The organism is Acinetobacter sp. SW-226 (assembly GCF_055632855.1).
In genome coordinates, this window is the sequence record NZ_CM145752.1 from 1,837,242 (window position 1) to 2,067,927 (window position 230,686).

Genomic DNA, 230,686 nt, shown 5'->3' on the forward strand with positions numbered 1-230,686 from the left:
AAAAAGCTGAGACTAAAAAGTAGGGAAGTAAAATCATCACAGAAGAAATTAGTAATAACTGCGTATAGTTTTTATTGAAAAAATAAACAGAAATTAGTGCAATTTGTACAACTATTGATGTTAACCATAATGATGCAATTGGTACATTATTTTGATTCGTTTTTAAAAAGACCTGTGGGAATGCTTTATTTTTTGCTGCAAGAAAGGGAATTTCTGTGGCAAAAAGTGTCCAACTTAGATATGACGAACTGACTGAAATTATCAATCCTAAGGTAATAATAATAGTCCCAGGCAGCCCAATCAATTGCTCTAAAATAGTGGCCATTGATGGGTTATGCATATTGGCTATGTCCGCACGATTTGCCACACCATAGGACAATACCGTAACCAATACATAGAAACTTAATGCGAGTAATACTCCAAATACAGTAGCACGACCAATGTCATTTCTGTTTTTGGCGCGAGAAGATAAAACAACAGCACCTTCAATACCTGTAAAAACCCACAATGTAATTAGCATCAGATTTCTGACTTGTTCCCATACGGGCATCTGTAAAGAAAAATCAAAATAATTGGTTGTGAATAAATCTAGCTTAAATGCAATATATGTGAAGACGATGAATATTAAAATAGGAACTGTTTTAGCGATGGTTGCAATTAAATTGACTACGGACGCTTCTTTAATTCCTCTGCTAACTAACCAATGAACTAACCATACAAATATTGAAGAACCAATAAGTGCATAGATCGTGTTACCTTCACCAAAATAGACATGTTGGGGGCTGTCGGTAAACATACCTACGCCAGAGAATGCAATAACAACATAGCCAACAATGCCAATAGTCGTACACAACCAATAGCCCCATGCGGAGCAAAAACCGATGAGCTCACCGAAACCCTCACGTGCATAATTATAAATTCCGCCATCTAAATCTGGTCGTTGCCGAGTTAGATAGAGCAGTGCAAATGCAAGAAACAGGATTCCAATGCCTGTAATGAACCAAGCAATAATTAAAGCTTGTCCATTGGCAACTAATGCCATATTTTGAGGCAAACTAAACACGCCAGAACCAACCATTGAGCTAAAAACAAGGGCTGTTAAAGACAGTAAGCCAATTTTAGATGTCGACATGAAAATTATTTACTATTTAAAAAATTTTGAAAGTTCTGCAATATGTTCTGGACCGATACCACAACAGCCACCCAATAGCGTTGCTCCAGCTTCTTGCCACTCTTGAGCAAATTTTAAATACAATGCTGGATTTAAATCGGCACGAACTTCATCTAAACCATCATTTGCAGTTGCTTCACTATTTTGTGGAGGAAAAGCATTCGCATAAGCACCAATTTCGACATCATTTGGTAACAAGGGTTTAATCGCAACGATTGCTTGGAGAATGACTTCAGGCTGGCAACAGTTAAAAAGTACAGCTTTGGCTCCTAGGCGTGTAATCGTGTCAGCAGCTTGTTGAATACTTTCACCTGATCTTAATCGTGGCTGTTCAAGTTGAACTTCATCTTGTAAGGTAAATGAAACCCAGAAATCACGTTGATCTTTAGGTAATAAAGCGTGAACAGTTTCAACTTCTTTTAAGCAAGATTGTGTTTCAGCTAACCAGAAATCCACATGCGGCGCTAGCGTTTCTATGATGGGTTTTGCAAGTTTTTCTGCTTCATTTTCCTGAAATAAATCAGCACGATATGAACCAAATAAAGGAGGGAGACATCCTGCAATTAAAACCTTTTTTCTGCTTTCTTCAACAGCTGTTTTGGCCTGCATAACAGCAATATTGACCAAATCTTTTACTTCAGCATCAAAACGTTCTTGACCAATATGAAATGGAACGACAGCATAATTGTTTGTTGTAATGACTTCCGCACCAGCACGGATAAAATCTAAATGAACCTCTTTAACAATTTCAGGTGCTTCAGTTAAAGCAAGTGCTGACCATTCAGGTTGTCTAAAGGGAGCACCCCTGCGAGCAAGTTCACGTCCAAAGCCGCCATCTAAAATTTTCATATCTTTAGTTTATCATTTAAAAGAGACAGCCATTATAGTTAACTCAGAAAGGGGATTATGGATTTAAAAGTAAATAAATTATATTTTTTTTGATTATAGTAAATTAAATTTTTTTATATATTTAAAATGTTTATAAATTAGATTCTGCATATTTTTAATTGCTTAAAAACCAATCACCAACTTATAAGGAGCCTCATTCTAAAAATACTTCTTTTCGGAGCTATAGTTCACTGGTGAACATGATTGATGTAATTATATTTTACATTAAATCAATACATTGTCATTTTATATCTTAGATAGATGTCAAAAAGGCAACAATTAAGATTAAACAAGAGCAATCGTTCAAAAATGACACATGGATGGTTATTTATACTAGATATTGGTGGGTTGTATAAAAAAAGTACGATTATTTAAGAAAATTGCGTCTTTTTTTTAGCTGGATCGTCTTATAAAGCTTAGAACATATTTTAAATTAGCGAAGTTTAATTTTTATTAAGCGCTGGATGACCCGACCAATGCCACAGTTTTTATATTGGAATTCCATAAAACCATTTGCTTTGACTGCTACAGTGCTAGCTGTTACAAGTTTGATGAACACACAAATTTATGCGGTGAGTGAAAATACAGCCAGTTATTATCAAGTTCAAACAGGTTCACTGACTCAAGCACTCAATAATGTTGCACAACAAGCCAATATCTCGGTGTTATTTGATCCTGCTAGAACCAATCTGTATCAAGTAAAAACCATTCAAGGAAAATATACCTTAGATCAACTTTTTGCACGTTTAATTCAAAATACACCATTCAAATTACAAAAATCAGTATCGGGCTACATATTGATTGAGATGCCTGATACGAAAAATTTGGCTGTAGTAGAGTCTAAAAAAACAGATTTAAATCAATCTGTTTTATCAAATATGGCTATGGATAATCAGATTTATCAAATGCCTGCTATCGTATTAGAAGCGGAAAAAGAAGATACAGTTAAATTTGGACAAAGTGTACTGAATCAAAAAGCAATTGACCGATACCAAGCCAATAATGTCGCACAATTATTAGATAATATGCCAAGTGTTGGTTCGGCTGGATCACCACGACCAGGTGGGCAGACGATCAATATTCTAGGGCGAGGTGGGGTTGCAGATGTGCCCATTACTCTCGATGACTCTGTTAAGAGTTTTGACAAATACCGACAGGGCTCAGTTTTTATTGAGCCTGAAATTTTAAAGAAAATAACAGTAGACAAAGGACCTCACAATGTTGAGGTTGGAAATGGTGGTTTTGGTGGCAAGGTGACATTGGAAACAAAAGATCCCAGTGATTTGCTCGGTGCAAATAAAAATGCAGGTGCTTTTGTAAAATATTCACGTTTTTCCAATAATAGCCAGAACACGTATACTGGCGCAGTTTACGGCAAAATGAAGAATGGTTTGGTTGATGGTTTGTTTTACTATACAAACCGAGACAGTGGTGATGTAAAACGTCCAGATGGCAGCAAATTTTTATATTCTGCACAAGAGCAGGACACCTACTTAGCTAAACTCAACTTTTATCCAACCGATGGACATAAAATTTCGTTAAATGCCATGCGTAGCGGTCATGAAGGGTGGGAACCATTTGCTGCTATGCGTGACCAAGATGCAGTGCCGAGCCAAGCAGATATTGATAAATATGGTTATGATGAAGCATGGAAGCGTCGTTTAGTTTATCGAGACCAAAAGGATACCAGTTACTCAGCTGCGTACGAATTCAATCCAGAATTTAATCCCTTTATTAACTTTAAAGCAGTTGCTTCATACTCAAAAACTTTTCAGCATGATCAACGACTACCAAGCGTGAATGGCTCCGCTGCACTATTAGGTAATGAAAGTTGGGCCAACTATACAAATACAGCATTAAAAGTAAGTAATATCAGTGATGTAAACTCAAAGTATGGTGACCACAAATTAAAAATCGGTGCGCAATACCAGAAAATGGAACAAAATTCTTTGATTTTTGATAAGAGTAATGCGTCTAAACCTGATTACAATTTTGGCTATTATGAACCCAATTATATGCCTGCTGGTGATCAACAGATGCTGAGTGCTTTTGTTGAGGACCAATATCAATTTAATAATATTATAGGACTTACGCACTATTACTTATAGATTCTCTGTGGTAGCAGATGATTTTTATCGAGAATAAAGTCATCAATGAAGTTTTTGATAATTGGTCTAAATAATTTCTTCTGCCAACGATATATATTTTCAAAGATCCGCTCAAACTGGTTCTTTTGTATCTCAACGTAGGCCATCAAGGCTGAAAAAATATGATTCAAAATCAGTTTAGATCGTCTTACTTGAAACTTTTCAATATGACAAACCTGTTTAATCACCCGGTGATATTGCTCTATTTTCCAATGACTTGAATGTAATTCATGAAAACCTTCAAAGGACAATAAATCATCTTCATCTTGATGCACAATATAAAACCTCTGCTGTTCTTTTAACTGAGTCTTAAATAATTGTACAAAGCCAAAATCTTTGAGCCAGATCACTTGACCCTGATGGAAATCTGGCAATAAGCGCAGTTGAAACCATTGTCCTTTTTCTGGGGAAACCTTACGGTTACAGTCGATACCAAACATAAATCGAATACCATATTTTCTTATGGTTTTTAGATTTCCAGTCGATGAATACCAACTATCACCTGTAATAAATTGAATCTTTGCACCCCAACTGAGTACTTCACTTAACATATCCATAAAGTAATCATTCTTGGTTTTACTTTCAGATTTGTCATAAATTCGGAAATTAATTGGAATATTTTGACCATTTCGATCTGTCGCATACAAGGTAATGAGATTAATACCCTTGACGGATCGGTGGTGTTTGCCTGACCAAAAATAGCTAACCAAGTCCATATGTTGACTATATGGTTTATCTAAAACAGTATCATCAATACTGACTATAAGTTTATTATTATCAATATGTTGAATTGATTCTTGATATAGGTCGTGAGGTGTGTAGTCTTCACGCTCTAGAAAGCGATTTACACTATCATGCGAGATATTATAAGTCTCGGCAAGTTGTGTGCAGCTAATAGAGTTCGGTTCTGTCATGAGAAAGCCCATATAAATGGGTAATGTACAAGTTGCTGTAGAAGCATGTTTAATTCGTCTGATCACAGATACTTTATAAAGTATTTTAATACTTTTTTGAATCCGTCAATGCGTAAGTCCTATATTATTATTACACCATCCTTGCGCTATGATCATATCGTAAATAATGGGAAACCAAACCGCGCATCAAGATATAACAATCCTCTTGCGGGACATGATTACTCAAGTAAAACCTATACGGGCTGGTCTCCTCGTTTGGCAATGTCTTGGGCTCAAACAGATCAACTTACTTGGTTTGCAAATGTCAGCAAAACATGGCGTGCGCCTCGGGTGGATGAGCAATATTATGTGCAGTCGGCAGCTACAAGCGTTCCCTCCACCAGCCTTTATTTACGCCCAGAAAAAATGCTTGCAGTACGTATTGGAAATGAAATGAATTTTGATGATCTGTTGAGTAACGATGACCATCTACAAGTTCGTTTAACCTATCACCACAACCGTGGCTCAGATGAAATATTTAGAAACCGCTCAACTTTTTGTCAAGCCCAAGCTGAAAACCAAGCCAATACTGGTTCTGGAAGCATAAGTGATTGTAATGGCAATTATCATCACGGCTTCTACCGAAATGTCACAGATTACACGATTCAAGCCTATGAAGCCGAATTGTTCTATAATCAACCGACTTGGTTTGCAGGGTTTACTTATTCCTATATTCGAGGAGAACGTGATAACTCTCCAGTAAATCCATGGTTTGATGAAAAAACATGGATGACAGACATCCCGCCTAAAAAAGCAACCGCAACTTTGGGGGTAAATGTTCCAGAACATCATTTAACCATGGGGTGGAGGGGCATTTTCGTTGATGCACAGGACAGAAGCTTATCTGATAATGATAAGTCGATTGCTGCATCGTCTTTCTCTTTGCCCAAAACAAAAGGGTACTCACTGCATAGTGTATATGCAGATTGGCAGCCCCTTGGTGAGAAAGGGCCTGTATTAAATTTCTCGATAGATAATTTATTTAATCGTGATTACAAAATGTATCTTGGTGAATACATGACAGGTACAGGACGGGATTATAAGCTAAGTATTTCTCAGAAGTTCTGATTGATATCAACAGTATAGAAACCAACTGAAATCTTTTATATTTCTTCAATAGCCTTCAAAAGAAGGCTATTTTTAAAATGGATGCATGCGTATTGCATATTCTGGCATGTATATTTTGGGGTAGCTATTTATGTAAATAAAGCGAATGACAAAACATAGTGATGGTATCTATACAATCCGATCCTTTTCCAGTAATTTTACTATGGTATGAAAAATGCTAAGAATAAAATGACTCAAAAAGGATGACCTATGAAAAAAACAGTTTCAGCTTTAACACTTAGTTTAAGCCTATTACTCCCATGCGTAGCATTTGCCAAAAATAGTGTAGTTGTTGTGGCCACTGGTGGAACAATTGCAGGTGCAGGTGCAAGTTCAACCAACAGTGCAACGTATACCGCAGCAAAAGTTCCTGTAGATGCATTATTAAATGCAGTTCCTCAAATTCAAAACTTAGCCAATGTGACTGGTGTACAGGCGATGCAAGTTGCATCAGAAAGTATTACCGATAAAGAGTTATTATCTCTTGCACGGCAAGTTAATGATTTACTTAAAAAACCCGATGTAAATGGTGTGGTGATTACGCACGGAACGGACACGCTAGAAGAAACGGCTTTCTTTTTAAATTTAGTGATTCATTCAGACAAGCCAATTGTATTGGTTGGGTCAATGCGTCCAAGTACAGCGCTGTCTGCTGATGGTCCACTTAACCTTTATAGTGCAGTTGCACTTGCTGCCGATGATAGTGCAAAAGGAAAAGGCACTTTTGTGCTGATGAATGATGATATTTTCGCAGCACGTGATGTTTCAAAAACAATTAATATCCATACCAATGCATTTGCGAGCCAATGGGGTGCACTCGGCACCTTAGTTGAAGGTAAACCTTACTGGTTTAGAAGCACTACGAAGCGTCATAATACAAGCTCCGAATTTAAGATTGAGAATATTAAAGGCGATAGTTTACCACTCGTACAAATTGTTTATGGCTCTGGCAATATGTTACCTGATGCATACACCGCTTATGCTAAAGCTGGAGCGAAAGCCATCATTCATGCTGGGACAGGGAATGGGTCGGTAGCGAACTATATTGTTCCAACTCTAACCGAGTTGCAGAAACAAGGTGTTCAAATTATACGTTCATCTCGTGTACCGCAAGGTTTTGTGCTTAGAAATGCAGAGCAGCCAGATGACAAATATGGCTGGGTTGTTGCACATGACCTTAACCCACAAAAAGCCAAATTACTTGCAGCCCTTGCTTTAACAAAAACGAAAGATGCAAAAGAAATCCAACGTATTTTTTGGGAATATTAAGACCGAGAAATATGTTCTAATATTCAATTAAACATTCTAAAGAGGCACCTTATTTGGTGCTTCTTTTATTTGCAAATATATGTGATTTTTTAAAATTATATTAAGCCATAATGGTGGCGATACATGGAAGGAGACTGACCATTCCAACTGATAAATGCGCGCGTAAAAGCACTTTGTTCTGCATAGCCTAACATGAGTGCAATTTCTGCTAATGCTAGCGTTTGGTCTTGAAGATAGGTTTTAGCTAATACAAAACGTGTGTCTGCGAGCAATGCCCGATAGCGAAAACCTTGTTCATCTAGCCGTCTATAGAACGTTCGCAGGGATAAATCTAATTGATGTGCAATATCTTCAGCACTACATCGGTTTTCCTCTATACCCGTTTTAATCGCAAGTTTGACTTGAGTGAGAAAGTCATTGCGTACAGAAGCATCATATTGTCCAGAGAAGTCAAGTAGCAACGCAGCAGCCTGTCGGTCATACAGGCTTCGAAGATAAGGATCACTGGTACTAATTTTCATTGCATATAAAGCACGAGGTAGGGTAATCCCAACTGCATGGGTTCCAAATTTAACAGGGCAACCAGCCAAAATTTCATAAATTTTAGGATCACTGTCAGGCATATAAGGCAGTTCAACACATATCGGTGCAATATCACGTCCGATTAATGCCTGATAGAAACTAATAAATACCATGACACCAAACTCTCCCCAAATGCCATGGGTACTTGGGTCATTATGCCACCAGCGCATAGTGATTTCATGATCTGTTAATGCTAAAGAAATCTTGAGCTCTGAGTCGACTAAAGTTTGATGATGGTGATAACGACCTAATGCTTGTCCTAAGCTTGAGCAGGTTACCCCCATATAACCGATCATTCCAAAATGTTCTGGCTTTAGACTTCGTCCAATGCGGAAACCCAGAGCTGGTTTTGGATAGCGTGTTTGAATAATGTCTAATACATTGAGAAAGTCATCTTTGGGCATGCGCCATGCGTAGCGTTCTTTGAGCTGTTCAATTTGAGCAATAAGAGTTGCATCCTGATAAGCATTGCAACTCAGATAAACCAGTAAGGTATTCAGAAAACTAGAAGAAACGAAGTTTTTTGACATATTTGTATTTTTACACGCTCTTTGGCACAAAATGTCAAATCGGTGCCTTTTTGTCAATACACCTTTTGCAGGCGGCATTAATATTTTAAGGGTTTAAATGGATGACAATAGGTATTGCAAGATGGCATATATAATTACGGATGCATGTATTGGTGCAAAACACACGGGATGTGTAGATGTATGTCCTGTAAATGCGTTTCGTGAAGGCGATGAAATGCTGTTTATCGACCCAGATGTGTGTATCAGTTGTAATGCCTGTTTGACCGAATGTCCTACACATGCAATTTATCCCGAAGCATCCGTCCCTAAAGATCAAATTCAATATATTCAAATCAATGCCATTGAATCTAAGCGTCATCCGATCATTACTGAACGTAAAGTGGATGCTGAACATCGAATAGCAGAAGCAAATGCGACTCAAAAGTCCACATTACCAAACAAGCGTTTTGCCATTATTGGTGCAGGACCTTCAGGTTTTTTTGCCAGTGAAGCTTTACTCAAGCAGTATCCTGAGGCAACGGTTGATCTGATTGAAAAATTACCGACACCTTTTGGATTGGTACGCTTTGGTGTTGCTCCTGATCATCCTGAAATCAAATCTGTTACGGAAAACTTTACGCGGCTTTTCCAACAGTATTCAAATTTAAAATTCTACGGCAATGTTGAAGTTGGTAAAGATATTGATCGAGATACCTTGCTAAAAAATTATGATGCCGTGATTTATACCACAGGTGGATCATCCAGTAAGCCTTTAGCCATTCAAGGTGGTTCAGTCACAGGTGTTTATGGTTCTGCGGCGTTTGTTGGTTGGTATAATGGTCATCCTGAGCAAATAAATCTAGCACCGCAGTTAAAGCATTCGCATATCTCTATCATTGGTATGGGAAATGTCGCACTGGATATTGCGCGTATTGTATGCCTACCTGTTGAAGAGTTACATCAAACAGATATTGCTGATCATGCTTTGCAAATGATTGCTGAAAGTGGCATTAAAAATGTCAATATTATTGCACGTAAAGGTCCTGCGCAGGCGGCATTTACGCCCAAAGAGTTACGCCAATTGATTGATCATCAAGGCATTTGTCTTGAGGTCAATCCTCAAGATCTTGATTTAGATCCAGCAATTGAGGTGATGTTGGATCTGCCAGAATACAGTGAAGCCAAAGAAAATATGATTTTGCTGCGTAGCATTCTCAAACGAGAAGTTCAAGCAGAGAAAACCATCCGTTTCATTTTCAATGCCAACCCAGAAGCTGTGATACATACTGATCAAGGCGTACAAGGTTTAAGTATTGGGATGAATAAAGTCACGTTAGATGCTGAACAAAACCTTATCGTTGAAGCCACGGGAGAAAGTCAGACACTGGAAACTGGTCTGATCGTGACTGCGACAGGGTATCAGGGCAAAGCAATACAGGGCTTAAAATTTGATGAGGTGCGTGGCACCATTGCACATTACGAAGGCAGAGCGCTACTGCCCAATGGTGATTTATCTGAAAAAGAATATGTTGCTGGTTGGATTAAGCGTGGTGCTAGTGGTGTGATTGGAACCAATAAGCAATGTGCTGTGCATACGGTAAAAACGCTTGTGGCTGATTTACATAGCAAGGACTTCAAATCTGAGGACTTAGAAGTTAGGAGCTTAGAAACTAGGGACTCAGTGCTTGGAAGTTTGGAGCATCCCAGCAGTGAAACACAGGCAATGGAGGTCATGTCACTTAAAAAGTACTTGAGTCAGAACAAAATCAACTTTTTTACATTTGCAGACTGGATTGCTGTAGACATACAAGAACTAAAACTGGGTCGTTCAGTGGGTCGTCCACGTCGTAAGTTGATTGATTTGCAAGAGATGATTCATGTGCAATCGACGAATCGAGAACAGATTGCTAAAGCCAACACGAATAATGACGTCGTTGCAACAATCAAAGTTTACGATGCTTCAAAGCCGATTCAGACACATCATCGTACATGTACATTATGTGAGGCGATGTGCGGCATTGTGGTCAAATATCAAGGTGAAAAGATTATTTCGATTGCGGGTGACCCACAAGATACACATAGTGATGGGCATATCTGTCCGAAAGGATATGCCCTACAAGATCTACATAATGATCCCGATCGTTTGAAAACACCAAAAAAACGTATTGGTGACCAATGGGTAGATATAGATTGGGAGGATGCGCTTGAAGAAGTCGCACAGCGCCTTGTGGATGTTCAGAAAAAACATGGTAATGATGCTGTCGCGGGCTACTGGGGCAATCCAACCTCACATAATATTGAAGTCATGATGAACATTGGACCCTTTAAAAAAGTACTGGCATCAAAAAATATGTATTCAGCCTCAAGCCTAGATCAGATGCCACATATGTTGACGTCATATTTGATGTATGGCCATAGCATGAATTTTACGATCCCAGATATTGATCGCACAGACTATATGCTCATGCTTGGTGCAAACCCTGCTGCATCCAATGGGAGCTTGATGACTGCAGGTGATATTTTAGGACGGCTGGATCGTATTAAGACACGCGGTGGAAAATTGGTATTGATTGATCCACGGCGTACAGAATCTGCCCGATACGCCAGTGAACATCATTTTATTAAACCTGGTAGTGATGCACTTTTTTTACTCGGGTTGATTCAGGTTATTTTTGCTAAAGGCTTGGTTCAAGTCCAGTCAAGACTGCCACTCAATGGAAAAATTGAAGATATTCAAAATTTAGTGAGTCGCATTCCACTGACCACAATTGCTGAGCTAACGCATATTCCTGTCACCGAAATCGAACGTATCGCTGTAGCGTTTGCAAGTGCGGACAAATCTGTATGTTATGGTCGAATGGGGATTGCAGCTCAAGAGTTTGGTGCACTCAATCATTGGCTCATTCAGCTTCTTAATATCATCACAGGGAATTTAGATCGGGCAGGTGGGATGATGTTTACAACGCCAGCAATTGATATGACAGATATTGCAGGTCGAGGTAGTTTTGCTAGTTTTCATAGTCGTGTACGCAAACTTCCAGAATTTAATCGTGAACTTCCTTCCGCAACTTTGGCGGATGAAATGCTGACACCGGGAGAAGGTCAGGTCAAAGCATTTGTGGTGACTGCTGGGAACCCCGTGATTTCTACGCCGAATGGTACCCGTTTGGAGCAGGCTTTGGCGAATCTTGAGTTTATGGTCGCCATTGATTTCTATATGAATGAGACAACAAAGTATGCCGATATTATTCTGCCGCCATGTGGACCATTTGAACATGCGCTATATGATTTAGTGTTTACCAATTTGGCTGTTCGTAATGTCACTCGATATTCTGAACCACTGTTTAAGAAAAAAAGTTTTATGCGCTCAGATGCACAAATTTATATTGCTCTCACACATCGCATGGAAGAATTAAAGGCAAGAAAGCAAACCGCTATCACCAAGTTGAAAATGAAACCAATGCATCAGATTAAATCGCTGATGACAATCGAACGTGTGATTGATTTGGGCTTGCGACATGGCCGTTATGGTGGTGGGTTTAAAAGTTTTATCACAGGCGAAGGTCTTACTTTAGAAAAGCTAAAAAAATATAAACATGGTATGGACTTAGGGCCTTTAGAGCCACGTATTCCTAATAAATTGTTTACGAAAGATAAAAAAATCCAACTTTTCCCAAAGCAATTTTTGGATGATCTCGACCGACTACACGACTACGTCAAAAGACATGAACATCTTCAAAAATTGACACTCATTGGTCGACGCGACTTACGTACCAATAATTCATGGATGCATAACAGTCAGCGCTTGGTAAAAGGTAAAAACCGTTGCGATTTATTTATTCACCCACAAACAGCAAATGACTATCGCATTACTCAGGGCGAGCAAGTATATATTTGCAGTGAAGTTGGTGCTTTAAGAGTCACCGTTGCAATTACTGAAGATATTATGCCAAATGTAGTGAGTCTACCGCACGGTTGGGGACATCATCGCAAAGGCATGCAGCTCTCAGTTGCTTCATCTAATCCGGGTATTAGCGTCAACGACATCACAGATCACCAATTCATTGATGCTTTGTCGGGCAATGCTGCACTGAATGGCATTCCAGTTGAATTGCAGAAGATATTTTAAATACAAAAACGATAAAAGGGCATTTGAGTTTATTTGAATAAAGATTGCAATGATGTTGATAATTCATGTAAAAAATAAAGCCTTAGATGGAGATCCATAGAGAGAAAACTGGATGTCCTTTAGACTTGTATATTGTTGTCGTTTATGACTAAAAAAGATGCTATACATCTGCTTTTTAGATATTTTCTAGACGGTTCATAAAGTGAATAGGAACATATTATGTTGAATGCGAATAAACGTGCAATTGTAGTTGGTGCTTCAAGAGGGATTGGTTTAGGTTTAGTTCGTGAATTACTGAATCAGCATTGGGAAGTTATAGCGACCATTCGAGATATAAACCAAGTCTCTACAGAATTGAATCAATTGCTCATTGAGTTTGCAGACAAGCTTGAACTGGTCGAAGTGAATTTAAACCATGTGCAAACAGTTGAGTCTTTAACCCGCCAATATCATGAAAAATCAATCAATTTACTGTTGGTTTCGGCGGGTATTTTAGGGCCGGAACATCAACATGTTGAGAGTTGTACACCAAATGAAATTTCTCATCTATTTTGGGTAAATAGCATTGCGCCTGTGACAGTTGCAAGAAAGCTTCTTCCTTTAATGGCTGAAAAGAGTGTGATTGCATTTATGAGCTCTCGTATGGGAAGTGTAACTTTAAACGATGATGGAAACATGGAACTGTATCGTGCGAGCAAGGCGGCTTTGAACAGTCTTACACGTGGCTTTGCAGTAAATGAAGCCATTCCTGCTCAGATGGGTGTACTCAATTTACACCCTGGTTGGGTTCAAACTGAAATGGGCGGAAGTCATGCTCCTATCAGTGTGAAACAAAGTACCACGGGCATGGTTGCTGTGATTGAAAATTTTATGGGTAAAAACGAACAGCGATTTGTCGACTTTCAGGGCAATGAAATTGAGTGGTAATAGCACAGCCTAAATAATGAAATGCAGTTTCGCTTCTATTGAGGGACTGCATATTGTTTTTATTTCAAATAGAATCACAATATTTTAAACAGTGCGATAACCATTCAAAAATAGGTGCACTGTATTTTGCACGTTTTCGTGCAATAGCTCTGTATTTGGTAAATAAGACTCATCTCGAAGCAAATAATAATGTCCAAAAACACACAACTGAATAAATTGAATGGTTGCCATCCCGAGATTTTTAATATGATAGCCTTTCTGTTGATTGAGTTTAGCTAAGAATTCTTCGACAGGTTGACGGCTTTGCATCATCAGGGCGTTGATCATATCTGATAATTCTTGAATCCGTTGTACTTCAGGAATTGTCATCCGTAGCAACCGTATATTCTCCAAAGAAAACCAGCGTGTCGCAATAAACATGCCCAGTTCATATAAACTTTCGGCATCCACTGTTTTATTTCTAGACCAATCACGAATATCAGCTATATATTGTTCAACCCCTGCTTGAATCACGGCAATAAATAAGTTGGTTTTATTTTGATATTGTCTATAAATCGTCAGTTTGGAAACCTGTGCTTTTTTAGCGATTCCTTCAATACTACTGGCTTGGAAACCATGTTCTAAAAAATAAACAGAGGCGATATTTAATAAGTGTTCATGCAATGCCTCAGAATCTTGTCGTGTCGGGCGTCCCGTCAATACCTTTTTTAATTTTGTACAATCATTTGTCATCTAGCTGGCTTTTTGATATGTCGTCTAAAGGTTCTATTAAAAAGACAATTAAAAGAATAATCAATCTCTGTTCGTATAATCATTCAACAAAACTATATATGAACAATGAATAACATTATCCCGATTAATTATTTTTGATTTAAAACTATTTCTCTTATTTTAAAAACATAAGTGAACGACATCGTTTACTTAAATTCTTATTATCAAATATCAAAAAACGATCAAGAAATTTGAAAATTTGTAATTTAAGTAAGCTCAATTATGTGAGAAAAATATGAGTGAATCAAAGCGACAAATAAAATTAGGGGCATTTTTACAGAGTGTGGGGCATCATCTAGCTGCTTGGCGACATCCAGAGGTGAATCCTGAAGACGTGACAAGCCTAGAACATTTAAAGAATTTGGCAAAAATTGCAGAGCAAGGCAAATTTGATGCTATTTTTTTTGCAGATGGTCTAGGTTGGCCACAAGCTGCACCGCATTTATTGGCTAAAGGAGCGCCTGCATACTATTGGGAACCTCTAACTGTTTTATCGGTACTGTCTCAAGTCACTGAGAAAATTGGCTTAATTAGCACGATCTCAACTTCATACTTAGCACCGTTTCATTTAGCCCGTTTGTTTGCGTCTTTGGATCACATTAGCCATGGGCGCACAGGTTGGAATTTAGTGACTTCAGGCACCGACTTTGAAGCTAAAAATTTTAATTTAACTGAGCAAAACAAACATACAGAACGCTATTTGCGTGCACGTGAATATGTCGATGTGGTCAAAGGTTTATGGGATAGTTTTGATGATGATGCCTATTTATTTGACCAAACATCAGGTAATTTTTTTGATGCAAGCAAATTGCATTATCTCAATCATCAAGGTGAGTTTTATTCAGTTGCAGGACCATTACAATCTGCACGACCAGTACAAGGTTATCCTGTCATTGTACAAGCAGGTTCCTCGGAAGATGGCCGCCACCTAGCAGCAGAGACTGCTGAAGTTGTGTTTACAGCACAGCAAACTTTAGAAGGTGCTCAGGCTTTTTATCATGATATCAAAGCACGCGCGGCTGCTTTTGGTCGTGATCCAGACAGTATTAAAGTCATGCCGGGTATCATGCCAATTGTTGCAGAAACGTATGAGCAAGCACTGGAAAAATTTGAACAATTACAATCTTTAATTGATCCAGTTGTCGGTGTTGGTTTGCTGTCTGCATTTTTAGGCAATATTGACTGGGAAAAATATTCTTTGGATGATCCTGTGCCTGATTTTCCCGTGACAGAAGGTTGGCAGAGCCGTCAGCAATTATTGCTTGATTTAGCCCGTGCAGAAAATTTAACCATTCGCCAGCTCTATAAAAAAGTCGCAGGGGCGAGAGGTCATAAAATTCTGATAGGCACACCAGTTCAAGTTGCAGATGAGCTTGAACATTGGTTTAACAATGGTGCAGCCGATGGTTTTAATATTCTAGCTCCGACATTTCCCATTGGTTTAACCGACTTTGTCGAACAGGTGATTCCTGAGTTACAGCGCCGTGGCCTGTTTAGACAAGAATATGAAGGTACTACCTTACGTGAACACTTAGGTTTAACCCGTCCACGGAGCCAATATCATGACGCAGCTTAACCTTAAACATGTGGACGTAGAACCCGCCGAATTTGCTAAAGTTGAGCAACCCACTCTCGACTATTTGTTTGGACGCAAAGTCACAGCGAAAGTCTTTTTTCTACTATGTTTATTGATGGTTTTTGACTTTGCTGATCGGATGATTATTGCCAGTATTTTGCCATATATACAAAAAGACTGGGGTATTAGTGATGCACAGGCAGGTTTACTGAGTTCTATTTTGACTTTGGGCATGGTTTTGTTTGCTTTTCCAGTATCCATGCTAATTGAACGCTATGGACGCATTAAAGTTGCCAGTTTGATGGGGATATTCTGGGGTATTGCGTCCGCTTTAGGTGCATTCAGCTCTAGCTTTTCTCACTTAGCTACCACACGTTTATTTGTGGGTATCGGTGAAGCGGCGTATGCCCCAGCTTCATACTCGTGGATAAGTACCGCATTTCCACGCCGTCGATTACAACTAGCACTCGGTATCTTTTCTGCCAGTCAACCGATTGGTATGGCGGTCGGTATTGCCTTCGGTGGGTATGTGGCACAGCATTATGGTTGGAGACATGCGTTAGGGTTGCTCGCAATTCCAGGAATAGTTGTTGCATTTCTGTTGTATCGTGGTCGTGATTATCAAAGTGTTTTAGTTCATGAACATGTTGTACAAACCAAGCAGGCTCAATCTGGAACGTCTCATTCAGAAATATCTTTAGCTTCTTCTGTGCCGTCTCGCTGGACCTTGATCAAACAGAATTGGAACGCGATTCGGCACACGCCTTCGTTGTTACTCACTTATGTCACTATGGCGGTCGTTACCTTACAGTGGATTCCTGTGGTGTTCTTTTTGCCAAGTTATTTACACCGTGTGCATCATTTAGAATTGGCGCAAGCCTCGCTCATGACCAGTGCATTTTTACTGGTGGGTATTCTTACTTTGCCGCTCGGTGGTTGGGTTTTAGATCACCTGACACAACGTTTTTTTAAAGCAAAATTCTATGTTTCACTGGTTGGCTATGCTTTAGCTACAGTATTTTATGCAATTGCTTTTGGATTTTTGACAGATTTAAAACTGCAATTTGGTCTGATCGTTTTGGCAGGGGCAGTTTTAAGTTTTTGCAGTTCTGGCCCATTGAGCTTGACCCAAGAGTTAGTTCCTGTCTCTGCCCGGACTTTGTCAGGAACAACTTCTGTGATGACGATCCACTTATTAGGTTCAATCCCGGGGCCATTTATTGCTGGTTTGATTTCTGATGCCTATGGCATCTCTGCTGCACTTACAGTGCTTCCAATCATCAGTGGAATAGTTGCACTAGGGTTATTGGTCGCTGCTTTGTATTTTTATCCAAAAGACATTGCCAAAGTTAAGCACAGTCATTTCGAGGTCTTAAAACAATGAGTGTCGAAATATTATTTTTCTTCAACTATTCAATTGAACGGTTACAAAAGCACATACAACTTGAGCGATGTTGATTCGCTTAGATACTCAAAAAACGTTATTGGATCATTTAAATATTATTTTTCAATCGAAAAGTAAGAGCAGTTTTTGACTTCTAAAATGGCCCGTTTTCACAGTACATGCACTTAAAACACAATTTTTTCGGGGTAAATCATGAGTTTAAACACATTGAAAGTAGCAAGATTTCGCGTGGTCGCATCAAGACCATTTATATTCACCACACTGTCTGTTGCAATCGCGGCAGCATCACAATGCCTTTATGCAGAAGAATCACAGACTGACATTGAACATCTAAAAGCCAGTGAGCAAAATGTAGATGCGATTCAGCTTGAAACAGTTACAGTTACTGCCCGTAGACGGGTGGAAAGTGAACAAAAAGTTCCAGCACCGATTACCGTGCTGAAAGGTAAACAGCTTGAAGAAGCCAAGATTTATCAGGTACAAGATTTACAACAACAACTGCCTAACTTCACCTCACAATTTATTCATGCGCGACAATCTAGTGTGGCTGTGCGAGGGATTGGCAATAATACTGCCAATGAAGGCTTGGAAGGCAGTGTAGGGATTTACTTGGATAATGTTTATTTAGGGCGACCGGGACAAGCGGTATTTGACCTATTAGATATTGAACAAATTGATTTACTGCGTGGGCCACAAGGAACTCTATTTGGTAAAAACACCACAGCAGGAGTTTTAAATATTACATCGAAGCAACCCATTTTTGATCGAGAAGGGAGTGCTGAAATTTCGGTAGGTGAGCGTGGCTATAAACAAGCGAAGGCGACGATCAACCAACCTTTGTCTGATACTGTAGCTGTTCGATTATCGGCTTATGGAACCCATGATGATGGTTGGGTTGAAAATACTCATACAGGTGAAGATCTCAATGAAATTAATCGCTTTGGTGCGAGAGGACAACTTTTATATAAACCTGACGATGCGTTTAGTCTAAGAATTATTGCTGAGCATAATCGCGAAGATTCAAGCACAGGTTCTTTGGTGCCTTATAGCTTTGCACCTTGGAATCCAAATGGAAATCCAGCCAGCTATTTACCGTTAGGCGTAGCAGGTTCAAATGCAACAACCTATGCAGAGCGTGCTAAATTGCTCGGTGCAAAAAATATTGACCGTAATCCCTATGATTATAAAGTCGACTTCGATGCCGAACAGCAATCTAAAGTAGACCAAAGTGCTGCTTCTGCAGAAGCCAACTGGTTGTTTGACAATGGTTTTAAGCTAACCTCAATTACAGCATGGCGAGATTGGAATTTTAAACCCAAGAATGATTTAGACTTTACCCCTTTAGATGGTATTACAGGTGGCTTTGAAGTTGAGCAAGATCAGTTTTCTCAGGAAGTCCGCCTAGCCTCACCAAGCAGTGATACTTTCGACTATGTCGTCGGGGGTTATTATTTCTATCAAGATATTAGCAGTAACAATGCATATCGTACGGGGGCGGATGCAGCAGCACTTACAACGGCCTATCCGAACAATGCCTATCTCTCAGGGACAGGTCGTTCAACCACTGACAGTTATGCTTTATTTGGACAGTCGACATGGCATGCGACAGACAAGTTTGATTTAACCACAGGACTCCGTTTAACTTCCGAACGTAAAAGTGGCGAAGTTCAACAAAATAACGTCGAGCCTATTATCTATGCATCACTAAGCCCTTTATTTAAAGCATTTAATTCGGGGCCTTTATCAAGGAAAGACAACAGTGTTTCGGGGTTGGTGACAGCAAGTTACGCGTTTAAACCTAATATTTTAGGTTTCGCAACTTTCTCTACAGGGGAAAAATCAGGCGGCTTTAATATCAATAGTGTTGCCACGCCTGCTGCTATTCTAGGTAATGATGCTTTAAATATCGACCCAGAAAAAGCCGAAAACATTGAAATTGGACTAAAAACTACATGGTTAGATCAGCGCTTATATGCAAATATCAACGCCTTTTATACCAAAATTAAAGACTATCAGGCTGTCACCAATATTGCTTTAGGCAACCAGTTTTTAGGTCTGTTGACCAACGTTGGAGATTTGACCAGTCAAGGTGTCGAAATTGATTTAAAGGCGAAACTGAACCGTCAATTTTCCCTAAACTTCAATGCCGCATATACGGATGCAACTTTTGATTCGGGAACAGCACCGACACCTTTTGAAGAGTTTAATGGTGCCGGGGGGACAAGTGATAGCGGCTATGGCAAGGGTTACCGTGATATTTCGGGCAATCGCGTCAATGGTGCGCCACGTTGGACGGCAAATTTGACTGTTCAGCATCAGCATGACGTGTTTGCCAATGCACAGCACTATAGTTTAGTTAACTATGGTTGGCGCTCAGAGACTTTTTCAGATGTAAATAATTCAATTTATTCTAAAATTCCAAGTTATGGGGTATTGAATTTAACCACAGGTATTCGTATTCCTCATGGTAAAAACGACGTCGATATATCTATTTGGGCAAAAAATGCCTTGGATAAACATTATTATTTAGGTTTGGTTAATTCTGGAAATGGTGTTTATGCAGGCTCTGCTGCACAACCTCGAACAGTAGGGGCAAGTATTAAATACAGCTTTTAGTTAATGGCTTTCTTGCATCAGTCATTTTTTGAGCTGTATTAAAATCACAATGAAAGTTCCTTCTCCTTTTTAAAGGAGAGGGCTAAGGAGAGGATTTTAGGAAGAATCCGCCCTCATTCTAAACTTGTGAATATAATTTACATATTGACGATGCCGAACTTTAATAAAAAATAAGATCAGATTTGGGAATATAGTTTTTAACTTAGTATTTATTAAATTTAAAGTCAGCCACTGGATCTAAATAAGATCTAGAAAATAGTTACGATGAATACTGTCCTGCGGTAGCAATTCTAGTAGACGTTGTACAGCATCAATCCGGTCATGTGTCTGCCCAATAATTCGTAGCAGTTGATCTATATCTTCCATTTGATAAATCAACTGGCTTAAACGAGCATCAAAACAATGCCTCCATGTGCTGAGTAAAGGACTTTCTGATTTAGATAAAAAGCTCCCTTTATATAGCGAGAACGTACTGGCAATAAGATTTGCATTCAACGAGTGTTCAGCACGTAAAAAGTCACATTGAACCTCGCAGGTGAGTTTATAAATACGTGCCTCAATGCAATGCGGAAGCAGGCTACGAAGTTGTGAAAGCTCAGCTTTGAGGGTTTTTATACTAACATTACGTTCACCATAAAGGGCATAGTGTAATTCGTCTAAACCTATACCATAAGGATGCAAGGCTAAAATACAGAGTATTTCAATTTGACGGTGACTCAAGTTCAATGTATGTCCATTAAATTGGACCCAAGGTGAACCTAGTGCTTTAATATATAAAAAATTTTGCTGTTCAAATTTGATAGCCCGCTGTATTAAGTCTGAACAGCGTTCAACGGCAAGTAGCCCTAAAGGGGTATGTTTTTTGTATTTTGTGGAAAGGTTAATAATGCCATGAAATTGTCCTGATGTTGGGTCCCAAATCGGTGCGGCATAACAAACCCAATCACGAACACTGTCCATTTGGTTTTCATGAGAATATACGCAGCTTGAAATTTGGCTGTTTAACGTCATACCAATTGCATTGGTTCCAACTGCCTGTGTAGACCAATGTCCGCCTTCAATAAAATGGACTTGTTCAGCAGAAGAAAGCATGGCTGAACTACTCCATGTCCATAAGAGAGTCCCGTGATGATCTGTAAGACCAATCGCCATATCTGAATCATCCGCTATTTTGAGTAAGTCAGCATAATTATGTTGAATAGAGCGGCGGAATAAAGACGTTTGATCTTCTTGAGGCAATGCTAAAACAGGGGCAGCATGCACAGTAGTTTGATTAATTAAATGGGTTGTTTGCAGCTTCTTTGCAGATGCGGTATTGAACAGGTTCATATCATATTCCTTTATGATGAGACTGTAATATTTTTAAACGTTATAGATCAGTTTTCAGATTATAGTCATTCATGCCATTTTCTTGCTCAGGCTTAAAATTGTTTTTCTTTGGTTTATTAAACCATCTCAATTTAGCTTTCTGTACCTTTAGATTACTTTAAAAGTGTTCTTATGGGCTGAAAATGACTATTTCCACCTGAAATGTTAATAAACGTAACTGTTATATTTATCAATGAAGCATGTAAATAATGAAAAGTCATTCACGTATATATGGGGCAGGTACAGACTCGCCATAATACTGACGGTCAGCAAAATAACTTGATCTCACCAATGGCGCACTCCAAATGTTTTTAAACGCCAAGCGCTCTCCATGAGTTTGATAATGCTTAAACTCTTGTAATGTAACAAAGCGATGAATTGGCGCGTGAGACTTGGATGGCTGTAAGTATTGACCAATTGTGACATAGTCAACTTGATAATCTTTCAAATCATTTAACAACACGATAACCTCAGCCTCAACCTCTCCCAAACCGACCATCAAACCACATTTGGTTGGGATATCTGGACAGTAGTGTTTAAATTTCTGGAGTAAATCCAACGAGTGCTGATAGTTAGATCCCGGTCGCATGGCTTTATATAGACGTGGAACGGTTTCAATATTATGATTAAAAACATCGGGTTGGTTTTGGCTCAGAATCTTGAGTGCAAGATCTGCACGACCACGAAAATCAGGAACCAAAATCTCAATCAAAGTCTCTGGACTGGTTTCACGAATTTCTCGAATACAATCAGCAAAATGCTGTGCTCCTCCATCTTTCAAATCATCCCGATCAACAGAAGTAATCACAACATATTTTAATTTTAGATTTTTCACTGTTTCAGCCAAATGCTTGGGCTCATTAAGATCCAATACATTTGGTCGACCGTGAGCAACATCACAAAAAGGACAACGTCGGGTACAAATATCTCCCATGATCATAAACGTTGCAGTTCCACCGCTAAAGCATTGAGGCAAATTAGGGCAAGCCGCTTCTTCACAAACGGTATGTAGTTTTTGTTGTCGTAGTAAATCCTTGATGATTTGTACTTCTTCAGGTTGACTAATTTTGGTCCGAATCCATTCTGGTTTTTTCGGTGTTGTTTCCGTTGGAACAACTTTAACCGGAATACGTGCCATTTTTTCAGCGCCACGTAACTTCTTTCCTATTAATACTGTGTTATTTAAATCCATTTCAAACACTCCGTCGTTTAAAATAATTAATATAGATCCTGATATTAAATAAGCTCTTTGAGTTGCATTAATAATATTAAAACAGTGCAAAAAACTTATCATATAAAATAAAGGTTGGTTAAAGGTTTGTTTTCATATGTGATTGAACTATTGTAAAATTTTACAAAAATTTTTAATTTCATAACCTTCTGTTTTTAATATTTATCTCATCTTTTTATGCATTATATTTTTTTAGTCTAATATGAAATTAAATAAAAATATCTTTATATAAATATACGGTTTAAAAATCCAACCCTTCATTTTTGGATTTTCTTTTAAGCGTAGTTAATAAGGAACAAAGATATGCAATTAACGGAAGAGCAATTGCTAGCAGCATACAAAAGAATGCGCGACATTCGTGAATTTGAGGATCGACTTCACGATGAAAATAATACAGGTGATATCCCCGGTTTCATCCATTTATATAGCGGTGAGGAGGCTGTTGCAGTCGGGATTTGTGAAAATTTAACAGATAAGGACTTCATTACATCAACGCATCGTGGGCATGGTCATTGTATTGCTAAGGGCTGTGACATTCACGCCATGATGTTAGAAATTTTTGGCAAAGATGATGGTTTGTGTCGTGGTAAAGGCGGCTCAATGCACATTGCGGACTTAGATAAAGGCATGCTCGGTGCAAACGGTATTGTGGGTGGTGGCCCACCTTTGGCGATTGGGGCAGCTTTAAGCGCCAAAACACTTAAGAATGGTGGTGTTGGTCTGTCATTTACGGGTGATGGTGGGTCAAATCAGGGCTTAACTTTTGAAGCCATTAATATGGCTGTGGTACTGAAGCTTCCCGTTATTTTTGTTTTTGAAAATAACGGTTTTGGTGAAGGTACTGCACATGATTATGCCGTAGGCAGTAAAGATATTGCAGGTCGAGCAGCAGGTTTTGGCTTACCTGCTGAAAAGGTAGACGGAACAGACTTTTTTGCTGTGTATGAAGTTGCACAAAAAGCCATTGAACGTGCCCGCCGTGGTGAAGGTCCAAGTGTGATTGAAACGGTAACCAACCGTTTTTATGGACATTTTGAAGGTGATCCGGGACTTATTCGTTCCAAAGAAGAACTGGATTATGTCAAAGAACATAAAGATCCATTGAAGATATTCCGTGAAAAAGTCAAAGGCAAAATTGAGGAAGCCAAACTGGATGCAATTGATGCCCAGTCTAAAGCCAATGTAGACGATGCCGTTGCAAAAGCACGTGCAGCTAAATACCCAGAAGTCTCTCAGCTACTTACTGATGTTTACGTCTCTTACTAAAGGAATAGTAGAAAAATGCCAAATAAAAGTTATCGAAATGCGATTAAAGAAGCAATTGAATTAGAAATGCGCCGAGACCCAAGTGTCATTGTGGTCGGTGAAGATGTTCGTGGTGGGCATGGTGGTAAAAATACGGATGACAATAAACTGGAAGGTTTTGGCGGTGTGCTTGGCGTGACCAAAGGCTTATGGACTGAATTTGGTTCTGAGCGAGTCATTGATACCCCAATTACAGAGTCGGCGATTATTGGTATGGCGGCGGGTGCTGCTGCAACGGGTTTAAGACCTGTGGCTGATTTAATGTTTATGGATTTTTACGGCGTTTGTTATGACATGTTGTATAACCAAGCGGCTAAATTCCGCTACATGTTTGGTGGCAAAGCCAAAGCACCACTCGTCGTACGAGGCATGATCGGTGCAGGATTTTCTGCCGCAGCACAGCATTCTCAGTCCCCATATAATGTGTTTGCCTCAGTGCCAGGCTTAAAAGTGGTGGTGCCTTCGAGTGCCTATGATGTGAAAGGGTTGTTGATTCAAGCCATTCGAGATGATGATCCAGTGGTCTTTTGTGAACACAAATTGCTGTATGACATTAAAGGTGAAGTGCCAGATGAGGCTTACACCATTCCTTTTGGTGTCGCAAATTACACTCGTGAAGGCACTGATATTACTATTATTGCCTTAAGCCTGATGGTGCATCGTGCCAATGAAGTCGCTGATAAGCTCGCAAAAGAAGGCATTTCGGTTGAAGTGGTTGACCCTCGAACCATTTCTCCATTAGATGAAGACGGTATTTTAGAGTCAGTGGCTTCAACAGGCCGCGTGGTGATTGTGGATGAATCTGCAGCGCGTTGTGGTTTCGGACATGATGTGGCTGCACTCATTGCACAGAAAGGCTTTCATTATCTTAAAGCACCAATCGAGTTAGTCACTCCACCACACTCACCCGTACCATTTTCACCAGTATTAGAAAAAGAATGGCTACCCAGTGTAGAACGCATCGAACAGGCTGTACGTAAGACGTTGGAGGCTTAGGATGAGCGAAATTAAAACCTTAGAAATCCCAAAATGGGGTTTGTCCATGGAAGAGGGCACGATTGCCCAATGGCTAATTCAGGAAGGTACGCAATTTAGTAAAGGACAGGATATTTGTGAAATTGAAACCACAAAAATCGTCAATGTATTGGAGGCACCTTTTGATGGCTTGCTACGAAAAATTATTGCTAAAGATGGTGACACCCTTGTTGTAGGTGGAGTCATTGCAATTTGTGCAGACGCTCAAGTTTCCGATGCAGAAGTTGCAGCATTTGCACAGTCCTTAGGTGGAACACCTGCTGTAACTGAACATAAAGCGGTAGCAGCGGTTCCTGAAAAAGTAGCTGTGGCTCAAGTTGAAACCAAAGTACAAGCTACGCCTAAACAGAACAGTGTTGGTCATGCATCAAAAGTTGTGGCTCAGGGTGGATATTCAATTCCTGCTACGTTACAAGGCTTCCAACAAAGCGATGATATTTTTGCAACGCCACATGCCTTGAAATTGGCTGAAAAGCATAATGTGAACTTGGCTAAGATTACGGGTTCTGGACGTGAAAGCCGTATCAGTGTTCAAGATATTCAGGCCGCAGTTAAAGTTGCTGGTGGTTCTTGGCCAGATGTACGTCATCAAGCCAGTACGAAAGCCACGAAATCTAAAGCAGATGACAGTTATGTTCTAGCGACACCTGTTGCCCGCCGTTTGGCAAAACAATGGGGTATTAATTTACATGATTGTCGTGCATCGGGTTCACGTGGACGAGTCTGTAAGGAAGATGTTGAAGCAGTCTATCAACGGGAAAACCCTGTACAAGCTCAACATACTGAGCATGCGCATCCGACAGAGTCCGCAAAATTCACCACCGTGGCTATGAATGGTATGCGTAAAGCTATCGCTGCACGGCTACAAGCAGCAAAACGCAATGCTCCACATTTTCGCTTAACGATAGACTTAAATGTTGAGTCAGTTCAGGCTTTGCGTCAGCAAATTAACAGTTCTGTACCGCAAGTCAAACTGTCCATTAACGATATGCTGATTAAAGCTGCTGCTGCTGCACTGATCAAAGTTCCACAGGTCAATGTTCAGTTTGATGAAGAAAATCAGCAAATTTTACAGTTTGAACAGGCTGATATTTCGGTTGCTGTGGCCATTGAAAACGGACTGATCACGCCAATTATCAAAGCAGCGAACCGTAAATCTTTGGCGCAAATTTCCAATGATATGCGTGATCTGGCGACACGTGCCAAAACTGGAAAATTAGCACCTGATGAGTTTCAAGGCGGCAGTTTCAGCATTTCCAATTTGGGAATGCTTGGTATTCAACAGTTTGATGCCATTATTAACCCACCTCAAGGTGCAATTCTGGCCCTAGGTGCAGCAGAGAAACGTGCGGTCGTCGAAAATGATGAGATTGTTGTTCGTCAAATGGTGACAGCAACATTGTCTTGTGATCATCGTGTCATTGATGGTGCGTTGGGTGCTCAATTCCTATCGGCATTTAAGCAGTTTGTCGAAAATCCTGCATTAATTTTGGTGTAGGAGGAATAGCCATGTCAGATACACAATTTGATCTTGTGGTTATTGGTGCTGGTCCTGGAGGATATGTCGCTGCGATTCGCGCAGCGCAACTGGGATTAAAAACAGCAATCGTTGAAAAACAACACTTAGGTGGAGTATGTCTTAATTGGGGATGTATTCCAACCAAGGCATTATTGAGCGGGGCTGCGCTTGCGCAGCAGTTCAAACATGCAGAGCAGTTTGGCTTTACGCTTAACGCGGTTGATTTTGACATTCAAAAACTGGTCCGTCATAGCAGACAGGTTTCTGAGCAACTGGTGCAAGGTATCGGGCAATTATTGAAAAAGAATCAAATCACTGTTTTTAATGCAACAGCCCAATTTATTGCCAAAGAGCAATTAGAACTTATTGATGCAAATGGTCAAAAACAGCAGATTTCTGCACCGCATATTATTGTCGCAACAGGTGCACGTGCAGCCAATTTGCCTCATATTCCTGTAGATGGTGATCAGGTCTGGAGTTATAAAGAAGCTTTAGTTCCAGAACAATTACCAAAATCTTTACTGGTCATTGGTTCGGGTGCTATAGGCAGTGAGTTTGCAAGCCTATACCAAGACTTAGGCTGCCAAGTCACCTTGGTTGATATTGCAAAGCAGATTCTCCCTAGCGAAGACATTGAAGTTGCCAAGTATGTACAAAAGCAATTTGAACAGCAGGGTATGCAGGTTTTAACCGAAGCGACCGTAAAAAAAATAGAAACTGATCAGGCTCAAGTGCATTGTCATATTGAAACTGCCGCAGGTATGCAAATCATTAGCATCGAAAAAGTGCTTTCAGCTATTGGTGTGAAACCGAATGCTGAAAATCTGGGCCTAGAAGCTTTGGGCATTGAACTTGAGAATGGTTTTATCAAAGTTGACTCATGCTGTAAAACCAATGTTGTGGGCGTTTATGCAATTGGTGATGTCGCAGGCGCACCGTGTTTGGCACACAAAGCCAGTCATGAAGCCATTCTTTGTGTGGAGAAAATTGCAGGCCTAAGTCATGTACATGCTTTAGATCGTACACAAATTCCAGGCTGTATTTTTACCCATCCTCAAGTGGCCAGTATTGGTTTGACAGAACAGAAAGCGAAAGCTGCGGGCTTGAATATCAATGTGGGTAAGTTCCCTTTACAAGCCAATGGTAAAGCATTGGCTTTGGGCAATAGCGCAGGATTTGTTAAAACCATTTTTAGTCAGGAAACGGGTGAATTGTTAGGTGCTCACATGGTCGGACATGAAGTCACCGAACACATCCAAGGTTTTGCCATCGCAAAATACCTAGAAGCGACCGATGAAAGCTTAGCACAGGTCATTTTCCCTCATCCTACTTTATCTGAGGCGATGCATGAGTCGGTCTTGTCGGCAATGCAACGTGCAATTCATATTTAAGGAGTCGCAACATGCCTAGAGGTTTAAACAATAAAGTTGCATTAATTACGGGTGCAGCACAAGGAATTGGACGTGGTATTGCCTTACGTTTGGCACAAGAAGGTGTTCATATTGCATTGGTCGATCTTCATCAAGAAAAGTTAAATACTGTTCAACAAGAGATCGAAGCCTTTGGCGTAAAAACCACCACATTTATTGCGGATATTTCAGATCCAATACAAGTCAGTCATGCAATTGATCATGCCGAATCGACACTTAATGGCTTTGATATCATGATCAATAATGCAGGGATTGCACAAGTCAAAGCTTTAGCAGAAGTAACACCGAATGAATTTAACCAAATCATGAACATCAATGTCGGTGGTGTACTTTGGGGGATTCAAGCCGCAGCAAATAAATTTAAACAACGCCAACAGGCGGGAAAAATTATTAATGCCTGCTCAATCGCAGGTCATGAAGGTTTTGCTTTACTCGGTGTTTATTCGGCAACTAAATTTGCAGTTCGTGCATTGACGCAAGCAGCGGCTAAAGAATATGCCAGTGCTGAAATTACTGTAAATAGTTATTGCCCAGGTGTTGTAGGCACAGACATGTGGGTCGAAATAGATCAGCGGTTCTCTGAAATTACAGGTGCACCAATTGGTCAAACGTATAAAAAATATGTAGATGGTATTGCTTTAGGACGTGCTGAAACACCAGATGACGTGGCTGCATTAGTTGCATTTTTAGCCAGTGAGGATGCAAACTACATTACAGGTCAGTCTATTTTGACAGATGGTGGAATGGTTTACCGTTAATATCAACATAAGGAATACAGAATGAAAGCAGCTCGTTTTTATGATCGAGGGGATATTCGAATTGAAGATATCCCTGAACCGAAAGTACTTCCAGGCACAGTGGGAATTCAAGTTGCATGGTGCGGTATTTGCGGTACAGATTTACATGAATTCATGGAAGGCCCTATTTTTATTCCACCTTGTGGTCATCCACATCCAATTTCGGGAGAATCTGCACCTGTAACAATGGGACATGAATTTTCAGGCGTGGTTTATGCAGTTGGTGAGGGTGTAGATGATATCCAAATTGGGCAACATGTCGTCGTTGAACCCTACATTATTGCGGATGATGTACCGACTGGCCCCAATGATAAGTATCATTTATCAAAAAATATGAACTTTATTGGTTTAGGCGGACGTGGTGGCGGTCTTTCTGAAAAAATTGCGGTGCAACGACGTTGGGTACATCCTATTTCAAATGATATTCCCTTAGACCAAGCAGCATTGATAGAACCTTTGTCTGTCGGTCATCATGCCTATGTACGAAGTGGTGCAAAAGCTGGCGATATCGCACTGGTTGGTGGAGCAGGCCCAATAGGTTTACTCTTATCAGCCATTTTAAAGGCCAAAGGCCTCACGGTCATCATTACTGAATTGAGTGCAAAACGTAAAGAAAAAGCGATAGAAGCGGGTGTTGCAGATTATGTGCTAGATCCATCACAAGTTGATGTGGTCGCTGAAGTGATGAAAATTACGGAAGACAGTGGTGTTGATGTCGCTTTTGAATGTAGTAGTGTTAATAAAGTCATGGATACACTGGTGGCGGCGATGAAACCAACTGGTGTGGTCGTTATCGTTTCGATTTGGAGCCATCCTGCCACAATTAATGTGCATAGTGTGGTCATGAAAGAGCTCGATATTCGTGGCACGATTGCTTATGTCAATGACCATCAGGAAACCATCCGTTTAGTCGAGCAAGGTAAGATTAATCTGGAACCTTTCATTACCCAACGTATTGCATTAGATGATCTTGTATCTAAAGGCTTTGAAACACTAATTCACAATAATGAGTCTGCTGTAAAAATTATTGTTCATCCGTAGTTAGGCTTCAATACAACTTTATGTAATACATAGTGACAGAGAATGAGTCTGTAAATGCAGACTCATTCTAATATTTGTATCAATAATTTCTCCAAATTTTAAATGACACTTGAAGCACATTTACAAAACAGTCAGCTATGACAGATCAAAGGGTGTTTTAACCAAGGTTGACTATGTGTACATACGCGATCTACTGGAGATCGTGCTGGAACAACTGCAAAATTCAGAATTAGACAACGATAGAGAAATAGATCAGCTCAAACAGTTTTTTATCAAGTTAGATCATCACATTGATCGGTTGCGCGCGTAGATTTCGGCATAACGTATATTATGTTCATTAGCGTACTCGGCATCGTGAATATAATTTTACTGGGATTCACGATGTCGAGCTGTAGCACCAACTGAGGTTGCGTAGGCTACAGTCTTGGATATGCTATTTAACTTATGTTCACCTAAAATCTAGTTCATAAAAATATTTTAGAAATTTCCTTTAATTTACAATGCATTGTATATATAAATTATTATATTAACAAAATTATGATTCATGAACCTAAAGAATTTTTCAGTTCATTAAAAAATATTTAAAATTTTCTACAGGGAGGGAGAGCTATCAGATCTCAAATTATGAAAAAAATTGTTTAAAAAAACTTTCTCTATCTTAATTAAATAACAAGTTGTGCTTAAAATGATCAAGATTCTTATATTGCAGCTGCTCAAAACTTATCTTAACTAAAAAATAATTATCTAATTTTTAAAGACATGCTTATTTAATAATACAAATTTTTATGTTTAAATCTTATATTTAGAAACAAAAAATCATAAATAACTTATGTCGGGGAATAATAGTGATTGAATTAAGTTTGTCATTGAAAAAAATTGAAGAGGAAATTAATTTTGCTAAGGATAATCTTAGAAAATTATCAAATTTGATATCAGGAACCAAAAAAGAAATTAAAAACTATGAAGTTAAATTAAAAAAATATGCTAAGCAAAAAGATGAAGTCGGATTCAAAAAAATCGAAGTTGTACTCAAAAATTTACAAGTAAGGTTAGATGACTCGCAAAAAGAGTTGAATATTTTAAATGATAAGTATGATGAAAAAACTATAAAAATGTTGCAAGAGGAAAAAAAGTCAATTTTATCGAAAATTAACAAGCAAGGAAATAAGCAAATTCTAGATCAACAACGGTTGACTAATGTTAGAGTTGAAAAAGAATATAATGTAATCAGAGATAATTATGTATTAGCTGTAAAGACAGTGATGGATTTCATTGAAACTTCTTTACCTTTTAAAGGAATTCAAACCCATGAAGAATTTATCAGATTCTTAAATAAGATCAATGAAACATTGCCAGATCCACAACCAACCGATACCAAAGTTGGAGCTATAAGTGCATTATTAAAAGATTTTATTCAATCCTATAATTTAGCTTATCAAAGACGTAAAATGGATCTACCTGTAGTAGAACAAGTAATTTTTAGATTTATAATGACATTTAATAAATGTAAAAATTTTTTTAAAATTTCAATGGAAAAACAGGTATTTACTGTTGAGAAAAAGAATTATGCAATGAGTGCAATTATTATTGATAACACTTCAGAAATGGATATTGAACATATTCAAAAATATAAAGACGATTTAGTGATTGATAATGTTTTATGTCAGTATATAATTGATAAAATTGAGGAGATTTATGAAGAAGGTTTGATTACATCTAATGATAAAAAACGTTTAGATAATAATATATATAAACATGAATGGCAGACTTATGAACAAATTTTTGACTTTGACTTCGATGAGTTTGTAAACTCTGTACAAAACAGTATTAATAGTGCTCGAAGATTTAAAAATGAGCAGGGTTCAATTCCATTAGAATATAAAAGACATCTGATGAGTAGTTTTGAATATGAAATTCACTCATTAAATTATTCAATAATTCCTAAAAATCATGAATTTTATTCTTATATTGATGATAGTGATAGGCTTGAATTAGTTAAAATCTTAAAAAGTTTGATTGAAATAAATAATTCTTATGAGGGTGTCAATGAGAAGGTTGCATCCACTTTACTATCTAAAAATAATTTTAGTTTTGATATTAAAAATCGATATTTTAATTATTCTAAAACTATAGGACAAAAGTATTTTTATGGTAAATTTATAACTAAGTTTAATAACTACAATATATATCAAAATAGCTTTCTCAATGTATTCGCAAGTTACATTAATTTAATTATTAAAGAATCTAATAAAGCAGGGCAGAGTAAAACTTGAAGTGCGACATAAACCACCTAATTAATTTAAAGGGTTTATGGAGTATATAAAATTGTCCTCTGTACACGACAAAAATAGATAACTCATTGAAATAATGGCATAATACTTGTTTTCTGACGACGAATATGATGACACATTTCAATGAGTTACATCTCATCTTAAACAAATATCTAAAGTGGAACAAGTCACATGTAAAATGTTTTACACTGATTATGATTGCATTAATTGTAAAACAGACCTGTAATCTTTCTTCTGCATCTAAAGCCTTACCCATCAAGTGCTTACCACAATCATTTTATCGACGTATACAACGCTTCTTTGCAGGTCAGTATTTTGATTATCGTCAAATTTCTCAGTTGATTTTCAATATGTTTTCATTCGACAAAGTGCAACTGACTTTAGATAGAACCAATTGGAAATGGGGAAAACGAGATATCAATATCTTGATGTTAGCCATCGTCTATCGTGGAATAGCGATACCTATTGTTTGGACATTGCTCAATAAACGTGGAAATTCAGATACAAAAGAGCGTATTGCTTTGATTCAACGCTTTATCTCTATTTTTGGTAAAGACCGTATTGTGAATGTGTTCGCAGACAGAGAATTTATCGGTGAGAAATGGTTTACATGGTTAATTGAAAATGACATCAACTTCTGTATACGTGTTAAAAAAACTTTATTGTGACCAATCACTTAGCCAGGAATCATAAAATTAGTGATTTATTTCGTCATCTTCAAGTTGGTCAAACTGAATGTCGTAAACGACGTATTTGGGTTGGTCGAGTGAAACTGTATATTAGTGCGCTACGATTAGAAGATGGGGAACTTTTACTTGTTGTTTCTCCTATGTTTAATGCTTCTGCTATTCGTGATTATGCATTACGCTGGGAAATCGAAACCTTATTTAGTTGTCTCAAAGGACGTGGATTCAATCTTGAAAATACTCGTTTAACAGACCCTGGACGAGTCAAGAAATTGATAGCAGTGCTAGCTATCGGTTTCTGTTGGTGCTATTTAACAGGTGAATGGCAACATGATCAAAAAAAAGCGATAAAAATAAAGAAGCATGGACGACTCTCAATGAGTTTATTTCGCTATGGTTTAGACTATGTTCAAATGGCGATTCAGCGTTTAATTGGTTTTGGGAAAAAAGAAGAGTTTAAGGAAATTTTGGCAATTTTAAGAAGGCAGAATCCTGATAGGATAAGGGTTCTGTGAAATTTGTCGTGTACAGAGAAAATTGTCATACCATCATCTTAACTTTGAAGATCGTACTGCATTAATGCTTGAGTCAAGAAAAGAAGGCTTTTCAGCCAGAAAATTTGCTGAACTTATTAAAAGACATCCTAGTACGATCTATCGTGAGCTTAAAAGAAATAGCATCAATGACGTTTATCAAGCTCAATATGCTTCTGATAACACTTTTGCTAGACGTAGACGTGGTCACAGAAAACTCAAAATCGATTCAATCCTCTGGAAATTTATTGTTGAAGCGATCCGTTGTTTATGGTCTCCTCAGCAAATAGCAAAGCGTTTAAAGACATTTCCTGATTTGGATCAAACAATGAATGTAAGCCATACAACGATTTATTCAACGATACGAGCATTACCCAAGGGTGAGTTGAAAAAAGACTTATTATCCTGTCTACGTCATGAAAATAAAAAGCGAAAAGCTAACGGTGAACCTAAAAAAGATTCTATATTACAGGATATTAAAACTATTCATGAGCGCCCAGCCGAAGTTCAAGAAAGAAAAATACCGGGTCATTGGGAAGCTGATTTAATTAAAGGTAAAGACAATAAAAGTTCGATAGCAACACTTATTGAACGAAATACACGGCTCTGTATCTTGGCAACATTACCTGATGCAAAGGCAGAATCAGTGCGCAAGGCTTTAACTGAAGCTCTGAAATATTTACCTGCAGAACTGCGTAAAACGTTGACCTATGACCGTGGACGTGAGATGTCAGAACATAAAATACTCGAAGAAGATTTAGGCATAGATGTATATTTCTGTGACCCACATTCACCCTGGCAAAAAGGCACATGCGAAAATATGAATGGTTTAATTAGGCAATATTTACCTAAAGGGATTGATTTAAATCAGGCAGATCAGCATTATTTAAATCAAGTTGCCATGTCACTGAATACTCGTCCTAGAAAGGCGTTAGATTGGCTTACACCATTAGAGAAATTTGCTCAGCTTGTTGATTATCATATGGCTTTTGAAACTGTCGCACCTCATGTTTGAATTCGCCCAGCATTATTTTCAGATAGCCTTTATACATTTTATAAATCAATGTATTGGCATGTCCTTAATGAGGGGTGTTATGGAGGCATTGCTTTGTATCAGCATGGCCGCATACAACCAGTAAGTGATAGATCTTTACTCTTAAAGGGTATTAGTGAACGTGATTTAGTAAATGCTCGAATTTCGCCCGATATTACATTTGCTAAAATATTAAAAGATGAATATGCGACAACATATTTTCTAAATCATATTGATTTAAGATTTAAAAACATTCTTCCAAAATACGATAATGTTGAAAAATATGAAAATGAAATAAATAACCTGGCGATTGATTTACGTGAAATGCGTAGGCTCTTAGTCAAAAATTTTAAAGCTGCAGATACTATAATTGACTTGGAATTACCGCTTGAATATGAACAATATGCCATGATTGGTGCTCCAAAAGGTAAAATATATGCTTTATGGCAATGGGAAACTTTCGGTGATGGCTTAGGACGTATATGTATAGGTTATGATCAACAAGATATGTCTGTACAAGCAACTAAGCAATCTCGTATGGATGCCACTTATAGACGTGTTCTTCGAGTCAATAGAGATGGCTTAATCTCTCCTGTAGAATCTCCTTGGTTAAATTCTTCTAAGATGGATTTAGTTGGAGTCGAAGTTGCGCTAGATTTTAATTTATATGTGATAAGAAAATTTCATGCCTTATTTATTGATTGGTATGCAAAAGCCGCACAAAAGATAAAGCAACGTAATTCAGTGCTAGAATCTACAATTGAAATTTTTAATGATGAAATTACTATAGATAATGAGGATTATGAGCAAATTTTTGTTCAAAATAGTTTCAATGAGCAAGTATTTGATGCAGACTCCTCGAATAATAATCAGATTACTGTGTTTAATCGTGGAATAAAATCCAAAAAGTTTTTTAAAATATTGGAGCAAACGTTTCATGTTGTTATTGAGCAAGGCAAGGGTAGTGAAATAAAGGTAAGTCGTTTACAACAGGGTGGAAAAATATATCGCATGGGTCATCATGGGAGTGAAGTGGAATACCATGCGACTTTTGTGAGAAAGGTATTAAAAAGATTAAATATAAGTTTAAATGAATGGAGTTGTGCTATTAAAGAATATTGATATTTCATTTTGAAGTTATATTGTTTGGTATTTTGCTCAAATATCAATCTTATTTATTACATAATTTTTAAAAAAATATACAAATCCAGAATTTTTCAATAAAGAAACTTTCTGGATTTTATGTAATAAGAGTTAATGCTGAAAATCATAGGTAAATTCCAGAAGAGAGATAGATTTCAAATGAAGTGGAAGATGATTTAAATGTATTTTGAGAGTACATTCTGGTGAAATAATACTTGCAAGATATTTAAAATAGCATAAGAAATTTACGAAATGAATTAAGTAGAATGTAAACAGTACTATTGATATTTTCACTTATCGAAGTTTAATTTATGATCTGCAAACCAAATAATAATTTCATTAGGTTTATCAATAAGCTGTATTCCTGCACGTACTTTGCCATCATGTTCATATAAAATAACATCACCTACAAAATATACTTTCCTGTTGTGTACATTAACATCAAAAATCATATTTTTCGGAATAGATGATTTTTTTAAGTTTATATGATTACATATAGTTTTTTGTTTCCCAATTTCTTTTTTATGGACTCTAATAGTTGTTAAGGTGATGTAGTCTTGCGATTCTGTATGTTTATATCGGCCAGTAAATGTAATTGGAGATTTTTCATTTGTAGACTTTAATTCCATAAGTTGCGTTCTAATAAAATTTTTTTCATATTTCATATGTATTTTCGTAAGAAGCACTTTTCAAAATTATATAATAGGTTTATTGATAAATCAGTAAATATCTATAAGAATGGGCAGAATCAAAGTGAGGTGGGAATGCGAGTTCAGATGTAAAGATTGTGATTGATCAAGTAAATTCACCCCTAACATCAAATACAAAGAGGAGCAAAAGAATTTATCATCAATACTATCAAGTTTCTTGTTCATCAAAATCAACTTCATCATCATATGATTCAGGCGCTAACTTTTCAGTAATCGTTATGACCTTCCATCCCCATTTTTTTTTCTTACTATCAAAATTCATTACTGCCTGACCAGATATACGATTTCCAGAAATCAGTTGATGTTTCTCCATTAAGTAGGGCGGGATAAAATAATCGTATGAGGTGAACCCTACATTTCCATTCTTTTCAACAAATTCTTTATGAAAGATTTTCAAAATATCTATAGATGGATTTTGTATACTTGGCTGTAAATTGATTACACGTAGGCGTGTACCTGATTTCGATGTATAAGTTGCCGTTGCTACTTCAATGATATCACCTTCTTGCACTTTGTGATTTGTCGCTTTGAAAGGAACCACACCATCCCTAGTTTTATCGATAATAAAATGAAAAACTTTTTCTCATGATTGACACTATCCACCACAGCCAAATAAGTTGAAAGTGCATCCCATGTTTCACCTGTGGTTCGCTGACTAACTAAATACACACGAAAGATATTTTTTTCATCAAATTCACCTTTTACCTGTAAAGGTTGTCCCATAATGGCATTTAATTTTTTAATTTGATGTTCGGAAACCGAAGCTTCAACCGTATCATGTTCAGTTTTAATAAAGATTTTATACTTGGTTTTTTTCGTGTCTGGAATGACAAATTTATCTCCCATATTGGCGTTTAACCATGGCAGATTTTCATACACAATATCATCAACATGATCTGCATGCTGGCGATAAAATTCTAGATTGTCATGTGCCACTTCAGTATGCTGATACCAATCCTGTTGGGTTAAAGACATAAGGTCTGATTGGATTTTATCACTATTCTGTAATACGGTCAGAATTTCAAATTTGGCTTCAGGATATAATCCTTGTACCATCAACATTTGAGCCAATTGTTTGCGAAGATTGATTTTTAACTTCTCTTCATTTTTACACAATAATGCTTTGCAATAACAGGCTAAGGCCATGTTGCTGTCATGATCTCGATAAACTTCGGCAAGTAAACCCCATGCCCAAGATTCTGATTGTTTTGCTTTACATACGTTGATGCAAAAGACTCTCGCTTCTTGATGTTGCCCTAAAGCCAAAAATGTTTTCGCCAAATAATATTTAAACCAAATATTATCATTAAATTTTTCAATACCTTGTTGCAGACGAGGTAATATGAAATGTAATAGTTCTCGATCATTGGCACGAATAGCTTCTTTTGCCACCATTTGTAAAATAGTTTCTGCAAATGGGGGATAGGTAGTGTTATTTTTATCTTCAGATGCTTGATAATCCTCATCCATAAACTGATTGCCCCACATCCGAAAAAATGGTGCAATTCTTAATTGTCCTTCTTTAGCTAAACTTCGTGCGAGTTTTAGAATACAGCTATGTAAGATCGAAGGCTTTTCTGTATTGAGCCGAAAATATTCATTTAACAGATATTTAACTGTGTTTGCCTGCTGTTGTGGATTTGCAGTCCATAAGGCTTTGCCATATTGATATAATGTCCAACCATAAGACATGTGTAATTGCTGATCATCGACAGTATGTTGGTTAAAAATCACACGATAGATTGCAAGTGATTCAGGATAATTCTTATCTTTGGCTAAAGCTTTTGCCCGTAGCACATCTTGCCCAAAGGGACTTGTTAAAGATTGCAAGCTATCCAATTGCTTTTTTAAAATATCATCTTTGGGGTCAATCTTAAGTATAACAAGTTGCTGGCGCAAAGTTGGCAACAAGGCAGAGTGCGGCATTTGCGCTTCCCGTTTGATCAAATCAATTAAGCACCATGCACAGGCTTTGATTTCCCAGGCATCATTTGTATCCTGAGCGATGAGTTCATTTACAAGAAGATAAGCCTCATCAAGCTGTTGTGCTTTACGCAGTGCAAAAATTTCCTGACTCATACTCATACGGCTAAATCTTCTGTTAATAACTGATTAATTTCTTGGACAAATGGCATTGAAGAACACTGCTTTAGTTCGGCTTGGAAGCGAGAAAAGCGTTGTTTTGCATTGTACCAAATTTTAAAAACAGCAATATCTTTTTGTTTTTTAAATGTATAAATTTGATACCATTCCTTTTGCTGTACTTGCATAATTTCAACTGATCTAGATTCACATAGATTTAGAAGACGTTGATGAAATTGTGCTAAAAACTCTTGCTCAAACGTTATGGTTGTATCCTCTGCTTCCGGTGTCATGCTCGCAGTTGGACATTTTAAAGCAGATAATCGCTGTTCTAACTTTGAACTGTTTGCAGACATGTTTTGTGTACTTACGCTACTGACGTTGTGTTTTGAGTTATAGTGAATCGCTATTTTAATTACATCATTGTAATGATCCACAAAACGGTAAGCTTCCTGATATTGCTGATGTTTAATTTCTAAAATACGAAACTCGCTGCCTGCAATCAACGCTTGCACTCGGTTAAAAATAGACATCAAACAGGCATTGTCTTGAGGAATACCTAGTGCAATAGCTTGATCATGCTGTTGTTTATCGCAAGTTGCTGTCACTGTTACATCATCGGTAGGATGTAGCTCATCCTTTAAATCTGATGCTGTCTGTTGTAGATGCTCAGGAATATAGCTTGGTTGAATAGGTGTTAAGCCACCGCCTAAAGGAATATTTGGTGGATCAATCAAATGTAATTCGGCTGATGTTCGGGTAATGGCAGTATAAAACCATCTAAAATATGTAGCACTTAATGGATTGGTATGGGTTTTACATTTCACAAAGACATGCTTCCATTCACTACCTTGTGCTTTATGACAGGTGATGGCATAACCATATTTAATTTTTAATGCATTAAAATACGGATCTGCTTTTAAAGTGTCTTTAAATTCAACAGAATTTGGTTTTAAGCGTGGGTGACGAATGCAAAAATCCACATAAATAGCTTTGCTCTCATCCGAAACCAAATCAGCATGCGCACTGTCTAATAAGTTTTCTATGATTTTACAGTCGATGTAAAAAGGTCTGCCATCTAAATCTTTTAAGACCAATTGCACATCACGAAAAAGCAATTCAATGGCAATTTCTTCGACCTGTTCGGTATTTTTATTTTTGCATCTGATGGTAACATGACGAATTTCTTTTTCTCCATGCACTTGTTTCACCATACCAAACTCGCCATTGGCGATCATTTTCCCTGATACAGGATCATAATAATTATTCACCACAATAATTTTATCGCGCGGTTGTAATTCTATTTTCTCAGGAAAAAAGTACTCACGAATTCTTTGATTGTAGGCTGCAACATCGGCATTGGATTGGGCAAGCACAATTGTATCAGCACTCATTTTTCCATTGGAAATCGCCAAATAAGATGACATAAATTCATCATAATGGAGGCGATGCACATCCTCAAAATTAGTTTCAATCACCAATTGGTTAAACACGTTATTTTCCATGGCTTGTCTTAACTGCGAGGCATGGTAAAGCACACCACTTTCACTTTTTTGGCGAACCACTTCTTTCAGCTCATAGCCTATTAGCTGTACACCATATTCAGTTGTTAAGTAATGTTCTGAAAGTGCAGGAGAGAGGTTCATCCCCACAGGTGGTAATTGGGCATTATCTCCAATAAAAATGATTTTCTTTTGATGGTCATTATGGTCTAAATTGATGTATTCCAATAAGTCTTGTAATAAATATCCAGAACCAAATCTAAAAAATTCTGATTCTTGATAGTGATCAGACACCATAGAGGCTTCATCAATAATATAGACTGTATCTACAGGATCATCATTGGCTGCTAAACTGGCGTAAAACTTATACGTTTCTGATCCTTCAACTTCTTCTTTATATTGTTTGATGTCGTTGATGGCATAAATTGCCTTATGAATAGTTGATGCTTTAGAACCTGTTTTTTGTTCAATCACCTTTGCTGCTTTACCTGTTGGTGCAGTTAATACGTAATTACGTCTGATACTTTTAAAATATTCAGTTAAGCCTTTGGTAATAAAAGTTTTACCTGTACCTGCATAACCTTTTAATAAAAATATTTGTGAATCCTTAGCGCTTAAAAATTGATTCAATTGTCGAACCAACTTTTGCTGATCATTAGTTAAGTCATATTCAGCAAAGCTATCAAGCAATTGTAGGTGATATTTACTGCGTAATTGAGGTTGTTCTAAGACCTGTAACTGCTGTGTTTCACCAGTTTTGATTTGTAATAATTCATCTAAAATATGAGTAGAATCCGTTGAGCTAGATTGATGCTGCTGCGTACTCTCAACACGAGATATTTTAGTTTGTTGAGACATAAAATGAATAAACCAAGTCGTGAGATCATTTAAATCTGCTAACAGATCAATTGCTATTTGACTTTCAATGTGCTTCCCATGCGCTGCTTTGTTACCGATCATTCTGACCGTATGCAAACCCGATTGAATGACTTTAGGAACGAGTTGTTTAAATTCATGCTGATCAAGACATGTAAATAGGCTACTTGGTTGGGGAGTGCTTAAATTTAAATGTTGATAAAGCGCATCTACAAGGTGCTCAACAAAGCAACGCATGTGTACACAGGCAATACTGGGATCTTCTGAAATATTATTTTTAGCTTTAACAGCATAGTTAAAGAGATCTGTCCAATCAGACTTCAATAAAAGAAAATTATTTGACATATATATTTCCAACTAGATTGCAAAGGCTACTACTTTTCATCATTTTTATTATAAACAATTACTTACATTATATAGGAGAGATCAATTAAAAAAGATGAATATTTTTTAATTGATGAAATAGATCATGAGTTTGCGATAAATAAAAAGTATAAAACGATTCAAAATGAGAAATAAAAGTATACTAAATGTACGATTTTATTAGAAAAATGCTCTGTACACGACAAATTTCACAGAACCCTTATCCTATCAGGATTCTGCCTTCTTAAAATTGCCAAAATTTCCTTAAACTCTTCTTTTTTCCCAAAACCAATTAAACGCTGAATCGCCATTTGAACATAGTCTAAACCATAGCGAAATAAACTCATTGAGAGTCGTCCATGCTTCTTTATTTTTATCGCTTTTTTTTGATCATGTTGCCATTCACCTGTTAAATAGCACCAACAGAAACCGATAGCTAGCACTGCTATCAATTTCTTGACTCGTCCAGGGTCTGTTAAACGAGTATTTTCAAGATTGAATCCACGTCCTTTGAGACAACTAAATAAGGTTTCGATTTCCCAGCGTAATGCATAATCACGAATAGCAGAAGCATTAAACATAGGAGAAACAACAAGTAAAAGTTCCCCATCTTCTAATCGTAGCGCACTAATATACAGTTTCACTCGACCAACCCAAATACGTCGTTTACGACATTCAGTTTGACCAACTTGAAGATGACGAAATAAATCACTAATTTTATGATTCCTGGCTAAGTGATTGGTCACAATAAAGTTTTTTTAACACGTATACAGAAGTTGATGTCATTTTCAATTAACCATGTAAACCATTTCTCACCGATAAATTCTCTGTCTGCGAACACATTCACAATACGGTCTTTACCAAAAATAGAGATAAAGCGTTGAATCAAAGCAATACGCTCTTTTGTATCTGAATTTCCACGTTTATTGAGCAATGTCCAAACAATAGGTATCGCTATTCCACGATAGACGATGGCTAACATCAAGATATTGATATCTCGTTTTCCCCATTTCCAATTGGTTCTATCTAAAGTCAGTTGCACTTTGTCGAATGAAAACATATTGAAAATCAACTGAGAAATTTGACGATAATCAAAATACTGACCTGCAAAGAAGCGTTGTATACGTCGATAAAATGATTGTGGTAAGCACTTGATGGGTAAGGCTTTAGATGCAGAAGAAAGATTACAGGTCTGTTTTACAATTAATGCAATCATAATCAGTGTAAAACATTTTACATGTGACTTGTTCCACTTTAGATATTTGTTTAAGATGAGATGTAACTCATTGAAATGTGTCATCATATTCGTCGTCAGAAAACAAGTATTATGCCATTATTTCAATGAGTTATCTATTTTTGTCGTGTACAGAGAGAAAAATGATAGAAAAAAAGCCCTTATCCACTTATAGTATTTTAATTTTAATCATTAATAAAATTGATCTTTAAGATTCTAAGAGGGGCATTTTGGATATTAAAATTTGGGAAGGCGGACTTCAACCGCAAGAAATTATTGCTATCGACAAAATTAAAGCTACTTTTTCTAAGCAGGGAAAGATGTTCCCCTGGAAAGGATATGCTGGATTTCGTTTTACCAATTCAAAAGGTAAAGAAGGCGAATTCGATCTTGTTATCGTAACGCATTGTAATGTAATTATTGTAGAGCTTAAAGACTGGAATCATCAACCGATTACATGTGTTAATGGTCGCTGGTATAAAGGTGATCGTGATATGGGTACCTCTCCAGTCACAGTAACTAAAAATAAAGTATTTACGTTACAAAACAAATTAGAAAAATATAGAAGTAAGTTTACAAATAAAGGCCGAGTTCCATTTATTAAATACATGGTAGTTATGACTGGAGATGCAGACTTTAGCCAGCTACAAGGGCTAGATAAAGATCTAACAATTTCGCTCGACGATTTCTTAAAACTAGCTAATGCCTCAGAATTTAATAATAAATTTCCTACAAACCACCCGCTGCAACGTACTGTGAACCAAGATTTTGATATCTTTGATGAGTTGTTTTTGGGGAATCAAACAAAGGCTAGATCACTTAATGTTGGTGGATATACAGCTGAAGATGTGATATTTGATCATCCGAAAGGGATTTATAAAGAATATTATGCAGTCACGAAAGGTGAATTTAGAAATGAAGCACTTCTTCGCTGGTGGGACTTTAGTAAAGTTTCTGGGGTGAAAGGATCGACTCCAAACGGTCGTGGACAAATTGTTTCAAGAGAACGAAATGTCCTACAGTATTTAAAAAATCACAACCAGGAACTATATAATCATTGTTTAAGATCATTGACCCCATTTGATCCAGATGAGGTGACTACGATAAGTGCTGAACTGTTCGAATTTCCATCTAATCATTTCCGTTTTAATGAATTTATAGGTAAATATGCGAGTTTATATAGCGAAGCAGATTTACTGGCAATTGCTAAAATTTTATTAGCTCAATTCGTTTCACTACATAAAGTACAAGTTGCACACCGTGATATTAATACTCATAGTCTGTGGCTCTCTCAATCGAAAACAATTGTAATATCTAATTTGGCATGTGCCTATTTCAAGCCTGTTGGTACAGTAGGCGATTATCGAGAGCAACTAGCTGTTGGTGCAATTGAAGCAATCGGGGATGAAAGTGAAAATCAAAAATTCAACACCCCTTTTGAATCAGATGTATATGCTTTGGCGATTATGCTTTGGCATTTGTTGAGTGGACAACGTATTTCCCAAGACACTCTGCTATCACTACAAAGTGCCCTAAAAAAAAGTCCTGCTTTCTATGCACCTGTACTATATGACGCAATTTTCAATAAGGCGTTTAAAGATGCTTTAGAATTTTTAACAGCATTTCAAGCTGCAGAACCTAAGCGTGCTGAGATACTAACTTTTGATGCGAAATTGTTAGAACCATATCGCCATAGTATTAACCATTCTCGTCAATTTAGACCTTCTGATGACATTGATTTCTTTGTTGAAACTGATGAAAAAGAAGTGTACTGCTCAAACGGATTTATCGTAAAGGCTTGGCTCAATACTGGTGGAATTAATGCATCTGATATTGAAGCTTTTCAAATCCATAAATTTATTAAAAAAATAGAAAAGCTAAAATCAATTAATTCTCCATATATTCCGCGAATTGAAGAATTTGGAATTGCACAAAAGTCTTCCAGTCTTTTTCTTGTGACAGAGTATATTGCGGATAGCGAATCGTGGCGTCAGAAATATAATCAATCTAGTAATGAGACTGTTGAAATTAGCCATGATGAAAGATTGGCAGATATTGGTAAATTGATCTCAGTAATTGAAGAGCTTCATGACTTACATGTAGTTCACGGTGATTTGCATGATGAAAATATTTTATTCGATACAAATAGTAGTCAAATTTATCTAATTGATATCCCAGACTTTAACTTATCCGGAGACGAGTCTAGAAATACTCAATATGCGCCAGAACGATATGATGCTGATGCTTATCAGCGTGATAATTACGCAGTTATGAAATTGGCGAGCGAGATTCTAGGCTTTAGTTTTGGTGAGGGATCTGAAATCTATTCAAAACTTGCTGAAGCAATTCAAAATGAATTGAAAGATGAAGAATTTGGATTTAAAGGGATTGCGCGATTTAAGCAGGCTTTTGACAATCTAGGTGATAAATCAAAGCAATTTGTTACTGTGTATGATGACCGTGTACAAGAAGACTTTACGATTTATCCTGAAAATATGCAGATGTATGTTGGAATCACAACTCGTACGGAAGGGCGAGATCATATAGCTAGCTTAATTTTTAATGGAATTGGTGGTTCATACACTTTGCAATATGATTTAACTCGGAGTTCCAAAAAAATCTTTGGCGGTTATGCACCTCGTAAAAAAGATTATTTATCCGCAAAAGAAAAGGAAAATAGCCAAACAAGCTTAAATATAGAGATACAAATCAAAGCATCTGATCACCGTAATCATGTAGAACTTGCTAATTATCTTATGATGCAAGCCGATTTTATCGAGATGGTTGAGTCATCTCTTCAAGATCATATTGCTATACAAGAGCAAGCTCATCTACAAAAGACGCAACAGGCAGTATCTGGAGAAGAGATAGATGTTACTCAAGCACTCTCAAACTTGATCGATTCAGTACAATCTATACAACCGATAGTTGTATCGAGCTATGCTATTGAAAGTGAGCAGCATGATAAATCATCAATATCTACATCAAACAAATTTAATACCCATAAATTGTGGACTGCTATTTTAGATGCTGAAATTGATGCAGCCCCATCAATTGAGCTCAAAGAAACGGCATCTGTTCAAGGCGATACTTTTGTCTGTCCTTATGATGCAGTAAAGGACCCTTTAGAAAGCTTTGATGATTCAGATACCGATAAGGTTTATGCTTTTATCGCAAAAATCGACTACAAGGCTTTAAAGGCTGAGGGGAAAAGACCTGAACAGGTTGAATTTAATGATGAACTAGCTAAAGAGTTCATAAAAGAATTTAAAATAGGGGAAGTAGATTTAAAAGCATCTAGCCTTCACGAAGTACACATTACAAAGGTTAAAAATACTCGATATCCACCGGAAGAAGGCGATATAATTTATTTTCGTTCAATGCAAAGCAATGCATCGTTAAGAAAACGTAAACACGCTATTGAACGTATTTTAAATAAACAAAGTGTTATTTCAAATTTAGCCGATTTGTTTGATCCAGAGTGCAATACTCAAGCGAATGAATACGATATACAGATTACAGATACTGATTTTGCTCGTTACAATCGCATAGATGACCATGGCAATCAGATTAGTCTAAACTCTCAACAACGAGAAGCTTTTCAAAAATTGATTAATAGTGGCCCTCTTTCATTATTACAAGGACCTCCAGGAACAGGTAAAACAGAATTTATTGCAGCATTTGTACATTATCTGATTGAAAAGCAAAATGTAAAAAATATCCTTTTAGTAAGTCAATCTCATGAAGCAGTAAATAATGCTGCAGAGCGTATACGTAAACACTGTGCTCGTTTGCAAACACCACTAGAAGTTGTACGATTTAGTAATCGTGACACCACAGTATCGAGATGGTTTGAAAGACGTATTTTCTAAGGCTATTACCACAGAAAAACGTGAATTGTTTTTAGCAGAATTGAAAACACGTATATCTTCTTTGACAACAGCATTGGGTCTGCAATCAGATGTAATGGTGAAAGTGGTCGAGCTCGAACTACAACTATTTAAGCAAATTGATGATTTGCTCAGGTTGAAAAAAATATTTAAAAACATTACTGAACATGAGCATTCAAAAACACCTAAAGAAAACATGGATTTTGATCTGTATGCCCAGATCAAAGAGCTTGAAGCATCAATTCGCTGGGAAAGTCTAAATGAGTTCAATGTAGATATTTCATCGAAAACCCCAATAGATTTTCAATTAAAAAACAGCATTATTAAGGCATTAAGTATTAGATTTGGACTGAATACTCAAGAAACCCAACGGGTCAGTGCTTTAGCAAAAGTCACTAAGGAAATGATTGATACTCTATCAGGTGACTATGTAAATTACGATGAATTTTACGCCCGTTCTCGACAACTAGTGATCGGTACATGTGTGGGAATTGGACAAGGTCATCTCAATATTAGAGAAAACATATATGACTGGATAATAATTGATGAGGCAGCTCGTTCTCAATCAGGAGAACTTGCGATTGCAATGCAATCAGGAAAGCGAGTGTTATTGGTTGGTGATCACCATCAATTACCTCCAAACTATCTGCCTGAGCAAAAAAAGGTAATTGCTAGAAAACTAGGAATTCAGCTTGGACATGGCAATTATGATGAAATTGATGATTTGCTCAAAAGTGACTTTGATCGAGCATTTAATTCAGAATATGGTCAGCAAGCGAGTGAATCCCTTTGGACACAATACCGTATGGCTACACCTATCGGAAAACTTGTTTCAGAAATCTTTTATAAAGGTAAATTAAAATCTTCTGGACGTTTTATTTCAGAACAGTATAAGCAAAGCGCTGATGTCTTATATTCAACTGTGACGTGGGTAGATACATCTGATATGGGACGCGACGCATACCATACAGAAGTTAATCAAAATCGAGGAAAAATTCGTAATAAAGAGGAAGCGAAAGCGATCATTACCATATTAAAGCAAATTGCTGAAGATGAAGATTTGATTGGTTATCTGAATAGTGTTCGTAAATCTGATGCTGCCATAGGCGTGATATGTATGTATGCAGAACAAAAACGCTATTTACACCAGTTATTTAATCAAAATGCATGGCCTGAAGGATTTAAAGACCTAGTAAACATTGATACGGTTGATAGTTATCAAGGCAAGGAAAATCGCATCATTATTGTTTCAATTACTCGTTCTGATAAATTTAATAGTCCTGGATTTATGGATATGCCAAATCGTATTAATGTTGCTTTATCTCGTGCGATGGATCGATTGATTGTAGTTGGCAACAAAAATATTTGGTGTGGACGAAATAAAGATTTGCCATTTGGGAAAGTGGTAAAACATATGGAAGAACAAGGCAAAGATGAAGGATACCGTTTTATCCTATCTAGATCTCTTAAAGGAGAAATGGTATGAGTTCACAATTTAAGTACCAAGAAATTGATTTTTTAATACCCTCACAAGAATTTATTGTGAACTTTTCCTATGTTTCTTGTAAAGGTTTATCCTTTATTCGAGAATATATATTACGACTTATTAATATTGCACCGATGACCAAAATGCAAATTGCCGTGTATTTTGGGTTAAGTGATATTGAAGTAACAGAAGCGATCGATGATTTAATTGAACAGGATTTTATAAAATTAAATTCTGACGGTCGCTTGGGACTTACTGAATTAGCAAACAAATTATTTACTGACGTTGCCTCAGACGTAAGCTTAACTACGATTGAGGAAAGTACAGCTAAAATTAAATTTGATTTAGCAACATTTAGCTATTTCAAAAGCGATCAGAATGGTGGTCTAAATAATTGGGCTTGTGGTTTGAGATTAAATGCTCCTCCAGAGCACTTAGCTTATGCAACTGAATATGTGAAAACAGAGTTCCAAGATGAATTTTTCCAAATTGCAGAAAATAATTATCTCCCTAATTCTGTAACAAAAGAAAAACATCGACCTCATTTATATATGATTAACTCTGTGATCCCTACTTTTAATAGCCCATTACGAATTAAAGTTGACTTTAAAATTGACCACAAAGGTGATCCAGTATTGTTAGAAAAATTCTCTAATTTGAGTAATTCTGATCAAATACATTCTTTGCTCGCAGAGCACTTAAATCAAATGAAACGTGCTAACAATGCTAAGGAAATTATTAAAGTACTAGAGTTATTCGGGGATCGTTATACAGCACAGTTCTTGGATGAGAAATGTCAAATAAAAAGTTTAGTTGATCTGCAAGATGGCTTAGTTGGTGAGATTGTTGGTGGAGTAAATTATAATTTACTTTTAGGCCCAATTTATCAGGAAGAAAATTGGAAAGTACTGGAAAAAGAAATCCAAATGATTTCTAAACATCAGCAAGTATCAAATAAATCTAACAATGCGTTACAACTGACATGGATTGCACCTTCGAATCCATTTTGGGGTATGACTTCAAAAATTGGGGTTGCATTTGAATCTGTGCAAGAGGCTTTCAGGGATGATAAAGGACTAACAGCAAAAGTCTTTTTACCCATAGGGAATCAGTATGATAAACATGCTGCTAAAACTTGGTTAAATATTTTCAAACCTTATGCAAAGTTACTGAATGGTGTAAGAGAAGGGTTTTGTGATGGGAATGTGGAAATATTACACATAGAAAATGAATTGGTGGCTATTAGTTATCATGTGACTGATACAGAAAGATTGCCAGTAACGATGCCTATCGGCTTTTTTACAAAGGATCGGAATACGATCAATCACATTGGTAAAATTTTGAATCAATATCTTATAGGTTATGCTGCCTATAATGAGCCTAACAATTGCAGTCATCTTCAAAAGATTATAGGACGTTAATATCAAAGCAAATTAAAAATGCCATAAATAAGTGGCATTTTTTTAAACCTTAGATTCTCAAATGAAGCGCAGAAACGATTAGGTGCGAATAACTAGCAGGTATGGGATAAAATTAATTGGTAATGCTTCACCAGACAACCTTAAGGTGGTTTTTTCGTTTAGTTTTTAGGCTTGTTTACAAAAGATTTTTCTTAATAAAAAAAATGTAAAATGGTATGCTGTTACTGGGGATGACTTGTTATAAAAGCATAATAAAATTACAGATAGTTGTAAGTAATATTTAAAATTCGAGTGTTTTAATAATGAGCAGTTTAAATTTTAGCCCTAGAAAATATTTAGAGCAGATATTAACAACAAGAGGATTAGCATCTTCTGATGGGCGTGTACTTTATCAATATCAATTATCGTTTGGGGAATTTAAAGAAATTGAAAACATTCTTAAAAAAAGTTTCCCATTCCAAAATCTAAATCATATAGGCGATGAATGGGCTAAGTTATTTACATTGTATGCTGCCGAGTGGTTTAGACGTGAATATACTGCAAAATGGACATGGGATCCGATTTTAACTGCATTAGATATCGTCGACTTACCTGTAAATACAAGAAATGAAGTTGTAATCAAGGGCCTGAGATTTTGGAAACGCCCGATTATTAAATATAGTAAAGCCAATAATTACTTAGGTTCGATTTTTAAAGAGGGGGGATTTCCTTCACGCTTGTTAAAAGAAGATGGGAATCGTTATATTGCGATTTTCCAAAAAGTAACCTCTTTATATAGAGGTGGATCAGGAAATTTGAACAACACTTATAAGTGATATTTTGCTCCCCAAATGATGTTATAAACATCAATATATGGAGTATTTTATGGCACGTAGACCAAGAAGAAATCATTCAAATGATTTTAAAGCTAAGGTAGCACTTGCTGCGATTAAAGCAGAAAAAACACTTGCTGAATTGAGTGCTGAATTTGATGTTCATCAAAACCAAATTATCGACTGGAAAAATCAACTGATTTCAGCTTCCTCGCAAGCTTTCGATCAATCAAAAGCTCCAACAGAACCACCCATCGATCTAAAAAAACTACATGCAAAAATCGGTGAGCAGGCATTAGAAATTGATTTTTTAGAAGGTGTGTTGAAGAAACTGGGCCGCTTCAACCACAAAAGTTAATCGATGACTCACTTCAGATTTCAGTATCTAAGCAAGCTCAGCTGCTGAAAGTCTCCCGTGGTTGTTATTACTATCGCCCAAAACCTGTGAGTGCATCAGATCTGAAGCTAATGCGGTGTATGGATGAGTTACATATGCAATACCCTTTTGCAGGTAGCCGGATGATGCGTGATTTGTTGAATCGTCAAGGACATCATATAGGACGACGTCATACACGTACTTTAATGAAGAAAATGGGCATTAATGCGTTATATTGCAAACCAAATTTAAGCCAGGCTAATCAAGCTCACCGCAAATATCCATATCTGCTCAAAGGATTGGCTATTCAGCGCAGTAATCAAGTGTGGTCTACGGATATAACGTATATCCCTATGGCAAAAGGCTTTGTTTATTTATGTGCTGTGATTGATTGGCATAGCCGCAAGGTACTTGCGCATAGAGTATCGATTAGTATGGAGGTTATATTTTGCATAGAAACATTAAATGAAGCTATTGAAAAATATGGTCGACCTGAAATATTTAATACAGACCAAGGCAGTCAGTTTACCAGTGATGCATTTATTGATGTATTGAAATCAAATGGCATTCAAATCAGTATGGATGGTAAAGGTCGATGGGTTGATAATGTGATGGTTGAACGATTATGGCGGAGCGTTAAATATGAAGAGGTGTATCTCAAAGCCTACAGCAATGTTTTGGATGCGAAGAAGCAATTAAACGCATATTTTGAATTTTATAATTTGAAACGACCTCATTCGAGTCTGGACAAAATGACTCCAGATGAGTTTTACTATGACCAGCTACCACAACAAAATAAGGTAGCTTAACTAGAGCAGAGTATCACTTATAAATAAGCTTTTAGTTGTTCAAACATGTGGGACCACCTCTATATTTAGACAATAAATATCATATTGATGAATTAAGAAATGAAATTCAACAAGAGTTAAAAACGTTGCCACAAGCATTTGAGCATGATGAAACACTATCTTTAGTTTTTGATGTTGTGGAGTTGATTATTGAGAAAGTGGAGAGTTGTCAGTTATCAGCACAGCATGATCCCATTGCAATTTTAGATCAGCAATCTAAGTATTGGCGTAATGAATTTCCATTGCCGATTGATGACAACCAAACGATCGTCGATGATTTTTTAAGAAATTTATTCAGGTCGACATCAGAAGAGATATCCAAGCATCACCAATTACGCCAAGCATTAAAAACGAGTCATCAATTATCGTATGACTTCAAATCTTTATCTACTACAGTTTATTTGCCAACAGAACTCTCATTTACTCTTAAGGAAGATGTTGAGTTAATGCGAACACGTGGGAATCTAGTTATTAGGGAAGGTTTGAATCAGAAGAGCCAATTTTTATGTGTTGCTTATCTCTCATTAACAGAGAATAAAATTAATGCAGAAATTAACCGAGGGTTTTCAAAGAATATTCGTCGTCAAGCCTATAACGAGGCATTATATTTGTGCTTAGAGGTAGATGGTGTATTTATTGATTTTATTCAATTAGAAGATAGTGCAATCGATTTTGAAACTATACCTGTAGGCTTTGAAATAAAAGAACAACCAAAATATATTGCACAGGGTGCTTTAAAAACTAAAGCGACTGAAATCTTGATTAGCCTACCTGTTGGTGCAAGGTTTATAGATACAGATTTGGTAGAAGCCCCGCAGTTTGTCGGTCAGTTTTTATCATTTAAGTTGTATAAAATTAGTGGTCAAAGACAGATTCTGACACAAGATGGTGACCAAATTCTCATCAAGTGTGGTCATTCTGATGCTGAATATGAGCAGTTATTATTTAGAACGAGCAATCTCAGCACATTAGAAACTTCTCCTAGTTTAGCATTTAAAGGTAAGCCAACATTAAAAACCTATGGTACACATGCTTTGTACTGTGGCAAAGAGCAGATTGAAAGTATCCCTTTGCATCGGTTACTTGGGCAACAGATGCTAACTTTAAAAAATAGACAAGGTGAAAGTCTATTCAAAAAGAAAGTAGTTATTTTACCAAAATATTTTGAAGTGAATGTAAGAGCAGGTGCTGTACTTAATCAAGCTATACTTGATATTGAATCAGATGCAGAAATTCAGATTGAAGTCTTGAATCCTCATTCAAGCTTAGTCTATGAAAAGACTGGAATATCGTATAAGTGCCAAGTGGAATGTGCAGTTGTACCTTTAGCATTAAACTTAAAAATAACCTTTAAATTTGGTGGGGAGTGTATTGTTACTGTTCCGTTCCCTGCAAGAGGCTTTAAACTGATTAATGAGCAGAAAGAAGTAACATCAAAATCAGAAAATTTCGAAGTTGATGTGATTTTGTTGAGAAAGGATTGTCTTTATTTATATTAGCTGCCTGCTCTGGACGTATAATTTTATAAAGCATAACTACCATTTCATTGGTTAAACTTTTAAAACTATGATTAATTTCACTTTTTACAGTTAAACTACGTTTAGAAAATTTACTAAAAATCTTTTTTTTGTTCATTAAGAACAAATCTATCTTATTCCTACGATTTGTTAGCTCTTTGATTTTAATATCTTGATAGCGTATGTTCCAGTATCCATCTAAAAGATACCTGAAGTACTTAAACACTGACCGCAAACGCTGTGTAATAGTCATATAGTTAGTCTCAATATTTGATCGAAGTCGAATCAAATTTGTTTCTAACTTTTTATTATTTTCTAAGAAAACAATAAAGTTATCGACTTCATTCAAAAAAATCTCAGGTTCATATTTGGAGGAAAAAAATGATTCACAGAACAAAGTTGAATATTTCTGATACCAAAATTCATACCAAAATTTAAGTGCCAACATATCTGATTGTTGTGTGGCAATACTTTGAAATCGCAGGACAGTTGTAGAATAGAGTAAAGGATAGAGACAAGGTACTGTAGCTGAAGTATCAAACAATAGAACCACGAGATTTTGATTTGAATACTTTTTTGAAAGTTTAATTGTTTTTACGACAAACATTCTAAGTACCAAGAACTTTATGAAGTAAATAAAATATAAACATAAGTGAACTTAATGTGAAATATTATTTTATATAAGTGATTGATTTTAGGTTAAGCAAAGAGATCTATGAACTTAAAGTATCATGTACTCAATTTAACATAATATACATTATACGAACTAAGTGTAATAATAATTCTGTTGTCTATATAACATCATTACGTAGGTCAAAAATTATTAAAGTGTACTTTTATGTGTTGTTTAAAAAATATTGAGGTTAAATATTAGCTACGATATAGATATGCACTTGGTCAATGGTTCTATATGGTTCAGCCAAAGTGCTTAATTGTGGTAGCCGAAGTCCACTGATTTCTCTAGATCTTGATTTTTTTCAATAAAAAAGAAATTACACTTCAATCATGATTTAAAAACTGAAATCGGTCGTGTGTTCATGATCATTGAATGACAGCTTATTGAGCTTACTCTTTTCAACTTTTAATACGTTGGCTTGTTCCATATATCCTCATTTTGTAGAAAATTCTTTTTTTGTTTAGTTAAGTAGATTTTTTACTATATATGTGTAAATTTAGCTACTTATAAGTGGATTATTAATTAATCACCATTTACTAGAGGATACTTGGCACAGTTCAAATATACTCTCTAAAATAAGTTTTAAAGGTAATTTATATACAACTTTTAGAGTATTAATTTTTATGAACTTGAACGAAAATGAAGTTTTATTAAAAGCTACTGACTTACTTAATGTTAGTCAAGATGACCTTACAACCATTCTTGGAATTGATTTTAGATTAATTTGTAATTCAGAATTAGATCCAAAATCTGAATCTGGTAAGAGAGCTCTAATACTTATCAGAATCTTTAAATGCTTTAAATGCTTTAAATGCTTTAAATGCTTTAAATGCTTTAAATGCTTTAAATGCTTTAAATGCTTTAAATGCTTTAAATGGTAACGATATTAGGCTAAATCAACATTTTATGAAAAACTTTAATTTAATAAAGTAACAGGCGGTATTCCTGCTGAGCAGATAAAAGATTCTGAGGGCTTAATTGCAGTATTAACGTTTCTAGAGATTTTGAAATAAAGTGAATTTGCTATAAAAAAAGAAGTAATTAAGTCATTGGAGCCCTACCCCAATGACTTTTAGAAGTATTGAATATTTTGCTTCCGCCAGTTATCTATAGCAGTAAAAACCAATAAAAAAATCCGAAATTTAAGACAAACTTTTTATCAAAAATTTGATAGTTATGAAAATTTAAATTCATAACTCTCTCTTCTATTATTTAACCTTGCAATGTAGGCATGACAATTTCTTGCACAATTTGCCTCATTAATGTTGGATAAACGGTACATACGTCATTTGTTAGCCACGCAATGATGATACGTTTACGTCCTGTTGCTGTAACTGCTGCGGCAAAAATATCATCGTCCATTGCGTTGACGATGCCTAGACGCTTAATACACGCTTCGAACTCAACAGGTAAATTATCTTTCAGTTCATCCATCAAAGGTCCCTGAGCATATTTTTCCATACTTGAAGTAAGTACAGTCGGAATATTCAGAATTTTTGCTGTTTTAGCCAAAATAACTGCATGGCGTTTCATCTCTTCAAGTGAAATCGAGTTAACCCAGCTCATTGTTCCAACTTGATGGTCAATCAATAACAATGCTGAATCTTCACTTGTAAATCGTTTGAAAGTCATTTGAGTTCCCTCATTTAATTTAATAATGGTTTAGCACTAAAAAAAACGAGTTTTGCTCCTCGTTCGAGAGCTTTCAAAGTATTTTACTGAGCTACTTCTTTTTCATTAAAAATAGGAACCTATAAATCATCAAGTTTAATGATTTGATCATCTACCCTAACTTTGCCATAGACAGGTAAGAGAAAGCCTGAATGTTCAGGTGCTAAGTTCAAAACAAGTTCTGCGTTTGGTTCTAAAAACTAATGTCCAACATTGTGACTTCAGTGGGTGGAGTCAATGGCAGGCTAATAAAGATTAGTAGGGAATGTACGGTCTTTCCTGTTTCAGCAGGAACTTCTTCATGTACGATCCCTTTACCCGCGGTCGTCCAATGCAGACCACCTGATTTTATAAGATTTTGAGTCCCAATTGAGTCACGATTATTAATTCCTGTTTCTGAATCAAGGAATAAATATGAAACTGCTGAAAAGCCTTGATGGGGAGGAAAAGTCGGTCCACTCATCCAAGCATGATCAACACCAATAAATGGATTAGTTGCGTTGGGCTTTATTGCATAAAGCCTTTAAAGATAGAGTTCTTTTAAGCAACTCAAATTTAAGTTACAACTTGGGTATGTGGTCGACCTAATTCCATAAATTTGTTAAGGACTGCTACACATGCATGAACCTCATTGACTTGGCTTCGAAGGTTTCTTGAACTGAGTTTATCGCTTAATAATTTGATGCAGTACATCTTGGTTTCAACCAAACTTCGGCGATGATAGCCTCACCATTTTTTCCATAGTGTCCTGCCTAAACGTTTTAACTGTTCGAAGTAATTCATTTCGCTCTAGCGAACTGGTCTTTGTATCTTTCCAAAACTTGGCATTTTTCCTAGGAGGAATCATTGCATGTTTTTGCCGATCCGCAATGACCGGACGGCATTTCTTGGTGTCATAAGCTCCATCGGTATAAACAGAGTCAATCTGCTCATCTTGTGGAATCTGATCAAGTAAATCACCAAGTACCTGTTAATCACTGACATTATTGATTGTGAGCTGAATAGCACGTATTTGCATGGTTTTAGCATCTATACCAATATGTAATTTACGCCATTGGTGACGATATTCAGGCTGATGTTTCTTACGTTTCCATTCACCTTCACCTAAAAACTTCAAGCCCGTGGAATCGACGAGTAGATGCAGTCTATTGCAACTCTTCTCATAGCTAATTTGAATATCAATATGCTTTTGTCTTCTACACAGCGTACTGTAATCTGGTGCTGCCCAATTTAATCCGCAAAGGTTAATCAGACTTTGAACAAAACCTGTGACCATGCGTACAGAGAGTCTGAATAAAGATTTAATCATTAAACAGCATTGAATAGCGGTGTCAGAGTAAGTTTGATTCCGACCATGATTGCCTTATGATTGTGCATACCACTGGGTCTTTGGATCGAACCAAATGGCAATATTCCCACGATTAATGAGAGGTCGGTTATATGCGGGCTAATTGGTTGTGCGGTAGATTTTGTGTGTAGGCTTCTTCATTTGAAAATCATATTGCTGAAGAAGCCCTTAAGAACAGTTTTGTGCAACTAAAGCCATTCAGAACCAAAATCATTTCTAAGCTTAATACTGTAATTGCCCTGGAACCCAGTTTGTTCCTGCAAGTGGTACACGGGCCATTGCTGCAGCTTCAACAGTTAACGCAACCAAATCTTCAGGGTCAAGGTTGTGTAAGTGCGATTTACCACAAGCGCGCGCCATGGTTTGGGCTTCTAATACCAAGACCCGTAAATAATTGGCTAAGTGGCGCCCTCCTTCAATTGGGTCTAAGCGTTGAGCCAACTCTGGGTCTTGGGTAGTAATCCCTGCAGGATCACGTCCATTCTGCCAATCATCATAATAACCCGACGCAGAGCCAATTTTATTTAACTCTTCATTTAAACGAGGATGGTTATCACCTAATGCAATCAGTGCAGCAGTGCCAATCGCCACTGCATCTGCACCCAATGCCATCGCTTTTGCAACATCAGCACCTGTACGAATTCCGCCTGAAACGATGAGCTGAACCTTACGATGCATTCCCATTTCTTGCAGCGCCTGAACAGCTTGAGGAATCGCAGACAAAATTGGAATACCGACATGCTCAATAAATACTTCTTGAGTTGCAGCAGTACCGCCTTGCATACCATCTAATACAATGACATCCGCCCCTGCTTTAACTGCAAGTTTGACATCATAGTACGGACGGCTCGCCCCGATTTTGACATAAATCGGTTTTTCCCAATCAGTAATTTCACGGATTTCAGCAATTTTAATGGCTAAGTCATCTGGACCTGTCCAATCAGGATGACGACATGCACTACGTTGATCGACACCTACTGGAAGTGTACGCATCCCCGCAACACGCTCAGTGACCTTCATACCGAGTAGCATGCCGCCACCGCCCGGTTTTGCACCTTGTCCGAGTACAATTTCAATGGCATCTGCTTTGCGCAAATCGTCTGGGTTCATACCATAACGTGAAGGAAGATATTGGTACACTAATGTTTCAGAATGACCACGCTCTTCAGGTGTCATTCCGCCATCACCTGTCGTTGTCGATGTCCCCACCATAGAGGCGCCACGACCGAGTGATTCTTTGGCATTGGCAGACAAAGCACCAAAGCTCATCCCTGCAATGGTCACTGGAATTTTTAAATGAATGGGGTTTTTCGCAAAACGTGTACCCAACACCACATCGGTGCCACATTTTTCACGGTAACCTTCTAATGGGTAACGCGACATACTCGCGCCCAAAAGCAGTAAATCATCAAAGTGTGGTAAATGGCGTTTAGTACCGCCACCACGAATATCGTAGATCCCTGTTGCAGCTGCACGTTGAATTTCTTGAATCGTCAAACGATCAAACGTAGCGGATTCACGTAATACTGGCTCAAATGTAGTAGTCGCTTGTGTCATGATGATTTCTCCAAATACGTTGAATTCTTAGTAAGCAGATGCATTGTCTACTTTGAAGTTATAAAGTTGGCGTGCGGAACCGTAGCGTTTAAATGTGCTTGGATCTTGGTCAAAACCCGCTTTTGCTAATAACTCAGTCAATTCAGCAATGTGCTCAGGGCGCATTTCTTTTTCAATACAATCTGAACCCAGTGATTTCACTGTGCCTTTAACATAAATACGGGTTTCATAGAGTGAGTCGCCAAGTGCATCACCTGCATCTCCACACACCACCAAGCGACCTGCTTGACCCATGAAGCAACTCATGTGACCGATACTACCGCCCACCACAATATCCACACCTTTCATGGAAATGCCACAGCGGGCACCTGCATCACCGTCAATCACAAGTAAACCACCATGTGCTGTTGCACCTGCCGCTTGCGATGCATTGCCTTTAATATATACAGAACCTGACATCATATTCTCAGCTACTCCGACACCGACATTACCATTCACCACGATGTCTGCTTTTTGGTTCATACCCGCACAGTAATAACCTGCATGTCCATCAATGGTGACTTGAACTGGCGCTTTAATCCCAACGGCAATGTTATGTTGGCCCGCTGGATTCTTGATTTTCCAAGCTGTGACTTCTTCAACAATTTCTGCAGTATGTAACGCCTGATTCAGCTCGCGAATCGTATCCACGCTTAGATCATAAGTATCTTTAAAAATGGTTGAAGTCATTTTTTCTGCTAGTACTGTGCTATTCATATTTTTGCTCCAATTTTCCTGTTAACTTATGCTGCTGCACTACTATTGGTTGAAGAACGTTCCCAAACATATAAAGTCGCTGGCTCTGGCTCCCACACTTTGGCTTTATCAATATTCGGTAATGAGGCTAAGGCTTGATATTCAGAAGCCATGGCAACGTAATCATCCGTTTCAGCCAAAACCGCTGGTTTACAAGCAATCGGATCACGAATCACAGCAAAACCATCACGAGTGCCAATTGCAAAGGTGAAGAAACCATCTAAGTCATCTAGTGCGTGATTGAGGGCTTGCTCCAGATTGTCCCCTTGTTGTAAGCGCCAAGTGAGATAACCTGCCGCAACTTCCGTATCGTTATCTGTTTCGAAGCTGATGCCTTCACGTTTAAGTTCTTGACGTAAACGGGCATGATTCGATAATGAACCGTTATGTACTAAACATAAGTCGGCACCTGTAGAAAATGGGTGACTCCCCTCCATTGTTACAGCACTTTCAGTCGCCATACGGGTATGCCCAATGATGTGGCTACCTTTCATTTTAGCTAAGCCAAATCGCTCAGAAATTTCGACTGGAAGACCCATGCCTTTTAAGATTTCAATGCTTTGCCCCACACTCATAATTCTAAGTTCAGATGCAAGTTCAGTAATGGCAGCACGAACAGTTGTTTCATCTGCTTCGACTTTTAAAACTGCAGCAGTTGCATTTTGGAACCAGTCAAATCCTGTACCCAATTTGGCTTTTAAATTTTCCGCAAAACCTTGCCAGTTAAAAGATTCATCTGTCGTTTGTAAGGTTAATTTGACCCAACCGTCTTGTACTTCATCACCGTAAATGGCAAAGCCTGCACTGTCTGGACCACGACCAGTCATGGCTTCTAACATTGGCTCAAATAATTTGCCTAATTGTGATTCAAGCGCAGGATTTTTAAGATATAAACCAACAATTCCACACATATTCTTTCTCCGATTATTTTGTATTCATTGCTTTGTATTAGCGGTGACATTAGGTCTTTTGCTTAAAAGAACTCGGTATAACGCTGTATTTCCCAGTCCGAAACGTGACGACAGTATTCGACCCATTCCATACTTTTTTGTTCAATAAATTCATCCACAATCTCTGCACCCATTTTGTCTTTAAATAATGGATCAGCTTTTAGAGCATCCACTGCTTCTTTTAAGGACTGTGGTAAGGTTTCAATGCCACGTTCTGCAATTTCATCAAAACCTAAGGTGTATAAATTTTCATTGCATGCGGTCGGCGGGCTAAGTTCACGCTCAATACCATCTAAACCAGCGGCAATGATGGCTGCAGAAACTAAATAGGGATTACAGCCTGCATCTGGTAGTCGAAGCTCAATACGTCCATAGGGAATACGGACCATTGCCGAACGGTTATTTGCTCCGTAAGTGATAAAAGCAGGTGCCCATGTTGCGCCCGACAGTGAACGACCAACCACTAAGCGTTTGTAAGAGTTGACGGTTGGGGCACAAAATGCGCAAAGTGCTGGTGCATGAGCCAACAAACCAGCAATAAATTGGTAAGCCATTTTTGACAGCCCCATACCGCTTGGGTCGTTCGGATCATGAAATAAGTTATTTGATTCATCACTACCAATAGACAAATGGAAGTGCATTCCATTTCCTGCTCGTTTAGGATCTGGTTTAGGCATAAATGAACAAATCATGCCTAAATCATTGGCAATTTCTCCTGCTGCCATGCGGAAGAAAGTAAACATATCTGCCGAATTCATAGCATCACTATAAGTATAATTAATCTCAAATTGCCCATTGGCATCTTCATGATCAATTTGATAAATATCAAAACCTACGGGGATTAATGCTTCAGTTAAGCGCTCAAGGAACTGACGAGAACGGGAAAGACCTTTATAGTCATAACAAGGTTTATCTAAAGTATCTGAGTCATCCACAGCTTTTAATTTGCCATCTTCTCCACGACGGAAAAGACTAAATTCTGGTTCTAAACCTGTATTTAATGTCCAACCTTTCTCAGCCAAACGTTGTACTTGTTTACGCAGTACATAACGAGTGTCATAAGGGTGAGGTTTACCATTTACATGTCCTTCGCAAACCACGCGGCCATAACCAGGTTGCCAAGGGACAGGAATTAAAGTAGATAAATCCCCTTTTACCATAAAGTCAGGGCCATGCGGTTGCATTCCCATACCAGAAATTGCAAATCCAGCAAAGCCTACACCATCTTTCTCAATGGCTTTTAAACCAGAAATTGGAACTGATTTTGTTTTTGCTGCACCATGAATATCCACAAATTGTGCAAGCACATATTTCAAATGATGTTGATCAATGACTTTTTGTACTTCTGAACGATACATGGGTTTGTTGATCACTTCGTGGTGATCAAACATCTCCTTTACAGCCTGCTGCAACATGATTGACATACTCCTAATATGACAAAAACAGTGTTTGGCTTGAAAAATGCATTGAGATATTTATATTAATGCAAGTTTCATATCAAGAAATTTTATTTCCCAAAGAGAAAAGCAAATCTCTTGCCAAGTTTCATTTTTTGCAGAAGAATTTGATAAAAAACAGCCAAGCCTTTAATTTCCTTATAGGAATATTTATTTCACAAGAGGATTATTAAAATATAGAACAATAGTTTTTTATTTTTAGTAGAATTTAAAAGGCATAATTTTCAAAACAGTGCAGAGTTGAACCATAATGAGTCAAACCAAGAACAGCCTAAAGTTGGAACAATATATAGGTATTCAAATTAAGAAACATCGACAAGAACAGAGCCTCAAACTGTCTGAAGTAGCCCAAATTTCAGGTATTAGCCAAGGCATGTTAAGTAAAATTGAAAATGCTCAGGTTTCGACTAGCCTTGAAACTCTTAGTCGCCTATGTGAAGTCCTCGGTATTCCAATGTCAACGTTGTTTAGTCAATATGACCAACAAGAAAGTAATGCCATGTTGGTTAAATCAGGTGAAGGTATGGAAGTTGTACGTCGTGGAACTGAAAAAGGACACACGTATCATCTCATTACGCATTCACGTGGCCCACGTAAAAATTTTGAGGCTTATTTGGTGAGTATGGATGATGCTAGTGAGGAGTTCCCGACCTTTGCTCATCCTGGTACAGAAATGTTGTATCTGGTTGAAGGTGAATTAATGTATCGCCATGGTCATGAAATTTTCCACATGCAGCCAGGTGACTGTTTAACACTTGAAGGTGAAATCCCACATGGACCAGAAAAACTGATTAAAGTGCCAATTCGTTTACTCTCAATTATGAACTATGGATCAAATGGAGAAGTATAAGTTTCTGTATGGTACCTGTTTTAAGAAATGGTGCATGTGAAAATATTAAAGCTAAATCACATACACCTTTCAATCATTTCAATGTTTCATAGTTTTATCAATCACACTACATTGTCACGTCATAAGAATGCTTAATAAATAATCATGGTACAAGAATTGCTTTAACTGAAAGGAAATTATTATTCTCTTTAGGAATGCTGATCTTATGTATTTCTATTTAAGAGCCAATCAAATAAGCAAATCCTCCATTGGGAGTACTTCATCATGATTCATGTGTTAAAAAAAATCTTTCTGGCCTTGCTATTCCTTATTCCTACCTGTGTTTTTGCCGAAGAACCTCACTTAGATGCTGCATCTACAGTATGGATGATGATCTCTGCAATTTTAGTACTGATGATGTTCATTCCAGGTCTTGCCTTATTTTATGGTGGAATGCTACGGTCAAAAAATGTTTTGTCCTTGTTCTCTCAATTCTTTGCCGTTGCAGGTATTTCAGCCATTTTATGGGTGGCATTTGTTTATAGTATGACCTCCGACACCAGTAACATGACCGAAGGGAATTTAAACCTTAATAGTTTTGTAGGTTCCTTAAATAAAACATTTCTACTCGGCATAAATGACCAGACCTTGGTGGGCGGTGTGCCTGAGTATGTGTTGATTACTTTTGGTCTAACTTTTGCCATTATTACACCTTGTATTGCCATTGGTGCTTTTGCAGAACGTATGAAGTTTAGTGCTGTTATAATCTTTGCTGCACTTTGGCTGACTTTAGTTTATGGCCCTTTAGCACATATGGTCTGGGGTGGCCCTGGGGCAATTATGCACAACTGGGGGGTGTTAGATTTTGCTGGCGGGACAGCGGTTCATATTAACTCTGGTATTGCGGCCTTGGTCGGTGTATTGGTTTTGGGGAAACGTCACGGCTGGCCTACGACAGCGATGCCGCCACACAATTTAGTATATACCATGATTGGTGCTGCACTATTATGGGCAGGTTGGTTTGGTTTTAATGTCGGTTCTGCGCTCTCTGCCAATACCACAGCGGGCGTCGCACTGTTAACCACAATGCTTGCGACTTGTGCGGGTATTACTGGTTGGATGTGTATTGAAAAAATGATGGCAAAACATGTGACATCTCTTGGACTGGCTTCAGGAGCGGTTGCTGGCTTGGTTGGCATTACGCCTGCTGCTGCTTATGTTGGACCATTAGGTGCGCTTGCGATTGGCTTCCTTACAAGTATTTGTTGTTTTTATGCTGTGACTACATTAAAACGAAAATTTGGTTTTGATGATGCTGTTGATGTATTTGCCTTACACGGTGTAGGTGGCATGGTTGGGGCAATATTAACAGGCATTTTCTGTATTCCTGCTTTAGGGGGTACTGTAAGCGATGTTAATTTAGTCCAGCAATTCTTTGCTCAAGTTGCAGGCATTGTCTTAACTATTGTGTACTGTGGATGTTTTACATGGCTCATTATGAAAGGCATAGATATGACAATCGGGTTACGGGTCAGTGCAGAAGAAGAACAGCAAGGTCTTGATATTATTGAGCATAACGAACGTGCTTATAACAGTTAAAAAATAATAAAGTAGGTGCTTTATACTTTGATGTAATGGCACAACGAACCAAATAAAAAGAGAAACTGCTGTTTCTCTTTTTATTATTCATACATAGCACTAAGCGTCTGCTTCAAACTCTTTAATTGCTTCTTTGGCAATACGGAAGCTATCCACTGCCGCAGGTACACCGCAATAAATTGCGACTTGGAGCAATACCTCACGAATTTTTTCTTTGGGTACACCATTACGCAATGCACCTTTGACATGTAGTTTTAATTCATGTGGGCGGTTCAATGCAGAAATCATCGCCAAATTAATCATGCTTCTTTCGGCTTTGGATAGTTCTTCTCTGCCCCAAACTGCACCCCAGCAATATTCGGTCACAAGCTCTTGTAAGGGAAGATTAAAATCATCGGCATTGTTGAGTGAGTTATTCACGTATTCTTCACCCAAGACCTGCTTACGAATAGCTAAACCTTTTTCAAATTTTTCATTACTCATGCTTAAATGCCTCCAAATAAAGTGTATTTAATTTCAAGATAGTCTTCGATGCCATATTTAGAGCCTTCACGCCCTAAACCAGAATGCTTTACGCCACCAAAAGGTGCAACTTCATTTGAAATGAGACCTTTATTGATCCCAACCATACCGTACTCAAGTTGTTCACTCATACGCCATGCACGGCCTAAGTCTCGGGTATAACAATAGGCAGCAAGACCATATTCTGTGTCATTTGCCATCTGTACAGCTTGATCTTCAGTTTCAAACTTAAATACCGCTGCAAGTGGACCAAAAGTTTCTTGAGTTGCCACTAACATGTCAGTATTTGCATCGGCAATCAGTGTCGGTTCAAAAAACAGAGGGCCTGCTACGTGGCTTTGTCCACCAGTCACTAAACGACCCTGTTTGGAAAGTGCATCTTGAATGTGTGATTGAACTTTTTCCACTGCGCCTTGATTAATCAATGGGCCAATTTCATGTCCTGCTTCTAAACCATTGCCGACTTTTAGGGCTTCAATTTTACTTTTGAAGACTTGAATAAATTTTTCGTAAATCCCTGCTTGCACCAAAAAGCGATTTACACATACACAGGTTTGTCCTGCATTTCGGAACTTGGCGATTAAGGCACCTTCAACAGCCGCGTCGATATCAGCATCATCAAATACAATAAATGGTGCGTTGCCACCCAATTCCAAGGAAACTTTTTTCAGAGTTTTTGCTGATTGTTGCAGAAGCATTTTCCCTACAGGTGTTGAGCCAGTGAACGTAAACTTGCGTACAGCATCACTAGAGAAAATGGCATCACCAATTTGCACTGCGTCGCCTGTAATCACACTCAAAATTTCTGCGGGAATTCCAGCTTGTACCGCTAAATCAGCTAAGGCTAAAGCTGTAAATGGTGTTTCAGGTGCAGGTTTGACAATACAAGGGCAACCCGCAGCCAGTGCAGGTGCCACTTTTCGGGTAATCATCGCAGCAGGAAAATTCCAAGGGGTAATTGCTGCAACGACACCAATCGGTTGTTTGTTTACAACAATGCGCGCGTCGGGATAAGGGCTAGGGATAACATCCCCATAAATTCGTTTCGCTTCTTCAGCAAACCATTCAATAAAGCTGGCAGCATACACAATCTCACCTTTGGCTTCAAATAAAGGCTTGCCCTGTTCAATGGTCAATATCGCTGCTAATTCATCACTATGCTGAATAATCAGCTCATACCATTTTTTTAATAAAACTGAACGTTCTTTTGCAGTTTTGGCTTTCCACATTGGCCATGCTGCATAAGCTGCTTGAATCGCACGTTCTGCTTCAGCTTTGCCCATATTGGGAACTTGACCGATCACTTGCTGATTGGCAGGGTTATAAATCGTGGTTGTTTGTTGATTATCTGCATCGCACCATTGTCCTGCAATCAATGCTTGCTGATGAAAAAGTGGTCCCATTGGAGTCATTGTATATCCTACCTTTTAAACTGTAACTTCAGTCAAAATATCTGTAGCACGTATTCCGTTAACTGAATAATAAATTGGATACCATATTATTGAAATATGGTATACCAAATAAATGAGGAAATTTTTTTGAGCAGTCTGCCCATTTTACCAATTAGAAATAATAGAAGAAGGTTAAGTTCAACAGTCTATTCCATTTGTCATCAGCATCGCCTTGCGCTAAAGCAGCCTGAGTTCCACCAATAAATGGGTCATTCTTACTGAAGATATATTCAGCCACTAAAGACACCTTTTTATAGTCAAATGAAGCACCTAAAAAGTTTCGGGTTGAATCTTTATAGCCATCCTGATCTTTGACATAAGTGGTATATGCCGCATACGGTGTAATGCTTAAGCCTTTGTATATATCTTTAAAATTATAACGAACATCGGCTGTATAAAATGCACCCTTATTGGCAACGTCATATTCACCATCATAAGAACCCATCACTGACTCATGTGGACGAGTTGAATCTTGATTGCTTACTGAATTTTTACCACCGGTAAGTGTCAATGCTAGATTTTGATAAGCCAAACTTCCAAACAGTGCCCACGCTTTACGGGAGCCGTCTAAGTCTGTGGTCTTATTTTCAATGTCTGAATACCAGTAAGAACCGCCTAGGTTTAAACTCAGATCAGGTATGCTACTTAATTTAATATCTTGGCTAATTCGTCCAATCCACATATTTTTTTCATTCAGTGTTGAACGTGTTGGATCATCAGATTCTACAAAGTTACCTGTATAGCGTGCTGAATCACGACTATCACCATGATAGTTTCCACCATCAGTAGCAAAGTAAGCTAAATCTATTTTGGTTGAATTCAGTTCATGATGGTAGTTCACGCCCAAATTATGTGCATCTTCTAAGCCCATGGTGTTGTTAATACCACCATATAATGAACTTTCCCAAAAACGTGCCACACCAAAAGGAATCGGTTGTAAACCTACGGTCACATTTTGTTGCTCATTAAAACGATAACCAGCATAAGCATCAACCAAAGTCGAGAAATCGCATAAGGTACTGTACTGATAGCAACGGTATTCACCATGTGCAAACCATTTGGGTGCTGAATAATCTAAAGCCAGCTTTGCAGCATTAAATTGCAGTTTATGGTCATTATCGGAACCATAATTTTTATCTTGGTAATTGGCACGTACATAACCTGAAATGGTCAGTGCACCAGTGTCGGTTTGGGCGTCACCCAAAGTAATTGCTGCAAAACACGGCAGTGTAAGACTCGAGCTGATTAAACCTATGCCAAAACGATAGTATGAATATTTCATTTTTTATTCCTTACAAACTTAATGTCTTTACGCTGACTCAACATTTTTTGGTTGAGACGTCGTAATGACGTGCAGAGACCTTGGACTGATTTAACAAGTAATAGATCACTGCGGTAACCAACATGCCGACAATCCAAGAAATATCGACATCTGGAATAATGTTGGCAAATGTACCTGTAAAGAATGAGTTGGTCAGGAATGGAATTTGAACCACAATTCCAATGAAATAGGCAGCGAGGGTTTTGACATTGTATTTACCGTATTTACCACCGTTTTCATCAAAAATAGAATCAATGTCATAACGCTTTTTGTTAATGTAATAGAAATCCATCAGGTTAATAACAACCCACGGAATAAGAATAAATAACAACGCAAAGATGAAGTTTAGGAAGTAGCTGATAAAGCTGCTTGATGCCCAGAGTGCAGTTCCTGTCGAAAGAATGAGCACGAAGATCGACAAAAGAATGCGCGTATTTTTACTCGGAATCCACTTCCCTGCAAAGGTTTGAATCGCAGTAATAAAGGAAAGTGATGCACCATATAAATTCATGGCATTATGCCCAATGATATTGCATAAGAACAAAATCATGAGTACATAGCCAAAACCACCTGTGACAGTTTTAACCGCAAGCATGGCATCATTGGTGGTCATAATACTGACCGCAAGCATACCAAAGCTAAATGCAATGATCGTACCTAGAGCTGCACCTAAGTAGGTATTAATAAACGGTTTGAAAATACCAATTTCTTTAGGCAGGTAACGTGAGTAATCCGAGGTGTAAGGAGAAAAACTAATTTGCCAAATTGCGCATACGCAGAACATAGCAAACCAACCTTTTAAGTTAAAAGACCCTTTGGCAAGCACCTCAGCCGTTACATGCGGAATCATCAACGCAAAACCAATTAAAAGCGCCCCACCCATAAACCATGTGCCAATTTTGTTGAACTTATGGATAAAGTGATAACCAATAATCCCGATTAAGGTCGCAACAATGGCGCCAATTACGGTTGCTGTCGGTACGGGGATTGCAGGAATAACGGTATGTAAGGTTTTACCCGACAAAATAATGTTAGAGGTAAAAAAGCCCAGATAAATAAAAGTCGTGAAAATAACCACCAATAATGCGCCATAGCGACCAAATTGTGCACGACTCTGGATCATTTGAGGAATGCCGACTTGTGGCCCTTGCGCCGAGGTTAAGGCTAAAATAGCGGCGCCAAAGAAATGACCAAACAGAATTGCTGTAAAGGCACTGATGATGTTCAATTTAAATGTCTGTACAGCCATAGCACCCGTAATCACCGCCAAGGGTGCAATATTGGTACAGAACCATAAAGTAAATAAATCTTTTACGTTGCCGTTTCTTTGCGACGGATCAACATAATCGATACTGTTGCTTTCTATTTCAAAAGCTTTTCCTGTTGTTGCATTTTGACTCATATCCTTAATCTCACTTTTATAGAGAATTGGCCTAGATGACGATTCCAAGAATTCTTTCAAGGAATTTTTTATTCCCAAAATGCAAAGCAATTTTTAAACCATTTATTAATTAATCTAAAAAATATTGCAATTGAGCCTCGTCTACTAGGGATATCCTTTTGTTAAGTCAAACGGAATTGAATAAAATAAAATTTTGTAGATCATTGTTTTAAAAATTATATAAAGCAATGCTGTGCCAACTCGATATCTACATCGAAGTTGGCTCAATCGAAAATCCATTTTCTTCGAGCAATCCGTTTATTTAAATTATCTAAATAATTAAATAATCTTAAAATATGGCATAAACTAGCTTTACCTCATGACGAAGGGGTCATCAATCGGGTCATCTGAGGTTCTTAGCCATACCGTTTTAGTGGTGGTGTAATCTAATACCGCATCTAAGCCACCTTCGCGACCATGGCCCGATAAACCATAGCCGCCAAAGGGAGCTAAAGGAGAAACGGCTCGATAGGTGTTTAACCAAACAATACCTGCACAGATCGCTTTGGTCATGCGGTGGGCACGGGTTAAGTTGGTAGTAAATACACCTGAAGCCAAACCATAAGGGGTGCTATTGGCTTTTTGGATGGCTTCTTGTTCAGTGGTGAAGCTATCTACCGATAGCACTGGTCCAAACAATTCTGTGGTAATACAATCGGCCTGAGGTGCCGTACTACAGTCCAAAATGGTTGGCGCATAATAAAAGCCATCTCTGTCTAATGCCTGCCCACCCGTCAACAAAATTGCTCCTTGTTGAATAGAAGCCTGTACCACCTGCTCAATTTTTTCACGTTGGCGCAAAGTACAAAGTGGACCATACTCAGTGGCCATGTCATTTGGTAAACCAACACGAATATGCTGTACACGCTCAACCAATTTTTCCAGAAATTGATCTTTGATACTGGCTTCAATCAATAAACGCGAACCAGCCACACAGCTTTGACCTGTTGCTGCAAAAATTGCAGCCACTTGTGCGTTGACTGCACTTTGTAAGTCAGCATCTGCAAATACGATAAAGGGAGATTTACCGCCGAGTTCCAAAGAAACCTTGGCTAAATTTTCAGCACTATTTTTGACGATATGCTTAGCTGTTTCAGGCCCACCCGTAAAAGCGACATGCGCTACTTTAGGATGGCTACTCAACACTGCACCACATTCAGGACCGAAGCCTGTAATAATGTTCACGACACCTGCTGGAAAACCTGCGGCATGCACAAGTTTTGCAAACTCAAGTAAAGGCCCTGGCCCTTCTTCTGATGCTTTGAGCACGACAGTGCAACCTGCGGCCAAAGCTGGACCAAGTTTAACAGCAGACAAAAACAGTTGGCTGTTCCAAGGCACAATCGCAGCAATCACCCCAACAGGTTCACGCACTGTCCACACTTGCATGTCTGGTTTATCTACAGGAATAAAGCTGCCCTGTATTTTATCTGCAACACCTGCGTAGTAACGGTAATACTGCGCTACATAAGCAATTTGACTAGACGTTTCACGTATAATCTTGCCTGTATCCTGAGTTTCAATTTCAGCTAACTGCGGTGCGGCCTGTTCAATTAAATCGGCAAGTTTATAAAGCAACTGTCCTCGCTGAGATGCCGTTAAGCTAGCCCAAGCAGGATCAGTTAATGCTTGCTGTGCAGCATCGACAGCACGATTGACTTCATCGCTGCGTGCCTCGGGCATTTCTGCCCACACTTGACCAGTTGCAGGGTTAATACTGCTAAAACGTGCAGCACCCGCTTCAAACTGACCGTTAATATACAATTGAAATTCTGAGGTCATCGTCCTTGCCTCTCTTATGCAAATGCAGGCATTACTTCATTGATCATACGTTCTAACGAAGCTTTTTTGCGTTCAAAACTCATACCAGTGTCAATCCAGAATGAATATTCGTTATATCCCATCGCTTCATAAGCTTTCAGACGATCAATTACTTCTTGCGCTTGACCAATCACATTATTCTTACGCATTGCTTCAGGGGTATAAAATGGATGTGCTGCGATTTCTTCAGCACTTAATGGTGCAATTAAGCCTTGAGTAATTTCTCGCTCATTTTTAAACCATGCACCAAAATAATTATAGAACGTATTAATTTCATCAGCAGCCAATTGAGCGTCTGCTTCACTGTCAGCTACATAGGTATGGCGGAGTAACATAATTTCAGGGCGAGGAATATCAGCAAACTTTTCACAAGCTGTGTTGAAGTGTCCCATTAGTTTTTCAACTTCGTCATCGCCAAAATGTAAAGGTGTCACTTGCACATTACAGCTGTTTTGCACCGCAAACTCATGGCTGTTTGGATCACGCGCTGCCACCCAAATTGGCGGAAAAGGCTGTTGAAGGGGTTGCGGTGCTGATGTCGTTTTCGGGAACTGCCAAAACTCACCTTTATGTTCATAATCACCTTTCCATAAGTTCTTTACAGCGGGAATCATTTCACGTAGACGCTGACCTGCACTCCATGCATCCATTCCAGGAACCATCCGCTCATATTCAAATGAATAGGCTCCACGGGCAATCCCGATATCTAAACGACCATTGGTAATAATATCGGTCATCGCCGCTTCGCCAGCAAGCTTAATAGGATGCCAAAAAGGGGCAACAATTGTTCCTGTACCTAGACGTACATTTTGAGTTTTATTGGCCAAATCCGCTAAATTAATAAAGGGGTTAGGAGCAATGGTAAAGTTCATCGCATGGTGTTCACCCGTCCAAATCGCATGCATACCGCCGCGGTCTGCAATTTGACAGAGTTCAACCATTTCATCATAAAGTTGCTTCTGTGTTTGTTGATCAGAAACTCGTTCCATATGCACAAATAATGAAAAACGCATGATTAAACTCCCTCTTTAATAATTTGACGAACCGTTCCGCTGGTTTGATTACCGTAATAAACACCATATGTTTTTAGGTGATTCTCTTTACGATAACGCATTAACATACTTTCTAAGGCACTATCGACAAATTCGAGTTGTTCTAATTGGTTTAAATCGACAAAGGTTCCCGCAATGGCATCATCTACTGGGGTATTACATAAGAATGAAATATATTGTTGTTGATTTTCAATATTTTCATAAACCGAATAAATGAAGCTAGCAGAAGCATCGGGCTGATATTGTTCAAAAATGCTTTCTAATGCTTGATCGGCACCATCTTTGCCGACCATGACATGTGGAATCGTCCATTTATGATCAGGCGTTTCTACCAAGAGAATTTTATTTTCATGGCCAATAATGGCACTGATCACTACTTTCGGACCAGTAATGACTTCAGCAGAAAGTTTTGCTGGAGTGAAATAGCCGCCACGGTAATAGCCTAATCCAGCAAAACCTGCCGATGCAAAATTTTCAACTTTACCAATTAAAATCGCATGATCACCTGCATCCACAATCTGATGCGTCGTGCAGTCAAACCATGCACTTACTTGATCAATTAATGGGTTCTTGCAAGGACTGGTTGTCCATGCGAGATTTGCAAAACGGTCATCACTTGGGCGGGCAAAGGTATTTGAAATATCTTTTTGCTCTTCTGCCAAAATATTAATTGCAAAATGTGCAGCATCGGCAAAATTATGATAATTGCTTGATGTCTTGGCAATACTGACAAGCAGTAAAGCTGGGTCCAAAGACACCGAAGCAAAAGAGTTGGCAGTAAAACCTAGAGGCGTTCCATCCTCTTTACAGGTAGTGACTACGGTAACGCCAGTCATGAAAGACCCAAAAGCGTCGCGTAGTTCGCGCATTTTATTAACTACATCCTGTTCACTCATGTCGATACTCCTGTGATCGATCAGCAACCTAAGCGGCTGTATTCAGCCAAGCTTGCATTGCCTGATTAACTTTTTCTGGTGCGGTTAAATTCACCATATGTCTTTCATTTTCAATAATAACGGCTGTTCCATTTGGCGCTTGATTCGCCATTTGTTCGGTCATTTCTGCTGTTGAGTTTGGGTCATCTGTCCCAGTTAAAACCAGTGCTGGGCAGGCAATTTTCGACCAACCATCTGCATAGGTTTCATCTCCGCTGGCAAATGCTGAATATGCGGTGGTATACCCCAACAGATTTACACTTTCTAACCAAGATTTCACTTTTGCTGAAGCAATTTGTTCTAGTTCACTTTCACCAAACCAACGTTGTAACGGTGTTTCAACATCAATATGACCATGCTTCAACTCTTCAGCACGTTGCATTACCGCTTGGCGAGCTTGAGGTGTTCTACGGTATACCCCATTTAACACCGCCATACGTTTGACTAAATCAGGACGCGTGACACTAACACCTGCGGTAATCAGTGAACCCATGGAGTGTCCAGCCAAATTGACTGGACCTAAACCTAACGCACTAATAAATTCAATGGTCCAATCGACAAAGTCTTGTAGTGAGGCATCGACTGGTAATTGAGTACTTTGACCATGACCGGGCATATCCACTGAAATAACCCGATATTGGTTCGAAAAAAATTCGATTTGCGGATACCATGCCTCCGCTTGCATACCGACTCCGTGAATGAGAACCAAAGGTTCTCCTTCACCTTGCTCAAAATAGTGAGCAATACGGTTATTTGACAGCTGCTGGGTTTTTGAGATCATGTCCTAACTCTTCTAAATCCTTGTAACGATCACCAATACGGTGGTGTGGACGTCCTGTTGTCGCAGCACCAATTACAATTACAATTTCATCTGGTCCAGGTGCATCAGGAATGGCGAATTGCAACGTTAAATAATGTGAGCGGCGACCTTCATCATTTTTATCCATCATTGGAACTAAAATGGCTGCATTGGCTGGACCACGGGTATTGTTAAATGCCAAGTACGATTTGGCTTCTACTGCACTGCGGTAAGTGTTGCCAAAATGTAAGGTGTGAATAAGCGCTGAAGCATGTTCAAGTTCACCATTTAGCCCGACAACGGCACTTTTACCAAACGCTTCAACGGCTGCACCAGAACCGACCTCATCAATAATTAATTTGGTTAAGTGTTCACTTAAAATGGGTGCGATACGACGGATTTCTGGGGTTAAGTTTTCGACATAGCCCTGTCCTGCCCATGGATTTTTAATGACTGCGGCGGCTGCAACCATTTTTAATGGTGTTGCGGCTTCTTTCGCGCCATCTACATAGGTGGTTTCTATATGAAGTACGGTTTTGCGTATCAGGTTCATTGTTCTTCCCTGTTGAGTCGGTTAGTATTGTCATACATCTTATGGTATACCATAATACATAATGAAAAAAATGCAATACTTTGTTATGCTCTTTTCCAAAGAAAGTTATGTAACAAAATTGCGACTCACATATTTAGGTAAGATCGACTCTTATGAATCTTAAAATTGAAAATCCGCCAGTCACCTTGCGTGAACTTTGTTTAGAGAAAGTTCGCAATGCGATTATTACGGGCTACTTTCCATCGGGCAAACGTTTGGTAGAACGGACATTATGTGAAGAGTTAGGGGTCAGTCGTTCTGTGGTACGTGAAGTGATACGTTACCTTGAAGCAGAAGGTCTTGTTGAGATTTTGCCAAACAAAGGCCCTATAGTTTCTTTACTGAATTGGGACATTGCTTCGCAAATTTATGAAATTCGATTGTTGCTCGAACAAAGTGCGGTAGCGGACTGTACTAAAAATCTCAATGATGCAACCCGTGAACGTTTAAAGGTTCTACTGGCTGAATTAGAGCAAGATTTTGCAGCTGATGATATTAATCACATCATCGCAACATCTGCCAAACTCTATGAAACCATCTTTAACACGGCTAAACATTACATCGCGTGGGAAGTGGTACAGCGTTTAAATGGTCGGATTAGCCGTTTACGTGCCATGACTATGAAATCAACCAAGCGAGAAGTTTCGGGTTATCAACGGATTAAAAATATCTGCGAAGCCATTTATATTCATCAAGACCCTGATCGGGCAAAACAAGCCGTCGCTGAGCATATTGCGGAAGCCGCTGCAGTTGCTAAAAATGTTTTAGATCAGGCTTAAAAGGAATTCGCCATGACTGCTTACTGGATTGCACATGTAACCATCCATGACATGCAACAATACCAACACTATATGCAATTGGCCCCTGCTGCATTTCAGAAATATGGCGCTAAATTTTTGGCTCGTGGGGGTAACTCACATAGCTTAGAAGGTCATGAATTTAGCCGTCATGTTGTAATTGAGTTTGCAGACTTAGCAACGGCACAAGCATGCTATGACTCCGAAGAATATAAAGCTGCTCGCCTCGCTCGTGAAGGCTGTGCCGATGTAATGATTAGTTTGGTTGAATCAGTCTAACTGTCTGAATAATTTTATATTCTTAATCAATTGAACACTCGAAGACAGATTATGTTCTTTCATGGGCTAATATTGAATTTTCGTTTTAGCATATAGCCAATACCGATCTGAACATTAGGTTGGGGAAAATGATCAAATCGGTATTTGATTGGCTATATCGGTTTAGAGGATGGCTTCAATACCTGCCACCTGCCCATCAAATTCGTCAATTGCATCAATCAAGACGTCCCAGAGGTATAAAGCAGCCGCACGGTCACACAGCAGATTAAACTTTTGGGTTTGAGCATCACTGACATTAATCACAATCGCATTAATCCGTGCAATAGAGGTCTGTGCTATTTGTCCCACTGCAAATTCTTCCTGATGCAAATTCACGCCACAAAGTTTTGCCATGACCAGCGCTACATGCTGCCCTGTTAACTGAATCCATGCATGACTGTCTTGACGCGGCAATAAATAGTTTGCCCGCTCATCCATCGTCCAGCCTTGTTCAAGCTGGCTGACACGTTCACCAAAGTCATGCAGTGAACCCAATATACAATATTCAGTGAAGGATAAGCGCGTAACCCAACTACCATCCTCTTGCTCTAATGCCTGATTCGGCTTTTCTGGTAATGTAAAACCATAGGAATTTAGATATTCTGCTGCATCTTGCCCACGAAAACCGACTCGAGATAAATTGGTTAAATCGACGATTGCACACTGCTGAATCTGTTTTTCTGCGGCTATATCTATATCTTTTAAAAATTGTTTACCCAAGCCAAAAGTTTGATAGGACGCAGTCGTACTTTTCGCAATCGGGCTACGTTCCACTTCGTATAATGCGTTCATATTTAAATCTCCTGACGTTGGTTTTTCGGATCATAGAAAGGGGCTTTTACCACCGTCGCATGCACCACATGACCTTTTTCTACCCGAATCGGGAATTGCTGCCCAATTTCACTTTGCTCGATGCCGACATAAGCCATGCCAATAATTTGATTTAGCGTAGGCGAGTATTCACATGAGGTAATATTTCCAGAAATATCATTACCATCCAATACAATATGACCTTCAAGTGGCTTTTCTTGAGTTTTATCTAAAACAAAAGAGACCAATTTACGTTTTAAATTTTGTGCTTCTAAAATTTCAATGGATCGTTTACCCACAAACCAAGGTTTACTCCGTGCCACTGCCCAACCCAAATCAACTTCTTGAGGATGAGTCATACCATCAGTATCTTGGCTAATGATGATATGGCCTTTTTCTAAACGTAATAAACGCTGACTTTCTACCCCAAATGGTCGCATGTCAAAGGCTTGACCTGCTTGCATCAGTTTATCCCACATAAATTCACCATAGCGTGCGGGAAAGTGGATTTCATAGCCCAATTCACCAACAAATCCAACCCGTAAAATACGGACTGGAATGCCATAAATGGTTCCTACACGAAGTCCTAAATATGGAAAAGCTGCATTGGATAAGTCCACATCCTGACAAACCATTTGCATCACTGCACGTGAGTTTGGCCCCGCAATATTCACCGCTGCAAGTGCTGTAGTGACATTGGTAATATCCACATTCAAACGCCATTGCACATTCCACTTCAGCATTTGTTGATAGATTCGATCTACACCACTGGTGGTGGCTGTCACGTAAAAATGATTTTCACTGAGGCGCCCTGCAACCCCATCATCAATCACCACACCATCTTCATTCGCCATAACCGCATAGCGGGTTTTACCCACAGGCAACTTGGCGAATCCAAAGGTATAGAGGCGATTTAAGAATTCAGCACTGTCTGAACCACGAATCTCTAAGCCACCCAAAGTCGATACATCAATCATGCCGACATTTTGGCGCACATTAAGCACTTCACTTTCGATGTTTTGCAGACGTTTATTGGCATCACCGTAAAATGCAGGACGTTGCCAATTACCCGCGGGCATCATTTTTGCGCCTGCTTCAATATGACGTGCATGCATTGGGGTTTGACGGTACGGATCAAAACTACGTCCCGCAACATGCGCGAGTTTTTCTGCGGTAAATGGTGGACGTGCAGTGGTTACACCTGTTTCACTGACACTACGATCAGTCGATTTCGCTACTAAACGCGCAGTTGGTAAGGCTGAATGACGACCTTGCGATGGCCCCATACCAACAGTTGAAAAACGCTTAACCAATTGCACATCACGATAGCCGCTCTTGGTGGCATTCACGATATCTTTAATTTGTAAATCTTCATCAAAATCGACAAATTCTTTGCCTTTAGGGTGACTAAAGATCGGCCAAGGAAAATTCACATCTTGATCAGAGAATTGTTGCAACGATAAACCCTCATCAGCTTGCTCCAACGCTCGTGTAGCCGCCAATTTTGCAGTTTGTTGTGCATTTTCTAGAACATGCTCAAGCTTATGTATCCCATTCACTGAACCTGCAACATACAGTCCTTTGGGTAAACCAGAAAGGGTAAATTCAGCTTTGTGATCATCATAACTAAGCTTGGCACCCGCCTGACAAAGCAACTGATACACTGGCATATAACCCGAGGACATACACAGTACATCACATGGGATTGTTTTAGACTCTGTGCCGACTTCTCCTTCAGAGACAATATTACGAATATCAACACCCGTTACACGATGCATATGTTTTTCATGCAATGCTTCATAAATGGTACTGCCCATATAGCACGGAATTTTTTTGGCTTTGAGCGCTCCGTAAAGTGCAGCATCCTTCGCGGTTTCTCGCATATCGACCAAGGCCACAATATTTAAGCCGGCATCAATTAAATCCAGTGCAGCCAAATAGCCATCATCATTACCTGTCAAAATCGTAATCTTCTGACCTGGTTGAACAGCATAGAGTTTAATTAAACGCTGCACCGCACTGGTTAAAATCACCCCCGGTAAATCATTATTTCGAAATACTACAGGTTGATCAAAGCTACCACTTGCCACAATACATTGCTTCGCGCGGACTTTATATAAACGCTTGCCTTGAATCACAGGCAGATAATGATCGGTAAACCATGCATTACAGATGGACTCCGTCATTACGGTAATATTGGCATGCTGCTCGACTGCACTCAGTAGTTGTTGACGTAAAGCATTGGCTTTTTCACCTTTAAGGTCGAAACGTGCATAGTTCAGGCTACCACCGAGAATTTTATCTTGCTCAATTAGCAATACCTTTGCGCCAGCATCTGCTGCACTGAGCGCTGCTTGCAGCCCCGCTGGACCAGCACCCACAATCGCGATATCGGTAAATAAATAAGCCTTGTCGTAATATTCAGGTTCAAAATTGAGGTCCAATACCCCTAAACCTGCTTTTTTACGAATGATTGGTTCCCAAAGTTTCCACACGCCTTTCGGTTTATAAAACGAGCGATAATAGAACCCGACAGGCATAAATTTGGAAAATCTTCCTAAAAATGCGTCCGAGTCTTTCATCAGGGAACCTGAGAAATTTTGCCCACTAGAAACCAATCCAGAATGAATGATTGTCGTATCTGCTAACACATTGGCTTCATGTGGCAATTGGATTAAGGTATTGGCATCTTGACCAGCCATCGTGAGTGGCGCACGTGGACGATGGTACTTAAACGAACGGGACATCACCCAACGCTGGTTGGCAATCAAGGCACTGGCGATGCTATCCCCTGCGAAACCTTTAAATTTTTCAGCGTCAAATTCGAATTCAATTTCTTGGCTACGATCAAGTAATGTACCGTAAGGCAAAGGGAGTCGGGGTAAGTTTAAATTGCTCATGCTAATGACTCCTTCTGTTGCTGTGCGACAGCTGTTTTTTTACTTTCTACGGCTACAAATTCAACGCGCGTATTAAAAATTTCTTTGGCATCAAAAGTTCGGATAATTTCATCTGTTACGGTATGGCGTTCTGCGATAAACCAGTAACTACTGGGGGTATGCATCCACCATTCACGTACAATTCCTGCGGTGTTATCGCTATTAAAAACGTAGTCTGCCCATTCAATATCGGTACAGGTATTTTGATCTGGCATCTGTTTGACTTCACCGCCATAGGTAAATTCACTGATGTTACGAGGTCCATTCAAAGGACAATGCATAATTTTCATCTGATATTCTCCTTAATGGCTCGCAGCCGTTGCACCCATTTCATTCACTTGTTGGAAGCGACTAAAACGTTCTAATTCAAAAGGTTTAATCATTTCTGGTGTGCGACCTGTCGCCACCATTTCTGCCATGGTTTTTCCACAAATTGGCGTTGCCTTAAAGCCCCAAGTGCCCCAACCTGCATCCAAGTAATAATTGTCATAAGGCGATTTACCCATAATCGGGCTATAGTCTGGTGTCATGTCGGTGATGCCCGCCCATTGACGCATCAGTTTGGCATTGGCCATAAAGGGGAACATTTCAATTGCATGGGCAAGTAAACTTTCTTTTAAATCTAAAGTTGAACGCGTGTTATAGAGCGGATAAGGATCGGAACCGCCACCAAATACAATTTCCCCACGGCTGGTTTGTTGCACATAACAATGCAAAGCCGAAGAACTCACCAAAGGATTCAGGAAGGGTTTAAACGGTTGCGTGACCATGGCTTGTAAGGGATAAGTATGAATCGGTGCACGAATTTTCAACTTATTCATTAAAATAGAGGATGCTCCTGCAATCGCCTGAACAATACAGCCGCATTGCACTGTGCCACGATTGGTTTTCACAGCAGTAACTTTATTCTTCTCGATCACAAAGTCTTGTACTTCAGTTAACTGATGAATTTCTACCCCACGTTTGGCTGCTTCTTTGGCATAACCCCAAGCAACGGCATCATGTCGTGCGGTTGCACCATCGATATGCCATAGGCCTGCTAGAACGGGTAAATGTCCTGGGTCTAAATTCAAGCAAGGAACGAGTTCTTTAATTTGTTGGCGGTCAATCATTTCTGTCCGACCACCAAAATGCTTATTCACTTCTGCGCGCTGACGGAATGCGCGCACCGTTGAATCTGTATGCGCTAAAGTCAATTGCCCGCGTTCAGAGTACATAATGTTAAAGTCAAACTCATTCGAGAGATCTTTAAACATACGTACCGATTCAGCATAAAATTTCACACCTTCAGAAGTTAAATAGTTCGAACGAATAACAGCAGTATTTCGCGCTGTATTACCACCACCAAGGTAGGACTTTTCCAATACCGCAATATTGGTAATCCCATGATATTTAGATAAATAATAGGCTGTTGCTAAACCATGACCACCGCCACCAATAATGACAACATCATAATGTGATTTCAGCTCCTTCGGTGGAGGTAAATCTACTTCCACAGGATATTCATTAGTTAATCCATACTTCAGTAGGCTAAATGGCATGGGGTGTCCTCCGAGGCGTCAAGCAACGCCTATAATCAATCTATAAATCTGGGTGTTGTAAGCGTGATGCTTGTAAAGTATTTTTCATCAAATAGGCGATGGTCATGGGTCCGACTCCACCAGGGACAGGCGTGATGGCACTGGCCATTGGCAGAGCATCTTCAAAATCGACATCACCGACTAAACGCGCCTTGCCGTCTTCCACAATGCGGTTAATACCTACATCAATAACTACGGCATCAGCTTTTAAATAGGATGCAGTAACCATATTTGGCTTTCCGACAGCTGCGACTAAAATATCGGCTTGTTGGCAGACTAGATGTAAGTCTTGAGTCTTAGAATGTACAACGGTAACTGTACAATTCTCTTTTAACAGCAATGCAGCCATGGGCTTGCCTACAATATTTGAACGACCGATAATAACGGCATGTAGACCACTCAAATCTTGACCTAAAGTTTCTTTAATTAAGCGAACGCAACCCGTTGGGGTACATGGTGTAAGTACGTCTCGCCCTTGGCTCAGCCCACCGACATTTTCACTGTGAAAGCCATCGACATCTTTTTTAGGATCAATGTGTTCTAACACTCTTATTTCATCAATTTGTTTGGGCAATGGCAGTTGCACCAATATGCCATGTACGTTTGGATCACTATTTAAAGCATCAATGGTTTTAAGTAAATCTGTTTCACTTAACTGTTCATCAAAACGAAACTCTAAAGAACAGATGCCAACAAATTTGGCTTTTTCGACTTTATTGCGGACGTACACGTGACTGGCAGGATCATCACCCACTAAAACCACCGCCAGACAAGGCTCAATACCTTGTTGTTGCAATGTGATCACATCATCTTTGACTTCTTCTAGCACGCGCTGGGCGATTGCTTTGCCATCAATAATTTTGTCATCATCTTGTTGTAATAAGGCCAGACTCATTTGAACACCACTGTACGGTTATCATTCATAAATACGCGATGTTCTACAAAATATTTCACTGCTTTTGAAAGTGCGATCGTTTCAGTATCACGACCAACTGCAACTAGATCTTCAGGAAGATAAGCATGATCTACACGCTGTACAGCCTGCTCAATAATTGGACCTTCATCTAAGTCACTGGTGACAAAGTGTGCGGTTGCACCGATGAGTTTTACCCCACGGTCAAAGGCTTGATGATAAGGTTTTGCCCCTTTAAAACCTGGTAAAAACGAGTGGTGAATGTTGATGGCACGACCTGCCAATTGTGTGCATAAATTATTTGATAGAATTTGCATATAGCGCGCTAATATCACTAGCTCAGTTTTAGTTTCATCAATGATTTTAAGGAGTTCTTCTTCTTGCTGTTGTTTGGTTTCTTTGGTCACAGGAAGATAAATAAAACGGATACCTTCACGTTCAGCAACTGCACGTAAGTCTAAGTGGTTAGAAACTATTGTCGTAATTTCAAAATTTAACTCACCTTTATGCTGGCGATATAATAAATTCAGTAAGCAATGATCAAACTTACTCACCATAATCATGACTTTCATGGGTTTTTTCTTTTCATAAAACTGTGCATTTAATGAAAATTTCTCTGACACCTCTGCAAAGCCGAGTTTTAGTTGCTCAAGATCTCCATTGCCATCATTGAAGCGAAAAACAATACGAGTAAAAAAGCGTCCAGTAATTTCATCGTCATATTGCGACATTTCACTAATAAAACAATTGTTTCCTGCCAGATAGCCTGAAACTGCAGCGACAATGCCAGAAGCAGCTGGACAAGAAATTTTTAAGACATACTGGTTAACAAGATCGTGAGACATGGTATTTCCTCAATATAAATTTGTAGGAAGTCGGAATCTGAAATTTAAAAATTCTCTTAAGGAATTATTTTTTCCTATTGGGAATTTATATAGGATTTTTTTTTGATCGTCTATCTGTTTTTTATATTTTTATTTATATAAATCAAAACTTTATAGTTATTTTGAACGTAAAGAACCAGGGTAATGTTCACTTGATCATTACCCTGTTAGAGATGTGCCTTTAACATAAAACTTCGACTTTATGATATTGCTTGAGTTGAAGTAATGAAGTGAATGGATTCTCAGATTGGCATAAGTGGTTGAGCTGTTCATGGAATTGGTGCTCAAAAATATCATTACAATATATCGCCCACCCTTTGGTTAAATGCGTTTCGGTATTTTCTATATATAGTTCGCATGAGTTTTGTCCGATTAAACGGATATCCTTAATTTTAAATAAGCTGAATTCACCCATTTGAGTTACTCCACTAATCAATCTATTTAAACATTAGCAAGGAATATGCCAGTCTGTTATTTACATATATTTCAATACCATATATTAATTATTTATATTTAAATTCCTCACAGGAAATATTTATGCATTGGTTTTGTGCATTCAGCTACAGCTACGTTTAGTTTTGTTGCATTCTGCTAGCTTTCTTACAAAAAACTTAGCGCATATTCCTTCAGGCCCTTTAGGTGGAGATGTAGGTACTTAATGATTCTCCTATACAGGCTTTGTTGCACAAAGATTTATAATTTGAAGCACTCCCCAACTCACTCAAATTTAAGTTACAACTCGGGTATGAGGTCGGCCTAATTCCGTAAATTTATTCAGTACGGCTATACGGGCATGTATCTCATTGACTTGGCTCCCAAAGTTTCTTGAATATAGTCGATCGCCTAATAATTTAATGCAATGCATTTTGGTTTCGACCAAACTTCGCCGATGATAGCCTGACCATTTTTTCCATAGGTCCTGCCTAAATGTTTAACAGTAAGAAGTAATTCATTTCGCTCTTGCGAATGAACTTTTGTATCTTTCCAAGGCTTTGCATTTTTTCTGGGTGGAATAACTGCATTCACTTGCCGATCTGCAATGACCTGACGGCATTGTTTTGTGTCATAAGCCCCGTCTGTATAAACTGAATCAATCTGTTCATCCAACGGGATTTGTTCAAGTAAATCCCCAAGGACTTGTGAATCGCTCACATTGTTCGTAGTCAACTGTGCAGCCCGTATTTGCAGGGTTTTAGCATCTATACCAATGTGAAGTTTACGCCATTGACGACGATATTCAGGCTGATGTTTCCTACGTTTCCATTCACCTTCACCTAAAAACTTTAAGCCAGTAGAATCAACGAGTAGGTGTAATCCATCACGACTTTTTTGATAGCCAATTGCAAGATCAATATACCTTTGTCTTCTGCAAATGGTGGAATAATCTGGGGCTGTCCAATCTAATCCACAGAGTTTAATCAGGCTTTATACAAAGCCAGTGACCATGCGTAGGGAAAGACGAAATATGGATTTAATCATTAAGCAGCATTGGATAGCTGTATCGGAATAAGTCTGATTTCGACCATGTTTGCTTTTTGGTTGAGCGTACCATTGTGTTTTGGGATCAAACCAAATGGCAATATTCCCACGATTAATGAGAGCTTGGTTATATGTGGACCAATTGGTTGTACGGTAGATTTTAGGTGTAGGCTTATTCATTCGAAAATTATATTATGGAATAAGCCTTTAGAGATAGGTTTGTGCAACAAAGCCGTTCAAATGTAACTTTCAATACAAAATTTATATCACATCAAATTCAATTCGACGATTCTTCTTGCGCCCATCAGCCGTAGCATTATCAGCAACAGGTTTATTTGCTCCCATTCCTTCAACACTTAAACGCTCTTCAGCGATATGCTTGTTGAGCAAATAGTTTTTTACAGCAATAGCTCGCTCTTTACTTAAAGCTAGATTCTTTGTCGCATCACCAGAACTATCTGTATGCCCAACAATTCGGACTTTCTTTCCTCCAACCTTATTTAAAGCCAGTGCCATTTCATCTAAAATCTGTGTCCCACTTACTGCTAAAATGGCACTGCCAGATTCAAATTCGATAATTCGATTTTTAAGCGTATCATCAATAATTTGTTGTTCTGCCTGATTTACAGAAAATTGCGTATTTAAGCGATAAGGCGGTATGACTAAACCCTGAAATAAGTTTGTTATGGGCTGGATATCCGTTGAGTTCATTACTTTTCCATTGAGTTCCATCTGCGTACCACGTACGGACAATTTCCCTTGATGTACTTTTTTTAGCTCTGGAATCACCAAATTCGCTACAGACTCACTCCAACCCGATGGTGCATTTACAGCTTTAACTTGTATTTTATCAATAATTTGATCTGCACCATAAATGCTGTACATTTTAGCTAATATGGTTTGCTTACTGGCTTGATTGGGAACAATGCCTTCTACAATAACCGGCTCTGCCCAAACGTTGACACCGAAAAACAGTGTTAAACTGAATAGAATTTCCGTTGTTTTAATTTTATAATTTATTTTCATATCTCATTAATCTATAAATGTTTTTTTAAAAATTTTTACGCCTTGCATTAAGCTTAATTGCCTCTCACTTAATGCTTGTTCAAGGGTTGCCAAACCAGCATTTTGTTCTAAATAAGGGTCTATCCAATTTGCATTGACCAATGAAACCCAACGACCTGTATCCATTTTCTGTGTAAAAATTTCACTTAATGTCAGAATATCAGCACCTTGAAAACCAAATAGTAAGATTGGTTTTTCGTCATGAGAGATGCCTATCAAGAGCTCTGCATTTTGATTTTGAATAAAATAACTGATTAACTTGACCCAAAAAGCTGCAATTTCGTAGCAATAAGCAGCGTTATGAATAGGTAAAATCAAAACTTTGGTAAGGCGACTCGTCCCTTGCTGAATAACTGGTTGTAGCAACAAACCTAATCCAATCATACTTTGGGCAAACTCGTAACTACTAATTTTTAGTAATTGTGCAAATGAGTGGATTGTATGATGTTCATAAAATGCAGAGGCTTCAACATGATTAAAAACCTGAATTTCATTCTGTAATTTCGTCAACTTATCCAATAATATATTTTCATCGCGTAGTGACCGCATTACACGGTTTTTTTGAAACAAATCAATCAAAGTTTGTTTATAGCGGTATGGTGCATAAATAATATGCTGGAAACTATCATCAACCTCCAATAAATGGCTTAAGACCATTGGAAATTGGCGCCCTGAACTATCATGGCTTGCAATTAAATTTGCCACAAGAAAATGATTTTCTTGTGGGTTTGCAATGAAAAAGTCTAATGATGGTAATTTCTCATAAGCTTGAGCAAAGTTTTCCGATTGCATCGCATGTTCTAAAGCTTCCGTAATCCATTGGTCAATCACCTGAATTAAAGCATATTGTCCACGTGTTTTTAAGAAATCGCCATGTGCTGGGTATTTTCCATAATATAAAGACAATGTACGCAGTTCATCCATATCGGCACGCCTCCTTATCCCATGTCTTCCATAAAATCATGAACGTGGCTCCTGCAAATTTGTAGGAGCTTTTAAACTCACCGCTGTTGCTACAGGTGCTGTTTGTGCAGCCACCACACGAACGGATTTAGTTGAAACCACTTGATCAACTAATTGCATACCGTTATAGCTACGTTGCCCTCCTACTCCACCACTAGCATCCCCGCTGATTAAACGGAAGTTAACTTTTACAGCAAGTTCAGGATTTTGTTGATTTTTCCATATCATTTCATAGCTTCCTCCACGTTGCGTACGTTGTGCACTGTCAATTAAACGATTAATCCCGTACTCACCTGGAGCCTCAAAAATCGTATGGGTTTTTCCATCTAAATCAATAGCTGTAATACGTGCACCTGGAATTGCACCTGCATTTGGCCAAACAAAGTTCACCCACTGCTGAACCCCATTTTCATAGAGCATACGTTGTCCATCAATATCAATGGTATATGATAGAAGTTTAGTATTTTCAATTGGGTAAAATTGAAAATTAGATTGATTTTGGGCTACTGATGCAGATGAAGTTTGATTTAACTCTCCTGTGGCCATGCCACGACTTGGCGCAACATAAGTTTGAAAATTTACAACAAATTGTGGATTCAAACTGATACCTAGATCTTTCCAAGTCTTCGATGTCAAAGTATATCCACGACGAATGACCAACGGATCAAGTGTCTCTTTTACATAACGTGCAATACTGCCATTCTCCCCGAGAACTTGACTGATCTCACTGCTGGTGGCTTGTAAAGTTGCAGAAGAGTTAAACGGATATTTCTTACTCAAACCACTATTAAATGGTTGATATACCTGCATTTGCCAAAGTTTATTCATCTCATCTTGTGCTGGAGTAATTAAACTCTCAAATGACTGTGTAAGGGGTGACATAAGTAGCTTTTGTAGTATTTTTTGATCTGGCTCAGACAACCCAACAGACATTTTTTCATCTACCAGTTTTTGCGTTGTATTGAATACTGAATTTTGCTCATTAATGGTAGATTTAACCAAGCTTATTGTAGCTGGCCCAACGTCACCAGAGCTTTTTAGATCATTGAATTTGCTACGAACTTGTGCCAAAGACTGCATATATTCATCAAGCAAAGATTTATTTTGTTGATCATCACGTTTACGGACCAACTGATAAAACATTTGAAACTCTTTGGAAATAGACCCTTGAGCTTGATTTAAGATAGTTGCATTAAGTTTTGCATCATCACGTCTTAAGACTTTACGTTTAAACCAAGCAACAAATCCAGTCTGTGGTGCTGCAAGTTCAGCCATTACAACAGGATTATCCCAACTAGTCTCTGTCGCAACTCGATCAAACACGCTGCGAATTGGTGAGTTTTCTGGTTCACCTAAAACTTGGATAAAATTCGTTTGTTGAGCATAATCACTTGCTTTCGCATAATGTATGCCCGTCAGAAATTTTCTCCACTCCGCAATATATTCCTTTTTATATAAGTCAGTTAGCTGTTTTCTGATTTGATCTGGGCTACCGCTAAAGCTTAAATCGTCAGATTGCGTGCTATTTAGCACCCAATCTTTGGTGTCTGTTGGGCGCTTGGCAACTTCATCAATAGCTTGTTCGATATATTCAGACCATGCGGCATGTGTAAACATGCCTGGTAGTGCATAACTACCTAAAATTGTATTTTGATTCGTCTCACCCAACATCTGTTTTATGGTCAATGCAGGATAACGAACTGCTGCGCGCATTTTGAGTTCATTATAAACACGATCTCGTGCAGGCATGCCTCGTACTACAGACAACAAGGCTTGACGTGCTTGATCCACCACCAGACTATCTGAGCTTAGGACTGGAAACTTAGGATCATTTGTTAAAGTCATGCTATATGACAGCACTTGCTCAGCTTTTTGAATCATTTCACCGCGTGGCATTTGTCCACGATTATTGTCTAACCACGACCGCCAAAAGCGAGTCACTTGGTCACTTAAATGACTGGCATCCATATATTGAGCATTACCCATCATCAAATAGGCTTTTAATGCATTGTATGCATCTTGTGGATTCGTATCACTCGGCTCTAAATATTGCTGTGTTTTTGAAACAGGTGTTAGCTTTACATTGCTATGATTGGTTCGCAATTGCTCTTCATTGGCTTTAACACGTTGTAAATATTGAGTAATATTTTGCTGCGTTGGAACCAATATAATTTGTTGAACACCTTTTAAGTATTCAGTTTTAAGCTTCTCATGCAGCTCATCTCCTTGATATAAACCAAAAGCAAACTTTAGTGGTCGATCTTGCTCAAATTGATCGAGTTGTTGCATACGTTCTTGTAAAATTAACAGTGCGTTAAGCTGTGTGGACAACTCTTGACCTGACTGTTTTTCAAGTAACACAACCTTTTCTAAGTCAGCCTGTACATCGGTAATCAGTTGTTGATTATTACGATAAGACCAAACCCATAGACTTAAAATAAGAGCCACACCAAATAAAGCGGTAACGAATGCAATATACCGTTGACGTTTACGCGTTGGGTTGATGTGTTGCTTAACTAAGTTTTTGTCTTTTAAAATAACGTCTGAAAATAGACCTTTTAAAAAATAACCATGATTTTGTGAAATTGAACGTGTTGGAATACCGCTGTCATTACCCAAACCTTTCTGTAATAAAAAGTCTTGTGCAATTTGTTCAGTCATTGGGCTTTCGATGATACCTTCTTGTAGCGCACTCGTGAAATAAAAACCACGAAAAACAGGCTTAAATTGATAAGGATTATCTTCGAAAAGTGTACCAATAAACGTTTTCAATGCAGGCTTTAAGCTCTTAAACTCCAAAGGAAAAGTCATTACGCTTGGCGAGATATTCTGAGCGTGTCGACGGCTAAGATGTGTGGTACTCACCCCTTTCAAACCGTCGTATAAAATTGAATAATGTTTCTCAAATAACTCAACCGCATGGTTTGATGCATCTGTGCTATAAGGTAACGTTGCGCCCCAAACCTGGTCAAACTCGTTCACTTCATAGCATTCAAAAAACTCTGTAAAACCAGCAATCAAATCCATTTTCGAAAAAACCAGATAAACTGGAGAGAAAACCTCTAAACGTTCAGTTAGATCTTGAATACGTGCACGTAAATTTTTCGCAAGTTTAATTGATTTTTCAGGGCTATTACTGACTAACTCAGCAATACTCACAATCACAATCAAACCGTTAATAGGTGCCTTGGAACGATTCTTTTTTAGAATATTTAATAAACCTAACCACTCAAAATGGTCATCCGCATAAATGGAGTAACGCCCTGCGGTGTCCAATAAGACTCCTTCTGTTGAAAGAAACCAATCACACTGGCGTGTTCCACTTAAACCGGCAGAAACTGATCTTTGATGTGTCTCTTCAAAAGGAAATTTTAGACCCGAGTTATAAATGGCTGAGCTTTTTCCAGCAGCGGGATTACCAATCACCATATACCATGGCAATTCATATAAGGCTGCATTGCCTTTCTTATCGCCTAGTTTAGATTTCCGAATCAATTGGATAGACTCTTTCATTTGTTGTTGAATCAAATGAAGCTCATCGTTGTTTTTCTGCTTTCCATATTCAGCTTTCGTATCATGGGCAATGGCGTCAGCAAGCACCTCACCTTGTGCAGCGTGTCGACGACGCATAATCAATAAATACACACCCCAAATCACAAGCCCTAATACATAACAGATCATTAAAGCCCAAAAAACTTTGGCGGGAATCGTGTTATACATTGCAAATAACGCAACAAAACAAGATAAAGCGATAATGGCCTTAGGATTCGTCACATACTGCCAAACATAACCTAATACGTTGTAAAATAAAGAATTCACGTTACTCTCTTATTCTTTTTTAATTTAAATGGATTGTGCTAATTTTTCATTCATGTCTTCATATGCTTGTATAAAGCAATGCGTTGAAGATTGATCTACGCTATAGATCATTGTCATAAGTTCATCTGGCAAATGCATACCCAGCATAAAACCGAATATTTTCGCCAAATGCTGCGTATCACCAAGACTTTGTTTTGTATAAATAAAATGGTGTGGCTCAATATGGCTTTGACTAAAAGCATGATTGACCTTTTTTATGGTTGGAATATTTGTCATATCATCCAATATCAACACAAAAGGCTGAACGGGCTTCAATTGCTCTAAGCTCAGCATGTGCTCAGTTGGAAGTTGGTCTAAGATATTGTCCACATTTAAACCAATATTCAGTTTTTTTTGTGGTGTAGTCTCTAATAGTTGTAAAAAAGATGCAGCCAAACACCAACTCGATGCATATTCTGAAGGTAAGTAACGATCCGTCAGCCATGTTTTTTCATCTAGCAACTCTTGATCAATTTCAGAGTCAACATTAAGAATCAATGAAATTTCTTCTAGTTGCTTAGACACTTGTGCCAACAACAACACCCAGTCTTTATAGGCAGTTTCCTGACTCAAATAATGATGTTCAATTTGAATTTGTGCAGTGATGATCCCTAAAGACCTTAAATAATGCTCCACAATTTCAAAACTTTGTGTTTCATTCCAAAAATGTAAAACCGACTCAGATAACAAAATATGGATATGAATACGATTCAGTTTCGTTACACTTTTAATGCTTTCCTGATCGTCTTGTACATCAGATGCATATTCACTATTCGGATCAATCCAAGCGGGATGCATTCGATATTCATAAGCTAATTCGCTATCATAAAATAACGCAGATTGTTTTAAGTGCTGCGCAATTTGCCACAATGTTTCAGCATGCTGTTCAAGTTGATGCTCAATCAATGCTTGAATACGCTGGTGACGAGGGTGCTCTATCTCAAATTCATCTTCTTCATCTGCATTTGTAATGACATTGTCTAGCGCTTGTATACGATAGGACAACATTGGAAGCCCATAATTATTCTGTAATTGAGTATCTAACTCAGGGCTTTTAAACTTTTGCAGTTCATCAATAATTGTTTCATTTTCTCCCAAAGCACTATAAGCAGCTGAAGAATAAATATTAAGTTGGATCCATTCGATATCAACAGGTTTTGCTTGTTTTTCTACAGCTTCTATCTGTTGACTTTGTGCCAATTCATCTTGCTTTCGTTGCTCTTTACGTTGTTGTTGTGCTTTCCATACTCTGTAGATAGCCCAAGGCAACCATAAAATCACACTGATCAATAAGGGAAGTAAAAGCAAATGACGAACTAAATCAATTGCACTTGGGTCATAACCAGTATCACGCCAATAAAAAACAACAACACCACACACCAGTAACAATGAGCTCACAAGTGTTGCAATAAAAAGTTTAAGCATGTCACATTCCCATCAGTGCATAACAGGTTTCAGCGTTGTGATCTTTCTGTTTAGGCATTAAAAAAGCACCTTGGGATAAGCCCATAGTGGTTGTTGAATTCAGATGTAACGGTTGAATATCGTTTTTATTTAGAATGAGCCTTAAATCAACCGCGAGTGTTGGGCTCAACCAAGTAGACAAAATCCGTTTAATTTTTTCGCCATTTTCTTTTTTCGGTAAAAACGTTAAATATTCGCTATAAGAAACTGGGCCGACCACTATCTCTATCTTTTCGTCAATTTGACGTATCGTTTCACCACAAAAAGTATTCATTCCCAAAAGGTTTCCATTTCCTCCAAGCACTGTTCTCTGATCAACAGACAGAGTAAATTTTTCTTCGATGAACTCAAAAACCTTGATATTTTGTTTAAGCACAGCACTCAACATGATCTTCAAAGCATGTACTGTATTATTTTGCCCCTGCATTAAACCTGCAAATTCAGCAAAATAATCATCTAAATCTGGTTGATGGTGCTGTGAGCGAATATATCCATTCAGAGCGTGCAAAATATCTAAATAATGGTTCTCTGCTTCAATTTCATAGCGCACAGGTAAATGATAAGCCAAGCATGCATCGACATATTGGGTCGTCAACTTATGATTGAACAAACCTAAAAAATGAATAGTCTCCTCGCGTTGGATACGGGGACTGTGTCTAATTTTCTGGGTATAGCTATAGGGTAAGCTTCCATGAATACCTGTTAGCCCGACCATTAAATTGGTTAAATGAATTTTCTCCTCATCAAGACTTAAACTTTCAATCTCTGTATCGGGAAAATTAAGATTTAAAGAACTATGAAATCTAAATGGCTTGGCCCAATCTCCCTTGATTTCCTTGTTTGAATCTGCTGTCTGCCGTAATAATCGTGTTGCTTGAATAAACTCAAAGGCACGCGGTTGTTCAATCAAGGCCCCAATTACAGAAGTGTCTTGCCACCAACGTTCTGCACGCATTGGTATAACTCCTGTTGTGTATAAGCATCGGATATAACAACATCAACAAAACTGTTCATGTGTACTTTTAAATTGAAAACATGTGCTAAAAGCTGGCTAAAAATGAATAAGCTATGCCCCCGGAAAACCTTTGAATCAATCGCTAGTTTTACTTTTAAACCACGGACAAATAATGGAAAAGGTTTTGCCTCTACCATTTTTTGAGTAAGAGAAAAATCAACCATTTGAATTGAATTAATAATCAGTTGATTTTCTTTTGATTTGGGTAAATTATAGAGTTCAAGTAATTCCTTAATATGACTTAAGGTCTCTCCTTTCATTAAGGACAAAGTATTTAATGAAAGATGTGAAATAATTCTCCATTGTTCTTTTTTATTTTTTTCAAAAACATAGGGTTTATTGGGTCTTTTTAGAACCACCGCTCGCCGTGCAAGACTACTGTCATTCAAACTCAGAATACTATTAGTCTGACTTAACGCTTCATGGGGTAAGTCACGATTGGAACACAGTAATTGTGTACTAATGAAGTCTGATTTAGTGCTTTCTGGCGAAAGCTGCTTTGAGATAATACTATATACTGTTTCTGTGTATTTATTATGCAAATGGGCTGAATTTAAACTATAAAAAAATTGAGTATCTGGATCTTGATAATGACTCATTGCAAAAAAAGGATAAATATCAAATGCTGTTTGTTCTTGATTTGATTTTTCACGGATCATCTGCATTCTAGTAATACTATATGTTTGATAATACTCAGGATGATGTGCATCTGTAATTAAAGGGTATTCTAATTGCTTATGATTTATTTTCTGTGGTTCTGCTTGTTTCCTAAATAAATTCACTGCTGGAGTAACATATAATTTAAAGTTTGCAATATTTAATTCTGAGTAATTTTTGATATTCACTTGATCATTTAAATTAAGTTTTAGGTGAATTAAAATTTCAAAATAATGCTGACCTTTATCTAGATGTTTTAAAAAATCTAACTTCATATTTAGAAAGCTAAACTTTTCGGGGAAGCAAAAATACTCCATCAATAACCGATAAGCATGATGTGTATGCTGATCTAATGGCAGTAAGCTTTCATCTTCTGAGAAACCTTGAGTACAAAAAGGATTTTTAATATCAATCAGATGATGACCGTATTTCAATGAAAACCCAGTATTTGATTGAAACACTGCATCCAAAACCTGGAGTGGAAAATTAGATATAGCATCCAGATAAATAGGTAAGCATTCTTTTTCTAAAATGCGCTGAGATTGATTAAAAAGATTAAAACCTAAAGTAAGGGTAGCGTTTTGATTTAAGTGCATATGTGCACTGGGATGCGTTTTAAAACTGAGTTGACACAACTCAAGTGGTAATAGTTTTAACTCTTGGGTGGTATTAAATTCGCACTGCACTCCTTTAAAACTGCGTGACTTAATCGTGGTATTCTTAGGAACAACATGTGCTTCTGTTAATTGTTTACACTTATTTAAATCTTCCAAACTAAGTATAGTACATGCAGGAAAAGGCTTTAAATATTGTGGAAACATCACCTCAAACAGCGATCGCGTAAAGACGTCATAACTGTCTACAAGTTTTTTATCAATTCTAGCTGCAATTAAAGAAAAAGACTGAATTAAGCGCTCAATATGCGGATCATCAATTTGTTCTTGGTTTAAAGACAACCGTTGAGCAATTTTAGGATATTTTTGTGCAAATTCGCGTGATTGCTGTCCAAATTCTTGTAATTGTTTTTCATAGTAAGGTAATAACTCTTCAATCACAAATCACCCAATTAAGATCGTGCAGAAATAACATATTGTTGTGTTGTTGGTTTGAGTAAGGCATCGAAAATAACAGGCTCATACAATGGATGAATATTTAAATAAGCTTGAATACTCAAACATAAAGCTCCCATATTCTGCCCATCAAATAACATTTCGACTTTAACCTGTTTTAGTCTTGGCTCATGTGCGGTAATAGAACATGCGATAGACTGACATATTTTATCTCGGTCTAAGGGGTTAGCCGTCGAAAGCCCAACAAAATCAATGATCCCAAACTGTAAAATGGATTTTTTTACTAAGGGAAAGGCATCAATAACTGAGCCGAAGTTTGCCATACGACTATTAAGTAATTCTTCTAAATCATACGCGACAGACTCGCGCAACTCTTGAAGAGACATCCCCTGCCGATCCTGCTCACTTGTAGGCAACAATCGGTCAAATAGTGTTTTTCTAAAACCATATGGATAAAGTTGATCTAGGTTCATATTGACTAGAATTTTCCTACATGAAAAATAAGGGCTAATATAAGTTAGCCCTTATTTTTGAAGCATATTTATGCAGCGTACGATGCGGTATTATTTGACAGTGACCATTTTTTGGTCACTGCACCTTTTTGCGTACCATTAATATCTTGCTGGTTATACGTCCATTCCACTGCGGCATATTTCAAACCGAAGCTCTCAATTGGTACACCTTCTTCACTCACTGTTGGTGTAACACTTGAAACCAACACATGCTTTAACTTGATTTGCAGATATTTAATACGTTTATCACCATTCGCTCGATAAAAATCAATCTGAACTTCGTCAAAGGTATATCCCGCTGAACATGCTTCCCATAGCTTTGGGCTGGTTGCATCTAAATCTTTCACAAAAATCATGTCAGAGTGTTCTACACGCTCAGCTGTATGGCCACCTACACTTGAGGATGTTGCGGACTTCGGCTGGCGAATGTTATGTGACCAAGAATTTACCTCCAACCAGCCTTTATGTTCAGCATCGCGTGATTCACCATCGACTTTGTACTTACCACGAAATTGTACGTATATATCTTTCATTTTTAATATTTTCCTATTTTAAAGTTATTATGTGTTGGCATTCAAAATTAATTTGAGGACTGAGGTAATTCAGTAACAAGTCGCAGTGATACTGACAACTCGTCCAACTGGAAATGTGGTCTTAAGAAAACCACAGATTTGTAGTGCCCTGGCTGTGCAGGATTCTCTACAACTTTGACAGAGGCTTCACGAAGTGGATATTGCGCTTTCGCTTCTTGTGAAGCGCCGTCATCAAGTAAGATATATTGGGCTAACCATTCATTTAAAAATGCTTCGACATTTCCAGCAGATGCGAAGCTACCGACTTTATCTCGCATCATGGCTTTTAAATAATGTGCAATACGTGACACTGCCATAATGTATTGAATTTGACTTGATAAAGCTGAGTTTGCGTTCGCAGAATCGCTATCATACTTTTTAGGTTTCTGCGTCGACTGTGCGCCAAAAAATGCTGCGTAATCTGTATTTTTGCAATGGACAAGCGGAATGAAGCCCAGATCACTGAGTTCTTTTTCGCGACGGTCTGTAATTGCAATCTCAGTTGGACATTTAAAGACAACCTCACCATCATTGGTCTTAAACGTGTGGACAGGTAAGCCCTCTACTAAACCGCCACCTTCTACACCACGAATCGCTGCACACCAACCATGCATATCAAAAGCATTGGTTAAACGGGTTGCAAATGCATAAGCAGCATTCATCCATAAATAGTCATGATGATTTTGTCCAGTCACTTCTTCGACAAAATTAAAGCCTTCGGTCGCAGTACCTTCTTTAGGGTGATATGGCAAACGGCCTAGTACTCGTGGCATGGTCAATGCCACATATCGCGCATCATCACTTTCACGGAATGAGCGCCATTGCACATATTCAGCCGTCTCGAAGATTTTTGAAACCTCTCGAGGGCGGTCTATATCTGTAAAAGATTCTAGGCCTAAAATGCTTGAATCTGCTGCAGAGATAAATGGTGCATGTGCTGCTGCTGCAACATGCGAAATTTGTTCAAGCAAATACATATCTGAAGGCGTGCGGTCAAACTCAAAATCACCAACTAATGTGGCATATGGCGCTCCACCAAATGAACCATACTCTTCTTCATATATTTTTTTGAACAGTGTGCTTTGATCAAAATCTGTTGCACCTTGAAAATCCTTAATTAGCTCTTTTTTTGTAGTATTCAACATCCGAATTTTAATAAGCGGATTAGATGGCGTTTCCTGACAAAAATAATATAAACCACGCCATGTCGATTCAATTTTTTGAAATTGTTCATCGTGCATGATTCTGCTGAGTTGAGTCGAAATGAGCGCATCAATTTCTGCAATACGTTTATCAATAGATAAGGTCATATTTTCTGAAACAGTAATTGTTCCAGCCATCACTTCTTTAGCTAATTCACCAATTAGACTTTTAGCACGATCATGTTCTTCTTCATTACGCGCTATACGACTTCTTTCAACGATTGAGTCTAATAACGTAAATTCTTCTGTAGTGTCTTGAGCTACTGCTGTAGATTGAAAATTATTCATTCTCTGCCTCCACACTCATTTTGCGCACTTGGTCAGTATTTTGTAAAACTTGATCTAACAAATCTTCTAAACGTTCATTGTTTGAAATTTTATTTCGTAAATCCGTCAAACGCTCACGTGCTTCTACCAACTTTCGTAATGGATCGACCTGTTGAACCACGTTTTCAGGACGAAAATCCTCCATAGATTTAAAAGTCAGATCGACTGACATTCGACCACCGTCATCAGTTAAAGTATTTTCAACTTGATAAGTTGCTCGAGGCAATAATGACTCCATAACTTCATCAATGTTTTCTAAATCAACATTAATGAATTTTTTATCTTTAAGCTTGGTTTTTTCTAGTTCAGAGGCTGCTGAAAAATCTCCCAAAACACCCACAACGAAAGGTAATTCCTTAATTTCTTTACCATCCCCCACTTCAACATCGTATGTTAATTGGACACGCGGTGGTCGAATGCGCTGTAGCTTTTTTTGTACACTTTCACGTTTAGCCATGTAAAAATCCTGTTCGTTATTCTTTCGATTTAAGTTTTAAAGTGCATTAAATGGGTTTGCGTTCGATTTATTTAAAGATTCAACTGATTGTATTTTTTCAACTTTTTTTGTTTTTACTTGCTGAGTAGTTACCTTTTTTGTTGTTTTTTTAGAACTAGTAACAGCAAGCTTGCGTGTTGTTTTTTTGGAGGTCTTCAGCACAACTGCTTTTGCGTCACTGGTGTCTGGTGCTGGTAGAGAATTTTGTATGCTCTGTGACAAGTTTTTAGCAGGCGGATAGGTTAAGTCTGCTGATAAATAACGCATTTCTTCTTGACGCATATAGTCTAATGCCGCATTTGCAATCGCAATACCCGCTAAAAACCGCGTATCTGTAAGTGAAGAGTGCTGTATATTTTGAGCATTTAATGTTTCAACCAATTGTAACGCTTTATAATTTTTCCCAAGCTCTTGATAGCGTTTTGCCGCCTGGACTGAGAGCTGATTTTTTAAGACATCATCTTTTTTATTTTTCTTATCACAAAGCTGCATATATAAATGCAGTAAATTCTGATCAGTTTCTCCACTGACCAGTGGATATGCCTTAATACACTTATTGCTTAGCTGAATCACACCTTCTGTGTCTGCAAAAGCAAGTGATGTCGCAGCCAATAGAATGGATGTAGATAAAATAAAATAGTAACTTTTCAAAATTTGCCTCAAACTTATTATGAATAAAAAATTAAAATTATTATGGGTATAACTTCAAATTAATATTTAGCGACCTAAACTCTCGCTTTTTTATTGGTTATTTAATACGCTGAGATTTAACAAAAACATCCCACCTAAAGTCAAGAAATAAATGTTCCGAACAAAAGAATTTTGATCTTTTTATGTTATTTTTTTGTAATTTTATATCTTTTTTATCTAAAAATGATTTGTGTATTCTTAGGTCATATATATAAAATAGCAAAAAATAGTATTTTAAATTAAATATAAAACACTAATTTATAAAAAAATTTAGCTTTAACCAAAAAAACAAATTGCTATTGGCACATGATTGCTTGTTAAAGCCTTGCTATAAACCATGACTGAGTTATATATGAATAACCTTAAAATTCTAATTAAGAAGCTATCTAATCACGCACGTATTGGGTTAGAAAAATCAGCAAATAGTTGTATTAATCAACAAAATTATGAAATTGAAATTGAACATTTCTTTCTGGAATTATTGTCACAATCAGAAACGAATGACCTTCTTTTATTACTGGAAAAATATAATATTTCTCACTCAGATTTAGTTATTGATTTACAGCTCAGCCTTTCACACTTACCCAAGGGCAATGTTCGGACACCAATTTTTGCCCAATCTATAGTTCGTTTATTAGAACAGGCATGGTTACTTGCATCTGCTGAACAAAATTCCATCATTAGAACTGGGCATTTATTGATTGCACTACTAACTGCGCCTGATTTGTACCAAATCGCATCACGTGCCTCAAGTCTTTTTGAACTATTTCCAATTGATACAATGAAGCATAAGTTTATAGACCTATGCACTAACAGTAGTGAACAAGATTGCTATCAGCAAACAGTCTTAACACCAACTGACGTTCCAATACTTCCCACTTTAAACAAGACATTAGCGCTGGATCAATACACCATTAATTTGACTGACAAAGCCAAAAATGGGCGAATTGATCCAGTCATTGGGCGTGAATTTGAAATCTGTTTAATGCTTGATATTTTGATGCGCCGACGTCAAAACAACCCCATACTGACAGGTGAACCAGGTGTAGGAAAAACAGCAGTTGTCGAAGGTCTTGCACTCAAAATTGTCAACAACCAAGTCCCTGACGCTTTAAAAAATGTACAACTTCATATTCTCGATATGGGGCTATTACAGGCTGGTGCGAGTGTTAAAGGAGAATTTGAAAATCGTTTAAAGCAGGTGATTGAAGAAGTTCAAAGTTCGAGCCATCCTATTATTTTATTTATAGATGAAGCACATACCTTAATTGGTGCAGGTGGACAAGCAGGACAAAATGATGCTGCTAATTTATTAAAACCTGCATTGGCACGTGGTGAGTTACGTACCATTGCAGCCACGACTTGGGCTGAATATAAACAATATTTTGAAAAAGATGCGGCTCTTAGCCGACGCTTCCAAGTCATTAAAGTTGAAGAGCCAACAGAAGAAGTGGCTATTGATATGTTACGTGCCATGCTTCCCGTGATGACCAAACATTTTAATCTCAATATAGATGATGAAGCAGTCATCGCTGCAGTAAATTCTTCACATCGTTATATCAGTGGTCGTCAACTTCCTGATAAAGCCATTAGTGTACTCGACACGGCTGCTGCTCGTGTTGCGCTCACCCAAAATGCGCAGCCTGTAAAGTTAGATCAACAACTGGCTCAACAACATAATCTAAAACTTGAATACAAAATTTTGGAGAATGAGCACCAGAATCTGCCAATTCATCATGAACGCTTACAAGATTTAAAGCACAAACTAACACTGCTAGATACAGAGATTAATTTGACACAAAAGCAATGGCACAAAGAGCGTTCACTCGTTGAAAAAATTAAACTACGACAAAAAGATTTAAATCATCAAAATGTTCAAAAAGAAATTGCAACATTACGTGAAGAATTAGCTGAAATACAAGGTCAAAGTCCATTGGTCTTTGAACGTGTAAATGCGCAAATGATTACTGAAATTATTTCAGATTGGACAGGTATTCCTGTCGGCAATATGTTGAATGATGAAATCCAACAGATTTTAACATTAGAGGATAAGCTTTCAGCCCGCGTCATGGGACAACACTATGCCCTTCATCAACTGGTTCAGGGTATTAAAACATCTAAAGCAAAACTGGATGATCCGAACAAACCGCAAGGTGTATTCATGCTTGTTGGTCCAAGTGGTGTAGGTAAAACTGAGACTGCTCTTGCTTTAGCCAATGAACTTTATGGTGGAGAATCACATCTTATTACGATTAATATGTCTGAATATCAAGAAGCACATACTGTTTCCTCTTTGAAAGGTGCTCCTCCTGGTTATGTTGGTTATGGACAAGGCGGTATATTAACAGAGGCTGTTCGGCGGAATCCCTATAGTGTTGTCCTGCTCGATGAAATAGAAAAAGCGCACAATGATGTTCAAGAATTATTCTATCAAGTCTTTGATAAAGGGACACTGGAAGATGGTGAAGGCCGACTTATTGACTTCAAAAATACCACGATCCTTTTAACATCAAATGTCGGTTCAACTGCAATTATGCAAGCTTGCATCAATCAACCTGTTGATACATGGCCAAGCGCAGAAAACTTAATTGAACATCTAAAGCCAAGTCTATATAAACAATTTAAGCCTGCATTTTTAGGACGCATGCGGATCGTTCCGTATTTACCTTTACATGATGATTTATTAGTTGAAATTATTCATCATAAAATCAGTAAAATAACAGCTCGTCTTAAAAAACAGTATCAAACCAAAGTTCACTATACAGACGACTTAGTCGAGTTGCTATTGAGCCGCTGTACGGAAGTCGATAGCGGTGCGCGTAATATAGATCACATTTTAAATGCTACGGTATTGCCTGCTTTAGCAACTGAAATTTTAATAGCATTAGCGGAAAATAATGTGCCTAAAGTGATTTATATCAATGCTAAAGATGATGAAATCACCTACCGTTTAGATCCAATTGAAAAAACAAAAGTTCCCAAAAAACGTCAGCCGAATAAAAAACAAGTAGATCAAGCCTAACCCAATTTATAGAGTATCGAATTATGAGCTTAGAACTTGAGTCTTTACTGTCTCCTATTTCAAGCGACTATCCTTGTGGACAAGATCTATCTTTTTCCAATGAGTTTCATGCCATTAAAATTGCAAAAACTCAAGATGATCCACTACTCGATCAAGGAGATTGGGTTGCTGAACCCAAACAAGCAGATTGGCATTTTGTACATCAAAAATCTATTGAGCTTTTAACTGAAAAATCAAAAGACATTCGTTTACTGGGCTGGTTACTTGAAGCTTGCTCCCACTTGTATGGATTTGAAGGCATAACCAAAGCACTTGAGCTAATGCATCGGACACTGAGCAACTATTGGACACAGTTACATCCTGAAATGGAAGAAGATGATTTAGATCAACGTTTAGGTTTATTACAAGGTTCAATCAATCAATTGGTTGCCTTGATTAAACGCGTTCCAATCACACATTCTCCTCAGTTTTCACTGGGTGACTACGAAGCGATGCTGAGACAAAAAAATCAGCAATTAAAACAAATCGAAAATTACGAGGAAAATCATACTGTCCAATCTCAGGGGATTGAACAGTTCGAGCACAGTTTATTTAATACATCAAAATCATTTCAATATCAAAACTATCAACACTTTTCAGCACTTCTAGCCGAATGGTCTCAACTCAAAAGTGTGTTAGATCGCCTCATGGGACTCGATGCCCCTAGCTTTGCAGCTATTGATACGCAGCTTGAAAATGTCCATATCAGTTTAAAGAAACTCTATAAAACTGATGTTTTTGTGCAAACACATGCCATCAATACATCGACAGAATCAGCAACACCAGCAATGATAAGTAGCCAAAGACTTTCATTGATGCAACAAGAAGAACAAATCAGCTTAGAGAATACATCACCAATGCCTCAAAATTTTAAGGTGCAACCGCAAAATCACCTCGTAAATCGTGAACAAGCAATGCGTGTATTGCAAGATATCTCAGACTATTTCCAAGCTAATGAACCACATAGTCCCGTAAGTTACATGTTGCAGAAAACTATAAAGTGGAATCAGATGCCACTTCACGAGTGGCTAAATCAAGTCATTAAAAATGAAAATCCACTCCTTAACATCCAAGAACTTTTGGGTGTACAACCACAATCTAATGAATCTGATAACTGGTAATCTTCATGTTTAAAGCAGAAAAAATACTTTGGGGCGAAGGTCTCTTCTTACGTCCTCAACATTTTCAATTGCAAGATGCTTATCATGAGCAACGCTTGAATCATACGATTCGCTCGACCATTCCATTTGCCTATGGCATTCAAAGAGTACAATTTGACGAAGCTCAGTTACAAACGCATGTCTTGGCGCTCGAAAGCATTCAGGTGATTTGGCAAGATGGAGAAATTTATCAGGCGCCTATGCGTGATCTATTACCATCGCCCATTTTATTAGATGAGCTCAACCTGCGTGGCGAAGTTCTAGTCTATTTAGCACTTCCAATTGTGCAAGCCAACAAGAGGAACTTAACCAGCGAAAATAGTACGCAACTGGGTCGTTATCATTCTTATTTGACTTCGACTCATGACTTATTTACAGATGCCAGCGAAGCCGATATCACATTATTACACCGCCGTGCCGAGTTCAGATTATTAGATTCTAATATTGAGCCTAATCAAGAACTTGATGGATTTTTATATCTAGCCTTAGCAAAGATTAAACGTCAAAGCTCTGGGCAATTTGAGTTTGATCGCCATTTTATTCCCCCAATTTTGCACATTGAGTCGTCTGAGAATCTCATTTCAAGTCTAAAACGTACTTTAAATGTCATTAAAGCGAAAATTAAGACCATTCAAAGTAATAATCGTGAAAATGAGCAGAAACTGATTGAGTTCCGCTCTGGTGATATTGTGTCATTTTGGTTGGTCAATGCACTGAATACAGCACATGCAACATTAAATCATTTATTACAATACCCACATATCCACCCAGAACGACTTTATTTTGTGTTATTGCGCTTAACAGGTTCTTTACTCACGTTCTCGACTGCACATGATGTGGAACATTTACCACGTTATCAACATCTTCATTTACAAGAAAGCTTTTCTGAGATTGATATCATTTTACGTGACTTATTGGATACCATTATTTCAAACCGTTACATCAGTATTCTACTGAAAGAAACCCGACCATCTTATTGGTTAGGTCGTTTAGAGTCAGACAAAATTACACGTGATTCAAGGCTGTACTTAGCTGTTTCAAGCAGTATGATGCAAACCCACGAACTGGTTCAATTGGTTCCTTTACGTTTCAAAGTGGGCAATACAATAGACGTTGAACAACGTGTAGTTGCTGCACTTCCAGCCGTACCGTTACAACATTTAGTACAAGTGCCAACAGCGATTCCTGTCCGGTCTGGCGTGAGTTACTTTGAAATCGAACCGAATAATGACTTATACCAACGTATGTTAGATGCCGAGTCGATTTGTATTTATATTCCAGCGGGGTTTCAAGATATTGCTGTTGAATTGATTGTGGTTATGAATGGCCAAGGATAATAATAATGAATAATGCCCCTTCACTTTTTGATGATGGACAAATTGGAACTGGTTTAGTTTCACCACCTATAGCCGCAAAAACTGCCAGTACCTCGAACTTAGTCGATTTATTGCATGATGGTTTTTATATCGTTTTTTTATTAAAAAACCAATATATCCCTAGCAGTGTCACGGAATTTCGTGAAAAAGTTATTGCATTGCTCGATCGCTTTGAAAACCAAGCACGAAAATTACAGTTTTCTGCAGACGATATTCTAGACGCTAAATATGCCTACTGTGCATTATTAGATGAAACCATTGTGACTCAGCAAGATACACAGTTTTTTGAGCTTCAAAATAGCTGGCTCATTAGCCCCCTACAACTGAGTTTATTTGGGTCACAACTTGCAGGTTATCGTTTTTTCGAAATATTAGAGGAACTACGTCGTAAAGGACATGGTCGATTAGGTGCTCTAGAAGTTTATCATTACTGCATGCTGTTGGGTTTTCACGGTAAATATCGTATTGAGTCTATAGAAAATTTAAATCATCTGGTAGCACGTGTGGGGGATGAAATTGACTATTTAAAAGGGAAAAAGGCTGCCTTTTCTCCCTTTGCCTCTCTGCCCGATCAAATAAAACACATGATTCACCGCGAACTACCGTTCTATTGGATTTTACTGTTCTTGGTAATGTTTGCATTGTTAGCCTTTGGTGGCTTGTACTACATGTTGTCTAAGCAAAATACGAGTTCTTTAGCTAAATATGAAAATGTCATTTCAGCACCTACTGAACAAGCATATATCACAATCCATTTGCCCTAAGAACTCAATCCATGACTCGTGAAAAACAAACTTCAGTCAAAATTTTGACATCAGCAAAAAAGAAAAGACCTGCACCCATGCTCTATGCCGTGGGTGGTTTTTGTGTGGGTATCCTCTTAACATCAAGCATTGCTTTTACTTACTTTTTTATACAACAAAAAAATACATCCCTCCAAGTGAACCAAAACCCAGCTGTAGATCAAACAACTGCAATAGACAATGAAATGCCAACGCGCGAACCCGAAGCTATTTTTGAGGCGAGCAAAGTCAATGCTTCAAATCAGCCTCAAGCAACCAGTGATCCAGAGTCATCTACTGAATTTATTCAACCCAAAGATGATGAGCTGAGTAAAGCTTTTCTACGCCGGCCCCAAGCATTAACCACAGCTTTACCAAAGCCGACGACGAATGCAATATCTCAAAACAAGGAGAATAAAAATCAGAATACTTCTCCACGCAGTTCAGTTCATTCGCAAAAACAGAGCCCACAAAAAATAACTAGGCCACAGCAATCTTTGGATATACCAGAGGAATCTCCTGTAGGAGATGTACAAACAACGATTACAACACGCGCCGTGGAAACTAAACATGTGGCTCTTACCACACCATGATCTATGCTCTTTTTTCTACTTTTCTAATTCTGGCATTAGGACTCAGTTTGGCACTGTCCTATGAATTAAGAACAAAGTTTACCGATTTTTTTGTCGGGTTAATTCCTCAAGGAAAAAGAAAGTTTCAGTCTGCTCGTCAGTTTGCGCAACACATCAATAATGCTGCGGCACCTGAGCAATTACAATCCTCTTGGCATATTCAGCAATGGTGGATATTAGTTGCAGGTCTCCTTTTATTTACCAGTATCTTGATGTTTGCATTTACTAGCCCTGTCACGCCTACTAAGATTGAAGCCGATTATTTAAGACAATCAGATCCACAAATTTATGCATTACTCGAGGGACAAATTTTATCGCCACCACCAGAAGTAGAAGAATCATTGGTTGCTGCGGCCATAGTTGAAGCAAGTATGCTTGAGCAAGCGGATCTTAATAATAATTCTATTCAAGCCAATACTTTGAGTTACGACCCGAGTATTCAGGATGTACATTCTGCCCATTCGTATGACAGTTTAGCAACGGCTGACCGTAAATGGCATAAAATGAACCCGCGCTATAAGCAGCGTCTACTAATGGTATTTAAAATCATGCGTGATCAACATGGTTATGAGCTGGTACTGCTTGAGGGCTATCGTAGTCCACAACGCCAAAATTCCCTAGCCACTAATAAAAATACAACGCTCGCTCGTGGTTATCAAAGTTACCACCAATTTGGCTTGGCAGCCGATGTCGCATTTAAGCGAGATGGAAAAGTCGTTATTTCTGAACGAGACCCATGGGCGATGCGTGGCTATCAGCTCTATGGCGAAGTTGCAGAATCTGTCGGTTTAACTTGGGGCGGACGTTGGACGTCAATCCAAGACTATGGACATACCGAGTATCGAATGCCTGGTTTAAAAAAAACCGCTGAGATGGCTGAAAAGTTGACCTCCGAGGGGCAACTTTTAGCAGCAAATTTAAATTAGTCAGTTGCAATCATGATCCAAATATTGGTTCATGATTTCTAAGACTTCTGAAGTCTTTTCTGCGTGCAACCAATGCCCAGCATCTGCAACCGTTTGAATCTGCGCTTGAGAAAATTGGGATTGAATCGCATCCATATATTCGGGCTTTTCTACATAAGGTGACTTTCCACCACGAATAAATAATGCAGGTTTTTGCCATGTTTTTATATTTTCCCATGAAAGAATTTGAGCATAATTCTGATACAGAGCATCTACATTAAACAACCATTTTCCTTTGCTAAAAGACTTTAGTAAAAATTGAATTACCATTTCTTCTTTGAGATATTCACGCATAATTTCAATGGCCTGCTGGCGATTTTCAATATCAGCTTTTTGCACTGAAAATAATGCTTTGAAAATCTGCTCATGATGATTTTCTTTATACGCAATAGGCGTAATATCCAGCACCACAAGTTGCTCTAACCGATTCCCTGCCACTTCTGTCACTTTCATGACCAATTTTCCACCCATAGAATGGCCGATTAAAGAAAAGTGTTCAATATTAAGCTCATCCAAAGTGTCAATCAGATCAGCAGCCATCAATTCATAAGTCATAGCATCTGAATGTGCAGATAAGCCATGATTACGAACATCGACTTGTAATACATGATGACTCGCATAATAGTGTCGAGCGAGCATTCCTAAATTACTTAAGCTGCCGAATAAACCATGAACGAATACCAGTGTTTTTGCTGTTTGTTGTTCATTTTGATGAAATTGATTATTGAGAATCATATAAAACTTACTGTATTTGATTTCTATAGATATTGAATTTTTAATGTTAATAAATCAAATGACATTTTGATTTTTATTAAAATCTGCTTAGGCTATTTTGAATGTAAATTTGCTTAGGCTAAATTTAAAATATCATATATATGTATTGTGTCTAATATCAGCTTAAATTTTTGAATCAAATTTCGGTTTTAAAAATAATTCAGCGGAATTTTTAAGTAAGAAACACCATTTTCTTCAGGTTTAGGAAATTTTCCTGCAAACATATTGATTTGAATGGCTGGCAAGATCAATTTTGGCATACTTAAAGTTGCATCACGGCGATTGCGCATTTCGATAAAATTAACTTTCTGTGTTTCTGTATTAATATGAATATTTTCATGTTTTTGTACAGAAACGGACGTTTCATATTGATAATGATCCCGGCCCTCTGGCAAATAGTCATGACACAAAAACATCCGCATTTGATCTGGCAATGCGTACAAAGCTTTCACTGAGTCAAATAACGTTGCTGCACTTCCCTTCGGAAAGTCGCAACGTGCTGTGCCGTAGTCAGGCATAAACAAGGTATCCCCTACGAAAACAGCATCGCCAATGACATAGCTTAAACACGCTGGTGTATGGCCAGGGGTTGGAAGGTTATATGCTTTTATGTTGCCTATCAAAAATGTCTCATGATCTGCAAAAAGGTAATCAAATGACTGCGTAGCATTTAAACTCTTAATATCTAAGTGATAAATCTCACCAAAAGTTTGTTGTACGATCTCAATCTTATGGCTAATAGCAGTTTTTCCACCTAGTCTTTGCTTTAAGTACTGTGCAGCACTTAAATGATCGGCATGCACATGTGTTTCTAAAATCCAGTCTACGCTTAGGCTATTTTCTTGAATATAACTAATGATTAAATCAGCCTGCTCTGTATTAGTCTTTGCCGATGCTGCATCATAATCCAACACACTATCAATCACGGCGCAGCGCTGAGTTTCTGGATCACTCACCACATAACTAAAGGTGTTAGTTGCAGAGTCAAAAAAGGCTTTGACTTGAGCTGTTTGCATCATGATATTTACTCCATCACTTTACGGTGTAGCAACACGCCGATGAACATCGCAATTACAAAATAGATCGCTTGATAATACCCCAACCCAATCAAAGTGAAACTCGGTGCAGGACAAATTCCTGCAATTCCCCAACCTATACCAAATAGCAGACTGCCGAGGATCAATTTTCGGTCGACTTTGGTATTTTTAGGAAGTTGTATGACTTCACCATAAAAGGTTTGTGGATGTGACTGACGTACAGCGTTCTGAAAAGGAATAAATGCAACTGCAATTGCACCCATCATCACAAAAGCTAGGCTGGCATCCCACTGCCCGAAAATATCTAAAAAACCAATCACCTTTGCAGGATTCGACATTCCTGAAAGCATGAGACCGATTGAAAATAATCCGCCCCAAATGAATGCCCAAACATTTCTCATTTTAGATTGCTCCAAGCATATGTCGAACGATATACACAGTGATAAAGCCTGCGAACATAAAACTAATCGTAGCGATGATTGAACGTTTGGATAAGCGACTAATACCGCAAATACCATGCCCACTGGTACAACCTGAGCCTAAACGAGTGCCAAAACCTACCAATACGCCCGCAATAATTAACATGAAAGGTGTCGCTTCCATATGAATATCAGGTTGAACAAAAGCTGCGTATATAAACGGAATAATAAACAGACCCAATAAGAACCACAGTGCAGGCGTATTTATAATCCCCTTTAAGTTTAAAACTTGAGAGACCAGACCACTAATTCCCGCAATTCGTCCATTGGTATATAAATATCCAACGGTGGAAATACCGAGTAATATTCCACCTAGAAAAGACCACGCAAAATCGTGCATTGGCAATCACTCATATAATATACATATTTATAATATATATTATATTGAAATAATCAAGTGTCCTTTGTGCCTAAAAGTGCTTGCTATGTCTATGACCACTGTCTACGGAGCATTTTCATCTAGGTTTAAATATTTGGATGGGTACTACTTGTCCGTTCTTGAAGCTTTTAGTCTTTTAGGTAACACCTTAAAGTATTTTTTACATAGTTATTCTTCACAATAGCGTAAAAATCTTGAATATATTCCCGAGAGATTTTGTATTCGACCTTTTTTTAGATTAGAAATACTTAACTTATCTCGTTTTATTTCATTATAGTTTTCATTTAAAGAAACTGAATAGAGTTATGGGTACATTTCTACATCATGATCATTATTTTAGGTTTATGAAACACATTTACGACGTTTGATTATATTTTTATGTAGGTAGATATATGAAAAGTAATGAAATAATCGACTCTTTTTCTAAGCAGTTTATTGGAATTCTGATAATACGCGTTCTGCAAACCATCTTGGTAGCTTAGACACGGCGGCATTCATTTTTAAGGTTTCAGCTGCTTCTATTTCTGCAAGAAAAGACGCTTGTATACCGTCAGAAGAGTTATCAAACAAGTAGGCTCGATCGCAGCATTCTACGGCTTGCATGAGCAGATCCATACTACGGTAGTAACGTTCAATAATTTTCTGTTCAGGAACTGGATGTCCGCCTACACTGACGCGATACTTGACTCGAGCAATATTGATTTGTGGATCTACTGTTGAAACATAATATAGATAGGTTTTGTAACCCTGACGTTTCGCTTCCCGGAGAAATTCAACTTTAGAGATATGCGACATTACCGTCTCAAAAGTAAAACTGACTTTTAAGCGCAGAAACTCAAGCCGAATATAATCAATAATGCGTGCACAGAGATAAGAGTCGATTTCATTAGTTTTAAACTCGATCTTCCATTCATCTAGCACAATTGGTTCATGCGCAAGTAAAGTCACGAACTGTCCCGCTTGAGGACGTTTCTTACTTTTTAAAAAAGTGACCAACTCTGATGCTTTTAAGGAAGGATGATAATGCAATAAATCAAGGCGTTGGCTTTGTCTTAAATTTTGTTCGAGTTCATCTGCATTTAAATATGCCCCAATATGTTGGGGCAAGAGGTAATCTTTAACAGTGCTTTTACCAGAACCATTCGGCCCTGCAAACATTCTTATTCTAGGTTGTCGAGGTGGCATATCAATCTATACAGTTGCGCGTTTCTTTTTACGTGTCAGTGTCGGTAAAACGCCTACATCGACATAAGCACTACTTAAGTCCTGTAAAACAGTTTCATTACCGTGAATATCACGCTCAACCAATTGCTCAGCTTTTGCATAAACCACAGATGAACGCGTAGTTGCCTTTAAAAAAGCATCATGAAAAGCATGAATAGCAAGTTTAGGAATCATATCATCCTCATATTTGCCTGCTTTAATGTCGGTATAAGCTGCCATACACCAACTCCTACTCAAACGATGGTTGATTTTATTTATCTTAACACAATCGGGCACATTGTCTATTTATACAGCACACTGAAACAATAAATTAGATCTTAATATCTGCGCTAATTCCGTGTTGTCTTATTGAGTTACTTTACTTTTGACTCGTTTCGTATCTTCAAGTTTTAAAGCTTTAGCCGTTGGGCAAAAAGCACTTTCATTCATTCCGCTATCAGTTAAACTTTTCTCTTGCTGTTCAAGATAACGGTTGGCCACCATCAACATTACAGGTGCTGTACTTAACTCAATATTGGCCTTGGACAGCGCAGCAATTTGATGATAAGCATCCATACGCTGACAAAATGCAGTTTTCATCTCTGTTGCAGTTGCTTGGTTATCTTTTGAATCTAGAACACTTTTAGTCGAATTCACCGTTGCGGTATATTCAGCCATTTTCTGGTCATATTGCGCCTGAGTCAGTTTTATTGTTTCTGCATAACTCTGGGTTGATAGAAGCGATAATAAAAATAACGAAAAACTAAGCAACGTCCATGTCTGTTTTTTCATGTCTTAAGACTCATCGCCTTCTTTCCAAACGTCTTCATAGTCATCACCATCAATCATAAAACGGTAACCTTCACTTAGAGCCAAGTACGGAAGTACATCTGGCAAAATATCTTGTAACTCTCGTACAGTCATGGTTGTAAAAAAGTCTTGCCCTTCACCCAATTCACCACCATAAATAAACCAAGCAACATTCTCCTCAGTTTCAGGCTTTTTACGTAAACCAACAATGGGTTCTTGATTTAAAGTATGCACAGCGACAGCTACGACATCATCACCTTTTACTTCAACATAAGCAGAGTCAAATTCTTCACAAAGTAGTTTTTGTTCTGCAATCAATTCGTTCAGTGCAGATTGTTGTGACTTTTGTGCCATGCGATGCAGCCCCTTTTGAGCATCAGTCTATCAATAGCACATTTTAAAACATATTTATGCCAAAGGCTTTGCTTATTTACTGGGTTAAATGAAAAACTCATGATTGAAACAGGCTTAAAATGAAAATATGCAGATAAAACCCATCTCAAAGCTTGGCATTTATTTTGCTTAATAGTATTACGTTTTATTAAAAAAGTAATATTGGGGCTAGGAAAATATGGGTTACATCACACGAGAACTCAGTCCTAAAAGCAAATTTTTGCTCAGCTTAGGATCATTTTTAATACCAATGCTCATTTGGTGTGCAGTAAGTTATTTACCATTTATCTGGCATCCGCAAGTACAAATTACAGATTCTGGTAGTGTGCCGTTTTTACAAGAAGGAAGCCGTGTTGATAAAGCTGTGTTTTATCATGAAGCACAAAATGCAGTTGATCATGACTTGGCCGTTCCTCAAGGTAAACTGGTTAACCCAATCTACTTACCAGCCCCACATGAAGTAGTGAAAGCTTTAGTAACATCTTTTACGACGGCTCCAGCACAGGCTGATGCGCCATGGTTACATCAAAGTCTCTGGCATAGCGTCAAAATCGTATTCACTGCATTTTTTATTTCATCAATTATTGGGGTTCCACTTGGAATTCTTTGTGGCTTCTCAAGCACTATCTCAAAACTTGCTGAACCCTTTGTTGAGTTTTTCCGTTATCTACCAGCCCCTGCATTTGGTGCATTAGCCGTAGCAATTCTCGGCATAAATGATGCACCGAAAATTGCCATTATTGTGATTGGGACACTGTTTCAACAAATTCTAATTATTGCCAATACCACTCGGATGGTTGATCAGGGACTGATCGAAGCGGGTTATACACTCGGAACAAATAAAATGAAAAGCCTGTTTCACGTCATTATCCCTGCAGCATTACCTGATATTTATCAAAATCAACGTGTACTACTCGGCTGGGCTTGGACCTATTTGATCGTTTCTGAGTTAATTGGCGCAACATCTGGCATTACCTGGTTTATCACCCAACAAGCTCGCTATCAACACTTCGACAACGTTTTTGCAGCTATTTTGATTATTGGTGTGATTGGATTGCTCTGCGATGTAATTTTAATGAAGCTAGGACAACATCTTTTTAAATGGAAAGTAGGAGCAAAATAATGGGAACTACAGAATTTAATGCTCGTGAGTATTTTAATCAAATTTATCAACGACCTGTCATCTTAGAAGCCAAACAGCTAAGCCAAATCTTTCAGCATGGTAAAAGCTCACGCACAATTTTAAATCAATTAGATCTGAAAATTCATAAGCGTGAATTGATCTGTGTGATTGGTCCATCAGGCTGTGGGAAATCAACCTTTAGCCGAGTTGTGGCAGGTTTAGATCCTTATAGCAGTGGTGAACTGCTAGTAGATGGGCAACCTATTTCAGGGCCAAGCCCTGAGCGCGGCATGGTGTTTCAAGGCTACACGTTATTCCCATGGAAAACAGTAAAGGAAAATGTCATGTTTGGGCCACTGATGAAAGGTGCAAGTCAGGCGTCGGCTGAAGCGGCTGCACGGGAATGGATTAATATTATTGGCTTAGAAAAATATGAAAACCAATATCCACATCAATTATCTGGTGGTATGAAACAACGTGTCGCTATTGCCCGTGCATTAGTCAATGAACCCAAGATTCTGCTGATGGATGAACCATTTGGCGCGCTTGATCCACATACTCGTCAAAAAATGCAGAGGCATCTGCTAGATCTATGGCAAAACATTGATATCACTATCATCTTTGTGACACATGACATGGATGAGGCCATTTTGTTGGCCGATCGTATTGTTGCCTTAAAAGCAAATCCTGGGGAAATTAAAGAAATTATTGAGGTCAATTTACCTCGACCACGACATCAAGATTTAATGCAAACAACTGAGTTTAAAGAACTACGCAAACATGTAGATCGACTTGTCCATGCTGATGAAGATGAGCTTGACCCTGCTTTGGCTGAGTTACCTGTCATCCCACGTATGACGAAAGTTAGTCGTGTGAAGTAAGGAGCTGATCAGATATGTCATATCTATATTTATGTATTGCTATTGTGGCTGAGGTCATTGCAACTTCTGCTCTTAAAGCTTCTGACGGATTTACTCAATGGTTACCCGCCTCAATTACAGTGGTGGGTTATTTAGTTGCAATTTATTTCCTTGCACTGACCATGAAAACTGTTCCTGTGGGAATCACTTATGCGCTATGGTCTGGAGCAGGCATTATCCTAATTTCCTTCATTGGTTGGGTTTACTACAAACAAAATCTTGATGCGCCTGCATTGTTAGGTTTAGCCTTTATGGTCATAGGAATCATCATCATTAATGTTTTTTCAAAAAGTACTGAAATCTAACCCGATGCCTAGTTGCAGCTTTCTTCTCAAAGCATCTGAAATTGAAAGTTTATTTTTATGCGTTTAAGTCAAAACACAAAAGTTTTTTAGGATCTCAAATTGACAAACTTAAACATCAAGCAAAAAGCTTTCTGCTTTGCCACTTGAAGAAAAAATGAAAGAGTATACGGAGAGCTTTGGGATTAAACCTTGAGGCTAAATCCCTCTCTTGGTGAAGGACGTACGGAAACCTTAGAATGATCAGAACTTGCAAAAATTCCAAATAAAACAGACATTAAAGAGGTTTTTGATCTAAGTTAAGATTGACCCCCAAATGCCCCTAATGTTGTTGCCCAAAAGCCCATGCATGAGCTAATTTACCCAACTGAAGTGCAATAGTCAGAAAGCCAAATCAAATCAATATTTGAGCCAGACTATAGATAGACTTTACGATTTCCAATGCCAATGAGCCAAGTCCCTCACTACAAGAAATCCGAATAGATGATGAATGTCTTAGAGCTGTCATATTACTTGAATTTTCTTTTGTCTGAGCGGAAATGATCACACTATATCAGGATTAAACTTGAAGTATGTGTCATTGATAAAGAAAGTGTTTTAATACATCACCCTCAAATACAAAAGAGGCTTTCTTTTAAAGAAAGCCTCTTAAAAATTATTTGTATTATTTCAGACCTTCGACCAATTCAGGAAAGATCACACCATCAACATCTACCTTCGTGCTATACACACCATTTTTGACGTTAAACTCATTCACAAAATATGTTGAACCATAAATCGAATCTAACCCATTGCCTTTGGCAAAGACTTTCTTGTTCGCATCTATATCCAGTAAATGTGTTCCATCTATAAATTGTAAATATTGAGCTGGTTCAACACCAACACGTTTGGCCATGATTTTGACTGCATCATCACGCGTTGCCGGATCATTGATGTATTTAACGGTTTTATCCCATACTTGTATGATTTTTTTCCAATCTTCTTTATGTGAGGATAGATGTGCCGTATTCACCGTTAAAGTGTCATAAATCAAACCAGGTTTGTCTTTAGAACTATAAATAATTTTAGAACCCGCAACAGCTTTCAAAGCCTGATTTGCAACGGGTTGCCATACAGCAATTGCTGCAACATCGGGACTTGAAAATACTTGAGGGAGCTCATTGGTAACAGCATTTACTAAAGTCACATCAGTCGCTTGAATTTTATAATCACTTAACGCGGTAGATAACAAATGATGATCAACTAGCCCTTTTTCAACAGCAATTGATTTCCCTTTCAAATCTGAAATTGAGTTGATCCCATCTTTCGCAATAATAACGTCATTTCCAGCAGAATAATCAGTGGCCATAATCATTACGCCCTTGGTTCCTCCAGAAGCAATGACCAAATTGTCCCCATTCGATACTGAGATTGCATCTAATTGGTTCGCTGAGAATGCGTTAATAGATGCCGAATAATCGAACCACTTAAATTCAACATTCAAGCCTGCATCCTTTAACCACCCCTTTTCAATTGCAACTTGCCAAGCAACCCAGCCAGGCCAATCACTATAGCCAATGGTGATTGGCTGTGTGTTGGTTGAGGCCGATGCCGTTTTCTGCTTTTCTGGAACCTTGGCAGTATTGTCACACCCTGCCAAGAATGTAGCAGAAACCATAGATACTGATAAAAATACGTGTTTAATCATGAGGCTATCCCCGATGCAGTTAGGCTTAAAGTTGCTCTCTAATAGATGTACAGCATTATGATTTCAATGCATTCAGATTTTCGTTTTGCGGAATCGGAGGCATTACGGCATCCATAAGCTCCAAATGCCCTTTAATCACCCCTTTCAAGGCAATGAATTTTTGACTTAAAGCTTTTAACTCAGTGCTTAGACCCTGCAAAATCATCACTTCTAGAATCTTTTGCTCGTCCAATTGAATATGCAGTGAGCTCACGACTTGTTCTAAAAATTGGCGCTGTAAATCTAGCAATTGGATCCTAAGTGGAGTCACACTGGCGTTATAAAGTAAAGTGAAAGTCCCTACCATCACGGCGTTACGTTGCTCTTGATCCGCGATCAAATGCTTATTGATCATATCGACGATTGCTTGCGAACGGCTTTCATAGTGTTGATCAACAATTTTTTGATCCAATGCATCAACGGTTCGTTCTGGTACAGTAATACTGATTCGCGCCAACTTTGGTTTAGACACGTCGTTATCCTTTTTTCGTTAAATCTTGTTTAATGTAAATTCCAGCTCTTGCACTTAAAATTTCTATGGCAAATAGCTTAAGTATGGAGATTAAAGCGATTAAACTCTCTTTGAAGTGTTTAGACATCTGCAACTCCTATCAGTATTACCAAAAAAGTTTTTTGTATTACCAATGAATAAGCAGAATGCATGCCAATTTTTTAAAGCAAATTTAAAGCTACAGCGCATAAAAACGTTTATTTTTTGTGCGGAATTATTTTTTATTTTTAGAAGTGACACATCTAAGTGCATTGTGGGAAATCAAAGATGATTTTCAGTAAAACATTTATAAAATAAGAGCTAGCATACCAAGTAATAACCATCGTCAAGAAGATACGGGGGCAATACTACTTATCCAGATATCAATCTGGCAGATAAAAAAAATCGCCAAATGGCGATTTTTTCTTTATTGATACACTTTCTGGAACTCACCCAAAATTGGTGCGGAAACACCATCTTTATAGACATATCGAGAGATAATTCCTTTGTCAGTATAAATATTCATTTTAATTGAGCTCGTGCCTTTTAAGCTGCCCATCAAATTCACAGGCGCTAAAATATAATTCGTAGAACGGTTTGCACCTAACACATGATCATGCACTGTAGGGCCTGTTACAGCAAAGGATTGGCTTTTTTTCTCATTTGTAAATTCAACCTTTTGGATATCATATTTGTTATAGGTACTACTCAAATGAATTTTTAATTTAAGTAACTCCTTGTTCGATTCATTCCAGCTTACAGTAACTACTGGACAAAGCTCATTTTTCGCACAAATCAGCAAACCTGTCGTACCCACATTTTGACGACTTGGGTCTGTAGCGGTCGTTGCACAACCCGAAAGGAACATCGCTCCTAACCCCATGAGTAGCCATTTTTTTGGTGATACGTTCATTATCATTATATTTTACTCCTAGAAACTTAAAAAACTTTGAAAGTTCAAATAAGGGATGACTTAACATACGTACTATTTTTGACGAATCTGCGCCTAAATCAAGCTTTTTATTACACTACGATATAAATTTTATACGATTAAGCACCATCTGCAAAACCACTCACAGTAGCTGACTGAAAACAGCAGTTATGTTTAATCAAATTTTTCACGGGTTTGCTCTAACGCACGCATAAATACAGGAAAGATTATCTTTTCTACAAAAGCCATCAAGCAAATATCGTTCATTATAAATATTATACGCAGTCAGCAATTCAGTTTTAAAAGACAAATGAAACCGATCACTATGCATGACGAACTGAATCAACATCAATTATACTAAGTCCAAAAGATCACGACTGATACAGCCGCCAATGAAATTTTTTACTTGTGCATCCTGCCAAAACCAAGTCTTTTTTGCTAACTCACAATGTGTGAGTTGCCAAACTACACTCGGTTATATTGCATCAGAAAAAGACATGGGGAGTTTTGAACAACATAGTCCCGTACTTTGGTTGGCGCTCAATGAACAATATCAAGAAAAACGCTATAAACCTTGCTATAACTATCAGCATCATCAAGTGTGTAATTGGGTCATTCCAGCTGAAAGTAGCGATATTTACTGTGAATCATGCGTGCTTACCTATACCATCCCAAGTCTAGAGAATCCTGATCATATCGTCTACTGGTCCCGCCTCGAACATGCTAAACGCCGTTTTTTATATTTAATGCAACGTCTTAATATTATGCCGAGACCCAAATATAACGATGATGACCGTTCTGGGCTACGCTTTAATTTTTTAATGCCAGAACAAGGTCTGCCTGTGCTGACTGGACATGCCAATGGTGTCATTACTCTCAATGCCAGTGAAGCAGATGTTATTTATCGTGAAACCACACGTATTAAAATGGGGGAAAATTATCGAACACTTTTGGGTCACTTTCGCCATGAAAGTGGGCATTATTATTTTGATCTCATTAAATCGCTCCACCCTGAACTGGTCGATGAATTTCGTCAGTTTTTTGGTGATGAACGCCAAGACTATAACGAAGCACTACGACGTCACTATGAAGATGGCCCACCACAAAACTGGGATAAATTTTATGTGAGCTCCTATGCCAGTACACACCCATGGGAAGATTGGGCAGAAACATGGGCGCATTATTTACATATGATGGATACGTTAGAAACCGCTTACTACGCAGGTTTAATTGTTCGAAACAACAGGAAAGACGAGAATGACTTAGCCTTTTATGAGAACCCCATAGGCGCTCAAGATTTTGATCTACTACTGAAACAATGGATGACACTAACCTTTAATTTGAATGCTTTGAATCGGAGCATGGGGTTAGAGGATGCCTATCCTTTTACCTTGTCCAATCCAGTACTCGATAAATTACGGTTTATTCATAAACATGTGTTGGGTAAAGCGTTTCATCTCGAAATAACTTGAACCTAAACCCTAAAACCAAATATGAAATAGTTAAATGATCACATCACGAACTTTGATGTATCTCAGTAATAATTGTCATAAAATAAAAGACATGTTTAGCCTATATAGATAACTGCCGTGCTAAAAACTATGCTTTCACAAAGACATCATGCTTTACCACGGTCTTTTATTTTAGGATTAATTATTGCTTTATTCCCTGCCTGCCAGTTGGTCAAAGTTAAAGAAAAAACCATTCACCAATCCATTCGTAATAAGTCGGAAAATATATTAACGCATGACCAATTAAGTACCGAAACCCTAAGTTTATTAAAACTACTTAGCCTGACTCCACAACAATGCACTGCTAAATTGGAAATATGTTTAAACCGCTTAAATCAACAAAATACCATTGCTGTTGATGAACGTTATGCAGCATTAAGTGAACTATATTTAGCCCAAGCATTACAGCTATCAAAGCAAAGAGACTGTACCCAATCAGAGACCTCGGGTGAGAATCCTTGCTTGCAGAATAGCCTAGAAGCATTTGACCAAAGCTTACGCTATAGCTATGTATACTTATTTAAAATGCAAGAAAGCCCGAGTACCCGCGTTTTTGATCAAAGACAAATGCATGTCAGAAGCTTTTATAATGTTGCATTATCACGTCTCATTACTACGGCGTACCACACACAGCCTTTTCAGCAAGTTCCTTCGCAACTCAACATAAAAAAAAGCAGATACCTCATAAGCTTAGAACACTATCCCGAACTCAAAAATAAAGGTATCGAACGAGTTCAATCAAGTTATAATTTAAATTTCTCAGGTTTCTATCAAGTCAACCGTCAAGATGGTCTTGGTGCCGAGTTTGTGGTCGCTACAGCGTCGGAACCACCCACTAAAAATGATTTTATCCTTGACCCTATATTGTTTTATCAAAATCAGCGCAATCCAAATATACATTCTGCACAATATTTGTCTGTCACTGCTACAGCACAGCCCCAAAATGCAGAAAGTGATATTGAAAATATCCTCAACGGAACAGCTACTTTTGAGATTGAGTTATTTAATCCATATACACAAAAGTACGTTAAAATTAATCAACAAAAATACATCCTCACCGCAAATTATTCCGTACCTTTTGCCTATTGGTTAGCTGAAAATAAATTAGGCTCAACAGGTTATTTAACCTTACTTGATCGAACGGAACGCTTACGGATGCCGCATGTCTATATGCTTGAACCGTATCAACCAAATAAGAAAATTATTATCCTCATTCATGGCTTAGCCAGCAGTCCTGAAACATGGATCAACCTGACCAATAACATTTTAGGTGACAAAGTCTTACGTGAAAACTTTCAAGTTTGGCAGGTATTCTATTCGACCAATATGCCCATTTTTGAAAGTCGCTATCAAATTCACGCCCTAATCAAACAAGCCTTTGCACAGGTTAAACCTAACTCTCGTTCAGCCAGTGATGCTGTGTTGATTGGACATAGTATGGGAGGCGTGATTAGTCGTTTATTGATCAGTGAGCAAGATATTTCGGAACAAGTGATTCCACTTTTAAACTATGAACAATACATTCGCTTGCAACAGTATCCGATCATCAAAGACCGTTTTCAGTTCCACTCAGACTTACCTATTGGACGTGCAGTATTTATTGCTGCACCTCACCGTGGCAGTGAACTGTCCGATCGCTGGTATATGGAGGTAGTGAAAAAAATGGTGAAGCTACCAATCACTTTTTTTAACCAAGTTGATATGCAGTTGAATGGCAGCTCTAGCACTAAAGGTATGGTGCAATCAGGACCAGATGAATTAAGTCCAAAGTCTCGTTTTATGACGTTGACCCATAACATCATGCCTGTTTCCACCATTCCCTATCATTCGATTATGGGTAACTACCGTCAGACCAATGATACACGTGAAATGAGTGATGGTATTGTGCCCTATTCGAGTTCACATTTAGACCATGCTGTATCTGAAAAAATTATTAAAGCGAAGCATTCAGTACATGAAGAAGCAGAGACCTTATTGGAGTTACGTCGTATTTTAAGACTGCACCTTGAACAAAACCCAAACAGATAATCAAATACTTCTAAGTTTTTGATATAATTATCTTATTTTTAAAAAAATATAGCCAAGCTTTAATAAGTAAATGCTTTAACACTTTTTGAATATTTTCGCTCTAGCAAGGAATACAGCACAATGCTTCCATTCCCCATTCAGCACCGACTGGCTGGTTTTTACTTCTTTTATTATTCTATTGTAGGCACATTCATGCCGTTTTGGAGTTTATATCTCGAAGATCAAGGCTTTAACTACAGTGAAATCGGTATTCTTTCATCCATTGCCATTATTACCCGTTTTTTTGCCCCGTTTATTTGGGGTTGGATTGCAGATAAATCAGGGAAACGGATGCTCTTAGTCCGAGTTGCTACATGGATGGAAGCTTGTATTTGGTTCATGATTTTTATCATTCCAAACTCCTTTCAAGCCGTTGCTCTGCTCATGCTGATTTTTAGTTTTTTCCAAAATGCAATTTTAGCTCAATTTGAAGGTGTTACTCTATTTTGGCTCGGAGAACAACGGAGTGCATTATATGGAAAAGTCCGGAAATGGGGTTCTATTGGTTTTATAGTCGGTGTGTTTGGTATTGGTGCATTATTAGAAATAATTCCAATTTCTATGCTGCCCATTCTACTACTATGTATTTCTTTTTTGGCTTTTCTTTGGTCGTTTAGCATTCGTGAGCCAACCACAGCTCCCAATTCTCAAAAGCACCTTGAGCCACTCTTACCTATCTTAAAAAAGCCTGTCGTAGCCGCATTTTTTAGCATTGAATTTATTCTACTTTTTTCACATGCCCCATTTTATAGTTTCTATAGCAACTATTTAAAACAAACAGGCTATTCAACCACTGAAATTGGTTTTTTATGGTCAGTGGGCGTCATGGCTGAAATTATTATGTTTGCCGTTGCTCAGGTGTTTTTCAAACGTTTTTCATGGCGGCTCCTTGTTTCTGTTTGCCTCATTCTCACGGCGCTACGCTGGTTTTTGATAGGTTCTTTTCCACAAATCTTCACGATTCAATTTTTAGCACAAACCATTCATGCCTTTAGTTTTGGTTTATTCCATTTGATTGCTATGCGCATCATTTTCCAAAATTTTAGTTTAGGCCAACAAGGCCGTGGACAGGCACTTTATAGCACCATGTGGGGCCTTGGCGTCGCATCAGGCAGTATTCTTGCAGGACATTATTGGAACATTCTATCGGGCGAATATATTTTTATTTTGGCTGGTATTGTCGTCTTATTCGGGCTGTCTTTGGTAATCTTTCTGCCCAAAGAAGTACAAGCTTAAGCCGCTTTTTGAGCGACACTTATAGCTTGGGTAGTTAAACTAACATAGCCTTTCTATACGTGGATCTCTCGATATCTATGGAACCATGGTTGAGTTTGTTCAAGTTGATTGGCCAATTGTAGTAGCAAGTCTTCACGGGCAAAAGGCGCAATAAACTGCGAACCAAGCGGTAGGTTATCAGCATTCCAATACAAAGGTACAGACATTGCGGGTAAGCCTGTAATATTTGCCAGTTGTGTAAAAGGCACCCAAAGCAGATTATCTTTTACAATTTTATCTACCAACTTCCCTTGAGCGAGCAAATGCACCTTACCGACTTTAAGTAGGCTTTTTAGAATCGGCTTTTGCCATAAAGGTGTAGAAACTTGTCCATTTTTGGGCGCGACTGAAGCAGTTGCAGGAGTTAAATAAAGATCATAATGGTCAAAGAATTGGTTCATACGAGTCACATATATTCCCCAATGATTCAGGTTATGAATATATTCTAAGGCTGTTGTTTTCGCACCAAAGGCAGCCAGAGTTAAAGAATCCAACTCGAAATCGCCTGCTGTTGTTGGGACTTGTTGTTTGATCTGCTCTAACATATACGAAAATTGACTGAACCATGTCGTGATAAAGTCGCGGGCCAATGCCATACCATCAATTTCAGGTTGTGCTTCAACTACTGTATGCCCTAATGACTCCAACAAATGTGCCGTATGCTGTACAGCAGCAATAGCATCTTTAGATACTGTAGTTCCAATAGGAGACTGCGTACAAAATGCAATTTTAAGTTTTTTTACTGGCTGCTGTAGACAGGCCAAATAGCTTTGGCCGGGCTGTTCAATTTTAAACAATGAGCTATGTTCCGCACCGTGCGTTGCATCAAGCATTGCAGCACTATCTCGCACAGTTTTCGCCAATACATGCTGTATGGCTGCACCATGCATTGCTTTACTCATATCTGGACCCCACGGCGTAACGTCCACGACTTGGTTTAAGACCGAATAAACCACAATATGATGCAGGGATCCGAATTGATCCTCCCCCATCACCAGCACCAGCAATCGGTACAATCCCTGCTGCAACGGCCGAAGCAGAACCACCAGATGATCCACCACTATTATGTTTTAAATTCCATGGATTACAACAACTACCCCAAGCATCAGGTTCAGTAATACCTTTAATACCAAATTCAGGCGTATTGGTACGTCCAAAGGTCAAGATCCCAGCTTTCTCCCAGCGGTTCACTATTTCTGCATTGTGCTGTGCAATATGCCCCGTTCGTTTAAAGGCTTGGCACCCATAAGAGGTGGGATAACCCGCATATTCCTGAAATAAATCTTTAACTAAAAATGGTACACCAGCAAATGGCCCAGATAACACATTCTGAGCGCGCTTTTTAGCATAATCATGCATGGGAATAATAATGGCATTTAAGGCTGGATTAACTTGCTGACTGCGCTCAATCGCAAGTTGTAATAATTCAGCAGGATGGACTTGTTTTTGTGCAACTAACTCAGCCAATCCTAAAGCATCGTATTGCAGGTATTCAGAAAAAATCATTGTGATCCAAATATATAATTCTTATTGTTATCTAGTTTTACCTGCTTTTAGATTAAGAGGCAATACGTACTTGGTTCCGCCCTAATGTTTTCGCTTGGTAAAGCGCCCGATCTGCCTGATTTAAAATACTCTGTAGACTATTTTGCGTTGGTAGCACCTGATGCACTACGCCTAAGCTCACGGTCATATTTAAAACTGCATGCGCCACTTGAGTCTTGGACAACGCTACGGCACGACAAATACGCTCTGCAATCATTTCTGCTTCAACTAAGTTCGTATTCTTCAACACCACAACAAACTCTTCTCCCCCCATACGTGCAAATAGATCTTGTTCACGCAAATTACTTTTGACCGTGGCTGCAAAGCTTTGTAGCAAAACATCTCCTATATAATGCCCATATTGATCATTCATTTTTTTAAAATGATCAATATCAAGCATAATAATCGTAAGCGATTTGAATTGATTTTGTTTTAGTAGATTCTCAGTTTCTGTAAAGAAAAAACGACGATTAGCCACATGAGTTAAAGGATCATGATTGGCAAGATATAAGACTTCCTTATATAAAGCATGCCGATTTCGGCTTACGATACATAATAGCAAAGGCGCAATCATCAGCATGCACAGACCAATTCTTACGGACATTGACGTTGCCAAAAAATTATCTGCAGTTCGTGAAATATAATAGGTTGTTAAACTATGATATAGCACCAAGCAGACCGTACTATTAATTACACTGACGTAAAATAAATTATAACTCAAGGCCGCCCAAATCAACCCTGCTAAAGGAAAAAGTAAAGCGCCTGGACCAAAGAAAATATGTGTACAAGCCACAGAAACAATAACAGAAAATAGTGGCAATAAATCTATAAACTTTGTCTCACACTGCCTCCGATTTTTCCAAATATTGGTGAACTTTTTCCCAGTCGGGAACGTAAGCATCAATGGTAAAATGGAGATACAATTTAAGACTTCACCCGTCCACCAAATATAAAACTCAGACCAAGAGTCATCTGCCGTCATAAATGTATGTGGCATATGTGGAACAACGGTCACAGCAAAAATCGCACTAAAGAAACAGCCAATAAATATACAGACTAAAAATAAATAGAGAAAATTTAATCCTTTATTATCAGAACGATAATCTATTTGTAAATATTGAATAAAAAACAGAGAGACACTGACTGTAATAAAATTGGCAACAGTTAATGCTAAAGTTAGTTCAAAATGGTTTCCCGTTACCAAGTCCGCAGACATATAACCAATAAAAGCGCCTATCCATCCCCCCAGATTTCTTAACTGAGGAAATCTTAAAAACAAGCCGATGAGTACAGCATTGGCGGGCCAAAAATAAGCAAAATATGCAATCGGTCGTGTCAGTATTCCAAGCAAACAACAGACAAAAATGACCAAAGCAATCAATGCACATGCGCGGCCATGCTGTTTAAAGTTAAATGGTACTTCTGTTAGCTTTCCTGCGTACAAAATATTCCCTCATGTTTACATGAGTTTAGCAACATCATGTTTTTTTATTGTCCTTTAGACTTCAAATACTCATTGAATAGAAGTCATTTTGCATTGACAATATTTACTAAACAAACTGTATAGATTGTTAGGTGGCGTTTCAATATTATTTTTTATTTATGCTCTAAATTTATATCATTTGTAAAAAAAGTTGCCCATTTAAAAAAGCCTCCAAATCAGGAGGCTTTTCTATAGTGAGCTTATTTTGCTTCAGAAGCAGCTACTGGCACTGACGCACCTGCCTCCTCAGACTCTAAAGGTGCAGCATCAATCATGTCAGGGCTCACCTCAATATTGGTTACTGGTGTTTCGGTTGGTGAACTTTCCACTGCTGTTTGTTCAGCTTCTTGTTTTTTATCGCTACATGCCGCAAGCGACAGCATCGTTGCAGAAGCTAAAACCACCAAAGCCATTTTCATGTTAATCATTATTCACCTTCGAATTAGTCATCAATTACCTGAAACCATACTACGTATTTTGATCCAGTTTAAAGTATTAGTTTGTGAGCAATCTTTTGAAATTAAGGCAGAATTATAACATCATTAAAGCAAAATGATAAAAACAAGTCCGACTTGAGTTTGTTTTTATCATTTCTCATATAACCCAATACAACCTTTGGCTTAAACAGGATAAGCTGTGGCAACCTCTTGGCTAATCATGGCTGCTGTCACTGCAGATAAAGTCCACCCTAAGTGCCCATGTCCTGTATTAAAAAAGACACGTTCTAATTTACCACGGCGCACTACAGGCATCATATTCGGCATCATCGGTCGAAGGCCCGCCCAAGGTACCGCATGCTCTGTCGAGACTTTAAAATTACGATTAGTCCAGTCCACCAAAGGCTGAATACGATCCGCTCGAATATCACGGTTATAGCCATTAAACTCAGCTGTTCCCGCTACACGGAATCTGTCTTTACCTAAACGTGAAGTGACGATTTTTGCACTTTCATCCAGCAAGCTTACCCATGGTGCATTTTGCTGACTCTCTTCGTCATTCAACATAACGGTAATCGAATAACCCTTCACTGGATAGACATTGACACGTTCTTGGACTAACTCTGCCAGTTGGTAACTGCCTACACCAGCACAAACCACAACAGCATCGGCAGCCAAAATCTCAACATCATTCGGTGCCAATTCTACATTTTCAGAACTCGGTTGTAATTTCACCTCAACACCCGTCGATAGATGTTGAATATCCGTTACATCCATCCCAAAACGGTATTTTACACCTAATCTTTGGGTGACTTCTGCCAAACCTGTGGTGTACTTATGAATATCACCCGTGGCATCACCTTCACAGTAGAATCCTGCATAATAGTCACCAGTCAGGGTCGGCTCAATTTGCTTAATTTCTTCATTGCTTACACCGCAACGTTCAAGCCCACCTTTATTCAACATATCATTGACGCGAATAGCAACGTCATAGTCTTGTTTATTATGATAAAAATGTAAAATTCCACGCTTCTCTAAGTTAAAGTCAATTGACTCTTTTTCAGCAACTTCAAATAAGCGCTGACGAGCCAATAGAGCTAAGCGGACCGTTTCGTGGGTATTGGTCTCATAATGTTTAATATTGCCTAGAAATTCCATCAACCATGCATATTTATGCACACTAAAAGATGGATTCAGCAACAACGGCGCAGATTTTTGAGACATCCATTTCATGCCTTTCAGCACTGTCGATTTTTGGTTCCAAACTTCAGCATTGCATGCAGACAGTTGTCCACCATTTGCAAAAGAAGTTTCCATGGCTGGAAATAAATGACGGTCAACAACGGTCACTTGATAGCCAAGTAAACTTAATTCATACGCAGTTGTGACGCCTGTAATTCCAGCACCAATGACAACGACATGACACATAGACACCTCCTTTTTATTGTTTGATGTCAAACCCCATCTGTCATGTGTACCTGAGAGCTTCGATCTAAAACTTCCCATGAAGCTTTAAACCATCCCCTTCGGTGAGTGATTGAACACTTCTCTCCAGAGTTTTTCATTATTACAGTCCTTTTGCCTGAGAGTTTCCGGGGTCGTTGCTCCTTCGGCGAATGCAGAACATTTCTCTCCTGCAATAATGCTTATTATTCTATGAGCAATTTATATACCATGTAATCATTAAATTTAAAACTACTCTCAAAGTATTATATTGTCGTTTATTACGATCCACATTGATCCAATATGATAATGAACTTTGCACTATAATGGATAAATTCCTGCTTTATGCTCCAAAATATGACTCTTCCAAATGCTCAATTTTCAGACTATAAAACAGTTATTCAACAGCATAGTCTTCAGAAATTATTCAGCTCTAATTTACTTCGAATAACTACATTTGATTCACTCCAGAGCTTTTATGCACCTTTTGATACCATCAATCCTCATGCCAAAATCGTGCTCGTGGGGATAGCGCCAGGACAACTACAATGGCGAAATGCTGTGACAGCTTGTAAGGATGCACTACAACAAGGTTATTCTGATAGTGAAGCACTTAGTATTGCCAAAGCAACTGGTGCATTTAGTGGTCCACTTCGGCAAAACCTGATTAAAATTTTGGATCATGTTGGTTTGCATGAAAAACTTCGCATTGAAACGACCGCTGAGCTTTTTTTACAGCAACAGCATTTGGTACAACACAGCTCACTACTCAGGCAGTGCATATTGAATAATGGCAAGAATTACACAGGAACATCACCGAATATGCTTAGAAATGCTTTTTTGAGACAGCATGTAGAGCACTATTTTATTCCCCAAATTCAAAATCTACCCGATGCGTTGTATATCCCTTTGGGCCAAAGTGTGATTGAAGTTTTAAATTATTTATCTAGCTTAGGCTATTTAAGCCAAAACCAAATTTTAGATGGTTTTCCCCATCCTTCTGGCGCAAATGCAGAAAGGATTCAATACTTTTTAAACTTAAAAACCAAGGATCAACTGTCCAACAAAACTAATCCTGAGAAAATTGATCAAGCGAAACAACAGTTAATTGAAAAATTAGAAAGACTCGAACTCTAAATTTGCTTACTCAGTAAGACCAAATGAAGGTTAATCAAAGGTTGTCCTACATTGGCACTTAATAAGTAAGATGCCGTTTTCTGAGTATCGTGATAACCATAACGTGCTTAATATGCCAACAGCTCTTTTCTTACATTTAAGATTAGCTTTCATACGCAAATAAAAAAAGTCAGACCGAAGTCTGACTTTAATGTCTATTCCCTTAAATAGGAAGAGAATTCTCTAGTATTCAATCGGCGCAAATGGTGCAATGACATCCGCATTTTGTGCACGATGGCGCATAAAGTGATCCATTAAAACAATCGCAAGCATTGCCTCTGCAATCGGAGCCGCACGTACACCCACACAAGGGTCATGACGACCTTTGGTTAATACGTCAGTATCTTCACGATTAATATTGATCGTTTTACCTGGTGTAGTAATAGATGCTGTTGGTTTAAGCGCAATTGCAACACGAATGGTTTGACCACTCGAAATACCACCCAAAATGCCACCGGCATGGTTCGCGAGGAAGCCATCTGTGGTTAACTCATCTCGGCTCTCATGTCCGAACTGACCAGCAACGGCAAAACCATCACCAATCTCAACCCCTTTGACAGCATTAATGGACATCATGGCATGGGCAATGTCAGCATCTAGACGGTCAAAAACAGGCTCACCCCAACCTACAGGTACTTTTTCAGCCAAAATTTCAAGCTTTGCGCCACAACTGGTACCTTGTTCACGCAATGAAGTCACCAGTGCTTCAAAACGCGGTACGGCATCGACATCACCGCAGAAAAAAGGATTATTGGGTACTTCATTCCAATCCAATTTTTCAGCAACTTCAGTTCCAATTTGGGTCACATGACCACGAATTAAAACACCAAACTTTTCGGCCAAATATTTTTTCGCAATCGCGCCCGCAGCCACACGCATAGCCGTTTCACGCGCACTCGAACGACCACCGCCACGGTAATCACGGAAACCGTACTTTTGTGTATAAGTATAGTCTGCATGTCCCGGACGGAAGCTTTGTGCAATGTTACCGTAATCTTTGGATTTTTGATCGGTGTTACGGATCAATAAACCAATTGGTGTACCTGTTGTTTTACCTTCAAACACACCTGAAATAATTTCAACTTCATCAGGTTCTTTGCGCTGCGTGGCAAATTTCGAGGTGCCCGGCTTACGACGGTCTAAATCTTTTTGCAAATCGTCTGCTGTAAGCTCAAGACCCGGTGGAACACCATCCACAATCGCCATTAAGCCTACACCATGAGATTCACCACAAGTCGTTACACGGAAGAGTTGCCCTATACTATTACCTGCCATGTCCAACGACTCCTTTTATGCTTGAACAGATTGAATGAATAAATCACGGAATTGACGGCACTGAGCTGCAGTCAATGCAAAGATTCCTGTACCGCCTTTTTGGAACTGTAACCAGTAAAAATCAACGGTATTAAAGTTTTGGCGCATTGCCCATTCAGAATTACCCACTTCAATCACAATGAGACCATCTTCAGTTAAGTAATCTGGTGCTTGAGCTAACATTTTACGAACCAAATCCAAGCCATCTTGACCCGCTGCCAGTGCCAATTCTGGTTCATGGTGAAATTCTTCTGGTAAGTCTGCCATGTCTTCAGCATCCACATAAGGCGGATTAGACACGATGAGATCATATTGATTTTCAGCAGGAATTTTGGCAAACAAGTCAGACTCAAGTAAAGCCACTTGATATTGTTTGTCGTGGTGTTCTGAGTTAATTTGAGCCACTTCTAAAGCTTCTTTAGAAATATCAGTTGCATCCACTTCAGCATCTGGGTAGGCATAAGCTAAAGCAATCGCGATACAACCTGAACCCGTACACATATCTAAAATACGTTGTGGTGTTTTTGGATTTGGATTTTCTGGCAAGTTATTGACTGCCTCACCCATTTGGCCATTTTCACCTAAGCAATAAGGTGAAAAACGGTTTTGAATCAATTCTGCAATCGGTGAACGCGGAATCAGTACACGCTCGTCGACATAATATGGTTTGCCATCAAAATATGCCAAATTAAGCAAATACGAAGTCGGTACTTTTTCATTAATACGACGTTCTAATAAACTTAAAACTTCTGCTTTTTCACTTGGCAGTAACTTTGAATCTAAGATTTCAGCATCTGCATTCCAATCTAAAGATAAAGTCTGTAACACCAACGCTGAGCTTTCAGCAAAATAGTCTTCTGTACCTTGACCTAAATGTGCATCGTATTGACGTAATGCTGTCACTCCAAAACGGATAAAATCACGAATTGTACTTAAGTTTTCAGCGGCTTCCTGTATATGTTCAGGGCTAATAGTCGGGCGATCCACTAAAGGCGTCTCCAAGGTCATTGTAAAAACGCCTTATGATACCCTGTTTTTCTATGATTTATAATGTTTTGATGCACAGCAAACACATTTTCATACGCTTTGCACTTATTTGCTTATACTGCCTGTACGTGCTTCGTACATATCTGCACGGGTTTGTGTCATTTGCATCAGACATGAAATCCGCTGAACTTCAGTCTTTTCATTTTTCACAATGGGTTTGTTATTACAAATTTGATCACGCTGCTCAAGCCATTGCTGATGAGATTGTTTAACCAAAGCTTGCTCATTAGTAGGGGTTTTGTCTAAATATATTTTGAACACTTTTTTTAAGCGTTTTTTTTGTACTTTATATTCTTTACTCATGCATGTATCAATCTCACTCAATACATTACCCGTTTGTTTCATACATATTTCATATTCTTTACTTGGACCCATCGCAAAGGCTGAACCACCGCACAATCCCATTACAAGGAGTAGACCTAATATCTGTTTCAATTCCATTCCCCAAAACAAATGTTCTTTAATCATTTTTTAATCTAATCATTCACAACATCTACGCGTTGCAGCGCTTTAATATAACATCCTATTTTGTATGAACATACTAAACACTTATAAAATTTCCACATCCTTACTTTTACATGAAGTCACAGGCTTTACATTGAAATCAGATCAAATGGCTTTATTATGAAATGAATTATTTTGCTGATTACGTCCCAATCTATGAGTTATAAACACAATAATCTAATGGCGATGCGTGAGCGTTATTGGAATGACACTGAAAATAACCACGTCGACATTGAAAAAGCTTTTTTCAAAACCTACTACAACAACAAGGTATCTTTGACTGCGCGACCGTTGAAGATGCAAAATATTTCTTTTTTAGTCTACCAAGCATCATTATTGTTAAAGGTTATGCACACGGTTTTATGCACCAACCTGTGCAAGAAATGATTCTACAACACATTCAAACGCATAAAAATGAACTGATTCAGAAGAACAAACTTAAAATCCAATTTCGCATGAAAACCTCAGGTTGAGCTATTTTTAAGTACTTATCTGACACTTATAAGCTTTTTTAACTCGCTATTCAGCAAGTTGAACTTTTTTAATACGTGAATACACGATATTATCCGTTACAATCTTAAGTGCTGCCCTTGCTGATGAAAGGATTTTACTGAATTATGTCAGATCACAACGATAAGCTTAAACAACTGAAAACCTCCTCTATGGATCGTCGTTTATCGATTGCCAAAGCTTCGTTGCTTGCTGGAACACGTTGGGCAGCTTCTAGCGCAACGTCTATGTTTTCTAGTGAAGAAGAAAAAGAAAAAAAACGCAAAAAAGCCATGAAAGAACAAGCCGATTATTTGGTATCTGAAATTGGCAAGCTTAAAGGTTCCATCGTCAAAATTGGCCAAATGATGGCACTATATGGTGAACATTTTTTACCAGAAGAAATCACACAAGCGTTAAATACTCTAAACAATCAAACAGTCGCTTTAGCATGGCCTGCGATTAAACAGCAATTACACAGCCAATTGGGTTCTAAACTGGATGATTTAACCATCGACCACGAACCTTTAGGCACTGCATCACTTGCACAAGTGCACCGCGCAACACGTAAGTCTGATGGTTTAGAGGTGGTATTAAAAATTCAATACCCAGGCGTTGCTGAAGCCATTGACTCAGACATGAGCCTATTCAAAAATATGCTTAAACTGACACGCATGGTGCCGCAAACACGTGAGTTCGATCAATGGTTCGACGAAGTCCGTGAAATGATGCACCGTGAAGTGAATTATAAAATTGAGGCTGCAACTACACGCCGCTTTGCTGCTCGCTTAAAAGAAGACCCACGCTACATCGTGCCACAAATTATTGATGACTATTGCACAGACCAAGTGTTATGCATGACCTTTGAACGTGGTGTGCCGATTAACAGCCCCGTCATGCTGTCTCTACCGCAAGAACGTCGCAACAAACTTGGTGAAGCATCACTTGAAATTGCGGTACGCGAGATTTTTGAATGGGGTGAAATGCAGACCGATCCGAACTTTGGTAACTATCTGGTTCGCTTAGGTAATGGCAATGACATCTTGGATAAAATCGTTCTGCTTGACTTTGGTGCAATTCGACAGTTTGATGAACACTTACTCGGTGTTGCACGCAAGCTCATTCATGCTGGATTTAACCACAATAGTGAAGAAATGGTTCAAGCAATGACAGGCTATGAATTTTTCGAATCTATCCCTCAAAGCATTAAACCGGATATGGCTAAAGTCTTTTTACTTGCAACTGAAGCATTCAGCAGTCCTAGTAACAATCCTGACTTACCTACTGGTGTTATGGATCAAAACTTTGCTTATGACTGGAAAGCTAGCCAACTTCATAGCCGTGTCATGCAACAAGCGTCTAAGTCGATGGCGTCTCGCTATTTCAGTGTTCCACCCAAAGAATTTATGTTTATCAGCCGTAAATTCATCGGTGCTTATACCTTTATGACCGTGATTGAAGCGAAAACCAATGTTCGCGCAATGGTTGAAAAAGTTCATCTAAAAGCTGCATGACCAAAATGACGCAATGTCATTTTGGTCAATTAGTCAATAAATTTAATTTCCAACGATTTAATAAAAAAGTTTAAAAACAAATCATTAGAAGAATTTAAAACACACCATCTACCGTTTATCTTTGACAATACATCATGTCAGCGATGACATAGTCATTCATGTTCCGCTATGTCAGCATAAAAATACAGAATAATTCTGCTGGATGAAAATAATGACAAATATGGTAAATAAAGCGCAGGGATTTGGCTTATCACTGATCACAAAGATAGCAAGTAGCGACGTACTTGACCAATTAAAACTTAGAAAGTTTGTAGAAAAATCACTTTATCAAGGCTCAAAAGCAAGCTTTAAAACCCTATCAAAAACACAAAAAGCTTTTAAAGCCAATACAGGTCTGCATAAACAGCGGCTTAATAATCAAGAAAAGTCATTATTTGATCTGAACTATTCAGAAGATCAGCAAATGACCATCGACACCATGTCTCAATTCGCTGCAGATGTACTTTACCCATTAGCCGCCAGTGCCGATCAAAATGAAACTTTTCCAACAGAACTTTGGCAATATATCGAAGACCTAGGTCTAAACTTTTATGCTTTGCCTGAAGCACTCGGCGGTGTTGCATCTGAAAAAAATATTCTGAGTAATATACTTATTGCGGAGCATTTGGCCAAAGGTGATTTTAGTTTAGCTGCGGGTATGCTCTCTACCTTTAGCGTGATTAATGCCATTACACAATGGGGTTCTGAGCAAGTACAAGCTTTATATTTGAACAGTTTTGCGCAAGACGTTAGCATTCGCGCTAGCTTTGCAATTCAAGAAGCTAAGCCTGCTTTTAATCCTTACCAGTTAAAAACCAAAGCCATTTCACGTGATGGCCAGTATCTTATTCAAGGCGAAAAGACACTGGTGCTATTGGCTGAAACTGCAGATATTTTCCTTGTCAGTGCCGAACTTAATGGTCAAGCTGAAGTTTTTATTCTCAGACGTGATGAAAGTATTCAGTTTAAAAAATCACCTGCCATGGGGCTCAAAGCCATAGAAACAGCAAATTTAATTTTTAATCAAACCCCTGCTTTACGCTTAGGTGATGAAGACTTCAACTACACTGCATTTTTAGACCTCGGCAATTTAATGTGGTGTGCAATGGCGGTTGGCACATGTGAAGCAGTCAAAAAATATTGTATTGAATATGCCAATGAACGCACCGCCTTTGGTGAACCCATTTCTCACCGTCAAAGTGTTGCTTTTATGATTGCCGATATGTCCATCGAAATTGATGCCATGCGTATGCTTATCCTAAATGCAGCAAGTCTAGCTGAATCTGGGCAGACATTTCACCGTGAAGCCTATTTAGCACGTTTACTTTGCGCCGAAAAAGCCATGAAAATTGGCACTGATGGTGTACAGATTTTAGGTGGGCACGGATTCACCAAAGAACACCCTGTCGAACGTTGGTATCGTGATTTACGTGCAACAGCAATTGTTCACTCTGGTCTACATGCATAATAAAAAGGAAAACTGGCATGAATTTACAAAACCCTAAAAAATTTAAATTGCTGATTGATCAAGCCCACCAAGTGGCCATCAATGTACTTCGCCCTATCTCCCGAAAATACGATAAAGCTGAACATAGCTATCCTAAAGAACTGGATATGTTGGCATCCTTAGTCGATGGTATGAATGAAGGTGGTGAAGGTATGAACGCAGGGGCCGCTGTCGGCAAGCGGGGTACCAATGAACAAGGCAATAAAAATGGAGTGAATCTCTCTACCGCATTAAGTGTCATTGAAATGTGCTATGGAGATACCGCTTTACTTCTATCAATACCTCGTCAAGGGCTGGGAAATTCAGCAATAGCCGCTGTTGCCAATGAAGAGCAGTTGGAGCGCTTCAAAAACACATGGGCGGCCATGGCAATCACTGAACCAAACTGTGGCTCGGACTCTGCTGCTATTCGCACCACTGCAACACAAGATGGCGATGATTACATCTTAAATGGTGAAAAGATCTTCGTGACTTCTGGTGATCGTGCCGATGCCATCGTTGTTTGGGCAACACTGGATAAAAAGTTAGGGCGTTCAGCGATCAAATCTTTTGTGATTCCTAAAGGAACAGCTGGCATGACGGTAGAACGCTTAGAGCATAAGCTAGGAATTAAAGCATCTGACACCGCAGTTATTCGTTTTATTGACTGCCGTGTATCTGCAAGCAATTTACTTGGCAATGCTGAAATAGATGCAACTAAAGGCTTTGCTGGTGTGATGGAAACTTTTGATAATACCCGTCCACTCGTTGCAGCAATGGCTATAGGCTGTGCCAAGGCCTCACTAGAACGCATTAAAGAGATTTTTAGCGATTATTTTGATCCTCAATACATAACGCCATACTTACAGACGACTCATATTGAGAGTCAAATTTATCGTATGGAAGCCGAATGGGAAGCGGCACGCTTACTGACCTTAAAAGCCGCATGGATGGCAGATAACAAAAAACCGAACTCAAAAGAAGCCTCTATCTCAAAAGCTAAAGCTGGCCGGATCTGTAATGAAATTACGCTCAAGTGCGTCGAACTTGCAGCAACAGTCGGCTATAACGAAGATGAGCTTTTAGAAAAATGGGCAAGAGATTCTAAAATTCTAGATATTTTTGAAGGAACTCAGCAAATTCAGCAACTCATTATCGCGCGCCGTGAACTAGGCAAGTCATCCAGTGAGTTAAAATAATTCAATATTAATAAGGCGATAACTAAAACTATCGCCTTTCATCCAAAAGCGTTTAGGTAAAATATTAGCTCATCTAAGGTTGTTCCCCCCTTAGACACAAATGAACTGAAATTATGATTACTTAACCCGAATCTTGTTTAAGCCAATGATTCCATAGATTGAATTGTTGGCTTATTTCGATGGGTTAATTGATAGGCACATAAAGAGGCATAAATACCAGCTAAATAGCTTTCAACACTTCTAGCGTTACTTGTTACCAAATTATATTTCCCTTTGAGTAAACTAAATAACGTTTCTATTTTGTTGCGCTGCTTTAGGTAATATTCATCTTCTTTTGACAATTGAACTGCCTGCATGTTTTTACGATGATATGTAGTTAAATCAATATCTTGTTCTTTAAGCCTAGCTTTCAGTTCATGACTAATATAGCCACGATCAGCATAAAGCTTTGCTTTTAATCCTTCTACCAACTGTTTAACCATTTTGATATCCGCTGTATGTCCATTAGATAAAACTGAGTTCGCAATCTCACCTGATTGATTCATCAGTAAATGTAGCTTACAACCAAAGAACCATCCCATTGAGCTTTTACCACGCGTTGCAATTGATGATATGGATTTATGTCGCTGAATACGCTGATTTTTACAGACTGGCAAAGTAGTTGAATCAATCCATAAATACGAACTTTGATCATCTTTCATCACAGCGAAATGCAAGGCATGTAAAGCGAGTTGATGTGTATTCACTAAATGAATCATGCGCTGATAACAGGGTAAACTTTTAAATAAATGGCTTTTGTCTTGTTTCAACGATGAGAAAAATGCTTTGAAGTTATTAAAATGAGAACATTTATACCAAATCGCAATGAAGATGATTTCTGAAATATTCAGTTGAGCGGTTCGAATTCTTAGACAATGGTTACATTCTTTAAGAAATTTCCAGTAAGTCGCTTCAAATTTTAAGAAGAAATCATCAATTACACAAAATAATTCTGTACTATCGAACATAAGGACTAGAGTTGTGAGTTTGGTGTGGTAACTCAACTGATAGCTCTAGTCCTCTTCTATTTCAAGCCTATTTACTATCCATGATTCGGGTTACTTAGGCTATTTAAATACAATCTATTTGTATCTATCTTTCATGTCATGGAATCATGCTAAGAGCATTAGAAATCAGCGTGTTTGCCTAACATCGAAAATATCGCTTAAATAAAAGGCAAATTTAACAAATCCATAAAAGAGCATCTCTCACACTGGGTTGACTGCGCTTTACCTGATGAATATGATCATTTCAAATGCTAAAACCAACGGATATGCAGCTTGTTGAATTTTCAAAGATCCCTCCCCACATCTCAAATTAGAACCAAATCTGTTTTAATTTTAACAACAGCTTTAATATTTACAGGCTGTTCATCGCTCGGTGGTGGTTCTGTTGAAAAGCGTTCAGCAAAATTAGCCAATGGTATTCAAAAGGCATATGCTGTTGAAGCAACTACAGCACAGCGTGTTGCGCCAATGATTGTGCAAAGTGCTGATCGTTATAATGTCGATCCATTGTTAATTGCGGCTGTTATAAGACAAGAGTCTAGTTACCGTAATTATGCTATTTCCCCTGCTGGTGCTATTGGCTTAACACAAGTTATCCCACGCTATTGGCAACAAACTTGCCCTGGCGATTTATTTGAAGAAGTTAATAATATTAATTGTGGCACGTACATTCTCTCCAACTACAACCAAAAAGCAGAAAGTTGGCCCAAAGCTTTGGCTTATTATAATGTCGGTCCAACAGGCTACCATTCAAGCTGGAAGATGAAACGCCAAGGAAAAAAATATGCTAAACAAGTGAAAGAGCATCAAAAAAGCCTAAAAGGAGCCTTATAAGTTTTTCAAACATTGATCTTTGAATTGAGACACATGGAGATTCATTAACTTTTGAATAATCCTTTTAGATCATGCATGAATATAAATTTTTTATACTATATGGTTTCTGATCTCTTCTTCTTTCCTCTATATTTCGCTAACCGCATAATAAAAAAAGCCCCCTAACAATTAAGTTAGGGGGCTTTTGAATAATGAGCTGGCGATGACTTACTCTCACATGGCAAACGCCACACTACCATCAGCGCTAAGAGGTTTCACTTCTGAGTTCGGGAAGGGATCAGGTGGTTCACTCTTGCTATTGTCGCCAGCACAACTGTTTATGACTATTCGTTTGGTCTTATTTACACATTGTGTATGCCTAACTTTCATCAAATGAGTTATTAACAGAACATCTGAGTTAATTTAATTTGCACATTGTACTTAGCTTTATAACTAAATCAAGGTATTTGCAGTGATTTGAACCACAACACCAACTGTTTGGGTGTTGTATAGTCAAGCCTCACGAGCAATTAGTATTGGTCAGCTTCACATATCACTATGCTTCCACATCCAACCTATCAACGTCGTAGTCTTCAACGGCTCTTTAGAGGACATAAAGTCCTAGGGAAATCTTATCTTGAGGTAGGCTTCCCGCTTAGATGCTTTCAGCGGTTATCCCTTCCGAACATAGCTACCCGGCGATGCGACTGGCGTCACAACCGGTACACCAGAGGTTCGTCCACTCTGGTCCTCTCGTACTAGGAGCAGATCCTCTCAAATTTCCAACGCCCACGGTAGATAGGGACCGAACTGTCTCACGACGTTCTAAACCCAGCTCGCGTACCTCTTTAAATGGCGAACAGCCATACCCTTGGGACCTGCTTCAGCCCCAGGATGAGATGAGCCGACATCGAGGTGCCAAACACCGCCGTCGATATGAACTCTTGGGCGGTATCAGCCTGTTATCCCCAGAGTACCTTTTATCCGTTGAGCGATGGCCCTTCCATACAGAACCACCGGATCACTAAGACCTACTTTCGTACCTGCTCGACTTGTGGGTCTCGCAGTTAAGCGCGCTTTTGCCTTTATACTCTACGCGTGATTTCCGACCACGCTGAGCGCACCTTCGTACTCCTCCGTTACTCTTTAGGAGGAGACCGCCCCAGTCAAACTACCCACCAGACATGGTCCTCGTCCCGGATTACGGGACAGAGTTAGAACCTCAATATTACCAGGGTGGTATTTCAAGATTGGCTCCACCGAAACTAGCGTCTCGGTTTCAAAGCCTCCCACCTATCCTACACAAGTAAGATCAAAGTTCAATGTCAAGCTGCAGTAAAGGTTCACGGGGTCTTTCCGTCTAGCCGCGGGTACACCGCATCTTCACGGCGAATTCGATTTCACTGAGCCTCTGCTGGAGACAGCGCCCCCATCATTATGCCATTCGTGCAGGTCGGAACTTACCCGACAAGGAATTTCGCTACCTTAGGACCGTTATAGTTACGGCCGCCGTTTACTGGGGCTTCGATCAAGAGCTTCGCTTACGCTAACCCCATCAATTAACCTTCCAGCACCGGGCAGGCATCACACCCTATACGTCCACTTTCGTGTTTGCAGAGTGCTATGTTTTTAATAAACAGTTGCAGGGGCCTGGTTTCTGTGGCTGCCAATAGCTCAAGGAGTAAATCCTATCACCGTCGGCAGCGTACCTTCTCCCGAAGTTACGGTACCATTTTGCCTAGTTCCTTCAGCAGAGTTCTCTCAAGCGCTTTGGTCTACTCGACCTGACCACCTGTGTCGGTTTCGGGTACGATTCCTATGTAACTGAAGCTTAGAGACTTTTCCTGGAAGCATGGTATCAGCCACTTCACTGTACAAGTACAGCTTGCTATCAGTTCTCAGCATAGAGTACCCCGGATTTGCCTAAGATACATGCCTACAACCTTCCACCTGGACAACCAACGCCAGGCTGACTTAACCTTCTCCGTCCTCTCATCGCATTACATAGAAGTATTGGAATATTAACCAATTTCCCATCGACTACGCCTCTCGGCCTCGCCTTAGGGGTCGACTCACCCAGCCCCGATTAACGTTGGACTGGAACCCTTGGTCTTTCAGCGAACGGGTTTTTCACCCGTTTTGTCGTTACTCACGTCAGCATTCGCACTTCTGATACCTCCAGCATACTTCTCAATACACCTTCATCGGCTTACAGAACGCTCCCCTACCACTTGCAATAAATTGCAAATCCGCAGCTTCGGCATATAGTTTTAGCCCCGTTACATCTTCCGCGCAGGCCGACTCGACTAGTGAGCTATTACGCTTTCTTTAAAGGGTGGCTGCTTCTAAGCCAACCTCCTAGCTGTCTATGCCTTCCCACATCGTTTCCCACTTAACTATAATTTTGGGGCCTTAGCTGGCGGTCTGGATTGTTTTCCTCTTGACTACGGACGTTAGCACCCGCAGTCTGTCTCCCGGATAGTACTCATTGGTATTCGGAGTTTGCATCGGTTTGGTAAGTCGGGATGACCCCCTAGCCGAAACAGTGCTCTACCCCCAATGGTATTCGTCCGAGGCGCTACCTAAATAGCTTTCGGGGAGAACCAGCTATCACCGAGTTTGATTAGCCTTTCACCCCTATCCACAAGTCATCCCCTGGCTTTTCAACGACAGTGGGTTCGGTCCTCCAGTTAGTGTTACCCAACCTTCAACCTGCTCATGGATAGATCACCCGGTTTCGGGTCTACACCCAGCAACTAAACGCCCTATTAAGACTCGATTTCTCTACGGCTCCCCTATGCGGTTAACCTCGCTACTGAATGTAAGTCGCTGACCCATTATACAAAAGGTACGCAGTCACCGAACATGTCGGCTCCCACTGCTTGTATGCATGCGGTTTCAGGATCTATTTCACTCCCCTCACAGGGGTTCTTTTCGCCTTTCCCTCACGGTACTGGTTCACTATCGGTCAGTCAGGAGTATTTAGCCTTGGAGGATGGTCCCCCCATATTCAGACAAGGTTTCACGTGCCCCGCCCTACTCGACATCATCATATAAGCCCTTTCGTGTACAGGACTATCACCCACTATGGTTGCACTTCCCAGAGCATTCCACTAAAACTTATATGACTTAATGGGCTTTTCCCCGTTCGCTCGCCGCTACTGAGGGAATCTCAATTGATTTCTTTTCCTAAGGGTACTGAGATGTTTCACTTCCCCTCGTTCGCCTCGTATGACTATGTATTCATCATACGATACCTGCCTTATGACAGGTGGGTTTCCCCATTCAGAAATCTCCGGATCACAGGATATTTGCCGCCTCCCCGGAGCTTATCGCAGGCTATTACGTCTTTCTTCGCCTCTGACTGCCAAGGCATCCACCACATGCACTTAATTACTTGACTATACAACCCCAAACAGTCGCTAATCCCTACAAGTAGGATATTGCGTCGCGAACTTAATCGCTACAGTTGGAGCCTTGTAGATTTAACTACGTACAGCTTCAATTCAATTCACATACCAAAACGCTTGATTCAGTTAATTTCGCTAGTAACTCATTTCTTCAATCTTCACCATCCAGTAATAAATCACTGTTAATGTCGATCTTAAAAACGAGTATGAACAAATTATTTCAACTCAAATATATTCTGTTAATGATTTTTCCAGCCTTCGTCAGGTCAGGAAACTGCGATAAATCACAGAAGTTAATAAGCTATTTGCTTACTAAGGTTCTGTAATCTTTAGCTCTAAGCTTCGTTCTATGTGTGCCTGCGCACAGCATAGCTGTTTGCTTAAATTCTCGGACAAAGCGTTGCTTTTTTTCCCCTCAAATTTGGTGGAGACTAGGAGAGTCGAACTCCTGACCTCCTGCGTGCAAAGCAGGCGCTCTACCAACTAAGCTAAGTCCCCAGCTTATCAATAAGTCAATGTCTCTGTTTTTCTGTATTCAGCATTTAACAATGCTTGTTAGTCAGATTTGGTGGGTCTGACAAGACTTGAACTTGTGACCCCACGCTTATCAAGCGTGTGCTCTAACCAACTGAGCTACAGACCCTCAGATACATCGTCATGAAGAACAACTTGTTGTGGATTCTTACCAATCGTCAATCTTTCGTTAAGGAGGTGATCCAGCCGCAGGTTCCCCTACGGCTACCTTGTTACGACTTCACCCCAGTCATCGGCCACACCGTGGTAAGCGTCCTCCTTGCGGTTAGACTACCTACTTCTGGTGCAACAAACTCCCATGGTGTGACGGGCGGTGTGTACAAGGCCCGGGAACGTATTCACCGCGGCATTCTGATCCGCGATTACTAGCGATTCCGACTTCATGGAGGCGAGTTGCAGACTCCAATCCGGACTACGATCGGCTTTTTGAGATTAGCATCCTATCGCTAGGTAGCAACCCTTTGTACCGACCATTGTAGCACGTGTGTAGCCCTGGTCGTAAGGGCCATGATGACTTGACGTCGTCCCCGCCTTCCTCCAGTTTGTCACTGGCAGTATCCTTAAAGTTCCCACCCGAAGTGCTGGCAAATAAGGAAAAGGGTTGCGCTCGTTGCGGGACTTAACCCAACATCTCACGACACGAGCTGACGACAGCCATGCAGCACCTGTATGTAAGTTCCCGAAGGCACCAATCCATCTCTGGAAAGTTCTTACTATGTCAAGACCAGGTAAGGTTCTTCGCGTTGCATCGAATTAAACCACATGCTCCACCGCTTGTGCGGGCCCCCGTCAATTCATTTGAGTTTTAGTCTTGCGACCGTACTCCCCAGGCGGTCTACTTATCGCGTTAGCTGCGCCACTAAAGCCTCAAAGGCCCCAACGGCTAGTAGACATCGTTTACGGCATGGACTACCAGGGTATCTAATCCTGTTTGCTCCCCATGCTTTCGTACCTCAGCGTCAGTATTAGGCCAGATGGCTGCCTTCGCCATCGGTATTCCTCCAGATCTCTACGCATTTCACCGCTACACCTGGAATTCTACCATCCTCTCCCATACTCTAGCTTCCCAGTATCGAATGCAATTCCCAAGTTAAGCTCGGGGATTTCACATCCGACTTAAAAAGCCGCCTACGCACGCTTTACGCCCAGTAAATCCGATTAACGCTCGCACCCTCTGTATTACCGCGGCTGCTGGCACAGAGTTAGCCGGTGCTTATTCTGCGAGTAACGTCCACTATCCAAGAGTATTAATCTCGGTAGCCTCCTCCTCGCTTAAAGTGCTTTACAACCAAAAGGCCTTCTTCACACACGCGGCATGGCTGGATCAGGGTTCCCCCCATTGTCCAATATTCCCCACTGCTGCCTCCCGTAGGAGTCTGGGCCGTGTCTCAGTCCCAGTGTGGCGGATCATCCTCTCAGACCCGCTACAGATCGTCGCCTTGGTAGGCCTTTACCCCACCAACTAGCTAATCCGACTTAGGCTCATCTATTAGCGCAAGGTCCGAAGATCCCCTGCTTTCCCCCTTAGGGCGTATGCGGTATTAGCATCCCTTTCGAAATGTTGTCCCCCACTAATAGGCAGATTCCTAAGCATTACTCACCCGTCCGCCGCTAGGTTAGGTAGCAAGCTACCCCCCGCTCGACTTGCATGTGTTAAGCCTGCCGCCAGCGTTCAATCTGAGCCATGATCAAACTCTTCAGTTAAAATCATTTAGTGACTTAAGGTCACAATTCTGGCTCATCAATTTTCTGACTAAAAATTCGCTCAAATAAACTTCGAGTAATTTCTACCATCAATCAATGAAATATTTTCGATCGATCAATCAGTAAAAATCCACACAAGTTGTTCTTCATAATCTCTTAATGATCTTCTCAATGATTCGTCACCATTAAGACCTCCGCCCCAAGTTATTCACTACATTGCGTTGGTGTGTTGCGTATTCTATATAGTTTTATTTGTAACGCAAGCACATTTATATAAATATTTCAGAAAAACCACCTGACTGGTTATTTTTAAATCAAAATATCTATTTTAGATTAAATTATAGCCAATATCTGCAGTTTATCCACTATATAAATGCGCTATCTAAATAATAAAAACAGCTAATGCTGTTTTTTATTATTTAGTGAGTAGATTATTGTGCTTGTTCAGCTAACCAAGTCATAAACGCTTGGCGTTCAGATTTCGATGCACTTTTCCAAGTATTAATTAATTGCTGAGCATTGTTAGCATTTGGCAGATCTTTTGGTTTCACTACTTCAGCTTTTCCTACCACTGCTTGTGACGTATATATCGGTGCAGGCTGCGCAATCGTAGTTGCTTTTTGAGTGAGATCGGTTGACGCATCATTAAATAAATTTTTCAGAATGCCAGAGCTTTGCGTTTTACTGCCTTTTTGTTCGACCAATAATTGATTCTTGGCATCATATAAACCAAAAACGGGCTGTTTAGCATATGCCTTTGCATCATCATGGTTTTGTGGCGGATTGAGTAAAGCTAAACGATAGGTCTGCTGATCTTGTAGAATTGGAGTTTTAATATTCACCACACCAGAGCGAACAATATCATGCGAACCAATGCCAGGATGCTCTTCAAAGAACTGGATATAACGAACACTGATAATATTTTCGCCTGCATCAATACTATATGTACTGTCTGAACTAAATAAACGACTCTTGACCTCTTGCCCATTTAAACCTTCAATTTTAATTTCTTCAGGTGCGGTAATAGTTACTGCTGAAAATGCGGAAGTACTCAACATCAATACTACTGTTGCAAGGGTTGCACGTAAGGTCATTTTTACACTCTATCCGTTGTTTATTAAAGTTTAGTTGCACTATGCAGTGTATAAATGACAATTTTATGACAATTTCTGAGCCTAGAACCAACCTACAACTACAATATATATTGCTAAGCTTTTATATTTTAAAGATAAATAACCAAACAAAAAAAGAGCAGATCTACTCTGCTCTTTTTCATTTGAAAATCTAAGTTTTAAAAACTAGCTATTAATTAAATGTTTTAAAGCGATCCGCTTCCGCCATAAATGTTTTCTCACCCGCAGGTGCTTCAATAGAACCAAAAACAAGTTGTGCACGCAATTTCCAATTACTAGGAATTTCAAAAAGCTCCGCGATTTCAGCATCTACAATTGGGTTGTAGTGCTGCAATGACGCACCAATATTGCGTTCAGATAAAGCTGTCCATACAGCAAACTGAGCAATTGCAGAGGAATGTTCAGACCAAACGGGGAAGTTATCTGCATAAAGTGCAAACTGTTCTTGTAATGATTTTACAACATCCTGATCTTCATAAAATAAAACCGTGCCATAGCCTGCTGAAAAACTATCAAGCTTTTTATTTGTCGCCTCAAACGCAGCTTCAGGAACAATTTTACGTAAAGTTTCACGTACGATATTCCAAAACTGTAAATGCGACTCACCAAATAAAGTCACAATACGGGAAGTCTGTGAGTTAAATGCCGATGGACTGTGATTTACAGCTTCCTTAATGAGTGACTCGATATTTGCTGGTGTTAAATCAACATTTTTACCAATTGCATAAATAGTGCGACGCTGTTTGATTTGGTCTAAAAATGACATGTTATTTTCCTCAATGATCTCTCGATCTCGTTATATGTGATTCGTATTTATCATAATCATTATTTTAAATTTGAACATGCTTAATTGAGCGACATAGTGTCTTAAAAATAGAACAATCTTAATTCGCTCATGACTTAAAACATAAATACTCGATGAGCTCAATCTCACCGCCAATTCACTAAGCATAAATCATAAAGCGTTCTTCATCTTTATGCTGTTCTTTTTCAGCGGGTTTTTCCTCTATCGAACCAAAGACCAATTGCGCACGTAACAGCCAATGTTTTGGAATCTCAAAAACTTTTAAAATGTCAGCGTCAATACTCGGGTTATAATGTTGTAATGACGCACCCAAACCCGCATCTGCTAAACATGTCCATACAGCATATTGGGCCATACCTGAAACTTGCTCAGACCAAACTGGAAATTCTGCCGCATCAAAAGGAATTTTCTTTTGTAACTGTTGGATGATCTGCTGATCTTCATAAAATAGAACTGTACCAAATCCTGCCGAGCATTGATCAACCTTCAGTTCTGCACCAGCAAAAATATGCGCAGGGACTAACTTGCGTTGCACTTCTTTTACGACATTCCAAAAGTGATGATGCGCATCGCCCATTAAAATCACAATACAAGTACTTTGTGAATTATGTGCCGAAGGACAACTTCGCACGGCCTCTTGGATCAATTCAGCTAAATACACCTGACTTAAATGTACACGCTTCCCTAAAACATAAATACTACGGCGCTTTTTTAGTTGATCGATAAATGTGGTTTGTTTTAGGTCTTCTTCGTGATTTTTTTTAAATTTTAAGTCTTTGGTTAAATCCTTTGTTAGAACTTGTCCAATTTTATGTAATAAAGCCATACCGTGTTCCCCAAAATGTACAGTGATGCCTATTGTGTTAGGCGTTAGTGTAATCGCAGGAGAATTACTTATATTTACTATGTGATTCCTAAATGTTTGTTTTTAAAACAAACAAATTGAATAAAAAAATAAACTCCGCATTTAGCGGAGTTTATGTGACTGATCTAACACTTTAAAAATAGTGTTGTTCAAGCTTATTTCTCTGTTTCAAACAAAGCAGCAACAAAGGATTTTGCAGAGAAAGGGCGTAAGTCGTCAATTTTCTCACCCACGCCAATGAAACGAATTGGAACATGCGTACGACTGGCAATATTAAACAGCACACCGCCTTTCGCAGTGCCGTCGAGTTTGGTAATCGTTAGACCTGTCAAACCAACCGCCTCATCAAACATTTCTACTTGATTAATCGCATTTTGACCTGTTCCTGCATCAACCACCAACATAACTTCATGTGGCGCAGTTGCATCAATTTTTTGCATGACACGTTTTACTTTGGTCAACTCTTGCATGAGATGACCTTTGTTATGTAAACGGCCTGCGGTATCTGCAATTAAAACATCAACACCTTTGGCACGTGCACTTTCAAACGCATCGAAAATTACAGAAGCACTGTCAGCACCATGACCTTGTGCAACTACGGCAATATTATTGCGCTCGCCCCAAATTTGAAGCTGCTCAGTCGCCGCCGCACGGAAAGTATCCCCCGCAGCAAGCATCACTTTTTTGCCTTCACCTTGTAAACGCTTTGCCAATTTACCAATAGTTGTGGTTTTACCTACACCGTTTACACCCACCACCAAAATCACATAAGGCGTTTTGTTTGGGTCAATATGCAAAGGTTTAACACGCGGCGCGAGTAACGCTACCAGCTCTTCTTGAAGTGCTTTATACAATGAATGCGAATAAATCAAATCACCACGTGCAGTACGTTCAGTTAAGTTGGTAATGATGGTTTTCGTTGCATCAACACCAATGTCTGCAACTAAAAGTTGCTCTTCAACTTCTTCAAGCAGTTCATCATCAATCTCCTTACCTCCGATCAAAATATTGACCATACCATCAGCAAGGTTTTTACGGGTTTTGGTTAACCCTTCTTTCATACGGCTAAATAAACCGCCTTTTGCAGACGCCTCTGCTTCTTCTGAGCTTGTTTCAGCAACCACAACTGGACTAACAACTGTTTGCTCTTTTGTTTCAACGATTGGCACATTGACCACAGGTAAACTTGGTAATGTGACATCGTCATCCCCGATATCAGCATCAATCAAAAATTTGTTCTGCTCATTAGATTGCTGTTGCATGCCGAATCCTTGAAAAGCACTGCGTTAAAAAAGACGGATTCTACCATAAAAGATGGGCTTTCGCTTAGTAACAATACTTTATGTAAACACTTAACAAATCAATACTTCTGGTGCTTGATCTACTTCGCATTTTTCTTAAGAATGGTTATTTATTGAAATGCTTTCACTTCAACCTGAGCCCCAATTTTATATGCATCACTTATTAGTCACGCATTCTTATAAAAAAAATTTAGTTGCACTGGGTTTAACTCTACTTTGTTTACCTATAACAAGCTATGCACAAATACGTAGTGAGCTTACTCGCAGCAGTTTTGAAACTACTTTAAGCAATGGCTTACAGGTGATTATCCGTGAAGATCACCGCTCCCCAATGGTCATGACCCAAATTTGGTACAAAGTCGGTAGCACTGATGAGTCAGGAAATACAACAGGTATCTCTCATGTACTAGAACATATGATGTTTAAAGGAACATCTAAAGTACCGAACGACGAATTCAGTCGCTTGAGTCGTATCTATGGTGGCAGTGTCAATGCGGCCACATTTACCAACTACACCAATTACTATCAGCTTTATCCAAAAACATACTTCCCCATGGCTTTAGAGCTAGAAGCCGATCGCATGAACAATCTTCTGCTACGCCAACAAGACTTTGACCCTGAAATTAAAGTAGTGATGGAAGAACGACGCCTACGTACCGATGACAACCCACGTTCACTCGCGTTCGAACGTTTCAAATGGATTTCTTACCCAACTAGCCATTATCGTCAACCCGTCATCGGACACATGAAACACTTGCAAAATATCACTCTAGATGATGTTAAACAGTGGTATCAAAAATGGTATAGCCCCAATAATGCGATCTTGGTGATTGTGGGTGATGTCAATGCAGAATCCGCCCTTAGACAAGTTCAAAAATACTTTGGCGATATCAAAAGTCAGCCTACACCTGTACGCAATGATGTGACTGAGTTTGAAAACATTGGCTACCGTCACATGGAACAGTATAGCAATGTTGAAGTGCCCAATTTATATATGGCTTGGAATGTCAAATCGCTTGCAACAACAACCAATTCAGAAGACGTTTACGCACTCACACTCATTCGCAGCTTATTAGATAGCGGAGTCAGTTCCAGGTTGCAACAGCGCCTTGTTCGTGACAAAAAGCTGGCTACCGCACTCAGCGTGAGCTATGACGCCTATAACCGTGGTGACAGTTTATTCACCATCTCAGCACTACCTGTAAATGGCGTAACACTGCCCGAACTACAAAAAGCCATAGAGCAAGAAATTGACCTACTCAAAACAGAACTTGTTAATCCTAAAGAATTAGAACGTATTAGCACACGCTTTGTTGCCAATCTTATTTATGGCCAAGATGACATAGTCGGGCAAGCCAAACTGATCGGAAATTTAGCGGTAAACGGTATTGATTACCGCATAATGGATCAACTTCCACAGCGTTATGAGGCCATCACGCCAGAAGACATTCAACGAGTCAGCCAAACGTCTTTTATAAAAAATAACTTAAGCACCTTATACCTCCAACCAGAAACTCAGGCAGAAAAATGATGGAGAATAATATGTCAAAGTCTAAGCTTTTATTTCTTGCATTGTCTGCCTTTTGTACGACCAATGTAATTGCAGAAATCAATACAAATCCTATAACCAATGATGATCCAAATTCATTACAGTCTATTTCGTCATTACAGAGCCTAAAACAAGTCAAAACAGCTGAACTCTACACAGCGCCGCATGTCCATGAACTAAAAAATAAATACAAAGTTCGAAGTTTATTCGTCGAATCACCAGCCCTTCCAATGGTAGATATTCAACTCACCTTTAATGCAGGTTCTGCACGGGATATAGAAGTCGAAAAAGGACTTTATGGCGTAGCAAATATGGCGGCGCAGTTGATGGATGAAGGTACAACTCAGCATGATGCTGTAGAGATTGCCAACGCCTTTGAACACGTCGGTGCACGTTTTAGTATGGCTGCACATCGAGACATGTTTGTGGTTCGACTGCGTTCTCTATCTGATCCAAAGAAGCTTGATGCAGCTGTCAACACCATGCTTGAAGTCCTAAAAGATTCCACCTTCAAAAACAACAGTATTCACTTAATGGTGAGTAATACTCAAGTAGGACAAAAACAACTCAAAGAAAGCCCAAGTCGTTTGATGAGTATTCGCTTTTACCGTGCATTATATGGTTCGCACCCCTATGCAGAACCGATTACTGGTACCAATGGCAGCATTAAAAAAATTAGTACACAACATTTAAAAAAGTTTCGTGATGAATTCTTGGTCAGCAAAAATATGAACATAGCCCTTACAGGCCAACTCAGCGTAAAACAAGCCCAGAAACTGGCTGAACGAATCAGTACCGCACTTCCGCAAGGAGAAACTGTAAAAACACTTGCCGTTCCACAAGACAAATCAGACTTTGATATTCAACATATTGTATTTAATTCAGCACAAGCTCACGTCACGATGGGACACCTCTCCACCACACGTGATGACCCTGACCGCCTAGCACTCGAACTGGCTAACCGCATGTTTGGTGGTGGCGGATTTAATTCAGTCTTAATGAAAGAACTTCGCGTCAAACGAGGCTATACCTATAGTGCAAACAGTAGTTTTACATTTAGTCAGGCCGCTGGGAGCTTTAGCTTGAGCTATTCAACCCAACAAGATCAGCTGATGGACAGTATCCAAGTAGCGCATAAAGCACTGGTCGACTTTGTTCGCCAACCCATCGACGCACAGCAACTCGAAGAAACCAAAGCTGGTATGTTACGTAGCTTACCTAATAGCTTTAGTAGTAATGCCAATATCAATACCCAACTGGGTTCTATGGGTTTTTATCATCAAAATATTAACTATTTGTCTGACTATCCGAAACGTCTCGCCGAGATTAGCCCAACAGATGTTCAAAATGCGATACGTAAACACTTGCACCCTGAAAAGCTTACCTTAGTTATTGTAAGTAAGAGCTTAGACAAAGTTCAACTTAGACATATTTTAGAGCTAAATCTTGATCCCAATATCAAGCAAAGCATACCTCATCCTGATCAGATTCCTGCAATTATTGAACCTCTGGAGCCAATGCCGGAAGCTGCTTTGCCCGACTCCGCTCAAACTGATGAGCCTGCATTAATCTAAAATAATCAATATAAGTAATGCGGGTTTCCCGAATAAGGCTTTGCGCCATCTCTTGAGTTTCTGGGAAAACAGCTTGATGCGACAAACGACTGACATTTTCAAATTGGGTTGGAGAAATAGGTCGAGACAAAGCGAAGCTAGATATCAGCAGAATGACCAGAATGATCAATAACATGAGACCATTATAGATTTGTACCAGTGTAATCTGTGTTTTTAGTTTAAAAATTTTTTGGATCGCAATATGCATAACCTACCTCTAGTTGAACTAGTGTAAGTAGCGAATTGCAGAATCACAAGTTGAAATGCTGAAAAATATCCCCATTAATGGTTAAAGAGAACATAATTTCAGCAAGTCATCTTGTTTCCAAACATGAAGCTTAGCTAACAATGCTACGAATCACTGCGAAATAAAGGACCAAGGCAATCACAACCAATGCAATGACAATAGCGAAAGCCCCTACGCCATTTTCTGCATCAGAAGGATGAGCTGGGTCATCATCGGCAATTCGTACCAGTTCGCCATTGTAGGTTTCATAAAAATCAACCCGTTGATTTTCATCAAGCTGTCTTGTGAAATCGTATACTCTTTTACGCTGTGCCAAACAAAAATCCCCGAGATGAATTTCTTGATGGAAAACTGCTTCATCTAATTGTGTGCGGTGATACTGTGCCAATGCGACAATTTGCGAAACAGTTGGAGGCATATCAAATTCAAAACCGTCTAATGTCTTTGTCATGTTATTCTCCTTATAAATTACAGTTTCCTGTTTTATTATCATATTCAATCTTTTGACTGTTCATTGTTTAATCATGTAAACTGTAATATATAAAGTATAAGTGACAATATATTTGACAATTCAAGCAATTTGTAATAAATATTTAACATTAGCGTGATATTTATATCTAAAGGTAAAAATACCTTTAAGTGATCATAATTAGAATAAGGAGCTTAATATGATTCAACAAATCTCTCATCATGACCTAGAACATGCGTATGCGGATGCAGTAAACACCATTCAATCACAAATGAACTTTGTCGAAGCGGTACAACAGTTAGAAAGCGTTGCTCGTGCTGGTCACGGTAAAGCTGCCCTATTTTTAGCTGAGCTTTATTACCAAGGTTTCCGCGTAGAACGCGACTCGCTTAAAGCACAATATTGGCAACAACTTGCCACCATGAAAGCATAATAAAACGTCACTTAGGTGGCGTTTTTTTTGAACCTAACATTTTGAAATGACATATTTATTTACATAGTAATGCAAAGCTTACACTGAACTTTCATCTTATTTCTCTGTACACGACAAAAATAGATAACTCATTGAAATAATGTCACAATAATTGTTTTCTAACGACGAATACTATGACACATCTCAATGAGTTATATCTTATCTTAAACAAATATCTAAAATGGAACAAGTCACATTTAAAGTGCTTTGCGCTCATCATGCTTGTGATTATTTTAAAGCAAACATGTAATCTTTCTTCTGCATCTAAAGCCTTGCCCATCAAGTGCTTACCACAATCATTTTATCGACGTATGCAGCGCTTCTTTGCAGGTCAGTATTTCGATTATCGTCAAATTTCTCGGTTGATTTTCAATATATTTTCATTCGACAAAGTGCAACTGACTTTAGATAGAACCAATTGGAAATGGGGAAAACGAAATATTAATATCCTGATGCTCGCGATCGTTTATCGTGGAATAGCGATACCTATCCTTTGGACATTGCTTAATAAACGTGGAAATTCAGATACGAAAGAGCGCATTGCTTTGATTCAACGCTTTATCTCCATTTTTGGTAAAGACCGTATTGTGAATGTGTTCGCAGACAGAGAGTTTATCGGTGAGCAGTGGTTTACATGGTTAATTGAACAAGACATCAACTTCTGCATTCGTGTTAAAAAAACTTCATTGTCACCAATCATTTAGGAAAGAATCATAAAATTAGTGATTTATTTCGCCATCTTAAAGTTGGTCAAATTGAATGTCGTAAACGACGGATTTTGGTTGGTCGGGTGAAACTATATATAAGTGCACTACAGTTAGAAAATGGAGAGCTTTTACTCGTCGTTTCTCCTCAGTTTAATGCCAATGCTATTCAGGATTATGCATTACGCTGGGAAATTGAAACCTTATTCAGTTGTCTCAAAGGACGCGGGTTTAATCTTGAAAATACGCGCTTGACAGACCCTAGACGAGTGAAAAAATTGATTGCGGTGTTAGCTATAAGCTTCTGTTGGTGTTACTTAACGGGTGAATGGCAACATGATCAAAAAAAAGCGATAAAAATAAAGAAGCATGGACGACTCTCAATGAGTTTATTTCGCTATGGTTTAGACTATGTTCAAATGGCGATTCAGCGTTTAATTGGTTTTGGGAAAAAAGAAGAGTTTAAGGAAATTTTGGCAATTTTAAGAAGGCAGAAGCCTGATAGGATAAGGGTTCTGTGAAATTTGTCGTGTACAGAGATCTTATTTATTTAAAATTAGCTCATGTTTCTTACACGACATAAGGCTATGTACAAAATTTTGAAACTACAACCTATTTCAAATCATTTATATTTAAAAATTAATATTTTAAGAGGCATGATGTACTGCGGTATCCTATGGGGACTTTACCACCCCGAACAACAAGGTTGGGCGATGACTTCGGATCATGATGACTATGTTTTCCCTTTCTGGCTCAATGGCTTACATGCGCACCAATATGCTCAACTTCACTGGCCAAACTATGTGCCTAAAAAAATCACCCCGCATGATTTTCAAAGCGCTTTACTTCCAACACTTTCACGTTTAAACGTAACACCCGCACTATGTAATGGTACAAAACGTATTAAACTCAGTACGTCTCAAATGCGTCACTTTTTCTTTAATGACAGTATTTTATTGCCAACTTAGTTCTGATCCTAAAAGATAAACACAGAGAGGCTGTTTATCTTGTTGGCAGAAATGACTGCAAAGTATTTGCTTTTTTTAAAATTCGCGTTAATTTAAATATAAAACAATAACCACAACAAAAGGATATATCCTATGACCAATGTCGCTCAAGTCTTACATGATAAAGTACATAAAGATATTTTCACCATTAGCCCTGATGCTACAGTATTTGAAGCAATTTCACTTATGGCAGATAAAGGTATTGGTGCGGTTGTGGTCACTCATGAACAACAAGTGGTTGGTATATTGTCTGAACGCGATTACATGCGCAAAGTCATGTTGATGGAACGTAGTTCAAAACAAACTACCGTCAAAGAAATTATGACAGCAAAAGTGCTGACCGTCACAACCTCTGTAACTGTCGAAGAATGCTTAGATCTTATGACTGACCGTCATTTACGTCATTTGCCTGTGGTTGAAGAAGGTATCTTAATCGGCTTTATTTCTATTGGAGATTTGGTTAAAGCCGCGATGGATGACCAAAAGAAATTGATTGATCAACTCCAGCAATATATTTCAGGTTAGCTCTAAGTTTTATATTGGGAAAATACTATAAAACAATAATTTAAAATAAAAAATCCCTGCGTTAAGCAGGGATTTTTTATACAAACCTATCAGCTTTAACTCAATTTAAGCCCAATTTAGCTGCAACATAGTCTGCATCTTTGTCACCACGACCAGAAATATTGACCACAATTTTTAAATCTTTACTGAGTTTTGGCGCTTCACGAAGTACCCATGCCACTGCATGTGAACTTTCAAGTGCAGGAACAATCCCTTCAACACGAGACAAGCGCATAAATGCATCTAGACATTCTTGATCAGTTGCAGTGGTGTATTCGACACGACCTAAATCTTTCAGCAGACTATGCTGTGGACCAACACCAGGATAGTCGAGACCTGAAGCGATGGAATGTACTGGTAACGGTTCACCCTGCTCATCTTCAAGGACATAACATGCCATACCATGAATTTGACTTGGCTTCCCTAAAGTTAAGGTTGCTGAGTGCATATCGGTATCCAAACCATGACCAGCAGGCTCTACACCAATCAATTTCACATCTGCATCGTTTAAAAATGCTGTGAAAGCTCCAATAGCATTCGAGCCACCACCCACGCACGCGACTACATAATCAGGGTTTGAACCAAAACGCTCATGCGTTTGCTCTTTAATTTCTTTACCAATAATCGACTGGAAATCACGTACCATCATTGGAAATGGATGCGGTCCTACAACAGAGCCAATAGCATAAATATAATTGGTTGGGTCTTTTAAATACTCTTCAAAAGCACTATCTACTGCATCTTTGAGTGTTGCAGTACCACGTGTTACTGAAATAAGTGTTGCACCTAGAATTTTCATCTTGACGACATTGGGATGTTCTTTTTCAATATCGACCTGCCCCATGTGGATTTCACATGGAATACCGACCAAAGCACAGGCTGTTGCTAGTGCAACGCCATGTTGTCCTGCACCCGTTTCTGCAATAACTTTGGTTTTGCCCATATATTTTGCAAGTAGTGCTTCACCCAAACAGTGATTAATTTTATGTGCGCCTGTGTGGTTTAAGTCTTCACGTTTAAGGTAAATCTGTGCCCCACCCAACTGTTCAGATAAGCGTTTCGCATAAAACAAAGGACTTGGACGACCAACATAGTGCGCAAAAAGATCAGCAAGCTCGGTTTGGAATGCCTCAGTTTCACGGATTTTTGTGTAAGCAACATTAATCTCGTCCATTGCCTCTTTCAAATGTGGAGGAATAAACTGTCCACCATAAGCCCCAAAAAAGCCCTCTGTGTTGGGCAAAGCAATACCGTTTATTTGATGATCCATTTGACGATCCTATTTTTTAAATTTGCTTTATATCAGTCAGTTAGCGAGCTAAATACTTAGTCATATCCTCAACGCCTTTTAAAGTCATTGGGTACATATGATCTTCAAAAATTTGCTTAATTAAACCAATCGTATGGGTGTAATGCCAATAACGATCTTCTTCTGGATTTAACCATGCAGTTTTCTCAAAATGATTGCGTAGGCGGTGTAGCCAAACACTTCCTGCCTCGTCATTCATGTACTCAACCGAACCACCAACTGAATTGAGCTCATAGGGTGCCATTGAAGCATCTCCCACCACAATCACACGATAGTCGCGTCCATAAGTATTGAATAAATCCCATGTATTCATGCGCGTAGTAGAACGGCGAACATTATCTTTCCACACATAGTCATATAAACAGTTATGGAAATAGAAATATTCTAAAGTTTTAAACTCAGTTTTCGCTGCACTGAAAAGTTTCTCGCATTGAGCAATGTGTGAATCCATCGACCCACCCACATCAAATAACATTAAAACTTTAATACGATTACGGCGCTCAGGTACAAGTTGCACATCAAGTATGCCTTGCTTCGCCGTTTCACGAATCGTGCCGTTAATGTCCAACTCTTCAGCAGCCCCTTGTCTCGCAAACTTGCGCAAACGTCGCAGTGCCATTTGCATTTGACGAGTACCGAGAATCTGCTCATCATCCAAGTTCTGATATTTGCGTTGTTCCCAAACTTTTACAGCAGAACGTTTACGTCCCGGCCCGCCAATACGTACCCCTTCTGGATGATCACCATAAGCACCAAAAGGAGAGGTTCCTCCCGTGCCAATCATTTTGTTTCCCCCCTGATGTTTTTTATGCTGTTCCCGTAGACGTTCTTCCAGCATTTTCATCAGTTCTTCTAATGAACCCGCTTTTTTTAACTCTTCACGCTGCTCTGGAGTTAAATGTTTTTCTAAGAGTTCTAAATCAAACCAATCTTTAGGGAGCTGTTGGACTTTATTGAGTAAATCATCCAAATCAAAAGTTGAAATGCCATCAAAATAGTCCTTCATGCCTCGGTCAAATTTATCAAAGAAGCGTTCATCCTTCACCATAATGGTTTTGGCGAGTTGATAAAATTCGTCTTGATCGGCAAAGACTAAACCTGAAGCTACAGCTTCATTCAGATCAATTAGTTCACGTGTTGAGACAGGAACACCGTATTTACGTAAGGTATAAAACAAGCGCACAAACATGCGTGTTTCTCCTTTAACGACGCGACATAAAGGCTAAACGTTCAAGCAACTGCACATCTTGTTCGTTTTTAATGAGCGCACCATACAAAGGCGGAATTGCTTTGGATTTGTCATGATTACGCAATACATCTTCTGGCATGTCATCTGCCATCAGCAAGCTTAACCAGTCAATCAACTCAGAGGTTGATGGTGGTTTTTTTAGACCTGGAACTTGACGTAATTTGAAGAAAATTTGCAAAGCCTCATTGACCAAAGCCGTTGAAACTTGCGGGAAATGTACATCAATAATTTCACGCATAGTCGCTTCGTCTGGAAATTCAATATAGTGAAAAAAACAACGGCGCAAAAATGCATCTGGTAGTTCTTTTTCATTATTTGAAGTAATAATCACAATTGGACGTTGTGATGCTGTAATAGTTTCGCCCGTCTCATATACATAAAAAGACATCTTGTCCAATTCATGTAATAGGTCATTTGGAAACTCAATATCTGCCTTATCAATTTCATCAATCAATAAAACACAGCGTTCTTCACTGGTGAACGCTTCCCACAATTTACCCGGTTTAATATAGTTTTTAATGTCATAAACACGGTCGTCACCCAATTGGCTATCACGCAAACGCGAAACCGCATCATATTCATATAAACCTTGCTGAGCTTTTGTCGTTGACTTGATGTGCCAAGTCAATAATTTTAAGCCTAAGCTTTCAGCCACTTGTTCTGCCAGTAAAGTTTTACCCGTACCTGGCTCACCTTTAACCAATAAAGGCTTTTGTAAGCTACGTGCAGCTTTTACAGCAAGTTTTAAACTATCGGTAGCGATGTACTGATCCGTACCCGTAAATTGTTGCGTTTCAACAGACATGATTAAACCTTATTTTTTTATTAATTACAGTGGTGAATGAGGGTTACGGACAACTGCTTTGGTTTTATTTGCCACATATTTTGACCAAAAGAAACCGATCACAAGCCCCACACCCATGACAAACAGAATCAATGACAAATTAGACCAAATGAGTGGTGAGTCTTTAGTTAACACACCAAATAACAAACAAAAAATGGCAGGTGCAATTGCTGCATTTGGACCTTCAGAAACTGTTGGTGTCAATAAGATGGCAAAGATCATCATCCATGTAATGCCACCCAACAGCTTAGGCAGGCGTGTGGCAATGGAATACCAACACCACAAAATCAGCAGACTGCCTAAAAGATATACTGTGACAGCGATGCTGTCTTCAGGAATTGAATCAAGTATTGAAAGAAAACTATCCACTGTACAACTCCTGAATTATACTTTATGCGCCACGGAGGCCTTCTGGTGCCGCAGCGTTCGGATTAATCAATCCTTCTGGAGGCATTTGTAAAAAGAAGCCTTGAGTTTGGATTGAGTCCATGACATGCAATACATTTACACGTGCTAATTTACGTGCTTCACTCAATTCAAGATCCATCACAAAACTTGCGCGACCAAATGCACCACGAACAGCTTCAGGCAAAACATTCAATGGGCTAAACGATTCAACTGCTTGATCAGCTTCAGTTGGACGAGCAATATAAAGATACATTTCATCTTTTTTACTCGATTTATAAATAGAACATTGCATATCTAAAACAGCACTCAAATAACTCAAGCCACAGGATACATCAAATAAAAGCAACTGACATTAGTCATGATTAACGCATCAGTCGTGATTTTGTATAAATATCTAAACTTGAGACCAATTGACTAATTATTAATCCATGACTTTCATTTGGGTAGAAAGATAACTTTCATCACGGCGCAATAGTTGAATCAAAGGCTGAGTCAATAGTTCATAACGCCAGCCCAATAAGTAGTCAGGCAAATCTTGTTCATCATTATGAAAAACCACATGCTGATGTAAGGCATTCATCCACTTTTTGCGCATCAGCACTTCTTTAGGAATCGTGGTCTCATCCACGACATTTTGAATTAAGTGATCAATTTTTTCACCAACATCTTTTGAGGAATGTCGAATTGGTCGTGCCATGCGTAGTGGCCAATCCGCTTGCTCAGGTAAAAACTTCACCAGATCTAAAATGGTTTTACCATGTTCTCTCACAATGTTTGGACGTATATCTTTAACGCCTGATAACTGGAAAGCATTTTTCGGATTCTTCTCAACCAGATCAATCATGGTTGCGTTCTTTAAAATAAAACTACGTGGCGTATTAAGTGCTTTTACCATCTGTTCACGCCATACTGCCAACTGTTGCAACTGCATTAACTGACGACGTGAATGTCGATAGTTACCAATATCTTGATAGAGTAAATGCAAAGGTGTTTCTGTCGCAATTTCTTGCGTTAGATGCTGACAGTCCTCGAGAGCAAAGTTGAGGAGTGACTTTGAATTTAGTTCTTGTTTAACTTTTTCTGAAAGATTCATCAAGTACAGCACGTCATTTGCAGCATAGCTGAGTTGTGCAGGGCTGAGTGGGCGTGCCAACCAATTCGAACGGGTCTCCCCTTTATCAATGTCGACATCCAACATTTGCTTCAATGCATTTTGATAGCTAACCTGTAAGCCATGTCCTAAAAACGACATGCCAACTTGAGTATCAAATACGTTGTTTAAGGTTTTATGCTGCGCATAATGATAAATCAGGTCGATATCTTCACTACAGGCATGAAAGACATTTTGCTGTGCGCGAAAAAGTTTATTCCAAAATTCAGTTAAATCGAGTGTGGTCCCATCGAGTAAATAAATATCATTTGCGACATTGATTTGGAATACACCCAACTTTGGCCATAAGGTGTCGACTTTTATGAATTCTGTATCGAGTCCATAGACTGCGTTACGATCCATTTTTTCTAAGACTGGAATAAGGTCTTGTTGATGCTGAATAAATTGAAACATATCCTACTGCGTCTAATGCTAGATGCTCTTTTGGGTTATCTTACCTGAATAAGATCATTTAGCTATCAAGATTTCTATTGGTTTTTTAATTATTTGCCGTTTTTTGTGATTTTTTTATACAACCAAACTCAAATTAATATTTTTTTTATCTTACTAAAGCATTTTTCGTATCAAAATAAAAAATGAAACAAGTATCGAAATACTTATTTCATTCGCATTCTGTTATGTACAGCTTGGCTTAAAGTATGACTATCGACATATTCAAGTTCACCACCCTGTGGTACGCCTTGTGCGATACGGGTCATTTGAATAGGCAAATGCTTCGTTGCCTCCACCAAATAGTGTGCTGTAGCTTGCCCCTCAACAGTTGCATTGGTCGCCAAAATTACTTCCGTTACTTTGCCATCGCTTAAACGCTGAATCAGATACGGAATACCAATTTCTTCTGGACCAATACCATCAAGTGGAGATAAATGCCCTCCTAATACATGGTATTTACCGCGAAAACTGCCACTTTGTTCAATTGCCATCACATCTGCTGGTGACTCAACCACACAGAGCAATTGATCATCACGCTCATGCGAGACACAAATATCACAGACTTCATTTTCCGTCAGAGAGTGACACAAGCTACATTCATGAATATAGCTCGTGGCTTCATTTAAAGCATGTGCAAGACCGATTGCGCCTTCACGATTTTTCATAATCAAGTGAAGCGCCATGCGTTGAGCCGACTTCGGCCCAACACTTGGCAAAATGCGTAAAGCTTGTACCAATTGATCGAAACGATCACTAAACACTATAGGTATTCCTTTATTAGAATAAACCTGCAAGACCTGGTGGCAAGCCTGCGCCAGAGTTTGCAGCTTTCATGCGCTCTTCAGTGATTGCTTCTGCTTGACGTGCAGCATCATTCATTGCAGCAGCAATTAAGTCTTCAATCATATCTGCATCATCTTGCAATAATTCAGGATTGATTTCGATACGCTTTACGACATTGCGGCAAGTCATCGTCACTTTCACCAAACCACCACCTGCTTCGGCATGCACTTCTGTTTGTGCAAGCTCTTCTTTGGCTTTCTTGATATTGCTTTCCATGTCTTTTTGCATGCGTTGTGCTTGCTGCATAAGCATATTAATGTTCATTAAAATCTCCGAACATAAAATTAAAAATTAGATTAAGTCTAAACCACGTGCGATATCGCGAATAATATCATCAATGTCTTCTAAACCAACAGATACCCGAATTAAACCTTCACTAATACCCGCTGCCTGTTTTGCCTCAGCCGACATTCTGCCATGAGACGTCGTTGCAGGATGCGTAATCGTAGATTTTACATCCCCTAAGTTACTGGTAATTGATAAGAAACGAGTATTGTCAATGACTGTCCAAGCCCCCTCACGCTCACCTGTCACTACAAAAGAAACCACGCCACCAAAACCAGACTGCTGTTTCTTTGCTAGCTCATGTCCCTCATGGTTTGGTAAACCAGCGTAATACACTTTTTCAACTTTTGGATGTGCATCGAGCCATTCTGCTAACTTTTGCGCACTGGCACAATGTGCTTTCATCCGTAAGCTTAAAGTTTCTAAACCCTTTAAGAAGATCCATGCATTAAATGGGCTCATAGAATTACCCAGTGTACGAATAACACCGTTAATTTCTTCAACCAATTTATCTTTACCTACAACGGCCCCACCTAAAGCACGACCTTGACCATCAATATATTTCGTTGATGAATAAATAATCAGGTCAGCACCAAACTTAATGGGTTGCTGTAAGACTGGAGTACAGAACGTATTATCGACTGCAAATAAAGCATTATGTGCATGAGCAATATCAGCAATTGCCTGCATATCACCCACTTGAGCCAATGGGTTCGACGGTGTTTCAATAAATAAAAGACGTGTATTTGGACGAATCGCTTGTTTCCAGCCGTCTAAATCTTCCAAATCTACGAATGTAACATCGACACCAAATTTGATGACATATTTTTCAAACAGCGAAATAATCGAACCAAATACAGCCCGCGAACATACGACATGATCACCCGCTTTTAAATAAGCCAACGTCACTGCATGTACTGCGGCCATACCCGAACTGGTTGCTACTGCGCGCTCAGCACCATCTAATATAGCTAAACGCTTTTCAAATGCTTGTACAGTTGGGTTGGTATAACGTGAGTATGTATTCCCCTCAATTTGTCCTGAAAATTTAGCTGCTGCATCTGCCGCATTTTCACAAACGAAAGAAGATGTTAGGAAAATTGGCTCACTATGTTCACCCTCAAAAGTACGTGTGTGACCGGTACGAATCGCTAAAGTGTCTAATTGGTATTCGATGTCGTCGTATTGGCTCATTTCTCTGTGTTTCAGTCCAAAGACTGCCTTTATAAAGAATTGCCAACATTTTGAGCGTCTAGGCTATTTAAGGTCAAGGTAAAATACGCAAATATTGATTAGACTTCAATCAAACTTTCTACTTATTTGAGATATCAACCCTATGCAGAACTTAAAAACTAAAATAAATAATCTGTCCACGCGCATTTTTAAAGGGAAGTCACTCGTTCTGTCACAAAATACGCCCTATGAAGTGATTGAAACATTTGAGCTGACTCAAATTCGCTATTACGCCCCAGAAGTTCGCAAGTACAAAGAACCTCTGGTTTTCGTGGTTCCTCTCGCCATCAATATGTCCATTTATGACCTTTACCCCTATCGTTCTTTGGTTAAGTATTTCCAACAGCAGGGTTTTGCTGTGTATGTAATTGACTGGGGCAAACTAAGTTTCCGTAATTGTCATTTTAATTTTTTAACCTTTATTGATCATTACATCCCGCTATGCATTCAAAGCATTTTAAAACATAGTCAAAGTGATCAAATTTCACTACACGGCTGGAGTATGGCAGGTATATTTGTGAGCTTATATACTGCTCTACATCAGCCTAATTTCGTGAAAAATTTAATGGTATTGGGTAGCCCAATTGACAGCTATAAATCTGGGCGAAATGGACAGTTCTTTGCATATCTCAATCGAATCATTTCAAAAAGCAAAACATTACAACAGCAAATTTATCAGGGCAGAATACCGAAGCGTCTACTTCACACCCCAGGTGTTTTAAATACGATTGGTTTTAAAATGGTTGACCCTATAGGCTGGTTTCAAAGCCACAAAAACTTGTTACTCAATTTGGACGACAACGAAGCTTTATATGAACACGCCACTATTGGTAGTTTTCTTAACCGTATGATTGATTATCCTGGTGGCATCAACCAAGACATGTTGTTTAATGTTTGGCTACGGAATCCACTCAAAACAGGAGTAATCACATTAAATAAGAAAAGCATAGCTTTAAAAAATATACAGTGCTCATTGCTTGTTGCCGCAGGCATAACAGACCAATTAGTTACTACAGAAGCCGCTAAACCACTCACCCAATTGACAAGTAGTACTGATGTCACGTTTACTCTCATCCCAGGTGGACATTTAGGACTGATGTCAAGTCAACGTAGTGCCGATGAATTTTGGCCAAAACTGGCTCAGTGGTTAAGTGAACGTTCAACTAATATTTAAATACTAAGGTTTGACATGATTCAGTCAGTTGCATTTATCGGTCTAGGCGCGATGGGGTATCGCATGGCATCACACTTACCCAAACACTTTGAACAAGTTTGGGTATGGAATCGCAATTTTGAGAAAGCAAAGCAACATGCTGAAGCTTATGGCACTCAAGCTGTAGACCTTGCAAAAGCAGTACAAGCCGATGTAGTTTTCTCATGCCTTCCTACCAGCCAAGACATTGAAGAATTACTTGATCAAGTACAGCTTAAATCTGGTAGCATTTGGGTCGATTGCACCAGCGGTGTACCGTCTTCTGCAAAAAAAGTAGCTGAACAACTCAAACTACAAGGTGTAGATTTTTTAGATGCACCAGTCAGCGGCCAAACCGTTGGTGCAGATAATGCAACCCTTACTGTCATGATTGGCGGTGAGGCTACAGCATTTGAGCGTGCACTACCTGCCATACAGGCATTTGGCAAACTGATTAAACATGTAGGCGAATCTGGTGCAGGTTTTGCAGTCAAAGCTGTAAACAATATGCTTCTGGCAGTCAATCTATGTTCCGTTGCAGAAGGTTTCACCACCTTAAAAGCCCATGGGGTCAACTTAAATGAAGCCTTAGACTGTATTAATGCATCGAGTGGTAAAAGTGGTGTGACCGAAACAGTTTTACCACAACGAATCCTAAACCGTAGTTTTCCTCTAACTTTTGCACTGCCTTTATTGGCCAAAGATACAGGTATTGCCGTTGACTTAGTTCGTGAAGCCAAACTATCTGCGCCAATAATTGGACTAGCACAAAGCTTGATTCAGGCCGCCAGCGATTTATCTGAAGCAGATCGTGACTTTTCTTCTGCCATAAAAATGTACGAAACATGGAGTAAGATTACAATTGAGTAAGAACTCACCATTGAATAAACAAAACCAACCCTTATAAAGTAGTAATGTGACTACATACAATGTTACAAACTGAGGAAATTCTCATGAAAAAGTTGACTGTAGCGGTTTTTGCCAGTCTTGCAACATTCATCGGGGTGCAAAGTTTTGCAGCATCGCCTGAGCAAGAGTGTCAAAAATTAAAAGATGATCATGATGTCATTTATGCATCTAAAGGATTCTGCTTTAAAGATCCTGAGGCGAAAGCAAAATTTGGCAATGACAATTGCTACACTACCAAACCAAAGTTCTCTGAAAAAGAGCAACAACGCCTTGATGCCATCAAAGAGCGTCAAAAAGAATTAAACTGTAAGTAAATTCAGTTTAAGTAAAATTTAAGGAATAGACATGGCTTACGATGAGCAAAACATTTTTGCACGAATTTTACGTGGTGAACTTCCAGCCATTAAAGTATATGAAGATGACCAAGTTCTTGCTTTTATGGATATTATGCCTCAAGCAGATGGTCACACCTTAGTGATCCCCAAAACACCTGCTGTGACACTGCTTGATCTACCTGCCGATGCCGCAGCCTACACCATTCAAGTTGTGCAAAAAGTTGCAAAAGCCATAGAAGTTGGTTTAGATGCAAAAGGTATTGTTCTTATGCAATTATCTGGCCCTGCGGCTGGACAAACCGTTCCGCATGTACACTTCCACCTTATCCCAAGTTCTGTGCATGAGCTCGGTAAACACGCCCTACAAATGGGTGATCAAGAAAAAATCAAAGCGCAAGCAGAAAAAATTCGAGCCGCTTTGTAATTTTTCAGATCAAATCAAGGAGCTTCGGCTCCTTTTTTGATATCTAAAAATAATTAATATCAACCACATAAAACTCAAAACCACACTTTAACAATTTATCGCCGAAATGCCTTTGACTTTGAGTTGTTTAATATTTTTGTAATATTTCTTTAATATTAATGACTTATTTGTAATCAATAATGAGCGCCAAGAGACAGAAGTCTGATGGATAAAAAGACGACTGAATAACCTTTTATAGACGAATCAACAAAAAGTCTTTCTTGGAGCTACACATGAAAAAAACACTTTGCGCATTAGCAGTTGGGGCAACATTACTTACACCAGCTTTAACAATGGCTGCTGACGTAAAAATTTATGGCCGTGCGCATGTTTCTTTAGACTATCTTGATGATGGTGCTGACTACAACGAAGTTGGTATTTCTTCAAACTCTTCACGTCTAGGTTTCAAAGCTGAGCAAGAACTTGAAAACGGCATGACTGTATTCGGTCAAATTGAACAAGAAATTAACTTTGCGAGCGGTTCAGCAAATAGTGATCTTGAATTTGCAACACGTGATACTTTCGTTGGCTTAAAAGGTAACTTCGGTCAAGCACGTGTAGGTCGATTTGACAGCCCATTCAAAGCAGCACGTGGTCCAGTTAACTTCTTCGGCGACATGGTTGGTGATGTACGAAACGTAACACGTGTAGGCAACTTGAAGTTTGATGAGCGTAATGCAAATACCATCGAATATAAGTCACCTAAATTTGGCAATGGCTTTAATGTATTAGGTGCTCTTTCACTTCACGAAGCGAATAGCCCAGATGCTACAAAAAATGGCTCTAAAGACAAAGATAAAGCATACGACTTAGCTTTAACTTATAAAGAAGGCAACGTAGACTTCGCTGCTGCATACGAACACTATGAAGAAGAAGCAACAAGTGGCGAACGTGATGGTTTCCGTATTGCTGGCGCATATAAAATCACACCTGATTTTAACTTAGGTGGTATGTACCAATTTCTTCAACATGACAACTCTGATGCAAACCCTGACACGCAAGTATTCGGTGTAGCTGGTGAATATAAATTTGCACCAAAAACTTTAGTCCGTGGCGAAGTATTCTACCGTGATGTTGATGCTGATGATGCAAACTCAACATTACTCGCTGTTGGCCTTGAGCACCGTCTAGACAAAGCAGTACGTGTCTACGGCAACTTAGCAACTGTAATCAATGATGATAAGTCGAACTTAACACCATGGAAAGAAGGTCGCACAAACAGCGTAAGTGGTGTCGCAGGTGAAAATAGCCTTGGACTTTCTCTCGGTATGCGTTACGACTTCTAAGTTAAGCAGTCCAAAAAATTAAAAAAACACGCTTCGGCGTGTTTTTTTATCTGACAAGTTTGAATCTAGAAAAGGTTATTGCTGCATTAGAATTCATACTGATCAATCTAGAAATGACCTCATTTTCTTAGTTTTTGACTATTCACAACAGTAAGTAGAGTCTTACTATTTTAAATCAAATCTTCTAGACTCATTTTATTCCTTACGCAGTTTTTCTTATTTGCTAAATGCAATAAAGCAGGCTTGTCATTCGCATACCCTAGTTTACTGTGTCAGCGACTACAAAATTCATTAAGGGAATTAACATCGCCTTTAGACAAACAGTTGTGAATCATGTTTTTAAGTACCAGACACCTTGATGAATTTAAAAATCAAAAATACCAGTCAACTTCTTAGCTGACTGGTATTCAATACAGAGTTATTGTTCATGTAAAGCTTAACGTTTCAAGAAACCTGAAACCAAATTTAGAACTTGCTGAATATCTGCATTGGCCTCTTGTGGATTAGTTTGTCCTGCCTGAGGGGTTAAAGAATCAATGATCTGCGGTAAAACTTGTGAAATAGCACTATATACATCTTGTTTAGGCGCATTGACTTGTTGTGCAACCTGTTCTACATCAGCATCATTAAACAGGTTCTGTACCTGTTCTGGATTTACGCTGGCATTTTCTCCTGAGCCAGTCGATACCCAATCATCCACTTGACTGCTTAAGCCTTGCCCTTTGAGCTTATCTAAAGCCGCTTGTAAACCACCTTGCTGTTGAATCCACCCCAAAATCAAAGGCAATACAGCGATCAATAAACTTTTTCCACCACCTGAAAACCCAGAGTTCTGAGCATTTGACGTTTGTTGTGACTGCGCACCAGTTAAACCACCCAACACCGAACCTAAAATATCACCCAAACCACCCTGTGATGATTGCCCTGATGTATTTGTTCCAAGTTGTCCCAATACAGAGCCCAAAATTCCACCCAAACCGCCTTGTTGGTTTGACTGTTGCTGCCCTCCCATAGCCTGCTTAGCCAAGATTTCTATAATATTATTAAGGTTCGTCATCGTTTTATCCTTTGTAAGTTTTAAAACAGCATACGATGTTTAAATGAAGCCTACACGGATAAATTGTTAATTTTTGCTATGACTCAAGTCATATACGCCCTACTACCAACGAAATTTGTTCCAGTTTTCAGGGTTCGCCCAAAATTTTGAATTAAACCAATCTGGCACATGCTTATAAGTTAAAATATTAAACTGCCATAACGCAAAGTCTTGTTCGTGAGTTGTTTTATCTATGAGTTGAGTAAAGCCCAAAGCACGTAACAGTTGCTCATCGTGTAACTGACTGACCACCACAATCCGCTTTGCCATCAAATCTCTTAAACGCACCAATACTTGTGATTTTTGTTGCTCATTCACATTTTGCATTTCAATTGTATCCAAAAGCACGAAACCCAAGTCATAGCGCTGTGTAAAAGGCAGACTTAAAAAATCAGATACGCTAAAATATTGCCATTGAATAGATTGATGATGATCTGGGCTAAGATTTTGCCCAATGCATAATGCAGTTGAAATAGGCTGTTCTTGAGATAAATCGTCTAGCATAGAAGTAATGACGTTCAGTTCAGCCATAACCGCATCCTTAATATTAAGTGAGTAATTCTGTATGGAACTTCAAGGCATTTGCCATAAAATGCATGCAGGTCTTAAGGACCTTAGTGTAACTGATCAACATACACACAAGGCAAATGTTGAATATAAATTTATTTTAGATCGTTCAGAAGTTGACCTTCCTTTTAACTTAGGTCAAGAAATCGAAATCGAATGGACTGGTAAAATCTTCTGTGTCTCGTGCGGTGCTAAAACGTCTAAATCTTTTTCACAAGGTCATTGCTTCAAGTGTTTCAAAACTAAGGCCTCTTGTGACATGTGTATCATGAAGCCAGAAACCTGCCATTATCATTTAGGGACTTGTCGCGAAGATAGCTTTGCCCATGAAGTATGTTTTCAACCACATATCGTCTATTTGGCGAACTCAAGCGCACTAAAAGTTGGTATTACCCGGATTAGCCAAATGCCAACCCGTTGGCTTGATCAAGGAGCCACTCAAGCACTACCCATTATGAAAGTAGGCTCACGTCGCCTTTCAGGTCAGCTCGAAATCATGTTTGGAACGCAGGTTGCAGACAAAACCGATTGGCGTAAATTACTCAAGGGTGAAGCTGACCCATTAAACTTGATTAAAGTCCGTGAACAATTGCTCGAAGAGTTTTCACCTAAAATCCAAACCATTCGAGATGAATTTAGTCAGAATCTTGAGTTCAATGAAACGGTCGAAATTTTGGAAACCGAATTACCACGTGAATTTGTTTATCCAGTTGAGCAATATCCAGAGAAAATCAAATCTCACAACCTAGATAAAACTCCAGTCATTCGTGGCAAATTGCAAGGCATCAAAGGTCAGTACCTAATTTTGGATACTGGCGTAATTAACATACGTAAATATTCAGGCTATGAGCTCAAAATCCGTGCTTAAGCGTACTTCTCCTTAAGGCGAATTACTTCCCTTTAGATATAAAAAAACCTGCACGAATGCAGGTTTTTTTATTCGATATGATTATTTAATCTTTGCATGTGCTTTTAAGTATTGCACATAATCTTCTGACTCTTGCTGACCGCGAAGCTGTTGATATAGCTTAGAAAGCTCCGCCAACTGTTCATCCGTCAACGCATTAGACGTCGTCTTGTTTACATTTGATACTGCGACTACGACCATTTCAGTCGGCAATAATGCTGTTGTTACAGACCATTGCCCAGCTTTTGGCGTCGCTTGGCTAAATGCCGCACGCTCAACTACACGAGGAAGACCTTGCGAACGAATAAACACTTGTGGCGCAGTAAACGTTAAACCACTCTTCGCAACAACTGATGCCGCTGGTTGAGTTTTAAAGTCTTTTAAACTTTGCGCAATCTTCGCTTTCGCCGCTTCATACGCTTTTTGTTGAACTAATTTTGCTTTCACGCGTGGAGTTGCTTCTTGAAGCGTTTGCACACCTGCCGCATGGTAATCACGTACTTTGACCCAGACAACATCACCATTTGTAAGTTGAATACTACTGGTCGCGTTACGGTCACCGTTTTTAACGTCATCGTTAAACAGTTTCACTTTTACTGCTGCATTGCTTAATACAGGATGCTGTGTAGAAAGCATCATACCTTTGACAGTTTGAACTTGTACGCCTTTCACTTCTTGTGAAACCACATCCAAAGCATCAGAATCTACAACTTGCTCATTTAAACTATTTACAGTGTCTGAAAACGCATTGGCTGTTTTACTTTTTTGAACTTCAGCAGTAAGTCGTGCTTTTTCAGTTTCAAAAGATGGCAACTTCACAGCAGGTGTGTCAGTTTCAATGACATGATAACCAAATTCAGTTTTAACAGGTGCAGACACTTGACCGGATTTAAGTGATGTTACAGCTTGATCAAAAGCATCACCAAATGTACCTTTGTTATAGACTGCCAGTACACCACCATTAGACTTAGATGCCGTATCTTCAGAGTATTGAGCCGCTGCGGCTGCAAAGCTTGTGCCTGCTTTAATTTTTGCAACAACTTCTTCTGCACGCTTCTTCGCTTCAGCATCTGTACGCGTATCTACAGTAATTAAGATATGTTTCACCAAAGGTGCAACATTTTGCTTCTGTGCTTCAACAAACTGAGTATAAGCTTGTTGTAACTCAGTATCAGTGACTGGTGATGTCGTAGCAGGAACATTTGCAGGTGTTAACAACACATAGTCTACATCTACACTTGCTACTTGTTTAAATGCTGATGGATGTTGCTTGTAGTAGTTAGCAATTTCTTGAGCTGAAACACTGATGTTCTTTTTGTATTCATCAAGATTTATATTGGCAAACTGTACGGTACGCTGTTCTGTTTGCAAATTCGCAATCTGCTGAATATCTAATTTACTCACCAAAGCATAATCAGCAAAAGTAGAACGCATCATTTTTAATGCATGATCTTGGCGCAGATTTGCAACCAAAGCATCACTACTCATTCCAACAGATTGTAAATAGCTAGAATACCGTGTTTCAGAAAATTTTCCATTTTCTTGAAAACTTGGTTGCTGAGCGATCATCTGTTCAATTTGAGTATCACTAAGTGAAATGCCTAGCTTTTCCGCCTGTTGCAACAACAAGGTATTAGAGATCAGTTGATCCATTGCCTTATCTTTGATAAAGCTTTGATTCAATAAAGTTTCATCACCATTGGCATAAGCCAAGAACTGCTCTTTAAAAGACGCTGTTAGTGTTTCTAGTTCCTTTTCAGAAATATCTTGACCATTGACTGATTTTACAGCGTCTTTTGATCCGCTACTAAAATATCCTTCAATACCTACAAGTGCTAAAGGGGTCAAAAACAAAATGAGTAAGGCTTTGCCCAACCAACCCTTAATAACTTTACGAAAAGATTCCATAAGTATTCCAATATTTTATTTGCACGAGATTTTAACTGAAAAGTAGCAATGAATGAATGTGTTATCGTCACATTTTCTAATGTTTAATAAAAAACGCGCCGAAATGGCGCGTTTAGGATTTATTTAAAAGATTATGCAACAGAATCTTTTAAACCTTTTCCTGCTTTAAAGCTTGGTACTTTGCTTGCTTTAATTTCTAAAGTAGCACCAGTTTGTGGGTTACGGCCAGTACGTGCAGCACGTTCTTTCACATTGAAAGTACCAAAACCAACAAGTGTAACTGTATCACCAGACTTAAGCGCTTCAGTGATTGAAGCAATTGTAGCGTCTAAGGCCTTACCAGCATCAGTCTTAGACAAACCCCCTTTTTCTGCAATTGCATCAATTAATTCTGATTTATTCATGTGGATCGCGTCCTCTTAATATCGTTTATTTAAGGTCCAAGAGTTTAGTATAAATTACCGTAACGCCTTTATAGCAATGCTTTAGGTGAAAACGCAATACTCTGTATAGGCTTTTTTGGAAAATAAATCACAAAAAAACCTTGAAATTGCTACAAAAGCACAACCAGATCACTTTTTATTCACTTTTTCGTTTAACTTCTTATTTTCTTCAATCAAAACATCTATTTTTTCGTTAAGCTGAAGAATTAAGTTTTCCAAGTACTGGATATCTTTGACCGTAACTAAACCAATACGGTTCAAAGAATGATTTACACTCCGGTCTACGATCTTCTCAACCTTATCTTTAGTATCCGTAACCGATTCACGTGCCTTTTCAGATACTTTTTCAACTGTTTGATCTGCAATTTCAGTTGTTTTTGATTCTAGCTCCTCGCCTACTTGGACGAGTGAGTCAAACAATTTATTGCCTTCCTCTTCCGCACGTGAGAAAGCACCTAAACCAGCCAACCAAATTTGCTTAGTGTACTTTCTAAAATCTAAACTACTTTTACGGTGAAAATGATGCTTAGTTTTTGTTTTTTTTAATGTTTCATCTTCTTGCAAAATATCATCCAACGCTCTATCTGCTTTTTCCATTAGCACCATCTCCTGCATGATTTATGTGCAAAAACTTCCAAAAAATCTTATAGATTGCACTATACTAGCAAATATTGGACTTGATCGTTTTGCAAAACTGTTCTACAAAGCATCTTTATTACATTTTTTATTTTAAGTCTGAAGTTTTTGCGAGCAGGATGCTCATTTCAGGTCAGGATTTAGGTTACTACTTATGAGTGATTCTCAAAAAGAACACAATCAAACACATATGCTACTCACTATGCTAATGATTGTTCTTGAGACGATCTTTTCTCTTATTTTAAAACATGACCGCGTGGTTGCTCTACATTCAAAAAAGTTTGTTGAGCAAAATATTGCGATTAAAATTAACAGCTATTTACCTTACTTCGACATCTATATTACCTTTAGTGAACAAGGTATTTTATTTGATGCGAAAGCACCTGAAAAACCTGTCGATCTCGATGTGCGCACTACCCTAATGGATTTAATTAAAATTTTCGTTTTTGGAAATCGTCGCAGTATTAAAACCATGCGTATTGATGGCGACATCATACTCAAAGATGAGTTCAGAGATTTAATTTTACACTTTAGTGCCCCTAAAGTTTTAGCCGACTGGAAAAATTGGTTAACTGAACCAACTGATCCACAAAATGTGGTTACATCAAAAAAACGTATTGCGCCACTTTTAGAAAAAATTGATGAGCAACGCTCTAAAATCAACACCCTACAAGTTGAAGTGAAACAATACAAAAACCGTATTCGTCGCATGGAGCAACGCCAAAAACGTATAAATGTCACATTTTTACTGTTTTCTATACTTTTGATTAGCTTATTGGTATATAATATTTGGCTTGCATAACTACATAATATTTCAAGCAAATTAAATACGCATAATCATTATTAAAAAAACTTGACTATTTTAGTCAGGATTCTTAAAATCGGCACATCTAGTCTAATCATGTGTATCGAATCATGCGCTTAACAACTCGCGGACGCTACGCAGTGACTGCTCTACTTGATTTAGCTTTGCAGCCAACTGAACAAACGATCACGCTTGCTGAAATTGCAGCTCGTCAAACTATCTCTGTTGCTTATCTTGAGCAGTTATTTGCGAAATTAAAGCGCCACGGCTTAGTTTCTAGCATTCGTGGTGCCAATGGTGGCTACCATTTAGCTCGTCGCGCTGATGAAATTACAGTATTAGCAGTTATTGAAGCTGTAAACGAAACAGTTGATGCCACTCGCTGTGACCATAAAGGCAACTGCCAAAATGGTGCAATGTGCTTAACTCACGATTTATGGCAAGAACTCTCCCATCACATTGCCGACTATCTCGCTAAAATCACTCTTGCTGACCTTGTAGCACGTGACAACGTCCAAAAAGTTGCCATTCGCCAAAACACAGCACCTTCAGATTCAGCCCTTTTATCGGTAACAGGTATTTGACATGAAACGTCCAATTTATCTTGATTATGCAGCAACAACTCCTGTAGACCCTCAAGTCGCTGAACGCATGATGGAATGTCTGACATTTGACGGCACATTTGGCAACCCAGCATCTCGCTCGCATGCTTACGGTTGGCAGGCAGAAGAAAAAGTAGAATATGCACGTGAACAAGTTGCGAACTTGATCAAAGCAGATCCACGCGAAATCGTTTGGACTTCTGGTGCTACTGAATCTGATAACCTTGCACTTAAAGGCGTAGCACAATTCTATGCGTCTAAAGGCAAGCACATTATTACCAGTAAAATTGAACACAAAGCTATTTTAGATACTTGCCGTGAGCTTGAGTCTGAAGGTTTTGAAATCACTTACCTTGAGCCACTACCAAACACGGGTTTAATTACCCCTGAAATGGTTGAAGCAGCTATTCGTCCAGATACCATTCTTGTTTCCCTAATGATGGTGAACAACGAAATTGGTACTGTGACTGATGTTGCAGCAATTGGTGAAATCACTCGTGCACACAAGATCTTCCTCCATGTCGATGCAGCTCAAGCCGCAGGTAAAGTTGAAATTGACCTTTCAACTATGAAAGTAGACCTAATGAGCTTCTCTGCTCACAAAATTTATGGCCCTAAAGGTATTGGCGCACTCTATGTACGTCGTACTCCACGCGTTCGCTTAAAAGCACAAATGCATGGTGGCGGTCATGAACGCGGTATGCGTTCTGGTACACTTGCAACACACCAAATCGTTGGTATGGGTGAAGCATTTGAACTTGCAGGTAAGAACTTAGCTTCTGAACAAGCACGCATTCGCGTACTTCGTGACAAGCTTTGGAATGGCTTACAAGACTTAGAACAAATTTTCTTAAACGGCCATCCAACACAAAACGTTGCAAACTACTTAAATGTCAGTTTCAACTTTGTTGAGGGTGAATCGTTAATGATGTCGTTGAAAGACGCTGCTGTATCTTCTGGTTCAGCATGTACTTCAGCAACATTAGAACCTTCTTATGTATTACGTGCATTAGGCTTGTCTGACGAACTTGCGCACAGCTCAATTCGTTTCAGTTTTGGTAAATACACCACTGAAGCAGACATTGACCACGTACTTACAGTAACACGCTCTGCGGTTGAGAAACTCCGTGAACTTTCTCCACTTTGGGACATGTACAAAGAAGGTATCGACCTTTCTACAGTTGAGTGGGCTGAACACTAATTTTATCCTTTGAAGTCATTCACATACTGGATGACTTCATTGAAAAATCAAGTTTTAACCCCATATTAAATATTAACGCTGACCCCGAGGTTTGGAGACGCATCATGGCTTATAGCGAAAAAGTAATTGATCATTACGAAAACCCTCGTAATGTTGGTGTATTAGATAAAAATGCGGAAAACGTTGGTACCGGTATGGTCGGTGCACCTGCATGTGGTGACGTAATGCGCTTACAGATCCAAGTGGATGACAACGGTGTGATTGAAGAAGCACGTTTCAAAACTTATGGATGTGGTTCTGCTATTGCATCAAGCTCTTTAGTGACTGAATGGCTAAAAGGCAAAACCTTAGATGAAGCTCAAGCGATCAAAAATATTGATATCGCAACTGAGCTTGCTCTTCCTCCAGTAAAAGTACACTGCTCTGTGCTGGCTGAAGACGCGATTAAAGCAGCGGTTGAAGACTACCGCAGCAAAAAATCTAAAGCTTAATTGCTTTGCATTTTAAAGAACGATTAACGGAGTTTTCATGATCCATTTAACTGAAAATGCTGCAACTCATATCAGCAATTATTTAAAAAATCGCGGTAAGGGTGAAGGTATTCGCGTTGGCGTGAAAACTTCAGGCTGTTCTGGTTTAGCTTATGTGCTCGAATTTGTTGATTCAATTGATGCACATGACACCACTTTTGAGCAGTTTGGGGTAAAGGTTTTTGTCGATCCAAAAAGCTTGGTTTATCTCGATGGTATGGAGATGGACTATGTGAAAAACGGTTTAAACGAAGGCTTTGAGTTTAATAACCCAAACAAAAAAGGTGAATGTGGTTGTGGTGAATCTTTCACTGTATAAATCAAACCACAGGTTTGCCTTTTAGACATTAAAACAGTGTGTATTACACTGTTTTAATTGCATTTACATAGCGTGTTTTTGCTTTTGCAAGCACTCCAAATTTAGCGCGGAACCCCCTTCCTATGAATCATTTTGAGTTGTTTAACCTCCCAGTAGCACTCGATATTGATTTAGCAGCTTTAAAAGCAGAGTTTTTAAAGTTGCAGCAACAATATCACCCAGATAAAGCCCTCGATAAAGATCAAGCCCTGATTAAATCAAGCGAGATCAATCAAGCATTTAAAGTTTTATCTCAGGTCGATAGCCGCGCAGGATATTTATTAGGTTTAAAAAAACAAGACTACCATCTTGATCAATCCATCAACGACTTTGAATTTCTTCAATCCGCATTAGAAATTCGCGAACAACTCGATGAAGCACGTTCAGCAGATGAATTACAATCACTCAAAATTGACGTTCAACAATGGATTGACGGTTTAGTTCGTGAATTCAAAATTGATTTTGAAGCTGAAGATTGGGCCGAAGCACGTGATGATGTCCGTAAACTTCGTTTCTTTGTCAAAGTCATGCATGATATAGACAAAGCAGAAGATCGTTTTGAAGATGACGATAACTTTGATTTAGATGATGAATTTTAACCTATTTTTAATTTTTGACGCTCAAAGGATGTAACTCATGGCTCTCTTGCAAATTGCAGAACCTGGACAATCAAGTGCGCCACATGAACACCGTATTGCCATTGGTATCGACTTAGGTACAACTCACTCTCTTGTTGCCACTGTCCTTTCAGGCAAAGCCAAAGTTTTACACGACGAACAAGGTCGTGTCTTGCTCCCTTCGATCGCACATTATGGTACAAACCAAATTCAGTATGGCGATGAAGCAAAACCCTTTTTGACTTCCGATCCTAAAAATACCATTGTTTCGGTCAAACGTTTTATGGGACGCTCTAAAGCCGACATTAAGTTTCAACACCCCTACACTTTAGTGGGTGAAGATAATCAAATGCCCGCTTTTGAAACCTCTCAGGGCCGCAAAACCCCTGTCGAAGTGTCCGCTGAAATTTTAAAGCAATTGAAAGATCGTGCTGAAGCAAGCTTAAAAAATGAAGTCAATGGTGCAGTGATTACCGTTCCTGCATACTTCGATGAAGCTCAGCGTCAAGCAACACGTGATGCCGCACAACTTGCAGGTTTAAACGTATTGCGTCTTTTAAATGAGCCTACTGCTGCTGCAGTTGCGTATGGTCTCGACCAAGACACCAATCTTGCACATGATCATAACTATGTAATTTATGACTTAGGTGGGGGTACGTTTGACGTTTCCATTCTACGCTTTTCGCAAGGCGTGTTTGAGGTCTTAGCAACAGGTGGCCATACCGCATTAGGTGGTGATGATCTTGATCGTTTAATCGTAAAATGGGCGAAAAAAGAACTCAACATTGAGCAGTTCGACGATACTGAATATGCACATGTTTTGGTTGCTGCGCGTAAAGCCAAAGAAGCTTTAACAAACGCAGAAAGCGTACATTTGCAGGTGCTAGAGCATAGCCTGACTCTTGATCGTGCGACATTTGAAAGCATTATCAAAGTTGCTTTAGATAAGACGATTAGCGTGTGCAAACGCGTGCTCCGCGATGCCAAGCTTGAACTTAGCGACATTCAAAACGTAGTCTTGGTTGGTGGTTCAACACGTTCTTACGCTGTACAAAATGCTGTTCGTGAAGTGTTTGCTCAAGAACCATTGTGTACGATCAATCCAGATGAAGTTGTCGCAATTGGTGCATCAATTACTGCTAACCAGTTGATTGGCAATACAGCAGATGGGGCATTACTACTTGACGTCACCCCACTATCTCTCGGTCTTGAAACCATGGGGGGCTTGGTTGAGCGTCTTATTTCACGCAATACAGCCATTCCCGTTGCACGTCGTCAAGAGTTCACGACTTACCAAGATGGTCAGACTGCGATGCTGATCCACGTGGTTCAAGGCGAACGTGATTTGGTTGAACATTGTCGCAGCTTAGGTCGCTTCGTTCTTCGTGGCATTCCACCTATGACTGCAGGTCAAGCACGTATTGAAGTGACTTTCCAAGTAGATGCAGATGGCTTACTGACGGTTTCTGCCAAAGAAACAACCTCTGGCGTACATGCGCAAATCGACATTAAGCCATCTTATGGTTTGTCTGATAGCGATATGGAACGCTTACTGCTTGATGGTTACAAGTTTGCTGAAGAAGATAAAAATCTTCGCCACTTACAAGAAACCAAAGTCGAAGCCAAACGTGAACTTGAAGCTTTAGAACAAGCACTAAAAATAGATGCACACCTACTCACAAGTGAGCAGCAAGTTGCATTAAATGCAGCTAAAACTTCATTAGAAGCAACACTTGAAACAACAGAAATCAAGGCCATTGAATCTGCTGTTGAACAGCTTAAAATACACAGTGATGCTTTTGCAGCAGCACGTATGAATCAGCATATCGATGCTGCGCTGAAAGGCACAAAACTCGACGACTGGTCAAACTCAAACTAATTTATAGGTAAAGACTATGCCACGTATTAAAGTTCTTCCACATGCGCAAATCTGCCCAGAAGGTGCTGAGTTTGAAGTCGAGCAAAATGCAAATCTTTGTGAAAGCTTACTCAAAAATGGAATCAAAATTGAACATGCATGTGATATGTCTGCTGCATGTACAACGTGTCATGTGGTGGTGCGAAAAGGTTTTGACAGCTTAGAAGAAATGAATGACATTGAAGCTGATTTACTAGATCGTGCTTGGGGCTTAGAGCCTGATTCTCGCTTATCTTGCCAAGTGAAGTTAGTAGATGAAGACTTAGAAGTTGAAATCCCGAAATACACCATTAACCATGCGTCTGAAAATCACTAATTTTTCAAGCATTAAAAAAGCCACTCATTTGTAGTGGCTTTTTTAATGCCTCTTGTTTTTACAAGCATACCATCATTAATGGTATTCGTTTCTTTTAACGGTTTCAACGACTTCATCTTCAAGATTTAATTTCACAATACCTTGAGAATTCGTCATTTTTTGCTGCGTTTGAATACGTTGAATCATTTTTTCTAAAACTTGAATCAACTGCGGGTATTCAAAATTCTGCACCTCATCCAAATTCAGCAGTAAATGAAACCCTTTATATTCATAATCAAACCAGCGTTGGTAGTCTGATTTCTGAGATGTATATTTTTCAACGACTTGCCAAGTCTTCACAGCCCCTTTTATCCCTTTAAGGAAAATTGGTGCTTTCGGTGCACAAAGATAGTCATTTTTTACTAAATTATGCGTATCATCTGAAATTAAGATTTCATCCACTTGAGCTGCACTCTGTAAACGCGCTGCAAGGTTTGCATCACGCCCAACAATGGTATAAGCCATCCGATGTGATGCACCATAGTTTCCAACGTGACAATAACCCGTGGAAATACCCATACGAATGTGCAAAGGCGGATAACCCATTTTCACCCAACGCTCACGCAAAATTTTCATTTGCTGGCGCATTGCCATTGCCATTTCTAAGCAATTCTGCGCATCCCGCTCTACACCCTCAGAATTCGGATCCCCAAAAAAGACTAAAATGGCATCCCCCATGAATTTATCAACAGTACCCTCGTATTGCTTCGCAATCTCGGTCATGTGTCTTAAATAGTCATTAAGCAGGAATGCCAAATCATCAGGAATTAAGCTTTCAGACAACTCTGTAAAACCTTGAATATCTGAAAAGAAAACCGTGAGTTTTTTACGTTTATATTCAATTTTCGCTTCAGACTCACCTTTCATAATTGACTGCCACAGTTGCACTGGAGCATAGCGGCTCAACTGATTCGCAAATTCCATGTAGCGATTCATTTGATCGTAATAATGATTCTTGCGGCGATATATATCCTGCATTTGGTTGCGCTGATAATAACTACCCACACCAAAATAAGTAATCAGACACAAAAAACCCAATACGGTCAGCTCGGTACTGGTCGCTTCAAAATATTCACCAAAACCAAAGATAAAGATCAGAGATAAATAAAAAACAACAACACCAATCAGACTCGCCAAAGAAATCATGAGAAATGAAACTTTGTTGCTAATGGCGGTATAAAGCAGTGCAAAAATAGACAAAAAAGTGAGTACGATATTCAGATGAATTGCTGCCAAAATAATTGAAGTGACAACAATATCAATCACAAACATCACACTACGTCGTACATTAGTGTTGAAGCGATAGCCTAACCACCTTGAAAATGGTGGTGCGAACAATAATACAACCAATAACAATAATGGGACATAAATTTGATAATGCGTATCCGCCATCGTGTAGTGATAAACGATAGTCAATAGCGACAACATGCTATACCCCATCACTCGATGGAAGTATTCAAATTGTTTGGGTTCTTTAGATATCCAATCGTCTAATGGCACTGATTGTTCCCCATGATGCGCACGATCAAATCATCCCTGATTTGATTTCCACGTGAATTAGTCCATACGCCAATCAAACGGCATATCACCTTGTCCACGTAATGCAAGCATTAAAGTCTGGCGCATATGTGCAAGGACTTCATTGCTATAAGGAACAGCTGGAGTACCCCAAACTGGTTTTGGCCATGCAACATCGTTTTGATAACGAACCACATGGTGGAAATGAAGCTGTGGCACCATGTTACCCAAAGCAGCAACATTCATTTTATCAGCTCGGAATACGCGAGCTAATTGGCTTGACAACCAACTTGACTCACGTAAAAACTGTTCTTGGTCGGCTTGGCTGAGTTCATATAACTCAGTGATACCTGGCACGCGTGGAATTAAAATTAGCCACGGAAATTGCATATCATTCATTAAGCGACATGTTGAAAGTGGAAAGTCGCCTACAAAAAACGTATCTTGAGCAAGTTGTGGATGCAAACTAAACATATCTTTATAAATGATGCAAATTAGAATAATGGCTAATATTATCACATCCAATCGGAGGTGAATATTATAAGCAATGTGTTTCAATACAAATAAAATACGTTTTACTTTGAACTACATCACATTTATCACTTTAATAAATTTCATCAAAAAATCAAGTATTTCTTTTTGTCGTGCAAACACCTACGAAATACCTGATATCTGTATGAAATAACAGCAAATTAGAGCTACTAATTAACCCGAATCCTGTTTAAGCCAATGATTCCACAACCCGAATGATTGGCTTGTTTTGATGACATAATTGGTAAGCACATAAAGAGGCATAAATACCAGCTAAATAGCCTTCAACACTTCTCGCGTTACTTGTTACCAAATTATATTTCCCTTTGAGCAAACTAAATAACGTTTCTATTTTGTTGCGCTGCTTTAGGTAATATTCATCTTCTTTTGACAATTGAACTGCCTGCATGTTTTTACGATGATATGTAATTAAATCAATATCTTGTTCTTTAAGCCTAGCTTTTAGTTCATGACTAATATAGCCACGATCAGCATAAAGCTTTACTTTTAATCCTTCTACCAACGGTTTAACCATTTTGATGTCTGCTGTATGTCCATTAGATAAAACTGAGTTCGCAATCTCACCTGATTGATTCATCAGTAAATGTAGCTTACAACCAAAGAACCATCCCATTGAGCTTTTACCACGCGTTGCAATTGATGATATGGATTTATGTCGCTGAATACGCTGATTTTTACAGACTGGCAAAGTAGTTGAATCAATCCATAAATACGAACTTTGATGATCTTTCATCACAGCGAAATGCAAGGCATGTAAAGCGAGTTGATGTGTATTCACTAAATAAATCATGCGCTGATAACAGGGTAAACTTTTAAATAAATGGCTTTTGTCTTGTTTCAACGATGAGAAGAATGCTTTGAAGTTATTAAAATGAGAACATTTATACCAAATCGCAATGAAGATGATTTCTGAAATACTCAGTTGAGCGGTTCGAATTCTTAGACAATGGTTACATTCTTTAAGAAATTTCCAGTAAGTCGCTTCAAATTTTAAGAAGAAATCATCAATTACACAAAATAATTCTGTACTATCGAACATAAGGACTAGAGTTGTGAGTTTGGTGTGGTAACTCAACTGATAGCTCTAGTCCTCTTATTTTTCAAGTCAATTTCTTATCCGCGATTCGGGTTAATTAATGCAATTCTTTAAGTAAATTTGCTAATAAGTCATTGATAAACTGAATTCGCTTTTCATACTCTTCCAACATCACCATAACCTTTAAGCGCTGACCGCCCTCCATTCTAAAAAAGGTAGGGTGTTTTTGCATCATTTGAATAATACTAATGGCCTGTACGGGTGTATCAGGTGAGAATTCAATAGCTCCTCCATTGCCCGAAATATCGACTTTCGTGATCCCTAATGTTTCAGCTTTTAGGCGAATCTGATGAACAGCAAAGAGTTGCTTCACAGGCTGTGGCGGTATACCAAAACGATCAATCAGCTCCATGCGAATATTATCAAGCTTTTCCTGACGATCTGTATTACTAATCCGCTTATAGAACAATAAACGCTGATGCACATCTCCCAAATATTCATCTGGAATCAAGGCTGGCATATGCAAATTGATTTCTGCGGTCAGTGATAGTGGCGCATCGAAATTTGGCGTTTTCCCTTTTTGAATAGCTTTAGTCGCCTTCTCGAGCATTTCCATATACAAGCTATAACCAATGGCTTGCATTGATCCACTTTGTTGCTCACCGAGTAACTCACCAGCCCCACGAATTTCTAAATCTTCCGTCGCCAACATGAAACCTGCTCCAAGGGTTGAGGCCCGCTGAATAGCATCTAAACGCTTTTCAGCATCGCCTTTCAATCCTTTAATGGATGGTACCAGTAAATATGCATAGGCTTGGTGGTGCGAGCGCCCAACACGTCCACGAAGTTGATGCAACTGCGCAAGCCCCAGTTTATCAGCACGTTCAATCAAGATAGTATTGGCATTTGGGACATCAATCCCTGTTTCAATAATGGTTGAGCAAACCAATACATTATATTCTTTATGATAGAACTGCTGCATGACTTGCTCTAACTCACGTTCGCGCATTTGCCCATGTGCAACAGCAACACGTGCTTCAGGCACCAACTCTCGGAGACTTTCAGCCGCGCGCTCAATGGTTTCTACTTCATTGTGCAAGAAGTAAACCTGCCCACCACGCAGTAATTCACGCAAGATAGCTTCTTTGACGGCATCACCCGTATGCTCTTGTACAAAGGTTTTGACCGCTAAACGTCGTGCAGGTGGCGTTGCAATAATTGAAAGATCTCGCATACCACTAAATGCCATGTTTAAAGTACGCGGAATTGGTGTTGCGGTAAGGGTTAACATATCCACATCGGCACGCATCGCTTTGATCCGTTCTTTATCACGCACCCCAAACCGATGCTCTTCATCCACAATCATAAGACCTAAATCTTTAAACTGGACGCTTTCTTGCAAGATTTTATGCGTACCAATCACAATATCGACTTTGCCTTCTGCCAGATCTTCGATCGTTTTAGTATGGCTCTTACTGCTACCAAAACGAGATAAAACTTCTATACGAATAGGCCAATCCGCAAAACGGTCTTTAAACGACTCATAATGCTGTTGAGCTAACAAAGTTGTTGGAACCAAAACCGCAACTTGCTTATTGTTTTGTACTGCTAAAAAAGCAGCCCGCATTGCCACTTCAGTTTTACCAAAGCCCACATCACCACAGACCAAACGATCCATTGGTTTCGCCTGTTGCATGTCATATAAAGTCGCCTCAATCGCATTAGCCTGATCTAGCGTTTCTTCATAGGCAAAGCCACTGGAAAACTGCATATATTGGCCATGATCAAGCTCAAAGCCAAAACCAGGTTTGGCTTGACGACGGGCTTGAATATGTAACAATTCTGCCGCCACATCATGAATTTGCTCGAGTGCTTTACGCTTCGCTTTGCTCCAAGCATCTGTACCCAACTTATGTAAGGGTGCCAAGTCTGGGTCACCACCACTATAGCGACTAATCAAATGCAGATTAGTCACAGGAACATAAACTTTGGCAGCATCGGCATAGTTAAGCTGCAAGAACTCATAGTCCTGATCATCAATACTTAAAGTGACTAAACCTGCATAACGTCCTACACCATAGTCAATATGTACAACTGGCGCACCCATGCTCAACTCAGTCAAACTGCGAATGAGAAACTCTTCAGAAACCTCTTGTTGGCGCTTACGCCGACGTTGCACCACACGGTGTTCATACAACTGGTTTTCTGAGATAACACTCAGCGTATTTTTTAAGACCAAACCACGTTCTAATGGTGCATTGGTAATGGCAATGGCATGTAAAGACTTTTGAAACTCAGCAAAATTTTCGACATTAGGAATTTCTCCCAATGTTGCGCGCAATGCATCTTTTAAAGTTTCACGACGCCCCGCGCTTTCAGCAACCAGTAATACGGGATGATTTGCTGTATCAATATACTGTTTCACCGCATGAAAAGGTTTTTCACTTTTTGGGTCGACGGGTAAACGAGGTGGAAGTTCAGTCTTTAAATTCACCACCCCCGCTTTTAAGTCGAAAATATCGCCTGAGGCAATAATGCGTGGAAAGGTATTGAGCTGTTCTAAAATTTGATTGGTTGAAATAAAAAGTTGTTCAGGTGGCAAAATGGGCTGATCAATATTGTGTCTACGGTCCTGATAGCGACGATCAACCTCTTTCCAAAAACTATCTAAACCATCATCAACCTGTTTATCTGTAATGACAATAGAATGACTAGGTAAGTATGAAAGTAGTGTACTTTGAGCTTGCATCTGCTCCGTACTAAAAAAAAAGTGGGAAATAGAACTCAATCCCTGGTGATGCAATCCCTTCTAGCACATCCTGATAAATTGGGTTCTTCTTAGGGTTCGCCGTTGGAAACATCTCCGCATAACGATCACGGAATACACTACGCGCTTCTTTCAGCGGAAACTCTTTCGCAGGTAAGACAGAGAATTGTTTTAAGTTTTCCGTGGTGCGCTGTGTTTCCGGATCAAAAAATTTAAGAGTTTCAATTTCATCATCAAATAAATCTATGCGAATTGGTGCCGCTTGACCTGAGGCATAGATATCCATAATGCTACCGCGAACTGCAAATTCACCATGGTCGTATACTGTGTCGACCAAATGATAGCCTGCTTGAATCAAACGTTTCTTTTGCTGTTCCAATTCAAACTTTTGACCGACCCGGATATCAAAATGCTCACCTAAAACCCACGAAGTCGGTGCCACACGTTGTGCCAAGGTCGAAGCCGAAATCAATAAGACACCCGTTTGTGGCATATTGGATAAAATCGCGAGACGCTCAGACACGATATCTTGATGAGGAGATAACCGGTCATAAGGCAGAATTTCCCAATCAGGAAAAATCGTCGGTCGGATGCCGTAAAACTCAAACTCACTTTCGAGTTGCGCCAAATGTTGGTTATTTTTTGCAACAACCACAAAAAGTTTTTTATTCTGTGTACTGAGCGTTTGAATAAATAGCGCAACAGATGAGCCGAGCAGATTTCCGAGCCATCTTTTTTCGCCCGCTTTTAGTTGTTGCACATTCAGTTGGGAGATTTCTTCTTGGAACATGGGCATTGCTTAAGCACCTAAAAACATGCGTCATATACTAGCACGATGTCCTAAAGCCGCACGTTATTTTTCGCTACAAAACACCCTCTTACACGTAGCCAAGCCCCTTTCATCACTCAATTTTATGTCATTTAAATGCTCTATTTTTTATCGCGAATAAACTGATAATAATAGTCACTCAGGAGTTTAATGATGTGCTTTAACTCGGTTAAGTTTTCAAGATTATTACCCAAGCGAGCAACAAAGCGCCCACTGGCTATTTCCAAATCAATTTTTTCATTCATCAACATCGCACTATAAAAAAGTGCATTGAGGTCATCAAACTGATTGATTCGACGATTTGAGAAATACGCTAAGCGTTCAGCATGTATATCATTGATCACAACACCCTCAATAATAAATCCATTCTGTTCATCATATTCAATCTGATGCTGCTGCAAAAACAGTTGTTCTGGTGCATCTTTCTTTCGTTTCAACAAATTGGTTAGTTTAGTGAGCATATCAATCTAATCATCTTTCTCTCTGCATATTGTAGTTCTAACCAGGCTAGATTGTTAGCCAGTCTTAGCTTAAATGTATAAAAGCAGCCGATTGGCTGCTTTTATACATTTCTAAGGCTATAAATGTTTAACTGACTTGTGCCAAAGGAACGACTGTAGGCGTCACCTCAGTCACCAAGTTTTCAAATGAGAAGATTTGATCCAACTGGTCTTGTGTCAGTAGCTCTTGCTCCAATACTACCTGTTGAATGGTTTTATTTTCAGCAATACACTGTTTCCCAATTTCGTCACATTTCGCATGACCTAAAATTGGATCAAGTAAAGTCACAATGCCAACACTACGCATAACTGCGTCATAGCATACTTGTTCATTGGCTTGAATACCTTGAATACATTTAGTGTCTAATGCAGCAATACCATTTCTAAGCAATTCAATTGACTCATGAATACTCTGTGAAATAACAGGCTCCATTACATTCAACTGTAACTGACCTGCTTCTGCTGCCATGGTCACAGTTAAATCATTACCAATCACTTTAAACGCGATTTGGTTCACCACTTCAGGAATCACAGGATTGACTTTTGCAGGCATGATAGATGAACCAGCCTGTAGTTCTGGTAAACGAATTTCAGCCAAACCGGTACGTGGACCAGAACTGAGTAAGCGTAAGTCATTACAGATTTTCGAGAGCTTCACCGCCAAACGTTTTAAGGTGCTCGATAAGATAATAAACACACCACAGTCACTGGTTGCTTCAACATAATCTTCCGCACCAATTAAGTTAAGACCCGTCAGCTCTTTCAAGGCCTGAACCACTTCAACTGCATAACCCTGTGGTGTATTCACCCCGGTACCAATTGCAGTTGCACCCAAGTTCACTTCTAATAAAAGCTCACGTGTACGTTCAATTAAACGTAAGTCTTCCTTTAATAAAGTTGCAAAGGCACGAAACTCTTGCCCCAAAGTCATCGGCACAGCATCTTGCAACTGGGTACGCCCCATCTTTAAGACATATTGAAACTCAACTGCTTTGCCTTGCAAAGAATGAATTAAATTTTGGATCTGTATAAATAAGTCATCCAAACTGTAATACGTTGCTAAACGTAGCGCGGTTGGGTACACATCATTGGTCGATTGTGATTTATTTACATGGTCATTTGGATGAATAACGTCGTATTTACCTTTAGGAAGTGATAAGTGCTCCAATGCGAGATTGGCCAACACTTCGTTGGTATTCATATTAATCGACGTGCCTGCTCCACCTTGATAAACATCTAAAGGAAAAGCATGCGTCCAGCTTTCAGGAGTTTGGATTAATTGATCACATGCAATATCAATAGCCTGAGCAATTTCGGGAGAGATTTTGCCAAATTTACAGTTGCTTTGCGCTGAGGCTTTTTTAACTTGCGCCAAAGCACGGATAAAATGAAGTTGAGTTCCTACTTTCTGATTAGAAATTTGAAAGTTTTCTAAAGCACGTAAAGTATGAATGCCATAGTAGCAATCCATTGGAACTTCCTTCGCTCCCAATAAATCACGTTCTATTCTTGTTTGATCGACTTGAACCGTAGTCACTGCCTAGTACTCACTTAGATGCACAGAATTAGTGCAATAATGAAATACTAGTCTTTTCGATATGTTTCATTGCTGTAAATATATTTCATAAATGAAATATTTTATATTTGAATGTTTGCTTTATGTAATAATTGTAACATCTCGTAATTAAAATAAGCTTTAAATGATAATTAAGCCAATGATTTCATAAAATGAAAAATATAAATTTTGTACAACTTGCACAAACTAAAACTAAGCAACAAACAAATAAAATATTTTCAATAAGTTATAAGACAATTTTAAAAAACAATTAATATTTACATAAAATACACAAAAATATCTCACAACTGTTACAGAGTGTAATTTTATTTTCATGATTGAATCGCCCTCTCAAACAAAGCGATTAAAAAATCTCCCATCTCGGATTTTTTGCCAAGGAATGCCTATGAGTCAAATTAACCCCACCCTCGTCACGTTTTTAGTTTATATCTTTGCCATGGTTGCTATTGGCCTCTATGCATACAAATCTACCAGCAACTTTGATGACTACATCTTAGGTGGTCGTAGTTTAGGAAGTGTCGTTACTGCCCTTTCTGCTGGTGCATCAGACATGAGTGGTTGGTTACTCATGGGCTTACCAGGTGCAATTTATCTATCAGGTTTATCTGAGGCATGGATTGCAGTCGGTCTGATTATTGGTGCCTGGCTGAACTGGTTATTGGTTGCAGGACGTTTACGTGTGCACACTGAAATCCAGAATAATGCACTTACACTACCCGATTACTTTACTGGTCGTTTTGCAGACCGTAAACGTATCTTACGTATGATTTCTGCGGTTGTAATTTTAGTTTTCTTCGCCATTTACTGTGCTTCAGGTATGGTTGCTGGCTCTCGCCTGTTTGAAAGTATCTTTGGTTGGGATTACACCACTGCACTTTGGATTAGCGCGATCGCGACTATCAGTTATGTTTGTATTGGTGGCTTCCTCGCAATTAGCTGGACAGACACATTCCAAGCAGGTTTAATGATTTTTGCGTTACTATTGACCCCAATCATGACTTACCTTGCGATTGATGGTAATGCAGCTGAATTCACGATTTTACTTGAAACTGCTCGTCCACAAGCGATGCATATTTTCTCTGAGTTGAGTACGGTTGCCGTTCTATCATCCTTAGCTTGGGGCTTAGGCTATTTCGGTCAGCCACACATTCTTGTCCGCTTCATGGCAGCAGATTCTGTGAAAACAATTCCAGCTGCACGTCGTATTGGTATGACGTGGATGATTTTATGTCTAGGTGGTGCGGTAGGAGCAGGTTTTATTGCCATTGCGTACTTCCAACAACACCCTGAACTCGCCGCAGTGGTTTCTCAAAACCCTGAAACTGTGTTCATGGAACTAACTAAAATCTTATTCAATCCATGGGTTGCAGGTATTGTTCTGGCCGCAATTTTAGCCGCAGTAATGAGTACATTAAGCTGTCAGTTACTGGTATGTTCTACCACATTGACTGAAGATTTATACAAAGCATTTATCCGCAAAACGGCATCTCAAAAGGAGCTGGTTTGGGTGGGTCGTTTCATGGTGCTTGCTGTTGCAGTTCTTGCAATTTGTTTAGCAAGCAACCCTGACAGTAAAGTTCTAGGCCTTGTGGCTTATGCATGGGCAGGTTTTGGCGCAGCATTTGGTCCACTCATTATCTTGTCTTTGTTCTGGAAGCGCATGACCTTGAATGGTGCTATTGCAGGTATTCTTGTAGGTGCCGTGACTGTTATTCTGTGGAAAAATACTATGGGGCATCTTGGCTTATATGAAATCATCCCAGGCTTCATCTTCTCTTGGATCAGTATTGTGGTTGTAAGCTTGTTGGGCAAAGCGCCTGAAGCTGAAATGGTTCAACGCTTTGAAAAAGCAGATGCACTCTATAAACAAGCAATGGCTGAAATGAAAGAAGAGTCTGCACAACGTTAATGTAACGCTTGGAATGGCAAAAATTAAGGGGCTTTTAAGCCCCTTATTTACATTTCGTACACTCAATCATTTCGACTGCGGTTTATATTTCAGCTGAATACGTGAACTTTCTTTGATGACTTCCATGACTGGATAACTGCGCGTTTCTTTCACACCCGGCAACTGCCATAACACTTGACCTGATATTTTACGAAATTCGTCCATACTGGCACAGCGAATCTTCACCACAAAGTCAAAACCGCCACTGGTCATGTGACATTCCACAATTTCATCGTGTTGTAATACCGCATGGCGAAAATCATCTAAAACATTCGGTGTCGTCTTATCCAAAAGAATTTCAACAAACACCACAAAACTGGCATTCAGCATGTTTGGATTTAAACGCGCTTCATAATTTAAAATAAAACCTTCCTTAGTTAATTTTTGCACCCGAGCCAAAGCCGCCGTGGCAGATAGGTTCACCTCCTCGGCAAGTTTAATGTTCGATATCTTTCCATCTCTCTGAAGAATATCCAATATTTTGATATCTGTTCGGTCCAAACCAATAATTGGGCTCGTCATCTGAATTAATCTCTAAATAGCATACAAATTATAGTGAGTTATTCGGCATTCTTTCTGTAATCATAAATTAATTACTATAGATCTCTCAACACATTATTGTATGCACAGGATGTAGGCATGAATATGATGGAAAGCAACGCGCATTTCAACGAATCTCAAACACCATTTGAATATATTACCGAATTCAAAGAAAAAAATGAGTTTGAGGTTGAAATCAACACCGCTTGGCGACGTGCCGAAACTGAGTGTGTTCAAAACTTATTAGACCACAGCAAAATTTCTGATGAAATGAATCAACGCATTCACGAACTTGCGTTTGATTTGGCTCATACTTTACGTGAACGTAAAAGCGGCAGCGGTAAAGCGGGTATTGTACAAGGACTCTTACAAGAATTTGCACTGTCTTCTCAAGAAGGCATCGCACTGATGTGTTTAGCTGAAGCATTACTTCGTATTCCAGACATGGCAACACGTGACTTGTTGATTAAGGACAAAATCAACCAAGGCAACTGGAAAGAGCACGTTGGTCAAAGTAACTTAATGTTTGTCAATGCAGCAGCATGGGGCTTGATGCTCACTGGCAAGTTGATGGAAACACCAAAGCAAAATAGCTTATCAGGCACTTTAACAGGCTTATTGGCACGTAGTGGTCGTGGCATCATCCGTAAAGCAGTTGATGTGGCAATGCGCATGATGGGCGAACAGTTTGTCACTGGCGAAACCATTGGTGAAGCATTGCAACATGCTGAACGTCTTGAAGAAAAAGGTTTTCGCTATTCATACGACATGCTGGGTGAAGCGGCACTGACCGACCACGATGCTGATCGTTATATGAAAGACTATACCGATGCCATTCATGCCATTGGTCAAGCGTCAAAAGACAAAGATGTCTATGACGGCCCAGGTATTTCAATTAAATTATCTGCTCTACACCCGCGTTACCAACGTGCCCAAATTGCACGTGTGCATGACGAACTTTATGGCAAAGTCTTTACTCTTGCTAAATTGGCACGCGGTTATAACATCGGTTTAAATATTGATGCAGAGGAGTCTGAGCGTTTAGAAATTTCTTTAGAAATGCTCGAACGCCTATGCTTTGAACCAGAACTCAAAGACTGGAAAGGCATTGGTTTCGTTATCCAAGCCTACCAAAAACGTTGCTTCTACGTGGTTGACTACATCGTAGATTTGGCTAAACGTAGCGAAAAACGCTTAATGATCCGTTTAGTGAAAGGCGCGTACTGGGATAGCGAAATTAAGAAAGCGCAAATCGAAGGCATGACCGACTATCCTGTATTTACCCGTAAAGTACATACAGACTTATCTTACATTGCCTGCGCAAAGAAATTATTGGCTGCGCCAGAACAAATCTATCCACAGTTTGCAACGCATAATGCTCAGACTTTAGCAACCATTTATGAAATGGCGAATCCTGAGCAATATTATGTAGGTCAGTATGAGTTCCAATGCTTACATGGCATGGGTGAACCCCTTTATGAACAAGTCGTCGGTGAAAAGCTAGATAAAAAACTGGGTGTCCCATGTCGTATTTATGCACCTGTCGGCAACCATGAAACACTATTGGCTTATCTTGTCCGTCGTTTACTTGAGAATGGTGCAAACACCTCTTTTGTAAATCGTATTGCAGACAAGTCACTCGCGATTGATGATTTGATTGAAAATCCAACGCAAACCATTCTAAGCAGTGCAAAACGTGAAAATGTTGTCGGTCAAAAACACCTTTCCATTCCACTGCCTGCTGAGCTTTATGGTCAACTGCGTGCAAACTCTAAAGGTTTAGACCTTGCAAATGACACGGAGTTAACCCAGCTCAATCAAACAGCTCAACAGTTTTCACAACAGCAATGGTTTGCTGCACCTATGGGTGACCAAATCCAGACAGATGAAACGGTTGTAAAGCAAAGTATTGTTAACCCAGCACGTCACTCAGATGTTGTCGGTTATGTACAAGAAGCAACAACTGAACAAGTTGAGCAAGCATTAAATAATGCACAGGCTGTTCAAGACATTTGGGCACGTACGGCTAAAGACACCCGTGCAAGTTACCTACTTCGTGCTGCTGACTTAATGGAAGCTCGCCTAGAAGAACTGATGATTTTACTGTGCCGTGAAAGTGGTAAAACCTATGCCAATGCCATTGCAGAAGTTCGTGAAGCTGTAGATTTCTTACGCTACTACGCAACGCAAATGATTGATCTAGATGCGAATGCAGAGGTTGAGCCTTTAGGCACGATGCTGTGTATTAGCCCATGGAACTTCCCATTGGCCATCTTCACAGGTCAAGTCGCTGCCGCATTGGTTGCGGGGAATACCGTAATTGCTAAACCAGCGGAACAAACACCGCTAATTGCGGCTCAAGCGATTCAAATCTTATGGCAAGCAGGTGTGCCTCAAGCGGCTGTACAGTTGATGCCGGGTCGTGGTGAAACTGTAGGTGCACAGCTCAGTGCATCAGAACAGGTTCAAGGCATCATGTTCACAGGCTCGACTGAAGTTGCCAAAATTTTGCAAAAAACTGTGGCGAAGCGTCTGAGCAAAAATGGTGAAAGCATTCCACTGATTGCTGAAACAGGCGGTCAAAATGCTATGATCGTTGACTCATCAGCACTGACTGAGCAAGTTGTACTTGATGTCGTTAGCTCAGCTTATGACAGCGCAGGTCAACGTTGTTCTGCCCTTCGCGTACTGTGTGTACAAGAAGACAATGCCGATACTGTGATTCAAATGCTTAAAGGCGCAATGCAGCAACTTCAAGTAGGCAACCCATATCTACTCAAAACTGATATTGGTCCTGTGATTGATGCTGAAGCGCAAGAAAATATCCAAAAGCACATCGAAAAAATGCGTCAAAAAGGTCATCGCGTACACCAGTTGATGCGTAATGATACTCAAGACTCTGAACTAGATGCAGGCACGTTCATTACACCAACACTGATTGAGCTGCCAAATCTCAATGATTTAGAGCGCGAAGTGTTTGGTCCTGTGCTGCACGTGATTCGCTTTAACCAAGGTTCACTCAAACAGTTACTTGAGCACATCAACAGCAAAGGCTATGGCCTGACGATGGGTCTACATACCCGTATTGATGAAACCATTCAAACTGTGATGACGCATGCTGAAGTAGGTAACCTCTATATCAACCGTAACATCGTAGGTGCAGTTGTCGGTGTACAACCGTTTGGTGGTGAAGGTTTATCGGGTACAGGCCCTAAAGCGGGTGGTCCAATTTATCTATATCGCCTAATGCAAAACTGTTCTGCAAAAAAGTTGAATAAGCCATTTGCAACAGGTGCTGATTTGAACCCTCAGGTCGAGTTCAGCAACTCTGCATTATTCCTTGAGTGGACAGCTAAAACCTTCCCTGCAGTAAAATTGGCAAAAATTGAGAACTTCTGTTCAGGCCATCATTACGAGTTGCAAGGCCCAACAGGTGAAAGTAACCAATACATGGTGATCCCACGTCATGCAGTCTTGTCATTAGCTGAACAAGAAGCGGATCAACTACAACAGTTGAATGCGATTTTTGCAGTCGGTAGCCGTCCAGCAGTACTCGCAGATAATAGCTTTGTGTTAAAACACATGCCAAGCATGCCTAAAGCATTGGCTCAAGCGTTCCATGTCATCAAAGACATCAAAACTGATGCATTTGATGCGGTATTGCACCATGGTACGACAGCACAACTTTTAGCTCTGCAACAACAGATAGCTGAACGTCAAGGTGCGATTGTCGGTATTACCCACCTTAGCCCATCACAAACTGCCATTCCTCTGGAACGTTTTGTGATTGAGCGCGCGATCAGTGTTAACACTGCAGCTGCTGGTGGAAATGCAAGTCTGATGACTTTGAACTAAACCCAATTTAAACCTGTAGTCCGCATTGGGGTTACAGGTTTTTACCGTGTTTCCTCTATTGCCAAGTCAACATCTCCTAGTCTGTTTACTTGGCATTTTTTATGCGACTTCGTTTGACTCAATCTGTTCGAAAATTTCCGATATAACAATACATCAATCCACCTGTAGCATGAATAAACCCCACGCTTTTGCTGAATATCTTTAGGCTAATTCGGCAAACTTTGTTACCATCTCTTTTTTCAATATGTTTGCGATTTTTACTGCATATGACTTCTTCTTATCAACAACAACTTGACGCCAAAATTGAACGAATTACAGCTCAATTTGCTGAATTCACTCCACCTTCGCTTGAAGTTTTTCAATCTCCTGAAAAAAACTTTCGTATGCGTGCAGAATTCCGTATTTGGCATACCGAAGATGATATGTTTTATGCCATGTTTGAACGCGATGAAGACAATCAGAAAAAAGTCATTCGCATTGATGACTTCCCAATCGCGGATGTCAGTATTAATCAGCTCATGCCTGTTTTATTGGCAGAATTAAAAAGCAATGATCTCCTCTCAAAACGCTTATTTGAAGTGCATTTTTTAGCGACCTTAAAAGGTGAAATGCTGGTTTCGCTGATTTATCGCTGCCCACTCGATGAACAATGGCAGGTTTTAGCTAAGCAACTCGCAGAAAAATTAAAGATTAAGTTGATTGGTCGTAGCCGTGGTCAAAAAGTGGTACTTACTGATGAATTTGTGGTGGAAGAACTGCAAGTTTTTGAGCGTAAATATCAGTACAAACAAATTGAAAGCAGTTTTACCCAGCCCAATGCGCAAGTCTGCCAAAAAATGCTCGAATGGGCCTGTAATGCTGCACAACAGTCGCACAAAGATTTGTTAGAACTTTACTGTGGCAATGGTAACTTCACCCTACCGCTTTCAACCCGTTTCAACCGTGTCTTAGCCACCGAACTGGCTAAGTCCTCAGTGTATGCCGCACAGTGGAATATCGAACAAAATAAAATCGACAATATTCAAGTCGCACGCTTGTCAGCAGAAGACTTCACCCAAGCTTATAACGGTGAACGTGCATTCCGTCGCTTACAAGAAGCAAATATCGACATGAGCAGCTATGAGTTCGATACTGTGTTTGTTGACCCACCGCGTGCGGGTATTGATGATGAAACATTAAAGTTGATTCAACGTTTTGAGCGCATCATTTATATTTCGTGTAACCCTGACACCTTGTATGACAACTTAAAAACACTGAGCCAAACCCATAAAATTTCAAAGTTTGCGATGTTTGACCAGTTCCCGTATACGCATCATGTTGAAGCAGGAATTCTGCTCGAAAAAATCTAAACAATTTGTTGCAAAATATGCAACTTCAAAAATGAAGCTGTCACAGGCTTCATTTTTATTTATTCTTAGAAAATAGTAATTTACATAAAATACAAGAGTTTTCCCTGTCATAATAACGTTAACTTATGAAACTATAATCGGAATTTTTGGATACTGATTGTTGCTTTTATCTCTTTGCCCATCTTGCATTATTCTCTAGATTGGTTATATTTCACCCTATGTTAGGTTGTTAATGAAGTGTCTATGAGTTTTTGGCAAAAGCTGTTTTCAGATGAACATCAAAACGAGCATAAAAATCAAATTGCTTGTGTTGAAAATGACTGCTCTTGTAAAACCAACGAACAACTTCTCGAAAAGCTGAAAGTAGCAACAGATGAAGATGTAATTGTTGGTATTAAAAAAGTTTTGGCTTCGCGTGGCTATAGCCGTAGGGAGTTAAATGAACTTCAGCATCGACCTCTACAATAGTAGAGTTTCTGAATATTCACCAAGAAGGCATTTAGATTAATCTAAATGCCTTTTTTAATGCCGACACATATAACTCCCCCCTAAGAAGATTGAACAAGTGCAAAACAATTCACTTTTGCGACTAAAAATCACACAAAGCCTTAAATTTTTGCTACCTTACAGGCTCAATATAAAAATCAATAATGTTTCAAAATTAAAGGTTTAAGCAATGAAAAAATTACTCATGATTAGTGCAAGTATTACCCTTTTGTCTTTGACCGCGTGCAGCAAAATGCCGAAGGCCTGTATTGAGTCATGGGAAAAGATGGAAAAACTTGGAAAACAAATGGGTTTAGCTGAAGAACAACTCAAAGAACAAAAGAAGAAATTTGAAGAGGAAATCAAAACAATGAACGAAGAAGAAGCAACGCGGATGTGTAGTACTCAAAATTCACTTTTAGGCTTGGTTGGTCAGTAATCCGCTCTATTGCTAAAAAGAAAATGACATAGAAAAAAAGCCGTATTATTTGAATACGGCTTTTTGATTCATTATTTAAATACCTTGAAGCGCACCGTATCATCCACAAAGCTTTTTTCTTTAGCTTCACCCTCAACTGAACCGAAGACCAGTTGCGCACGTAGTTTCCAGCTAGCAGGCACATCCCATTCAGCATGGACTTCTTCATCCACAATTGGATTATAATGTTGTAAAGATGCACCTAGACCCAAGGTATGTAACGCAGTCCACGTTGAAAACTGAGCCATAGCTGTAGAATGCTCTGCCCAAATAGGAAAGTTCTCAGCATAAGATGGAAATTGCTCTTGTAAGCTCTGAATGACATCTAGATCTTCAAAAAATAAAACTGTTCCCACACCTGCTGCAAAACTAGCCATTTTAGCGGTTGTTTTAGCTGCACTTTCTTCGTCTTTAGCATAAGACTTCAGTTTTTCAGCCACAAAAGTCCAGAATTTTTCATGCTCCGCATTGAACAAAATCACAGCTCGAGATGACTGCGAGTTAAAAGATGATGGGCTTTGTTTAATAGCTGTTTGGATCAAATCAGTTAAAAATTCAGGACTGTGCTCAACATTTTTACCAATAGCATAAATAGTACGACGTTTTGTAATTAAGTCGATGAACTGATTTGACATGTATTAAAATCCTTGTGGTTCTATTCAAAAAAAATTCATAGCAAATTTAAACATTAGTCTGCCATGAATGATGACCTAATGTATCAAGCAAAATTAATTCCAATATTTGACCAAATAATAAAATTTAATGCTTTAGATGTAGTTTAAATGCTTTGTGTTTACCACAAATACATAGTTCTGCTATCCATATAAAAAAATCCTCCAAATGGAGGATTTTAAATTTGTTTAGAATTTGGCTTCTAAGACTTGAGTGGGAATTTTATTTTTCCATAAGTCCCGTAGCACGGGTAAATAGAATTTTTCACCCAATTCAACTAGTTCCGCATCAATTAACGCATGTATTTCATGCATAAATAAATAATCAAGTTCAACCGTTTTCAACTGTTGCTGTGTTTTGGCAAAGTCTTTGCGCTTTTGTTGTGCACGTTTCACTAGAGCATCTGCAAAATCTTTATCTTTAAACTGCTTAATCGCGTTTAAGCGTAACTCAATCACGCCCCAACCACTCAATAACAGTTTGAAAAGTTCAAAGTCAGCCGTGGTTGATTCCCATGTCATTTCTTCAAGATTTTCATTTTCAGGTAGAACAGGAAGCAATAATTCCATAACACTTGGGAAAATCTTTTTGAAATTTAAAACAAATTTAACAGGATGCTCACCCGGATAATCGTTAAATTGCACGTTTTTCTGAACATCTGTCAAATAAATATCAAGCATGGTAACTCATCAGCAGTTTATCTCTAGTCGACCATTGTACCGACTTCGCCCAAAGATAAAAACTGCTGATGTTCATTTGCTCTTTCATTGAGCAATTGAAGAAAATTTATTTTACATTTGGTGAAATCATTTGTTCTGGACGGACCACTTCATCAAACTGCTCAGCAGTGACCAAGTTCAACTCTACAGCCACTTGTTTTAGTGTTTTTCCTTCTTTATAAGCTGTTTTGGCAACTTTCGCTGCATTTTCATAGCCAATCACTGGGTTTAAAGCCGTAACTAACATCAATGAGTCATGTAAAAAGTGGTCAATTTTTTCACGGTTAGGTTCAATACCCACTGCACAGTGATCATTGAAGCTATTACATGCGTCACCCAAAAGCTGAATCGACTGCAACAAATTAAACGCAATCACAGGCATGAACACATTCAATTCAAAGTTACCCGATGCGCCCGCAACATTAATCGTGGTGTCATTGCCTAAGACTTGAGCCACCACCATCGTCATCGCTTCACTTTGAGTCGGGTTCACTTTCCCCGGCATAATACTTGAGCCTGGTTCATTTTCTGGAATACGTAATTCGCCAAAACCACAACGCGGGCCACTAGCCAACCAGCGAATGTCATTGGCAATCTTATTCAAGCTTACCGCAAGCGTTTTTAATGCACCTGAGGCAAACACGGCTGCATCGCGCCCAGCCAATGCTTCAAATTTATTTGGCGCAGTCACAAAAGGTAGTCCGGTCAACTGTGCCAGTTGCTCCGCCGATTTTTCCGCATAATCAGGATGCGCATTCAGCCCTGTACCTACAGCCGTTCCACCTAAAGGCAGCTCATACAAACCTGAGAGTGCCTGTTGTAAACGCTTTAAGCCATGATCGAGCTGAGAAACATAACCGCTAAACTCTTGGCCCAACGTTAATGGTGTTGCATCTTGTAAATGAGTTCGCCCAATTTTGACGATGTCAGCAAATGCTTGAGACTTTGCATCTAAAGTATCTCGAAGCTGAGTAACCGCAGGAATCAGTAATTCATTGATCAGAATACTTGCTGCAACATGAATCACCGTTGGAAATGAGTCATTGGTTGATTGAGCACGGTTCACGTGATCGTTCGGGTGTACAGGTTTTTGTGCGCCTAAAGGATTTCCGAGTTTCTGATTGGCGATATTCGCAATTACTTCATTACAGTTCATGTTACTTTGCGTGCCTGAACCAGTTTGCCATACTACCAAAGGAAACTGACTATCCCACTGCCCTGCAATCACTTCATCCGCAGCGCCGACGATGTATTGCGCCAATTCTTGTGGAATTTGGTTAAGTTCAGCATTGGTCTGCGCTGCTGCTTTTTTCACTAAGCCCATAGCACGAATCATTGGTCGCGGTAGACGTTCACTGCCAATTTTAAAGTTTTGCAAACTACGCTGAGTTTGGGCACCCCAAAGTGCTTCGCTCGGTACTTCAACTTCGCCCATCGTGTCGTGTTCAATACGTGTTTGCATTTTAACCTCTTCCTTTTTAAGTGAATTGCAAAATGATTATTTTGCGCTTGTTTTCCTTATCTTAATGATTAAGTAAAAGCATGTAAATGATAATTGTTATCAGTAAATTAATTAAAGACCCTCTAAACTTTGTCGGTAGAAACGCCATCCATCCTCAAGGGTTTGTTGTAAACTGCGCTTCGCTTCCCAGTGTAAAACATTTTTTGCTTTACTACATTCGGATGCGACCTGATCTAATTCCACGATGTTCGAATCAACTATATCGACTGTAGCAATATCACTTTGCGTCACACTTTCCAGTTTTTCAACCAACTGCTGTATCGACACACTTTGGCCTGCGATATTAAACGCTTCACAAGCAAACTGTTGATTGCTCAACCATTGTAACGAAGCAGCAATCGCATCACACGCATCCAAAATATGTAAAAAACTACGTTCGACCGTATGGTCTGCTGTTTGTGCTTTTTTTCTCAGTTCAATATGATCACGCTGTTTGGCAGCGACTTGCATCAACAGTGGGATAATATTTTTCGGTAAAGGCGGAAACAGCTCTCCGAGCATTCCATTTTCAAATGCGCCTGCGACATTGCCCATTCTTAAAACGGCAATTTTCCATTCATTATCTGTTTTTGCTGTATCTCGAATAATTTCTTCGACCATTTGTTGCGACTTGATATACGGGTTTGGGTAGCCGAAATTCAGTTCCAAGTCTTCTTCTAGATGTAGACTCGACTCACCATAAACTGCAAGACTGGAAAGATGCACCAAAGTTCGAACACCTGTGCGTTGCATAGCACGCAGTAAACTCATAATACAACTAACATTGTCATTATAATATTCCAAAGGCTTCAACACAGACTCTTCAAGCGATTTAAAGCTTGCGGCATGTACCACTGCATCAATGGAATACTGCTCAAAAACTTTGTTCAAAGCAGGCGTATTTCGGATATCAATTTTGACAAAAGGCACGTACATGCCACTAATAAATTCTAATCGTTCAAGAGTTTGTAAATTCGCATTGGATAAATTGTCTACAATAATGACCTCTTGCCCATGCGCCATAAAGCTCAAAGCAATATGTGAGCCTATAAAGCCTAAACCACCAGTCACTAAAATCATTGTATACTACCTTTTTATTATGAAGTCCGAATGTACCAAGCAAGTTTTGGACATTCCTCTAGTGAAGTTTGATGAGTACTTTATTACTAATTACCTCCGCACCGAGTTCGATTCATGCATGGCATGCGCTGGGTTTAGCACAAGCACTGCATGCGAAAAATGAACTCTTTCGAGTGTTTTTCTACCAAGATGCTGTTCAAGTTGCCAATACCCTACAATGGGTACCTGACGACCAACGGAATCTATGTTCTGAGTGGCAAAAACTCACCATTCGCCTGCCAGTTTGTGTCAGTGCAGCATTGGCTCGAGGAATTACCGATGCTGAAAATGCACAGCGTCATCAATTAGCACAACATAATCTTGCTACAGGTTTTGACTTGGTCGGCTTAGGGGAACTGGCCGATGCCGTTCAGTCTGCAGAGCGCTTAATTCAATTCTAAGTGCTAAGTTTTCAAGAATTTGTTGCTTTTAAAAGGTATATTGTGTGAAATCTGTACTGGTTATTTTAACCCAAGCCAATTTGAACTCTTTGCAAGTGCATGAAAGCCTCTCTGCAACGATGGTTCTTGCAACTTTTGGCTGTGAAGTCAAAGTCTTACTACAAGATGCTGCACTCAGCTTATTAAACAATGCTCAGTCATTTGAACCCTTAAAACATGCTTTTAAACTGGCTTCAAACATGGTTGATAGCTTTGAGTTTTATGACTTAAGCCCGATTTGGATTGAAACCAAGAATCAAGCTTCTGCCTTTGTTCAACAAATCGAACAAGAAATAGAATGTGTTGAACTCAATGCCAATTTAATACAACAGTTTGACCATGTGCTGTATTGGTAAGGAGACAGTTATGAGCAAAACACTTTATCTCGTGCAGTCTCCATTTGCAGCGACAGAGTTAGCGCTGAGTAAATTACAAAACCTGTATCAATCAGGGGATGATGTGGTTTTAATGGGAGATGCGGTCCTATATATAGAGCATCCTTTTATTCAGCAGTTAGCTTGTGTATTTGTGCTTGAGCAGGATGCTGAAAATATCGCTGCGGCCTATCCGAGTAACCTAGAAACTATCAGCTATGCTAGGTTTGCTGAGCTATGTTTAAACCACAGTCGTTGTATCAGTTTAAAATAATTTTGAGTGTTTAGATGAATTTAGAATTAGACCAAGATGGTCATTTAGTCGATTACACCATTTGGAATCAAGAGGTTGCAAAAGAGTTAGCAAAATCTTTAGAGCTTGAATTGACCGATTGGCACTTTGAAATCCTCATGGCAGTGCGTCAGTTTTACCAGCAGTTTGGGCACTCACCTGCAACACGTCCACTGATTAAGTTTTTAATGAAAACAGTCAACGCAGACATCAATAATGCCATACTGCAAGAAAAGTTTAATACTGGGCTTGTAGCGCGCCATCTGAGCCGTTTGGCTGGTGTACCAAAACCTGCAAACTGTTTATAAGCTTAAGCTTCTTTAACATCTGGTTGATTAACTAAAGCATCAACATAAACCTGTGTCGGTATCGCTTTGATGTCTTTGGCATGTATGGCATCACCACATTCGTTACAAACCAAATGTGGCTGAATACTATGCCCACAGGTTTTATGGATAAATTGCACGGGACGACCTTGCCCCTCGTCCATCCATTGATCGGCCCATGTTGCCATCGACATCAGCACTGGATATAAAGCCAAGCCTTTTTCAGTTAGACAGTACTCAAATCTTGCTTGACGATCCGCGTAGGGTCTTTTCTCCAAAATATCATGTTCAACCAAGCGCTTTAATCGCGCAGACAACAGGTGCCGAGTCATACCTAAATTTTCTTGAAAACTTTCAAATCGGCGCATTCCTAAAAATGCATTTCGTAAAATCAGCACAGTCCAGCGGTCACCAATTACCGACAGTGTTCGTGCAATTGAACAAGGCTGCTCCCCGATCTCATCCCATTTCATTACAAAAGAACCATGTTGATTGTTCCCGTAACGTTAAAAGATTTAAAGACAGAAGAAAAGCCCTTTTACCTGGACTTCTCTTTAAACATCTAATTGTAGCTATGCACTACCCCATTACACATAACTGGCTTTTAAAGCCTTTTGCTGCGTCTGGAACATAAAGTCTACTATTTCAATTTCACCGTTTTGTAGCTCATTGAGACGTTTTTCCATGACATAATACAAAGCTTTTTTATGTTCTTTAGACAGCGACATCTGTTGAAGCTGTTGTTTCAAATGAACCAAAAGGCTTTCTATTGGCTGATCATCTTCTATCATCAGGTATGCATAGCCAAAAATTGCACCACTTAATAAGGCTTCAAAAGAAAATCCATGCGAGACATTGTAAGCAACCGATGAAAAAACACGTTCAAATGCGCTCAACTTACGCAGTGGGTCACGCGCAACACGGCTGCATGGGTCTTTATAAGCATACTGGCATGACTGATCAAAACTTTTTGCCAATCGTATTAAATCATTTTTGCGTTTTGGCAGATAATGCGTCAGACCTTGCGTCACTTCTGCAAGCAGTTTTTCAACATAACACTGCACTCGCGGATCACCCATCGCTACTCCAATGGTCTGATGCCCGAGTAGGCTGGCATACCATGCAGTCATGGCATGTACGCCATTCCATAAGCGGTTTTTAATGAGCTGAATATCTGAAATTTGATCGACCAAGATCATTTGACGCATTTTACTGAGTAAGGGACTTTTGTTTTCTACATAGATTGGCATATCCATTTCAGCATTGAATAGAATTAAATCCATATGCTGTAAAATATGGCTCGGTTGAAAGTTTTGTCTCAAATCCTCAACATATTCACTGGCACGGCGTTCTTGATCTGCACTGAGTTTACTGACATCTTCAACTTCAATTTGATTACTCTCATCATCAAGTTGATATTGCTTAAAAATATTGTATTTAATGCACAGTTGACGATATAGATTTTTATCGCTTAGCTTAGACACCATACGGTTGACTACCGTATCGCAGAAATAGTGCTGCTCTAAAATAAAATCGGCAACAGCATGGTCTGTTAATTCCACCAAGGCTTTACGTACCTGCTCAAGAACCAACTGCTTGGCGCCTATTTTATTTAAGATAATTAACAGCGTCAGTGGAGTTTGAACTTGCTCATCTTGTGCTAGATAGCGTGCATAGAGGCCCTGTGCAATGGTTGCTGCTTCACTGACTAGAGCATTTTCAGCTAAACAAATCGCAATTAAACTCGACTCGACGTACATGGCATGCATCTGCTGTAAGTCTTCAGCATCAATAATATGCATATTTTCAATACGTTCATCATAAGACACTTGCCCATAGCGAATACAATATGCCCCAAATGCGTTAACGGCTGAGCGATATAAGCTATTCCGTGTAGACGCATAGATTTTTTTAGGACGCGTATAACCATCCCAATGCGATAAAATTTGTGCGATATAACCGCCACCAATCGCACCAAAGCCGTGAATTCCAACAGTGAGTTGATTTAAAGTTTGAGGAAAGCTTTCTTGTAAATTGGGCATTTCCAAATGTGAGCTATAAACATCTAACTCCGCAAGAAAATCATACATACTTTCAAAGTAGAAATTGGCATGACCCAACATACTTTCATTCGGTTCTTTAATATCTTTGAACAGTACACAGATGCCCCCAGCATCATGTGCCGAACGGATACCATTTTCAGAGTCTTCAAACATGAAACACTGTGCAGGTGCGAGGTTCAGCTTTTGCGCTGCACTAAGGAAAATTTCAGGATGTGGCTTCCCCTGTTCAACTTCATCACCACAGACCAAGACATCAAAAAACTTATAAACATTGGCATTGATTAAATACTCTTCAGCAATCGCTCTTCGACTAGAGGTCGCCACGGCCATACGTAATCCTGCTTTACGTAGGCGTTCTAGAACTTGTACCAATCCTTTTTTAATCGGAACACCATATTGGCGCACTGTTTCTAATTCTAATTCATCAGCTCGCTTACGAATGTCCCCGTAAGGAACTTCTTGACCATATTGCTTTTGAGCTAGCGCTTCAGAACTACGTGCACTTAAACCTAAACAAGCCATGAGGTAGGCATCTGAAAACTCGACCCCAATCTGCTCTTTGGATGCCTGTTTCAAGGTTTGAAACCGTAAACGTTCGGTATCAAACATTGTTCCATCCATGTCAAAAAGCGCACCATGCACAATATCATTTTTAAATTTAAACATTTAGCCTCCGTTTTTATGTTTGCACTTAGACTATACAAAAACCGGGCACAAATTTGATCCTCAGATTTCCTGAAACATTTTTGTTTATTTATTGATCAATAGATTAGGGTTTAAGCATTTTTTTGTAAACAAAAAGTAATTTTAGGTAATCGAACCGTAACCATAGCGATCATTTTTTTAACAAATTCTATCTGGAGATGAGCCATCTAAAAATGAATTTGATCTTTATATTCATCAATGATCGACAACCATGCACGAGTAGCAGGATTCATGACTACTGTGGAATTCCATGCCATATTTAAGTTCCAGCGCAAACTTGGTTGTTCCACTAAACTGACACTGAATTTTGCGCGATCTAATTGCTCACAATAAATTTGTGGTAATAAAGCAATACCGACACCAGACTCGACCATTTTGGCAATAAAGTCCCACTGACTACTTTTACATAATACTTTGGGTTCAAAGCCTGCTGCCATAGCTGCTTCCAATATCACATGGTTCAATGTAAAGGTATCTGCATACAGCAGAAACGATTCTTCTTTGAGCTCGGCAAATTGCACCACGTCACGCTTTCTCCATTGTGAGTCATGGTTGGAAAGCAAACACAGCGGCGAATCAATAATTTGTATCCCCTGAATACTAGGCTTTAATTCTCCCAGTAAGATACCAACATCAATATTTTTCGCTAAAATTGCTTCTTCAATTCCTGTTGCACCGACTTCTAAAAAATTCAACTCAATATTGGGATAAAGTTTATGAAATTTAGCAATCAATGAGCTTAAAAGGACTGAACCTAAAGGTGGCAGACCGAGTCTCAGCACACCTTGCTTTACCCCTCGAATCTGATCAGCAGTTTCAAAAATTTGCTGTTGCTGTTGTAAAATCTGCAATGCATGCTGATACAGCTGTTCCCCCATATAGGTCAATTTAACTTCTCGCTTTCGTCCTGCTTGCCCTTTATGAAAGAGGGGTAAGCCAATTTCATCTTCTAGTTGCCTTAATACTTTGCTGATAGTGGGTTGAGTTAAATAAAGTTCCTCAGCAGCTACACTAAAACTTTGGCTTTTCACTAGCTGCACAAATATTTTAAGGGTCTTAAAATCCAAAATTATTCCAGATAAGCATAATTATTATTTTATTATTCATAATTACCACCCTAGGTCAAACTTAAAATAACACTAACAATCCAAACATGGTGGACATCAGATGCGTCCGTTCAAACTGGTTTATCGTTCAATTCTTCAAGTCGGCCTGCTAATGACCATTTGGTATATCGGTACGTTTGTACAAGCTACGCTGTCCTTGCCTGTATCTGGTGGAGTCGTCGGCTTAACACTTTTGCTTATTGCACTGTTAACAGGATTATTCAAACTAGAATGGATTAAGTCAGGCTCTGATCTACTCCTCACTGAGCTATTATTATTTTTTATCCCCTGTGTCATCGGGTTAATTAAATATAAACATCTCTTTCTTACTCAAGGCTGGCAACTGGTTTTATCTATTGTTGTTGGTACCATTTGCGTAATGACCTGCACGGCCTACTGTGTCTCCTTAGGCTTTAAGCTTGAAGAAAAGTTTCAAAAAAAGACCAAACGACCCCATCAGCTCAATACACAAGTTTAAGGAACCACCATGCATATTCATTTTGTAGCCTTAATCTGTTTTATCGGGACCATACTGGCATATATTTGGGGTAAAAATTTTTATCAGAAATATCCCTATCTGTTATTCTCACCAACCATTCTAATCCCTTGTCTCATCATCCTATGTATGATGATGTTCCATATTCAGTATGACAACTATATGTATTACAGTAAGTGGCTCGTATGGATGTTAGGCCCTACGACAGTTGCTTTCGCCATTCCAATCTTTGAGTATCGCAAAGTCATTCAACAACATGCTTTCTCTATAGCATTAGGTATTATCATCGGCATGATGGTTGGAGTACTTAGCTCTTTTTACTTGGCACGTTTGTTTCATTTTGATGCTGTAACCAGTTACAGTTTGATGAGTCGTTCTATCTCTACCCCTTTTGCCATGGAGCTCAGTAAGGCCGTTGGTGGTTCTGTAGATCTGGTGATTTTATTCACTGTGATCACTGGTATAGTCGGCGGACTTTTGGCCAATTCTGTATTGTTAGTCCTAAAACTAGATTCCAAATTCGCTCAAGGAGCATCTTTGGGCAATGCAGCACATGGTTTTGGTACCAGCACTGCGTTCAAACGCCATAAAGAAGAAGGCGTAGCAGCCTGTCTCAGTATGGTTTTAGCAGGTATCTTTATGGTTCTTTTTGGTCCAAGTTTAATTAAAACAGTAGTTTATCTACTCAGCTAAGGCACAATAATAGCTTCAGCTAATACGACTAAAATTCTGCTCTTTAATGCCTTTAAAAGCAAAATACAGCATTAAGCCCATCATTAGTGCCAATAAAAAATAATAGGGCAAATGTTGGTTCACCTGATAGAGTCCAGTACTCAGCAACGGCGCGAAAACAAAACTTAAAGCCTGTGTTGCCGTACATAAACTGGCTATTTTAGTTTGTAGCGTGGTTGACGCTGTTTGGGCTGCCCCTGTGGTAAAAGCGGGCATTAAACAAGCTACAGCAATACCATAAAAAAGATAAGCGGCTTGAAAAACCCAAATCTGGCTAGCGCTGACTGAAAGTATTAACCCCAAGACCATTGTCGCTAGACCGAACCATAATAATTGTTTAATTGACCAATTGAGTCGTTTTGAAATCGCCAATTGCATTAAAACCAGTGCGATCCCCACAATCAATGAACACTGAGAAAAATAAATTGCACTTTGATAGGTATCGAAATGGAAGCGATCTTGAATATAAAAACCAGCAGTTAAATTTAAGGTAACAATCGCAACATATAAACTAAAACCTAACAACAACCAAATCCCTAATTTTGACCATTGCAATTTTTCTATCGGCAGAGTATCTAATTTCACCGTAGTATCCGCTTGTTCCTGTACCTGTGGCGCTTGCTTTGCTTGAAAACCAAGTACAATCCAAACCGCCATACCCGTTAAAATAGCCACGGCACCCCAAAGTGGTGTCAACATGCTCCATGTCAATAACATGGTCGTCACCAAAGGCCCAATGACAACACCTATACTGTTTAGTGCGCCAAACTTTGCCATGTTCTGACTACGATCCTGCTCACTTTGAAAAGCCGTCATGACATAACTTTGCAGTGCAATTTGTGGCATTGCCATAAAAAAGCCCGTACTGGCACGGGTCAATATGAGTAAGCTAAACAAAACAATAAACGACATGGAATAACTCAGCCCGTAACTAAGAACACCTGCAAATAAGCCCCATGTCAACGCCATACCAGTGAAACCAATACTTAATAGTTGATAAATGCTGAATTTTTGGGTTTGCTTAGCGATATAAATAGCAGAAACTGCCATGACTAATGCCCCAGCCGACACCAATGCACCACCTTGCAACTCAGTCAGCCCTAGTTGCCGAATAAAGGGCGCAAGCAAAGGTAAAATCATTGAGAAACAGGCGCCATTGGCAAGACTACCTGCAATAAAAATATTGTTATTGCTATTCATTTTATTATTTGAACCATATTTTAAGGCGAGATTACAAAGTAAAGAGGTAGCTGAACGCTACCTCTAGACATACAGTTAGTATTTCAATGTATAGCTCAGACCATAGGTTCGACCTTGAGCAGCTAAGCTTGAAATAGCCCCATAAACCGACTCAACCGATTGACTATAGACCGATTTGTAGTCTGTATTCCACACATTATACACCCCAAAGCCGATCGTACCAGGACCTGCTTTTGCATTGGCAATCACATCCATCGTTGCAAAGCCTTTGATTTCAGCAGGAACAGTCGAACCGTACTTTTCAGCGTCTTTTTTTGCTTTATCCGTACCACCAATAGCTAAGGCTTGAACACGTAGACTCATGTCATTGTTAAACTGCCACTCAGAAAATGCTGTGCCTTTCAGTGGCGCAACTCTGATTGCATCTAGTTCTTGCCATTTCCCAGCAGTATTTTTGAACTGTCCACGGGTATACGCTATGGTTCCACCCACTGTCCAATTTGGCTGTAGTCGATATGACGCATTTCCTTCTACACCATAAACGCGCTCATCTGTATCTAAGACTTCAATGGTATAGTTTGGACGGCCAAACTTTAAACTTTTATCTGAGTCATTATAAAAAGTGGTCACGCCCGCATTTAGACCATTTGTAGCTTGCACACGCCAACCCAACTCGTAGTTATTCACTTTAATTGGGTCAATGGTTTGGCTGTTGACTGTAAAACTTGCAGGCACATCACGAAGCATACGTTGAATATCAGGTAAATTTGAGCCTTGGGAAAAGTTTGCAAAAATTTGTTGAGCATCGCTTAAGTGATAAACTGCACCCACATTAAACAATGTCGCGTCATGCTTTACTTTACCGCCATTTAAAGTCTTGGCTTGGTAGCCTGGTTGCAAGTCAGCGGTAATTGCCTCTAAATAAGGCGTTGATTCATCCACTTGGCTTTCTACACGTTCATAACGTACCCCTGCTTTTAAGCCTAAGCGATCTGTCACATCAAAGTCTGTTTGAATGAAGGTACCCAACTTTTCTGTTTCGACATCTGGCCCAAAAGCATAATAATTAAAAGGCTTATAATTTAGACCGTTACTAGCCACAAATGCAGCACTATCGTACATTTGAATATTTTGTTCATCTTGTTCATTTTCATAGTCAATACCATAGCTGAGCCCCAACTTCCGACCATTTAAGTCAAATTGTTTCTGCAAGGCAACTCGCGCACCGTAAACATCAATATCTGTTTCCGACTGATAAACAAGATATAAACCGCCTCCCATAGCCTGAGCAGAAGGGAACCAGCGTGCTTGCTCATTCCGATAGTATGCTTCAGCATTTAAGGTATGCCCCAATACATTTTGATTTTCATATTGCGTATTAAATGCATAGCGTTCGGTTTGCGGTTGGGTCTCTAACTGCATGCCTTTAACCGCAGCAAGACTGGCAGTATAGGTTGGGTCACGTCTTAAATAGGCTAAACTCGGACCATAGTCAGGACCATATTCACTATCTTGTTCGTCATTAAAATATTGAGCACCAAAACTCAAACTTTGACTATCTGAAATATTCCAAGTCAAACGACCATTGATATCTAATGTATCCGTATCTTGACGGTCTGTTTGCGCAACTTCAGGCCCAATACGGTGACCATGGCTGTCCTGAATTTCACCACGAGTGGTATAACTGGCACCGAAAGCCCCTTGTAGCGCACCTTGGTTAAACAAAATATTTTGTGATGCTTCATAGGCCATAGCATCTGATTTAAAGTTATTTCCCGCAGTCATCCCAACTTTAGTTTCAAAGCTAATCGGGTCTTGGCCACCACGTTTGGTAATAATATTAATAATCCCACCTGTTGCGCCCGAGCCATAAATACTGGTTGCCCCTGAAACCACTTCAATACGCTCAATCATAGACGGTTGAATGCTATTTAACTGACGTGAACCATCGCGATAACCTGTTTGCGGTACACCATCAATCATGTATTGCACTACACGACCACGCATGGTCATACCATAGTTTGAGGTCGTTCCACTACTCGGTGTCAGAGATGGAACTAACATTCCCAAGATATCTGCAATACTCTTTCCTGCATTGGCCTGTTTTTCAATTTCAGCTTGATCAATGCTATAAACTGTCCCCGCAATATCCGCAATGCTCTTTGCAGAACGAGTTGCTGTCACCACAATCGGTGCCAGTTGTGTAGCCTCTTTTTGTTTAGCTTCAACACGGTTTGTTTGGCTATCTAATGTTGTAGTGACATCATCTTGTGCATACAATTGTGTACATACAGCAAGTGTTAAACAAGTCAACTGCATAGGTAACATAAAACGGCTCATATCTTTTTCCTTTTATTAAATTTCTTGATTCAAAAGTTTTGTTGAGTTTTTTGATGACGTGAAATGATGTATTGGCTCAGTAGTACACTGACCACAGACGCAACCGCCAATACCATATAAAAATTGCCATATCCGAGTGATTTGGCTAAAAATCCCGATGTAGCTCCCCCGATGAAATAAACCAGTAGCTCAAAACACACCAAAATGGTGAAGTCCGTGCCTGCCTGTTCTTTAGAACTGCTCTGCATGAAATAGGCATAGAGTGAAGTCATTGCTACATAACGAATCGCAAGCATGACAATCACAAATCCCCCCAAGAGTAAATGCCACTGGTTTAACCAGCCCAAAACAATGGCTGCGCCAATCACTCCATACAACACCGTTCGACACCACCCCGCCCAAATAAGCAACTGAGTAGCTTGCAACTTTTTCAGAAGAAATGCTGCCGTAACGGCAGCGAGCAAGCCCACGCCTGCGCCAATCACAGACATCAGCACCCCAATTTGAGCAAGCGTCCATTTTTGGTCAATGAGCATCGGATTGAGCATCGCCATTGCAGGTGCTTCAACCACGCGATAGCACAAAATCAGTGCTAAGGCCGATAAAATCTCTGGCCGTTTAAAAGCACGGATTAAGCTTGGAGCTTGTTTAGCGATATTCGTCTGTTCACTTGCATTCTCTTGTATGTAAAAAACAGCAAACATGGTCAATGCTGTCATGACTGCTAAACACACCAATGCGCTTTCCCAGCCGTAATATTGGTACAACCATAATGTTGCCGCACCACCTAACATACTCCCCAAAGCGACCCCAATACTTTGTGCCATACTGCCTAGACGGTATTCGGACTCTGAAAAAGCTTCAACGGTATAGCCATCAATAGCAATATCTTGAGTCGCAGCAAAGCTTGAGATCCATAAACCAATCACAACAAATACGATCAATCCGTAAGAGAACTGGGTAAAAGCCAAGGCCAGAACGCCAAGAACCAATGCTATTTGAGTAAAAAGCAACCATGTTTTTCGTTTCCCTAACTTCTTGATATAGAGTCGGTCAATCAGTGGTGCCCATAAAAATTTAAAAGCCCATGGAATATAAAGCAGTGACAACATTCCAATCCAACGTAAATCCACCCCCTGATGTCGCAAAATAGCTGGTAATGCCACATTGTAAAAATACAAAGGCAAGGCATGCGCCAGATATAAAACAATAACAACGGCTAGGCTCAAAGCAGAGATTTGGCGTGTTGCTCTTTGTGAATTTAGGTTTTGCATATCCACCTCTGCACTGCCCATTGCAGTGCATCAGAATGATCAAGCGTGACGTAATAAGGCACCCGCCACGCAGCATGCAGTGCGGGTGTATTCAATCGTTGTTGATCTGCCGGGTCTTGTGCAATTCGGACTAAACCCAAGCAATATTGAAAAAAAAGCTGTTTGTATGTTTTGTACCAAGCCGCTTGCAGTTGACGGTATTCTTCCGGAAATTCCGTGCCAACGTCGGTTTGCATGACCAAAGCAAAGTTTTGTTTCTTTAAGAAAAAACGTTCAATTTGGCTGAGCCATTGTTCAAATTCGGCGACTGTAACATCCTCCGAAAATCGCATATTCATGATGTGTATATGTTCTGAGCTATAGCTCATGTAAATTCCTCAGTCCTATTGAGTGGGTTGTGGTTTTGCATAAATGCAGTTGAATGAGTTAAATACCCTCCAAATTTTTCATAGAATTTATGTTTAAAGCAGTAATACAACATGGCTGTTTTTTCAGGCATCGGAATTAGGCGCTGTGCCTCATAGCACATTTCTTCCACTACTGCTGCATAAGGTTTAACAGTATGGTCAGGCTCACCAACAATTTTTTCGGATGGCGCATTCTCAAAAATGTAAAAACCCAACAAGCGCATTACTGGGCGCAAGTAGCCCTTGCCGAAAGCTGACTTTTCACCAAACAGTAAGTGCCAACCAAGGTCTAAAGCATCGCCATCGTAATAACGCCCAAGGCGGTCACGCTTGCCTTCATAGATTTCGGTATAACCCACATCCTGACCATCTACCCCTACGATCAACAACCGATGATGATCATCAGCCAACATTTTTTCAAAATAAACAGCAAGGTCGATTTCAGACTTATTCAGCTGCCACTGCGGTATAACGTGGGGCTCATGCATCCATTTATGTAACAGTGCTAAATCCTCTGGATACTGCACTTGACGTAGGTAAAATTGCGTCTCATTCTCATAGTATTCATAAAAATCGGGAAGTTGCTGTGACAGTGTTTTCATGGGGAAGCCTTCTAATTTTTTAGTGTTTTACGATGCGATACGCTTTGTAGTTGTATCATCAGTTGATTTCGCTACCTGTTCTGACCAGCGTTTTAAGGTTTCAGGGCTGACAGGATTAGCAATTGGATCTAAAAATACAGGGACAGGACGTTCTGCCTCATCGTTATAACTGGTGGTAAATAAGCGCACACGGTTTAAACAAATCTTTTCAAACTCTGCTCTAAACATGGCAAATTTTTCAATACGTTCTGCCAACTCTGGATGCGACTGATGAAACGCATCAATCACTGATGAAATAGTCTGCCAAAACTCAACTTCACTATGCTCAGGATAGTCTTGTAGGAATACATTACAGATATAGCGGTAATGCACCATAAACAGCCCAGTGAAAATAAAATGACTGAGTTCCTGCGCAGGATGTCGCAGTAAAATTTGTCCCTCAATAGGTAAACCAGCCAACTCTGGGAAGTCTTCATCGACCAAGTTGACATCATCAATAAAGTCTTTCAGCACCATTTTCTGCGGTACGCCATTGGTGTGAATCAGCATGGTATTTTCCCCGTGTGGAGAAAAAGCCAAGCCATATTTGTACAAACAAATTAAGAGTGGAGTAACAGATACTTCAGCAAAGCGTTTTAACCACTGTAATGGGCTCAAACCTGAGGCCTGAATCAACACAGCTAATATTGACTGTCCGTTGATGTCTCGATGTAACAAAGCTGCTTGCGAAAGTGCCTGTTCACCAGTTCCAATCACTGGGTCTATACTTTCACGCCATAAGCATCCAAACAGTTCTTTAAACTGATACGGCGCGCCTTCAATCTCATCAAAGCATGGCTGATGGATGGTCAATGTTGCGACTTCACCTAAGAATACAACACCTGACTGTTTTAAGTCTGGATCTTGAGATTGAATCTGCTTTAGCCAAGCTGTGACGGCTGGGGCTGCGATGTTCCGTTTAGATGGCAATCCTCGATACACTGCGGTATTGAAAATACTGACTGGTAATTTGACATAATGCCGCTCAGGCTGACTAATGTTGCAAAGCGTGCGAATCGACTGCATCGGCACGTAGTCATCGTCTCCAATACCTAACTCGATAATACGCTGATCTACAATTTCATTAGCATACGTTGGCATTAACCATTGGTGCCACTGCCATGCATGTACGGGAATGAGGAAATAGTCACGACAAGAGCAGCCTCTGTCATGTAATTGTTGTTCAAAATTTGTGAGTTGTTCTGCACTTAACTCATGTTGATAGAGTGTCCCCGCTTGCCACTCTTTGGTAGAGCGAAATTCCGCTAGATCACGATGGACTGCTAGCCATAGTACTTTTACAGTTGGAGAAAGTTCTGGCGCAGCACTTAAATAATCATCATAACCAAAACCCATCCGACCTTTACTCATAATCAACCACGGATGACCACGCAACATGCCTTCAATTTCATGATGCGATGCGGTCAATACCGCTGCACTGCTTAAACGACTTTCATCAAATAAATGCGCTTCAGCTAACCATGTATTGTTCATTTCTTTGATCAAATACGCCTTAGTAAAAGGTTTAACTTCAGTTTGATTTGAAAAGGCGCGAATAAAAGTATGTAAGTTCCATGCAGGAATATCCTCAACCGCACCCAACTCGCGTACCGAACCCTCCTCAATTTGCCAATGTCCCAATAAATAGTTCTGAGCTTTAAAGGTATAGCTTTGATCATCCAAAAGAAGTTGATAGCTGTGGTCTCTTAAATGAGTCACTTGAATAATTTCTTCATATAAAAATTCAGCAATCGCCATTTCGATTAAACGCTGTCCTGCTGAACGCCACTGTTTCTGATTCACTTGAAGTTGTGCAAAGTTCATATTATTTTCTCGAATGTATAGGCCGTCATAGATGGATGTAGACCTGTTTGTATTTTTTGCTGTTCAGTATTTTTGGACTTGGATAAAGAATGAACTGAAACTGATACCCTCTGAGTGGATATGCCATGCTGCACATACACTTCGGGGTTTAACTCAGGTTTAAAGTGCTGGAAAGTCTGCTCATTACTTCCTATTTCATAGAGCTGATAACCGAGCAATTGATTGGCAATCATCGCTGCTCGAAATGCACCAAGTCCTAAGTCTGGTGTACCAACACCATGACTATGCATCTCTTGGTTTTGCACAAAAATTTCGCCCATTGCACTATGCTGTAAACGATAATCTTGACTGACTTTCCAGCGCCCCATTTGATCGGTTGCAATCAAAGGTTTTAAATATTTCAAAAATGGAAACTCAGGGCTGTAATAACCTGTGGATGCAACCACAAAGTCAACATCCATATAGAAGCGCTGTTGAGTTACCGTATGTTCAAGACTTAATCTGATGTGCTGACTTTCCATCAACTCAGCATCAAGCAACTGAATTTGAGCATGCAAATGTGTTTTTTGCGGGGTAGATGCAATACTACGGTGATAGAGCCTTTGGTAAATATCTCGTATGGTTTTGGCACTAATACCTTTGTACAACAACGCTTGATCTTTTAACTGCGCAGCTTTTTGTGACTCCGAAAGCGTGTAAAAATGCTGGGTATAGTTCGGGCTAAAATGTTCCAACCCCAAAGGGGCATATTCCATCGGGAAAAAGCCATTGGAACGCGTCAGCCAGTGCAACTTGAAGTCTGCTATTTTGGTACGATCATGTTGATACTGCTGATCGAACAAATCCAAGAAAACCTCAGCAGAAGACTGGCCAGAACCTAAGACCACGACATTACCTTTTAGTTTTTCTTTTTGATGTGTCAAATAGTCTGATGAATGAATACATTTCTCAGGAACTTGCTGCTGTAACTTATGTAAACAATCAGGTAAATAAGGCAAGTTACCTGAACCAATTACTAGGTTTCGGCACAAGTAACGGATAAAACGGCCACCTTGTTCAACCACGACCTCATAACCTTCACTTTTAGCATAAATGGCCTTAACTGTTGATTGGTATTGAATATGACTGAGTTGATCTGCCACCCATTGGCAATAATGGTTGTATTCACTACGTGGAATGTGTTGCTGTTCAAGAAAGTAGAATTTATATAAGCGCTGCTGTGTTTTTAAATAATTCAAAAAACTCAACGGGCTGGTCGGATCGACCATCGACACCAAGTCTGCCATAAATGGAACTTGCAAAACTGTATTGGGGAGTTGCATACCTGCATGCCAGTCGAACTGCGCTTTTTTCTCAAAGAACAGATAGCTTAATTCCGTCTTTTCATGCAACAGACTGGCAAGGCTTAAGTTAAATGGCCCTAGGCCAATCGCAATAAAATCAAGCATAGAGAGCATCCTCTTGTTTGATACATAACGGATTGGCTAACTGAATATAGACCGACTGATTTTCAACAGCTGCTATTAATTCATCTAGTTCATATAATCGGGTCAGCAAGTTGCCCTTATAGGGTAAAGTCTGCTGATACAACAAATTCTGAATTAAACTACTCTCTGGATATTGTTTTAAAAGCTCCAATAGATGTTGCTGAAGCACTGTAAGTAAATCGTGTTCACTTACATAGCCTGTTGCACCAATGGCATTAATAATGCCGAATAAGGTATTACCAAAAAAATAATAACTAAAACGCTCATCGACAAATGCCTTTGGTCCAACCGCATGAGCTTTGTCATTCAGCTCTGGGAACTGTTGTAAAATTTCAGTTGCAAACTCTTCGATATAATAAAAGCCTTGATTATCACGTAGCCACAGCAACTCTGGCCAACCATCTTTTAACTCAACCAAGACATTTTGTTGATGCGACTCAAAGGCCATTCCGTAACGATGATAAACATACATGAGTGGGCTCAGACTGATATTTAAGAAAGCCTTAAACCAGTCGTGGGCAATTTGTATTTTATCATCTCGCCTGTGTTGAACTGCGATTTGCTCAAATAATGCGTTAAAACGATTGCGTTCTTTTATAGGATGGTCCTGACATAATGAAGCAATACATGTCACTTGCTGTTTTAGATCAAATGGCTGATCACGCACGATACAGATTGTTTCATCAATAATTTCACCATTCAGCTGTAGAGCAATCCATGCAGGATCATTGACCGCTTTTAGGCTTGGGCATTGTTTTAAAATATCTCGGCCCAATTCACTATGCCAAAGCCGATGCGTCATTTCACCGCGATGGCATTCTTTGGCTAAGTTGACACGTATAGAGTTGGTAATCATCACTGAAAGCGAAGGTTTCAGCATCCACGGCGCACTAAAACTAGCTAGAGTGCGAACAGATGTTGTTGGTGAGAAGAGCCAGGCTTTTTCACCCAAATCGATAATTTTCAATTTCGTTTTTAAATGTTTAAACCACGCTTTACTTTGTAAATAGCGGGCTTGCCACGGATGTAAGGGTAATAATTTATAATGTGCATAGGTAGACAGCGTGACACTTTCGGCTTCTGAGAGATGCCATTGAATTTCTTGCTTCAATTGCTCTGAAAAAGGGTTCTCAAGTGCTGTTCCTTCAGCAATATATTCGGGTGCCACTAGCCAATAGTGAAGTTGAGTTTGTCCTCTGGCTTCAGGTGAATATTTCTGCCAGTCTTCATGTACAAAGCCTGTTCTGCTTTTTGGCGCAGGATGCATGCTATGCCCTAAAATCAAAGCTTGTTCAGATGCGATAAAACTTTGCTCAGCCTGAACAAGCTCATCAAAATCATCTGCTCGAATATTTAAAAACTGTTGTAAAGCATCACGGCTTTGGATCCAACGCTCTAATAATGAGGCCGCGTCTACTTGACCTTGGGTTTGCTGAACCAACTCTTCTAGTAGCAGACTGACCATTGCAACTGAGCTAAAGTTAAGCTTCTGACCTTTTTGAAAAATTTGAGGCAAAGCAGCAATACGATGTCGCCCAACACGGCTGACATAGCTTAACGGAACAAAAAGCTGCGCTTGGATTAAATTGAGTGGTAAAGATAACAGCGTCAAACCTTGGCTAAACGCGAGTTGAGTTGAGTTTTGTTGATACTTCTCAAGCAAATTAGAATTGCCTGTTTCTTGTGAGTATGCATTGACTAGATGTTGCATCGCCAAGCGATTGGCTTGCTCTTTCATCTGACCATATCCTCTTATAAAAGCTTATTTCAAGCTCATTTCATGTAATTATGTTTCTTAAAGGTGTTCACGTTGGCCAACGCTGTAAAGCATGTTAATGGTAATTATTATCATTTATTTTTGCAATTTTGTTTACTTTTGAAAAAAACACCAAAAAAACAACATAAAGTATTGTTTTATATTTATTTTAAATTGTTAATCAGTTTTTTAAATATATAGTATACGAAATTACACCATAGCTTTAAATGATAGTTTATGAATTTATAATTGATCTGAACTATAAATTTTCTCTATTTTAGATTGAAAAAAGCCCACTCAGATGACCTGAATGGGCTCTAAAATAAACTAAAAGTAAACGCAAGATTCGCTGTTTATTCATCCAACAAATCAGCAAAACTAGCAGAAAGTACTTTGGCCAAATCCTGAGGCTTTAAACCGATATCCAATCCACGTTTACCGCCACTGACATATAGTTTTTCCAACTGTTCTGCGCTTTGGTCAATTACAGTTTTTAACCTTTTTTTCTGCCCTACAGGACTAATCCCTCCGACCAAATAACCTGTCAGTCGTTCTGCATCTTTAGGATCGGACATTTTTAGTTTTTTGGCACCTACAGCCTGCGCCACTTTTTTCAAGTTCAACTGATGATGTACAGGAAGAATTGCAACAAAATAGTTTTTTTCATCGGTCACTAACAGTGTTTTAAACACTTCTTCGACACGTAAGTTTAATTTTTCCGCAGCTTCGAGCCCGAAGCTTTTGGCATTGGCATCATGCTCATATTCATGAATAGAGAATTCGATTTTATTGGCTTTCAAAAGTTTGGTTGCTGGTGTCATTACTGTTCAATATTTTCATTACATACATCGCAGTATAAGCCTTTTAAAAAGGAATGTTTAGCGGTAGGCCTTTCATGAGCATCGAACTTACAAGCACTCAGTAAAGCAATGACTGTAAGTTCGATGTCAACTATGTATTCAGCTTGTTATCGCTGAAATATTGCAGTTTAGTCAGCACTTAATCCGAATTTCTTAAAGATTTGAGCACGGCGCTTAGGCAAGATATTGGCTTTGGTCAAATCACCTTGGTAGTGATCAAACACTCGTTGATCCATCATTTTAAACCACAGCTTTGGAATTAACGCTGGAATCAACATGGTGGCATAACCACTCGGTAGCTCTGGGGCTTCATCAAAATGTCTTAATGCCTGAAATGGGCGGGTTGGATAGGCATGATGATCTGAATGGCGTTGTAACTGATATAAGAATAAATTCGTCACAATGTTGTTATTATTCCAGCTGTGTTCAGGCATGGTTCGCGCATAGCTGCCATCTTCTTTTTGGCTACGCTTTAAACCATAGTGTTCAATATAATTCTCTGTACACGACAAAAATAGATAACTCATTGAAATAATGTCACAATAATTGTTTTCTAACGACGAATACTATGACACATCTCAATGAGTTATATCTTATCTTAAACAAATATCTAAAATGGAACAAGTCACATTTAAAGTGCTTTGCGCTCATCATGCTTGTGATTATTTTAAAGCAAACATGTAATCTTTCTTCTGCATCTAAAGCCTTGCCCATCAAGTGCTTACCACAATCATTTTATCGACGTATGCAGCGCTTCTTTGCAGGTCAGTATTTCGATTATCGTCAAATTTCTCGGTTGATTTTCAATATATTTTCATTCGACAAAGTGCAACTGACTTTAGATAGAACCAATTGGAAATGGGGAAAACGAAATATTAATATCCTGATGCTCGCGATCGTTTATCGTGGAATAGCGATACCTATCCTTTGGACATTGCTTAATAAACGTGGAAATTCAGATACGAAAGAGCGCATTGCTTTGATTCAACGCTTTATCTCCATTTTTGGTAAAGACCGTATTGTGAATGTGTTCGCAGACAGAGAGTTTATCGGTGAGCAGTGGTTTACATGGTTAATTGAACAAGACATCAACTTCTGCATTCGTGTTAAAAAAACTTCATTGTCACCAATCATTTAGGAAAGAATCATAAAATTAGTGATTTATTTCGCCATCTTAAAGTTGGTCAAATTGAATGTCGTAAACGACGGATTTTGGTTGGTCGGGTGAAACTATATATAAGTGCACTACAGTTAGAAAATGGAGAGCTTTTACTCGTCGTTTCTCCTCAGTTTAATGCCAATGCTATTCAGGATTATGCATTACGCTGGGAAATTGAAACCTTATTCAGTTGTCTCAAAGGACGCGGGTTTAATCTTGAAAATACGCGCTTGACAGACCCTAGACGAGTGAAAAAATTGATTGCGGTGTTAGCTATAAGCTTCTGTTGGTGTTACTTAACGGGTGAATGGCAACATGATCAAAAAAAAGCGATAAAAATAAAGAAGCATGGACGACTCTCAATGAGTTTATTTCGCTATGGTTTAGACTATGTTCAAATGGCGATTCAGCGTTTAATTGGTTTTGGGAAAAAAGAAGAGTTTAAGGAAATTTTGGCAATTTTAAGAAGGCAGAAGCCTGATAGGATAAGGGTTCTGTGAAATTTGTCGTGTACAGAGAATATAATTAATAATTTCAAACAGGCTCACCCCATAAAATGCCTGTGTCACCAGATATGGCGCTACTTTTTTACCAAACAATTTCAACATGGTTGCATGAAAGCCCGCACTCATTGCCCATCCATGAAACAGTTCATTTTCTTTGGAAAAGAATGACAGGCCTTTGCGTTTTAGGCGTTTATGTTCAATTTCAACCGCCGACTTCAATCCACCCAAAACAGTTCGCGGCCAAAACTCATAAAAAGTCTCCCCCATTTTCGATGAAGCAGGATCTTCTGGCGTCGCAGCACGTTTATGGTGTCCATAGGGGTGCTCTATACGGAAATGATTGTAGACCAACGGCACTAAAGTCATATGTGACCAATAATGATCTGATTTTTTAGGACGATGGCACAACTCATGTGCTGTATTTACTGCTACTCCATTAATTGCCCCCATGGAGACACCCAATAATATTTGGTCGAGCATTGATACATTTTGGCGGGTCACCACATAACCTGCAAACAGGTTGGCTGCCATTTGTAGCGGAATGAACAATTTCACAATACGGTCATAGTACGGGTCATCCACCAAGACCTTAATTTCATCATCTGAAGGATTGTTCTCATCTGCACCAACCAAAGCATCGACCGCTGGAATGATGACATGTAATAATAGTGGCCCACCTAAGGCAAATATTTTCTTAGTGGGTTTTGGACCAAAATGATAGCCTGCTAAAATGCCCATGCCAATCACAGGAAGCCCAGGACTCAAGAGCCAGCCAAAACGCTTTTTATCCATCCCTGCTGCATTTTTAACGACTACGCTAGAATTCGTCATTTTCACTGATGCATTCATTACCATTCTTCCAATTTTCTTGTTATGCCTTTATATTTCTAGAAATGGGACATAAAAAACAGTTGCTAACGTCCAAGAAAACAGCGTAATCGTCCTTGACCTCAAATGACTAAAATTGACCCTAAATCAAATATCAAGACCCAAAAATAAAGAATAGAAATCGTAACGTATGGATGCTTTAAGTAAAATTTTTGAAGATATACACCTCAACCAATCTGAGTACCTCTACCTTAAACCGTATGGTGAGTGGGCTTTTCGCTATAGCGAACAATCCACAATGATGGCCTATGCGGTATTACAAGGTGATTTCAATATTTACCTAGAAAACAAACAAAGCATACGAGCGGAAGCAGGTGATCTGATCTTACTCCCTTCGGGGCCAAGTCATGAATGTCGGTCGTCAAGCAAAGACCAACTATTAGAAGTATTCGATATTTCTGACTTATTTGCTCAAAACCAACACAAAGAAGTCACTTTTGGAAGTGATGCGACACAACAAAAAACCGTAATCTTGGCCTTACATGCACATATGGACCCTATTATGGCGCGTCCGTTGGTACAAGCCTTACCCGCATTTATTCACCTGCAACACCAAGACCTCAGCACAGTGCCTGAATGGTTGCAAATTGGATTGCAGTTTCTCGCTCTAGAAGTCCAACGCATACGCCCGGGTCGCGACAAAATTTTGGATCATTTGGTCAGTATTTTATTAATTGAATGTGTACGTGATTATATTGACGCGCTGCAAGACTCGAACAATTGGCTGAGTGCTTTATCTCATCCTGAACTCTCCAATGCCCTTGCTAAAATTCATGCGGAACCTGCACAGCCTTGGACAGTTGAGTCCCTTGCAGAACAGTGTTGTATGTCACGATCTAAATTTGCCACATTGTTTAGCCAAATTTTAGGCACCAGCCCTTTGGCTTATTTGCAACAACATCGTCTGCGTTTAGCCGCCCAATACCTGCGCAATGGACAAGGCACAATTCAACAAATTGCACATCGGGTCGGATACAACTCAGAAACGGCTTTTAGCCAAAGCTTTAAACGACAGTATCAAATGAGCCCAAGCCAATATAGAAATCATCCAAACCCAACTTAAAGTGCTCGTCCTTAATGGTTTAATAGCAATCTTCTCTCTACTTATGTCTTTCTGTGCCCAGATAAATACCTTGAACTTGCAGACAAAGATTAGCATCTTGTGAAAATCCCACTATAATATCCCGCATCCTTGCTAGAGATGGCTTCAAACCACTGCTTGTTTGTTCTTTTTCGCTCTAGCCACACTTTTTTAAGTCCAATTTTCATCCGTGATTCGGCTTATTTTTCAATGTTTTATCTCTTGTATGTCCATGCTGACATATAAGAAAATTTAGGTGCCAGCATGGAAATCAAGGTTAATTATCTCGATAATCTTCGCCAAGAAGCGAAGTTCGATGATTTTACAGTCATTGCCGATCAACCGATTCGCTACAAAGGTGATGGCTCTGCACCCGGTCCATTTGACTACTTTTTAGCATCTTCTGCGCTTTGCGCGGCTTATTTTGTCAAAGTGTATTGTTTGGCACGTGACATTCCAACCGACAACATTCGTTTGTCGCAAAACAACATTGTTGACCCTGAAAACCGCTATAAACAAATTTTCAAAATTCAAGTTGAGCTCCCAGCAGACATTTCAGAAAAAGATCGTCAAGGTATTTTGCGCTCTATCGACCGTTGTACGGTTAAGAAAGTCATTCAAACAGGTCCTGAATTTATTATTGAAGAAGTAGAAAGCATTGATGCTGATGCTCAAGCCCTGCTTATTCCAAGCCTTGCTTCTGAAACCAGCACCATCATTGCAGGTAAAGACCTGCCTTTAGAAGAAACCATTGCCAATATGTCAGGAATTTTGGCTGGTCTAGGCATGAAAATTGAAATTGCCTCTTGGCGTAACATTGTGCCAAATGTGTGGTCTTTACATATTCGTGATGCACAATCGCCAATGTGTTTTACCAACGGTAAAGGGTCAAGCAAAGAAAGTGCATTAGCTTCTGCACTGGGTGAGTTCATTGAACGTCTGAACTGTAACTTCTTCTATAACGACCAGTTCTGGGGTGAAGACATTGCCAATGCCGACTTTGTGCATTATCCAGATGAAAAATGGTTCATGCCAGGTCCAAATGGTGAAATGCCAGAAGGTGTACTGGATGAATATACGATTGAAATTTATGACCCTGAAGAAGAACTGTTAGGTACGCATTTATACGACACCAACTCAGGGAAAACTGAGCGCGGTATTTGCGCTTTACCTTTTGTTCGCCAGTCTGATGCTGAAGTGGTTTACTTCCCATCAAACTTGATTGAGAACTTATACCTCAGTAATGGGATGAGTGCAGGAAACACCTTAGCTGAAGCACAAGTACAATGTTTGTCTGAAATTTTTGAGCGTGCGGTTAAACGTGAAATTTTGGAAGGTGAACTGACCCTGCCAGATGTACCGCAAGAGGTTTTAGCGAAATACCCAAGTATTCTAGCGGGCATCCAAGGTCTAGAAGAGCAAGGTTTCCCTGTACTGGTGAAAGATGCCTCGCTAGGCGGTCAATACCCTGTCATGTGTGTGACCCTTATGAACCCACGTACAGGTGGTGTATTCGCGTCTTTCGGTGCACACCCAAGCTTTGAAGTTGCGCTTGAGCGTAGCTTAACTGAGCTACTGCAAGGTCGTAGCTTTGAAGGTCTAAACGACTTACCTCGCCCAACATTCAGCTCAAATGCAGTCACCGAACCCAATAACTTTGTTGAGCACTTCATTGACTCAAGTGGTGTGGTTTCATGGCGCTTCTTTAGTGCTAAATCGGACTATGACTTTGTCGAGTGGGACTTTACCAATCAAGGCCAAAACTCAAATGCTGATGAAGCTGATGAGCTGTTCGGTATTTTGGAAAATATGGGCAAAGAAGTCTATATGGCCATTTACCAACATTTGGGTGCAACAGCCTGCCGTATCTTGGTGCCGGGTTACTCAGAAATTTACTTGGTTGAAGACTTGGTTTTGGACAACACCAACAAAGCACTACTTTACCGTGAAGACATTCTCAACTTACACCGTTTAGACGATGAACAGCTTGAAGCACTGGTTGAACGTTTAGAAGAATGTGAGCTAGACGACTATACTGAGATCAAGACGTTGATCGGGATTGAGTTTGATGACAATACCGAATGGGGTCAATTGACTCTGCTTGAACTTAAACTACTCATCTATCTTGCATTAGAGCAGTTTGAGGAAGCAAAAGACTTGGTTGAGGCATTCTTACAATACAACACCAATACCGTTGAACGTGGTCTGTTCTACCAATGCATGAATGTCGTGCTCGAAGTGATGTTAGATGACGACATGGAACTGGAAGAATATGAAGCCAACTTCCGTCGTATGTTCGGTGATGAACGTATGGATGCGGTAATAGGCACAGTTGAAGGTCGTATTCGTTTCTATGGTTTAACAGAAACCAGTATGAAACTTGAAGGCTTAGACCGTCACTTACGTTTAATCGACAGCTATAAAAAGCTACACGCTGCTCGTGCCAAAGCTGTTGGACTAAAACCTTAACGTAAAGAGAAACAACCCAAATACGTTTGGGTTGTTTCTCACTGTACTATCGCTATCTCTTAAAGAAAATTAATCTAAAATATTTAAAATAGCCTCAACAGGGTTTTCACTATTACCTGCAAGTAACTGTTTATGCATGGTAATGTGTTGCATGGCTTGAATTTGTGCTGTTTCAATATTCATTAATTTTTCAATTTCAGCTGCCAATTTCTCAGGTGTTGCATCTTTTTGAATTAATTCTTGTATCACTTTCTTGCCTGCAATAATATTCGGCAATGAATAATATTGAATCTTAATCAACAGTTTCACCACATGATAAGTGAGCCAGTTCAACTTATAGAAGGTCACCATTGGTCGGTGTAACAGCATAGCTTCTAAGGTTGCTGTACCAGAAGCCAATGCCACAATATTCGCTGCATTCATCACTTGGCGTCCAATTTTAGACTCGGTGCCTGAGTTTTCAAGTAAATCAATTTGGTCGACCAGTGCTTTTGGATACTGCTTAAGCAAAGCTTCGATTTGTTGCTTACGTGCATCATTGATTGCTGGTATCACAAAACGATAATTTGGATATTTGGCGTAGAGTAATTTTGCAGCATCTAAAACCAGTGGACCGAGTCGTTCAATTTCACCACGTCGGCTTCCCGGTAGTAAAGCAATATGTTTTTGACTCAGATCTAAACCCAGCTCTTCTTTGGCTTGTAAAATTGGGTTTTCCAAAGGCAATTGGCTCGCCAAAGGGTGTCCTACAAATGCAGCGGGAACATCCCATTTTTTATAAAATGCTTTTTCAAACGGGAACAAACACAATACCAAATCAATTGAGGCTTTGATGCCATGCACTCGTCCCTGACGCCATGCCCAAACGGAAGGACTAACGTACTGCACTGTTTTTATGGGCAGTTGTTTTTGCTTTAAACTTTTTGAAAGACGTAAATTAAAATCTGGCGCATCAATTCCTATAAATACATCGACAGGATGGGCAGTCCACTTCTCTACCAGCCCATCACGCACTGCAAAAAGTTTTTTAATATCTTTAAGAACCTCAACCAGCCCCATAACTGACAAAATATCCATCAGATAAAAGCTATTAAAACCCTCTGCAAGCATTTGTGGGCCACCAATACCCTCAAATTCTGCATCAATTCCTTGCTCACGAAAACTACGAATAAGTTGAGCACCTAAAGTATCCCCTGATACCTCACCCACTACGATTCCAATTTTAAGTTTCCGGTTTTGCAAAGCATTATTCCTTATTTTTCAACCCATACATCATAACATAGCCATTTTTAGATTGGCGCGACTATGTTGGCCCAATCTGGGAATAGCAAAGACTACGATAATGAAAGAAAATCTAAATACACTAAATACTGCGCTTCAAATCTATCAAACAAAATTTTTCGATTTATTTTTTCAATTGTGAAGAACTTGTAAACAATCCCAGCAAACAATAAACTTATCAATAATTATTCTCATTAGTATTAATCAATGTTGAACATCCAATCTCATGGCTTTAGGTTATCAATTATTAGCTTAGCTATTTTTAGTGCTCAATATAGCCTTGCACAAGATGCGCAAAATTTAGCAACGATTACTGTGCAAGCAAGTGATGAACAGGCAGAAGACAGTAAAGCCTATACCGTCAAAAATTCTTCTAGTGCAGCAAAATTAAACATTACTGTGAAAGAAACCCCACAAACTGTAAATGTAGTAACTCGTCAGCAAATGAATGACTTTGCACTCAATAGCACTCGTGAGGTTTTAAATAATACACCTGGAGTCACAGTTACGAACCAAGAAACGGAACGTTCAACGTATATGGCTCGTGGCTTTGAAATCTCAAATATATTAACAGATGGTGTTGGATTTCCATCGAGTAACTACAACTACAATAATACCAACCCAGACACATATTTTTATGATCGAGTAGAAGTCATTAAAGGTGCAGATGCTCTCACCAATGCCTTTGGTGACCCAAGTGCAACGATTGACTACATTCGTAAACGCCCTACCAAAGAGCTCCAAGCGAATGCTGGACTAAGTTACGGCTCGTGGAATACGCAACGATATGAAATGGATGTATCAGGTCCGCTCACTCAAGATGGGAGCATTCGAGGCCGTTTAATGGCTTATGAGCAAACTGGAGATTCATATATTGATCGTTATTCTTCAGAAAAAAATGGATTTTCTGGCATTCTTGAGGCTGACCTAACGGATAGTACTTTACTTACTGTTGGTTATAGTGAAGAAAAAAATAAACCCAATGCAAATAATTGGGGAGCACTGCCACTATTAGATTCAAGTGGCAATCAACTTTCATATGATCGTAATTACAACCCGAATCCTAATTGGGCATATTGGGATAATAAAAGTCAAAATGCATTTATAGAGCTAAAGCAAAAAGTTCACGAAAATTGGGTAGCAAAATTCAGTTATAACTACACGAATACTGAGCATAATAGCAAGTTGCTCTATTATTATGGTTATCCAAATCAGGATGGATCTGACGTATCACTCACTGCTTGGGGTGGTAAAGAAAGTCAAAAAAGACATTTTGCTGATTTAAATTTACAGGGGGAATATGCTTTGTTTGGCCGAGATCACGAGGCCACGATTGGATATAGCTATATTCAAAGTAAGCAATATGATCAACAAACAAATGGATATATTAATGATAACAACATTTCAGATGATTATTCACTGGGCTACTTACGCCAATTAACGACAAATTGGGCAAGTTGGACTCCTCAATCTGTAACTTGGTCTGATTTCAGTGAAGCTGCAAATTATACTCAGAAAATTAACTCTTTATATGCCGCAACTCGGTTACATCTCAGTGATGACTTAAAGTTATTATTAGGTGCCAATTATGTACAAGCAAAAAATGATGGAACTAGTTATGGTTCATCTGTTGCTTATGATGAAAGTAAAGTTTCGCCATATGCTGGCATCACGTATAATTTTACTCCTGAATATACAGGGTACTTAAGCTATACCTCTATTTTCCGCCCACAAACTGGTGCAGAAGTTGATAAAGCGCTTAAACCTGTTGAAGGTGAAAGCTATGAGATGGGAGTTAAGAGTTCATGGCTAGATGAGAAACTCACTGGTACATTTGCTGTATTCAGAACCGAGCAAAGTAACTATCCTTTACGTAGCTCAGATGGCAATCCACTAACACGGAAAGTGGAAACAAGTGATTTACGTTCCCAAGGCATTGAAGTGGGCTTAGCAGGTCAACTCACCGACCACCTGAATATATCTTTTGGCTATGCTCAATTTACCCTAAAGGATCTAAAAAACGGTGGAGATGTTCGAACTTATAATCCGAACCAAACCATCAATCTTTTGACGACATATAACATTCCTACTTTACCAAAACTAAAAGTTGGTGCGGCACTACAATGGCAAGATTCGACGAAATTATATGATTCATCAGTAGACAGTACGATCACTCAAGATGCTTATGCATTAGTCAATTTAATGGCGAGTTATGATTTGAATAAGCATATTTCCCTTCAAGCTAATGCAAATAACGTTACAAATGAAAAATACTTATACAGCTTCCCTGATGGTCAAGCATTTTATGGCGCACCAGCCAATTATAGTGTTGCTGTGAAATTTAAATATTGATTCAATTGCGCCTTGGTTTCAGCTTTTAAAGCCTAGAGACTAAGGTGCTATTATCTGAGTAAAATGTTTAGTCATGAATCAAGTTCTATACCCTGTATCCGTCTTGTATCGGTTTTTAGTTGCATTTGGCTTAGGCTATTTATGCACGTTCATTTTATCTGAACTACTGACTCTCAGTTTTTACCCGCTTTTAGATAAAGCAGAATCCATTTTTCTCGCTGCTTTTTTGTCGCTGATTTTTTTTATCTGTTTTGTTATTTTGAGTTTTTGTGTTCAATCCTTAAAAAAGTTAAGTCTTGTGACCTTTTCATTGGGTTTATGCTTTTTTCTCATGCTGAAGTTCGTAGGTTAAACCATGCAAAAATCCGTTCGCCAATCAATGGCATGGCTACACTCTTGGCTTGGTCTGACATTTGGTTGGCTATTGTTTGCAATTTTTTTAACTGGTACTGCGACCTATTATCGTCATGAAATAAATCTGTGGATGCAGCCGCAATTTGCCACCATGCAAGTCAAACAAGACACCGCGATACAGTCAGCATATCAATACTTACAACAAAATGCCGCAGATGCACAAAGTTGGTATATAGGTGTGGCAAGTACAAGTTCACCAGTCAATAAAATTTACTGGCAAAAAGCCGATGGTGGTTATGAAAGTAAGACTTTAGATGCAACTACTGCAAAAGAAGTCAGCCTATCTGCAACTCAAGGTGGTGAATTTTTCTATGGCTTCCACTACCAGCTGTACGGTGTGCCCTATTTTATCGGCAGGCTTCTAGTTACTATCGCAGCGTTTTTAATGATGATTATCCTCATTTCAGGCATCATTACGCATAAAAAAATATTCACGGAATTCTTTACCTTAAGGGCATTTAAAGGACAACGTTCGTATTTGGACTTTCATAATGTCACTTCTGTGATTGCTTTGCCTTTTTTTCTCACTATTACATTTACAGGTTTAGCCATTTTCTTTTATCTCATTCTGCCGAATGGTATGAAAAAACTCTACCCTGAACAACCCTTTCAATATTTCGATGAAATTCGAAACATTAGCATCGCATCAGATATAAAACCAACACCAGCAACTATGCAAACCATAGGCTACTTTATAGAGCAGTATGAACAGCGCTGGGGTAAAACTGAAATTGATAATATCACGGTCAAACATCCTAATACGGACATGGCTCAAGTGAACTTTGTTGCGTCAACTGACTCAACCATTACACGTAGTCCTGACCAACTCAGTTTCAATGCTGAAACTGGTGCACTACTTGGTGATACACGCAATAATAGTGCGATTGCGACACTCAATAATGGTGTTTATGGCTTACATATGGCGCACTTTGCGCAGCCACTATTACGTTTCGCATTCTTCTTTTCAGGGCTTTTAGGTTGCGCCATGATTGCTTCAGGACTTTTGTTATGGAACTTAAAACGTCAATTACAAAATAAGAAACAAAGCTTCCACTTTGGACATTATTTGGTAAATCGTCTCAATACCGCAGCTATTATTGGCTTGCCAATTGCCATGCTGAGCTATTTATTCACAAATCGTTTACTTCAGTTAGAAGCAGGTCAACCCAACTATGAGATTTACGCCTTTTTTGGCACTTGGTTACTCAGTTTATTCATGGCACTGCTTACTCCACAGCAACACCTTTGGAAAACTCAATTAAAGGGATTCATTTTACTTGCTGTGTCTTTGCCTATTTTCAATCTTTACTATTTAATCAGCCATCAATATGTACATAACTTGAATGAATATTGGTTGTTTTTTCGCGTTGATCTTATGATCGTCATCCTTGCGATATTGGCTATTTTCTTACATCAAAAAATCCAGCCGATTCAACAAAAAGCAGTTCAAAAAATTCAGAAAAAATATGCCAATACTGCTGCTCAGGAGACCCATTCATGATCTATATCATTACTGGGATCCTTATCGCATTATCCTGCTATATCCTTTTTCTGGTGAGTGAAAAGCAACGACCTAAAACTCACAAATCACGTTGGTCGAAATGTGCAGAACATTATCAAATCTGTCGCTATTTTGCTTTTGCTGTATTGGCTGTAGCATTAACTTTATTGATTCAATACACGGGTCGCGGTGTAGGAAGTGTTAGTTTCTTTATATTTGCAAGCCCTATCCTTTTTATCCTGATTCTGTGCATCAATGACTTAAAGCCCAAGAAAACAACCAAATCTAGCTAAGCATTTATTTTAAACTCGCACACTTCTTATTTAGATCATGACCTAAATAAAAAGCTGTGCGAGTCAATATAAACAAAAAACTCAACAGAATTTTATAGACTGATCAAAATCATTTAAGTTGAAGCACCCTGCTTTTTTGGTTATAACATGTTTAATAATCAGCACTTTATACAACTTTCCACAGGGTAAAACCTTGCGTTCAATTTTAAATTGGTCACAACAAGAAATCATCACTCCTCTTCGACAGTTATGGATTTGGTCGAAACATCATTTTGGCTGGACACTTCTGATTTCGGTCTTTTTAAACCTGATTGTCTTTATTTGTTTCCCGAGCAGTTGGATTCCTACACAGATTCAAAGCAAGATCTTTGATGAAATCACGATTGAAGTCAGTAAAGGAAGGATGAGTACGTTGAAATTTAAACAACAGCATCATTTATGGGTCGCAAACTGCGCATTGATGGTAAAACCGGTTCAGGCACTATGTGACCAATCGGTACATCGTCACCAATTTACGGTAAGGCAGGTCGAAATTTATTATTTGGAACGTGTTTTTTGGAACCTAAAAAATTCCAAAAAAGAGGTCTTTATTCATCAGCTCACTGTAGCTGATCCACGTCAGCAGCACTTCGATATGGCCTATACATCAACATTCGCAGACTTTGAAAAATGGAAACGTCACATCACCCGTCACATCTATGTTGTACGTGGGATGATCGCTCTCAATTTTTTATGGCTATTTACTCTTATATTGTTTAAATCACAAACCGCTTCTTAGCAAACATAATTCCTTGCTATATCTTTTTTTAGAATAAGTAAATCAACAATCAAGACAACGGCTTATATTAAAACGTCATAAGATATGCACGTTTTTGATATTTGGCATATAACAATGTTTGGTCCAATTGAATTTATTCTCGCAGGTGTTTTAGTCGGTTTTTGTGTGGGAATTACAGGTGTCGGTGGTGGCTCTCTGATGACCCCTATCCTGATAAGTCTTTTTAGAATCGAACCTCACATTGCGATTGGTACAGACTTACTTTATGCCGCAATCTCTAAGTTCTGCGGTTCATTTGTGCATGCCAAAAAGTTAAATATTGTCTGGCCAATTGTACTTTGGCTTGCAATCGGTAGTATTCCTGCTTCTTTTGCAACACATTGGGTACTCGACAACTATTTAAGCCAATCTACACATTATAAAGCTGTACTGACCATGGTCTTAGGCTTTATGTTAACCATCACAGGTTTGTCGATTGTCTTTCGTAATCAAATTGAAAAATTTTTCAATAAATTACGCAAAGATGAACTCCCAGACATGACTGAAGACTTAGAAAAAGTCCAGCTTCAAACCAGCAAGAAACGCAAATACATTGTCATAATGGGTGTGGTTCTTGGTGTCTTCGTAACACTATCTTCAGTTGGCGCTGGTGCGTTTGGCATTATGGCTTTGGTCATTATGTTTCCAAACTTACCAATGATTCGTATTATTGGTTCTGACGTAGTACATGCTGTCCTCCTTACTTTTGTAGCAGGTTTGGGTCATATGACTTCAGGCAATGTCGACTTTCACCTCCTGATGTGGTTATTGGTGGGTTCGATTCCTGCAATTATTGTCGGAACACTGATTAGCTCGCGTCTTCCTGAAAAAATTATTCGCAAAGTCCTTGGCATCACACTCTTTGCTCTAGGGGTAAACTTTATGTTGAATCCTGTTAAAGCAAAACCAGTTAAACCTGCAGAAACTGCGCAAGTCGTTCAAATTTCTACACATCAGAATGCCTCAGTTTAGGCATTCTGATTTAAAATAACTCCAAGATTCATCACTTTTTTTCAAAGATTCATTCAACTTTTTTATAACCTTTTCTCAGCTAAACCGTGTTATATTCAGCTCATAAAGCAACTTAATACGATCGAACCAGTGACGGCAATGAATACTCTACAGTCAAACTCTATTACCCAAAACGATATCGATGACGTGAACTTACAAAGCATTCATCCGCTTGTAACACCTGCGGAATTAAAAACTGAATTGCCTCTCACTGAGTCTGCATATCAAACTGTACTTCACGGTCGTGAAACAATACGCAATATTTTAGATGGTAAAGATAAACGCATTTTTATGGTTATTGGCCCATGCTCTATTCATGACCCAATTGCTGCACACGAATATGCAGATCGTTTAAAAGCGTTAAGTGAGAAAATTAAAGACACCATTTATATCGTTATGCGTGTTTATTTTGAAAAACCACGTACCACTGTGGGTTGGAAAGGTCTCATTAATGACCCAGACATGAATGACTCATTTAACATTGAAAAAGGGTTACGAATTGGTCGTAAGCTTCTGGTTGAGTTAAATGAAAAAGGTTTACCGTGTGCAACTGAGGCACTTGATCCAAACTCACCACAGTACTATCAAGACTTAATCTCTTGGTCAGCGATTGGTGCACGTACCACTGAAAGCCAAACACACCGTGAAATGTCTTCAGGTTTATCTTCACCTGTAGGTTTCAAAAATGGTACAGACGGTGGTTTAACTGTTGCAACGAATGCAATGCAGTCTGTTAAACATGGACACCACTTCTTAGGCCTAAACAACCAAGGACAAGTTTCTGTAATTCGTACTTCAGGTAACCCATACGCACACGTAGTGCTTCGTGGCGGTAACGGCAAGCCAAACTACGACGCAGGTTCTGTAGCAGATGCTGAAGCAGCATTGGCTAAAGCTAAAGTCAGTACGAAAATCATGATTGACACCAGT

At 39.2% G+C, this 230,686-nt stretch carries 191 protein-coding genes, 2 tRNA genes, 3 rRNA genes, 8 pseudogenes and 1 riboswitch (2 of these 205 only partly in view); of the genes and pseudogenes, 86 read left to right on the forward strand and 118 right to left on the reverse strand.

Annotation, left to right across the window (positions count from 1 at the left end; translation table 11 throughout):
* Together ACZ8ZH_RS08865 and ACZ8ZH_RS08870 are read right to left on the reverse strand one after the other, a co-directional pair.
* Nucleotides 1–1,132, reverse strand: partial view of a basic amino acid/polyamine antiporter gene (locus ACZ8ZH_RS08865; protein WP_470247910.1) — the 5' portion only. 197 nt of this gene lie to the left of the window's left edge; only the first 1,132 of its 1,329 coding nucleotides appear in the window; the start codon lies at nt 1,130–1,132; its stop codon lies off the left edge, out of view.
* Nucleotides 1,133–1,144: 12 nt separating this feature from the next.
* On the reverse strand, nt 1,145–2,020 hold the full coding sequence (locus tag ACZ8ZH_RS08870; protein ID WP_119063965.1) for a homocysteine S-methyltransferase family protein: 876 nt from the start codon (nt 2,018–2,020) through the stop codon (nt 1,145–1,147).
* Between the two features lie 503 nt (nt 2,021–2,523).
* Between ACZ8ZH_RS08870 and ACZ8ZH_RS08875 the strand changes: the two are divergent.
* Nucleotides 2,524–4,137 (forward strand): annotated as a pseudogene (locus tag ACZ8ZH_RS08875) (TonB-dependent receptor plug domain-containing protein); the annotation flags it as partial.
* Between the two features lie 20 nt (nt 4,138–4,157).
* Here ACZ8ZH_RS08875 and ACZ8ZH_RS08880 read toward each other — a convergent pair.
* Nucleotides 4,158–5,186, reverse strand: a complete 1,029-nt coding sequence (locus ACZ8ZH_RS08880) for an IS701 family transposase (RefSeq protein ID WP_086197162.1) — start codon at nt 5,184–5,186, stop codon at nt 4,158–4,160.
* 60 nt (nt 5,187–5,246) lie between these two features.
* Here ACZ8ZH_RS08880 and ACZ8ZH_RS08885 point away from each other — a divergent pair.
* Together ACZ8ZH_RS08885 and ACZ8ZH_RS08890 are read left to right on the forward strand one after the other, a co-directional pair.
* Nucleotides 5,247–6,227, forward strand: a pseudogene (locus tag ACZ8ZH_RS08885) (TonB-dependent receptor domain-containing protein); the annotation flags it as partial.
* A gap of 249 nt (nt 6,228–6,476) precedes the next feature.
* Nucleotides 6,477–7,535 carry an asparaginase gene (locus ACZ8ZH_RS08890; RefSeq protein WP_119063967.1) on the forward strand — a complete coding sequence of 353 codons (1,059 nt, stop codon included), beginning with the start codon at nt 6,477–6,479 and terminating at the stop codon, nt 7,533–7,535.
* A gap of 95 nt (nt 7,536–7,630) precedes the next feature.
* On the opposite strand, the gene ACZ8ZH_RS08895 is transcribed toward ACZ8ZH_RS08890, so the two are convergent.
* Complete coding sequence (locus tag ACZ8ZH_RS08895) at nt 7,631–8,647, reverse strand: AraC family transcriptional regulator (RefSeq protein ID WP_162900284.1); 1,017 nt, start codon at nt 8,645–8,647, stop codon at nt 7,631–7,633.
* A gap of 121 nt (nt 8,648–8,768) precedes the next feature.
* Here ACZ8ZH_RS08895 and ACZ8ZH_RS08900 point away from each other — a divergent pair, with 121 nt between their 5' ends.
* The gene (locus ACZ8ZH_RS08900) at nt 8,769–12,755 is read left to right on the forward strand and encodes a molybdopterin-dependent oxidoreductase (RefSeq protein ID WP_119063969.1); all 3,987 of its coding nucleotides are present in this window, start codon (nt 8,769–8,771) and stop codon (nt 12,753–12,755) included.
* Between the two features lie 219 nt (nt 12,756–12,974).
* Nucleotides 12,975–13,682 (forward strand): SDR family oxidoreductase, encoded by a 708-nt coding sequence (locus tag ACZ8ZH_RS08905; RefSeq protein ID WP_171405802.1) that lies wholly within the window; start codon nt 12,975–12,977, stop codon nt 13,680–13,682.
* 84 nt (nt 13,683–13,766) lie between these two features.
* Here the strand turns inward: ACZ8ZH_RS08905 and ACZ8ZH_RS08910 are convergent, their stop codons facing one another.
* Nucleotides 13,767–14,414: a TetR/AcrR family transcriptional regulator gene (locus ACZ8ZH_RS08910; protein WP_086210522.1), complete on the reverse strand. Its 648-nt coding sequence runs from the start codon at nt 14,412–14,414 to the stop codon at nt 13,767–13,769.
* A 274-nt stretch (nt 14,415–14,688) separates the two neighbouring features.
* On the opposite strand from ACZ8ZH_RS08910, the gene ACZ8ZH_RS08915 reads away from it, so the two are divergent.
* From ACZ8ZH_RS08915 to ACZ8ZH_RS08925, 3 genes are all read left to right on the forward strand, one after another.
* On the forward strand, nt 14,689–16,029 hold the full coding sequence (locus ACZ8ZH_RS08915) for an LLM class flavin-dependent oxidoreductase (RefSeq protein WP_119063970.1): 1,341 nt from the start codon (nt 14,689–14,691) through the stop codon (nt 16,027–16,029).
* Complete coding sequence (locus ACZ8ZH_RS08920; protein WP_119063971.1) at nt 16,016–17,413, forward strand: MFS transporter; 1,398 nt, start codon at nt 16,016–16,018, stop codon at nt 17,411–17,413. The genes ACZ8ZH_RS08915 and ACZ8ZH_RS08920 overlap by 14 nt, the downstream gene beginning before the upstream one ends.
* Nucleotides 17,414–17,626: 213 nt before the next feature.
* A complete protein-coding gene (locus ACZ8ZH_RS08925; protein ID WP_119063972.1) occupies nt 17,627–20,050 on the forward strand; it encodes a TonB-dependent receptor in 2,424 nt (807 codons plus the stop codon).
* A gap of 237 nt (nt 20,051–20,287) precedes the next feature.
* On the opposite strand, the gene ACZ8ZH_RS08930 is transcribed toward ACZ8ZH_RS08925, so the two are convergent.
* Nucleotides 20,288–21,379 carry a sigma-54-dependent transcriptional regulator family protein gene (locus tag ACZ8ZH_RS08930; protein ID WP_119063973.1) on the reverse strand — a complete coding sequence of 364 codons (1,092 nt, stop codon included), beginning with the start codon at nt 21,377–21,379 and terminating at the stop codon, nt 20,288–20,290.
* 256 nt (nt 21,380–21,635) lie between these two features.
* A complete protein-coding gene (lipA, locus tag ACZ8ZH_RS08935) occupies nt 21,636–22,610 on the reverse strand; it encodes a lipoyl synthase (RefSeq protein WP_119063974.1) in 975 nt (324 codons plus the stop codon).
* 342 nt (nt 22,611–22,952) lie between these two features.
* Between lipA and ACZ8ZH_RS08940 the strand changes: the two genes are divergently transcribed.
* The 10 genes from ACZ8ZH_RS08940 to ACZ8ZH_RS08985 all read left to right on the forward strand — a co-directional run bounded on the left by ACZ8ZH_RS08940 (nt 22,953) and on the right by ACZ8ZH_RS08985 (nt 35,441).
* On the forward strand, nt 22,953–23,915 hold the full coding sequence (locus tag ACZ8ZH_RS08940; RefSeq protein ID WP_119063975.1) for a thiamine pyrophosphate-dependent dehydrogenase E1 component subunit alpha: 963 nt from the start codon (nt 22,953–22,955) through the stop codon (nt 23,913–23,915).
* A 15-nt stretch (nt 23,916–23,930) separates the two neighbouring features.
* A complete protein-coding gene (locus ACZ8ZH_RS08945) occupies nt 23,931–24,950 on the forward strand; it encodes an alpha-ketoacid dehydrogenase subunit beta (protein ID WP_004979604.1) in 1,020 nt (339 codons plus the stop codon).
* A 1-nt stretch (nt 24,951) separates the two neighbouring features.
* A complete protein-coding gene (locus ACZ8ZH_RS08950) occupies nt 24,952–26,487 on the forward strand; it encodes a 2-oxo acid dehydrogenase subunit E2 (RefSeq protein ID WP_119063976.1) in 1,536 nt (511 codons plus the stop codon).
* A gap of 11 nt (nt 26,488–26,498) precedes the next feature.
* The gene (gene lpdA / locus ACZ8ZH_RS08955; RefSeq protein WP_119063977.1) at nt 26,499–27,899 is read left to right on the forward strand and encodes a dihydrolipoyl dehydrogenase; all 1,401 of its coding nucleotides are present in this window, start codon (nt 26,499–26,501) and stop codon (nt 27,897–27,899) included.
* Between the two features lie 11 nt (nt 27,900–27,910).
* Nucleotides 27,911–28,696: an acetoin reductase gene (locus tag ACZ8ZH_RS08960; protein WP_119063978.1), complete on the forward strand. Its 786-nt coding sequence runs from the start codon at nt 27,911–27,913 to the stop codon at nt 28,694–28,696.
* 21 nt (nt 28,697–28,717) lie between these two features.
* Nucleotides 28,718–29,776 (forward strand): 2,3-butanediol dehydrogenase, encoded by a 1,059-nt coding sequence (locus tag ACZ8ZH_RS08965; RefSeq protein WP_119063979.1) that lies wholly within the window; start codon nt 28,718–28,720, stop codon nt 29,774–29,776.
* Nucleotides 29,777–30,621: 845 nt separating this feature from the next.
* Complete coding sequence (locus tag ACZ8ZH_RS08970) at nt 30,622–32,049, forward strand: hypothetical protein (RefSeq protein ID WP_470247911.1); 1,428 nt, start codon at nt 30,622–30,624, stop codon at nt 32,047–32,049.
* Between the two features lie 128 nt (nt 32,050–32,177).
* Nucleotides 32,178–33,268, forward strand: a protein-coding gene (locus ACZ8ZH_RS08975) for an IS4 family transposase (RefSeq protein ID WP_470247926.1) whose coding sequence is annotated in 2 segments (ribosomal slippage) — nt 32,178–32,718 and nt 32,718–33,268 — 1,092 coding nt in all. Because the reading frame shifts where the segments join, the coding sequence is not laid out codon by codon here.
* 22 nt (nt 33,269–33,290) lie between these two features.
* Complete coding sequence (locus ACZ8ZH_RS08980; RefSeq protein ID WP_001993940.1) at nt 33,291–34,301, forward strand: IS30-like element ISAba125 family transposase; 1,011 nt, start codon at nt 33,291–33,293, stop codon at nt 34,299–34,301.
* 93 nt (nt 34,302–34,394) lie between these two features.
* Nucleotides 34,395–35,441: a hypothetical protein gene (locus tag ACZ8ZH_RS08985; RefSeq protein ID WP_470247912.1), complete on the forward strand. Its 1,047-nt coding sequence runs from the start codon at nt 34,395–34,397 to the stop codon at nt 35,439–35,441.
* Nucleotides 35,442–35,752: 311 nt separating this feature from the next.
* Here ACZ8ZH_RS08985 and ACZ8ZH_RS08990 read toward each other — a convergent pair whose 3' ends face one another.
* The 5 genes from ACZ8ZH_RS08990 to ACZ8ZH_RS09010 form a co-directional block, all read right to left on the reverse strand.
* Nucleotides 35,753–36,127, reverse strand: coding sequence for a hypothetical protein (locus ACZ8ZH_RS08990; RefSeq protein ID WP_119063982.1), 375 nt, complete (start codon nt 36,125–36,127; stop codon nt 35,753–35,755).
* Between the two features lie 193 nt (nt 36,128–36,320).
* Nucleotides 36,321–36,713: a hypothetical protein gene (locus ACZ8ZH_RS08995; protein ID WP_470247913.1), complete on the reverse strand. Its 393-nt coding sequence runs from the start codon at nt 36,711–36,713 to the stop codon at nt 36,321–36,323.
* Complete coding sequence (locus ACZ8ZH_RS09000; protein WP_470247914.1) at nt 36,656–38,257, reverse strand: DUF7017 domain-containing protein; 1,602 nt, start codon at nt 38,255–38,257, stop codon at nt 36,656–36,658. The genes ACZ8ZH_RS08995 and ACZ8ZH_RS09000 overlap by 58 nt, the downstream gene beginning before the upstream one ends.
* Nucleotides 38,254–40,977 carry an ATP-dependent DNA helicase gene (locus tag ACZ8ZH_RS09005; RefSeq protein ID WP_470247915.1) on the reverse strand — a complete coding sequence of 908 codons (2,724 nt, stop codon included), beginning with the start codon at nt 40,975–40,977 and terminating at the stop codon, nt 38,254–38,256. Before ACZ8ZH_RS09005 ends, ACZ8ZH_RS09000 begins: the two co-directional genes overlap by 4 nt.
* A 227-nt stretch (nt 40,978–41,204) precedes the next feature.
* Nucleotides 41,205–42,295 (reverse strand): IS4 family transposase gene (locus tag ACZ8ZH_RS09010; protein WP_470247926.1). Its coding sequence is split into 2 segments (ribosomal slippage): nt 41,205–41,755 and nt 41,755–42,295, totalling 1,092 coding nucleotides; the frame shifts between segments, so codons are not numbered across the junction.
* A gap of 164 nt (nt 42,296–42,459) precedes the next feature.
* On the opposite strand from ACZ8ZH_RS09010, the gene ACZ8ZH_RS09015 reads away from it, so the two are divergent.
* The 6 genes from ACZ8ZH_RS09015 to ACZ8ZH_RS09040 all read left to right on the forward strand — a co-directional run bounded on the left by ACZ8ZH_RS09015 (nt 42,460) and on the right by ACZ8ZH_RS09040 (nt 52,561).
* Complete coding sequence (locus ACZ8ZH_RS09015; RefSeq protein WP_470247916.1) at nt 42,460–46,101, forward strand: AAA domain-containing protein; 3,642 nt, start codon at nt 42,460–42,462, stop codon at nt 46,099–46,101.
* Nucleotides 46,058–47,605, forward strand: coding sequence for an AAA domain-containing protein (locus ACZ8ZH_RS09020; protein WP_470247917.1), 1,548 nt, complete (start codon nt 46,058–46,060; stop codon nt 47,603–47,605). Before ACZ8ZH_RS09015 ends, ACZ8ZH_RS09020 begins: the two co-directional genes overlap by 44 nt.
* Nucleotides 47,602–49,026, forward strand: a complete 1,425-nt coding sequence (locus ACZ8ZH_RS09025) for a hypothetical protein (RefSeq protein ID WP_470247918.1) — start codon at nt 47,602–47,604, stop codon at nt 49,024–49,026. Before ACZ8ZH_RS09020 ends, ACZ8ZH_RS09025 begins: the two co-directional genes overlap by 4 nt.
* Nucleotides 49,027–49,328: 302 nt before the next feature.
* A complete protein-coding gene (locus ACZ8ZH_RS09030) occupies nt 49,329–49,841 on the forward strand; it encodes an STY4851/ECs_5259 family protein (RefSeq protein ID WP_470247919.1) in 513 nt (170 codons plus the stop codon).
* A gap of 49 nt (nt 49,842–49,890) precedes the next feature.
* A protein-coding gene (locus tag ACZ8ZH_RS09035) for an IS3 family transposase (protein ID WP_249891046.1) occupies nt 49,891–51,023 on the forward strand; the annotation gives its coding sequence in 2 pieces (ribosomal slippage) (nt 49,891–50,143 and nt 50,143–51,023; 1,134 coding nt in all).
* Nucleotides 51,024–51,070: 47 nt separating this feature from the next.
* Entirely contained in the window at nt 51,071–52,561 is a 1,491-nt protein-coding gene (locus tag ACZ8ZH_RS09040) for an STY4851/ECs_5259 family protein (RefSeq protein WP_470247920.1), read from the forward strand.
* Here ACZ8ZH_RS09040 and ACZ8ZH_RS09045 read toward each other — a convergent pair.
* The 8 genes and pseudogenes from ACZ8ZH_RS09045 to glnT form a co-directional block, all read right to left on the reverse strand.
* Entirely contained in the window at nt 52,473–53,186 is a 714-nt protein-coding gene (locus tag ACZ8ZH_RS09045; RefSeq protein WP_119063987.1) for an integrase, read from the reverse strand. The genes ACZ8ZH_RS09040 and ACZ8ZH_RS09045 overlap by 89 nt on opposite strands.
* Before the next feature lie 1,281 nt (nt 53,187–54,467).
* Nucleotides 54,468–54,887, reverse strand: a complete 420-nt coding sequence (locus ACZ8ZH_RS09050; protein ID WP_228199437.1) for a cysteine hydrolase family protein — start codon at nt 54,885–54,887, stop codon at nt 54,468–54,470.
* A gap of 232 nt (nt 54,888–55,119) precedes the next feature.
* On the reverse strand, nt 55,120–55,389 hold the full coding sequence (locus ACZ8ZH_RS09055) for a pirin family protein (RefSeq protein WP_228147025.1): 270 nt from the start codon (nt 55,387–55,389) through the stop codon (nt 55,120–55,122).
* Nucleotides 55,390–55,481: 92 nt separating this feature from the next.
* A pseudogene (locus ACZ8ZH_RS09060) lies at nt 55,482–56,415 on the reverse strand (IS5 family transposase).
* Between the two features lie 81 nt (nt 56,416–56,496).
* Nucleotides 56,497–57,831 (reverse strand): FMN-binding glutamate synthase family protein, encoded by a 1,335-nt coding sequence (locus ACZ8ZH_RS09065; protein ID WP_119063988.1) that lies wholly within the window; start codon nt 57,829–57,831, stop codon nt 56,497–56,499.
* 27 nt (nt 57,832–57,858) lie between these two features.
* On the reverse strand, nt 57,859–58,587 hold the full coding sequence (locus ACZ8ZH_RS09070) for a GltB/FmdC/FwdC-like GXGXG domain-containing protein (protein ID WP_119063989.1): 729 nt from the start codon (nt 58,585–58,587) through the stop codon (nt 57,859–57,861).
* Nucleotides 58,588–58,613: 26 nt separating this feature from the next.
* Nucleotides 58,614–59,537 carry a class II glutamine amidotransferase gene (locus ACZ8ZH_RS09075; RefSeq protein ID WP_119063990.1) on the reverse strand — a complete coding sequence of 308 codons (924 nt, stop codon included), beginning with the start codon at nt 59,535–59,537 and terminating at the stop codon, nt 58,614–58,616.
* Nucleotides 59,538–59,599: 62 nt separating this feature from the next.
* Entirely contained in the window at nt 59,600–60,991 is a 1,392-nt protein-coding gene (glnT, locus tag ACZ8ZH_RS09080) for a type III glutamate--ammonia ligase (protein WP_228199438.1), read from the reverse strand.
* Between the two features lie 292 nt (nt 60,992–61,283).
* Here glnT and ACZ8ZH_RS09085 point away from each other — a divergent pair, with 292 nt between their 5' ends.
* Both ACZ8ZH_RS09085 and ACZ8ZH_RS09090 read left to right on the forward strand, forming a co-directional pair.
* Complete coding sequence (locus ACZ8ZH_RS09085) at nt 61,284–61,883, forward strand: helix-turn-helix domain-containing protein (RefSeq protein WP_086210589.1); 600 nt, start codon at nt 61,284–61,286, stop codon at nt 61,881–61,883.
* Nucleotides 61,884–62,147: 264 nt separating this feature from the next.
* Nucleotides 62,148–63,461: an ammonium transporter gene (locus ACZ8ZH_RS09090; protein WP_416332349.1), complete on the forward strand. Its 1,314-nt coding sequence runs from the start codon at nt 62,148–62,150 to the stop codon at nt 63,459–63,461.
* 99 nt (nt 63,462–63,560) lie between these two features.
* Here the strand turns inward: ACZ8ZH_RS09090 and ACZ8ZH_RS09095 are convergent, their stop codons facing one another.
* The 9 genes from ACZ8ZH_RS09095 to ACZ8ZH_RS09135 form a co-directional block, all read right to left on the reverse strand.
* Nucleotides 63,561–63,944: a carboxymuconolactone decarboxylase family protein gene (locus ACZ8ZH_RS09095; protein WP_086210591.1), complete on the reverse strand. Its 384-nt coding sequence runs from the start codon at nt 63,942–63,944 to the stop codon at nt 63,561–63,563.
* Between the two features lie 2 nt (nt 63,945–63,946).
* Complete coding sequence (locus ACZ8ZH_RS09100) at nt 63,947–65,395, reverse strand: NAD-dependent succinate-semialdehyde dehydrogenase (protein WP_119063992.1); 1,449 nt, start codon at nt 65,393–65,395, stop codon at nt 63,947–63,949.
* A gap of 151 nt (nt 65,396–65,546) precedes the next feature.
* Nucleotides 65,547–66,716, reverse strand: coding sequence for a porin (locus ACZ8ZH_RS09105; protein WP_119063993.1), 1,170 nt, complete (start codon nt 66,714–66,716; stop codon nt 65,547–65,549).
* Nucleotides 66,717–66,753: 37 nt separating this feature from the next.
* Nucleotides 66,754–68,157 carry a purine-cytosine permease family protein gene (locus ACZ8ZH_RS09110; protein ID WP_119063994.1) on the reverse strand — a complete coding sequence of 468 codons (1,404 nt, stop codon included), beginning with the start codon at nt 68,155–68,157 and terminating at the stop codon, nt 66,754–66,756.
* Between the two features lie 351 nt (nt 68,158–68,508).
* Nucleotides 68,509–69,978 (reverse strand): (Z)-2-((N-methylformamido)methylene)-5-hydroxybutyrolactone dehydrogenase, encoded by a 1,470-nt coding sequence (tgnC, locus tag ACZ8ZH_RS09115; protein WP_119063995.1) that lies wholly within the window; start codon nt 69,976–69,978, stop codon nt 68,509–68,511.
* A gap of 14 nt (nt 69,979–69,992) precedes the next feature.
* Entirely contained in the window at nt 69,993–71,030 is a 1,038-nt protein-coding gene (gene tgnB / locus ACZ8ZH_RS09120) for a flavin-dependent trigonelline monooxygenase oxygenase component (RefSeq protein ID WP_119063996.1), read from the reverse strand.
* A 2-nt stretch (nt 71,031–71,032) separates the two neighbouring features.
* Entirely contained in the window at nt 71,033–71,965 is a 933-nt protein-coding gene (tgnA, locus tag ACZ8ZH_RS09125) for a flavin-dependent trigonelline monooxygenase reductase component (RefSeq protein ID WP_119063997.1), read from the reverse strand.
* A 28-nt stretch (nt 71,966–71,993) separates the two neighbouring features.
* Nucleotides 71,994–72,785, reverse strand: coding sequence for an alpha/beta fold hydrolase (locus ACZ8ZH_RS09130; protein WP_086210598.1), 792 nt, complete (start codon nt 72,783–72,785; stop codon nt 71,994–71,996).
* The gene (locus tag ACZ8ZH_RS09135) at nt 72,754–73,356 is read right to left on the reverse strand and encodes an amino acid synthesis family protein (protein ID WP_086210599.1); all 603 of its coding nucleotides are present in this window, start codon (nt 73,354–73,356) and stop codon (nt 72,754–72,756) included. Before ACZ8ZH_RS09135 ends, ACZ8ZH_RS09130 begins: the two co-directional genes overlap by 32 nt.
* Nucleotides 73,357–73,508: 152 nt before the next feature.
* Between ACZ8ZH_RS09135 and ACZ8ZH_RS09140 the strand changes: the two genes are divergently transcribed.
* On the forward strand, nt 73,509–74,174 hold the full coding sequence (locus ACZ8ZH_RS09140; RefSeq protein WP_086210600.1) for a GntR family transcriptional regulator: 666 nt from the start codon (nt 73,509–73,511) through the stop codon (nt 74,172–74,174).
* Nucleotides 74,175–74,186: 12 nt separating this feature from the next.
* On the forward strand, nt 74,187–74,471 hold the full coding sequence (locus ACZ8ZH_RS09145; protein WP_086210601.1) for a DUF1330 domain-containing protein: 285 nt from the start codon (nt 74,187–74,189) through the stop codon (nt 74,469–74,471).
* Between the two features lie 162 nt (nt 74,472–74,633).
* Here the strand turns inward: ACZ8ZH_RS09145 and ACZ8ZH_RS09150 are convergent, their stop codons facing one another.
* From ACZ8ZH_RS09150 to ACZ8ZH_RS09240, 19 genes and pseudogenes are all read right to left on the reverse strand, one after another.
* Complete coding sequence (locus tag ACZ8ZH_RS09150; protein ID WP_119063998.1) at nt 74,634–75,302, reverse strand: sarcosine oxidase subunit gamma; 669 nt, start codon at nt 75,300–75,302, stop codon at nt 74,634–74,636.
* Nucleotides 75,303–75,304: 2 nt separating this feature from the next.
* Nucleotides 75,305–78,220 carry a glycine cleavage T C-terminal barrel domain-containing protein gene (locus ACZ8ZH_RS09155; RefSeq protein ID WP_119063999.1) on the reverse strand — a complete coding sequence of 972 codons (2,916 nt, stop codon included), beginning with the start codon at nt 78,218–78,220 and terminating at the stop codon, nt 75,305–75,307.
* Nucleotides 78,217–78,549, reverse strand: a complete 333-nt coding sequence (locus ACZ8ZH_RS09160) for a sarcosine oxidase subunit delta (RefSeq protein ID WP_119064000.1) — start codon at nt 78,547–78,549, stop codon at nt 78,217–78,219. The genes ACZ8ZH_RS09155 and ACZ8ZH_RS09160 overlap by 4 nt, the downstream gene beginning before the upstream one ends.
* A 12-nt stretch (nt 78,550–78,561) precedes the next feature.
* Complete coding sequence (locus tag ACZ8ZH_RS09165; protein WP_119064001.1) at nt 78,562–79,800, reverse strand: FAD-dependent oxidoreductase; 1,239 nt, start codon at nt 79,798–79,800, stop codon at nt 78,562–78,564.
* A 40-nt stretch (nt 79,801–79,840) separates the two neighbouring features.
* Nucleotides 79,841–80,734 carry a bifunctional methylenetetrahydrofolate dehydrogenase/methenyltetrahydrofolate cyclohydrolase FolD gene (gene folD / locus ACZ8ZH_RS09170; RefSeq protein WP_119064002.1) on the reverse strand — a complete coding sequence of 298 codons (894 nt, stop codon included), beginning with the start codon at nt 80,732–80,734 and terminating at the stop codon, nt 79,841–79,843.
* On the reverse strand, nt 80,731–81,597 hold the full coding sequence (purU, locus tag ACZ8ZH_RS09175) for a formyltetrahydrofolate deformylase (RefSeq protein ID WP_119064003.1): 867 nt from the start codon (nt 81,595–81,597) through the stop codon (nt 80,731–80,733). The genes folD and purU overlap by 4 nt, the downstream gene beginning before the upstream one ends.
* Before the next feature lie 220 nt (nt 81,598–81,817).
* The gene (locus tag ACZ8ZH_RS09180; protein ID WP_119064004.1) at nt 81,818–82,051 is read right to left on the reverse strand and encodes a hypothetical protein; all 234 of its coding nucleotides are present in this window, start codon (nt 82,049–82,051) and stop codon (nt 81,818–81,820) included.
* Nucleotides 82,052–82,363: 312 nt separating this feature from the next.
* Nucleotides 82,364–83,295 (reverse strand): annotated as a pseudogene (locus tag ACZ8ZH_RS09185) (IS5 family transposase).
* 81 nt (nt 83,296–83,376) lie between these two features.
* Complete coding sequence (locus ACZ8ZH_RS09190) at nt 83,377–84,141, reverse strand: OmpA family protein (protein ID WP_119064005.1); 765 nt, start codon at nt 84,139–84,141, stop codon at nt 83,377–83,379.
* 6 nt (nt 84,142–84,147) lie between these two features.
* A complete protein-coding gene (gene tagF / locus ACZ8ZH_RS09195) occupies nt 84,148–85,104 on the reverse strand; it encodes a type VI secretion system-associated protein TagF (protein WP_119064006.1) in 957 nt (318 codons plus the stop codon).
* 36 nt (nt 85,105–85,140) lie between these two features.
* A complete protein-coding gene (tssM, locus tag ACZ8ZH_RS09200; RefSeq protein WP_119064007.1) occupies nt 85,141–88,962 on the reverse strand; it encodes a type VI secretion system membrane subunit TssM in 3,822 nt (1,273 codons plus the stop codon).
* 24 nt (nt 88,963–88,986) lie between these two features.
* Nucleotides 88,987–90,426 carry a BAR domain-containing protein gene (locus ACZ8ZH_RS09205; RefSeq protein ID WP_086210612.1) on the reverse strand — a complete coding sequence of 480 codons (1,440 nt, stop codon included), beginning with the start codon at nt 90,424–90,426 and terminating at the stop codon, nt 88,987–88,989.
* Nucleotide 90,427: 1 nt separating this feature from the next.
* Complete coding sequence (tssG, locus tag ACZ8ZH_RS09210) at nt 90,428–91,420, reverse strand: type VI secretion system baseplate subunit TssG (RefSeq protein ID WP_086210613.1); 993 nt, start codon at nt 91,418–91,420, stop codon at nt 90,428–90,430.
* Nucleotides 91,384–93,192: a type VI secretion system baseplate subunit TssF gene (gene tssF / locus ACZ8ZH_RS09215; RefSeq protein WP_086210614.1), complete on the reverse strand. Its 1,809-nt coding sequence runs from the start codon at nt 93,190–93,192 to the stop codon at nt 91,384–91,386. Before tssF ends, tssG begins: the two co-directional genes overlap by 37 nt.
* 11 nt (nt 93,193–93,203) lie before the next feature.
* Complete coding sequence (gene tssE / locus ACZ8ZH_RS09220) at nt 93,204–93,680, reverse strand: type VI secretion system baseplate subunit TssE (RefSeq protein ID WP_086210615.1); 477 nt, start codon at nt 93,678–93,680, stop codon at nt 93,204–93,206.
* 68 nt (nt 93,681–93,748) lie between these two features.
* Complete coding sequence (locus tag ACZ8ZH_RS09225; protein WP_086210616.1) at nt 93,749–94,252, reverse strand: Hcp family type VI secretion system effector; 504 nt, start codon at nt 94,250–94,252, stop codon at nt 93,749–93,751.
* Nucleotides 94,253–94,299: 47 nt separating this feature from the next.
* Nucleotides 94,300–95,781 (reverse strand): type VI secretion system contractile sheath large subunit, encoded by a 1,482-nt coding sequence (gene tssC, locus ACZ8ZH_RS09230; protein ID WP_086210617.1) that lies wholly within the window; start codon nt 95,779–95,781, stop codon nt 94,300–94,302.
* Entirely contained in the window at nt 95,774–96,277 is a 504-nt protein-coding gene (gene tssB / locus ACZ8ZH_RS09235) for a type VI secretion system contractile sheath small subunit (RefSeq protein ID WP_086210618.1), read from the reverse strand. Before tssB ends, tssC begins: the two co-directional genes overlap by 8 nt.
* A gap of 36 nt (nt 96,278–96,313) precedes the next feature.
* Nucleotides 96,314–96,967, reverse strand: a complete 654-nt coding sequence (locus tag ACZ8ZH_RS09240; RefSeq protein WP_086210619.1) for a hypothetical protein — start codon at nt 96,965–96,967, stop codon at nt 96,314–96,316.
* Between the two features lie 391 nt (nt 96,968–97,358).
* On the opposite strand from ACZ8ZH_RS09240, the gene tssH reads away from it, so the two are divergent.
* From tssH to ACZ8ZH_RS09270, 6 genes are read left to right on the forward strand one after another with little or no spacing between them, the layout of a single operon-like run.
* Entirely contained in the window at nt 97,359–100,028 is a 2,670-nt protein-coding gene (gene tssH / locus ACZ8ZH_RS09245; protein WP_119064057.1) for a type VI secretion system ATPase TssH, read from the forward strand.
* 23 nt (nt 100,029–100,051) lie between these two features.
* A complete protein-coding gene (gene tssA, locus ACZ8ZH_RS09250) occupies nt 100,052–101,188 on the forward strand; it encodes a type VI secretion system protein TssA (RefSeq protein WP_110975483.1) in 1,137 nt (378 codons plus the stop codon).
* 5 nt (nt 101,189–101,193) lie between these two features.
* Nucleotides 101,194–102,564: a type VI secretion system baseplate subunit TssK gene (gene tssK, locus ACZ8ZH_RS09255; RefSeq protein ID WP_470247657.1), complete on the forward strand. Its 1,371-nt coding sequence runs from the start codon at nt 101,194–101,196 to the stop codon at nt 102,562–102,564.
* A gap of 5 nt (nt 102,565–102,569) precedes the next feature.
* Nucleotides 102,570–103,367 (forward strand): type IVB secretion system protein IcmH/DotU, encoded by a 798-nt coding sequence (gene icmH / locus ACZ8ZH_RS09260; protein WP_119064010.1) that lies wholly within the window; start codon nt 102,570–102,572, stop codon nt 103,365–103,367.
* An 11-nt stretch (nt 103,368–103,378) separates the two neighbouring features.
* Entirely contained in the window at nt 103,379–103,978 is a 600-nt protein-coding gene (locus tag ACZ8ZH_RS09265; protein WP_119064012.1) for a hypothetical protein, read from the forward strand.
* Nucleotides 103,975–104,943 (forward strand): M15 family metallopeptidase, encoded by a 969-nt coding sequence (locus ACZ8ZH_RS09270; protein ID WP_470247658.1) that lies wholly within the window; start codon nt 103,975–103,977, stop codon nt 104,941–104,943. The genes ACZ8ZH_RS09265 and ACZ8ZH_RS09270 overlap by 4 nt, the downstream gene beginning before the upstream one ends.
* On the opposite strand, the gene ACZ8ZH_RS09275 is transcribed toward ACZ8ZH_RS09270, so the two are convergent.
* The 8 genes from ACZ8ZH_RS09275 to ACZ8ZH_RS09310 form a co-directional block, all read right to left on the reverse strand.
* The gene (locus tag ACZ8ZH_RS09275) at nt 104,944–105,717 is read right to left on the reverse strand and encodes an alpha/beta fold hydrolase (protein WP_119064014.1); all 774 of its coding nucleotides are present in this window, start codon (nt 105,715–105,717) and stop codon (nt 104,944–104,946) included.
* Between the two features lie 188 nt (nt 105,718–105,905).
* Nucleotides 105,906–106,775, reverse strand: coding sequence for an MBL fold metallo-hydrolase (locus tag ACZ8ZH_RS09280; RefSeq protein WP_119064015.1), 870 nt, complete (start codon nt 106,773–106,775; stop codon nt 105,906–105,908).
* A 5-nt stretch (nt 106,776–106,780) separates the two neighbouring features.
* Entirely contained in the window at nt 106,781–107,194 is a 414-nt protein-coding gene (locus ACZ8ZH_RS09285) for a DUF6691 family protein (protein ID WP_110975489.1), read from the reverse strand.
* A 1-nt stretch (nt 107,195) separates the two neighbouring features.
* Nucleotides 107,196–107,612, reverse strand: a complete 417-nt coding sequence (locus ACZ8ZH_RS09290) for a YeeE/YedE family protein (protein WP_119064017.1) — start codon at nt 107,610–107,612, stop codon at nt 107,196–107,198.
* Between the two features lie 471 nt (nt 107,613–108,083).
* A complete protein-coding gene (locus tag ACZ8ZH_RS09295) occupies nt 108,084–108,809 on the reverse strand; it encodes an ATPase (protein ID WP_110975491.1) in 726 nt (241 codons plus the stop codon).
* Between the two features lie 33 nt (nt 108,810–108,842).
* Nucleotides 108,843–109,094: a hypothetical protein gene (locus ACZ8ZH_RS09300; protein ID WP_119064019.1), complete on the reverse strand. Its 252-nt coding sequence runs from the start codon at nt 109,092–109,094 to the stop codon at nt 108,843–108,845.
* Nucleotides 109,095–109,220: 126 nt separating this feature from the next.
* Complete coding sequence (locus tag ACZ8ZH_RS09305; protein ID WP_086210631.1) at nt 109,221–109,646, reverse strand: hypothetical protein; 426 nt, start codon at nt 109,644–109,646, stop codon at nt 109,221–109,223.
* 3 nt (nt 109,647–109,649) lie between these two features.
* The gene (locus tag ACZ8ZH_RS09310; protein WP_004693046.1) at nt 109,650–110,018 is read right to left on the reverse strand and encodes an immunity protein Imm33 domain-containing protein; all 369 of its coding nucleotides are present in this window, start codon (nt 110,016–110,018) and stop codon (nt 109,650–109,652) included.
* Nucleotides 110,019–110,235: 217 nt separating this feature from the next.
* On the opposite strand from ACZ8ZH_RS09310, the gene ACZ8ZH_RS09315 reads away from it, so the two are divergent.
* Genes ACZ8ZH_RS09315 through ACZ8ZH_RS09325 form a run of 3 tightly spaced genes read left to right on the forward strand, consistent with a single transcriptional unit; the run spans nt 110,236 to nt 112,405 of the window.
* Complete coding sequence (locus tag ACZ8ZH_RS09315; RefSeq protein ID WP_119064021.1) at nt 110,236–111,180, forward strand: ABC transporter permease; 945 nt, start codon at nt 110,236–110,238, stop codon at nt 111,178–111,180.
* Nucleotides 111,180–112,061, forward strand: a complete 882-nt coding sequence (locus ACZ8ZH_RS09320; RefSeq protein ID WP_119064023.1) for an ABC transporter ATP-binding protein — start codon at nt 111,180–111,182, stop codon at nt 112,059–112,061. The genes ACZ8ZH_RS09315 and ACZ8ZH_RS09320 overlap by 1 nt, the downstream gene beginning before the upstream one ends.
* Before the next feature lie 14 nt (nt 112,062–112,075).
* Nucleotides 112,076–112,405, forward strand: a complete 330-nt coding sequence (locus ACZ8ZH_RS09325) for a DMT family transporter (protein ID WP_086210634.1) — start codon at nt 112,076–112,078, stop codon at nt 112,403–112,405.
* A gap of 661 nt (nt 112,406–113,066) precedes the next feature.
* On the opposite strand, the gene ACZ8ZH_RS09330 is transcribed toward ACZ8ZH_RS09325, so the two are convergent.
* The 4 genes from ACZ8ZH_RS09330 to ACZ8ZH_RS09345 form a co-directional block, all read right to left on the reverse strand.
* Nucleotides 113,067–114,089, reverse strand: coding sequence for an ABC transporter substrate-binding protein (locus ACZ8ZH_RS09330; protein ID WP_086210635.1), 1,023 nt, complete (start codon nt 114,087–114,089; stop codon nt 113,067–113,069).
* A 55-nt stretch (nt 114,090–114,144) separates the two neighbouring features.
* Nucleotides 114,145–114,600, reverse strand: coding sequence for a CopG family ribbon-helix-helix protein (locus ACZ8ZH_RS09335; protein ID WP_086210636.1), 456 nt, complete (start codon nt 114,598–114,600; stop codon nt 114,145–114,147).
* 4 nt (nt 114,601–114,604) lie between these two features.
* Complete coding sequence (locus ACZ8ZH_RS09340; RefSeq protein WP_265733403.1) at nt 114,605–114,727, reverse strand: hypothetical protein; 123 nt, start codon at nt 114,725–114,727, stop codon at nt 114,605–114,607.
* A gap of 318 nt (nt 114,728–115,045) precedes the next feature.
* The gene (locus tag ACZ8ZH_RS09345) at nt 115,046–115,537 is read right to left on the reverse strand and encodes a hypothetical protein (protein WP_119064025.1); all 492 of its coding nucleotides are present in this window, start codon (nt 115,535–115,537) and stop codon (nt 115,046–115,048) included.
* Nucleotides 115,538–115,941: 404 nt separating this feature from the next.
* Here ACZ8ZH_RS09345 and ACZ8ZH_RS09350 point away from each other — a divergent pair, with 404 nt between their 5' ends.
* The 3 genes from ACZ8ZH_RS09350 (at nt 115,942) to ACZ8ZH_RS09360 (ending at nt 120,363) form a co-directional block, all read left to right on the forward strand.
* Nucleotides 115,942–117,021 (forward strand): zinc-binding metallopeptidase family protein, encoded by a 1,080-nt coding sequence (locus tag ACZ8ZH_RS09350; RefSeq protein WP_086210638.1) that lies wholly within the window; start codon nt 115,942–115,944, stop codon nt 117,019–117,021.
* A gap of 129 nt (nt 117,022–117,150) precedes the next feature.
* On the forward strand, nt 117,151–119,088 hold the full coding sequence (locus ACZ8ZH_RS09355; RefSeq protein WP_470247659.1) for an esterase/lipase family protein: 1,938 nt from the start codon (nt 117,151–117,153) through the stop codon (nt 119,086–119,088).
* Between the two features lie 120 nt (nt 119,089–119,208).
* Entirely contained in the window at nt 119,209–120,363 is a 1,155-nt protein-coding gene (locus ACZ8ZH_RS09360) for an MFS transporter (protein ID WP_119064027.1), read from the forward strand.
* A 53-nt stretch (nt 120,364–120,416) separates the two neighbouring features.
* Here ACZ8ZH_RS09360 and ACZ8ZH_RS09365 read toward each other — a convergent pair.
* The 4 genes and pseudogenes from ACZ8ZH_RS09365 to ACZ8ZH_RS09380 all read right to left on the reverse strand — a co-directional run bounded on the left by ACZ8ZH_RS09365 (nt 120,417) and on the right by ACZ8ZH_RS09380 (nt 125,295).
* A pseudogene (locus ACZ8ZH_RS09365) lies at nt 120,417–121,908 on the reverse strand (amidase).
* 52 nt (nt 121,909–121,960) lie between these two features.
* A complete protein-coding gene (locus tag ACZ8ZH_RS09370; RefSeq protein ID WP_086210642.1) occupies nt 121,961–123,391 on the reverse strand; it encodes a GGDEF domain-containing protein in 1,431 nt (476 codons plus the stop codon).
* Between the two features lie 239 nt (nt 123,392–123,630).
* Nucleotides 123,631–123,858 (reverse strand): hypothetical protein, encoded by a 228-nt coding sequence (locus ACZ8ZH_RS09375; RefSeq protein WP_119064031.1) that lies wholly within the window; start codon nt 123,856–123,858, stop codon nt 123,631–123,633.
* Between the two features lie 192 nt (nt 123,859–124,050).
* Nucleotides 124,051–125,295: a D-amino acid dehydrogenase gene (locus tag ACZ8ZH_RS09380; RefSeq protein ID WP_119064033.1), complete on the reverse strand. Its 1,245-nt coding sequence runs from the start codon at nt 125,293–125,295 to the stop codon at nt 124,051–124,053.
* A 132-nt stretch (nt 125,296–125,427) separates the two neighbouring features.
* A riboswitch (glycine riboswitch) is annotated at nt 125,428–125,514 on the reverse strand.
* A 153-nt stretch (nt 125,515–125,667) separates the two neighbouring features.
* Between ACZ8ZH_RS09380 and ACZ8ZH_RS09385 the strand changes: the two genes are divergently transcribed.
* On the forward strand, nt 125,668–126,447 hold the full coding sequence (locus ACZ8ZH_RS09385; protein ID WP_119064059.1) for a uracil-DNA glycosylase family protein: 780 nt from the start codon (nt 125,668–125,670) through the stop codon (nt 126,445–126,447).
* A gap of 222 nt (nt 126,448–126,669) precedes the next feature.
* Here the strand turns inward: ACZ8ZH_RS09385 and aroC are convergent, their stop codons facing one another.
* The 3 genes from aroC to ACZ8ZH_RS09400 form a co-directional block, all read right to left on the reverse strand.
* Nucleotides 126,670–127,761: a chorismate synthase gene (gene aroC, locus ACZ8ZH_RS09390; protein ID WP_119064035.1), complete on the reverse strand. Its 1,092-nt coding sequence runs from the start codon at nt 127,759–127,761 to the stop codon at nt 126,670–126,672.
* Between the two features lie 15 nt (nt 127,762–127,776).
* Nucleotides 127,777–128,787, reverse strand: coding sequence for a 50S ribosomal protein L3 N(5)-glutamine methyltransferase (gene prmB / locus ACZ8ZH_RS09395; protein ID WP_086210661.1), 1,011 nt, complete (start codon nt 128,785–128,787; stop codon nt 127,777–127,779).
* 105 nt (nt 128,788–128,892) lie between these two features.
* Nucleotides 128,893–129,315, reverse strand: coding sequence for a lysozyme inhibitor LprI family protein (locus tag ACZ8ZH_RS09400; protein WP_086210647.1), 423 nt, complete (start codon nt 129,313–129,315; stop codon nt 128,893–128,895).
* Nucleotides 129,316–129,507: 192 nt separating this feature from the next.
* Between ACZ8ZH_RS09400 and ACZ8ZH_RS09405 the strand changes: the two are divergent.
* From ACZ8ZH_RS09405 to ACZ8ZH_RS09420, 4 genes and pseudogenes are all read left to right on the forward strand, one after another.
* Nucleotides 129,508–129,824, forward strand: a pseudogene (locus ACZ8ZH_RS09405) (hypothetical protein).
* Nucleotides 129,825–129,968: 144 nt separating this feature from the next.
* The gene (locus ACZ8ZH_RS09410; protein WP_470247660.1) at nt 129,969–131,354 is read left to right on the forward strand and encodes an ABC1 kinase family protein; all 1,386 of its coding nucleotides are present in this window, start codon (nt 129,969–129,971) and stop codon (nt 131,352–131,354) included.
* Between the two features lie 211 nt (nt 131,355–131,565).
* The gene (locus ACZ8ZH_RS09415; RefSeq protein WP_119064041.1) at nt 131,566–132,861 is read left to right on the forward strand and encodes an acyl-CoA dehydrogenase family protein; all 1,296 of its coding nucleotides are present in this window, start codon (nt 131,566–131,568) and stop codon (nt 132,859–132,861) included.
* 17 nt (nt 132,862–132,878) lie between these two features.
* A complete protein-coding gene (locus ACZ8ZH_RS09420) occupies nt 132,879–134,078 on the forward strand; it encodes an acyl-CoA dehydrogenase family protein (RefSeq protein WP_119064043.1) in 1,200 nt (399 codons plus the stop codon).
* Nucleotides 134,079–134,215: 137 nt separating this feature from the next.
* Here the strand turns inward: ACZ8ZH_RS09420 and ACZ8ZH_RS09425 are convergent, their stop codons facing one another.
* Nucleotides 134,216–135,085, reverse strand: a complete 870-nt coding sequence (locus ACZ8ZH_RS09425) for an IS982 family transposase (protein WP_470247930.1) — start codon at nt 135,083–135,085, stop codon at nt 134,216–134,218.
* A gap of 312 nt (nt 135,086–135,397) precedes the next feature.
* Here ACZ8ZH_RS09425 and ACZ8ZH_RS09430 point away from each other — a divergent pair, with 312 nt between their 5' ends.
* Entirely contained in the window at nt 135,398–135,958 is a 561-nt protein-coding gene (locus ACZ8ZH_RS09430; protein ID WP_086209182.1) for a lytic transglycosylase domain-containing protein, read from the forward strand.
* Between the two features lie 194 nt (nt 135,959–136,152).
* On the opposite strand, the gene rrf is transcribed toward ACZ8ZH_RS09430, so the two are convergent.
* The 9 genes from rrf to ftsY all read right to left on the reverse strand — a co-directional run bounded on the left by rrf (nt 136,153) and on the right by ftsY (nt 145,650).
* A 5S ribosomal RNA gene (rrf, locus tag ACZ8ZH_RS09435) occupies nt 136,153–136,267 on the reverse strand.
* Nucleotides 136,268–136,446: 179 nt separating this feature from the next.
* Nucleotides 136,447–139,340, reverse strand: a 23S ribosomal RNA gene (locus tag ACZ8ZH_RS09440).
* Nucleotides 139,341–139,769: 429 nt separating this feature from the next.
* Nucleotides 139,770–139,845, reverse strand: a tRNA-Ala gene (locus tag ACZ8ZH_RS09445).
* A gap of 68 nt (nt 139,846–139,913) precedes the next feature.
* Nucleotides 139,914–139,990, reverse strand: a tRNA-Ile gene (locus ACZ8ZH_RS09450).
* Between the two features lie 61 nt (nt 139,991–140,051).
* A 16S ribosomal RNA gene (locus ACZ8ZH_RS09455) occupies nt 140,052–141,585 on the reverse strand.
* The 16S, 23S and 5S rRNA genes sit together here with 2 tRNA genes alongside, the layout of an rRNA operon.
* Before the next feature lie 431 nt (nt 141,586–142,016).
* Entirely contained in the window at nt 142,017–142,679 is a 663-nt protein-coding gene (locus ACZ8ZH_RS09460; RefSeq protein ID WP_119065064.1) for a DUF2057 family protein, read from the reverse strand.
* A gap of 211 nt (nt 142,680–142,890) precedes the next feature.
* A complete protein-coding gene (locus ACZ8ZH_RS09465) occupies nt 142,891–143,484 on the reverse strand; it encodes a nitroreductase family protein (protein WP_110975736.1) in 594 nt (197 codons plus the stop codon).
* 178 nt (nt 143,485–143,662) lie between these two features.
* Nucleotides 143,663–144,349: a nitroreductase family protein gene (locus ACZ8ZH_RS09470; RefSeq protein ID WP_110975737.1), complete on the reverse strand. Its 687-nt coding sequence runs from the start codon at nt 144,347–144,349 to the stop codon at nt 143,663–143,665.
* 194 nt (nt 144,350–144,543) lie between these two features.
* Nucleotides 144,544–145,650, reverse strand: a complete 1,107-nt coding sequence (ftsY, locus tag ACZ8ZH_RS09475) for a signal recognition particle-docking protein FtsY (protein WP_470247661.1) — start codon at nt 145,648–145,650, stop codon at nt 144,544–144,546.
* A 190-nt stretch (nt 145,651–145,840) separates the two neighbouring features.
* Between ftsY and ACZ8ZH_RS09480 the strand changes: the two genes are divergently transcribed.
* Together ACZ8ZH_RS09480 and ACZ8ZH_RS09485 are read left to right on the forward strand one after the other, a co-directional pair.
* Nucleotides 145,841–147,220: a M16 family metallopeptidase gene (locus ACZ8ZH_RS09480; RefSeq protein WP_086209198.1), complete on the forward strand. Its 1,380-nt coding sequence runs from the start codon at nt 145,841–145,843 to the stop codon at nt 147,218–147,220.
* Between the two features lie 11 nt (nt 147,221–147,231).
* Nucleotides 147,232–148,812, forward strand: coding sequence for a M16 family metallopeptidase (locus ACZ8ZH_RS09485; protein ID WP_228199471.1), 1,581 nt, complete (start codon nt 147,232–147,234; stop codon nt 148,810–148,812).
* A gap of 377 nt (nt 148,813–149,189) precedes the next feature.
* Here the strand turns inward: ACZ8ZH_RS09485 and ACZ8ZH_RS09490 are convergent, their stop codons facing one another.
* A complete protein-coding gene (locus ACZ8ZH_RS09490; protein WP_086209174.1) occupies nt 149,190–149,549 on the reverse strand; it encodes a hypothetical protein in 360 nt (119 codons plus the stop codon).
* A gap of 217 nt (nt 149,550–149,766) precedes the next feature.
* Between ACZ8ZH_RS09490 and ACZ8ZH_RS09495 the strand changes: the two genes are divergently transcribed.
* From ACZ8ZH_RS09495 to ACZ8ZH_RS09510, 4 genes are all read left to right on the forward strand, one after another.
* Nucleotides 149,767–150,000: an SEL1-like repeat protein gene (locus ACZ8ZH_RS09495; protein ID WP_004697075.1), complete on the forward strand. Its 234-nt coding sequence runs from the start codon at nt 149,767–149,769 to the stop codon at nt 149,998–150,000.
* A 173-nt stretch (nt 150,001–150,173) separates the two neighbouring features.
* Nucleotides 150,174–151,264 (forward strand): IS4-like element ISAba1 family transposase gene (locus tag ACZ8ZH_RS09500; RefSeq protein WP_470247662.1). Its coding sequence is split into 2 segments (ribosomal slippage): nt 150,174–150,714 and nt 150,714–151,264, totalling 1,092 coding nucleotides; the frame shifts between segments, so codons are not numbered across the junction.
* A gap of 66 nt (nt 151,265–151,330) precedes the next feature.
* On the forward strand, nt 151,331–151,711 hold the full coding sequence (locus ACZ8ZH_RS09505) for a DUF2750 domain-containing protein (protein WP_119065060.1): 381 nt from the start codon (nt 151,331–151,333) through the stop codon (nt 151,709–151,711).
* 132 nt (nt 151,712–151,843) lie between these two features.
* Entirely contained in the window at nt 151,844–152,275 is a 432-nt protein-coding gene (locus ACZ8ZH_RS09510; RefSeq protein WP_110975742.1) for a CBS domain-containing protein, read from the forward strand.
* Between the two features lie 100 nt (nt 152,276–152,375).
* On the opposite strand, the gene trpB is transcribed toward ACZ8ZH_RS09510, so the two are convergent.
* The 9 genes from trpB to ACZ8ZH_RS09555 form a co-directional block, all read right to left on the reverse strand.
* Nucleotides 152,376–153,584, reverse strand: coding sequence for a tryptophan synthase subunit beta (trpB, locus tag ACZ8ZH_RS09515; protein WP_119065059.1), 1,209 nt, complete (start codon nt 153,582–153,584; stop codon nt 152,376–152,378).
* A gap of 40 nt (nt 153,585–153,624) precedes the next feature.
* On the reverse strand, nt 153,625–154,812 hold the full coding sequence (locus ACZ8ZH_RS09520) for a vWA domain-containing protein (protein WP_086209170.1): 1,188 nt from the start codon (nt 154,810–154,812) through the stop codon (nt 153,625–153,627).
* A 13-nt stretch (nt 154,813–154,825) separates the two neighbouring features.
* Nucleotides 154,826–155,677 carry an AAA family ATPase gene (locus tag ACZ8ZH_RS09525; protein WP_058869668.1) on the reverse strand — a complete coding sequence of 284 codons (852 nt, stop codon included), beginning with the start codon at nt 155,675–155,677 and terminating at the stop codon, nt 154,826–154,828.
* Nucleotides 155,678–155,701: 24 nt separating this feature from the next.
* Complete coding sequence (locus tag ACZ8ZH_RS09530) at nt 155,702–156,085, reverse strand: hypothetical protein (RefSeq protein ID WP_470247663.1); 384 nt, start codon at nt 156,083–156,085, stop codon at nt 155,702–155,704.
* A 22-nt stretch (nt 156,086–156,107) separates the two neighbouring features.
* Nucleotides 156,108–156,416, reverse strand: coding sequence for a YcgL domain-containing protein (locus ACZ8ZH_RS09535; protein ID WP_119065057.1), 309 nt, complete (start codon nt 156,414–156,416; stop codon nt 156,108–156,110).
* Nucleotides 156,417–156,545: 129 nt separating this feature from the next.
* Entirely contained in the window at nt 156,546–157,688 is a 1,143-nt protein-coding gene (locus ACZ8ZH_RS09540) for a ribonuclease D (protein WP_086209167.1), read from the reverse strand.
* Nucleotides 157,689–157,891: 203 nt separating this feature from the next.
* Nucleotides 157,892–158,488 carry a recombination mediator RecR gene (gene recR / locus ACZ8ZH_RS09545; protein ID WP_086209166.1) on the reverse strand — a complete coding sequence of 199 codons (597 nt, stop codon included), beginning with the start codon at nt 158,486–158,488 and terminating at the stop codon, nt 157,892–157,894.
* Between the two features lie 16 nt (nt 158,489–158,504).
* Nucleotides 158,505–158,834 (reverse strand): YbaB/EbfC family nucleoid-associated protein, encoded by a 330-nt coding sequence (locus ACZ8ZH_RS09550; RefSeq protein WP_004984648.1) that lies wholly within the window; start codon nt 158,832–158,834, stop codon nt 158,505–158,507.
* A gap of 27 nt (nt 158,835–158,861) precedes the next feature.
* Nucleotides 158,862–160,049: an O-succinylhomoserine sulfhydrylase gene (locus ACZ8ZH_RS09555; protein WP_119065056.1), complete on the reverse strand. Its 1,188-nt coding sequence runs from the start codon at nt 160,047–160,049 to the stop codon at nt 158,862–158,864.
* A gap of 142 nt (nt 160,050–160,191) precedes the next feature.
* Here ACZ8ZH_RS09555 and ACZ8ZH_RS09560 point away from each other — a divergent pair, with 142 nt between their 5' ends.
* The 5 genes from ACZ8ZH_RS09560 (at nt 160,192) to ACZ8ZH_RS09580 (ending at nt 164,273) form a co-directional block, all read left to right on the forward strand.
* Nucleotides 160,192–161,262 (forward strand): alpha/beta fold hydrolase, encoded by a 1,071-nt coding sequence (locus ACZ8ZH_RS09560; protein WP_119065055.1) that lies wholly within the window; start codon nt 160,192–160,194, stop codon nt 161,260–161,262.
* 15 nt (nt 161,263–161,277) lie between these two features.
* A complete protein-coding gene (locus tag ACZ8ZH_RS09565; protein ID WP_119065054.1) occupies nt 161,278–162,150 on the forward strand; it encodes an NAD(P)-dependent oxidoreductase in 873 nt (290 codons plus the stop codon).
* A gap of 83 nt (nt 162,151–162,233) precedes the next feature.
* Complete coding sequence (locus ACZ8ZH_RS09570; protein ID WP_119065065.1) at nt 162,234–162,503, forward strand: YARHG domain-containing protein; 270 nt, start codon at nt 162,234–162,236, stop codon at nt 162,501–162,503.
* Between the two features lie 31 nt (nt 162,504–162,534).
* Entirely contained in the window at nt 162,535–162,948 is a 414-nt protein-coding gene (locus ACZ8ZH_RS09575) for an HIT family protein (protein ID WP_086209162.1), read from the forward strand.
* A 272-nt stretch (nt 162,949–163,220) separates the two neighbouring features.
* A complete protein-coding gene (locus tag ACZ8ZH_RS09580) occupies nt 163,221–164,273 on the forward strand; it encodes a porin (RefSeq protein WP_086209199.1) in 1,053 nt (350 codons plus the stop codon).
* Nucleotides 164,274–164,709: 436 nt separating this feature from the next.
* Here the strand turns inward: ACZ8ZH_RS09580 and ACZ8ZH_RS09585 are convergent, their stop codons facing one another.
* On the reverse strand, nt 164,710–165,330 hold the full coding sequence (locus tag ACZ8ZH_RS09585) for a YidB family protein (RefSeq protein WP_119065053.1): 621 nt from the start codon (nt 165,328–165,330) through the stop codon (nt 164,710–164,712).
* 102 nt (nt 165,331–165,432) lie between these two features.
* Complete coding sequence (locus ACZ8ZH_RS09590) at nt 165,433–165,900, reverse strand: DUF6231 family protein (RefSeq protein ID WP_119065052.1); 468 nt, start codon at nt 165,898–165,900, stop codon at nt 165,433–165,435.
* A gap of 34 nt (nt 165,901–165,934) precedes the next feature.
* Between ACZ8ZH_RS09590 and ACZ8ZH_RS09595 the strand changes: the two genes are divergently transcribed.
* Complete coding sequence (locus tag ACZ8ZH_RS09595; protein ID WP_119065051.1) at nt 165,935–166,804, forward strand: DUF2797 domain-containing protein; 870 nt, start codon at nt 165,935–165,937, stop codon at nt 166,802–166,804.
* An 81-nt stretch (nt 166,805–166,885) separates the two neighbouring features.
* Here ACZ8ZH_RS09595 and ACZ8ZH_RS09600 read toward each other — a convergent pair whose 3' ends face one another.
* The 3 genes from ACZ8ZH_RS09600 to ACZ8ZH_RS09610 all read right to left on the reverse strand — a co-directional run bounded on the left by ACZ8ZH_RS09600 (nt 166,886) and on the right by ACZ8ZH_RS09610 (nt 169,791).
* On the reverse strand, nt 166,886–168,751 hold the full coding sequence (locus ACZ8ZH_RS09600; RefSeq protein ID WP_119065050.1) for a SurA N-terminal domain-containing protein: 1,866 nt from the start codon (nt 168,749–168,751) through the stop codon (nt 166,886–166,888).
* A gap of 131 nt (nt 168,752–168,882) precedes the next feature.
* Nucleotides 168,883–169,155: an HU family DNA-binding protein gene (locus tag ACZ8ZH_RS09605; protein ID WP_004697018.1), complete on the reverse strand. Its 273-nt coding sequence runs from the start codon at nt 169,153–169,155 to the stop codon at nt 168,883–168,885.
* Between the two features lie 168 nt (nt 169,156–169,323).
* On the reverse strand, nt 169,324–169,791 hold the full coding sequence (locus tag ACZ8ZH_RS09610; RefSeq protein WP_110974930.1) for a phasin family protein: 468 nt from the start codon (nt 169,789–169,791) through the stop codon (nt 169,324–169,326).
* Nucleotides 169,792–169,984: 193 nt separating this feature from the next.
* Between ACZ8ZH_RS09610 and ACZ8ZH_RS09615 the strand changes: the two genes are divergently transcribed.
* From ACZ8ZH_RS09615 to fdx, 8 genes are all read left to right on the forward strand, one after another.
* Nucleotides 169,985–170,632 (forward strand): hypothetical protein, encoded by a 648-nt coding sequence (locus ACZ8ZH_RS09615; protein ID WP_119065049.1) that lies wholly within the window; start codon nt 169,985–169,987, stop codon nt 170,630–170,632.
* A 113-nt stretch (nt 170,633–170,745) separates the two neighbouring features.
* Entirely contained in the window at nt 170,746–171,219 is a 474-nt protein-coding gene (locus ACZ8ZH_RS09620; protein ID WP_004697011.1) for an Rrf2 family transcriptional regulator, read from the forward strand.
* 1 nt (nt 171,220) lies between these two features.
* A complete protein-coding gene (locus tag ACZ8ZH_RS09625; RefSeq protein WP_119065048.1) occupies nt 171,221–172,438 on the forward strand; it encodes an IscS subfamily cysteine desulfurase in 1,218 nt (405 codons plus the stop codon).
* A 104-nt stretch (nt 172,439–172,542) separates the two neighbouring features.
* Nucleotides 172,543–172,929, forward strand: coding sequence for a Fe-S cluster assembly scaffold IscU (iscU, locus tag ACZ8ZH_RS09630; protein WP_086209207.1), 387 nt, complete (start codon nt 172,543–172,545; stop codon nt 172,927–172,929).
* A gap of 37 nt (nt 172,930–172,966) precedes the next feature.
* Nucleotides 172,967–173,287, forward strand: coding sequence for an iron-sulfur cluster assembly protein IscA (iscA, locus tag ACZ8ZH_RS09635; protein WP_086209208.1), 321 nt, complete (start codon nt 172,967–172,969; stop codon nt 173,285–173,287).
* 122 nt (nt 173,288–173,409) lie between these two features.
* The gene (hscB, locus tag ACZ8ZH_RS09640; RefSeq protein WP_086209209.1) at nt 173,410–173,925 is read left to right on the forward strand and encodes a Fe-S protein assembly co-chaperone HscB; all 516 of its coding nucleotides are present in this window, start codon (nt 173,410–173,412) and stop codon (nt 173,923–173,925) included.
* 37 nt (nt 173,926–173,962) lie between these two features.
* Nucleotides 173,963–175,822, forward strand: coding sequence for a Fe-S protein assembly chaperone HscA (gene hscA, locus ACZ8ZH_RS09645; RefSeq protein ID WP_119065047.1), 1,860 nt, complete (start codon nt 173,963–173,965; stop codon nt 175,820–175,822).
* 16 nt (nt 175,823–175,838) lie between these two features.
* Nucleotides 175,839–176,177 (forward strand): ISC system 2Fe-2S type ferredoxin, encoded by a 339-nt coding sequence (gene fdx, locus ACZ8ZH_RS09650; RefSeq protein ID WP_086209211.1) that lies wholly within the window; start codon nt 175,839–175,841, stop codon nt 176,175–176,177.
* 75 nt (nt 176,178–176,252) lie between these two features.
* Here fdx and ACZ8ZH_RS09655 read toward each other — a convergent pair whose 3' ends face one another.
* The 6 genes and pseudogenes from ACZ8ZH_RS09655 to aspA form a co-directional block, all read right to left on the reverse strand.
* Nucleotides 176,253–177,716, reverse strand: a complete 1,464-nt coding sequence (locus ACZ8ZH_RS09655; protein WP_086209212.1) for an adenylate/guanylate cyclase domain-containing protein — start codon at nt 177,714–177,716, stop codon at nt 176,253–176,255.
* Between the two features lie 57 nt (nt 177,717–177,773).
* Entirely contained in the window at nt 177,774–178,208 is a 435-nt protein-coding gene (locus ACZ8ZH_RS09660) for an HIT domain-containing protein (RefSeq protein WP_004696995.1), read from the reverse strand.
* Nucleotides 178,209–178,455: 247 nt separating this feature from the next.
* The gene (locus ACZ8ZH_RS09665) at nt 178,456–179,325 is read right to left on the reverse strand and encodes an IS982 family transposase (protein WP_470247925.1); all 870 of its coding nucleotides are present in this window, start codon (nt 179,323–179,325) and stop codon (nt 178,456–178,458) included.
* A gap of 94 nt (nt 179,326–179,419) precedes the next feature.
* Nucleotides 179,420–182,879, reverse strand: a pseudogene (gene mfd, locus ACZ8ZH_RS09670) (transcription-repair coupling factor).
* A 140-nt stretch (nt 182,880–183,019) separates the two neighbouring features.
* The gene (locus ACZ8ZH_RS09675) at nt 183,020–183,379 is read right to left on the reverse strand and encodes a hypothetical protein (protein WP_162900277.1); all 360 of its coding nucleotides are present in this window, start codon (nt 183,377–183,379) and stop codon (nt 183,020–183,022) included.
* 127 nt (nt 183,380–183,506) lie between these two features.
* Nucleotides 183,507–184,955: an aspartate ammonia-lyase gene (aspA, locus tag ACZ8ZH_RS09680; RefSeq protein ID WP_086209214.1), complete on the reverse strand. Its 1,449-nt coding sequence runs from the start codon at nt 184,953–184,955 to the stop codon at nt 183,507–183,509.
* 424 nt (nt 184,956–185,379) lie between these two features.
* Here aspA and putP point away from each other — a divergent pair, with 424 nt between their 5' ends.
* Nucleotides 185,380–186,903, forward strand: a complete 1,524-nt coding sequence (gene putP, locus ACZ8ZH_RS09685) for a sodium/proline symporter PutP (RefSeq protein ID WP_086209215.1) — start codon at nt 185,380–185,382, stop codon at nt 186,901–186,903.
* Nucleotides 186,904–186,969: 66 nt separating this feature from the next.
* Here putP and ACZ8ZH_RS09690 read toward each other — a convergent pair whose 3' ends face one another.
* A complete protein-coding gene (locus ACZ8ZH_RS09690) occupies nt 186,970–187,464 on the reverse strand; it encodes an Lrp/AsnC ligand binding domain-containing protein (RefSeq protein WP_086209216.1) in 495 nt (164 codons plus the stop codon).
* 117 nt (nt 187,465–187,581) lie between these two features.
* On the opposite strand from ACZ8ZH_RS09690, the gene putA reads away from it, so the two are divergent.
* From putA to ACZ8ZH_RS09710, 4 genes are all read left to right on the forward strand, one after another.
* A complete protein-coding gene (gene putA, locus ACZ8ZH_RS09695; protein WP_119063924.1) occupies nt 187,582–191,337 on the forward strand; it encodes a trifunctional transcriptional regulator/proline dehydrogenase/L-glutamate gamma-semialdehyde dehydrogenase in 3,756 nt (1,251 codons plus the stop codon).
* A gap of 266 nt (nt 191,338–191,603) precedes the next feature.
* A complete protein-coding gene (gene trmA / locus ACZ8ZH_RS09700) occupies nt 191,604–192,686 on the forward strand; it encodes a tRNA (uridine(54)-C5)-methyltransferase TrmA (RefSeq protein WP_119063923.1) in 1,083 nt (360 codons plus the stop codon).
* A gap of 243 nt (nt 192,687–192,929) precedes the next feature.
* The gene (locus ACZ8ZH_RS09705) at nt 192,930–193,154 is read left to right on the forward strand and encodes a hypothetical protein (protein WP_119063922.1); all 225 of its coding nucleotides are present in this window, start codon (nt 192,930–192,932) and stop codon (nt 193,152–193,154) included.
* A 208-nt stretch (nt 193,155–193,362) separates the two neighbouring features.
* On the forward strand, nt 193,363–193,611 hold the full coding sequence (locus ACZ8ZH_RS09710) for a hypothetical protein (RefSeq protein ID WP_119063921.1): 249 nt from the start codon (nt 193,363–193,365) through the stop codon (nt 193,609–193,611).
* A 71-nt stretch (nt 193,612–193,682) separates the two neighbouring features.
* Here ACZ8ZH_RS09710 and ACZ8ZH_RS09715 read toward each other — a convergent pair whose 3' ends face one another.
* The 4 genes from ACZ8ZH_RS09715 to ACZ8ZH_RS09730 form a co-directional block, all read right to left on the reverse strand.
* Entirely contained in the window at nt 193,683–194,285 is a 603-nt protein-coding gene (locus ACZ8ZH_RS09715; RefSeq protein ID WP_119063920.1) for a nitroreductase family protein, read from the reverse strand.
* Between the two features lie 225 nt (nt 194,286–194,510).
* Nucleotides 194,511–195,002: a hypothetical protein gene (locus ACZ8ZH_RS09720; protein ID WP_119063919.1), complete on the reverse strand. Its 492-nt coding sequence runs from the start codon at nt 195,000–195,002 to the stop codon at nt 194,511–194,513.
* A 106-nt stretch (nt 195,003–195,108) separates the two neighbouring features.
* Entirely contained in the window at nt 195,109–196,503 is a 1,395-nt protein-coding gene (fumC, locus tag ACZ8ZH_RS09725) for a class II fumarate hydratase (RefSeq protein ID WP_119063918.1), read from the reverse strand.
* 111 nt (nt 196,504–196,614) lie between these two features.
* Nucleotides 196,615–197,622 (reverse strand): NAD-dependent epimerase/dehydratase family protein, encoded by a 1,008-nt coding sequence (locus ACZ8ZH_RS09730; protein WP_119063917.1) that lies wholly within the window; start codon nt 197,620–197,622, stop codon nt 196,615–196,617.
* 71 nt (nt 197,623–197,693) lie between these two features.
* Between ACZ8ZH_RS09730 and tusD the strand changes: the two genes are divergently transcribed.
* Genes tusD through ACZ8ZH_RS09750 form a run of 4 tightly spaced genes read left to right on the forward strand, consistent with a single transcriptional unit; the run spans nt 197,694 to nt 199,075 of the window.
* Complete coding sequence (gene tusD / locus ACZ8ZH_RS09735) at nt 197,694–198,062, forward strand: sulfurtransferase complex subunit TusD (protein WP_119063916.1); 369 nt, start codon at nt 197,694–197,696, stop codon at nt 198,060–198,062.
* 44 nt (nt 198,063–198,106) lie between these two features.
* The gene (locus ACZ8ZH_RS09740) at nt 198,107–198,457 is read left to right on the forward strand and encodes a hypothetical protein (protein WP_119063915.1); all 351 of its coding nucleotides are present in this window, start codon (nt 198,107–198,109) and stop codon (nt 198,455–198,457) included.
* A gap of 10 nt (nt 198,458–198,467) precedes the next feature.
* Nucleotides 198,468–198,749: a DsrH/TusB family sulfur metabolism protein gene (locus ACZ8ZH_RS09745; RefSeq protein WP_119063914.1), complete on the forward strand. Its 282-nt coding sequence runs from the start codon at nt 198,468–198,470 to the stop codon at nt 198,747–198,749.
* Between the two features lie 14 nt (nt 198,750–198,763).
* The gene (locus ACZ8ZH_RS09750; protein ID WP_086209228.1) at nt 198,764–199,075 is read left to right on the forward strand and encodes a TusE/DsrC/DsvC family sulfur relay protein; all 312 of its coding nucleotides are present in this window, start codon (nt 198,764–198,766) and stop codon (nt 199,073–199,075) included.
* 2 nt (nt 199,076–199,077) lie between these two features.
* Here ACZ8ZH_RS09750 and ACZ8ZH_RS09755 read toward each other — a convergent pair whose 3' ends face one another.
* The 3 genes from ACZ8ZH_RS09755 to ACZ8ZH_RS09765 form a co-directional block, all read right to left on the reverse strand.
* On the reverse strand, nt 199,078–199,566 hold the full coding sequence (locus ACZ8ZH_RS09755) for a winged helix-turn-helix transcriptional regulator (RefSeq protein ID WP_119063913.1): 489 nt from the start codon (nt 199,564–199,566) through the stop codon (nt 199,078–199,080).
* 114 nt (nt 199,567–199,680) lie between these two features.
* Nucleotides 199,681–201,822, reverse strand: a complete 2,142-nt coding sequence (gene mtlD / locus ACZ8ZH_RS09760) for a bifunctional mannitol-1-phosphate dehydrogenase/phosphatase (RefSeq protein WP_119063912.1) — start codon at nt 201,820–201,822, stop codon at nt 199,681–199,683.
* Nucleotides 201,823–202,028: 206 nt separating this feature from the next.
* Nucleotides 202,029–202,928 (reverse strand): LysR family transcriptional regulator, encoded by a 900-nt coding sequence (locus ACZ8ZH_RS09765; protein ID WP_086209231.1) that lies wholly within the window; start codon nt 202,926–202,928, stop codon nt 202,029–202,031.
* A 100-nt stretch (nt 202,929–203,028) separates the two neighbouring features.
* Between ACZ8ZH_RS09765 and ACZ8ZH_RS09770 the strand changes: the two genes are divergently transcribed.
* Nucleotides 203,029–203,445, forward strand: coding sequence for a CidA/LrgA family protein (locus ACZ8ZH_RS09770; protein ID WP_119063911.1), 417 nt, complete (start codon nt 203,029–203,031; stop codon nt 203,443–203,445).
* A 9-nt stretch (nt 203,446–203,454) separates the two neighbouring features.
* The gene (locus tag ACZ8ZH_RS09775; protein ID WP_086209233.1) at nt 203,455–204,156 is read left to right on the forward strand and encodes an LrgB family protein; all 702 of its coding nucleotides are present in this window, start codon (nt 203,455–203,457) and stop codon (nt 204,154–204,156) included.
* A 15-nt stretch (nt 204,157–204,171) separates the two neighbouring features.
* Here the strand turns inward: ACZ8ZH_RS09775 and ACZ8ZH_RS09780 are convergent, their stop codons facing one another.
* The 10 genes from ACZ8ZH_RS09780 to ACZ8ZH_RS09825 all read right to left on the reverse strand — a co-directional run bounded on the left by ACZ8ZH_RS09780 (nt 204,172) and on the right by ACZ8ZH_RS09825 (nt 216,496).
* Nucleotides 204,172–205,395: an MFS transporter gene (locus ACZ8ZH_RS09780; RefSeq protein ID WP_119063910.1), complete on the reverse strand. Its 1,224-nt coding sequence runs from the start codon at nt 205,393–205,395 to the stop codon at nt 204,172–204,174.
* A 75-nt stretch (nt 205,396–205,470) separates the two neighbouring features.
* Nucleotides 205,471–207,735 (reverse strand): TonB-dependent receptor, encoded by a 2,265-nt coding sequence (locus ACZ8ZH_RS09785; protein ID WP_119063909.1) that lies wholly within the window; start codon nt 207,733–207,735, stop codon nt 205,471–205,473.
* Nucleotides 207,736–207,764: 29 nt separating this feature from the next.
* Nucleotides 207,765–209,009, reverse strand: coding sequence for an MFS transporter (locus ACZ8ZH_RS09790; protein WP_322873880.1), 1,245 nt, complete (start codon nt 209,007–209,009; stop codon nt 207,765–207,767).
* Nucleotides 208,997–209,377: a hypothetical protein gene (locus tag ACZ8ZH_RS09795; RefSeq protein WP_086209236.1), complete on the reverse strand. Its 381-nt coding sequence runs from the start codon at nt 209,375–209,377 to the stop codon at nt 208,997–208,999. Before ACZ8ZH_RS09795 ends, ACZ8ZH_RS09790 begins: the two co-directional genes overlap by 13 nt.
* Entirely contained in the window at nt 209,374–210,018 is a 645-nt protein-coding gene (locus ACZ8ZH_RS09800) for a GNAT family N-acetyltransferase (RefSeq protein ID WP_086209237.1), read from the reverse strand. The genes ACZ8ZH_RS09795 and ACZ8ZH_RS09800 overlap by 4 nt, the downstream gene beginning before the upstream one ends.
* Nucleotides 210,019–210,045: 27 nt before the next feature.
* Nucleotides 210,046–211,881, reverse strand: coding sequence for an IucA/IucC family protein (locus tag ACZ8ZH_RS09805; protein ID WP_119063908.1), 1,836 nt, complete (start codon nt 211,879–211,881; stop codon nt 210,046–210,048).
* Nucleotides 211,878–213,329, reverse strand: coding sequence for a lysine N(6)-hydroxylase/L-ornithine N(5)-oxygenase family protein (locus tag ACZ8ZH_RS09810; protein ID WP_086209239.1), 1,452 nt, complete (start codon nt 213,327–213,329; stop codon nt 211,878–211,880). The genes ACZ8ZH_RS09805 and ACZ8ZH_RS09810 overlap by 4 nt, the downstream gene beginning before the upstream one ends.
* Entirely contained in the window at nt 213,322–215,106 is a 1,785-nt protein-coding gene (locus ACZ8ZH_RS09815; RefSeq protein WP_119063907.1) for an IucA/IucC family protein, read from the reverse strand. The genes ACZ8ZH_RS09810 and ACZ8ZH_RS09815 overlap by 8 nt, the downstream gene beginning before the upstream one ends.
* A gap of 371 nt (nt 215,107–215,477) precedes the next feature.
* On the reverse strand, nt 215,478–215,945 hold the full coding sequence (gene ybaK / locus ACZ8ZH_RS09820; RefSeq protein WP_086209241.1) for a Cys-tRNA(Pro) deacylase: 468 nt from the start codon (nt 215,943–215,945) through the stop codon (nt 215,478–215,480).
* Between the two features lie 167 nt (nt 215,946–216,112).
* Nucleotides 216,113–216,496, reverse strand: coding sequence for a fatty acid desaturase (locus tag ACZ8ZH_RS09825; protein ID WP_470247931.1), 384 nt, complete (start codon nt 216,494–216,496; stop codon nt 216,113–216,115).
* A gap of 56 nt (nt 216,497–216,552) precedes the next feature.
* On the opposite strand from ACZ8ZH_RS09825, the gene ACZ8ZH_RS09830 reads away from it, so the two are divergent.
* Nucleotides 216,553–217,643, forward strand: a protein-coding gene (locus ACZ8ZH_RS09830) for an IS4-like element ISAba1 family transposase (protein ID WP_470247662.1) whose coding sequence is annotated in 2 segments (ribosomal slippage) — nt 216,553–217,093 and nt 217,093–217,643 — 1,092 coding nt in all. Because the reading frame shifts where the segments join, the coding sequence is not laid out codon by codon here.
* Between the two features lie 18 nt (nt 217,644–217,661).
* Here the strand turns inward: ACZ8ZH_RS09830 and ACZ8ZH_RS09835 are convergent.
* Nucleotides 217,662–218,498 (reverse strand): annotated as a pseudogene (locus tag ACZ8ZH_RS09835) (alkane 1-monooxygenase); the annotation flags it as partial.
* Nucleotides 218,499–218,667: 169 nt separating this feature from the next.
* Here ACZ8ZH_RS09835 and ACZ8ZH_RS09840 point away from each other — a divergent pair.
* Both ACZ8ZH_RS09840 and ACZ8ZH_RS09845 read left to right on the forward strand, forming a co-directional pair.
* Nucleotides 218,668–219,600, forward strand: coding sequence for an AraC family transcriptional regulator (locus tag ACZ8ZH_RS09840; RefSeq protein WP_086209243.1), 933 nt, complete (start codon nt 218,668–218,670; stop codon nt 219,598–219,600).
* Between the two features lie 282 nt (nt 219,601–219,882).
* Entirely contained in the window at nt 219,883–222,087 is a 2,205-nt protein-coding gene (locus ACZ8ZH_RS09845) for an OsmC domain/YcaO domain-containing protein (protein ID WP_470247664.1), read from the forward strand.
* 69 nt (nt 222,088–222,156) lie between these two features.
* On the opposite strand, the gene lpxB is transcribed toward ACZ8ZH_RS09845, so the two are convergent.
* Entirely contained in the window at nt 222,157–223,329 is a 1,173-nt protein-coding gene (gene lpxB, locus ACZ8ZH_RS09850; RefSeq protein WP_470247665.1) for a lipid-A-disaccharide synthase, read from the reverse strand.
* A 246-nt stretch (nt 223,330–223,575) separates the two neighbouring features.
* On the opposite strand from lpxB, the gene ACZ8ZH_RS09855 reads away from it, so the two are divergent.
* The 6 genes from ACZ8ZH_RS09855 to ACZ8ZH_RS09880 all read left to right on the forward strand — a co-directional run.
* Nucleotides 223,576–225,720, forward strand: coding sequence for a TonB-dependent siderophore receptor (locus ACZ8ZH_RS09855; protein WP_119063904.1), 2,145 nt, complete (start codon nt 223,576–223,578; stop codon nt 225,718–225,720).
* A gap of 355 nt (nt 225,721–226,075) precedes the next feature.
* Complete coding sequence (locus tag ACZ8ZH_RS09860) at nt 226,076–227,635, forward strand: PepSY-associated TM helix domain-containing protein (RefSeq protein ID WP_119063903.1); 1,560 nt, start codon at nt 226,076–226,078, stop codon at nt 227,633–227,635.
* The gene (locus tag ACZ8ZH_RS09865) at nt 227,632–227,928 is read left to right on the forward strand and encodes a hypothetical protein (RefSeq protein WP_119063902.1); all 297 of its coding nucleotides are present in this window, start codon (nt 227,632–227,634) and stop codon (nt 227,926–227,928) included. The genes ACZ8ZH_RS09860 and ACZ8ZH_RS09865 overlap by 4 nt, the downstream gene beginning before the upstream one ends.
* A 193-nt stretch (nt 227,929–228,121) precedes the next feature.
* A complete protein-coding gene (locus ACZ8ZH_RS09870; protein ID WP_119063901.1) occupies nt 228,122–228,706 on the forward strand; it encodes a hypothetical protein in 585 nt (194 codons plus the stop codon).
* A gap of 114 nt (nt 228,707–228,820) precedes the next feature.
* A complete protein-coding gene (locus tag ACZ8ZH_RS09875) occupies nt 228,821–229,717 on the forward strand; it encodes a sulfite exporter TauE/SafE family protein (protein ID WP_086209251.1) in 897 nt (298 codons plus the stop codon).
* Nucleotides 229,718–229,855: 138 nt separating this feature from the next.
* A protein-coding gene (locus ACZ8ZH_RS09880; protein WP_110974899.1) for a 3-deoxy-7-phosphoheptulonate synthase crosses the window boundary here: on the forward strand, nt 229,856–230,686 show its 5' portion. 261 nt of this gene lie beyond the right edge of the window; only the first 831 of its 1,092 coding nucleotides appear in the window; it begins with the start codon at nt 229,856–229,858; the stop codon falls past the right edge of the window.

What these genes read in the sequence shown, in the direction of transcription:
- ACZ8ZH_RS09625 (WP_119065048.1), top strand. Translation starts at nt 171,221, where the DNA reads ATGAAACGTCCAATTTATCTTGATTATGCAGCAACAACTCCTGTAGAC.
- ACZ8ZH_RS09095 (WP_086210591.1), bottom strand. Translation starts at nt 63,944, where the DNA reads ATGAGTAATGAAAAATTTGAAAAAGGTTTAGCTATTCGTAAGCAGGTC.
- ACZ8ZH_RS09525 (WP_058869668.1), bottom strand. Translation starts at nt 155,677, where the DNA reads ATGTCTGTTGAAACGCAACAATTTACGGGTACGGATCAGTACATCGCT.
- tssG (WP_086210613.1), bottom strand. Translation starts at nt 91,420, where the DNA reads ATGCGTGCAGAACGTTGGTGGCAAGACACTTCTGTAATTGGGGCCTTG.
- tssB (WP_086210618.1), bottom strand. Translation starts at nt 96,277, where the DNA reads ATGGCTAAACGTGAAAGTGTACAAAAAAAGCTACAGCGCATTCGACCA.
- ACZ8ZH_RS09340 (WP_265733403.1), bottom strand. Translation starts at nt 114,727, where the DNA reads ATGTCTAAACACTTCAAAGAGAGTTTAATCGCTTTAATCTCCATACTT.
- ACZ8ZH_RS09135 (WP_086210599.1), bottom strand. Translation starts at nt 73,356, where the DNA reads ATGAACCTGATACGCAAAACCGTACTTCATATAGAAACCACCTATGTA.
- ACZ8ZH_RS09690 (WP_086209216.1), bottom strand. Translation starts at nt 187,464, where the DNA reads ATGACGAGCCCAATTATTGGTTTGGACCGAACAGATATCAAAATATTG.
- ACZ8ZH_RS08965 (WP_119063979.1), top strand. Translation starts at nt 28,718, where the DNA reads ATGAAAGCAGCTCGTTTTTATGATCGAGGGGATATTCGAATTGAAGAT.
- ACZ8ZH_RS09025 (WP_470247918.1), top strand. Translation starts at nt 47,602, where the DNA reads ATGAGTTCACAATTTAAGTACCAAGAAATTGATTTTTTAATACCCTCA.
- ACZ8ZH_RS08920 (WP_119063971.1), top strand. Translation starts at nt 16,016, where the DNA reads ATGACGCAGCTTAACCTTAAACATGTGGACGTAGAACCCGCCGAATTT.
- ACZ8ZH_RS09770 (WP_119063911.1), top strand. Translation starts at nt 203,029, where the DNA reads ATGCGTCCGTTCAAACTGGTTTATCGTTCAATTCTTCAAGTCGGCCTG.
- ACZ8ZH_RS09290 (WP_119064017.1), bottom strand. Translation starts at nt 107,612, where the DNA reads ATGCACGATTTTGCGTGGTCTTTTCTAGGTGGAATATTACTCGGTATT.
- trpB (WP_119065059.1), bottom strand. Translation starts at nt 153,584, where the DNA reads ATGGATCATCAAATAAACGGTATTGCTTTGCCCAACACAGAGGGCTTT.
- ACZ8ZH_RS09420 (WP_119064043.1), top strand. Translation starts at nt 132,879, where the DNA reads ATGAATTTACAAAACCCTAAAAAATTTAAATTGCTGATTGATCAAGCC.
- ACZ8ZH_RS09075 (WP_119063990.1), bottom strand. Translation starts at nt 59,537, where the DNA reads ATGTGTGGAATTGTTGGTTTATATCTTAAAAATCCTGCGCTTGAATCA.
- putP (WP_086209215.1), top strand. Translation starts at nt 185,380, where the DNA reads ATGAGTCAAATTAACCCCACCCTCGTCACGTTTTTAGTTTATATCTTT.
- ACZ8ZH_RS09145 (WP_086210601.1), top strand. Translation starts at nt 74,187, where the DNA reads ATGACTGCTTACTGGATTGCACATGTAACCATCCATGACATGCAACAA.
- tagF (WP_119064006.1), bottom strand. Translation starts at nt 85,104, where the DNA reads ATGGATGAACTGCGTACATTGTCTTTATATTATGGAAAATACCCAGCA.
- ACZ8ZH_RS09180 (WP_119064004.1), bottom strand. Translation starts at nt 82,051, where the DNA reads ATGGGTGAATTCAGCTTATTTAAAATTAAGGATATCCGTTTAATCGGA.
- ACZ8ZH_RS09570 (WP_119065065.1), top strand. Translation starts at nt 162,234, where the DNA reads ATGAAAAAGTTGACTGTAGCGGTTTTTGCCAGTCTTGCAACATTCATC.
- ACZ8ZH_RS09675 (WP_162900277.1), bottom strand. Translation starts at nt 183,379, where the DNA reads ATGCTCACTAAACTAACCAATTTGTTGAAACGAAAGAAAGATGCACCA.
- ACZ8ZH_RS09465 (WP_110975736.1), bottom strand. Translation starts at nt 143,484, where the DNA reads ATGTCATTTTTAGACCAAATCAAACAGCGTCGCACTATTTATGCAATT.
- ACZ8ZH_RS09495 (WP_004697075.1), top strand. Translation starts at nt 149,767, where the DNA reads ATGATTCAACAAATCTCTCATCATGACCTAGAACATGCGTATGCGGAT.
- ACZ8ZH_RS09400 (WP_086210647.1), bottom strand. Translation starts at nt 129,315, where the DNA reads ATGATTAAAGAACATTTGTTTTGGGGAATGGAATTGAAACAGATATTA.
- ACZ8ZH_RS09810 (WP_086209239.1), bottom strand. Translation starts at nt 213,329, where the DNA reads ATGCTTGATTTTATTGCGATTGGCCTAGGGCCATTTAACTTAAGCCTT.
- ACZ8ZH_RS09485 (WP_228199471.1), top strand. Translation starts at nt 147,232, where the DNA reads ATGTCAAAGTCTAAGCTTTTATTTCTTGCATTGTCTGCCTTTTGTACG.
- ACZ8ZH_RS09480 (WP_086209198.1), top strand. Translation starts at nt 145,841, where the DNA reads ATGCATCACTTATTAGTCACGCATTCTTATAAAAAAAATTTAGTTGCA.
- glnT (WP_228199438.1), bottom strand. Translation starts at nt 60,991, where the DNA reads ATGTTGCAGCAGGCTGTAAAGGAGATGTTTGATCACCACGAAGTGATC.
- ACZ8ZH_RS09595 (WP_119065051.1), top strand. Translation starts at nt 165,935, where the DNA reads ATGGAACTTCAAGGCATTTGCCATAAAATGCATGCAGGTCTTAAGGAC.
- tssK (WP_470247657.1), top strand. Translation starts at nt 101,194, where the DNA reads ATGTTTAAAGCAGAAAAAATACTTTGGGGCGAAGGTCTCTTCTTACGT.
- hscA (WP_119065047.1), top strand. Translation starts at nt 173,963, where the DNA reads ATGGCTCTCTTGCAAATTGCAGAACCTGGACAATCAAGTGCGCCACAT.
- ACZ8ZH_RS09425 (WP_470247930.1), bottom strand. Translation starts at nt 135,085, where the DNA reads ATGTTCGATAGTACAGAATTATTTTGTGTAATTGATGATTTCTTCTTA.
- ACZ8ZH_RS09005 (WP_470247915.1), bottom strand. Translation starts at nt 40,977, where the DNA reads ATGTCAAATAATTTTCTTTTATTGAAGTCTGATTGGACAGATCTCTTT.
- ACZ8ZH_RS09325 (WP_086210634.1), top strand. Translation starts at nt 112,076, where the DNA reads ATGTCATATCTATATTTATGTATTGCTATTGTGGCTGAGGTCATTGCA.
- putA (WP_119063924.1), top strand. Translation starts at nt 187,582, where the DNA reads ATGAATATGATGGAAAGCAACGCGCATTTCAACGAATCTCAAACACCA.
- ACZ8ZH_RS09815 (WP_119063907.1), bottom strand. Translation starts at nt 215,106, where the DNA reads ATGAAAGAGCAAGCCAATCGCTTGGCGATGCAACATCTAGTCAATGCA.
- tssE (WP_086210615.1), bottom strand. Translation starts at nt 93,680, where the DNA reads ATGAACCTAGATCAACTTTATCCATATGGTTTTAGAAAAACACTATTT.
- ACZ8ZH_RS09160 (WP_119064000.1), bottom strand. Translation starts at nt 78,549, where the DNA reads ATGAAAATTATGCATTGTCCTTTGAATGGACCTCGTAACATCAGTGAA.
- ACZ8ZH_RS08990 (WP_119063982.1), bottom strand. Translation starts at nt 36,127, where the DNA reads ATGAAATATGAAAAAAATTTTATTAGAACGCAACTTATGGAATTAAAG.
- tssA (WP_110975483.1), top strand. Translation starts at nt 100,052, where the DNA reads ATGAGCTTAGAACTTGAGTCTTTACTGTCTCCTATTTCAAGCGACTAT.
- ACZ8ZH_RS09150 (WP_119063998.1), bottom strand. Translation starts at nt 75,302, where the DNA reads ATGAACGCATTATACGAAGTGGAACGTAGCCCGATTGCGAAAAGTACG.
- ACZ8ZH_RS09130 (WP_086210598.1), bottom strand. Translation starts at nt 72,785, where the DNA reads ATGATCTCAAAAACCCAGCAGCTGTCAAATAACCGTATTGCTCACTAT.
- ACZ8ZH_RS09070 (WP_119063989.1), bottom strand. Translation starts at nt 58,587, where the DNA reads ATGAATAGCACAGTACTAGCAGAAAAAATGACTTCAACCATTTTTAAA.
- ACZ8ZH_RS09505 (WP_119065060.1), top strand. Translation starts at nt 151,331, where the DNA reads ATGTACAAAATTTTGAAACTACAACCTATTTCAAATCATTTATATTTA.
- ACZ8ZH_RS09490 (WP_086209174.1), bottom strand. Translation starts at nt 149,549, where the DNA reads ATGACAAAGACATTAGACGGTTTTGAATTTGATATGCCTCCAACTGTT.
- ACZ8ZH_RS09580 (WP_086209199.1), top strand. Translation starts at nt 163,221, where the DNA reads ATGAAAAAAACACTTTGCGCATTAGCAGTTGGGGCAACATTACTTACA.
- ACZ8ZH_RS09715 (WP_119063920.1), bottom strand. Translation starts at nt 194,285, where the DNA reads ATGTCAAATCAGTTCATCGACTTAATTACAAAACGTCGTACTATTTAT.
- ACZ8ZH_RS09785 (WP_119063909.1), bottom strand. Translation starts at nt 207,735, where the DNA reads ATGAGCCGTTTTATGTTACCTATGCAGTTGACTTGTTTAACACTTGCT.
- ACZ8ZH_RS08870 (WP_119063965.1), bottom strand. Translation starts at nt 2,020, where the DNA reads ATGAAAATTTTAGATGGCGGCTTTGGACGTGAACTTGCTCGCAGGGGT.
- tssH (WP_119064057.1), top strand. Translation starts at nt 97,359, where the DNA reads ATGAATAACCTTAAAATTCTAATTAAGAAGCTATCTAATCACGCACGT.
- ACZ8ZH_RS09470 (WP_110975737.1), bottom strand. Translation starts at nt 144,349, where the DNA reads ATGGCTTTATTACATAAAATTGGACAAGTTCTAACAAAGGATTTAACC.
- ACZ8ZH_RS09840 (WP_086209243.1), top strand. Translation starts at nt 218,668, where the DNA reads ATGGATGCTTTAAGTAAAATTTTTGAAGATATACACCTCAACCAATCT.
- tgnB (WP_119063996.1), bottom strand. Translation starts at nt 71,030, where the DNA reads ATGCGTTTTTCATTATTTGTGCATATGGAACGAGTTTCTGATCAACAA.
- ACZ8ZH_RS09520 (WP_086209170.1), bottom strand. Translation starts at nt 154,812, where the DNA reads ATGTTTGTGCGCTTGTTTTATACCTTACGTAAATACGGTGTTCCTGTC.
- ACZ8ZH_RS09345 (WP_119064025.1), bottom strand. Translation starts at nt 115,537, where the DNA reads ATGATAATGAACGTATCACCAAAAAAATGGCTACTCATGGGGTTAGGA.
- ACZ8ZH_RS09050 (WP_228199437.1), bottom strand. Translation starts at nt 54,887, where the DNA reads ATGACTTTCAAACGATTTACAAGTGAAGATTCAGCATTGTTATTGATT.
- ACZ8ZH_RS09055 (WP_228147025.1), bottom strand. Translation starts at nt 55,389, where the DNA reads ATGAGTGGACCGACTTTTCCTCCCCATCAAGGCTTTTCAGCAGTTTCA.
- ACZ8ZH_RS09280 (WP_119064015.1), bottom strand. Translation starts at nt 106,775, where the DNA reads ATGATGCAAACAGCTCAAGTCAAAGCCTTTTTTGACTCTGCAACTAAC.
- hscB (WP_086209209.1), top strand. Translation starts at nt 173,410, where the DNA reads ATGAATCATTTTGAGTTGTTTAACCTCCCAGTAGCACTCGATATTGAT.
- ACZ8ZH_RS09155 (WP_119063999.1), bottom strand. Translation starts at nt 78,220, where the DNA reads ATGAGCAATTTAAACTTACCCCGACTCCCTTTGCCTTACGGTACATTA.
- mtlD (WP_119063912.1), bottom strand. Translation starts at nt 201,822, where the DNA reads ATGTTTAAATTTAAAAATGATATTGTGCATGGTGCGCTTTTTGACATG.
- ACZ8ZH_RS09720 (WP_119063919.1), bottom strand. Translation starts at nt 195,002, where the DNA reads ATGCTTGATATTTATTTGACAGATGTTCAGAAAAACGTGCAATTTAAC.
- ACZ8ZH_RS09560 (WP_119065055.1), top strand. Translation starts at nt 160,192, where the DNA reads ATGCAGAACTTAAAAACTAAAATAAATAATCTGTCCACGCGCATTTTT.
- ACZ8ZH_RS09775 (WP_086209233.1), top strand. Translation starts at nt 203,455, where the DNA reads ATGCATATTCATTTTGTAGCCTTAATCTGTTTTATCGGGACCATACTG.
- ACZ8ZH_RS09310 (WP_004693046.1), bottom strand. Translation starts at nt 110,018, where the DNA reads ATGGCACAAAAGTCACAACAATCTGCACTGAACGAATTGATTGCAGAA.
- ACZ8ZH_RS09710 (WP_119063921.1), top strand. Translation starts at nt 193,363, where the DNA reads ATGAAAAAATTACTCATGATTAGTGCAAGTATTACCCTTTTGTCTTTG.
- tgnA (WP_119063997.1), bottom strand. Translation starts at nt 71,965, where the DNA reads ATGAGTGAACAGGATGTAGTTAATAAAATGCGCGAACTACGCGACGCT.
- ACZ8ZH_RS09375 (WP_119064031.1), bottom strand. Translation starts at nt 123,858, where the DNA reads ATGATTAACATGAAAATGGCTTTGGTGGTTTTAGCTTCTGCAACGATG.
- ACZ8ZH_RS09165 (WP_119064001.1), bottom strand. Translation starts at nt 79,800, where the DNA reads ATGCCATTTAGCCTACTGAAGTATGGATTAACTAATGAATATCCTGTG.
- ACZ8ZH_RS08895 (WP_162900284.1), bottom strand. Translation starts at nt 8,647, where the DNA reads ATGTCAAAAAACTTCGTTTCTTCTAGTTTTCTGAATACCTTACTGGTT.
- icmH (WP_119064010.1), top strand. Translation starts at nt 102,570, where the DNA reads ATGAATAATGCCCCTTCACTTTTTGATGATGGACAAATTGGAACTGGT.
- ACZ8ZH_RS09805 (WP_119063908.1), bottom strand. Translation starts at nt 211,881, where the DNA reads ATGAACTTTGCACAACTTCAAGTGAATCAGAAACAGTGGCGTTCAGCA.
- ACZ8ZH_RS09575 (WP_086209162.1), top strand. Translation starts at nt 162,535, where the DNA reads ATGGCTTACGATGAGCAAAACATTTTTGCACGAATTTTACGTGGTGAA.
- ACZ8ZH_RS09540 (WP_086209167.1), bottom strand. Translation starts at nt 157,688, where the DNA reads ATGTTTCAATTTATTCAGCATCAACAAGACCTTATTCCAGTCTTAGAA.
- ACZ8ZH_RS09205 (WP_086210612.1), bottom strand. Translation starts at nt 90,426, where the DNA reads ATGCTTAAACTTTTTATTGCAACACTTGTGAGCTCATTGTTACTGGTG.
- ACZ8ZH_RS09730 (WP_119063917.1), bottom strand. Translation starts at nt 197,622, where the DNA reads ATGATTTTAGTGACTGGTGGTTTAGGCTTTATAGGCTCACATATTGCT.
- ACZ8ZH_RS08900 (WP_119063969.1), top strand. Translation starts at nt 8,769, where the DNA reads ATGGCATATATAATTACGGATGCATGTATTGGTGCAAAACACACGGGA.
- ACZ8ZH_RS09745 (WP_119063914.1), top strand. Translation starts at nt 198,468, where the DNA reads ATGAGCAAAACACTTTATCTCGTGCAGTCTCCATTTGCAGCGACAGAG.
- aroC (WP_119064035.1), bottom strand. Translation starts at nt 127,761, where the DNA reads ATGGCAGGTAATAGTATAGGGCAACTCTTCCGTGTAACGACTTGTGGT.
- ACZ8ZH_RS09565 (WP_119065054.1), top strand. Translation starts at nt 161,278, where the DNA reads ATGATTCAGTCAGTTGCATTTATCGGTCTAGGCGCGATGGGGTATCGC.
- ACZ8ZH_RS09320 (WP_119064023.1), top strand. Translation starts at nt 111,180, where the DNA reads ATGGGAACTACAGAATTTAATGCTCGTGAGTATTTTAATCAAATTTAT.
- tusD (WP_119063916.1), top strand. Translation starts at nt 197,694, where the DNA reads ATGAGTACTTTATTACTAATTACCTCCGCACCGAGTTCGATTCATGCA.
- fdx (WP_086209211.1), top strand. Translation starts at nt 175,839, where the DNA reads ATGCCACGTATTAAAGTTCTTCCACATGCGCAAATCTGCCCAGAAGGT.
- ACZ8ZH_RS09705 (WP_119063922.1), top strand. Translation starts at nt 192,930, where the DNA reads ATGAGTTTTTGGCAAAAGCTGTTTTCAGATGAACATCAAAACGAGCAT.
- ACZ8ZH_RS09000 (WP_470247914.1), bottom strand. Translation starts at nt 38,257, where the DNA reads ATGAGTATGAGTCAGGAAATTTTTGCACTGCGTAAAGCACAACAGCTT.
- ACZ8ZH_RS09265 (WP_119064012.1), top strand. Translation starts at nt 103,379, where the DNA reads ATGACTCGTGAAAAACAAACTTCAGTCAAAATTTTGACATCAGCAAAA.
- ACZ8ZH_RS09305 (WP_086210631.1), bottom strand. Translation starts at nt 109,646, where the DNA reads ATGAAAAAACAGACATGGACGTTGCTTAGTTTTTCGTTATTTTTATTA.
- ACZ8ZH_RS09605 (WP_004697018.1), bottom strand. Translation starts at nt 169,155, where the DNA reads ATGAATAAATCAGAATTAATTGATGCAATTGCAGAAAAAGGGGGTTTG.
- ACZ8ZH_RS09660 (WP_004696995.1), bottom strand. Translation starts at nt 178,208, where the DNA reads ATGTTTAGTTTGCATCCACAACTTGCTCAAGATACGTTTTTTGTAGGC.
- ACZ8ZH_RS08940 (WP_119063975.1), top strand. Translation starts at nt 22,953, where the DNA reads ATGCAATTAACGGAAGAGCAATTGCTAGCAGCATACAAAAGAATGCGC.
- ACZ8ZH_RS09615 (WP_119065049.1), top strand. Translation starts at nt 169,985, where the DNA reads ATGAGTGATTCTCAAAAAGAACACAATCAAACACATATGCTACTCACT.
- ACZ8ZH_RS09360 (WP_119064027.1), top strand. Translation starts at nt 119,209, where the DNA reads ATGCTTCCATTCCCCATTCAGCACCGACTGGCTGGTTTTTACTTCTTT.
- iscU (WP_086209207.1), top strand. Translation starts at nt 172,543, where the DNA reads ATGGCTTATAGCGAAAAAGTAATTGATCATTACGAAAACCCTCGTAAT.
- ACZ8ZH_RS09110 (WP_119063994.1), bottom strand. Translation starts at nt 68,157, where the DNA reads ATGAGTCAAAATGCAACAACAGGAAAAGCTTTTGAAATAGAAAGCAAC.
- ACZ8ZH_RS09665 (WP_470247925.1), bottom strand. Translation starts at nt 179,325, where the DNA reads ATGTTCGATAGTACAGAATTATTTTGTGTAATTGATGATTTCTTCTTA.
- lpdA (WP_119063977.1), top strand. Translation starts at nt 26,499, where the DNA reads ATGTCAGATACACAATTTGATCTTGTGGTTATTGGTGCTGGTCCTGGA.
- ACZ8ZH_RS09045 (WP_119063987.1), bottom strand. Translation starts at nt 53,186, where the DNA reads ATGTTTGTCGTAAAAACAATTAAACTTTCAAAAAAGTATTCAAATCAA.
- ACZ8ZH_RS09090 (WP_416332349.1), top strand. Translation starts at nt 62,148, where the DNA reads ATGATTCATGTGTTAAAAAAAATCTTTCTGGCCTTGCTATTCCTTATT.
- trmA (WP_119063923.1), top strand. Translation starts at nt 191,604, where the DNA reads ATGACTTCTTCTTATCAACAACAACTTGACGCCAAAATTGAACGAATT.
- iscA (WP_086209208.1), top strand. Translation starts at nt 172,967, where the DNA reads ATGATCCATTTAACTGAAAATGCTGCAACTCATATCAGCAATTATTTA.
- ACZ8ZH_RS09800 (WP_086209237.1), bottom strand. Translation starts at nt 210,018, where the DNA reads ATGAAAACACTGTCACAGCAACTTCCCGATTTTTATGAATACTATGAG.
- ACZ8ZH_RS08950 (WP_119063976.1), top strand. Translation starts at nt 24,952, where the DNA reads ATGAGCGAAATTAAAACCTTAGAAATCCCAAAATGGGGTTTGTCCATG.
- ACZ8ZH_RS09600 (WP_119065050.1), bottom strand. Translation starts at nt 168,751, where the DNA reads ATGGAATCTTTTCGTAAAGTTATTAAGGGTTGGTTGGGCAAAGCCTTA.
- ACZ8ZH_RS09275 (WP_119064014.1), bottom strand. Translation starts at nt 105,717, where the DNA reads ATGATTCTCAATAATCAATTTCATCAAAATGAACAACAAACAGCAAAA.
- ACZ8ZH_RS08960 (WP_119063978.1), top strand. Translation starts at nt 27,911, where the DNA reads ATGCCTAGAGGTTTAAACAATAAAGTTGCATTAATTACGGGTGCAGCA.
- ACZ8ZH_RS09590 (WP_119065052.1), bottom strand. Translation starts at nt 165,900, where the DNA reads ATGGCTGAACTGAACGTCATTACTTCTATGCTAGACGATTTATCTCAA.
- tgnC (WP_119063995.1), bottom strand. Translation starts at nt 69,978, where the DNA reads ATGACCTCAGAATTTCAATTGTATATTAACGGTCAGTTTGAAGCGGGT.
- ACZ8ZH_RS09610 (WP_110974930.1), bottom strand. Translation starts at nt 169,791, where the DNA reads ATGGAAAAAGCAGATAGAGCGTTGGATGATATTTTGCAAGAAGATGAA.
- ACZ8ZH_RS09750 (WP_086209228.1), top strand. Translation starts at nt 198,764, where the DNA reads ATGAATTTAGAATTAGACCAAGATGGTCATTTAGTCGATTACACCATT.
- ftsY (WP_470247661.1), bottom strand. Translation starts at nt 145,650, where the DNA reads ATGCAACAGCAATCTAATGAGCAGAACAAATTTTTGATTGATGCTGAT.
- ACZ8ZH_RS09085 (WP_086210589.1), top strand. Translation starts at nt 61,284, where the DNA reads ATGAGTCAAACCAAGAACAGCCTAAAGTTGGAACAATATATAGGTATT.
- ACZ8ZH_RS08905 (WP_171405802.1), top strand. Translation starts at nt 12,975, where the DNA reads ATGTTGAATGCGAATAAACGTGCAATTGTAGTTGGTGCTTCAAGAGGG.
- ACZ8ZH_RS08890 (WP_119063967.1), top strand. Translation starts at nt 6,477, where the DNA reads ATGAAAAAAACAGTTTCAGCTTTAACACTTAGTTTAAGCCTATTACTC.
- ACZ8ZH_RS09620 (WP_004697011.1), top strand. Translation starts at nt 170,746, where the DNA reads ATGCGCTTAACAACTCGCGGACGCTACGCAGTGACTGCTCTACTTGAT.
- ACZ8ZH_RS09795 (WP_086209236.1), bottom strand. Translation starts at nt 209,377, where the DNA reads ATGAGCTATAGCTCAGAACATATACACATCATGAATATGCGATTTTCG.
- ACZ8ZH_RS08945 (WP_004979604.1), top strand. Translation starts at nt 23,931, where the DNA reads ATGCCAAATAAAAGTTATCGAAATGCGATTAAAGAAGCAATTGAATTA.
- ACZ8ZH_RS08925 (WP_119063972.1), top strand. Translation starts at nt 17,627, where the DNA reads ATGAGTTTAAACACATTGAAAGTAGCAAGATTTCGCGTGGTCGCATCA.
- ACZ8ZH_RS09300 (WP_119064019.1), bottom strand. Translation starts at nt 109,094, where the DNA reads ATGGCAGCTTATACCGACATTAAAGCAGGCAAATATGAGGATGATATG.
- ACZ8ZH_RS09225 (WP_086210616.1), bottom strand. Translation starts at nt 94,252, where the DNA reads ATGAAAGATATATACGTACAATTTCGTGGTAAGTACAAAGTCGATGGT.
- tssC (WP_086210617.1), bottom strand. Translation starts at nt 95,781, where the DNA reads ATGAATAATTTTCAATCTACAGCAGTAGCTCAAGACACTACAGAAGAA.
- ACZ8ZH_RS09855 (WP_119063904.1), top strand. Translation starts at nt 223,576, where the DNA reads ATGTTGAACATCCAATCTCATGGCTTTAGGTTATCAATTATTAGCTTA.
- ACZ8ZH_RS09755 (WP_119063913.1), bottom strand. Translation starts at nt 199,566, where the DNA reads ATGAAATGGGATGAGATCGGGGAGCAGCCTTGTTCAATTGCACGAACA.
- ACZ8ZH_RS09510 (WP_110975742.1), top strand. Translation starts at nt 151,844, where the DNA reads ATGACCAATGTCGCTCAAGTCTTACATGATAAAGTACATAAAGATATT.
- ACZ8ZH_RS09415 (WP_119064041.1), top strand. Translation starts at nt 131,566, where the DNA reads ATGACAAATATGGTAAATAAAGCGCAGGGATTTGGCTTATCACTGATC.
- ACZ8ZH_RS09350 (WP_086210638.1), top strand. Translation starts at nt 115,942, where the DNA reads ATGAAATTTTTTACTTGTGCATCCTGCCAAAACCAAGTCTTTTTTGCT.
- ACZ8ZH_RS09270 (WP_470247658.1), top strand. Translation starts at nt 103,975, where the DNA reads ATGATCTATGCTCTTTTTTCTACTTTTCTAATTCTGGCATTAGGACTC.
- ACZ8ZH_RS09190 (WP_119064005.1), bottom strand. Translation starts at nt 84,141, where the DNA reads ATGAAAATAAATTATAAAATTAAAACAACGGAAATTCTATTCAGTTTA.
- ACZ8ZH_RS09285 (WP_110975489.1), bottom strand. Translation starts at nt 107,194, where the DNA reads ATGAGAAATGTTTGGGCATTCATTTGGGGCGGATTATTTTCAATCGGT.
- ACZ8ZH_RS09865 (WP_119063902.1), top strand. Translation starts at nt 227,632, where the DNA reads ATGATCTATATCATTACTGGGATCCTTATCGCATTATCCTGCTATATC.
- ACZ8ZH_RS09385 (WP_119064059.1), top strand. Translation starts at nt 125,668, where the DNA reads ATGACTCTTCCAAATGCTCAATTTTCAGACTATAAAACAGTTATTCAA.
- ACZ8ZH_RS09380 (WP_119064033.1), bottom strand. Translation starts at nt 125,295, where the DNA reads ATGTGTCATGTCGTTGTCATTGGTGCTGGAATTACAGGCGTCACAACT.
- ACZ8ZH_RS09585 (WP_119065053.1), bottom strand. Translation starts at nt 165,330, where the DNA reads ATGACGAACCTTAATAATATTATAGAAATCTTGGCTAAGCAGGCTATG.
- fumC (WP_119063918.1), bottom strand. Translation starts at nt 196,503, where the DNA reads ATGCAAACACGTATTGAACACGACACGATGGGCGAAGTTGAAGTACCG.
- ACZ8ZH_RS09140 (WP_086210600.1), top strand. Translation starts at nt 73,509, where the DNA reads ATGAATCTTAAAATTGAAAATCCGCCAGTCACCTTGCGTGAACTTTGT.
- folD (WP_119064002.1), bottom strand. Translation starts at nt 80,734, where the DNA reads ATGAGTCTGGCCTTATTACAACAAGATGATGACAAAATTATTGATGGC.
- ACZ8ZH_RS09295 (WP_110975491.1), bottom strand. Translation starts at nt 108,809, where the DNA reads ATGTTTGCAGGGCCGAATGGTTCTGGTAAAAGCACTGTTAAAGATTAC.
- ACZ8ZH_RS09860 (WP_119063903.1), top strand. Translation starts at nt 226,076, where the DNA reads ATGCAAAAATCCGTTCGCCAATCAATGGCATGGCTACACTCTTGGCTT.
- ACZ8ZH_RS08930 (WP_119063973.1), bottom strand. Translation starts at nt 21,379, where the DNA reads ATGAACCTGTTCAATACCGCATCTGCAAAGAAGCTGCAAACAACCCAT.
- ACZ8ZH_RS08915 (WP_119063970.1), top strand. Translation starts at nt 14,689, where the DNA reads ATGAGTGAATCAAAGCGACAAATAAAATTAGGGGCATTTTTACAGAGT.
- ACZ8ZH_RS09065 (WP_119063988.1), bottom strand. Translation starts at nt 57,831, where the DNA reads ATGACACAAGCGACTACTACATTTGAGCCAGTATTACGTGAATCCGCT.
- ACZ8ZH_RS09410 (WP_470247660.1), top strand. Translation starts at nt 129,969, where the DNA reads ATGTCAGATCACAACGATAAGCTTAAACAACTGAAAACCTCCTCTATG.
- ACZ8ZH_RS09100 (WP_119063992.1), bottom strand. Translation starts at nt 65,395, where the DNA reads ATGACTCCAATGGGACCACTTTTTCATCAGCAAGCATTGATTGCAGGA.
- ACZ8ZH_RS09460 (WP_119065064.1), bottom strand. Translation starts at nt 142,679, where the DNA reads ATGACCTTACGTGCAACCCTTGCAACAGTAGTATTGATGTTGAGTACT.
- ACZ8ZH_RS09105 (WP_119063993.1), bottom strand. Translation starts at nt 66,716, where the DNA reads ATGAAATATTCATACTATCGTTTTGGCATAGGTTTAATCAGCTCGAGT.
- ACZ8ZH_RS09555 (WP_119065056.1), bottom strand. Translation starts at nt 160,049, where the DNA reads ATGAGCCAATACGACGACATCGAATACCAATTAGACACTTTAGCGATT.
- ACZ8ZH_RS09355 (WP_470247659.1), top strand. Translation starts at nt 117,151, where the DNA reads ATGCTTTCACAAAGACATCATGCTTTACCACGGTCTTTTATTTTAGGA.
- purU (WP_119064003.1), bottom strand. Translation starts at nt 81,597, where the DNA reads ATGTCTCACGATCTTGTTAACCAGTATGTCTTAAAAATTTCTTGTCCA.
- ACZ8ZH_RS09790 (WP_322873880.1), bottom strand. Translation starts at nt 209,009, where the DNA reads ATGCAAAACCTAAATTCACAAAGAGCAACACGCCAAATCTCTGCTTTG.
- ybaK (WP_086209241.1), bottom strand. Translation starts at nt 215,945, where the DNA reads ATGACACCAGCAACCAAACTTTTGAAAGCCAATAAAATCGAATTCTCT.
- ACZ8ZH_RS09030 (WP_470247919.1), top strand. Translation starts at nt 49,329, where the DNA reads ATGAGCAGTTTAAATTTTAGCCCTAGAAAATATTTAGAGCAGATATTA.
- ACZ8ZH_RS09875 (WP_086209251.1), top strand. Translation starts at nt 228,821, where the DNA reads ATGTTTGGTCCAATTGAATTTATTCTCGCAGGTGTTTTAGTCGGTTTT.
- ACZ8ZH_RS09845 (WP_470247664.1), top strand. Translation starts at nt 219,883, where the DNA reads ATGGAAATCAAGGTTAATTATCTCGATAATCTTCGCCAAGAAGCGAAG.
- ACZ8ZH_RS09780 (WP_119063910.1), bottom strand. Translation starts at nt 205,395, where the DNA reads ATGAATAGCAATAACAATATTTTTATTGCAGGTAGTCTTGCCAATGGC.
- ACZ8ZH_RS09315 (WP_119064021.1), top strand. Translation starts at nt 110,236, where the DNA reads ATGGGTTACATCACACGAGAACTCAGTCCTAAAAGCAAATTTTTGCTC.
- ACZ8ZH_RS09535 (WP_119065057.1), bottom strand. Translation starts at nt 156,416, where the DNA reads ATGCAATGTTCTATTTATAAATCGAGTAAAAAAGATGAAATGTATCTT.
- ACZ8ZH_RS08910 (WP_086210522.1), bottom strand. Translation starts at nt 14,414, where the DNA reads ATGACAAATGATTGTACAAAATTAAAAAAGGTATTGACGGGACGCCCG.
- ACZ8ZH_RS09550 (WP_004984648.1), bottom strand. Translation starts at nt 158,834, where the DNA reads ATGAACATTAATATGCTTATGCAGCAAGCACAACGCATGCAAAAAGAC.
- ACZ8ZH_RS09330 (WP_086210635.1), bottom strand. Translation starts at nt 114,089, where the DNA reads ATGATTAAACACGTATTTTTATCAGTATCTATGGTTTCTGCTACATTC.
- lipA (WP_119063974.1), bottom strand. Translation starts at nt 22,610, where the DNA reads ATGGATTTAAATAACACAGTATTAATAGGAAAGAAGTTACGTGGCGCT.